Origin of the sequence: Chryseobacterium gambrini, from assembly GCF_027920505.1 — a bacterium.
Lineage (GTDB): Bacteria > Bacteroidota > Bacteroidia > Flavobacteriales > Weeksellaceae > Chryseobacterium > Chryseobacterium gambrini.
Genome location: NZ_CP115857.1, coordinates 2,998,915 through 3,229,600 on the forward strand (window position 1 = coordinate 2,998,915; position 230,686 = coordinate 3,229,600).

Sequence of the window (230,686 nt, forward strand, 5' to 3'; positions counted from 1 at the left end):
AAAACCTCGACGCCTTACAAGGTTGAAGTTTTAAATAAAGATCTTGGAAAACCTTGGGGAATTGTCAATTTACCGGACGGAAGATTTTTAATTACGGACAAAAGAGGATATATGAATGTGGTTTCTGCCGACGGAAAAGAAATTTCAAAAATCGAAGGCTTCCCGAAAGTAGATTCCAAAGGGCAGGGCGGAATGTTAGACGTAGCTTTAGATCCTGATTTTAAAACAAACAATATCATTTATTTCAGTTTTTCAGAACCTTATGAAAATGGAAATCATACTGCGGTTGCAAAAGGAAAACTTTCTCAGGATTTAAAAACGATTTCTGAAATAAAAGTAATTTTCAGAGCAACTCCAACGTACGACGGAGACAAGCATTATGGAAGCCGATTGGCGTTTGATAAAGACGGAAATCTGTTTGTAAGTACAGGAGAAAGATCAGATAAGCAAACCAGAGTTTATGCTCAGAGAACAGATAATTATTTAGGTAAAATCTTAAAAATAACGAAAGAAGGACAGCCGGCTACCGGAAATCCTTTCATGAGAAAAACAGGATTTAAACCTGAAATTTATGCGTACGGAATCAGAAATCCGCAAGGTCTTGCAATCGATCCGAATGGAAATTTGTGGGATGTAGAAATGGGACCGAGAGGCGGAGATGAGATCAATCTAATAAAACCCGGGAAAAATTACGGTTGGGGAGATGTAACCTATGGAATCGAATATTCCGGAGATAAAATCAACAATGGGACAACTCAAAAAGCGGGAACAGAACAGCCTGTTTATTACTGGGATCCTGTGATTTCGCCAAGCGGAGTTACGTTCTATACCGGAAATATCGACGAATGGAAAGGAAATCTGATGATCGGCTGTTTAAGTGGAGAACACATCAACCGAATTGTAATGAAAGATAACAAAGTGGTGGGTGAAGAAAGGCTTCTGGAAGATCAGAACGAAAGATTCCGCGATGTTCTCAATGCAAGCGACGGAAATTTGTACGCTGTTACGGACAGCGGAAAATTGTATAAAATTTCTAAAAAATAAATAGTTTTAACCGAACAAATAAGGACTTCTGAATTTACGGAAGTCCTTATTTATTATTGGTATAAAGATTAAAATTTAAAATTAAATCTTGCAAAAACCTGTCTTCCTGCAAATCCCATCTGTACAGGATCAAAAATACCTCCCGATTCTGTATTTCCGGCTGAAGCCGCCTCTTTTTGCAATGTAGGATATCGGTTGAAGAGATTTTTGCTTCCGATCGTCAGATGAATATTTTTTGAAAATTCGTAGCCGAAAGAAAGATCCGCAGTTACTTTTGGATTGTATATTTGGTAATCATCCGGTCCGTTGTAGCCTACCAGAGTCACTTTATCAAATCTTACCAACTGTAAATTAGCATTGAATTTACTAATCTTATAATTCAGGTTTAAATTGATCTTCGTTTTTGGTGCAGAAGCTAAAATAAAAGCTCTTTCTCTCGGGCTGAGATAAATGTCTTCTTTTCCTTTCAGCCTGTCGGAAGTATTCACTTTTGTGATCTCCATTTCATTGTAATTTCCGGCTAACGTTGCGGTCAGTTTTCCTTTTCCGATATTTTCGTTAAAACTTAAAATAACATCAACTCCTTTAGTTCTCGTGTCTATTGCATTGGTGAAAAACTGCGCCTGATCGATACGGTTTTCAATTAAAATATTTCCAATCGCATCATCATCCTGCGAGAAATTTCCTGTTAAAACAATTCTGTCTTTTACCTTGATGTAGTAGCCGTCAACTGTTGCTGTAAATTTTCCGGTGTTAAAAGTGAATCCTGCACTTCCATTCACAGAAGTCTCCTGTTTAAGCTGCGGAATTCCGACTGCTTTTGCCAGATTACTGTCATTAGATGCCAGTTGAATGGTAACCAGACTTCCTCCCTGAAAATTCGTAAACTGCAGGCTGTAATATTTCTGAGCCAGAGACGGCGCTCTGAAGCCGGTAGAAAAAGATCCTCGGAATGCAAACTGTGGTGTTATTTTGTATCGTGTTGCAAGTTTTCCGTTCAAAGTGCTTCCAAAATCATTATAATTTTCGAATCTTCCGGCAACACTTACCATCCAGTTTTTGGTAATATCGAGTTCAGTATCTACATACGCTGCAAAATTATTTCTGGACTTGTTAATTTCCTGAGAATATCCGGGAAAACCCTGAGAACCACCCGGTCTTACATCTCCGCTTAAAGGATTGATTACCAGTAATGTTGAGGGGGTATTTGCCGTCACGACATTTCCATTCACATCATACATCGCGTAAGAAGCTTCTTCTCCTTTGATGATATTGAATTTTTCATATCTGAATTCTGAACCGAATGCCACATTCAGCCCTTCCAGAACCGAAAACTGTCGGGTTGCATTGAAACCTGTTGTATTCTGCAGCAGAGAATGTCCTCCCGCATCAAAACTCGTAGGTGATCTTACGCCTAATGTCGCATTGATGGTATGATCGATCTGATAGGTAAATCTGTTGCTTCCAAACGCATTATACGCATCCACTTCCCAGTCTGCCACTTTAAATTTTAAGCCATTGTCAAAAGTAAAATCTGAAATGCTTGTATCCTGAACGGGATTAAAACCATTAGGATAAACCTGCGGAATATTTCCGTCTGCATCCGCGCTTCTTGTCCATGCATAAGCGTCTGTATTTCTGTGCGAAAAGCCCTGTCTGGAATAAAATTTTAAATTATCGGATATTGGAATTTCAATATTTCCGAAAAAATAAAAATTCTGTGATTTTGCATCCCCGAATCTTTGTCTCGGAGCATCATATTTTTCAGGATTGGCATTACGGATGGCATATTCTTTATTGACAAATTCTGCCGTAAAATTTCCGAAACCACCTTTAGAACCTATTTTTGTTCCGTAGTTTCCATAAAAATCAAAAGTATTTCCGTCTATTTTTCGGTCAGAAACCACATCTTTATCTCCCGGACTTTTAAAAAGATTCACTCCATAAAAAGCATTGCCTTCAAAACCATGATTACGGTCATTTAAAATAACGTTGATTACTCCTGCAATCGCATCCGAGCCATATTGCGCCGATGCTCCGTCACGAAGAACTTCAATTCTTTTTATCGCACCTACAGGAATCGTATTCATATCCGATCCTGTATTTCCACGGCCTTTTGTACCAAAAAGATTGATTAATGAAGACTGGTGGTATCTTTTTCCGTTGAGCAAAAGCAAAGTCTGATCGGGACCAAGTCCTCTTAATGTTGCAGGATCTACTGCATCCGCTCCGTCTGATCCGGATTGTTTATTGGAATTGAATGAAGGCGCTGAAAACTGTAAAAGCTGGTTGACTTCAATCTGCCCTGTTGACTGGCTTACCTGCTTAATGTCGATGATGTCAATCGGAACCGGAGTGTCTACAACTGTTCTTTTTTTATTCCGGCTTCCCGTAATGGCAACCTCATCAATTTTTCCTTCTTTTGATATGGTGTCATTAATCTGTTGAGAATACAGAACGGAAGAAGCTCCAAGAAAAAAGGCACTTATGTATTTAATTTTCATATTGTATTAGATTTAAATTAGCAATTATATCAAAAATATTAATTTTTGTTTTTAAATCATTAATAAAATATGGTTTTGTTTGATAAATGTATTTAAATTAAATAAAAATTATGATATCATGGAAAAAATGAAGGGTATTTTAAATAAAGAAAAAAAGTTTCCGGGAAAAAGTTTTAGCCTTTTTAATTAAATCGCAAAAGCAGTTAAGTCTGAAATTAGGGTAACACATATTTGAAAAAAAAACGGATTCAAGTTTTATTGAATCCGCTTCTGTATTTTTTAAAAACTATTGATTATTCTGTTCAGTCCTTCGGTGAGGATTTCCTGTGAGGTTGAAAAACAGATTCTTACGTGTCCTTCAGCGCCTTTTCCGAACCATCGTTCCGAGCCGGGAACAATCGCTACTTTTCCTTCTTTTAAAACGTGCTGTGCAAATTCGTCACTCGACATACCGTTGTTGATTTTAGGAAAAATAACAAAAGTGGCTTCGGGAAGATTAGGAATTAGAACGCCCGAATTGCTCAGCATACTGTGGGCTAAATCTCTGTTGTGCTGTAAATGCGTAAGAAAATCATTAAACCACGGTTTTGCTTTATCAATGGCAACGCTTGCTGCAATCTGCGATAATGTAGAAACACCTTCAATGGTAGAATTGAACATGGATTTTTCTGTGAAATCATCCATTAATTCCTGATCATTGCATAAAACGGCACCAATTCTCAATCCTGCAATTCCGAATGATTTTGAAAATCCGAAAACGGTAAAACTTTTCTTTTTAGCATTCTCGGAAACAGAAGAGTAGGTGTTGAATTCTTTTTTATCATACACAATATCGCTCCAGATTTCATCGCTCATCACCCAAAGATCATGAGCTGCCGCAATGTCTGCAATCTTCTGTAAAATTTCTCTGGAATATATTCTTCCGACTGGATTGTGAGGATTACAGATGCTGATGAGTTTTGTTTTCGGAGAAATTAAAGAGACCAACATTTCAAAGTCGATATCTCCGGTTTTAGAATCTACTGCGCACAATTTAATGTTTCCGCCAACCGAATCCACTGTCTTTTTGAAAAGGAAATCTACCGGATCAAAAATGATGGCTTCATCTCCGGGATTCAGTACATATTTGGCAACCATATACATTCCCATCGCGGCACTGTTTACAGCCAGCACATTTTCTGGTGTAAAGCTTCCTTTTTTACCGGTGTTAAAATGCTCTGCAACACTTTTTTTGAACTCAGGAAGTCCAGAGAAAGGACCATAGCTTAAATAGCCGTCCTTAATGTATTCTATGATTCCGTTTTCTATTTCTTTAGACATTCTGAAGTCCGGATCTGCCGCTGTTAAAGGGATAATTCCTTCTTCCAGAGTTGCCCATCTTCCATTGTAGGCCTTTCTTTTTAAAGCTTCAAAATTGATATCGTTGTTTGTAAACATTTTATTTGTATGAAATGGGTAAAGTGTTTTTAGGCTGCTCGTTCAGAGGTAAAAGGAATTGTTCCAGCAGGGCTCTTCCGTTTTTGATGTGGATTTCGATTTCAGATTTCCGGTCTTCTTCGTATTTGCTGAAGGTTTCCTGAAGATCATTTCCTTCGGCTAAAAGTTGGGTTAAAGTGAAAGAGTCTTTCAACGCTGAGGTAACGCCCTGACTTGTAAAAGGAATCAGCGGATGTGCTGCATCGCCGATGAAAACAACATTCTGATGATAAAAAGGATTTAATTTTTCAAGCTCATAAACTCTCCAGATGTGTGCATTTTCATAGCCTGAACCTTCGATGATCGATGAAATCAGAGGATTCCAGTTGCCAAAATTATCCAGCATAAACTGCTTGATGCAATCCGGAGTGTAATCTTCGTTGATGAAATGTTTGGTGATATCAAACTGGCAGTACCAAAGTATTTTTGAGGATGAAAGTTTTAAAACGCCAAAAGTAAGTCCGCCGTTTTCATGATGGAATTTCAGAAAATTGCTTTCGATTTTGCCTGCCAGTTCTTCGTTTTCAATGATGTTTACCACTTCATTTTCCAGAACGGCTTTCATGATTTCATCCTGAAAAATAGTTCTTCTGATGCGGCTTCTTGATCCGTCTGAAGCAACAACCACATCTGCTTCCAGAATAGTATTTTCGTCCAGCGTAATTTCTGCTTTTCCCTCCGAAAATCCATTCAGTGCAACCGTTGAATTGTAAGAAATTTTATCTGAAGGAATTCCTTTGGCAAGAATCTCGATCAGGGCGCTTCTGGAAACTACAAAAACATCATCCAGATCTTTTTCGGAAAGCATTTCTCCGCTTTGGTTATAATGGATGTATTTTTTCAGAAAACTTCCTTTTGCGTAAAGGTCATTAATATCAATAATGGCTGAAAGATGTTCAATTCCTTCTTTGGGAAGGATAAATCCGTGTCCTTTCAGATCATTTGGGGTTCTTCTTTCGTAGAGATGATAGTCGATATTATTTTTTTCCAAATAATTTGCCATACTCAGACCGGATACACCGGCTCCTATGATTGCAACTTTGCCCATCTTTTTATTGTTGTTAGTTTTGTTTTAATTTGTAAAATTTTCATTAAAAATGAATAATCTGCGAAAAAAAATTATTCTAAAATCAGATGTATTCTTTTAATGAAACAGGATAAATGTTTTCTTTAGTGCTGTATTCAGCTAAATAAAGAAAATGATCGCAGAGAAGATCTTCTGCAATAGTATTTAAGTAAAAAAGAAAGACTATTCCGGTGCCTTGAAAATATTATCATCGGAATGGAACCCTGCAACACCGCCGCTTACCGCAAATTTCATTGCCGAAGCCGCTGTCATCCCTACAACGGGTTTAATGTTTTTTTCTTCGGTAACGATTACCCATCCCGAAATAGCATAAGAATGGGGAAGATAGACCGCTACATAATTGTGTTTTTCAACGTCTGCCATTTCTTTTTGTGTTAAAAAACCAATTCTCCATATTTCAGGATTTTCGTTGGTTTTTACCCAGACAGGATCATTGAATTTTTTCTTGTCTCCTACAAATGAGGACATTACATCTTTTGTTGGAGTATAAATATGTTTTACGCCCGGAGTTTTTTCAAGAAGACGGTCCATAGAATCGAAAAAGAACTTTCCGACAACGAATTTGTTTCCTAAAAACCCAAGAAGTGCCGTAATTAAAATGGTTGAAATAAAAACCAGCCCCGGAATTTCCTTGGCAACAGAAGGAATAATATTATCAATAGACGTTACAACATACCAGATAACAAAAATTGTCAGCCCGATCGGACCGATAATCACGAGTCCCTGAAAGAAATTTTTCAGGAAAAAATTGGCAATATTTTCAAACGTCAGTTTTTTCAATGTATCTTTTTTTATCCGTGGATGGTTTCGCCTTTTCCGTAAGACTGAATGACTTTGGCTTCATATTCCAGCCATTCTTCCCAGCGTTTGTTTACTTTTTCTTCGTCTCCGAGCTGTCTTGCAAACCCGATGAAGGTGGTGTAATGGTTGGCTTCCGAAATCATCAGTTCTCTGTAGAAGGTTTTAAGCTCTTCATCTTTAATATTTTCAGTCAGAACTTTAAATCTTTCGCAGCTTCTGGCTTCGATCATGGCTGCAAAAAGCATTTTATCGACAATAAGATCATCTCTGTTACCGCCTTTCTGGATAAAATTCACCAGTTCGTTTACATAATCGTCTTTTCGGGTGCGTCCGAAAGTATAGCCTCTTTTTTTAATAATCTCATGAACCTGACGAAAATGCTCCAGCTCTTCCTGCGCAATCGCAAGAAGTTCCGTTACAATTTCCGGATATTCAGGAAGCATGGTAATTAACCCTATTGCATTGGTAGCGGCTTTTTGCTCGCACCAAGCATGATCCGTTAAAATTTCTTCGATGTTTCCTTCAGCAATATTTGCCCACCTTGGATCGGTAGGAAGTTTCAACTTAAACATGTTTTAAAATTTTCTGTAAAATTAAAATAATTTGCGATACGATTAAAGTTTATTTAAACATTCAGAATGTTTAAAAAATATTTTTCTTAATAATTTAAAAATCTTGGTATTTAATTTGTTTTAACTAAGAAACCAAATTAAAAATATAAACAATGGAAACTATTACCACTTTAAAATCTAAAGCAGGAGCTATACTTTCAGCAATGCTTATTCTATTCATGTCGGCTTTCAGCTTTGCTCAGGAAACAGCAACGGGCGGCGGAACAGTAACCACTGAACAAACAACCACCACGACAACAGAATGGTACACCAATCCAACGTACATCATTATCGGAGCTGTTGTTCTAATCGTTATTGTTGCCCTTATTGCAAGAGGCGGAAGAAGCAGAGATTAATGAGAAGCCGTTTTGCTTCTTAAAAATTCTAATATTTTCCAACCCCATTCATCAACTTTTTCAAGTAGCTGAAATGATGAATGCCAGAATAATATTGATCCCGTAAATTAAAATCATTAAAATCCACCAAGGCATATTTCCCTTCATTGGAACGACTAAAAAGTAAACCAGTGAAGAACTTATTCCTTGTGCAAAATAGAAAAATATCGCGTTTTTACCAATGTAGGTCACCACATTTTCTTTTGTGATCTTTAACCGGTTATAAAAAACAAAAAGCGTTACCAAAGAGAAGAAAGTCCAGATAATGTACGGAATTTGTGGCGGAAATTTATTTTTATTGATTTTGTAAAATATTTCCTGTCCGTAAAAACCGAACAGTCCTGCCAGTGCAACCGCAACCAATCCGTATAATACAGGAATCATCCTGTCCGGAATTTTCTTGCCTTTCATTCTGTTACCAATTAGGAATACAGTCATGTAAAAAGCAACATATCCTACCTGTCCCGAAGGATAAATTTCCGGAAAAATATTAAATAATAAGGTTAATCCGGCACAAAGTCCGATGAACCAGTTAACATGTTTCGGAAAGAATTTTAATATTAAAACTCCGAAAACCGTTAAAATATAATAGACTTTTAAATACCAGAAGCTCCCCATTACCACAGGGAAAGTATCTGCATTGGTGTATTGGTGAAGATACCAGTTGCCCAAATTTTCCCATTGCGGAGCGGTAGAAATACTTGTGGTAGCATACTTTGATCCGAAGGTTGAATAAAAATTCTGCAGCCATTCCAGAGAAAAGAAAGTGAGCCCGAAAACTTTAAAGAAATAATCCAGAAAGAAGAGGAAGGTTACAAAAATCATATACGTGATCTGCAGTTTCAGCAGTCTGTACAATGTTTTTTCGATATTGGAACCGGATGTAATTCCACTCAAGGCATAAAACAGGGCAACATCGAAAACTAAAGAGAAAACCCTTACTTCCGGCTGAATATAAAACTGTCCCGACCAGAAAGCGGTATGGATAAAGATAATGGAAATGGTAGCCAGTCCTTTTGCGAAATCAATATAGAGGTCTCTGTTCATTTGTTACGTATGATGCTTCAAAAGTAAGAAACTTTAAGAATATCCGGATAAAGAAAAGAGACAGGAATAATGTCCTGCCTCCCGAGAAAGATATTTCAAAAATGATGATTTACTTTAAGTTTTTAAATTCTTCAGCAGAAATTTCGCCGGTCTGAATTTGTTTCAGCTCATCAAGATACTGCTTCATGTAAGCATCAAGTTCCGGATACTGGCTGTTTTTTGCCATTTTGTAGGTTCCGTTTAAAACTCCCTGATAATAATAGAAGAAGTTGTAATCGAAATCTGCTGCACTAAGGCTGTACTGTCCTAATAAAAATCCCAGACGAACTGCGGATCTTCTCTGCGGAGGCGTTCCGTGGTGTCCCGGACTTGTGGTCTGATAATCTCCGATGCTCTGTGCAAATTCATAAGCGGCTGCAATCTGTGCAAAACTTGTCTGGTTGTAACCGTTGGGTCTTCTCAGGTAATATCCTGCAAAGCCGTCTGCTTCCAGTTCGTTGGGTCTTGCTGTGGATTCTGTTACCGTAGGAAGTCCGAAAATATACTGTAACTGGTGACCATACTCATGGGCAAGGATCATTGCATTTACAATATCTCCTCCTTTTGCTTTTGCATCATAATAAATGGCATAGCCGTAATAAATTTTTCCTGTAGAATACGAAATGGCATTGTAGGTAGAGTTAAAATTTGAGGGATCATTCACAAACCTTAAGGTTGGATTGCTTCTTCCCCACATACTGGCAATTTTTGTCATTTGGGAATTCATAAAGTTGGTGTCTGCAGAATTCTGTAGTGAAGTAAGCAACACAGATGAAGAACTCCAATACTGATCTACGTAATAACAAACTTTTTCAAGAGCATTCGGCTGTTCCGGTTTCAGGTTTTCTGCCTGTTGTTCTGGCTGTACAGGCGTTTCCATGGTGTCGTCGTTACATGCTGACAAAGAAAGTGCAGCGATGGTTCCCAAAAGAATCGGGAATTGGATTTTTCTTTTCATATATATAAATATTTTGGTGAAAACGAAGATATAAATTTAAACGGAATTTCATATCACTTTATTGTGAAAAATTATTCAAAACATAGTTAAAATTTTATTTTAAAAAAGATTGAATTGAATTTGAACAGATTAGAAAATATTTCTTATATTTGCACCTCGAAATAACTAAAAATCTATAAACAATGTTTGCAATTGTAGAAATAGCAGGGCTTCAATACAAAGTTGAGCAAGACCAGAAGTTGTTTGTAAACCGTTTAAAAGGAGATAAAGGAGGAAAAGTATCTTTTGATAAAGTACTTCTTACTGTAAACGGAGCAATCACGGTAGGCGCCCCAGCTGTAAGCGGAATCACTGTAGAAGCAGAGATCCTGGATCATGTAAAAGCTGATAAAGTAATCGTTTTCAAAAAGAAAAGAAGAAAAGGTTACAAAGTGAAAAATGGTCACAGACAATCTTTAACTCAAATTCAGATTACTGGTATTACAGGATTTGAAGGAGCTAAAAAAGCAGAAAAACCTGCTAAAAAGACAACTAAAAAAGCTGACGCTGAGGCAACTGAAAGCGTAGAATAATTTTTTAAACCAAAAAACCTTAAAATAAAATGGCACACAAGAAAGGAGTTGGTAGTTCCAAAAACGGTAGAGAATCTCACTCTAAAAGATTAGGTGTAAAGATTTTCGGTGGTCAAGATGCTATTGCGGGTAACATCATCGTTAGACAAAGAGGTACTCAACACCACCCAGGTGCAAACGTGGGTATCGGTAAAGATCACACTTTGTTCGCATTAGTTGACGGAAAAGTAGTTTTCAGAAAGAAAGCAAATAACAGATCTTTCGTATCTGTAGAAGCAAACGCATAATTTCAGCGTTTTATAAAATTAAAAGCCTTGGCAATTTTGCTGAGGCTTTTTTTGTGCACTGAAATGAGGAAAAGTTAAAGTTTTTATATTTATTCAATTTAACGGGAAATATTTATATATTTGGTAACTATCAAATAATTAATATATTGCGTAAGCCGAAAAGCAAACAGAGTAGGCGACAAATTAAACCAAACTAATATGAAAAATCTAAAAAAACTAACGAAAAGACAGCTTAAAGCCATTGCTGGAGGAGAAAGATGTCCGATTCCCGCAAATTGGTGTTACGAATGGTGTACGTGGACAGCATGGCAAAAACAACACTGTATTAATTCGGTTATTGATGTAATGCCTTGTGATTGTTAAATCTGAAACTCAAGCCTCATGTCGGGGCTTTTTGTCAACTTTATAAAATCTATTACTATGAAAAATTTAAAAAAAATCAAAAGACAGGATCTTAAAAATGTAATGGGAGGAGCTGCTCCGGATCAGGGATGTTTACCATGCGACGTATATTGCAGCATTCCGGAAGGGCAGAGACCGCCGTGTAAAATTGTTTACATTGTAGCGCATTGCAATAGCTGCAAAGGTTATGGTGAAGAATCTTAAGAAATAAAAAAACTGGTTTAATAGTCAAAAATAGTTGGTAAAATTCTTTGCATTGTCGACTGTTACTGATGATACATAAAGTTTATTGAACTTTGTTTCAATAAACTTTTTTTATGGCTGGAAATTCAAAAAAAATCGTTGTTGGAGTTGCAAAAGTCTGGATGTGATTTCTTGGGGAAAGCAAAACGGAAAGCGTCGTTTTAAATGTAAAAACTGTGGCATTCATTTTACTTCGGAGAATAAATCTGTGGGCCTAAAAAACAAAGAAATTTGGTTCAAAAAATGGATTGTTGGGAAACAGACTTATGAGCAGATTTCAGCAGAATCTGGATATTCGGTAAGTACTCTTCAACGGTATTTTAACGTGATGCTTAGTAAAGCTCCAAAACTCAGTTACAACCAGAACAAGGAGGTTTATTTACTGATTGACGGCACTTATTTCTCCAATGAAATCTGTTTGGTGGTTTACAGAGATAATGTTTTTAAGCAAACCCAGCTTTACAGAATTACTGACGGTGAGCATTATGAAGAACTCAAAGAGGATTTGGAAAACATCTTGAATTTAGGAATAAAAATTGGCGGGATAACCTGTGATGGCGATAAATCTCTACTGAAAGCCATCCGAAAAGTTTGTCCTAAAGTTCCTGTTCAGAGATGTCTGGTTCATATTCAAAGGATGTGCAAAATATGGCTTTCCGCCTATCCGAAATCTGTAGCAGGTTTTGAGTTGCGTGAAATTGTCTGTAAAATTCATTTTATTGACAACGAAGTTAAAAAGCAGTATTGGATCAAAGAGTTTTTGGATTGGTCTGAAAAGCATAAAGAATTTTTGAATGAAAAATCATACAGCCAGGAAACCGGAAGATATTGGTACACGCACAAAATGGTGAGAAGATGTTTTTCGGTTATCAAAAAAGCTTTGCCAAATATGTTTTCGTTCCTGCAGGATCCTAAAATCCCGAAAACAACCAATGGAATAGAATCTTTTTTTTGGTCATTTAAAAGGTCATCTAAATATTCATCGGGGGCTTACAAAAAGTCGGAGGAAAAAGTTTATCCAGTGGTATCTTTTTTATAGAAATCTAAAACCATAAAGGTTTTTTTAGCCATAGAGCTGTTCCAATAATTTACAAAAAAAGGATGGTAAAAACCATCCTCTAAACTATTGTTTACAGCGTTGATTGTATTGCTGGTAAGTTGCTCCTCAGCATTGCTCACTTCCTCTTCCAATCAACCGCAAAATATTACGAATTATTTCTGACAAAAACACCAACTATTTTTGACCACATTACCAAAAAACTCCTTCGCGCTGAAGGAGTTTTGTATTTTAAAAGCCGACCTGAAAACCAGCTTTAATTCCGAAAGTTGAAATATCCGGTCTGTTGAGGTAATTTCCGCGCCAGTTGAAATCCACTCTGAAAATTCTAAGGTTTCCGAAGCCGATATTTTCGATTCCGAAACCGTATTCATAATAAACGTGTTCGCTTGGAGCAGAATATTTGAATCCTTCCACATTAATTGCTTTTGAAGCATCGCTTAATGTTCCGTAAGCTCCTCTGATAAACGCAATTTCTCTTAGTTTTAATTTCTTGATCAAAGGAATATAAGAAAGGATTTTTCCGTTAAAATGATGCTCTAAATGCAGCGTTGTATAAGTGTCTGCAACAAATTCATAATAATTAAGCTGTGCAAACGTATTTTGCGCCAGACTGTACGACTGGTTCCCCGGAATGACGTTCTGCAAAGCCAACGGAACTGTATCGAAGTTCTTTCCGGCTTCAAAGTTAATTAATGTTTTTCCCCAGCTTCCAATTAAGACGGGTTTATAGAACATGAACTGCAGTTTGTTATAATTAAAATCTGACCCGAATAATCCCTCAATTCCTCTTGTGTATTTTAACACAATAGTCGGAGCCAAAGTTCCGTGCTCATAGCGATCGATTCCGGTTTGGGAAAATTTTGCCCCCGGTCTTGCAATTAAACTTAAAGTAAAATGCGAATCGTTGGTTGTTTTTCTCAGATCTCCGTTTTTGTAATACATCAGATTAAATCCGTCTGGATTTGCCGATTTAATGCTTTGCATGGTTCCGTCTAGCCTGATCTGGAAGTTTTTCCATGGTTCAATAGACGTAAACAGGTTGGTTTGATTAACGGAGCTTAAAGAAGCATTTTCTCCCCTTGCGAAAAGTGTTGAAGAAGCAAACGTTCTTGCCATAATTCCGTCGTCATTTGTAAGCTGAACACCCAATTGCAGAATGTCTCTTCTTGTTCCGGCACCTACTGTAAAACGGTTTACTCTGTTAAACATGAATCTTCCTTCAGCACCATATTTTACCTGTTGGTCTTTAAAACCGTAAGCCGTGTAAAACTGAACTCTCCAGGGATCATTTCTTGTGAAATACGTTCTTGCTCCGATTCTTATTCGGTCTCCTTCAACATCATTTTTTCCGTAAACAGAGAAAATCGGACCTAAATCAATTCCTTTTGTAATGTTGTAATAACCTGAACCTAACGTTTCATAAAGCTTTACAATACGGTTGAACTTCGGAGTCTGCTGAAGTTTATCAAGCATATCATAAATTCCCTGTTCGCTTTTTGAGAGAGAATCTGGTCTGGCTTTTACCCAGTAAGCATCATCTTTTTCTACGAATTTATCATCATATTCTTCCTCGTTTCTTTTAAAAATTTTATCCTCAAGAGGTTTGTTGAACTGATATTCCGAATAATCGACGGATCTTTTGGCAATAATGCTCTTTGAGGTTTTCTTCTTGGAAAAAGGAGTCATCTCGATCTCCGTTACAAATTTTCTTGGCAGAAAAGTGTTTTCATCGGGGTTGTCGTATTCCAGTTCTGTAGAAATCCCGTTAATGAAGTTTACATTGATCTTTTGCGTGGATTTTAGGGTTGCTCCCAAAACGGCATAGCTGTCTGTGTCAATATATAAGTATCCCTGAAATGCTAAAACTTCTGTTCTTTTGGGCTGATAACGGATTTTAAAAGCATTTTCTCCCCGCATGGAAATGGTATCTACCAAATTGTAATCATACGTACTGAACCCTGTTTCTCCGACCGGACTTGGAAATCCGATGTCGAAATAATTTAACGTGTTATCGTAAATGTTGATGTCACGATAAAGGTTTTTTGCTGTTAAAGTAATAATCTGGTTATCCTGAAAACCTGATGTCTTTTGAGCAACCAAAAGTCTTTTTGATTTTTTGGAAGGTCTGTTTTCTCCGTAATTTTCATAGATGGCTTCATTCAGGAATACGGGAAGTCCTATTTTTCCGCTTGCGGTAGAATCTTTATAATCGAAAATAAATTCAAGTTTATTAAAGATTTTTCTCTTCATAAATGCACTGTCCAGATTGTTGGCATCAAACTGAATTTTCTCGTATTCTTTATAAGTATAGGTATCGAATTTATCTAAACCGTTGTTTCTTTTTCGTTCCCAGACTTTCTGCATAATGGCATAAGCGGGATTTTCTTTTTTGTTTTTATATTTCGGCTTTTCGTTGTGGATAACGACTTCCTGTATGCTGCTGATTTTTTCCTGAGCCAGTTTTACAAAAATATTGGTGGCATTTTGAGGAGTTACGTCTATACTTTCTAAGGAATAGTTTTTTCTTAAAAACCGAAGTTTATAGATTATGCTGTCCGACTGTACGGAAAAGTTTCCCGAAGTTGTGGTAAGAGCAGCTTTTTCATTTTCATTGATGAAAATATCCACTCCGGAAACTTCTTTATTGGTTTTTGCATCTACAATTCTGCCGTTTGCCGAATTTTGTGAGTATACGAGATCCGCAAAAAATAGAAATAAAAAGAGGGAGTAATATTTGGAATTATTAATTAACATTTGTAGTTTCTTCAAGCTATTTGCATAAACAAAAATTATGCACTTTTATTATAAAAAAATAAATATTATTTAAACTTTTAATGGTTTAAATACAAAACTGCAAATGTAATGAAATAACACCATCGTTTTGATGGTGTTATAGTTATTGTTTTGTTAAAATATGATGATGTTTAAAATAATTACTTTTCAGTTGATTCAACTCATAAAGGATAAATAAAAAAAGACCTACATTTCTGTAAGTCTTTCTGCTCCTCCTGCTGGGCTCGAACCAGCGACCCTCTGATTAACAGTCAGATGCTCTAACCAACTGAGCTAAGGAGGAATTTCCTATTGTTTTAGTGGTGCAAATATAACAGGAATATTAATATCAAACAAATTTTTATTTTAAAAATATCTAAATTTTTCCTTTGATAATGGGTGTTTTGAAGCTATTTGACTATTTATCAGATAATTAAATTTAATGATAATTGCAAAAAAATATTTGATGAGACCACATAAAAAAAGACCTACATTTCTATAAGTCTTTCTGCTCCTCCTGCTGGGCTCGAACCAGCGACCCTCTGATTAACAGTCAGATGCTCTAACCAACTGAGCTAAGGAGGAATGTCCTTTGTTTTAAGTGGTGCAAATATAGGACGAATATTTATACCCTGCAAATATTTTTTTAAAATTTTGTAAAAATATTATAAACTTCCTGAAATCCATTTCACAATGTCGCTTCCGAAGATCAGTAACATCAAGCCTAACAGGAAGATAACACCGATCATCTGTGCGTTTTCCAAAACTTTTTGAGGAACAGGTTTACCCACGATCATCTCATAAAGCGTGAAAAGAACGTGTCCTCCATCCAATCCTGGAATAGGGATCAGGTTTAGAAATGCCAGCCAAACCGAGAACATCGCGGTAAAGCCCCAAAATGCAGCCCAGTTGATCGAAATTTCGCCATTGGCATTTCTGTCTACCGGCATGTTTTTTACAATAGCAATCGGGCCCCCTACATTTTTGTATCCCTGAATCTTAGAATTAAACATAATTTTAAACTGCTTCACCTGCATGGTTAAAGACTCAATGGATCTTTCAAAACCTCTGGGAATAGATTCTCCGAAAGAATATTTTTTATCCGTAATAACGTTCGCTAATGCTTTCTGATCTACACCAACACCTAATTTTCCGTTTTTGTCAACAGATGCAGTAATTGTTTCAGGTTTTCCGTTTCTTACAACTTCTATATTTACTGTTTTTCCTTTATTTTCAGATAAAGAAGAACTTACTTCATCAAAATAAGGCGTCTGTTTTCCATTGATGGCAACAATTTGATCCCCTTTTTTCAGCCCTGAAGCCTGAGAAGCAGGAGTTGCCAGAGAATCGATAATCATTGGAAATCTCGGCGTAATATAAAGTTTGGCTTCTTTTTGTTTTAAAACTTCTGCAACCCCATCCTTATTAACAGGGAAGGTTACTTCTTTCCCGTTTCTAAGTACCGTTACGTTATCTCCCAAAAGAATGTTAATAGAAGCATTTTCTAACCTTTCAGCGGGTTTTCCGTCGATATTAATGATCTTATCACCATTCTGGAATCCCATTTTTTTTCCGGCTTCCGTAACCCCGATTCCATTGTCGAATTTGGTAAGATCTGTGTATGTTTCACCATTAAAAAGCGAAAGGCACGAGTAAATTAACCAGGCTAAGAAAAAGTTAACTGTAACTCCGCCCAACATGATGATCAGTCTTTGCCAAGCCGGTTTTGCTCGGAATTCCCATGGTTGTGCAGGCTGTTTCAACTGTTCGGTATCCATGCTTTCATCCACCATTCCGGCAATTTTTACATATCCTCCGAAAGGAAGCCATCCGATTCCGTATTCCGTTTCGCCAATTTTTTTCTTGGCTAAAGAAAACCACGGATCGAAGAACAAATAGAATTTTTCAACTTTGGTTTTAAAGTATTTGGCGGGTAAGAAATGCCCAAGTTCGTGTAGGATAACCAGGATAGAAATGCTCAATATAAATTGAAACAGTTTGATTGCTATTTCCATTAATGCTTTTTATGTTTAATTTGCAAAGGTAACAATTATCAAAACTATGCCAAATAAAAAAGCTCCCCGAAACGAGAAGCTTTGTCATATAATGTGATGATTTATTATAAATTAATCGAAACTCCGAGACTGCCATTGTTGCCGACTTCTGCAAAAACGCCGATTCTTTCAGTAAAAAAGTACCTCGCTCCGATGTGAGCTCCCAACCCGAAATTGCTGCCTACAACTCCCACATCTGCTCCGGGATAAATATCAAGTTTTTCAGGAAGCTGTAAAGCGTCTTTCAGATGAAAATTGATTCTTCCGAATACAAAAGCACGGTTTTTATCGTCATTGTCTTTGTAATTATCAAAATAAATATTCAATCCGGCTCCTACAGAAATTAATTTATTCAATCCATAATCATAGGTTCCTGTAATTCCTGTTCCGTAACCCCATGAACTGAGTCCGGCATTGATTTTCTGATCTCCTTTTCCTGTCCACGCCTGAGCATTGACAAATGTTCCCGCAAGCATGAGAACAAACATAAAAAACAACTTCTTCATAAATTTTACTTTTTGCTGATTACTAATATGATTTACTTTTTGTTGGTTTATCGCATGAACGTTAAGTTTTGACTATCATGACACTTTAAGACACATGAAAAGCATAGACTATTCAATGATAATTCATTATAAACTTTATCGGCAATAAAATTCTTTGCGATTAACCAAAAAATAAGGCCGATTTCTATTGATTAAATATCCGCAACAAAAATAAAACCGAAATCATTGAAAAATCGTATTTTTAGGGAAGTTTTTTAACAAAGTTTATGAAGATTATAGGACTTAATTTAGATATCATCTGGAAAAACAAAGCAGAAAACTTTAACCTCATTGAAAAGGAATTACAGAATCAGGACGCGGATCTCTTTCTTTTACCTGAAATGTTTTCCACAGGCTTTTGTATGGATGCTTCCGAAGTTTCCGATAGAAATCTGGAATCGCTGGAGTTTTTAAAAAAAATGGCGAAGGAAAAAAATGCAGCGTTTTGCGGAAGTGCTCCGGTTGAAGAAAACGGAAAGTTCTACAACAGAATGTATTTTGTACAGCCCGATTCTCAGATTGAATTTTATGACAAAAGACATCTTTTTTCTTTTTCTGGGGAAGATAAGGTGTATAGTCCCGGAAAAGAAAGGGTGATCGTAAATTATCTGGGATTCAGAATTCTTTTGCAGGTTTGCTATGATCTTCGTTTTCCGGTTTTTGCAAGAAATAATGACGATTATGATGCGGTCTTATATGTGGCAAACTGGCCCGAAAAAAGAGTGGGAGCATGGGAACATCTGTTAAAAGCGAGAGCTATTGAAAATCTGTCCTTCGTTTTTGGATTAAACAGAATCGGGACCGATGGAAATAACCTGTTTTATCAGGAAAGTTCACACTGTTTTTTTGCAGACGGAAAAGAAATTTCACAGAAAAACGGAAATCTTGTAACGGCAGAATTAAATTTAGAAGAACTGACAGATTTCAGAAGCCATTTTCAGTTTTTAAATGACCGCGATTCATTTTCAATTGAATTTTAAAGGAAATATATCAAAATTAAGGCTAAAATTTTCTCAATCTTAGCCTTAATCTTTATTTCTATGAATACTGCTTTAGAAGCTGAGTCAATGTATTTACATCATGCACACCGCTTTCTTTCCACAGCATCTCTCCCTGTTTGAAAATAGCTAATGTCGGAACACCACGAACGCCATACTGATTGGCAAGAGCGGGATACTGATCCACATCTACCTTAATGATTCTTGCCGAAGTTCCTATATTTTCTTTTACGGTATTTAAAACAGACGACTGTACTTTGCACGGTTGACACCAAGTTGCAAAAAAGTCAATGAGAACAGGTCTTTCGGAATCGATAATTTCCTGAAATGCTTGAGACATAGTTGTTGGTTTTATTTTAAAAGAAACACTTTAGTTTAAAGATCCCGAAAAGCTTACCATTTAAAATGACTTAAAAAAACGGGGATTACCGAAAACTTTGTGCTGTTAAATGCTTTTCAGTCAATAAACTAAAGCGCTGTGACATTTATATTTAATGCAAAATTCTAAAAATCTTAATATTACATTGTTTTCGACTGACATACAAAATCCGAAGTCGGGAATTTTTCCGTTTTCTTAATTGCGCCGAAACCTCCTTCTATTTCAGTAAAGTTTCTGATTCCGTTAGAGTTAAGGATGCTTGCCGCAATCATGCTTCTGTAGCCTCCTGCACAATGAAGGAAAAAATGCTCAGAATCATCAATCGTGTGAACCCAGTCACTGATTACATCCAAAGGTTTGTTGTAGGCATTATCGATATGTTCTGCAGAATATTCCGAGATCTTACGGACGTCAATTACTTTTGAATTTTCATTATAAAGTTCTGCAAATTCTGCAGAAGAAATTCTTTTTACCTCATCTGTTTCTTTTCCGCTGCTCTTCCAAGCTTCAAAACCTCCTTTAAGATAGCCAAGAACATTGTCGAATCCAACGCGGCTCAGTCTTGTGATGGCTTCTTCTTCCATGCCTTCATCTACAATAAGTAACAGAGGGTGCTTTACATCCACAATCAGAGTTCCCACCCAAGGTGCAAAATCTCCTTTTAATCCGATATTTACAGAATTCGGAACAAATCCTTTATAAAACTCTCCCGGACTTCTGGTATCTAAAATTAACGCGCCTGTTTCTTCTGCAAATGCTTCAAAGTCTTCAACGGAAACTGCCGTTAAACCTTTATCCATTACCGCATCAAGACTTTCATAACCGCCTTTGTTCATGGCAACATTCATCCCGAAATATTTCGGTGGAGCCGTTAAACCGTCTAAAACTTCACGGATAAAAGATTCTTTATCAGGCTGATTTAAAGCATAATTTGTTCTTTTTTGATTTCCCAGAATATCAACTGTTTCCTTCTGCATATTTTTTCCACACGCAGAACCCGCTCCATGAGCCGGATAAACCGTGATGCTGTCATCCAAAGGCATAATTTTCGTGTGAAGGCTGTCATATAAAATTCCTGCAAGATCTTCCTGAGTAATACTTCCTGCTTTCTGGGCAAGATCCGGTCTTCCCACATCCCCTAAAAATAAAGTATCTCCTGTAAAAATGGCTGTTTCAACTCCTTTTTCGTCGATCAGAAGGTAAGTGGTGCTTTCCATCGTGTGACCGGGAGTGTGAAGAGCTTTTATTTTTACTTTTCCGATTTCAAAAATCTGGCTGTCTTCTGCAATAATGGCTTCAAACTCAGGCTGAGCGGTAGGTCCGTAAACAATAGGCGCTCCTGTTTTTTTGCTTAAATCCAAATGTCCCGAGACAAAGTCTGCATGGAAATGCGTTTCAAAAATATATTTTAAAGTTACACCGTCTTTTTCCAACCGATCCAGATAAGGTTTTACTTCCCTTAGTGGATCGATAATCGCTGCTTCATTCTCAGATACGATGTAGTACGCACCCTGAGCCAGACATCCCGTGTATATTTGTTCGACTTTCATTATGTGATTGTAACCGTTTTAATGTTTTATATTTGAAATACAAAAATCGGATTTATTTTTTTAAATACCACCAAAATAAAAAATGGATACTGATAGAATAAATCTATATAGTCTCCATATTACTGCAATCTGTAAAAAATTTTGTAGAAAATCTCATTGGTATCTTCAGAGATTTTTTTATCAATTTTAAACTGAATATAATCTGCTTTTCTGGCTTCTCCTTCCGGATAATCGATCAAGCCGTGATATTTTTCATAGATATGGTCTTTCAGTCTGCCGTTTTCAGCAATTCTTGTCATTTCTTCAAAATACTTTTTTGTATCCGGATTCATCTTCCAGTCGTTCTCATGAGTTTTGTAAAATTCAAGCATTTTTTCGATAGAATAGATTTCTGAGTCTATTTTCATATCATGAAATCCTGTTAAGATTTCTTTTTTCTCAAGATTTTTAGATAACCATACAATTTTAGCCTGTGCCGCTTCAGTTATTGCTTTCGTCATCATAGAATCTCTTTTTACGGAAGACGATAAGATAATATCGGGAACTTTATGAATGGGAAGAGTTTTTATAGAAGCCAAATCAAGGATTCCGAAATAATTTTCAACTTTGTCTTTAAGGTCTTTCAATTGATCTTTCGTCATATCATCACTGGAAACCCTTGTTTTGAAAGTCCAGCCGCCGCATTCATAAATAGAAAGAAGAGAATTTTTATTAACATATTTTACACCGTTGAAAAAATCCTGTTGTCCCATTGCATTGTTAAATAAAGCATACACAAATCCCACTTTTAAATTTTCATTGGAAAGAGTTCCGAAAAAAGGCTTTATTTCTACATGATCATTGGAGTTCTGGTTTAAGGCATAATCGTAATTGTAAAATTCATCTCTCAGGAGCTGATTGTCAATATACTTTTTGGGATAAATATAAATTGTGAGAACAGTTTTATTTTTTTTTGAAGTTTTCTGAATATAACTCACTCCGACATTAGTTTCGGCTGCATCATAAGAAGTAATACTTTCGCGCTGAAATCCGGACCACAGTTCAGGAAACAGAGTCTGGGTTGCTTCGTGTTTGTAATCTCCTTTTACTTTCAGCTCTAAAGGCTGTTGTCTTTTCTGTGAGAAAACAATTGTGATACTGCACAAGAAAAGTAGTTGTATGTATTTTATCATGGCTTGTTTTTTTAAGAATTAAACACAAACAAAAGTATTTATAAATTATTGATAAAAGATCATGATGATATTATTAGTCATACTGAAGAATATTTTACAAAAAACTTTATATTTATAGGTTAAAAAAGAGCAAATGGCAGACAAAACACAATTCATTGAAGAATTAAATGCGAGATACACTCCCAAAGGAGATCATATTATATTAGGAAAAGGAATGCTGGATGGCGAAGTCGTTCCTGAAGTTAATGTTACCATTCCGTTAAAAACCATCAACCGCCACGGATTAATTGCCGGAGCAACGGGAACCGGAAAAACAAAAACATTACAGGTTTTCGCAGAGCAGCTTTCGCATCAGGGAATTCCGTCTCTGGTTTTGGATATTAAAGGAGATTTTTCGGGGATCGCAGAAGCGGGAACTGAAAATCCTGCCATTCAGGAAAGATATGCCAAAACGAAACTTCCGTACAATCCGCAGGCTTTTCCGGTAGAATTAATGACCATTTCCGGCGAAAGAGGCGTTAAGCTGAGAGCCACTGTTACAGAATTCGGTCCGGTTTTATTGAGTAAAATCTTACAGTTGAATGATACCCAACAAAGCATCATGTCGATTGTATTTAAATATTGTGATGATAAAGGTCTTCCTTTAATTGATCTGAATGACCTCAAAAAAGTGCTTCAGTACGTCACAGAAAATCCACAGGGAAAAGCTGAACTTTCCTCTAATTACGGTTCGATAGCTTCTGCTTCTCTGGGCGCAATTTTAAGATCCATCGTCGCATTGGAACAGCAGGGAGCTTCCGGTTTCTTTGGAGAACTGAGTTTTGACGTTCACGATTTACTGGAAACAAGAGACGGAAAAGGAGTGGTAAATATTCTGAGAGTTGCAGACATTCAAAGCAAGCCGCAGTTGTTTTCAACATTTATGCTTTCCCTCTTTGCAGAAATTTACATGACCTTTCCGGAGGAAGGCGACAGCGGAAAACCGAAGCTGGTTTTGTTTATCGACGAAGCGCATTTAATTTTTGATGAATCTTCAAAAGCTTTGGTCTCACAGATTGAAACCATGGTAAAACTGATCCGTTCAAAAGGAGTCGGAATCTATTTTATCACGCAAATTCCGGGTGATGTTCCCGAATCGGTGCTTTCTCAGCTAGGTTTAAAAATTCAGCACGCATTGCGGGGCTTTACCGCTAAAGATAAAAAGGAAATCTCCAAAGCAGTAGAAAACTATCCGACTACAGAATTTTACGATGCTCCAACGCTGATCCAGAATCTGGGAATCGGGGAAGCTTTTGTTACCGCTCTGGATGAAAAAGGAATTCCGACACCGCTGGTTCATACCTATTTAATTTCACCAGAATCCAGAATGGACGTTCTGAATGACGCTGAAATTTCAGATTTAACAAAAAGATCAGCTCTGGTTGCCAAATATGATAAAGTAGTGGATAACGAATCTGCATATGAAATTTTAGTGGGCAGATTGGAACAGGCTGCACGGGAAGCAACGCAGAGTTCTAACCAGAAAACAAAACCGGTAAAAGAAGAGCCCGGAATTTTTGAACAGGTTTTACAGAGCAGGGCGGGAAGAACCTTCACCAGCACACTGATGCGTGAAGGAGCAAAAGCAATCTTGGGAATGCTTGGTCTGGGAGGAAGACGAAGATAAATATTTTTATTATTTTAGCAGAATTGCCTTATTCCTATTGATGTATTGGCATAAGTTATGTTTCCAGAAGTAAAGGAAATGAATCGTTAATCTAAAAGAAGTTGTAAAAAATTTAAATGTATTCAATAATAGACATAGAAAGTAATGGTGCAGGTTACAGGAAAGAATGCATTATCGATATTGCGGTTTACAGATATGACGGTCAGAAAATTGTGGACCAGTTTATTTCATTGGTAAACCCCGAAAGTGATATTACCCCTTTTGTGCAGAAATTAACCAATATTACCCCGAAAATGGTTAAAACTGCACCGAAATTCCATGAAATAGCCCGAAGAATTGTTGAAATTACGGCAAATACAACTTTAGTAGGTCATAACATAGATTTTGATTACAGAATGCTTCGTCAATCGTTTCAGAGGTTGGGTTATGAGTTTAAAATCAATACTTTAGATACAATTCCTTTAGCTAAAAAACTGATTCCGGATGAGGTAAGTTATTCTCTCGGAAAATTGGTGAAATCTTTAGGAATTCCTCTAACCAATCATCACAGAGCAGAAGGCGATGCAAGAGCAACGCTGGAATTATTCAAACTTCTGATTTCAAAAGACACAGAAAACGAAATCATTCAGAAGCAGCATGATGAAACCAATGCGAAAACCTACATCAACAAAATCAAGGAATTAACGCAGGATTTGCCGAATGAAAAAGGCTTTGTGTATTTTCAGAATGAAGCGGGAAAGATCATTTTTTCCGATCATGTTCAGGATGTTAACAAATTTTCGAAAAAAGTTTTTAATTCCAAATCTAAAAAGTGGGAAACCATTCAGAAAGACGTTGAACAGATCAATTACGAACTTACCGGAACGGATATTATTGCCAAGCTGATTCTGAATTCAAAAGGAATCAAAAAAAGAGAAATCCTTCCTTTCGGTCTGTATTGCAGAAACGGAAAATACGTAGTGGAAAAAAATAAGCTGAATAAACTGGAAAAACCGATTTTGAAATTCAGGTCTTTTACGCAAGGATCGAAAGCAGTACAGTTCATCGCAAAGTTCGAAGAATATAATGATATAGAGGTTTTTAAAAAGAAAATCGAATTCAGAAAACGAAATGAACTTTGGCTAGGACAAGGCAGGAAACTGGGAGAAAAACTGTTTTTGATTGTCGAAAACGGAAAAGTGGTTTCTTACGGTTTTTATGAGCTTTTCACACAGATTCAGACTTTAGGCAAGCTAAATAAATTAAAGATTGATCTTCTTTCACAATCTGCAGATCTTGTAAATGAGCTGCAGTTGGCTTTGCTGAGAGGAGATTTTGAAACCCTGCCTTTGCCGAAATAGAAGAGAAATGAAATTTATCTGATTAATAAGAAACCATTTTAAAATCAGGTTTTTAAAAATAAAAAAGAATTAGTATTTTTGTAAAAAATTAAAAGAAGCAATGCTAAATTTTAAACAACATAAAACCGGTAAAAAGGGAACTGTAAAGTTCTCTAAGGTTTGGAATGTATAAAAGAGTTGTATTGCATAAAAAATAATTATGAATGGCAGACTCTTTTTTCGAAGAATCTGCCTTTTTTATGCTAAAAAGAAATTATGAATTCAAAAGAATTATTAAAGATTGCCAATGAGTTTGGCACCCCGGTGTATGTTTACGATGCCGAATCCATTAAAACACAATACGAGAAACTTACCTCTTCTTTCCTAAAACACACAAAGTTTTTCTACGCAGCAAAAGCGCTTACCAATATCAACATCCTGAAGTATGTGAAAAATCTGGGAGCTTCATTAGATTGTGTATCCATCAATGAAGTAAAGCTAGGATTAAAAGCAGGCTTTACGAAAGAAAAAATACTTTTTACACCCAATTGTGTAGATCTTGCCGAGATCGAAGAAGCGATGACTTTCGGGGTGCACATCAATATCGATAATATTTCTATTTTGGAGCAGTTCGGGAATAAATACGGAAACTCTTACCCGATTTTGGTAAGAATCAACCCGCATATTTTTGCCGGCGGAAACTATAAAATTTCTACAGGACACATCGACAGTAAATTTGGGATTTCCATCCATCAGGTTCGTCATATCGAAAGAGTAATGAAATCTACCAACCTTAATGTGGAAGGTCTTCATATGCATACCGGAAGCGAGATCAAAGATCCGGATGTTTTCCTGCAGGCTTTGGAGATCATGCTAGAATTATCCGAACATTTCCCGAATCTGAAATATCTGGATATGGGAAGCGGATTTAAAATTCCTTATCAGGACACAGAAGAAGAAACCGACGTGAAAACATTAGGGAAAAAAGTGGAAAAAGTAATCTCCGAATTTTCAAAATCAACCGGGAAAAAATTCGAATTATGGTTTGAACCGGGTAAATTCCTTGTGGGAAAAAGCGGATATTTACTGGTGAAAGCCAACGTGATTAAACAAACAACGGCAACTGTTTTTGTCGGGGTGAATTCAGGATTCAATCATCTGATTCGTCCGATGTTCTACGATTCGTATCATGTGATCGAAAACTTATCGAACCCGAAAGGCGCCGAAAGAATTTATACGGTGGTAGGAAACATCTGCGAAACAGATACTTTTGCATGGGACAGAAAGCTTAATGAAGTAAGAGAAGGCGATATTCTGGCGTTCCACAATGCAGGAGCTTACGGTTTTGAGATGAGTTCCAATTTTAATTCAAGATTAAAACCTGCCGAAGTTTTGTTTTTAGACGGAAAAGCACATCTCATCAGAAAAAGAGACGAGTTTGAAGACCTTCTGAAAAATCAGATCGAGGTGTTGTAGATCGGGAAAAAAGCCTTAACTTTATAGAACAAATAGTAATAATTTATGAAAAAAATATTTTCAGTTTTGGCAGTAACGGTTTTTGCCTTTTCATTTTCCCAGACTTATGTAAATGTTTCTTCGGCTAAAAATCAGGTAGAAAATGTTTACAAAGGCGGACAGGAAAAATTTGAATATGATCTCACTAATAATTTGAGATATACAGCAAATGCATTTCAGGCAAACGGTGATTTTACATTGAATTTTAAAGTAAATGAAAACGGAGATATTACCGATGTTAAACTTTTACCTGAGCTTTATGATAAAGGATTTGAAAGAGAAGTGAAGAGAGATTTGGGCAGAATGAAAAAGCATTTTGCAGTAAATCAACCTAAAAATGTTTCCGTAGGATTAAGTTTCGGAAGAGATTTGAAACCTTCAGACGGCAGACTGGCGTTTCAGGGAAGAGATTCTTTTGCGAATCAGAATACAAAATAATCCGGCTCGAAGATATATGGAAGCTCCGCAAAATGCGGAGCTTTTTTTATTGTTTTTTAATATTTATTTTACACTCTTGGCATAATCTTTACATCTCTACATTATCAGTCCATTCCAAAATATTTCTGAAACATCAACACTAAAACATCAAAATATGGCTAAAAATATTGCAGAGCAAATTGTAGAAATGCTCGAAAACGCCAATGTGAAAAGAATTTATGCCGTTACAGGCGACAGTTTAAACCATTTAAATATAGCTGTTAAAAAAAGCAGTATTGAATGGATTCACGTAAGGCACGAAGAAGCCGGAGCTTATGCAGCTGCTGCGGAAGCGGAACTGGATGGTTTTGCGGTTTGCGCCGGAAGCTGCGGACCGGGACACGTTCATTTAATCAATGGGGTTTATGAGGCACACCGTTCTCATGTTCCAATGCTGGTTATTGCTTCCACGATTCCAAGTGAAGAAATGGGGATGGATTATTTTCAGGAAACCAATACCATTAAGTTATTCGACGATTGCAGTCATTACAACCAAATGATTACAAGACCGGAACAGGTTCAGCGAACGGTACAGACGGCAATTCAGCATGCAATTTCCAAAAAAGGCGTTGCCGTAATCGGTCTTCCGGGAGACGTTTCTGAACTGGATGCGGAAGAAGCGGTGACTTCCAATAAAATTTTCAGAACAAATCCTGTTATTTGTCCTTCAGATGAAGAGTTAAAAGAACTCGCAGATTTAATCAACGACAGTAAAAAAGTAACGATCTATTGCGGAATCGGTGCGGAAAATGCTAATCCGGAAGTTGTGGAACTTTCAAAATATTTAAAAGCTCCGGTGGGATATTCTTTCCGCGGAAAAATGTCTATTCAGCCGAATAATCCCAATGAAGTCGGATTAACCGGACTTCTGGGACTTCCTTCTGCTTATCATGCCATGCACGAAGCCGATCTTCTGATTCTTCTGGGGACAGATTTTCCTTACGAGAAATTTATGCCTGTCAAAAACAAAATTGTACAAATTGATGAAGCCCCTGAACGATTGGGAAGAAGAGCAAAACTGGAACTGGGATTAACGGGCGATGTAAAAGAAACCATCAAAGCACTTTTACCATTATTGAAAGAAAAAACAGACAGTAATTTCCTTAAACAGCAGCTTGAGTTTTATGAAAAGGTTATAGAAAATCAGCTAACCTACGTGAAAGATCCGGGAACCGAAAATGCGATTCAGCCGGAGTTTGTTACCCATACTTTGGATAAACTGACAAAAAAAGATGCAATTTTTACCGTAGATACAGGAATGTGTTGTGTTTGGGGCGCAAGATACATCACAGGAACCGGAGAACGGAAAATGTTGGGTTCTTTCAATCACGGTTCGATGGCGAATGCTATGCCGATGGCAATTGGAGCGTCTTTAGCGTATCCTGAAAGACAGGTTATTGCTCTATGCGGCGATGGAGGCTTATCCATGCTTTTGGGAGATATGGCAACGATTTTTCAGTATAAACTGCCGGTGAAAATTATCGTATTCAATAACCGGTCTTTAGGAATGGTAAAACTGGAAATGGAAGTAGGAGGAATGCCGGATAATGAAACGGATATGGTTAATCCTGATTTTGCAATGATTGCTCATGCAATGGGATATCCCGGAAAAAATGTAAACAAACCTGAAGATGTGGAATCTGCCATTAAAGAATGTCTTGATCATAACGGTCCTTATCTTTTAAATATTTTTACCAATCCGAATGCACTGGCTTTACCACCGAAAATTGAAGCCGCTCAGGTTTTAGGAATGACAAAATCCATGGCTCAGCTTATGTTGGGAGGAAAAATGGAAGAAGCGCTCGACACTGTGAAAAGCAATTACAAACACATTAAAGATCTATTGTAATATCCATCATCAGATAATGCTTTTCTCTCATTGGTTTAAGTATTATCTTTGTTTAAGTAAATTTAATTTTAATGAAAAATCCTATGAGAACGATACTAATACTTCTTACGTTTTTTGCATCAAATTTTGCTTTTGCCCAATTTAATGATGTAGAAGAAAGAGACGATAATTTTATAACCGAGAACAATAAAAATATTCTCAAAATAGATATAAAAGAGCCTCTGTTGCAGGTAGCCGTAAAAAACTGTAACGATTTTAAGGCAGCAAGTTTCGAAGGCGGAATTCCCGCTTACAAAGAAATGCTGAGAAAATATATGTACGATTACCTGAATACAGATTTCTATGTTCTGAATGGTGATTTCACATTTACCCTTACCGTAGACCAAAACGGAAAAGTCACCAATATTGAAGGAAGCCCGAAAGTTTCAAACAGTCAGGTGTTTTTTGATGATATGAAGTATGTCGTAAGAAGAATCAAGAAAAACTGGATTCCTGCAAGCTGCAACGGACAGCCTGTAACATCTCAGATCAAAATAAAAATGAATCTGTCTTCCATTGCAACAGATGTATAAGACAACCTTTAATAACCATGAAAAAATATCTTCTAATTTTACCTTTATTGTTTGTTTGCGGTAAAGGCTTTTCTCAGGAAAATACAACTCAGGTTCAGCAGACAGCGGAAAGTTACCAGAAAGCAGAATTTCCGGGAGGCGATCAGGCATTTCAGAAAGAATTCATGAATATGGTTCATGCCTATATTGATATGGCTCTGTATGCCATTCAGGGAAAAGTTACCTTTGTGTTTAATATTGATTCCAGAGGAAAAATCAGCCAGATCGATGTTCTTCCGAAATTCAAAAACAATGAAATGTTTATCGACGATATGAAATATGCGGCGAAAAAAGTAAAAGGAAAATGGACTCCCGCAAAGAAAAACGGCGTTCCGGTCGATTCAAAATTTGTTATGAAGGTGAATTTCAGTACCAATACTTATGACCATGATTAAAAAGTTTTTGAGTTTTTCTGCAATCGTCATCTTTTTTGTATCGAATGCTCAGGTTTTAGATGAATACCCTAAAAATCAGGAATTTTATGAAGGCGGAATGGTGAATTTTTATAAAGAAGCTCATGATTATTTAGCAGTAGCTAACTTTAAAAAATGCAACGATCAGGAAATTTATCAGCCAAGATTTGTGGTAACAAAAGATGCGGCTGTGAAACTGGTGAAAGATAACGACACTGCAAATATTGCAAAAAACAGATGTGCATACGATCTGTCGCTTGAACTTCTGAAAAATCTGAAACACTGGAAACCCGCGGAAGTGAAAGGAGGAAAATTCGGTGCTTTGGCAGAATTCATATTGTATCCGAATGATGTTATGGAAAATTATAAAGAAGGATATAACGCGAATAATTATGTTTTGTCTGCACAGTATCCAAAAGGGTACGAGAGATTTAGAAAGGATTTTCATGATGAGTTTATGAGTTTGTTCACAGACTATCACATTAATGGCAACGTTAATCTGGAGTTTTATATCAATCAAAAAGGAGAAATTACAAATCCCAGAATCTATCCTGAGATTTATGATCCAAAATTTAATATCGATTTTCTGAGAACTTTGTCTCGGCTTAAAAAAGTCTGGAAGCCAGCTTTATATTCCAACATTCCGATAAAAGAGAAAATAGTTTATCCCATAATTTTTTCCACAAATTTCTATGAAAGATAATCCTGACATTCTGTCACAATATTTTGTATCTTTGCAAATTCAATAAGTTCAGAATTTAATGTTTTGAGTTCAAACCTGTATGTGTAGAACCTTAGACGTTAAATTTTAAACCTAAAATTCGATTATCGTGCAGGAAAAATATATAGACGAAACAAAACAGGGAGAAGCTTTTGCTATTGCGGAAAAAGCAGAAAACTCAAAGAAATTATTTTTGGAGAGCTACGGTTGTCAGATGAATTTCTCTGACTCTGAGATTGTTGCATCCATACTTAATGAACAGGGATATAATACCACTTTAAAAGCGGAAGAAGCAGATTTAATTCTTTTAAACACCTGTTCCATCCGTGAAAAAGCAGAACAAACGGTAAGAATGCGTCTTTCTCAGTTCAAAAACCTGAAGAAAGAAAAACCGAACATGACGGTTGGCGTTTTGGGCTGTATGGCAGAAAGACTGAAAACCAAATTCTTAGAAGAAGAACAGTTGGTGGATCTTGTGGTTGGTCCCGATGCGTATAGAGATTTACCCAATCTTTTAAAAGATACAGAAGACGGAAGAGATGCCATCAACGTAATTCTTTCCAAAGAAGAAACATATGCAGATATCAATCCGGTTCGTTTAGGCGGAAATGGGGTTACAGCTTTTGTAACGATTACAAGAGGCTGCGATAATATGTGTACGTTTTGCGTCGTTCCTTTTACGAGAGGGCGAGAAAGAAGCCGTGATCCGCATTCTATTCTGGATGAGTGCAAAAGCCTTTGGGAAAGCGGTTATAAAGAAATTACCTTATTAGGACAAAACGTAGATTCTTACCTTTGGTATGGAGGCGGTCCTAAAAAAGATTTCGCCAAAGCATCTGAAATGCAGAAAGCTACAGCCGTGAATTTTGCACAATTGCTTGATTTGGTTGCGAAAGCCGTTCCTGAAATGAGAATTCGTTTCTCTACTTCCAATCCGCAGGATATGAGTCTGGATGTATTCAGAATGATGGCAAAACACGATAACATCTGTAAATACGTTCACCTTCCGGTTCAGAGCGGAAGCAACAATATGCTGGAAGCCATGAACAGACAGCACACTCGCGAAGAATATTTAGATTTAATTAAAAAGGCAAAAGAAATAGTTCCCGAAGTTGCTTTTTCTCAGGATATGATCGTCGGTTTCTGCAACGAAACAGAAGAAGATCATCAGGATACATTAAGCTTAATGAGAGAAGTGGAATACGACTACGGTTATATGTTCGCTTACTCAGAAAGACCGGGAACTCCCGCTCACAAAAAGATGGAGGACAATATTCCGGCAGACGTTAAACAGAGACGTTTGGCAGAAGTCATTGCTTTACAGGGAGAACTGTCCAGAAAAAGAATGAAATCTTATGTAGGAAGAGTTCACCAGATTTTAATTGAAGGAACTTCAAAAAAGAACGAAAACCAGTGGAAAGGAAGAAACTCCCAGAATGCAGTTTGCGTTTTCGATAAACTGGAAGGTCAGAAAATTGGTGACATTGTGGACGTTTTTGTTTTTGACAATACACAGGGCACACTTTTAGGGGAAACGGTTTCAAAATAAACTATGTCTGACGATTTAACGACAAAGCAACTTTTAAATGATATTTCTGCGTTATTGGAAAATGCCAGAAATAAAGTTGTTGTTGCCGTTAATCAAACCATCGTTCTTACTTATTACGAAATAGGAAGAATGATTGTGGAAGATGAACAGAATGGGGAAGACAGAGCAGAATATGGTAAGGCTGTTCTTAAAGATTTGTCATTACATTTAACAGAAAGATTTGGGCGTGGCTTTTCTGAAGATAATCTTTCTAATATGAGGAAGTTTTATCAGATCTATTCTAATCAAGAAATTTCCGAAACACTGTCTCGGAAATCTCAAAATAATCTAATTTCACAGACACAGTCTGTTAAATTCAACCTTTCATGGTCTCATTATCTGAAATTAATGAGAATTAATGATATAAATGAAAGGAAGTTCTACGAAATTGAAAGTTATAAAAACAACTGGAGCCTAAGAGAATTACAAAGACAGTACGATTCTGCTTTATATGCAAGACTATCTTTAAGCAAAAATAAAGAAGAAATTCTTGAGCTTGCTGAAAAAGGACAGATTATAGAAAAGCCCAAAGACCTCATCAAAGATCCTTATGTTCTGGAGTTTTTAGGTTTATCTGAAAAACCTCATTATTCTGAAAATGAATTAGAGTCCGAATTAATTGATAAACTTGAACATTTTCTTCTGGAATTAGGAACCGGATTTACCTTTGTTGCAAGACAGGACAGAATAACCTTTGATGAAAAGCAATTCCGTATAGATTTGGTGTTTTACAACAGAGTTTTGAGATGTTTTGTCTTAATTGATTTAAAAATCGGCGAACTCAAACATCAGGATATCGGGCAAATGCAGATGTACGTCAACTATTACGATAGAGAAAAACGTCTTGAAGGTGAAAATAAAACCATAGGCATTATTCTTTGTCAGGATAAAAGTGAAGCTTTGGTAAGATATACTTTACCGGAAGATAACGAACAGATTTTTGCAAGTAAATATTTTACCATATTGCCAAGCAAAGAAGATTTTATTAACATTTTAAACTCAGACAATGGAAAAATTTCATAAATATTGCCTAAGTGTATTGTTGGTAATAATCTGCAGCAATATTTCGGCTCAAATTTCCAACGGAACAGCCGAAAGTGAAGACTGTAAACAGCTTTATGAGCTTTATAACCGGATTTTAAATCAGGGTTGTGAAGATTTACAGGAAACCTGTACAAAAGAAAATCCTGTACAGAATATAACGATCAATCAAAAGCATCCTGCAATTGATCTTATCGGTAAAATTTTCTTCCATAAACAAAAGAACAATTTTCATCACCATAAAACAGGAACCGATTTTTCTGAAAAAGAAAAACATGATCAGCTCCTGAAAAATTTTGAAAAGAACAGCAGAGAAACGCTCTTCGCTGAAATTTTATATTTTAAAACCAGAGTTTCAAAAGTCAGAAATAAAGATTATTTGGACGCTGTAAGTTAAATTTAAACTCAATTATTTTTAAACTAAACAGCAGATTTACAATTAATTAATGTAAATCATATTCAAATCAATAATCTAAAAATTTACTTATGAGCAACGAGCTTCAAAATATAAAAAACCGTTTCGGAATCATCGGAAACTTTCCGGCTTTAAACCGTGCTTTGGAAAAAGCCATACAGGTCGCACCAACCGACATTTCAGTCCTTGTTATCGGAGAAAGTGGAGTGGGGAAAGAATTTATTCCGAAAATTATCCATTCAGAATCCAAAAGGAAACATCAGCCTTATATTGTCGTTAACTGTGGAGCAATTCCCGAAGGAACGATTGATTCCGAACTGTTCGGACACGAAAAAGGAGCATTTACAGGAGCTACAGCAACCAGAAAAGGATATTTCGAAGTTGCCGATGGCGGAACGATCTTTTTAGATGAGGTGGGAGAACTTCCTTTACAGACGCAGGTTCGTTTACTTCGTGTTTTGGAAAGCGGCGAATTTATGAAAGTAGGTTCTTCACAGGTTCAGAAAACGAATGTAAGAATTGTCGCTGCAACAAATGTGAACATGATGAAGGCAATTCAGGACGGAAGATTCCGTGAAGATCTTTATTATCGTCTCAATACAGTGCAGATTGATATGCCGCCTTTGCGTGAAAGAAAAGGGGATATTCATTTGCTTTTCAGAAAATTTGCCATCGATTTTGCTGAAAAATACAGAATGCCGGAACTGGAACTTGAGCCAAGCGCAGTACATTACATCGAAAATTATACGTTTCCCGGAAATATCCGTCAGTTAAGAAATTTAGTGGAACAAATGACGGTCGTAGAAAGGAACAGACACGTAGCCGTTGAAAAACTGGCGGAATATATTCCCATGGAATCACATCTTCCGATGGTTGTTAATACACCGAATACACCAAAACAGAACGATTTCGGAAGCGAAAGAGAAATCATGTACAAAATTCTATTTGACATGAGAAACGATATTAATGATTTAAAATCCTTAACTTCGGAATTGATAAAAAATCGCGGAACATCTGATCTGAGCAGTCACGAGAAAAATTTAATCAACAGAATTTATACTCCTGAAACACAGCAGAATGTGGCTCCCGGTTCTTTACTGTATTTTGAAAACAATAATAATCATAATCCGGTAGTTCAGAATCCGACAATTATTTCAGAGCCGGACAACAGTTACGAAGATATTGAAGATATTGAAATTGAAGAAAACAGACCCGAATCTTTATCCCTTCAGAATAACGAAAAAGATTTGATTATCAAAGCATTGGAAAAGCATAAAGGAAGAAGAAACAAAGCGGCAGACGAACTGGGAATTTCCCAAAGAACTTTATACAGAAAAATAAAACAATATAACTTAGAAGAATAATAAACTAAAAATTAAATCATGGTGAAAATTAATGCAAAACCGGTCAATTTCAAATTAGGAGATTACATCAGCGACGGATACGAGTTTTATAAAGCAAATTTTGGAAATTTGTTGGGCGCTTTCTTCCTTGCAATGATCATGTCAATCATTCCTTTATGCGGACTTTTGGCAGTGGGAAATTTTTATAAATATTGCCGTGATTTAAGAGCCGGAAGACAGGTAAGCGCAGGAGATATTTTCAATTTTGATAATTTTACGCCTTATTTGATCTTTCAACTGATTTTTGTCGCTGGATTTTTACTGCTTTATATACCGATGATTATCATAATGCCAATTTTAGCAAATACCGACGGAGATGCTTCTGGAGTGCTTTTTTTCTTTATTCCTTATGTAATTGTTTTATTCATTATTATTTTAATAGTAAGTTTAAAAGCGTTTTATATACCCGCTTTAATATCTTTGGCTAACGTTACAGATATTAAAACGGCCTGGAACATGTCTTCTGCAATGAGCAAAGGAAATCTGGTATCCATATTTTTATACTCTCTGGCTATTGGATTTTTATCTCAGTTGGGAGTTATTGCTTGTTTTATTGGTTTAATTTTTACAGCACCATTTCTGTATGTCTCTCATTATTTCGCTTACGAAGACGCATTAAAACAGGTTACTTATGATGAAATTCAGGAAATTGGAATTAAAAATGAATTTTAAAATTAAAAATATTAAAATAGGACAGCCGAAATTTTGGCTTTTAGTACTGTGCTTATCAGTGCTGAACTCGTGTTACAGTTTTACGGGATCATCTCTTAAAGATGAAAAAACAATTCAGATTAATGAATTTCCCAACAACGCTCCTTTGGTAAACCCTACATTGTCACAGCAGTTTTCTACGGATATCCAGAACAGATTCCTTCAGAGAACCACTTTGAAAGGGACGAAGGAAAATCCGGACATTCTGGTAGAAGGTGAGATTACAGATTATTCCATTACACCCACAACTATTGGTTCCAATACGGTTACCAACCAAAGTACAGGAGGAGTGGTGCAGGAATCCCAGAATAAACTTACCATCACGGTAAAAGTTCATTACGAGAACAAACTTCATCCGGAGTTAAGTTTCGACCGAACATACAGTGATGAAGCAGTGTTCAACAGCAATCTTTCCCAGTCTCAGATCGAATCTTCTCAGGTGAAAATTGCAACGGACAGAATTATAAACAAGATATTTAACGATATTGTAGCGAATTGGTAAGATGAATCATAGAGTTTTAGAATTATTAAAGACCCCGAAAAACATTCAGTCAGAGGATCTCCATCTTCTGAAAGAAGAGATTAATTCTTTTCCCTATATTCAGAATATCAGAGCGTTGTATTTGTATGGGGTGCATCTGTATGATAAAGACAATTATCAGAAAGTACTTTCTACAACAGCCGCTTATACCACAGATAAAAAAATCCTTTATCAGCTGATTAACGGTAAAATTCAGCAGAAACCAAAACCTGAAATAAAACAGGAACAGGTAAAGGAAAAAAATATTCCTTCAGAAAATCCGCTTAAGATTTTGTATCAGGCAAAAGCGGGAGGTTTTCCGCTTAAAAGAGAGGAAAATCCTATCATTGAACCTCAACCGGAAATTGTTGAAGAACCGGTATCGGAAATTGTCAAACCTGAAGAAGCCCGTATTCTTCCGGCTCCGAGAGAAGAAATTAAGCATCTTTACGTAAATGGAGAACGAAACAGAATTCTGTTTGAAGGAGAAGAAAATTTCTTGGAAGATGATACTTTTGAAACAATTGATCTTGAATCTACACTGGAATCCGGTTCTATCGTAACCCAGAAAGCTGAGAAAAAAGAAGAGTCTGCTTCGGAAGAAAAGCCGACTGAAAATATTCCGGCTGTAAAAGAAAATGAGGAATTTATTCCTGAAACTACAGTTGAAGAAGAAAACGTAAATTCTGAAGCTGAACAAGAGGAAACTTCAGATAATTCAGAGTCGGAATCTTTTAAAGAGGAAACTGTATCCGAGATTCAGATTCACGAAGAAGAAAATAAATCAACAGAAGAGCAGTCTGATCAAATTTCAGATGAAGCTGAAAGCGAAGAGCTAAAACCGGAGGAAGAAATTTCAGAATTTACCCCTGAAACCATTGTTGAAGAGGAAAATCTAAATGCTGAAACTGAAAAAGAAGAAGTTGAAGACCTGTCAGAATTAAGCTTCCATGAAACAGAAGCTTTCCTTCCGGAAGTACAGGTCTCTGCAAATGAATCTGTTGAAGAACCAAAAAATGAAAGCAGCGAGTCTGAAAATTCAGAAATAATTTCATCAGAAGAGTCCGCGGAATTTACGCCTGAAACCATTATTGATGAAGATGAAATTTCATCCGAGAAAGAAGAAAAGGTTGTTCAGAATGATGCTGAACTAAGCTTCCACGGAACAGAATCTTTCCTTCCGGAAGTGAAAATTCAGGCAAATACAGAAGAAAAAATTACGGAAGCTCCTCAGCTTAACCTCAATAAACATGAAGACGAAATGCGCCGTCTGATTGAGGAAGTGGAGAAACAGATGAAAGAAAAAGCGTCTGCGGAAGAACATAAAAAAGAAGAAGAGCCTGAAAATATCGGACACGACATCAGTTTTGCCGAAACCCAAAGTTTTGAAGTAAAACCTGTTGAAACGGAAACTCAGGAAGAAATTAGAACGGAAAATCCAGTAGCAGAAAACAGTTCTGAACAGACAGAGGAACCAAAAGCCGAAGTCAGTGAAGAAAAAGAAGAAGTTCCGGCAAAAGAAGAAGAAGCGGAAGTTCAGTCTGCGTGGAAACCAATGTCTTTTGATTCCAATCTTCCGGATTCTCTGATCAGTAAATCTCCCGAAGTTGTTCAGCCTAAAACTGAAGAGCAGAAAGCAGATGAAGCAGCAGAAATTCTTCAATCAGAGATTGCAGAGCAGAAGCAAACAGCAGAAGCCGAAACTGAGTCGGATTCCGACGAAGAAAGCATAGTTTCTGAAATTTCAGAAGAAACAACTGGACAAAATACCGATGAAGATGTTTCTGAGAATTCAGAAGAAAATAAAGAGGAAGTTCCGGTAATGAACGTTTCGTTTTTCGGATCGGGATGGACGATTCCTCAACCAGAAAAAGAAAAAATGACAGAAGAACCCAAACAGGAAAGCAAAGAAGAAAAAACAGTTGAAATTCCTGTGGAAAAACCTGCAAAAACAGCCAAACCGAATGTCTTCGACAGCAATGTTCCGGGATTCATCAATACATGGCAAAGCTGGCTGAAAATCGACAGAACGGAAGAAAAACCTAAAGAGGAGAAACCTGATCTGAAAACAAAAGTGATTGAGACTTTTATCGAAAACAATCCGAGAATCAGTCAGTTAAAAGAAGAAAGTACTTTTGTTGTAAAAGAAAAAGGAGACGATATCTCGCATTTGATGACAGAAACACTGGCAAATCTTTATTTTGAACAGAAATTATACACCAAAGCCATAAAAGCATTTGAAATTCTGATCAAGAAAACCCCTGAAAAGAAAAAATATTACGAAGGTAAAATTCAGGAAATTAAAGATTTCAGAACCAAAGGATAACCTAAAAACGAAACAATGAGCTTATTGTCTGTTAACGCTTTTCATATCCTTTTTGGTGCGGTTGCGGTCATCATCTTATACATTGCGGCAATTGCTGTTCTGTTGAGAACAAAATCTGGAATTCTGTCTTATATGTCGTTAATCCTTTTTCCCGTCATAGGTCCTTTAGGAATTCTTCTTGGAAATTATAACAGGAAAATAAAATAAATAAAAGAGCGGAAAAATTTTCCGCTCTTTATTTTTTATGTCTGTTGAGGAAGTTCTTTATTTTTCCTGAATTTTCGCCATAATCTTCGTCCGAACACGATAACACCTATAACGATTATAATAGCGCAGATTCCTGCAATAATTGGAGCGACCATCGCTAAAAAAGCCATGATTCCCGCTCCGGCTGTTTCTGCGGTTCCGACGACGGAATTTCCCAAACCTCCCGTAGTTGCAGTCGACGCAGCACGAAGCCCCGCAAATCCAGAACTGATGGTGGCTGCTGTTCCGCCTCCCGCAATTAAAGCTAAAGCCCACTGTGGAAAAGTTCCCAGATCTGCAAACTGACTGGCAAACAGAACAGAACCTGCAATCGTTGCCATCGGAACAGAAATTGTGTCCAGCAAATGGTCTATAAAAGGAATGTAATAGGCTAAAATTTCTACAATGGTCGCAATTCCGGTTGTGATTAAAGTGGGAAGTCCGGAAAGCCATTCAAAATTTTCGCTCATGGGAATCCAGTGCATATAAGAAGCAAGACTTACGGCAAACATCGGAAGAAATACCCGGAATCCGCTTGCTGCAGCCAGTCCGATACCAATAAACGCACTCAGAAGATAGGGTAAATAAGGAACGTTGTCTAACATGTTAATTTTCAGATTGATTGTTTTCCCGAAGGTACAAAAAAATAAATTCTGAGAAATTTTCTGATAAAAATACTGTGAATGAAATTCAACTTAAAAAATAAACGGAAAAATAAGCGATAGAAAAGATTAAGACTTCTTCTGAGCCTGACAAAGCTTAATAAACTGTGCCTCTACATCCTGAAATTTTTCGGGCATTTCCGGAGAAGCCCAAAACATCATCGCCATTGTTTTATCGCCGAAAGCTTCTTTAAAAAGATCTTTATTCAGACGGTAACATTCTCTTAAAAGCCTTTTGATACGGTTTCTGTGAACCGCTTTTTTAAAATATTTTTTGGAAACCGAAACCGCAAATTTCGTGCTTTCAACAGGAGTTGCCGGTTTGTTTTTAAGAATAATGATTCTCAGATTCCCATTCGTTCTCCATTTACCTTTTTCGAAAAGTAAAGAGATCTCGGTATTTTTCTTGAGTTTTTCGGCTCTGGGATATCTGAAGTTTGTCATTTACGGACTGTAAAGATAGGATTTGTATGATGTTTTTCCCACAGATTTTAAAAATTCAGGCAAAAATATCCGAAACTTTCGTAAAATCTGCGGGAAAAAATTATTTTTTCTTGGTTAAATAATTGATGACTTCCGCTGCGGCATACAGTCCGAAAATTGCAGGAATAAAGCTGATGGTTCCATAAAAAGACCGTTTATAATTCGTTCCGTCCGTCATTTTTAAACTGTCGTCTTTTTGCAGCTCATCAGAAAAAACACATTTAAATCCTTTGTTTATTTTTTCTTTTCGAAGTCTTTTTCTTACCTGTTTTGCGAGATAGCAGTTCTGGGTTTTGCTGATGTCTTTCACCATCACTTTGCTCGGATCGGTTTTTCCTCCGGCTCCCATGGAACTTACAAGTTTTATTTTTCTCTTTTTTGCTGCTTTTATCAGGCAAAGCTTAGGCGTTACACTGTCGATACAGTCCAGAACATAATCAAACTTTCCGTTGTCAAGAATTTCTTCCATTCTTTCAGGATTCAGGAATTCGTTGATTTTGATGAGGTTAAGTTTCGGATTAATATCCAACAACCTTTCGGCAACTACTTCTACTTTGTGTTTTCCTACTGTAGAATGCAAAGCGGGTAACTGTCTGTTAATGTTTGTAATATCTACCGTGTCACCGTCCACGATCGTCATGTTTCCGACTCCGGCTCTTGCAAGAAATTCTGCAGCAAAAGAACCGACACCACCCAAACCGACAACAAGAACTGTTGCTTTATTCAACTTTTCCAAACCTTCCTCCTTTACGAGAAGCTCCGTTCTTTCCAACCAGTATTTATCCATTTTTTATTGTCTCTAAATTTTCTGCAATCTGTTTGTTTAAATTTTCCAGCGAAATTCCCTTTATTTCAGATACTTTCCCATACAATTCTTCGAGGCTGAAATCGTCGTTGTCGGTTTCAAGAAAGATTTTATCTAAAGGAGTAATTTTCAAAGTATTTTGCAAAGATAAATTATACAAAACCGCTTTTCCAAAACTCAGGTAAAAATTATTTTTCAGAAGATCTTCCGCAATCCTTTCCTTTTTATTAAAACCATGAATAATCATGGGTTGTTCTGCATATTTTTTAAAAGAAATCACTTCATAAAATTTTCTTACACAATGAATGATCATCGGCTTTTTTACTTCATTCGCAAATTGTATCTGTCTTAAAAAAACGTCTTCCTGAATCTTCTGATCAGTCTCCACGAAAGAATCCAGACCGCATTCTCCAATCGCCAAACAGTTTTCAGATACCCTATTTTTCATCCATTCAAACTGCCTGTCAACAGCATTCACATCAATATCTTTCGGATGTATGCCTATTGAGTACGGAACATCCGGCGGAATCTGTTCAATATCCAGATTGTAAATTCCGTTTGGCATATTTTTCTTATGATGATGAAAGTCAAAAAAATCCATTGATCAAAAATACTATTAATTTAGATTTAACGTAAATTTCTTAAACGAACGTTTATAAATCTGTTAAAAATTTCATAACTTTACTCAAAGTGCACTTCATGAAGAAAAAATTTACAGAAAAGCAAATACATATTTTAGATATCGCGGAAGAACTTATTGCAAAAAAAGGATATGAGGGAACCTCCGTCAGAGATATTTGTTCCAAGGCAAATATTAATGTTGCAATGATTTCTTATTATTTTGGCTCGAAAGAAAAGATGATGTCGTATCTTTATCAGTACAGGGTTTTAAAAACAAGAGAGACGTTTTCAGAATTTGCAGATACCATTAAAGACGGGAAACCGGAAATGCAGCTGAAAGAAATTATTAAATATATTGTTTCCCAGTTATTTAAATATAATTATTTTCACGGGTTTGTTACGCAGGAACTTCGCCATACAGAAAATTTAAAAGATGAACTGCTGGATTTTTATCAGCTTTTTGTTAAAAAATTAGACGAAGTCATTAAAAAAGGCGTGGCTTCGGGCGTTTTTACCTTCACTCCCAAACCGGAAGATATTTTAACCACAATTATCGGTTCCACTTTATTTGTGATCCGCAACAGGAATTTTTATGAACTGTATGTTCCTAACAAAAGCGAGGAAACCTATGCTAAAGAAGCCGAGAAAAAAGTGAGAATGAATCTTTTAATGACCGTTTTTGCCATTTTGGGATACGCTGCAGACTAAAATTACGTTAAATAATCATAAAAAAAAATCTATTGGCAAAAAAGTTATATTTTTGCAAATTAGTAAATCGGCTGTGTAATCCGAAAACTGTTGAACTTTTTATATGAAAAAATATATTTTAGGTATTTTTACTGTAGCAGTAGTAGCTTCTTGCGTAAGTAAGCAGGAAAGAGCAATGAAAAGTGCGGATAAAAATCTTATCTTAAAAACTGCCAATGAAAACTTTGCTAAAAAGAAGTGGAAAAACGCTTTGGCACTTTACGACAGGCTTCCGAACCTTGTTGCAGGAACAGATGATGCTCCCAATGTGGTTTTTAATTCTGCGTATGCGAATTATTACGACAAAAACTACAGATTAGCGGGAAATCAGTTTAAAAATTTCGCAATCAGCTTTCCTCAGGATAAAAGAAGAGAAGAAGCGGCATATATGTCTGCTTTGTGTTATTATGAGGGATCAATGGATTACAATCTGGATCAGTCTACAACACAGACGGCAATTAATGAGCTTCAGGACTTCCTGAACAATTATCCGAATTCAGAAAGATCTAAAAACATCAATACCCTTATTGACGAATTGTCTTACAAGCTTGAATTCAAAGCGTACGAAAATGCAAGACAGTACTACAAAATGGCAGAATATAAAGCAGCCAATGTAGCATTTGAAAATGTTCTGGAAGATTTTCCGAGTACCAAACTTCGTCCGCAGATTTACGATTATATTGTAAAATCCCGTTACGAACTGGCAACAAAATCGGTGTATGATCTTAAAGATGAGCGTATAGAAAGCGCATTGTCTTTCACAAGACAGATCGAAAAAGAAATGCCGAACACGGAAGTTTCTAAAACAGCTTTGGAAATCAGAAACAAGCTTGAAAAAGAAAAGAAAGATTTTGTCGTAGTTAAGAAAAATACGGAAGCAAGAATTGCAGCTTTAACGGAGAGACAGAAAAAGCTGGAAGCTCAGAATGCAGAAAAGGCAAAAACAATTCAGCAGGAGAAGGATCAGATCGATGCAGAAAAGAAAGCAATGCAGATCCAGAGGGATAGTGCAGCGATTAGCACACCTCCGCTTACGGCGACTTTCAAAATTAAAAGATAATTCGTAAATTTGCGAACTTAAATAAAATTAATATTCTCAAAATGAGTGTAAAAGATACAAAAGCAGAAGTAAATACCATTACTTACGATAAGGATAAGATTGAAGACAAAGTAGGCTCAATCTACGAAGCGATTGTTATCATGGGAAAAAGAGCAGAGCAGATCAACGCTGAAATTCGCACAGAACTTCACAATAAGCTAGACGAGTTTGCTGTTCATAATTCTACATTGGAAGAAGTTTTCGAAAACAGAGAACAGATCGAGATCTCTAAACATTACGAAAAACTTCCAAAGCCGACTTCTATTGCAATCGAAGAATGGCTGAACGAAGATGTGTACTTCAGAAAAACTGAAGAGAGAAAATAAAAATCAGTGTATTTTTTATATATGAAGGTCATAAGGAAATCTTTTTCTTTATGACCTTTGTTGTTTGGACGGCTTTGTGAGAAAAAATAAGTAATTTAGTATTCTTAAAAAATTAAAATTGAATGAGTCTTTCCGGTAAAAAAATTCTTATCGCGATTTCCGGAGGAATTGCAGCATATAAAATTCATTTTCTGATCAGAGATTTTGTGAAAAAAGGAGCCGAAGTTCAGGTGATTATGACGCCTGATGCAGAACATTTCGTTACCAAACTCAGTATTTCCACTTTATCCAAAAATCCGGTGTACTCAGATTTTTACAGCGATAACGGCACTTGGAACAGTCACGTGGAAATGGCTTTGTGGGCAGATGTAATGATTGTTGCGCCCTGTACCGCAGGGACATTGTCTAAAATGGTTCACGGATTATGCGATAATCTTGTGATTGCAACCTATATGTCTGCAAAATGCCCCGTTTTTATTGCTCCGGCAATGGATCTGGATATGTATGCACATCCTTCCACAACAAAAAATCTGGAATTGGCAGAAAGTTTCGGACACCATATTATTCCGGCGGAAAGCGGCGAACTGGCAAGCGGATTAATCGGGCAGGGAAGAATGGCAGAACCGGAAACGATAGCACAAACAATCGAAGATTTTTTTGACTCCAAAACTGAAAAAACATTAGCAGGGAAAACGGTTTTAATTACAGCCGGCCCTACGTATGAAGCCATTGATCCTGTGAGATTCATCGGAAACCATTCTTCTGGAAAGATGGGGTTTTCTCTGGCGGCAGAAGCGGCAAAAAGAGGTGCAAAAGTAATTTTAATTTCCGGGCCGAGTGCTCAGAAAATCAATAACGAAAATGTTGAACTGCATAAGGTAACCTCAGCAAAAGAAATGTTATCCAAAGTTCTGGAGTATTACGATAGAACAGACATCGGAATTGCAAGTGCAGCCGTTGCAGATTACGCTCCGAAAGAGATCGCCAAAGAAAAAATTAAAAAGAATGACGAAAATTTAACGATTGAACTGGTTAAAAATCCGGACATTCTTAAAACCATGGGTGAGAAGAAAACCCATCAGTTTTTAGTCGGTTTTGCGTTGGAAACTCATAATGAAGAGGAAAATGCCAAAGGAAAGCTGGAAAAGAAAAATCTGGATATGATTGTTCTTAATTCGCTTCGTGATGAAGGTGCCGGTTTTAAAAATGATACCAATAAAATAAAAATATTTACCAAAACGGGAAAAACAGAATTTGATCTGAAATCTAAAGAAGAGGTAGCGAAAGACATTTTGGATTTCGTTGAGGGGCAGGTTTTAAGGCATAATATTGAAAAATAGTTTATGATATTACAGGTGTTCAATTTTGAATCTCACTCGTCATATTCAAAAATTTTTTTGTGATTACCGGTTTTGTCAAAATAGTACCATTCTCCTTTTTTTACCCCATCAACAATTCTTCCGACACAATTTATAATCCAATTTCTGGGATCAAGCCAACATATGGAATTTATGTGTCCGTTAAATGTACTGACTACTTCAAATGGTTTAGGGGAAGTATCAACAAGTCTGAATTCTATTGCATATGTATCCTCAATGCTTTGACTAGAGGTTTCTATCTGATCTACCTTTTCAAATTTAGATAAGCTTACGAAGTCCCAGTCATCTGTATCTATTTTATAGATATTCAAAACCTCCCATTCATAACCGGTGTTGGGAAGTATGTTTTCATTCTGAAGATAGGTGAAAATACAAAAGTCCATTCTGGCAAGATTAAAACTTCCAAATGCTTCTATCATATCACCAATATTTATGTCACTATGATCAATACTCTTGTTTCCTACATAATTATGGTTTCCAAATCTAAACTCATTGTTTAAAACTATTCCAAATCTTATGGTGCTTTCTATGATTAGTAAATATTCATCTTTAAAAATAACTTTGCCTGTAGCTCTATATTTTGTATTTGAAATCGCTTCAATGAAGAATTCATTTGTATCGTCTTTTATATTCAATTTTTCACAATCCAATAATATTTTTGAATTAATTTTATCACCAATATCGTAATAATAATCATCTCCGCTTTCTAATGACCAAGTATTTGTAATTTCTATTATTTTCATAAGTATCCTAATGCAATATAATAAATTCGAACTTTACATTTAACTGGGAAATTAAATAATAACTCTCAATATATAAATTATTGTGAGTTAAATATAATTTCATTTCCTTAAAATAAATAGTTTAAATCTAATATATTATTTATTAAAAATAAAAAGCTAAGAATTAAGAGTATGACTAATTGTTTGTCATTTTAATTTTGGTAAAGTTTATTTAAATTTGAATTCAGATTAATTCAGGATATTTTGTAGTATACTAAGAATAATTTTAATAAATTTCCGTTCTCAATTTTTAGTAGATAATGAAAAAATTTTTAAGCATATTTTTACTTCTGTTTTTATTCAGTCAGAGTTTTTCTCAGGAGTTACTGGCAACGGTACAGGTAAATTCCCAGCAATTGGGAGGAAGTAACCAGTCTGCCTACAAAGCTCTGGAGAAAAGTTTGAGAGATTTCATCAACAATACAAGCTGGACAGGAAAAAGACTTCAGAATTTTGAAAAAATAAAATCCAACTTCGCGATTGTGATCAGCGAAAGAGACGGAAACCGTTTCAGAGGAAGTATTGTGGTACAGGCAGTTCGTCCTGTTTTCAACACAACGTATGAATCTCCTTTGCTTAACCTTCAGGATACAAGATTTTCTTTTGATTATGTGGAAAATGAAAACCTTATCTTCAACGAAAGACAGTTTTCCGGAAAAAATTTAATTGATGTGATCAGTTTTTACGTTTATGTTATTTTGGGAATGGATGCAGACAGTTTTCAGTCGATGGCGGGAACACAATGGTATCAGAAAGCACAGCAGATTGCGCAGAACGGAGAATCTCAGAATACCTATGATGGCTGGAAGCAGATCAATGAGCCGAGAAGCCGTTCTATCCTCATCAAAGAAATCATGAGCCCGAACTGGAGCCAGCTTCGTGCAACCATTTATTCTTATCACAGAGCGGGACTGGATAACCTGTTCAATCAGGACCAGAGTCAGGGGAAAAAAGTAATTTTTGATGCCTTAATGCAGCTGAAACAATACGAAAACTCATTCCAACAGGCATATTTCTTCAATCTTTTTATGGATTCGAAGGCAGATGAGATTTTCAACATCTTCAATTCCGGAAATAACGGAGGAATTGTTCTGGGCGATCTTAAGAATGAAATGATCATCCTTTCGCCAAAAAATACCGAAGCAAGATGGAATAAATGGAAACAGTAATTCTCTTGAATTCTGAAATCTAAAGTTCTATATTTGCAATAGCCAAATAATCGCTATTATCAATGCTTTCGAGAATTTACATTAAAAACTTTGCCCTTATTGATACGCTTGAAGTATCATTACACAACGGTTTACAGGTGATTACCGGAGAAACCGGTGCGGGAAAATCTATCATTTTAGGTGCGCTCCGATTGATTCTGGGTGAAAGAGCAGATGTAAAATCGATCTCAAAAGCAGAAGAAAAAAGCATCGTAGAAACGGAATTTTCCCTGAATAATCAGTTCAAAAAATTCTTTATCGAAAATGATCTGGATTACGAACACCAGACCATTATCCGAAGAGAAATTTTACCTTCCGGAAAATCGAGAGCGTTCATCAATGATGTCCCTGTAACACTGGATATTTTAAAGGAACTGTCTTCTCAGTTGATTGATATTCACTCCCAGTTTGAAACGTCGAATCTTTTTACGGCAGAATATCAGTTTAAAATCATTGACGGACTTTCTGAAAACAAACAGATCATTCATGAGTATCAGAATGAATTTTCAGATTTTCAAAGTCTTAAAACACAACTCAAAAAACTACAGACACAGCTTTCGGATTCCAATAAAGAAAGTGACTATAAAGCGTTTCTTCTGAACGAGCTTGAGGAACTACATCTGGATAATGTGGACTATGAAGAACTTCAGAATCAGCTTTCCATTCAGGAAAATGCGGAAATGATCTCCGATAATCTGGCTCAGGTTTTATCAAGATTTCATCAGGAAGAAGTAGGAATTTTGTCATTTTTTAATGAAGCGAAAAATAAACTTGCCAAAATTGCTGAAGTTTCCCAGAGTTTTGCGGAACTTGATGAAAGGCTTGAAATGTCTTTTGTGGAATTAAAAGACATTATCTCCGAGCTGGAAGATGAAGCGGAAAGCATAGAAGTAAATCCGGAAAATTTAGCGCTACTGGTTGAATTGAACAACAAAATCAATAATCTTTTTGTAAAACATAATGTTTCCGATCTTACGGAACTCAAAGAAATCAGAGATCAGTTAGCCGGAGAACAACAGGGTGCGTCCGAACTGGAGGCTCAGATTGAAGAAGTGGAAGAAAACATTTCCAAAAAAGAAAAAACACTTCAGTCTTTGGCTGAAAAGCTTTCGAAAAACAGAAAAAAGAGCATCCCTGTTTTCATCAAAAAAGCAGAATCTTTGCTCAAAAAATTAGGTCTTGAAAAAGCCAGAGTTGATATTGAACTGCACGATTCTTCGGACTTCAATCCATTCGGAAAAGAAAATATCCAGCTTTTGTTTCAGGCAAACTCAGGATTTCCGTTAAAGCCGATACAGACGGCAATTTCCGGTGGTGAAAGATCAAGGGTAATGTTGGCGGTAAAAAAAATCATTGCAGAAAGCGATGAACTTCCGACCTTAATTTTAGATGAAATCGATACCGGAGTTTCCGGAAAAGTAGCCGAAGAGATCGGAAATCTGATGCGTGAAATGTCTGCGGATATGCAACTAATCGTCATCTCTCACTTAGCACAGGTTGCCGCAAAAGGAAATAACAATTATAAAGTGCTGAAACAGGACATCGCCGGAAAAACACAATCTACCATTGTCCCATTAAGTGACGAAGAAAAACTGAACGAGATTGCACAGTTGCTTTCCGGAAGTAAGATTACCGAAGCGGCTTTGGCGCAAGCGAAAGAGTTGATAGGATAGGTTTTAACGAAATAAATGATATAGGACTTCTGGATTTTCAGAGGTCTTTTTTATATTTGAATTTTATCTATATTCATGAAACAATTATTAATTGTCATATTCTCGCTCTTTTTACATTTAGTGTACAGTCAAAACTGTGGCTGTTCAAAAAAGCCGGAATTAAAAAACTTAATTTCCTGTCAACCGACAGTATTTAAAAATAAAGCAAGAATATATTGGGAATACAACTGCAATGCTTCCTGGATTACGTTTCAAAAAGGGAAAATTCGGCGTAAAATATATTCGCTGGATAAAAAGACAATGGAGTTTACGACCAGATTAGGATACATTCAGTGGACTGAATATAAAAATTCATTTTTAATAGAAAACAGCAGGGCTTCCGGATGTTGTGATCCTCATGAATATATTCTTTACAGCAAAGAAACAGGGAAAAAGATTGCTGAACTGGGAACTGCAATTTTTAGCGATGATTCTTCCAAGAATCCTTATGTATTGACAATGTCGGGAAATGATGAAGTATTATTTACTAATCTCAATACCAATCAATCTTGCAGAATAAAAGTTTCTCAAAAGAAAATTGAAAATATGCTGAAAAACTCGGATTTATTGTATGCAGAAGAATTGTTTGAAAATTTTCAGTTTAAAAAAGGAATATTATCCATACAGCTAAAATATAAAGATTCCGGAAATTTCTGGAAAAAGGAAAAAATCTTTTTAGATACAGCCAAAGATTGTAATTAATTAAGCTCCTGTATATAAATTCTGTAACAATTCTATCTTTATACAAACTAATGTAATAAAAGATGGCTATGTTTTTAAAATTCCTCAGATTAGAAATCAAAAGCTTTTTTCGGGGCAGTTCTTTAGGAATCAATCTGGCAATGAAGATTCTTCGTTTTATCGGGATTCTTTATTTTATGGCTTGTCTTGTAGGAGGAGCTTTCGGCGCATTTTTTTATATACAGGAAGAAATGCATCAGAATCCCTTTAAAGTAGTTTCAAAATTCATGATTGCAGCTTGGGCGGTTGATCTCATTGCCAAATACATATGGCAGGAATTGCCGACACAGAATATCAAGCCGTTTCTTACGCTGAATATTCCCAAAAAGACATTGGTGAATTATATGCTGGGAAAAACATTTCTGTCAGCTTTCAGTTGGTTCAATTCCCTGTTCCTGATTACTTTTTCCATCATTGCATTATTCAACGGATATGATGTTTTAGGCGTTGTTGGATGGCTCATTGGGATTTCGTTGTTATTTTATCTCAATAATTTTATCAATATTCTTTTTAACGATAAAGAAACCATTGCCATTGTTGTCGGATGTGTTTTTGCAGCAGTTGCAGGATTGGCGTATTACAATATTGTTCCGGTTCTGGATTATTCTGAGCAGTTCTTTTATAATTTTTTTGAAAGACCTTATTTTGTAGTGATTTCAATCGGGTTGTTTTTCGGGTTGTGGAGAATCTGCTATAACCATATCCGAAAAATATTTTATCTGGATGAAGGTCTGGAAGCTAAAAAAGAGATCGGAAGAACCGAGAATATTACCTTTCTCAACAAATACGGAGCGATCGGAACGTTCATCAACAATGATATTAAAATGCTGAAACGCAATAAGGTAACGAAAGGGATTTTGTGGGGAAGCATTATGTTTCTTTTCTACGGATTGCTGATGTTTTCGTCACCGATTTACAAAACACCGGCGATGATGATGTTCATGGGATTATTTGTAACCGGAGGATTTCAGTTTATGTTTGGACAGAGGGTTCCCGCTTTCGACAGCTCTTACTATCCTTTGATGATGACGCTGAATGTTCCTTACAAAGAATACCTGAAAGCAAAATGGTGGCTGATGAATATTGTCACCGCTTTTTCCATGATTCTGGCGGTTTGCTATGCCTATTTCGGTTGGGAAATGTATCTTACATTCTTCGCTGCCGGAATTTACAATATCGGAGTAAATTCCCAGTTTACACTTTGGTCGGGAGCTTTTAACAAAACGCAGATGGATCTTAATGCCAAAGAAAAAAGATTCGGACAGAAAAACAGCTTTAACGTGAAAGCGCTCCTGCTTTTAATTCCGAAGATGTTTCTTCCGATGCTTGTTTTCGCATTGATGCAGAAATTTTTCAGTATTACAGCGGGAGTTATCAGTATCGGAGTTTTAGGAGTAATCGGATTTTTTATCAGAGAAAAGATCTTCGATATTATCGTAAAACATTACAAGGTAGAAAAATACAGTACATTAGAAGCATTCAAAAACAAAGATTAATATGATCACCATTAATAATTTAACAAAAACATACGGTAAAGCAACCGTTTTAAATATAGAACATCTGGAAATTCCGAAAGGGGAAACATTCGGTCTTGTAGGAAACAACGGAGCCGGAAAAACCACTCTTTTCAGCTTAATGCTTGATCTTATTCAGGCTTCTACGGGATTTGTAAGCATCGACGGGATAAAAGTAAATGAATCTGAAGCATGGAAAAACAAAGTTTCCGCTTTTGTAGACGATTCTTTCCTCATCGGTTATCTTACACCGGAAGAATATTTCTATTTCATCGGGGAACTGAGAGGGCAGAACAAAGCTTCTGTTGATGCTTTTTTAAAACAGTTTCATGATCTTTTCAGCGGAGAAATTTTAAACTCCGGAAAATACGTCCGCGATCTTTCCAAAGGAAACCAGAAAAAAGTAGGAATTGTGGGCGCCATCATCGGAAATCCCGAAATCATTATTCTGGATGAACCTTTTGCCAATCTGGATCCTTCCACACAGATCAAGCTTAAAAACTTAATTAAAGAACTGTCTAAACATGATGGGGTGACTTTCCTTATTTCCAGCCACGATCTTTCGCATACTACAGAAGTATGCAACAGAATTGTAGTCGTAAACAAAGGGCAATTGGTAAAAGATATTCAGACCAACCCTGAAACGCTGAAAGATCTGGAGCAGTATTTTGCAGATCAGATTTCCAGTCCGATAGAAGAGGATTCTGTATTATAGATAATTCCAATACATCAAATTTGAAAATCGTTGATCTGTAATTGTGGTACATCCGCTAATTTTGTCAGGTTAAAATTTAATCTATGGAATTAATTGAAAAACTGAACTGGAGATATGCTGCCAAAGCAATGAACGGTCAGAAAGTACCACAGGAAAAAGTGGATAGAATAGTAGAAGCGGCAAGACTGGCTCCTACATCAAGCGGTCTACAGCCTTTTGAAATTATAGTGATTACCAATCAGGAAGTTAAAGAACAGATCAAGCCTCATGCATGGAATCAGCCGCAGATTACAGATTGTTCGCATCTGTTGGTTTTTGCAGCGTGGGATACTTACACAGAAGAAAGAATCAATGCAATGTTTGATCTTACCAATGAAGTAAGAGGATTTAAAAATGAAGGTTGGGAAAATTACAGACAAATGTTGTTGAATACCTATCCGCAAAGATCTGCTGAAGAAAACTTCACTCATGCTGCAAAACAGGCTTATATCGGATTTGGAGCTGCGATTATTGCAGCCGCTTTTGAAGAGGTAGATTCTACACCAATGGAAGGATTTATTCCTGAAGAAGTTGATAAGATTTTAAACCTGCAGGAAAAAGGTTTAAAAAGCGTTCTTTTATTACCGATCGGCTACAGAGATGCTTCCAACGACTGGTTGGTAAATCTTACGAAAATAAGAAAACCCAAAGAAGACTTTATTACAGAAATCAAGTAATTATTGATTATTTTACTCATAGAAACACCCTTTCAGCAATTGAAAGGGTGTTTTATTTATTTTTCGCGATCTATCTTTTTAGGATTTTGTCTTGTATCAAAAACATCTGCAATTTTAATCAACTGATTTTCCTCGTCTACAGAGTAAATAATTTTATAGTTAGACTCTACAATGTAGTGATACGGGATGATTCTGTCTTCAAGTAAAAATTCTCTCTGACCCATTTTAGGGTTGTCAATTAATTTATCCGGAGCTGTTAGAACTCTAGTAACAATTTTTAAAGCAACTTTGTAGCTTCCTGATGTTAATTCATAGTAATTAAAAATATCATCAATCTGCTTTTCTGAAAATTCCGACCAAATGATTTTATATTTCACCTTTCGTATTTTGACAGAAGTTCAGAAGTGGTTTTGAATTTTTTATTGTTGAAGTCATCTTCGGATCTTGAAATTCTTTCATTCATTTCTTCTGTGGAGAAAGGCTTAAATTGATTTTCTTCATCCATATTTTTAGCTTTCTTCATGAGTTTTTCAAACTGAACAATCATTTCCTCACTCTGAAGGTTGAGAAAAGCCTGTATAAAAGCTAATTTTCTGCTTTGGATATCCATTTTTAGAAATATTTGATAATCAAATGTATAAAAATTATTTTAAAATTAAAATCTCTTTCAATTGGTTTTTGGAAAGGGATTTTTATTCTATATGTATTTAAATACTAAAACTCAGCATTCGGTTTCCAATCCACCACTGCTCTGATGAACGCTTCTGCATTTTCCACAGGAATATTCGGTAAAATGCCGTGTCCTAAATTAGCAATGTAACGGTCTTTGCCGAAACGGTTGATCATTTCCGTAACCATTTTTTTAATTGTTTCCGGAGTTGAATGCAGTCTTGCAGGATCAAAATTTCCCTGAAGCGTCATTGTATGATTGGTTAAAGTTCTTGCAAACTCAGGCTTAATCGTCCAGTCAACACCCAAAGCAGAAACCGGAGATTGCGCCATATCTTCCAGAGCAAACCAGCATCCTTTTCCGAAAACCACAACGTGCGTTAAAGGGCTTAAAGCTTCAACGATCTGGTTGATGTATTTCCATGAAAATTCCTGATAATCTGCCGGAGAAAGCATTCCGCCCCATGAATCGAAAACCTGAACCGCAGAAACCCCTTTTTCAACCTTTCTTTTCAGATAAGCGATTGTGGTATCGGTAATTTTTTGAAGTAATAAATGCGCCGCTTCCGGTTGTGTAAAGCAGAAAGACTTGGCAATATCAAAAGCCTTGCTTCCTTTTCCTTCCACACAATAGCAAAGTATCGTCCACGGAGAACCTGCAAAACCAATCAACGGAATTTCATTATCTAATTTCTGTAAAGTCAGTTCAATGGCATCAAAAACATAACCTAACGTATCATTCACATCTGGAACCACCACATTCTGCACATCTTCCATCGTTCTGATCGGATTATCCAGCCATGGACCTACAGATTCCTTCATTTTGAAATCAATTCCCATTGCCTGCGGAACAACGAGAATATCAGAGAATAAAATCGCTGCATCCAAAGGAAATCTTCTGATTGGCTGTACGGTAATTTCGGAAGCAAGTTCCGGTGTCTGACATCTTGTGAAGAAGTCGTATTTGTCGCGTAATGCAATAAATTCCGGCAAATATCTTCCAGCCTGTCTCATCATCCAAACCGGCGGTCTTTCTACGGTTTCTCCGCGAAGTGCTTTTAAGTATAGGTCGTTTTTAATCATAATATACTAGACTTTATTGCCAAGAATGACAATTAAAATATCAATTTTTATTTAAAATCTCTTTTCGGATCAGCTTCAGAACAGACAGTAATGTGCTTCCTTCCGAAACCAAAGCAGGCTTTGAAGTATGCTTTCTGAGTTCATTGGCAGTAGTTTCTCCAATGGAAACCAGAATCATATCCCCAAAAGAATTTCGATTTGCAAAACTACGAACTCCGCTCGGACTAAAAAACACTGCGGCATGATATTTTTCATTTATCAACGGATTGATTTCCTCTGTATTGTAGACCGTGATTTTTCTGTAGCTGATGTTTTGAAGAGGAAGATTTTTGTCAAGCACGTCTAATGCGATATTTCCACAGAAATGAAGAAATTTTTCCTGCTGACAGTGCATAATAATAAACCGTGAAAGTTCTTCCGCGTTTTTCAGGACTTTAAACGTTCCGAATCCGTTTTTTCTCAGCTCTTTTTTCGTCTTTTCACCGACGCAATAGATTTTATTGTAGTTTTTTGCCGTAAAATCTTCGTTAGGTTTAAATCCGTTTTTAAAAAATGAACTTACTCCTTTTGCGCTGGTAAAAATTAATGAATAATCTTTAAGATCAAAAGCATCAGTTTTTATAGAACTTGTTTTAATTACCTCAACACAGTCAAACGAAACATCGTCTCCCAATTCTTTGGTTACAATAGCCGGATCTAGGTTTTTGGTAAATAAAATATTCATTACGGTTGGTCTTTTAAATGTAAATCGGCAGTCTGAAGCCTTACTTTGTTCATAAAATCTTTTCCCGGATCTTCTTTTCCTGTGAAATAATTCGGATCAGATTCTTTCCAGAGTTTTGAATTTCTGAAGATTCCGTATTCCGAATGTCCGATGAGGTATTCTATTTTATATTTTTGGGTTAAATACCGTATCAGTTGTGCATTCGCGGAAACCTGTTTGTCCGTAAGCGGTTCTTTTTTACTTCCGATATTTTCAATTCCGATGGCGCAGTAATTCAAGCCAATCGTATGTCTGGCAAACTGATTCGGTTCCATCAACTGGTAAACCGTTCCGTCTCTGTCAATGATGAATTGTGAAGAAACATTCAGCGTACTTTGCTTTTTCAGGGTATTTCTTGCGTTTTCAAGATGCGTTTTGTTGAAATATTTAAAATTGCTTTCCACATTTCCGCCTGCCGTATAATGAAGAACAATCATTTTCGGAACAATCGTCGGTGTTTTCTGAACCAAACCGTGATGCTCTTTCAGATATTCCAAACTTAAACTAACTCTTTCTTCAGAATAATTGATAGGCTTATTGATGATTTTCAGTTCATTTTTTTGAGCTGATGCAAAACCTATCAACATAAACCCCAATAAACAGATTACATTTCTCGTCATTATTTCTGATATTGATAATGTCCTGTAATGGTAAACTTAAACAAACAATCTTCCAAAACCTGTCCGCCTCCGATATTGTGTACTATTAAATACCTTTTTCCGTCCGCCGATTTTCTGTTCACTACAATTCCGATGTGCGTTAAATTTCCCGGAAGATCCCAGGTTACAATATCTCCGGGAACATATAATTCCGGTTTGGTTTCAATAGATTTAGATTTTCCAAATTTGGCAAAGAACACTCTCAGGTTGGGAACTCTGCGATGGTCGATATTCGTGTCGGGCTTTTTCAGTCCCCATTTTTTAGGATATTTAGAAAAATTTTTCGCCATATCTTCATGCACTTCCTTCTGAAGATCAATCCCCAGTTTTCGGTAAGCACGAATCACAACATCGGTACAGACACCTTTGTCTGCGGGAACGTCTCCGTTCGGATACTTGATGTTGAAATAGGCGGGATCATAACTTACACGGTCTTTTGTAAGGCTTAAAGCCGCATTAGAAAGTTTTTGGGCAAACTGATTCTGTGCTTTTCCAAAAAACACGCAAAGAACTACAATAAATATTGAGAAATATTTCTTCATAGAAATCCGGAACCTTAAAAGTTAAAATGTAAAAAGTGAATTTTAGATCTGGCTTTTAATTTCCGCCATCAATTCTTTTCCGCCGTTTTCAAGAACAGTTTTTGCAAATTTTTCCCCGAAATTTTCTTCATTATTATATATGAAGCTTTCATCGGTTGCGATGCTATTCTTACCATCCAGAGAACAAAGCGCTGCCTTGAAACGGATCTGGTCTTCAAAAAGCTCGGCAAATGCTCCGATAGGTGCTGTACAGCCTCCTTCCAGCGTGCTCAGGAAATTTCTTTCCATTTCCACACAGATCTGCGTATTTTTATGATTGGTAAACTGTCTGATGATTTCATTGATTTCAGTTTTGTCTGAATGTCCTGCGACAGCAATCACTCCCTGCGAAGGAGCCGGAATTAAAAACGGAATCATTTCATAATCAATGTCCATTTTCATTCTCTTAATTCCTGCCAGAGACAGAATGGTCGCATCAAAATCTCCTTCTTCCAGCTTCTGAAGCCTTGTCTGAATATTTCCACGAATGTCCGAAAATTCAGCATTGGGGAAGTTTTTCAGCCAGAATGCTCTTCTTCTTAAACTGCTGGTTGCCAGTTTAAGCTCATGAAGTTCTTTGTTTTTTGCAGATTCCTTTCGAACCAAAACATCCTGCGGAAAATCTCTTTCCAGATAAGAAACGATCTCAAGGTTTTCGGGAAGTTTTGTAGGCACATCCTTTAAAGAATGTACGGCAATATCAATTTCGTCGTTTAATAAGGCAACATCAAGATCTCTGGTGAAAACTCCTGTAATTCCTAATGAATACAGGGGTTGTGTAAGGTTTTTATCGCCTGAAGAGACAATAGGAACGATTTCCGTTAAATAATTGTTGTTCTGAAGATGCCTCGCAACTTCTCTAGCCTGCCAAAGTGCCAGTGCAGAATTTCTGGTTCCGATTCTAATGCTTTTCATTGAATTCGTTGTTTGGTTGTTCAACTAATATTTCGTGCATTAATTTACTAATTTCTTCGGCTTTTAAAGGATTATCGATGATATATTTTGCAAAACGGTTGGTAATTTTCTGGATCATTTTATCAGAAAGTTCCATATCCGTGATGTTTATATATTTATTTTTTTTGTAAAAATTATGCATTTCATTGCGTTCCATATTCTTAAGAACCGCTTTGAAATGATGGATATTGGGTGCGAGTTTTCTCTTTTTTTCCCACTCAAGAAAGTCTTTCGTCATTTCCTTGATGATTTTTTCGGCTTTCGGGATCTCTTTTTCTCTCTGCTGAATAGTTTCCTGAATCTGTTTGGAAAGTTCATCCACGTCGATCAGCGTTACATTTTTATTCTCCTTTACATTTTTATCCACGTTATTCGGGATGGATAAATCAATTACCAAAGTTTCTTTTCCGTTCGGAAAATGAGATCTGTTCACGATGGGATGTCTCGCTCCGGTCGCAACTATAAGAATATCTGTATTGCCCAATTCTTTATCAAAATCGGCGTAATCAATATGCGGAATATTGTACTTCTCGGAAATCTTAGCTGCCGTTTCCTGAGTTCTGTTGGCAATTTTTATTTTCGGCTGGTAAACGTGTTTTACCAGATTTTCAACCGTATTCTGCCCGATTTCTCCTACACCAAGCAGAAGAATATTTTTTTCGGTAATTCTTTTCTGGCTGTTTAAAATATAATGAACCGCCGCATAAGAAACAGAAGCCGCTCCGTTGGAAATTCCGGTTTCGTTTTTTATTCTTTTCGAAATCTGAATGGCGGAATTGATGGCTCTTTCCAGATAAGGATTAGAGTTCTGTCTTTCTTTTTTGAAACGGTTGTAGGCTTTTTTAATCTGTCCGATGATTTCAAAATCTCCTATAATCTGGCTTTCAAGTCCGGCTGCGACTCTGAAAAGGTGGATTAAAGCTTCTTCTTTCGTTAAAATATTGGCAAACTGAAGAAAATCCATCAGATTAACCCCGATTGTTTTGCAGTATTCTTCAGCAACAAGAAGATAGTTGGGAGAAGTGGTGTAAATTTCGGTTCTGTTACAAGTCGAAACGACAAATGAATCCCCTAAATCTTCATTATGGATCCGGGTAACGAAATTCTTAATGTTTTCATCAAAAAATGCAAATTTACCTCTTGTTTCTGCGTCAGCTTTTTCGAAACTAACGGAAAGCACAGCAAAATTAGACGTCTGATGTATGTTTGAATATTGTAACATAAGCGTGGCAAATTTACGTTTTTTTTAGCAAACCACTTTCTGAAAATGTATATGATAATTATCGTAAAAAACTATTTCGGAGATGGTAAAATAGGATGCCTTGTTGTTAATAAACGTTAAAATTATTTTTTAAAAAAGATAAATTTTCATCATTTGGATACTCCGTAAAGATATTTCACAAAAAAGAAGAAGTGAAGGACTGCCGTTTTACCTGCATTACGCCTGTGTTTATCTTAAATCCAGCTTAAAATAAATTCTGTAAATGCTTAGAGCAAAAGTTAATAGCCGATTACAAATTTTAATAAAAATTTAACCAAATTATATGCCCGCGGAATTTCTTTGGTAGTCTTAAATTTATATCTTTGTAACTCTTTAAAAAATCAGAAGTAAAAGTATGAGTTTATTCGATATGTTTACGCAAGAAATTGCGATAGACCTTGGTACTGCCAACACCCTTATCATCCATAATAATAAAATTGTTATAGACCAGCCGTCTATTGTCGCGATCGAGCGTTCGACAGGCAGACCGATTGCCGTGGGTGAACAGGCGAAACACATGCAGGGGAAAACTCATGAGGACATCAAAACAATCCGTCCGTTGAAAGACGGGGTAATTGCCGATTTCCACGCTTCTGAACACATGATTAAGGAATTTATCAAAAAAATTCCGGGAATTAAAGGGAAATTTATTCAGCCCGCATTAAGAATCGTAATCTGTATTCCTTCCGGAATTACAGAGGTTGAAAAAAGAGCGGTAAGAGATTCTGCCCAGAAAGTAAACGCTAAAGAAGTTCGTTTGATTTATGAGCCGATGGCTGCAGCAATAGGGGTTGGAATCGACGTACAGAAACCTGAAGGAAACATGATCATCGATATAGGTGGCGGTACTACAGAAATTGCTGTTGTAGCTTTAGGAGGTATCGTTTGCGATAAATCTGTAAAAATTGCGGGAGATGTATTTACGAATGACATCGCGTATTACTTAAGAACGCATCACAACTTATATATCGGAGAAAGAACAGCGGAGAGAATTAAAATCGAAGTTGGTTCTGCCGTTGAAGACCTAGACGTAGATATCGAAGATATTCCGGTACAGGGAAGAGACCTTATTACAGGAAAGCCAAAAGAAATTATGGTGGGTTATAAAGAGATTGCAAGAGCATTGGACAAATCGATCATCAGAATTGAAGATGCGGTAATGGAAACACTTTCTCTTACTCCTCCGGAATTGGCGGCAGATATTTATAAGACAGGAATTTATCTTGCTTATGGCGGTGCATTATTAAGAGGTCTTGCAGACAGATTGCACAAAAAGACAGGTCTTCCTGTATTTGTAGCAGAAGATCCGTTGAGAGCGGTTGTTCGCGGAACAGGTATTGCACTTAAGAATATGGATAAATTCAATTTCTTAATTAAATAATTCTAACTTTTTACGAAACACATCTGAATGGGATTTTTGCTGAGATTATTTTCAAAGAATGCGCTATTTGTTTTCTTTATATTTCTGCAAATCATTGCTCTTGTTCTGATATTCTCTAAAAACGCAATGCAGCAATCATGGATTGCAGGGCAGTCTGCTGCTTTCAATTCTTGGGTTTCGGGATATATCGATGAAGGAGTTTCGTATCTTAAGCTGAAACAAATCAACGAAGATCTTGTGGCACAAAATAAAGCCTTGATGGTGGAACTTTACGGAAAACAAGGAGCGAAAAATCCAATGTTCAGAAAAGTTCATGATACGATCGGAGGCGGACAAATCTATACTTTTGTAGACGGAGAGATTGTTTTCAACAGCATCAACAGAAGAAATAACTATTTTACCATCAACAGAGGTCGCAGAGACGGTGTTTTTCCGCAAATGGGCGTGATGGCTCCAAAAGGGATTGCCGGAATCGTTATTAATTCTACAGACAGCTATGCTTTGGTTCAGTCGGTTTTAAGTGTTAATAAAATCAGAATCAATGCTGCTTTAAAAAACTCAGGATATTTCGGAACTTTAACATGGAACGGAGACAACTCCAGAGTAATGCATTTGGCGGATATTCCAAAATATGTTGCCCTGAAAATTGGCGATACTGTGGTTACCGACGGAAAATCAGCGATTTTCCCTAAAGGCGTACAGATCGGAACCATTGCAGGATATTCTGTGGATAATAAAACCGGATTCTGGGATATTTCTGTGGAACTAAGTGAAAAAATGGGAGCTTTAAGCAAAGTTTATGTGGTGAAAAACCTCAAAAAAGCTGAAGTTCAGAAGATTCAGGATACCATGCAGGCTGTAATAAAAAAGGAAAATGATTAGCAGAACATTATTTACGGATATATTGATTATGATTTTTCTGGTTGCATTACAGGTTTTTGTACTGAACAGGATCACCATTTTCGGAAAGTACACTCCGGTGCTCTATCCGGTATTCGTGATGTTTTATCCTTTTTTCAGAAATAAATTTCAGTTTTTAGCACTAAGTTTTCTTATCGGGCTTTCCGTAGATGCATTTCTCGGAACCTGGGGAATGAATGCCTTTGCAACCACTTTGATTGCTTATTTCAGAACATTGATTTTCAGAACTTCTACGGATACTTCCACAGATTTTTTCTCTTTTCAGTCCCTGCAGTGGGCGCAGTTTTTACTGTTTTTATTTTCAAGTATCTTTTTGCATCAGCTTTTAGTACAGTACATTGAATTCTTCAAGTTGAGCAGATTTTTTGAAATATTGCTTAATGTATTGGTAACTAGTTTAATTTCGTTTATATTTATAGTTATTTACGCATTAATCTTTAAAATCAAACAAAAAGTTTGAACACACGTTATTTAAAAATCTTTTCCGTTCTTATCGTTATCGCTCTGATTTTTGTAGCGAGAATTGCTTATTTACAGTTATTTACGGATCGTTATGCTTTAAATGCAGCCAATACTTCCATTAAAATTGAATACGTTATTCCGCAAAGAGGAGTCATTTTTGACCGCAACGGCAAAATTCTGGTGGGAAACCAGCCTGCCTACGAAATTTCCTTCACTCAGGCTTTAATGCGTCCTGATTTTGATACCGTAGGATTCTGTAACCTGATGAAGATATCGAAAAATGATTTCATCAGAACCATCGAAAATATTAAAAAAGAAAAATATTATTCCAAGCTGACTCCCATGACCTTCATGAAAAATCTAAGCCGTGAAGACATTGCGAGAGTTCAGGAAATCATATTCAAATATCCCGCTTTCAGCATCGTTTCAAGACCTCAGCGACAGTATGAAGTTTCTACGTCTGGAAATCTTTTGGGATATACCAGTGAAGTTAACGAAAGGGAAATTAAAAAGGACTCTGCGTATTACTTACCGGGCGATTTCATCGGAAAAACAGGAGTTGAAAAAGCCTACGAAAAAGACCTTCGCGGAGTGAAGGGAATGAAATACATTCAGAAGGACATCAAACTGAGAAATGTAGGACCTTATAAAAACGGATCTTTAGATAAGGACGTCATCACAGGAAAAGACATCACCCTTACCATAGACTACGATTTGCAGAGAATTGCCGAAGAAATGCTTGTCAATAAGCATGGCGCCATTGTAGCAATTGATCCCAATAACGGAGAAGTTCTGGTGGCTGCAACCGGACCGGATATCGATCCGAATCTTTTTACAGGACCGAATAAATCTAAAAATCTATACGCTTTATCCAAAGATACAATTTACGAAAACAAACCGACTTTCGACCGGTCTTTACAGGCGGCTTATCCTCCCGGTTCCACATTTAAATTGTTAACCGCTTTGTCTGCAATGCAGATGGGCGTAATGGACGAAAATACAGTGTTTCCTTGTGGAGGCGGATTTAATTACAGAGGGTTGAGAATTAAAGGTCACGGTGGCGCAGATCCGCTGATTCCTGCTATTCAGGTTTCGAGTAACTGTTACTTTTCGTACGCTTATTTAGCAATTCTCAATAAATATCCCGGAAATCCTTCGAAGGGAGTTGACGAATGGAAAAAGATCATGAGCAGTTTCGGAGTAGGGGAATTTTTGAACAATGATTTTGCAGTAGGTGCAAAAGGAAGAATTCCAACCGGAGAATTTTATGAGAAAAGAATGGCTTCTATTTATAAAGCAAGTGGTTCTAAAAAAGATCCTAAAAACTGGGATCCTTTGGCAACCGGGGCTGTTTTCAACGGAATGGGACAGGGAGACGTATTGGTAACTCCGCTTCAGCTTGCCAATTATGTGGCTGCAATCGCCAATAAAGGATGGTATTACACTCCGCATATCGTGAAATCGATCGACGGAAAACCCAATCCGGATCCGAGATTCAAAAAGAAGCATCAGACTTTGGTTGATAAAAAACATTTTGAACCTGTGCTGAAAGGAATGGAAGCCGTAGTTTTAAGAGGTACGGCACATGGCTTAAAATCCAACGATTTTACCCAGTTGGCAAAAACGGGAACCGCACAGGTTCCGCAGGGAAAAGATAATTCCATTTTTGTTTTGATTGCTCCGGCTGATAAACCTAAAATTGTGGTTGCGGCGGTAATGGAACACGCCGGATTTGGAGCGACTTGGGCAGGTCCAGCCTCAACGGTAATCGCCGAAAAATTTATTACAGGTGATCTGAAGCGTGAAAATCTCTACAAAAAAATGACTTCCTCAAGCTTTATGCCTGAATATAAAAGACAGTGGATTGCTGATCTGAAGCGTAAAGGTTTATACAAAGAGCCAGTAGATTCTGTTAAGCAAAAAAGGATACAGGACAGCCTGAAATTCGTAAAAGAGCAGAAAGCAAAACTGCAGAAACAGATAGACATCGAAACGAAAAATAATAAAACAAAACCTGCTAAACAATGAAATGGGCAGAAGGAATAGATAAATTAGGTCTTGGCTTATATTTCCTGCTTTGTGCTTTTGCCATCGCAAATATTTATAGTGTAGACCAAAAGTTAGGAGAAAAACAGCTTATTTTCTTCTGCATTTCCCTGTTCGTCGGATTGGTGATTTTCGTGGGACGAAGCAAGTTCTTCGAAAATATGTCAGGAATTATTTACATTGGAGGTGTTTTACTGCTGATCGGGCTTTTTCCTTTTGGAAAAGAAATTCTCGGGCAGAAAAACTGGTATAAATTCGGAAGTTTTACCATGCAGCCTGTTGAGTTTGCAAAAATTGGAACGGCTTTAATGCTCGCAAATTATGTTTCCGGACCGGAATTTAATCTGAAAAACAGGAAGTCATTACTAACCACTTTGGCTATTGTCGGAATTCCGGCTGTTGTGGTTCTCGCCATTCCCGATGTTGGTTCCATGTTGGTTTTTATCGCCTTCTTTATTGCCTTGTATCGTGAAGGATTGAGCGGAGTTCTGTTTGGAGTAGGATTTCTTTTTGCAGGGGTTTTCCTCGTCTCTTTGGCGATAGATCCGATCTGGGTTGCGATTACCATCATCCTGATTATCGGAGGATACATTGCAATGAATTATTACAAAATGTCGTGGAATATTATTTCCATCTCAAGTATTGCGGGTTCGGTGCTGCTTTTATGTGGTCTGGCTTTCGGTGCGCCTTATATTTTAGAAAAACTGCCGAAACACCAGAGAGAAAGAATTGAGGTTCTTTTTAAAGGTGAAAAAGCATTCAGGGATACTTCCGGATATAATTTGTTGTATTCTAAAACCGCTATCGGTTCCGGAGGTCTTTGGGGAAAAGGATACCGTGAAGGTTCCGTTACGCAGGGGAAATTTGTTCCGGAGCAGGAAACCGACTATATTTTCTGTACTGTAGGTGAAGAATGGGGTTTTGTAGGAAGCGCCGTTCTTATTCTCTGTTATATGGTGTACATCGGAAGGATTTATTATCTCGCCGAGCAGCAGAAATCGGGCTTTAACCGCGTTTTCGGATATTGCTTTGCCTCGATTCTTTTAATGCACTTTACCATCAATTTAGGAATGGTAATGGGGCTATTCCCAACCGTTGGTATTCCGTTGCCGTATTTCAGTTATGGAGGAAGTTCTTTACTGGCGTTCTCAATGATGACTTTTATTTTCTTTAAATTAAATTATTCGGATAAGAATAGTCTGGTTTAAAAGCTGGAGGATAGAAGTTGGATGATGGAAGCTTAAAATGGTATGTTTTAATTTTCATAATTGAGATCTGCGTAACCTGCCAAATTCGCGAGATAAAATAACTCTCAACAAAGTTTATGAAAGAATCCTATTTTTCAAATCAGCATTTTGAGAACAAAAATTTAACGCAGCTTTTAGACAAAGGCGAATACGAAAACTGTACTTTCCGAAACTGTAATTTAGAATACGCGAATCTTTCAGGCTATAATTTTAATGACTGCGAATTTATTGGCTGCAACCTCAGCATGATGAATCTGGTTTCAACAGCTTTTCGCGAGGTGGTTTTTAAAGAGTGTAAAATGTTTGGACTGCATTTCAACGACTGCAACGAATTCGGATTATCGTTTACATTTGAAAGCTGTCTTCTCAACAATTCCATATTTTATAAAACATCAATTAAAAAAACACTATTCAGAAGTTCAAAATTAATTGAGGTTGATTTTTCTGAATGCGATTTATCGAACGCAATATTTTCCGGATGCGATCTCTCCGGAGCTGTTTTCGACCATACCAACCTCGAAAAAGCGGATTTCCGTACATCGTTCAGTTATTCCATCAATCCGATTTTAAACAGGCTTAAGAAGGCTAAATTTTCGCTTTCTGAAATTCATGGACTCCTTCATCAGTTCGATATTGAAATTGATAAAAACGGATAGACTACAGTTGATGGTTAATCGTTGATCGTTTGCTGTCTAATACCATTTTATCTTTGGAATTTCGTTACATAAATATTCGGTAATATCTGTGTAGTATAAATGAAGAATGCAGAATCAGAACTCCGCAGTAGTTCAATTTCACAGTAATTTTAATAACAAAATGAGATAAAAATTATCTAAGCTCTTTTATGAGTGAAACGGCTCTGTGAAACTAAAAGCAAATTATTTATCTTCTTAGTATTAGAAAAAAGCAATTCCCCTTCTCTGAAGAGGTGGATTTTGCAAAGCAAAAGACGGGGTAGTCAAAAACGGAACAATAAAAAAACCATCAAAAATTTTGATGGTTTCATTATTTAAATCAATTATTTAAAATTAAAAACTTGCTGCGTTTGCTGCCGGAGTTGTTGTTGCAAGATTATTGTAAGCTTCTCCGTTTTCGTTGATGATTCTCTTTCCGAATCTGTATTTTGGACCCCAATAAGAATCATTTAATGAAGAAATCATGACTCCTTTTGAAGTTGCGGCGTGAATGAACTTCACTTCCCCCTCTTCTGTTACGCTTTCTACGATTCCTACGTGAGAAATTCTTCTTCCGTGAGAAAAGAAAATCAAATCTCCTTTCTGAAGGTTTTCTTTTTCTATTCTTTCACCTTCTTCAGATTGTGAAGCAGCTACTCTTGGTAAGCTAAGACCTGCTGCAGCACCGAAAACTGAAAGTACAAAAGCTGAACAGTCAATCCCATTTCTTGTCATTCCTCCGTAACGGTATGGCGTTCCAAGATAAGTCTGTGCTTCGTTTAAGATGTTATCGATTGTTGCGTTATGTTTGATTGCTTTTGCAATCTCAGAATTTTTGATAGAATTTTTTGCGTTAGCTAAAGTAGCTGCCTTTTCTGCAAGAAATGAGTTGATTAATTTCTGCTTATCCTGCTCCATTTTGTTTGTTTCAAGAGAGGCAAGTTTGGCATCTGTTTTGTATTCTTTAGCGTAAGTTGCTGGTTTTGAAACTACGTAGTTTGTAACACACGATTGTAACGATACAGTAGAGACGAAAGCAACTAGATAAAACAAAACTCTTTTCTTCATATATATTTGATTACCGTGTTAAAAAAGGATAGTATATTTTCAAAAGCAATACAAAAATATAGAATCCAAGTAAAAGAGCCCCGATATGACAATTGTCAGCTTCTTTATTTAACACATTTTAACATAATTTTTACGTATGTTAAAAAAAAATAAACCGCAACCGCCTGTTTTGGGTAGGTGTGCGGTTTTTTTTATTAAGATTCTTTAACAAAATTATTGCGGATTATTGTAAAATAAAGGATAGGCAATCAAATTAATTCAAAATACCCCATTATAAATTTTGTTAATAAATGATTGGTTTTTCGGTTGTTTCAGGTTTTTAACTCTACTTTTTAATGCTTTTATAACGGCTGTTGTTTTCGTTTTAACAAAGCATTCATACCTCATAAAAAAACTCCCCGATCAATCGGAGAGTTTCACTAATATGGAACTTTACAAATGTTACTTTGTAAATAACATTTCTCTGTATTTCGTCATTGGCCAAAGCTCATCGTCTACCATCATTTCAAGATCGTCTGATGCATCTCTGATGGTGTCGAATAAAGGTTTTACCTTATTACAGTATTCTTCAGCCTGTTTTTGGCTCTCGGTAACTGCTTTTGCCGCTTCTCTTGCTTTAATAAGATCTTCAACGCCTACTTTAATTTTAGAAACATTCTCGGAAATGCTTGTAATTAAGCTCATTTGTTCTTTTGCCAAAGACTTGAATTCTTTGTCTCCGAAAATTTCTTTTAACCCTTTTACGTTCTCAATCAGTCTGTTCTGATAATTTAACGCGGAAGGGATAATGTGGTTTCTTGCGATGTCACTTAACACTCTTGCTTCGATATCAATAACCGTAGAATATTTTTCTAATTTAATTTCGTTTCTTGCTTCAACTTCTCTGTGCGTGAAAATTCCCATCTCTTCGTAAAGCGCTAAGAATTTCTCATCCATTTCCTGCTTAAGAGCTTCGGGAGTTGTTTTTAAGTTGTTTAAACCTCTCTTTTCCGCTTCTTTAGCCCAGTCATCAGAATATCCGTCTCCTTCAAACATAATGTTTTTACACTGCTTGATGTACTCTCTCAATACATTGAAGATTGCTTCATCTTTCTTAAGACCAGTTTCAATTAAAGCATCTACTTCTTTCTTGAAGTCGTTTAATTGTTTTGCAGCAATCGTGTTCATTACCGTCATAGATTCTGCACAGTTTGCAGAAGAACCTACCGCTCTGATCTCGAATTTATTTCCTGTAAATGCAAATGGAGAAGTTCTGTTTCTGTCTGTGTTATCCAACAGGATTTCAGGGATTTTTCCAACTACATTTAATTTTAAATCTGTTTTTTCGTCCGGAGAAAGTTTTCCTTCCGTTACTTTTTCAAGCTCTTCCAAAACTCTGAACAACTGACTTCCGATGAATACGGAAATAATTGCCGGCGGAGCTTCGTTTGCACCCAATCTGTGGTCGTTGCTTGCAGAAGCAATACTTGCTCTTAAAAGATCTGCATATTCGTGAACTGCTTTAATTGTGTTGACAAAGAACGTTAAGAACTGTAAGTTTTTCTTAGGATTTTTTCCTGGGCTTAAAAGGTTTTCACCTGTATCGGTTGCTAAAGACCAGTTATTGTGCTTTCCGCTTCCGTTTACGCCAGCGAAAGGCTTTTCGTGGAACAAAATATGGAAATGATGTCTGTGAGCAATTCTTGCCATAACGTCCATCAACAAAGAGTTGTGGTCAACAGCAACGTTTACTTCTTCAAACATTGGAGCCAATTCGAATTGATTCGGAGCTACCTCGTTGTGTCTCGTTGTTACAGGGATTCCTAATTTCATACATTCGATTTCCAACTCTTTCATGAAATTCATGACTCTTGTAGGAATTGAACCGAAATAGTGGTCATCCAACTGCTGCCCTTTTGCAGGAGAATGTCCTAATAAAGTTTTACCTGTTAAAACCAAATCAGGACGAGATTGATATAAAGCAGAATCTACTAAGAAATATTCCTGCTCCCAACCTAAAGTTGGGGTTACTTTCGTTACATTTTTGTCGAAATACTGCATTACATTGGTTGCAGCTTCATCTACCGCGTTCAAAGCTCTTAGAAGAGGAGCCTTATAATCTAAAGTTTCTCCTGTGTAAGAAATGAAGATCGAAGGAATACATAGAGTAGTTCCCATGATGAACGCAGGAGATGTAGGATCCCATGCGGTATAACCTCTTGCTTCAAAAGTGTTTCTGATACCTCCATTCGGGAAAGAAGATGCATCCGGTTCCTGCTGGATCAGTAAATTTCCGCTGAATCTTTCGATCGCTCTTCCACCTTCAATTGGTGTGAAGAATGAATCGTGCTTTTCTGCTGTAGAACCTGTTAAAGGCTGAAACCAGTGTGTGTAGTGCGTTACACCTTTGCTCATTGCCCAGTCTTTCATGGCTACCGCAACCTGATCTGCAATGTGTCTCTGGATTTTGCTTCCTTTTTTTACCGCATCCATAATAGACTGGAATGCTTCTTTCGTTAAATATTCTCTCATCGTTTCTTCTGAGAAAACATTCTGACAGAATAATTCTGATAATTTCACGGGAACTTCTACAGAATTATCTCTTCTGAAGTCCTTGAATGGTAAAGTTTCTAACGCTTTGAATCTTAAAGTTGACATATTAGGTTAATTTTTACGGGGCAAATTTACAAAAAAAATGAATTGAAAAATATTTTACCCTGAAAATTTAAGGGGTGCTTTTGAAATTTAATATAATTTTAAAATATAATGAGTTTTTAAAGGGGCTTGAATTCCCAAATTGAAATTTTTATACCTATTAATATATGAGAAAGTGAATCGAACTTTAAACTGTAACTTTTAATATTAAGAAAATTTATTGCTGATACATTAAAAAAGAACACCTCAAAAATCTTAATTTTAAGACAGAAAAACAATTTTTGTTTGTTACGCCAATTGTGTTAAAATGCTGGTTAGCAAATTAATAGTATCATTTAAAATATTTTTCGTAACTTAGCAGACTTTTTATAAAAATTTTAAATATATGACAAATTCTAGAGCAAGAGAAACCACCGAGGCAATTGAAAGACTATACATATCTATGAGACACCTGTTTTATAGAGGTTTTTTCAAGCCGAGCGGAGTTTCAGGAGAAAGCATTAGAAGTTTGTTGAAGACGATCAATCCGGAAATTTACGGTACCATGAGTATGCCCAGCAAAGTGGAGCTCGATGGTTTGATGTATGTTTTAGACAGACTTCCAGAAGGAATCGAAGAATGCGCCTTCATTCATCTTACATCAGACGAAGGTTTTGATAAAGGAAGTTTCGAACCGATCGTTCCTAAAAAAAGAAGAAGAAACTGTTACAGAATCGATGAACACCAGATGAACATTGAAGTTCTTTTGGGGCGTTCGGAAATTTATGATATTCTTACCCACCTTACCTTTTTATTCATTGAGGCAGATAAAGTTCGCAATCTGGCTTTCATTCAGGATGAAAACTGGAAACCGACAAGAGCCTTCAAAATTATCGAAGAAGTGGTGAAGGGCGAGAAAAAATTCAGCAGAAGAGAAAAAGAAGTTGCCCTTATTCATTTGTCTTCTTTAATAGGAAGAACGTTTGATGAAACTTTAAAGGCTTATAATACTTTCGGGGATGATGAAAATCCTGACCGTTTATTCAAAATTATCTACAACCTTGCGAAAGTAAGTCTGGAAGATGCAAAACAGACCAGAGAAAGAGAAATTCATTTCAGTGCTATCTTAAAGGAAAGAGTAGGACATCACTATTTTGGTGAAAAGTGGGCGAATAAAGTAAAAGAAGTGCTATTTGAAAATAATCTTCACATGAGACCGCTTCACATCATTTCTGCAAATATGCACTCTGTGAAAAATATGCTGTATGCCAACGAAGCATTGAAGAAAAAAGATCACAAAGAAGTAGATTATAAAATGTACGGAGAAATTTCCGACAAGAAAGAACTTCGCGATAAAGTTTCAAAATACGCTTTGGAACAGGGAATGATCTACATTAATGACAAAAGCGGAAGTAATATCGATGTGCAGATCATCGACCTCAGCAAAACAGATCTCAGAAATACACCTTTTCAGGATATTAAATTTGCAGGTGATGATGTTGTAATGGTTTTTGATTATGCATTCGGAGAACAGGCTTACGAAATAATGGACGAATTGCTGAGACCTTACGAACATAAAGGGGAAGTGTATATGATGAAGGTAAAATCTGTTTCCATCATGGGGAAAGCGGGAATTCTTGCCGGAGGAAAAGGAGACATCATGATCCCGACTTCACATATTTTTGAAGGAACAGCAGACAATTATCCGTTTGAAAATGCCCTGAAACTGGACGATTTTAAAGACGATGAATTAAAAGCTTTCGAAGGTCCGATGATTACCGTTTTGGGAACTTCGCTTCAGAACAGGGACATTCTTTCGTATTTTATGAATACTTCATGGAAAGCGATCGGTCTTGAGATGGAAGGAGCACATTATCAGAAAGCAATTCAGGTGGCATCTAAAATCAGACATCACATTACTCCGGATTTATTCGTGATGTATGCTTATTACGCATCCGATAATCCTTTGGAAACCGGAAGTACGCTTTCTTCGGGAGGTTTAGGATTGACAGGGGTAAAACCAACCTATCTTATTACCTTAAGAATCTTAGAAAAGATCTTACAGAGCGGAAAGAAAGAATCTTCAGCGAAAAAATAATTTGATTAATTTCAATTACATATAAACCTCGAATGTTTTCATTTGAGGTTTTTTGTTGAGACATGAATTTCTAAGATGATTATATAAATTTATGTGAATCTATAAACTTACTGTTAAATAATAATATTTTGTAAATTATCCAAATGTCTAATCTTAAAAAATTTTAGCATTCAAAATACATAACGTAAAATAAAAAAGAACATCTTATTTAGGACGCTTTTTTATTTGCTAAGTATGTTATAAGTTGAACAAAAGCAAGAGTTATTAAAAATTCTATTGCTAAAATCCACCAAAAATCAAGTAAGTCTAAAGCGAATACAACTAATCCTGCACAAAGTACAATACATTGAAAGTAAATGATTGATCTTTGAATTTTATTTTTACTATTATTCAGCAAGTCTTTTAAAGCATTGTAAAAAATCATCTCAATCAGAATAGAGAATATAATAAATATAGCTTTTTTCCATATTTGATCGAAGTGATAAATAACATTATCCATCCAAAATAAAATGAATGTTGATGCATACAATAACGCAAAAATTACTTTAAGAAAAATAATTAGCTTCTCTTTGAATGTTTTCTTTACTTTAGGCAAGAAAATATGAGTGAAATTAATATTCATTACACTTTCACAAGCTATATACATTAAGCTTCCTCTTATAGGTCTTTCTCTATCTTGATTTGAATTATTTAAATCATTATAGCTGTATCTGTGTGCCTCTTCTAAAATAACCGATTTTATACTATTATTCTCATCTACTGTATAATCATTCAGATATCCGGAGTACATAGTTTTTTCTGAATTACCATCCTGAGTCAGAACATTTACTTCTGTGTAGAGATATTTTTCCTCTTTTATTCTATTACTGTTCTTGCCTTTTACATGATAATGCCATTTGTCATTAAATTTAAATACATTAAGGTATAAATCTAATTTAAAAGTAGTTACAAGCATATAAGAAAATGCTCCCAGTATTCCTGAAAGAGAAAATAAAAGCATTAATAATATAGTGAAGTCCTTGTAAGTTTTAGTAAATATCTTTGGATCTGGTAATTTATTATCTTGTAAGTCATTCAGTACGTTAAATACCGTAGTGTATGATATTGATGGCAAAAATGGAATATTTAATACATCTCTCAAGAATAAAATTATTCCTCCCGAAGTCATTAATGATATTACACTTAAAAATAATGTAATAATAAATCTTTCAAATAAATTACCATTATTAAACTGCTTAGTGAAAGGTCCTATATAATAAAACTTCCTGAAAAGAACTCCAGGAAATATAAATATTAAAATATAGACAAAGCTACTTAATGCTATGTTGTAATTCATTAACCGATTGAAATTAGAATTTTACGATTGTCTGATAGTTCAACTTCTTTATTCTGTACTTCAGAATGTTTTTTAAGATAATCAACTGCCTCCTCAACACTCTTTCTGTCAATATCGTTATCTAAAATTTCACGTCCTTCATCACTGATTAATCCATTGTCGTTTCGGAAAGTCTTAGCTAGTACATCCCCGACAACACTTACAGTCAGCTCTAAATTGTTAATGTAATTAATTATAAAACGTTTCATTATAGTTATTTTAATTATTCAAATTAATATGATTAGAAATATTATAATATTACAAATATATACAAATAGCATACAAAACAATATGTTTTATTATTATTTATAACTATTTGACATATTTAATTTGTTATATATTTTATTTTCAACAAATCTAATACTATAATGCGCTAAAACTTGACGCATTAAAATTTTTCTTTCATATTTTCAACTTTTATGTAAAATAATTATCTAAATTAATTAAATCTATATTATAAACAAACACAAACTAATCAAAACTTCATATTTGAGGCTTTTATTTTAAATACTTATCTTTAGAAAAAATAAAATTTTAAATGAAAAAATCGGTTGCAATCCTGTTTGCATTTATCATTTCACAGTTTCATGCTCAGCAGGGAGCTTATTATCAGCAGAGTGCGAAATACAAGATGGATATTGATGTGAATGCTGAAAAGTTTACCTACGAAGGAAAACAAACTTTAGATTACAAAAATAACTCTCCGGACGAATTGAATGTTGTCTATTTCCATTTGTACTGGAATGCTTTCAAACCCAATTCGATGATGGATCAGAGAGTTGCAGGACAGGGAAAAAACGGAGATTCCAGACTTCAGAAAGATGGTGTTTCAAGATTGGCTTCGATCCCGAAAGATCAGGAAGGGGCGCAAAATATCCATTGGATCAAACAGAACGGGAAAATACTGAAGTTTGAGATTCAGGAGACGGTAATGAAAGTTTACCTTGCAGAACCGATTAGACCTAATTCGTCCACTACATTTACTTTAGAATGGGATGCGGTAATTCCGCAGCAAATCAGAAGAAGCGGAAGAAATAACAGGGAAGGAGTGGATATGACGATGACGCAATGGTATCCGAAAATCGCAGAATACGATTACGACGGTTGGGCGACATTTGATTATATCGGAAGGGAATTTCACGCGCCGTTCTCGGATTTTGATGTAACCATTAAAATCAATAAAGAGTATGTAATCGGAGCGGGAGGAATTCTGGAAAATCCTTCTGAAGTAAAAGGGTATGATGCTAATGCTAAAATTAAAGCAGATAAAAATAAAGCAACATGGAAATGGAGCGCTAAAAATATCCTCGATTTTGCCTGGGCTGCAGATAAAGACTATATCGTAAAAAGTTTTGACGTTCCGCAAGGTCCGAAAGTTTTTTTAGTATATCAGAATAACGATAAAACAAAAGTCTGGGAAGAAGCACAGCCTTACATCACAAAATATTATCAGTTGATGAATTCCCATTTCGGGAAATATGTGTATCCGACATATTCTTTCATTCAGGGAGGAGATGGAGGTATGGAATACGGAATGTGTACCATGATTTTAGGTGAAGCAAATGATATTGAAGGATTGATGGGATTAATGGCTCATGAAGGAGCGCATTCGTGGTATCAGCAAATTCTTGCGACCAACGAACCGATGCGTCCGTGGATGGACGAAGGATTTACAAGTTATGCGGAAGGATATGTAATGAATCAGTTGTTTCCTCCTGCAAAAGAACTTCCGAATCCTTTTGCCAATTCATTAAATGCTTATAGAAATTTTGTAAAAAAAGGTATCGAAGAACCGGCAATCTGGTTGGGAGATCATCATGATAACGGAACTTCCTATACGTATGCTTCTTATGTAAAAGGAGAATTATATCTGGTTGAGTTGGGTTACATTATGGGGGAACAGAATCTTGCGGAAACATTGAAGCAGTATTACGATCAATGGGCGCTAAAACATCCTTCAGACAGAGACTTTTTACACATTGCCCAGAAAGTATCAGGAATGGATCTGAAATGGTTTCAGAATTATTGGATCAATACCACAAAAACAATTGATTACGGAATCAAAGACGTAAAATACGATGCAAAATCCACTACTATTACTTTGGTGAATAACGGACAGGTTCCGATGCCGATTGATTTCAGTGTGATAACTACGGACAAAAAAATAATCAATTATCAGATTCCTATGAACATGACTCGTACGTGGAAGGAAAAAGATGCTTACGGAGAATTCAAAACAATGCCTTACTGGCCTTGGACGCAGAAAGAATACTCCATCACCATTCCTTATACAAAATCACAGTTATCGGTTTTAGGAATAGATTTTAGTCAAAGACTTGCTGATGTGAATATGGCGGATAATTTCGTTGAAGTGAAATAAAATTAAATTTAAAGAAGCATAAAAAATCCCTGAAGAGTTTTTTTCAGGGATTTTTTTATATGATATTACGTGATAATTGAAAGTGAATTTTTATTGAATTCCAAATTGCTTTACCATCCAGTGGTTAGAATGATTTTTAACCAAATCATTTTTTAGGACTTCATCATTGGTATTGAGATAATGATAAACTTTTAAAGGAACAGAATCGGGATATTCTTTTAAACCCTGCGCAGCAAATGCTTTAGCTTCGTCCTTCTTGTTTGCACTGTCCAAAGATTCATAAGTATAAATATAAATGATGGCAGGAATTTTCCCATATATTTTTTGAAATTCACTATTCAATATCTTCATTGTTTCTACCTGAAACTCAGAATTAGGCTTTTTGCCAACCATTGCTGTCTGGCTTATATGCTGTTGATACATCAAAAACAACATCAGCAGATGAATATTTTTTGTAGAAGGATCGGAAAGCAGACTCTGGATTTTTTCAATGGTTTCCGTGGTCATTTCATCATTTTCAGCCTGTAAGCTCTTGTTGTAGAACTCGTCCAGAATATGGTAAACCGTCTTATCGCTTCCGTCGATCTTTGCTTCTTTTTTTATTTTTTCAAATACTTCTTTTGCGCCGGCGGCAGTCTGTGAGAAAGCGTTAATTCCCGAAAGAAATAAAAATAGCAGAATCAGTTTTTTCATGAAAATTTGAGTTGAAGTGATTTTAGGTTTAAATATAAATAATTGTTTCTTAAATACAAGAAAATCTAAACCGTAGTTTTACTAAAATCAGTAAATTTAATGCCTTAAAATTAATCGGAGATTTCCATCTTTTTGAAAATAAATAAATGAAGTCAATTGTAATAAACATAGGAAACAGCAATATCAGATTCGGACTTTTTAACGAAGACAACTGTGATATTTCCTGGGTAATTAATACAAAACCATACAGAACGGCAGACGAATTATACGTACAAATGCTGATGCTGTATCAGACCTATAAAATTGAGCCTGCAGAAATCAGTAAAGTCATTATCGGATCTGTTGTACCTCAGCTTACAAAAGTGATGAGTGCAGCAATAAAAAAGATCCACAATATTCATCCTGTGATTGTTGACAGAAATACGCCTTCCGAAGTTCAGGCAAAATCTAAACAGATGGGAACTGATATTTATGCAAACCTTGTTGCGGCTCATAATATGTATCCCGACAGAAAAAAAATTGTACTGGATTTCGGAACTGCACTCACGGCAAGCTGTGTTGCAGAAAGCGGAGAAACTTTGGGAGTAATTATCGCTCCGGGAATCGTTACTGCACTTAATTCTCTGATCAGCCAGACTGCTCAGCTTCCGGAAATTGAGCTGGTAAAGCCAAAAACCGTTTTGGGTTTAGATACGGTAACCTGTATGCAAAGCGGAATGGTCTACGGATTTCTGGGAATGGTAGAAGGATTTATAGACAGAATAAACGATGAGGTAAACGATGATTGTTTTGTGGTGGCAATAAGCGGAGTCTCTCATGTCTACAAACCTCTAACGGATAAGATTCACGTGATGGACAGATTGCATACTTTGAAAGGGTTATATTTTCTGGGGAAAAATTTATAGTAAAAGCTTGAGGTTCAGATAAAAAAACGATTGATAAATATTATCCTAAACCTCAACTTTTATATCATCTTTTAGATTTAAAGAATTCTTTCACAATTAAAGAACATTCATTTTCTAAAATCCCGGTAACGATTTCTGTTTTTGGGTGAAGAGAAAGGTTCTTATTGATGAACCCCCGTTGTTCATCTCTTGCCCCGATGACAACTTTTGAAATTTGTGACCACGACAATGCACCGGAGCACATTACACAAGGTTCCATTGTGACATAGAGTGTACAGTCTCTTAAATATTTTCCGCCCAGAAAATTGGCAGCAGAAGTTATTGCCTGCATTTCTGCGTGAGCCGTTACATCGTTTAAGGTTTCAGTAAGATTATGGGCTCTTGCAATCACTCTGTTATTGGAAACTATTACGCATCCGATAGGAACTTCATCTTTTTCTAACGCGGTTTCAGCTTCATGAAGAGCCATTTTCATGAAATATTCGTCGGTAAACATTTATGGTTCAATATTCATGGTTAAAGGAAGCCGGAAACGATATCGTACCGGACCACCATTGATGATAGCCGGAGAAAACTTTTGTGAAACAGAATAAAGAGCAATTTCTGCCTGTCTGTTGAACGTGAAATTATCTCCTTCTGCCTGAACATTGCTGATGCTGCCATCTTTTTCTACAATAAAAGCCACATTAGTTTTTACGGTTTTTACATCAGAATATACACCGCCAAGATAAAACAGATGGGCTACTTCTTTTCGCAGCTCATTAATTCCTCCGGGATAATCTGCCATTTTATCAATAACTACCGAAGGAGCCGCAGGAGCTTCGGGAGACAAAGTTTTCAGTAATTTTAATTTGCTGAGATCTTCAAGGTTTTTGGTTTTTAATAAAGCTCCGGTAAGCGCGACATTTTCTACACTGTCCATTTTCTGCATGAAAAGCATATAATCGAGCTTTATGGATGCCTTATGATAATTATCTGTCTCTGCATCAAATTTTTTCTTAAACTCTTTGCTGAGCATAGAACGATGCTGGTTATAATAGTTTTTAATAAGCTTGAATTCATCGGTCTGTTGCGAAGAACAGAAAGAAAAAACGCAGCAAAAAAGAAAAACAAAAAAAGATTTCACTTTGATATATTTATGTAAATGTAATCAAAAAATCTTGATAAGTTTCAGCTTTCAAGATACCTGTTTAAAGACTCCTGAAGATTTTTGCGGATATCGTCAACTAAAAGTTTAGGTTCAATTACCTGAACTTCTTTTCCAAAGGAAAGAATTTCCTGCATAAAATCGTAAGTAGGATGCAGGAAAAACTCAAAAAATATTTCTTCTGGCGTTTCTTTGGTTTCTTTCTGAGACTGATGAAGCGGAAAACTTCTGATGTATTCTCCCTGATGTCTGCTGCATTTCAGAACAATTTTTTGCGGGTTTTGCTCTGCAAGATTCATCACACCAAAGGCGTTTTTAAAGTGTTCTCTGAAATTGTATTTGTATTTTTCCCTGAAATTATTTTTAGAAACATCCAGATAATTAATTCTGTCTAGTCCGAAAGACTTCAGCATTTTATCTTTGGTATCAATAGCAATAAGGTACCATCTGTCTTTGGATTCTTTCAAAGCCAACGGATGAACTTTTCTGGAAGTCATCAGTTTATTTTTATAGTTGTAGTGCTCAAAGGAAACAATTCTTTTGTTACGGATGGCAAAGAAAAGATCATAAAAATGTTCAACACCTGTCGGCTTTCTGCTTTCGAAAAAGATAAGGTTAGAAAAATCAGGATGAAGATTCAGAGCGTTGCTTACCTGAAAAGACTCCAGTAATTTCTGGTTGTATTCATCCACTTCCATAATCGGGCGGCTCTCAATATAATAACGATTGTCTCCCTTCTTTTTATTATGAATGGAGAGATTGAAAAGATCTGAAATTTCCCTGATATCTCTTTGCAAAGTACGGATAGAGTAGCCTTTAATCCCTGCATCCTGAAATTCAAAGGAGTTAAGCAGATACTCTTCCAGCTGCGAATAGGTAGCCGGAGAACTTTCCAATCTTTTTATAATTAAAGCGTATCTTGTAAGATAAAAATCTTTTTTCATTGCTAAAAGTTTCTACCACAAATATATGCGGTTAATGCGACAAAACTTGTCGTGTTTTATTTTTTATGAGATTAATTTTTAAATATTATTTTTATTTAAGAATTAATCTAACTCCTTTTTGAATGATTGTAGGCTTATTATAGTCAAAAGGATTATGGGTTGATACAACGGTAGCATAAAAATATCCAGAAGTCCAATACGATTCTGTGTGTGTAGATTTTGGTATCGTAATCGTAAAAGGTAAAATCATCTGGGAAACGTTAAAAGTTCCTTCGCCGGTTGTGTAGGAGAAATTACTAAGATACCAATTGTCCCTGTCTGCAGAAGTTCCTGCAATTTCAGTATTATTCACAAATACTTTTAAATATGATCCTATACCCGCATTTCCCCCAACTCCATCTTTCATGCATAAATATGCTGTACCTTTGATATAATAATTTTCGTTATCATGTGTATAGGTTAATTCGCTCATGTAGGAAAGGCTTCTTAAATCATCAGATGTTTTGTTTTCCCATCCAAATGTACCGTCTGGTTTTGCTACGATATTTTTGGAAAACTCGGAACTTCCCTGAGCATTTGGCATGTATTGAGAGGGGATTGTTAAAGGAGCGTTAATAGATAGTCTGTTATTGGGCAGCTCTCCGTATATAATTGCTTCCGATGAATTAATCCTGCGCGATTTATTTGAGCCAATTACCAAAGCATCTACCTGATTAGGTAAATTAATACAGTTACCAATGATGATTGAGTTATTCATTGCAGAGTTTGCCGTCCTCATATAATTTCCTGCACCAATTACAATATTATTAAAATTTCTGTATAACGTATTATTTAAAGTTGACGCTCCGATAATAGTTGACATGGCTGCTCTTACAGGAGTACTTCCGTTACTATTGATAACCCCACCCACATAAGTGTTTAAAGAAGAATTAAATGATGTACCGTTGTATCCCGATAGCGCAACTTGTTCTTTCATATAGGCTGCTGCTGCGGGAGAAATATTTACTAAATCCGATTCTAATATTTCTGATCTTAAATTAAATCCTGTATAATGACCGATAAATACATTTGTAGATGATCTATTTAGCTGATATGCAGTAGCGTATCCAAGGGTTGTGTTATTGCTTCCTTCTGAGACTTCAGAAAGACTATAACAGCCGACAGAGGTATTATAGGATCCTGAGCTTAACTTTTTTAAAGTATTAATCCCGAAACCTAAATTATTACTTCCGGTATGCTCGGGATTCATGTCACCAAAATAATATCCGGAAGTTTTTTCATTAAATCCAAGTGCGGCAGATCTTCCTTTTGCAGAAGCCAAAACGATTTCATTCTTTGTTGTAGAGTTCCCTCTATTGGTTATGTTATCAAATGTATCACTGCTGTCAGCAGATTGTTTTGAAATAATTCCATTATTATCGGTCACAAAACGTTCGTGTGATCCTTCTTTTCTCTGAACCAGATATATTTCAAGGGGCTCAAAAGATTTAATTTCGTCCTGATTATTAGTATAATTGCCTTCTGCAATATTTATACTTTTTACTATAATTTCTCTAAATTTCATAATTGATTATTTTGAATTATCCGGAAAGATCCAGACTCCGCCGTCATCTGCTCCAATTTTTTCGTTCACGTAAGTTAAGGTTGCAAATTCAGAGGTATCAATTATATCTGGCAGAGAATCCAAAGCTATTTTCTCTTCTTTATGCCAATAAGAATCCATCCATTCCCAGAAATGCTCTTGTTTAGGCTGGTCTCCCTTTTCAAAATAAAGTTTTAATTCTTCTTTTGTTGTCATTTTTTAATTTTAAAGTTATTCTGGTAAGTCTCTGTATGTAATTACTGCTGTTGCAGGAATTCCGGCGGTGCTAAGATCTAAACCGGCAGGTGCAGAGACGGTTTGTAATGAAGGAATGAAAAAAGCGTTTTGTCCTACTGATCTTACAGAGTTTGGGATGTATAGGTTTTCGACTTTTGCTTTTGAACCACTAAATGCATATTCCTCAATTGTTATTAATCCTTCATTCAAGATAATTTGCTCTAAGATACCTGATCCCCTTTGATTTCCCTGATTGGAAAAAGCATAAGATCCGATAGATTTAAGAGAGGAAGGAGTTTTAATGATTTGGATATTTTGACCATTAAATGCTTGTTGTCCTATTTCTTCTAGGCCTTCGTTAAAAATGACTTTGGCTATCTGATAATTAAATCCTTCATATAGGTATGCCGCTATTAAAATCTTTTTTGTATTCAGGGGTATTGTTAATTTAATCCCAGATCCGATTAAATTATCCCCATCAAAAAGCGGAATTACTTTTTCAAATGTTTCAACAGCGTCCTGCGGAATTTTCTCTTCTTTATGCCAGTAAGAATCCATCCATTCCCAGAACTGATTTTGTGTGGGTTGATCTCCTTTTTCAAAGTAAAGTTTTAGTTCTTCTTTTGTTATCATAATATATGTAATTTTTATTTGTTGATTTATAGATGTTTTAATGATGATTTTTAAACACAGTTCCGGCTGTTCAACATTTGAAAAATGAAGAATTTAGAAAAACGAAACAAGGATAGTAGTATACCAGACTGCTGAACAGCGGCAGAACTTGATGTGTTTAAAAATTAATTGATATATATTTTCTTAAAGGTCATCATTTTTAAAAATCCGTCGTAAGAGGTTTGGATGTCATTAAGATAATTGTCGTAATCTGTTTCGGCATTTTCAATATCGCTCCATTCTATGGTGTAACGGGTTCTGTCGAAGACAATGTCAGAATGATGATGTTGTGTTTTCATTTTGTTTTTTTATTTGGTGTTAAAAATTGAATATGTATTTATCGTAAATGTTGAATTCAAAATTTATTTTAATTGTTCTTCTGCTCTGTTTTATTTTATATTTCAAATGTAGGAGCAGCAAACGTCAAAACTTGACGTATTATTTATTATTTTCAAAAAAATTAAAATTTTTCTGCAATATATTTTCTGATGAAGATGAAAAATAGAATGGTAGAAACAAAAGCTGCGATTACCGAACACATTACATTTTCAATCGGCATATATGGATGCCCGTCTTCTGTAATCGGAGGATTAAACCAATCGAACAAGAAATAAAAAATGAAGCAGTAAGCAATGAAAGATAGAATGTTGAGTATAATAAATGTAAATATTGTCTTCATGATTGGTAATGATTAGTTGTTATTTAAATATAATTAAAAAAGCTTATATTGATTTATTATAAGTCTTATAGCTTATATTTTGTTTTTAATCAGTTTTTGTACTATCTGGTTTAAAGTTTCTCTGTTTTCGTCGATATAACATAATCCCGCCTGTATAAGATTTTCAATATTCGATCTTTTTACATTATCCATTGCAGGAGAAGCATTTTTTAATGAAGGATTAAGCCGGTAATAATTTTTCTGATTTCTCTGTCCTAAAGTCTGAAACATCTGACCCAACTGATAATCCACTGTTTCCGCATTGGCAGACATCAAAATATCGATTATTGGGTTCACCCAGCCGATTTTTCCGGATTTTTCCAGTTTTTTGAAAGAATAAGATCTTGCCTCGATGCCTGTTCCGATGGAAACGACAATCATATCATTTACGCTCGGATGATTGGCTTTCTGATGATTTTTCAAAACTTCTGCAAAAGGAATTTTTCTTGCTTCTGCGTACGCGCACAAAGCCGGATTATTCGCAAACATTCCGCCGTCAATTAAGCTGAAAATCTGTCCATACATGGATTTTATCTGAACCGGACTAAAATATGTAGGTGCTGCCGAAGTGGCCCTGCACACATCTTTTACATAAAAATTATCTGTACTCAGATTGGCTTTCCAGGAATTGAAAAGCTTTGCTCTTCTGTTTTCTATATCGTAACTGGTTATTAAACAGGGTTTTATTAGTTCTTTTAATTCTAAATTTCCAAAAAAATCATTCAGATTTTTTTCCAGCGCTTCCTGAGAGATTTTTTCGTTCAGAAGTCCAAAAGGATTTACCAAACGTTCCCAAAAAGAAACCTGAAAGATATCGCCACCTTTTTCAGCATACAATTCTAATCCTTTCTGGATAGAATATTTTGCTTTTCGGTGTTCGTCGGGACAAAGAATAATAGAAGCAATCAGTCCGCCGGTGCTGCTTCCCGCAACAAAGTCGAAATAATCACCAAGTCTGGCGCCTGGCCTATCATAAAACTGAAGCTGCTCTTCGATGTAACGCAGAATAATACAGGTGATAATTCCCCTGATTCCGCCCCCGTCCAAAGAAAGAATGGTTGTCTTTTTCATATGATTTTCACTTTTTTAAAAGAAACATCTAACAACTTTAGACAAGTAAAACCAATAGATTTCCGGGAAATGACTATTGGTTTTAGCTTGATATAATAATTGCTTTGATGTTATCTTACTGAAGCAAAGATAGATGGGAACAGCGACAAAACTCGACGTATTAAAAAATAATTTTCAAATAAAAGAGAATTAAAATACAGGATAATTTTCTTTGTCTCTGGGCATTTTATAGAGCGTTCTCCAGCTTGTTTTTACCAATCCTTTTTTTGTTACAATATTTTTCTTTTCAAAATGCGGAAGATCTTTAAAGGTTTTCCAGTTTCCGCCCCAGTCCCAGCCGTATTTTGCGAAAATCTTTACACATTCGTACCAATCGGCAACCTTGTCGTTATCCCAATCTTTTACAGTGTCCCAGCTTGCTGTTTTTCCATCGATCGTTAAACAGATGTCGACAGCCAATCCATAATTATGGATGCTTTGTCCCGCTTTTGCGTTAGTTACTTTTTTCCCTGAAGTAATTCTTCCGATTGCGTAAAGTTTTTCCTGCTCTTCAAAACTTCTTAAGCCTTGTGTAATTCTGATTTTTGCTTTTCCCGTTAATGCTTCGTTGCATTCTTTCACAATCTGTTTCACTTCTTCCCTTACATAGGGATGAAGTTTTTCAATTCTCTGTAAACTTACTTTATCCATTATTTAAAATTTTATGATTTTGAAATACAAATCTATACCTCGGAAACGCCAAAAGGTGACGTATTTTTTATGAATTTTTAAGTTGTTGATAATGATCAATTCAAGTAAGATCATATTCAGTTGCTTTTCAAAATATTAAATCTTTTTGTCTGAAATTTTAGACTTTTAGTTTTCCTGTATTGAAAAAATAATTTTTAATACGTCGAGTTTTGGCGTTTCGCATCTCAATCTTTGCGATTTAAAACAGCTTAGTTATTAAGGATAAATTTAATAGGAAAGAAACTTAAAAACTCTGATTTGTTTCCTTAAAACAACGATAAAATATCAATGAACAAAATCAAAAAATATGGAAAATAGTAACAGCTACGAAAATTCTGCACTTGCTTTAGACAGTATTTACAATGTCTTAAGCTGGTACGACAGGGTATCTCTTCATTCTTATATGCAGGGAGGGAGTTTAGTAACGAAAAAGGCGACACAACTTTTAAAGTTTGTAAAAACATACGAATGGTATCCTCCTAAAATGAGATATACTCAAAATAATGTATTGGAGTATTATGAACCAAAACAGAAAAGCTGGTTAAAAATTGCACAATACATGAAAAATCACCCTAAACTGACGGTTCAGATTCAGGAATATCTTAATTAAAAATAGACACAAAAAACAAATTATTTATTATGAGTACAGACAAAAAAGAATTAAAAAGTTGGTTTTCAGAAGGTTTAAAACCTACTCAGGAGCAGTTTTGGGAATGGATAGACAGCTATTATCACAAAAATGAGTCTTTATCTATACATACTGTTAATGGATTAGAGAATGCTTTATTAATTAAAGCAAATAAAGATGCTTCAGACTTCTCTCCGGAAGATATTGAATCTTGGAAAAGAATTCTTGGAGTAAATGACATTCCTGAAAATATTGCCACTAATGACATTAAATTAGGGAATGGAGAATTAATTTCAGGAACTTCTTACACTAAGGAGCAAAGTGATGTTCAATATTACAAGAAAGTGGATGCAGGATATTATAATTCTAATTACGTACTTCTTGCAGACGGAACACCTAAAGCAGCTGGAGATTTGGGGAAAAATATTGCGAACTCTTCTTTAACTTCCGTAGCCGGAGCCGGTTTAACGTTAGGAGCAGACTGGACAGTAAATACTTCAGGACTAAAATATTCAATCACAGGATTAAATGATGTTACCAATGATGCGACATTCACTACATTTTTATCTCAAAACGCAGCAGGAACAATTGGACGGTCAAATGGAGTAAAACCTTTTCTGAATATTCCGACAATAATGTCTGAAGCTGAGAAAACAGCATGGAAGACATCTATGAATGGAGGATGGACGACTAATGCGATGAATGTGGGGCTGATTTATCCTTCAGTCGTTCCAAAAGCAACTATTTCTAATAATTTGACATTTATTACTTTAATTGGCTCTAATCTTAATTTAAATCCAAGCAATTTCAGTATCAAAATTATCAATTCATCAGGAGCTGTAACAGAAACTATTAATAACTCCAGAGTTACTTTAGTGAATGCAAATATGATCAGTTTTTCATTTAATACCCAGACTTATGAATTAGGAGATTATACTATAAGATTATGGAATGGAGTTGCAGATTATAACACATCTGTAAAATTGACAGTGTTTGATAATAGCTCGGCAAATGAAGTTGATATCAGCCGAAATGTATGGTCCAGAGTTACAATAGGAAATCTTCCGTTTGATAATGAACTGGTAAAAACTCCAAATGAACTGAATATAGGATATGATGCCGATTTATTTAATGCTGCAGGACAAAATGACAATGTTGTTCTCTTAGCGTATTACATGCAGTCTTTTCTTTCTGCAACCGATGATTTTGTAATTGAAGGAGTTATTACAAAAGTAGGAACAAACTACAATCCTTTTGGTGGTGCAATAGGATTCGGAATTACAACATCTCCTAACGACACACTTACATCTGAAAAAAATTCAGGTGCTGTTACTGTAGGTAATAATTCTGCTCATTATGCTTATTTTACAACAGGAGGATATGGCGGAGTAAATGTGGGAATCAATGATAATATGAAGTTTATTATCTCTAAAAAAGGAAATTTTGCAACCACATCTATCTATAAAGACGATGGTAGTTTCAGTGTTGCTACAAATATTATTGATAATAACCAGCCCACACCTGTAAGATTTAAAATTTTTGCCACCTCATTTCAATATACGACAAATGCCACTTTAGGTGTTAAAATATCAAGCATAAGAAAATTATAGAATATTAACTTACGTATTTTTTAAGCCCTGTTATGGGGCTTTATTATTGCCTGACCACTAATCCTAAAATCAAATTATTCAAATTAAATATTGCTTCATTAGAAAACAATTTGCCAATGAGTTTTTTTATGTACTTTATTTAACCGATCTCAATATGGACACTTTTATTTGTGGAAAATAATTGGAATCTATACTGTACAGTTTTGAAAAATATAAATTAGATGGTCAGTTATTTAAATATTTTAATTCATTCTATAAATTATAAAATTTTGTAAATAATATATTTGTTTCTTATTTTTTTTACAACTATTCTTGTATATTTGCTTTTTAATTAGGGAATTACTGATTAAAATACGAAAAAAAAACACTAAATGAAAAAGAATTATTTAATAATCCAGGCATTATTATTGTTATGTACCCATCTGTGCTATTCTCAGGTAGGTATTAACACAACTTCTCCAAAAGCCACTTTAGAAATAGTAGGAAAAAATTTAGGAGGAGCGGTAGATTCTAAAGACGGGATAATAATTCCCAGAGTAAATCAGGTTTCCAATGCATTCGGTACTACACAAAGCCAATTGGTTTATCTTACTGCTAATGATGGCAGTTTGGTTCCTGGATTCATATTCTGGGACGGTACAGTTTGGAAACAGTTAGGAGGTGCTTCCTTGACTTTATCAAATTTTTCAGCAACATCACCGCTGGCTTATAATAATTTAACGGGGGTGTTTTCAATTTCTCAGGCAGGATCTTCTGCTAATGGATATCTGTCATCTGCCGATTGGAATATTTTCAATAATAAGCAGAATGCCTTAACTTTTTCAACAGGACTTACGAATACGGCTAATACGATTACACTAAATCCGGCTACAGCTTCTTCTATCGGAGGCGTAAAAATAGGCAGTGGATTAAATGTAGCGGCGGATGGTACTATCAGTGTTCCTTCAAATGTGAGCAGTTTCAGTGCAGGAACTACGGGATTAACTCCTTCTGTTGCAACCTCAGGAGCTGTTACCTTGGCAGGAACCTTAAAACCATCCAATGGAGGTACCGGAAATACATCAGTACCCGGTGTCGGAACTATTTTGCAGGGAGATGGTGCTGTTTACCAGCCTCTTTTACCCGGAACGGCAGGACAGGTCTTAACATCAAACGGAACAGGAAATCCCTTAAGCTGGTCAACTCCTTTTACTTCAAGTGTCGCAGAGATATATGATGCAGCAGGAACACAGACTTTTGCTACAGCAGCTGGATTTACAACGATGTTAATAACCACAGCCGGAGTTGTAGATAGCGGTTATACTGCGGGTTCAGGAACAATCACTATTACCAATGCAGGAAGGTACAAAGTAACTTATCGTATATCTGCATCTGTAACTACAAATTCTCAGGCTACCGGAGAATATAAACTACAGGTAAACGGAAGTGATGTTGCGGGAACTTCAGGCTTTACATTTCATAGAAATAATGCAGATCCAAGAGGTACCGTAACGGTAACTAAAATACTGAATCTTAATGCTAATGATGTTTTAAGAGTACAGGGGAAAGTATGGAATACTACCAATAGAACTCTTCAACTGGTCGCTAACGGATCATCTTTAATGGTAGAAAAACTGTAATTCTTCAAAAATGAAAATTTTAAATTTAGGGAAAATATTCCTTGTTGTATTGAGTTTAGCAGCTGTTAATTCTTTTGCACAGGAGACTATACCAACGGCAACAGGATTTGCAACAGCAGCTGAAGGAAATTTATACAGAGCAACGGATGATGGGCAAATATATATAGGCTTACGAAATGGAACTTTAAAATTAGTGGGAGGAAATATAGTTGTAGACAATGTAACACTTTCCGGAACGGGTGCTGCAGCAAATCCTATTAAATTAGCACAAAACGGAGCAGCAAACCAGCAGGTTATGACTTGGGATTCTGCCATTAATAATTGGAAGCCTGCAACGCCTGCAGCAGCATCCAACTGGCTGATTACCGGAAATGCAAATACCACAGCAAGTAATTTTCTGGGAACGACTAATGATGTAAAGCTTCAATTAGCATCAAACAATACCCCTATGTTGGAAGTAGGACGTAGACAGACTTTAGGATTGTATGATTCAAGCAGTACGGGGCTTTATCCTTATAACCAACCTGATGCATCAGTGATGTACGTTCGTGGAACAGGAGGCAACTCAGCACTACAGTTTGAAGCAGGAGGCGCAAGTTTTTACAAGCCTGTTTTTTATACAGACAGTAACGGAAACTTCAGGCTAAGAGGTTCTTCTGCAGGAACAGATTTCTTTGAAATGGGAAGCAGCGGAGCATCCAATGCCGGAAGATTCGATTTTATCATCGGGGATGATGGAGATGAACCTTTTGTTTTTAATAAATACAATGGCACTACAGCAACTACTGTTGAGTTAATGCGCTTATCCGGAAATGGGCTTAATACCAATGTAAGGGTGGGAATAAATACCGGTGCTTTAGCCAATTCAACATTACAGAACAACGGATCGCTATCCACTCCAACCATTACAACTACAGCGGCTTTAACACTTACTGAAAGTCACTTTACAATAATCATCGGGGGAAACCACGCCATCACCTTACCGGCTGCAAATACCTGTACAGGAAGGATGTATGTGATTAAAAATCCTACAACCAATACTCCGGCAATTTCTTCCTATAGAAACTTATCAGGAACTGCTGTAACTGCACTTACGGCAAACTCTATTTTATGGCTTCAGAGTGATGGTACTAACTGGCAACGTATAAATTAATGAAAATGAAAGAAATTTATTCTGCTATTTTTATCGTCGCGATAAATATCTTTTCTTTCGGACAGGAAAATATTGCATCTGCTTCTACCGCATCTGCGGCAGCAGAAGGCAATCTATATAGGGCAACTGATGATGGGCAGATCTATATAGGTTTGCGAAACGGTACAGTAAGTGCATTAAGTCCGGTTTTTGCCGCAACCCTATTTTCTGGTAACGGAACACCATCTAGCCCATATTATCTGGGACGGATGGGAGCGACTAATGGTCAGGTTTTAAGCTGGAACAGTACCACAAATACATGGGCGCCTTCTACAGATGCTGCCACCAACAATTGGTTCCTCGCGGGCAATGCAAATGCTGCGGCAAGCAGTTTGTTAGGCACAACAAATGATGTGCGTCTGCAACTGCGTTCCAACAATACCGAAATGCTTGAGTTAGGAACAAGGCAGACTTTAGGTCTTACAGAAAGTTCAAAGCCCAGTCCTTATAATTCCACAACTGCATCTACGATGTATATGAGAGGGACATCAGGAAATTCGGCACTGCAATTTCAGGCAGATAATGCCACGATCTATAAACCAGTTTTCTTTACAGACAGCAATGGTAATTTCAGAATGAGAGGTTCTGCAGCTTCCAGTGATTTTTTTGAACTTGGAAGTAATGGATCATCAGAGAATGGCAGATTTGATTTTCTGGTAGGAGATGACGGCGATGAACCTTACCTTTTTTATAAATACAACTATACCTCTCAGACCTATATCGAAATGCTTCGTCTGCAAGGAACGGGATTGAACAATACAGTCCGGGTGGGAATTAATATGGCTGGAAGTGTTCCTAATTCAACACTGCAGATTTCAGGATCATTTTCTTTACCGATTGTTACTACTACCGCATCCTTAACATTAACCGAATTAAACTTCACAGTCATTTTGGGCGGAAATCATAATATAAGTCTTCCTTCCGCAAGTTTATGTAACGGCAGAATGTATATCATTAAAAATCCGACTACGAATACCCCCTCAATATCAGCTTATAATAATATTTCCGGAGGAAGTACTTCAACTATTGCTGCAAACTCTGTGATTTGGTTACAAAGCATTAATAATCAATGGGAACAGATTAATTAGAAATTTAAAAAATTTGCCGAATAAAGTTTTAATTCTTCAATTTATCATTCACTTCTTTAATATCTCTTCTTAACTCCAGAAACATATCTTTTAAATTATAATTATCAAAATTATCAGGCTCAAAATCTTCCGGAAAAATTCCAGATGCATATTGCCAGATTTCAACAATTTCTCCCAAAGGAATATCATAAGGTTTATAAAATGAATTGTCTGAGGCTACTGTTATTGCTTTTTTCTTTTTGGTTTTAAATCTTTTGTAAGAAATACCGTCATTCAGAGTCACAAAAACATAACTTTTATTCGGTTTTAGATCTTCAATATTTTCAACATATTTTCCGATGATATAAGAACCGTCTTTAAAAGGAGGCATTGAATCTCCTTTTGCGGGAAATGCCCTGTACTTCCCGTTAATTAAGAAAGGTAAGGAAATTCGCTGTAAACTCTCAATATATTCCGGATCACTGTAACCGGATAAATAACCCATTGATGCTTTTTGAGGAACAATTTCAATGCTGTTGTTTCCCGATTGATCCACTACAACCGGAAGAACAATTCTGTTATCCGGAAGTTTTAATACATCTTCTATCGGATATTTGCGGATATCTACCGTAAGAAGCAGATCAATACTTATATTGAAATACTTCGAAATTCTGATGAGCAGTTCATAAGGCGGTTCAGAACGCCCATCCTCGTATTTGGAATACCGGACGCGGCTCATTGATGTTTTGTCCGCAAGTTCCTGCTGCGATAAATTTTTCTGGGTCCTTAAAAACCTGATGTTATCTGAAAAAATTGACATTGATACAAATTGTATCTGTAAATATACTAAAAATGATACAAATAGTATCTAATTTTGTTCTGCAGTATCCACTATTATGTATGCTCTGGTAGATTGTAATAATTTCTTTGTTTCCTGCGAAAGAACGCTTGATTCGAAGCTTGAAAATAAGCCCGTTGTAGTACTTTCCAACAACGATGGCTGTGTAGTGTCCAGAAGTAAGGAAGCTAAAGATCTGGGAATTCCGATGGCGGCTCCGGCTTTTAAGTACAGGGAATTATTTAAAGAACACGATGTACAATGTTTTTCCGCAAAATTCGAATTGTATAATTTTAAAAGTCAGCGTGTTATAGAGATATCCACAGCGTATGTGGATAAGTCTGATTATGAGGTCTATTCGATTGATGAACTTTTTCTGGATCTGAAAAGCTTCAAATATATCGATATTTACGAGTACTGTCTTAAAATCAAAAATGAAATTGATGAGCAGGAAAAGATTCCGGTAAGTATAGGAGTTGCCCCTACCAAAACACTTTGTAAGGTGGCAAACCGCATTGTCAAACAATTTCCCGAAAAGTTTAACGGAATTTATATTTTAGATACCCCTGAAAAAATAGAAAAAGCCTTAAAATGGTTAAAAATTGATGACGTTTGGGGAATCGGAAGACGTCTTGCTGTAAAAATGCATGATAATGGAGTGCATAAAGCATGGGATCTTCTTCAAAAGCCTGAAATGTGGGTTCGGAAGATCATGGGAATTCACGGAGTAAGAATGGTGAACGAACTGAAAGGAATCCGTCAGTTGGAACTGGATGCTCCGTCTCCCAAAAAATCCATTGCCGTCACCAGAAGTTTCATGGAAATGCTTACCAAAAAAGAAGACGTTCGCGAACGTGTGGAAACCTTCGGAATGTACTGTTCCGAACGCCTGAGAAAACAGAATACCTGCTGCAAAATGGTAACGGTTTTTGTACAGACCAACCGATTCAGGAAGGATCTTCCCGAATATCGGAATGCCGCAACCCGAATTCTTCCCAATCCTACCAACTCATCAATTTTAATTGGCAGAGTCGTGAATGAGCTGTTCGAAAATATTTTCAAAGAAGGATTTCATTATAAAAAAGCAGGCGTTATTGTGAACGATTTTGTGCCGGAAGATCAAAGATTGATTAATCTTTTTGAAGAAGATACCCAGAATCTGCATTTGCCGGTGATGAAAGCAATGGATGCCATGAACAGAAAATACGGCAAAGATAAAGTGCGTCTCGGAAGCATGAGCGGCGAAAATACTTTCGGACGAAAACAGATGTCTCCCGAATATGAAGCTTTTTTAAAAAACAATACACTCAAAGAGGCTAATTTCAGATTTCATTAGATATAAAACTACCTTTTTTCATACTTCCAGTTTCTGCCTTTTCCTTCAGAGATCCACTCTAAAGCCTGATCCATTCTTTTGTTTCTGGTTGATTCCGTTTTAGCTTCTGTGATCCAGTTGATATATTCTTTACGGAAAGAGGGCGAAGCTTTTTTAAAAATTTCCAGAGCTTTTTTATTTTCATTCAAAGCATTTTGAAAATAATCAGGAACCTCTGTTTCTGTTTTCGATGGAGCTGCTTTTTTCAAAGTAACGCCCATATCTGTCAGTTCCATCGCTTCAGTAATCATCTTTTTAAGCTGAGGTTTTGAAGGAAGATTTTCTGTTTCTGTAATTTTACCCAAACTGAACATATTCGTTTTTTCGGTATCTGTTTCAAATTCTTTCAGCGATGACATCTCATCATGAAGCCAAAATCCCATGCTGCAATACTGTTTAAAAGCAACCATTGAACAAAGAATCTTCCCTTTATACAGGAATGTGGGAAACTTCCACTTTATCGCTTCTTCTGCATCAGGACAGAATTCGTGGACGGTTTCTCGGATATAATTCAGAATAGGTTTTGCAAAATCCTGAGATTTTTCAATGTATTCATCAACTTTCGGGCTGTATTTTTCCATATTTTTATTGAAATAATTTTACCGTTTCATTCACCAGAAATTTCACCTGATCCGGTCTTCCTCTGTCGTTTTTCGGAAGATTATTATAGCTTCCTGTCCTTACAATCACCATATCATGTTCCGGAATCATAATGATGTATTGTCCCTGAAGTCCCAAAAAATAATAATGCTTTATAGGATTGTCATGGTTGATCCAGAATCCCATTCCGTAAATTTCCTCAGAATTTTTAGTCGGAGTCCGCATTGTATTGATGAAGTCCGGATTTAAAATCTGCTTATCCTCAACTTTTCCATCATTAAGAAATAACTGCCCCAGTTTTGCAAAATCTCTGGAATTGGAATGAATGCAGCAGTATGTTTTTTCCATTCCGCTTTCGTCCGTGCTCCATGTTGCATTTTGCTCCATTCCCATCGGAATCCAGAATTTTTCGGATAAATAACTTGCCAAAGACTGTCCGACAGCTTTTTTAATGGCAAACCCTAAAAGCTGCGTAGAACCGCTCTGATATTCAAATCTTTCTCCCGGATTTTCTTTAAATTTCCTTGAAAAAGTGGCGTTCATTAAATTTTTTCCGTAATAAGCTTTCGCATTGGGAAGGAAAGGATTTTTGTAATTTTCATCCCAGTCCAGTCCCGATTCCATCTGAGCCAGATTTTTTAACGTTAAATTTTTAGCAAAATCTTTATTTTTAAATTCCTCAAAATAATCCGAAAACTTATCATCAAGACTTTTAATTTTTCCCTCTTCCAATGCTTTGCCCAAAAGCATTACCGTAACTGCTTTTGCCATAGAGAAAGAATTGGTTTTCGATAGCTGATTGTAGCCGTTCCAATACTCTTCGTGAAGCAGCTTTCCGTTTTTCACCACAATAAAAGATGCGGTATTGGAATGTGTTAAATCTTCAACGATATTTTTCGGTAATTGTTTTTTGTTGTATTCGGGAGATTCCTCCCAAAGTTCAGGAGATTCTGTAGCGATGAGGTTGCCGGAAAACAATGTTCCGTCATCAATATTGGCGCTGAGTTTTCCCCTTAAATAGGTTTTGGATATTCCGTTGAAAATATAACCATATCCCAAAACATAAAAGAGAAGTACGGCAATGACAATAAATGTCACAAAATAAATAAGAATTGTCATAGCAATTGATCTTAAACAAATTTAAAATAAATTTGAAAACATGAAATGAAATGATTTATTTTTGTGATTATTGATGTAAAAGATGATGAAAAAACTAATTTCCTTATTGCTTATCCATTTCGTTATCACCGCTTTCGGACAGATGTATAAACCTCTCGATACGGCAGATTATGCCCAGAGAAAAGAATTTCTGAGAAATTTCACGGCGAATACAGAAAGTTTAAGCAAAAAAAGCAGATCCGATTATCCCGGAAAGACGGGCAATGAGCTTTCTAAAATTTATAAAGAATTCGACAAAGAATTTGAAAAAAAAGTGAAGGAAAAAGATTTTGCTTTCAATTCTGTGTTTGATGCAAAGGTTAAAAATCTTATCGAACGGTTAAGAAAAAACAATTCCCAGATTCCTCAAAATTTAAAAATCCTTATCGCCAAAGACAACACTCCGAATGCATACTGTTTTGCAGACGGAACTTTTGTCATCAATATGGGGCTTTTCAACTGGCTGAATAATGACGATCAGCTTGCTGCCGTAATTTCCCATGAATTAGGACATAAAATTTCCGAGCATACGCTGAAAACTTTTCTGAGCATGATCGAACAGGATAAAATGGACAGAATGGTGGTTCAGGATATAAAATCGACAAAGGAAAACCGTAATCAGAGGGCTTTTGATGTGATGAAAAACAGAATCTACAGAAAAGGGGCTGAAAACAGAAAGCAGGAAATGCAGGCAGATTCTCTAGGATATGTGGTTTTTAAAAACAGCGATTTTAAGAAAACTGAATACGTTAATGCTCTGAAAAGACTGGAAGATTTTGATACCATTTCGCCAAGAGAGCTGAAAGTGGAAACCTATAAAAAATATTTCAACCTTCCGAAGCAGGAATTTAAAGACAAATGGCTGAAAAAAGAAGATTTTTCTCTGTATAATTACAATCATTTCAAAGAAAAACTGAATAAAGATTCCTTGAAATCGCATCCTGAAATGGTTTTAAGAATCAATAACCTCAAAAAATTGTTTCCTGAACTTAAAAATGATGTTCCGGATGAAAAACCTTCCGATTCTTATTCTACGGTAGAAAAAATCGCAAGAATGGAAACCTTGCCTAATTTTTATCATTCTGAAGATTACGGAGTCGGAATTTATGCAAGTCTTCAGTTTTTGCAGGATAATGAAGAGGAAAAGTATTACAAAAACTGGCTCGGAAAATGTTTCGCCAAGATTTATGAAGCGAGAAAAAACTACAATTTAAATCGATATTTAGATCGGGTAGATCCCAAAAATCAAAGTGAAAGTTATCAGCAGTTCCTGAACTTTATGTGGAACCTGAGTCTCGATGAAATTAAAAATATTGCAGATTATTATCAAACGACAGAATCCTGACCGAAGGTCAGGATTCTTATTGAGTATAAAATTTAAATCAACGCTTAATAATTCAGTCTCTCCAGACGGATTTTATTGAATTTTTCTTTTTCATTGAATTCACGAAGCAGAATGTAGCCTTCTTTCGCTACATACGGCGTTACCACATAATTATCTTTTTCTGAAATAGGAACGACTTCCTGTTTGAATTTCCCGTCAATAATCGTATTGATGAAAAGATTCCACTTCTTTTCTTTGGTTACCTGATCTTTCTGATAATCGCGGAAGAAAAAGACAACGTCTTTACCATCATTCAGATATTGAGAAAAAAGATAATCGCTGTTTACCCACTTCGATTTTTCTTTCTCAAAAACCTGTACATCTTTTACCTTAAAGTCTTTATCGGTGTTAATGTAAACCAGATCAGTTGTTTTCGGAGCATTGTACTGTCCCGCAGGTTTGAATTTCTCCGAAAGAATTCCCACACTGCCGTCGCTCATAAAATACGCGTCCTTCGTCTGAAGATAATAGCCGTTTTCTACGCCTCCGTCTGCGCTCAGTTTTGGAATGTGGTTGGAAAGATCCGGTTTGTAGCTGATGGTTTTCAGATCTACATTATAATTGTTTTTATCAAGGATAAATCTTGCAAAGCCTCTGTTCTCTTTGGAAATATAATTTCTTCCCAGCAAAACTACTTTATCATCAAAAGTTTTATCATTATCAATTCCGCTTAAAGCATCAATATTATAAATGGTTTCCGGAGAAAGTCCCGTTATCGGCTTGTTGGAAAGTTCTTTTCCTGTCTTCATATCAATCACTACAAGAGAGAATGTTTTGTCGTCATCATTTACCTTTCTCAGGATTCCGTAGATGCGGTTTTCGTCCTTTTCCAAAATGGAAAGGTCGGAAAATACTTTTTTATCTCCGTTTGTATTGTAGCTGTATCGCCAGATTTCTTTCTTATTGTCATCAAATTTTATCAGGCTGTTTTTATTGATGTATTTTCCGTAATCGTTGTATTCTAAAGCCAGATAACCGCCTTCTTTAATTTCTCCGACTACGGAAACATAATTGTATCCTTTCTCTTTCTTCTCGGCGCGGTTTTCTTTTCTTTCTTCTTTAAAAGTTTTGGGCTGTGAGATTTCTTTAAACGTTCCGTCTTCCTGATAATCGTAATACACTTTGGGCTTTACTGTATTGGTTTTAGGATCAATAACCATGGAAACAGGAGCCGCTGCATCTTTGGAAAAAGCCTGAAGATAATTGATGTCCGAAGGCTGAAGAATAATCTGCCCTTTAAAATCCACATATCCGAAGTAATTGGAAACCAGAAGTCCCGCTTCAAATTCTTTATTGGCAACCGGATTCAGGTTTTTATCCAAAATAACGTATTCGAATTTCTGTTTTTTATTGTCTGTTTTTCCGTAGGCATAAATAGAAACATAGCCGTAAAGATTGTCTTTGGTATCAAACAGCGCATTCATTCCCACATTTTTTCCCGATGCTAGAGAAGCCAGATCCTGAGTCTGAGAATATGCAATTGTCTGAATAAGACCAAAAACCAAAAGTGTTAATTTTTTCATGGTTAAAATTTGAATTTCAAAAATAGCAAATTCGGGGATATGTTCTAAAAAAAATAAAAGCCCTGATTTCTCAAGGCTTTCGGTCTATATTTTAGAAAGTAAATTTCTGAAACTTGTCTTTTCGTCAATAATTCTTCTCAACTCTGAAACCGGAACTCTTTCCTGCTGCATTGTGTCTCTGTCTCTTATCGTCACCGTGTGATCCGTTAAAGAGTCATGGTCGATCGTAATACAGTAAGGTGTTCCAATTGCATCCTGTCTTCTGTAACGTTTTCCGATTGCATCTTTTTCTTCGTAGAATAAGTTGAAATCATATTTCAGATCGTTGAAAATTTTCTCTGCGTATTCTGCCAAACCATCTCTTTTCATTAACGGAAGAATCGCTGCTTTAATTGGCGCTAAAGCCGGAGGTAAAGATAAAACCGTTCTCTCGGAACCATCTTCCAAAACTTCGTCTCTTAAACAATGAGAGAATAAAGCCAAGAACAATCGGTCTAAACCAACCGAAGTTTCCACCACATACGGAACATAGTTTTCGTTTCTTTCCGGATCGAAGAACTGAAGTTTTCTGCCTGAGAATTCTTCATGCGCTTTTAAATCGAAATCCGTTCTTGAGTGAATACCTTCCAGTTCTTTGAAACCGAAAGGGAAATTAAATTCAATATCCGCGGCAGCATTCGCGTAGTGAGCCAGTTTTTCATGATCATGAAATCTGTAATTTTCGTCACCCAAACCTAAAGCCAAATGCCAGTTCAGACGCTTTTGCTTCCATTGCTCGTAGAATTCAAGTTCTGTTCCCGGAGCTACGAAAAACTGCATTTCCATCTGTTCGAATTCACGCATTCTGAAGATAAACTGTCTTGCAACAATCTCGTTTCTGAACGCTTTTCCGATCTGTGCAATACCGAAAGGCAGTTTATGACGGGATGTTTTCTGTACATTCAGGAAATTAACGAAAATTCCCTGCGCAGTTTCCGGTCTTAAATAAAGATCCATCGCAGAATCTGCAGAAGCACCTAATTTAGTCCCGAACATCAGGTTGAACTGTCTTACCTCCGTCCAGTTTTTAGAACCGGTATCCGGATCAGCAATTTCCAGCTCTTCAATTAACGCTTTTACATCAGCAAGATCCTCATTTTCTAAAGATTTTGCCAGTCTGGAAAGGATTGCTTCCCTTTTGGCTCTGTATTCCAAAACTTTTGGATTCGTTGCCACAAACTGCTCTTTATCAAAAGCCTCACCGAATCTTTTCGCTGCTTTTTCAATCTCCTTGTTCTCCTTATCTTCAATTTTAGCACAGTAATCTTCCACCAAAACGTCTGCTCTGAAACGTTTCTTAGAATCCTTATTATCAATCAATGGATCGTTGAAAGCGTCTACGTGCCCCGAAGCCTTCCATGTAGTCGGGTGCATCAGGATTGCCGAATCAATACCCACAATATTTTCGTTAAGCTGTACCATCGCTTTCCACCAGTATTGCTTGATATTATTTTTTAACTCGGCTCCGTTTTGTCCATAATCATAAACAGCGGATAAACCATCGTAGATCTCACTCGAAGGGAAAATAAAACCATATTCTTTAGCGTGAGAAATCACTTTCTTGAAAACATCTTCTTGCTTTGCCATAATTTTTTAACGTCTGAAAGTGCAAAAATATGAATTTGAATCCCAATTCCATGAAATTCAATAAAAAAAGCCGTCAATAGACAGCAAATATTTACATTTTTAATTTTCAGGAGTCGGGAACCTGCTTTCACTACTCGCTTTTTTCTGTTTTCAGCGCGGCTCCGCCGCCGCGCTGAAAACAGAAAAAGAGCTCAGACATGCCGTTCAATCAGGACTACTAAGAACAGCATAAAAAAAGCAGTCGTAAAAACTGCTCTTGTATATCTTAGAAATTGTAGGATAATCCGATGCTGTTTCCTGTGATGTCTAACCTGTAAGAAGCGGTTTTTGCTTCTCCGCCTTCCGGATTCTGGTTTTGCGTATCAATAGCTTTCTTCAGATTTTTTCCGGAACTGATCGCGAAAGGAATCCCGATTCCCACAAATCCTGCTCCGATTCCTACCAATCCCCAACCGCTTTTATCTTTTACTTCGTAAGCTACGCCATTGTGATAAGCTGTTTTGGTGCGTAATATCTGTTTTGCTAATCCGAAACCGATAAAACCACCGCCAATCGCTCCGAAAATCTGAGAAACCGTACTGTTCGTGTTTGCTTTCTTCATATAGCTCAGCGCTTCAGGATTGGTGAACACTTTTTTATACTCGGAAAATTTAAATTTCTGATCCCCTTTGATGAAAAATTCCCTGTTGGATTTTCCCAACTTCAATGAATCTGAATTCTGGGCAAAAGAAATTAATGGAAAAATACTCAGCAGTAAAGTAAATAATAGCTTTTTCATAGTTAAAAATTTGCGCGAAAATAAAGATTCTCTCTTTTATCAAAAGAATTTAAAATGTTAATTTTTTTCAATATCAGAGGGATGAAATCATTTTAATTATTATTGTCTTAATTTGAGACAATTTATCGTAATTTGCTTTATCAAAATTGAATCATGAAAAAATCAGGATTATTAATTGCCGTTTTTCTTTTGGTAAGTCATTTGTTTTTTGCGCAGAAAATTTCAGAGGGAAAGATCGTTACAACCTATATTACTGCTAAAACATTACAGAATAGCGCCGGAGAAAATCCTAAACGAAGAGTAACCGTTTATCTTCCGCCGGATTATGAAAAATCCTCCAAAAGATATCCCGTTATTTATTTTTTACACGGTTTTTTCTGGAGCGACAGTTTGCTGGTGAGCAACGATAAGATCAATCATATTTTTGATCGGGCGATTTATTCAAAAAAGATAAAACCCGTTATCGTTGTTATGCCCGATGAAAGTACCGTTTTTAAAGGAAGTTTTTACGCCAATTCAAAATCTTCAGGAAACTGGTCAGATTTTACGTCTGTTGAGTTGGTCGGTTTTATTGATAAAAATTACAGAACAATAGCAAATAAAGACAGCCGCGGAATTTCAGGGCATTCCATGGGCGGAAACGGAGCGCTGAGAAATGCCATACTTCATCCCGAAGTTTTTTCTTCTGTGTATGCACTGTCCCCCGGAATTTTAGACGCCCGTTTCTTTGCACTTTCAGAAATGGAACTCTATAAAAATGCTGATCAAATTAAAAACATTCAGGATGTATCCAAACCGGAAAATGCAAGGTTAAATATTGTCTTTGCCATCGCAAGAGCTTACAACGGAAATAAAAATAAAGCTCCCTTTTTTGCAGATCTTCCATTTTCTTTTGAAGGTGAAAAGTTAAGGATTAATTCAGCCATTTTAGACGAAATGAACAGGAATTCCACTTCAGAACTGCCTTTTTCACAATATGAAAATCTGAAAAAATTAAAAGCCATAAAATTTGACTGGGGTAGAAACGACGAGCTGAAACACATTCCGCCAAGCTGCCTGAATTTCAGCAAAACACTGGAAATACTCGGTATAAAACATGAAGCTGAGGAATACATAGGAACGCACGGAAGCGAAGTAAGCAAAGAAAACGGAAGAATTGAAAATCAGATGCTGCCGTTTTTTAATACACATCTTAAGTTTGAAGAATAAGCATAAAACATCTACTTTTGCCGGATGTTAGAAATTCTTTATCACGACGAACATCTTATCGCCATCAACAAACCCAGCGGATTGTTGGTTCATAAATCTTTTTATTCGGGAGAAGCCGATACGTATGCGATTCAGGAACTGAGAAAGCAGATCGGGCAAAAAGTGTATCCTGTCCATCGTTTAGACCGGAAAACTTCGGGTGTTTTGCTGTTCACTTTAGATAAAGAAACGCTGAGAATCATGAGTACTCAGTTTGAGGAAAAAAGGGTTGAAAAAAAATATATTGCTATTCTGCGAGGCTGGACGAAAGAAGAGGAAACAATCGATTACGATCTGGTTAACGAAAACGAAATTACGCAAAATGCAATAACATACTATCGCCGTCTGCAGACTTCAGAGATCGATCTGCCTTTTTTAAAACATCAGACTTCCAGATATTGTCTGGTAGAAGCTATCCCCGAAACGGGACGATTTCATCAGTTGAGAAAGCATTTTAAACATATTTTACACCCGATTTTGGGCTGCCGAAAACATGGCTGCAACAAACAGAATAAATTGTGGCTTCAAACCTTTGATATTAATAAAATGACGCTTCACGCCCATCAGTTAATTTTTAATCATCCTTTTTCCAACGAAAGAATTACGGTAAATGCTACAATAGATGATGATTTCAAAAAAGTAGGGGATATTTTGAAACTGGATTTGAGCGCATATTCTTAATTTCTTAAACTTCCATCAGCATGACAAACTTTGTGAAGACTTCTCACATTTAAATTAATGACCGAGGTTTAGCCCCGATTGTAATGAAAATCCTTTTTTGAAAAAAAAGATTGCAATGGAAAGCGGGAAATAGCTCCTGAAAGCAATTTAACAAACGATCGTAGATTAGCACATTACACAGATCTTATGTTTTATAGATATTGTTTATAATACATTTTCTATAAAATATCATACGTTAACCGGACATTAATTTTAAAATGAGTATTTTTGTAAAACTTTTTTTCAATGTACAAATCGCTCATTCGTCCGATTCTTTTCAAATTCGATCCTGAAGAAGTACACCATTTTACTTTTTCGATGCTTAAAAATTTCGGATTTCTTACCAAATTATTTTTTCCAAAACCTATTGAAGACAAACGTCTGGAAAGAGAAGTTTTTGGCTTGAAATTTAAAAATCCTGTTGGTTTGGCAGCCGGGTTCGATAAAAATGCAGTTTTGTTCAATGAATTGGGAGATCTTGGTTTTGGATTTGTAGAAATTGGAACCGTAACGCCGAAAGCTCAGGCGGGAAATCCTAAGAAAAGACTGTTTCGTTTAATTGAAGATGGCGGAATTATCAACCGGATGGGCTTCAACAACGACGGTCTGGAAGCAGCGATTGAAAAACTGAAAGGCAACAAAGGAAAAATTATCATCGGGGGTAACATCGGAAAAAATACGAATACTTCTCCCGAAAATTACACGCAGGATTATCTGGAATGTTTTGAAGGGCTTCATCCTTACGTAGATTATTTTGTGCTGAATGTAAGCTGTCCGAACGTAGGAAGCCACGCCAAACTGGAAGATGTAGATTACCTTCGTGAACTGATTACGGAAGTGAAAAAAATCAACCAGTCGAAATCTGTACAGAAACCAATTCTGCTGAAAATTGCTCCGGATCTAAATAACAATCAATTAGATGAAATCATTGAACTGATTGCAGAAACAAAGATCGACGGAATTGTAGTTTCCAATACTTCCGTGAACCGGGAAGGTCTGAAAACGTCACCTGAAGTTTTAGCGGAAATCGGAAACGGCGGTCTTAGCGGAAAACCTATTCGTGAAAGAAGTACAAAAATGATCAAATATCTGTCTGATAAAAGCAACAGAGCATTCCCGATCATCGGAGTGGGTGGAATTCATTCTGCAAAAGATGCGCTTGAAAAGCTGGATGCAGGAGCAACGTTGGTTCAGTTGTACACAGGTTTCATCTATGAAGGTCCGGAATTGATTCAAGATATTAATAAGGAAATTTTGACGAGAGCGGGTCGTTTACCAAGATAAGTTGAAACGATAAAAATATAGAAGTATAATAAACTTTTTTACTAAACAGTAATTCAAAAACTACTGTTTAGTAGTTGAAAGTTTTACTTAAGGATTCACAGAACCTGCACAAACACCATTAATGCATGCGCCCGCTAATGTAACTGGTCCTGAATTATTTCCTACAGCACCTGGTCCGAATCTTTGTGGGCAAATACTTTTAGAATTACAAGGACATCCTACAGGAACAATTTCAAGTGCACTTTGACAATAATTGTTGTCAGGATCATATACTACTAAATTTGTTAATCCACCTGTTATTTCTTTTAGAGCTTTTCTTGATAATGGAGTTGCTCCATTTAATAATTTTTTCATATTAATGAGATATTTATCAATCTCGAAAATACTCTTTTCTTTCAATAAGAAAAACAAAAAAAATATAAAATATGTTAATTTTTTATCTTGACTTTGTAATTGAAGCATTTTTCACATCTACAGTCAAATTGTAAAATGAGCCCGATGTTTTTTTAATGTTGAATTTCAAAATTTTTGAATTTTTTATCTTGTTGACTTCCAAAATTATAAAGATGTAAATTAGCCAAATCATAAACTCCCGTTAAGGGAATTTTCTTTTTGTATTTATCATAATAATACCAACCTTTCACAAAATGCTGATACTGATGACAATCGATAATTCCATCATAGCTCAACTGCATTGTGACAGGATTTCCGGCAATCTTTCCTTTGAAAATTTGAGAAGAATCTATTACTTTTTTTAATTCAATTTTCTGGCAAAGTAAAAATGTTAGGCTTAAAGAAAATAACAGTGAGAGTGTTTTTTTCATGGTTTGATTGTAACTTAATTTAAAATGTTCACAAGAAAAAATGCGCAATCGTATAAATAATCAGCCCCACCAAACCACCCACGATCGTTCCGTTCACACGGATGAACTGAAGATCTTTTCCTACTTCCAGCTCCAGCTTTTCGCTTAATTCTTTTCCCTGCCAGTTTCCGACGGTAGAACTGATGAGGTTTCCGAATTGATGGGTATTTTTAAGAATATATTTGTAAGCGGTAACACGAACCCAGTCGTCGATTTTTTTCTGAAAATTTTCGTCATTTTTTAAATTCTGTGAAAATTCATTCAGATTTTTAGATAAATATTTCTTTAATGAAGATTCATCGTCCTGAAGTTCTTTCGTTAACGTATTTTTAATGGAAATCCAGATGTCGTTGGAATATTCATTCAGCTTGTCATTTTTAAGAAGATCATTTTTAATATTTTTAAATTCCTCTTCCCATTTCGGATCTTGTTTGAGTTCATTGGAGAAATCGTAGATTTTCTGGGTGATCAGATTTCGTATTTCGTGGTTCGGATCTTGTTCAATCTCTTTAAAAAAGTCAGAAAGTCCGGAGGTAATTTTATCAGCAATTTTATTATCCACAAAAGCCGGGATAAAAGTATAGCTTCCTTTTTTCACGCGGTCTTTAATCATTTCATCATTTTCAGCGATGTAATTTTTAATCTGAGAAGAAAGATTGGTAATAATCCTCTGATGATCGTTTTTGTCTAAAAGATAGTTGATTCCGCTGCCTAAAATGGCGTTCAGTTTGATGTTATCGGTCATTTCAGACACTTTTTTGCTGATAAAACGGCTTACTTCCGAATCGTCGAGCTTATTTAAAATATCCAGAACAATATCCGAAAGGTTTTTAAGCAAAACATCCTGATTTTTTTCTTTTCCGAGCCATTCTCCCACAAAATTCGAGATTTTTAATTTCTGGATATAAGGTCTGATGTTTTCCGGAGAAAGAAAATTAGTTACGACAAAATTTCCCAGATTGTCTCCCAGTTTCTGTTTGCTGTTTTCAATAAGATTGGTGTGCGGAATCGGTAAACCAAGCGGATGGCGGAAAAGGGCTGTTACGGCAAACCAGTCTGCCAAAGCTCCCACCATTGCCGCCTCGGAAAATGCACGAACGTAACCTATCCAGTGCGAGTCTATGGTTTTTTGCAATAGGGTAGTCCCGATAAACAGAACTGCCATCAACACAAATAATCCTGTGGCAAATGCTTTGTATTTTCTGAGCTGTTTTCTTTTGGCTTCATCATTCATATGCTCAAATTTAGTAAATTTGGTTGTGAAATTTCACCTGTTAATATTGTTGTAAAAATTTTTAATTCGTTATTTTCATTTCTCAAAGGCACCGGTTTTGATGCTTACATTTTGTCTTTGATAAAAAATATTTAAAATTCTATGGAAAACCAAGCAAAAAACAATCCATACTACTCCAGAACAGATACTTCAAAACTCGATATTTCCAATGAAGAATGGAGAAAAATCCTGTCTCCGGATTTATATGCCATTGCCAGAGAAGCCTCAACGGAAAGACCATTCACCGGAAAATACAATGAATTTGATGAATTGGGAGAATATTACTGTGCGGTGTGCGGAAACCATTTATTCCGTTCCACTTCGAAATTTTCTAGCAGTTGCGGCTGGCCAAGTTTTTTTGAAGCAGATAAAGAAGGAGTGTATTACAAAAGAGATACTACCTATGGAATGGAAAGGGTAGAAGTACTCTGTAAAAGATGCGATTCCCACTTAGGACACGTTTTCGATGATGGTCCTCAACCAACAGGATTACGCTACTGTATGAATTCCATAAGTCTGGAATTTGTTGCAGATTCTGAAAAATAATATTATGATGAGCTATGAAAGAAGTTATTAATTTTGATGAACGGAAACCTATTTGGATTGCATTATCTGATCTGTATTTGGATACGGAATTAAAACAGGATTTTCATTTAAAATATATAGCTACCACAATATCCCAAAGCTCGTATACTTTTGATGAGGTGAAAAAAATTAATAAGTATGAAGTTTTTCCTGTACTTTTTTCAAATTTGCTGCTTCCTGCAGGCGAATGGTTTGCGTTTGATGAAAGGATCATTATAAATGGTATTATAGAGTGGATAGAATCAAAAAAACCTTTAGATTTACTGGCTGTTGAATGGGTTTATATGGTATATAAAGACATCAATGAAGAATATTGGGATGAGATTGAATATCTATATAATAAAATAAGAAGTAGCTCATTATCTGGTAGTTAAAATTTCTTAAATTGCGTTAAACTTTGTGGAGTTATTGCGCTTACCCTAATTATGTTTTATACATTTGCTGACTCAATTGGATTTAACATAATAGTGAAATAGTGAATGAAAGCATTGTATAGCTTATTAGGTGCAGCTTACATCGTTACTACTTCATTCTATTTGTCTCCAAAAAAGGCAATCGAAAAGAATGAAATCAGTACAACAAAAATTGTAAGATTAGCCGACACGAAATCTGAGAAATCTGCAGAAAAAGCAGTAAGTTCATCAGAAGAATTATACAGATCTATTGTTTTCGAGCAGGGACACGAACTTAATGAGGAGGTTTTTTTCAAAGCAGTAACAGGTTTTGAAAATATGAAGAAAGCAGGTTTGCTTAACGGGGATTCGCATTTACTTACGGTATGCGATTTTTCTATGTCTTCGAACACAAAAAGACTTTGGGTAATTGACATGAATGAGAAAAAAGTATTGTTTAACTCATTGGTGGCACACGGAAAAAATACAGGCGAAGAATTTGCTACGAATTTTTCTAACACGGAAAGTTCGTTGCAGAGCAGCTTAGGATTTTATATTACCGATGCAACGTATGACGGCGACAACGGCTATTCTCTTAGATTACTTGGAATGGACAAAGGATTTAATGATGCAGCCTACAGAAGAGCTATCGTTATGCACGGTGCAGATTATGTAAGCGAAGAATTTGCCGCAATGCATAAAAGAATCGGCAGAAGTTGGGGTTGTCCAGCCGTTCCGAGAAATTTAACAAAACCGATCATTAATACCATAAAAGGAAGAAATCTTCTTTTTATTTATTATCCGGATGAGAATTACCTTTCCAAATCGGAGTGGTTGAAAGCATAACAGAAAAAGCAGTCGGATTTGACTGCTTTTTTTATTGTATTAAATTTTTCCATTATAGTTGTCATTCTGACGAAGAAAGAATCTACGAAATAGTATTTTCTCTCAGTTAATACAGCCTTTTTATACGCCAATATCAACTCAATCAGTAAGATCTGCTAGAGATTTATTCAAAAAGCTTAAGAAAACTTCTTAAAAATCAACGTGGCATTGTGTCCTCCGAAACCAAAAGCATTACTCAATGCATAATTGATGTTCTTTTCTTTCGCTTCTCCAAAAACAATATTTAAATCTTTAGGAATGTTTTCATCAATATTGTGAAGATTAATCGTCGGCGGAATAATTCCTTTTTCAATCGCTTTGATTGAAAGAATGGCTTCCGCAGCTCCGGCAGCTCCCAGCAAATGTCCCGTCATGGATTTTGTAGCACTGATGTCAAGATTTTTACTTCCTTTAAATAATTTATTGATTCCGTTTAATTCTACCAAATCTCCCATTGGAGTAGAAGTGGCATGAGGATTAACATAATCAATATCTTCGGTGTTGATTCCTGCTTCCTGTAAAGCCAGTTGCATCGCTTTAATGGCTCCGACTCCATCGGGATGAGGTGCCGTCATGTGATACGCATCGGCTGTCATTGCTGCTCCCACCAATTCTGCGTAAATTTTTGCGCCTCTTGCTTTAGCGTGTTCGTATTCCTCAAGAATTAAGGCTCCTGCGCCTTCTCCCATCACAAAGCCATCTCGTTCTGCATCATAAGGGCGGCTTGCGGTGACAAAATCATCATTTCTTGTAGACATGGCTTTCATAATCGAGAAACCTCCAATGGAAGCGGGAGTTATCGCAGCTTCAGAACCGCCGCTCACAATTACTTTGGCTTTTCCTAATCTGATGTAGTTAAAAGCATCCATCAGTGCGGTATTTCCTGTAGCACATGCAGAAATCGTTGTGTAATTGATTCCCTGAAGTCCGAATTTCATTGAAATCATTCCTGAAGCCATGTTGGCAATAAATTTAGGTACGAAGAAAGGATTGAATCTTGGCGTTCCGTCTCCTTTGGTAAATTCCATCACTTCACTCTCGAAAGTCCACATTCCACCCTGTCCGGTTCCCCAGATTACTCCGGTGTCGAAAGGATCCATTTTTTCAAGCTCTAATCCGGAATCTTTTAAAGCTTCCGCTGTGGAATACATCGCGTATTGGGAAAAAAGATCGCTTCTTTTGATTTCGTTATGTGTTAAATGAACTTTTGGATCAAAATTTTTAACCTCACAGGCAAAATGAACTTTAAATTTTTCTGTATCGAAGTGGGTTATTTTGTTGGCTCCGCTAACACCGTTGATGCTGTTGTTCCAGAATTCTTCAACATTATTTCCTAAAGGCGTTACTGCGCCAAGTCCTGTAATGACAACTCTTTTCATTTAATTGCTGATTTTGAATAAATTAGAGGTTCCTCTTGCAATTAAGCGCGTTTTATCTGCATTCCAGATTTCGCACTCTGCGTTTACAAACTGCTTTCCTCTTTTGATGATTTTCGTTTCAGCTACAATATTATCATTTTCTTTTGCTGTTGAAAAATAATCGATGCTGTTATTTATGGTTACGATAAAGTTTTTTTCGTTTAAAGAGAACATGGTGGCTCCGATAACATCATCAAAAATGGCTGCGGTAACTCCGCCGTGAAGATTTCCCATCGGGTTCAGCCATTCCTGCCTTACTTTATATTGGAATTCCAATTTTCCTTCTTCTGCCGAAAGAACAACAGGATTCAGCCATTTCATAAATGGGGAAGGAGATGCTGTAAACTCTTTTCCGATGAATGATTTTATGATTTGTAATTTATCCATATGAATTATGAGATATTTTGTTTAATTTCTTTGTCGATAACCTCTAAAATCCTGTCTAAAGCGATATTGAGATATTTTTCGTCTTCTGTGGTTTTGGATAAAAGAATTCCGCCTTCAATCATCATCACGAATATTGAGGCAAATTCTTCAGCATTAATTTCAGGCTTGAATTCTCCGCTTTTTTGCCCTTCAATGATAATATTTGAGATGGTTTTTATCCAGTCCTCAAAAGAATGCCGTACTTTCTTTCTAAGTTCCGGAAAGGAGTCACTACATTCTGTCGCTGCATTCATTAGCGGACAGCCGCCGTTTTGGAAGACAATTTTCCAGTTTTTTCTGTAAAATGCAATAAAAGCATACAGTTTGGCAAACATCGTAGGATATTCTTCACCAAAAGATCTCTGCATATTTTTCTTCAGCATTCCTGCATTGAACTGATATACTTCAAGAGCCACTTTATCTCTGTTTTCAAAGTTTCCGTAAATGCTTCCTTTGGTTAAACCTGTCACTTTTGTAATGTCTGAAAGGGATGTAGAGGTATACCCTTTGGTATTAAACAAAGAGGCGGTTTTCTCAATGATGAATTGTTTTGTCTTTTCTGCTTTTGACATTTTTCTGCTGAATTCCTGCAAAGATACAAAAATATACCAATCGGTATATTTTATAATAAGATTAAATGTATTCGTTTACATTAAACCACTAAGATTTCTGTTAATAAGTTTAGATTAAATAAGTTGAATATTTTATTTTTAAAATATTGGCTAAAGCCTTATGATTTATTTTTTGAATGAAAAAACGGGCTGAAGCCCGTTCCTATTCATGTTGATATTAAGATTTTAAATAATTTACGTGAAGAGCTTAATTAATCTAAACTTTTTAAATAAAATCTTAATGGTCAAATTCTTAGTTAGCCAAAGTAGCTTCCAAAGTAATTTCGAAATTGAAAGCTGCACTTACAGGACAACCTTCTTCTGCGATTTTTGCATATTTCTGGAATTCTTCTTCTGAAATTCCGGGAACTTTAGCTGTTAACGTTAATTCAGATTTTGTAATTTTTCCTGCGCTCGGATCCAAAGTAATAACAGATTTTGTCGTTAATTCTTCCGGAGTATAGCCTGCCTGAGAAAGTTCTGCACTTAATTTCATGGTGAAACAACCTGCGTGAGCCGCTGCCAGTAATTCTTCAGGATTTGTTCCCACTCCGTCTTCAAATCGGCTGTTAAATGAATACTGAGTCTGGTTTAAAGTGGTGCTTTGTGTCGTAAGATGTCCTTTTCCTTCTTTAATAGTTCCGTTCCAAACGGCTGTTGCGTTACGTCTCATAATGTTTTTGTTTTAATATTGTTATTTTGATGTGACAAAGGTATTGCAGATTTCGTTCCAGATAAATACACAAAAAGAACTAACTATTGTACTTTTTTCCCGAATTGTAATTTTTTTTGAAATTTGCAGGGGTACTTCCGATTTTTTGGGTGAAAAGACGGTTGAAATAAGCCGGATCTTCGTAGCCCAGATCGTAAGCAATTTCTTTCATCGGTTTATCGGTATAAAATAAAAGCCTTTTGGCTTCCAGTAAAATTCTGCCGATGATGAACTGGTTAGGAGATTCCAGATTTAAATTTTTAAATTTATGCGTGAGTGTCTTTGGAGAAATATGAAGCAGTTCTGCATAATCAGCCACATTATGTTTTTCCCGGAAATGAAGTTCAAGCAAACGGCTGAAATCCCGAAAGATATCCAGTTCGTGTGCCGGAATTTTTATTTCATCATTATTGAGATTCTGCTTTTTCCATTTTATGGTGGCGCGGATGATAATTTGTTTAACGTAGGTTCGGATCATTTCTTCTGCGGAAGAATCTTTCCATTCCAGTTCGTTTTTAATGTTTTGAAATAAATGTTGAATTGCAGAATTTTCTTCGACATCGAGCTCAACAAAAGGAATTTCAAACACATTATGAAAAAGCAGTCCGTCGCAGGCGACTTCCTTATCATGAATCTGAATACAGTAAAAATCGCGGTTATAATAGATCATATGCGATTCGTCGCTTCCTTTTTCAATTTGCAGATGCTGATTCGTCAGAAAAAATAAGGCAGGACTTTCTGTTTTATAATTCCTGAAATCTACAGACAGGTCGTATCCTGCAGGAATATAGAAAATTTTAATTTCAGATTTGTACTTGTTGTCTTTAAAATCGTGCAGATTGTTTTCGGAAAAAGTTTCGAATCCCAGTTTCTTGTACTGGTCTTCAAAGATAAGTGTTTGCGACATCCTTTTGCTTTCCTATAAATGTACAAAAAAGCATGATTCCAACACTATTAAATTATTGAAACCATGCTTAATGATATAAACTTGATTGCTGGATTTTCTGAACCATTAAGAGGATTTAAGTGGTTAAGTTTAGTTTAGAAAATCAAATTGATTTTAATAATGATAAAACTAAAAAAGCGAAGCTCATCTTAATATTCTAAACTTCTTAACAGAAATCTTAATGGTTTAAACTAAGTGCAAATAATATTAATTCTGGTTTTTGGCTTACTACTACAACTCACTAACGCTAGAACCCTCAAAATCTCAAACTTAAAAAGTAACATCCAGTCCCACATAAAAATTAGCTTTCATGATCGGAGCATACACCATTCCGCCGTCAAAATAATTTCCGAAAGGATTTTTAACATCAACAATGGCATTTTTCTGATAATAGGAAGTTAAATTCTCTCCTCCAAGATACGCCCTGATTTTCTTATTGAAATTCCTTGAGATCTGTGCATTTAAAACCGCATAGGATTCGGAATAGGAAGGAAGCTGAAATTCCGCAGGATTCAATGAAGTATTGGGAAGTCTCTGTTTTCCGACTGCATTCAGTGTGGTGTCGAAACTCCAGAATCCGCCTTTAGTGTTTTTGTTGGTAGAATAGGCAAAATTCACAAAACCTCTGTGTTTTGCCATGAAAGGAACTTCACGTCTTCCATCCAGATAATCTGCCTGAACATCGTAATATTTGTAAGCCAGTCTCACTTCAAAATTTTTGAAAGGGATAAAATCCCACTGAGTCTGGAAAGAATTGGCAAAAGACTTTCCGTTAAGATTATAGAAAGTTAATTGTTGAGGAGACCGGTCCAGATCCACCATCACCTGATTCTGAAAATCTGTTCTGAAAAAATCGGCTACCACGGTAGATTTTCTTCCGAAAAGTTTGAATTCCTGCTGTAAACTGGCTCCGTAATTCCAAGCAATTTCAGGTCTTAAACCGTAAATATTCCCTCCGTTCTGCAAAATCTGAATCGATCGGTTGGATGCGAAATACTGCTGACTTTCGGCAAAAATATTGGCTGTTCTGAAACCTCTTCCTGCGGAAAGTCTCAAAATCGTCTGCGGGGTAAAATCATATTTAAAATTCAGTCTCGGTGTAAACTGCGTTCCGGCAAGATTATGAAAGTCTACTCTCGCTCCGGCAACTAAAGTGTATTTTAAACCTGTTAAAGTATATTCCGCAAAAGCTCCCGGAACTATCTCGTTTCTTTTGATGGTTGAGCTTAAGTATGTTTCGTCATATCCATCATACATGAAGCTCGCTCCGGCTTTGTATTTATGATTGGTATTTCCCAAAATACTTTCAAAAATTAAATTGGAATAATACGTCTGCTGCTTTCCGGAATAATTTCTCAGTCCGAAAAAGCTGTCCTGCTGATGAAAAGTGTATTGGTTCATCCAGCCCAGGCTCTGGTAGGGTTTTCCTTTAAAAACATAGCCTGTTTTATTCCAGACCTGAAATCTGGAGATGTCAATTCCAACTCCGTACAGCGACTGCTTTTCCTGTGGTATTTTTTTGTCAAACCCGATCTGTCCCGAAGTTCTTTCGTCTTTGATGAAATTAATTCCAAAATGCGAACCCAATCCTGAGTTGTCCAAATCATTGTAATTCAATAAATAAGCTGCGTTTAACTGTGCTCCTTTCGGTCTGTCCAGAAATCCATCATCATTCATATCCGTATCTCCGAAAGTTCCGTTTCCGTGCAGTAAAAATGTCTGCGACCATTTTTTATTGATGGACGAAACACTGGTGATATTGGCTTCCGCTCTTCCGTTAAAATCTGAAAATAAATTCAGTGAAGTCTCCGGCTTTTCGGCATTTTTCAGCAATTCTGTATTTATTTGTCCTGTAATGCTTTCGTAACCGTTCGTCACAGTACTTCCGCCTTTGGTAAGCTGAATGCTTTCAATCCATCGTCCGGGAATGAAATTCAGTCCGTAAGCAGAAGCCAAGCCGCGGATTTCGGGCAGTAGTTCTTTTGTCAGGCTCGTGTATTTCTGATCTAGACCTAACATTTTCAGTTGCTTTGTTCCTGTAACCGCATTGCTGAAAGAAACATCAACCGTTGCGTTAGTTTCAAAACTTTCAGAAAGGTTACAGCAGGCAGCTTTCAGGAGTTCTTTTTTATCAATATTAAAAACCAGTCCTGCTTCTTTTTTGTTTAAAGACGTTGCTGCTTTTGATGCGGTTACCGTAACGCCTTCAATATTTTTTTCATGACTGCTGTGATTTTCACCCGCTTCATGATGATCACTGTGGTCGGTGTGTTCTGAAGAATTGCCTTCTTCCGTATGAACTTTAGGATTCGCTTCTCCGAAAGGAATTTCTCTGTCATACAGACAGCATGAAGGCAGATTTTTATACGTGTTGTCGCTGGATTTATACTTCTCATTATCATGACCAACTTCCGCAATTTTCTTTAAAATTTTGTCTGATGATGTTTTATTCGAATCAAAATTCAGCGTTACAATTTGTCTTTCGGCATCCCATTCTGCGAATTTTGCTCCTGCATCTTTGGCGGCTTTTTCAATTCTTACTTTGCAGGATTCACAATTGCCTTTTACATAAAATTCATTCTCTTTTTTAGCATGATTTTCATGATTATCAATTGTTTGTGGCTGTAAATTTCTGTCGTAATGACAACATCCCGGAAGAGCTTCATACGTTTCAGCAGAGGCTTTGAATTTTTCATTGTCATGACCTGCTTCTGCGATTTTTTTTAAGATTTCTTCAGAAGAAGCATTGTTGTCTGTTTCAATAATTAATGTCTGTGAATCAATTGAATAGGTTGCTGTTTTTGCACCTGCTTTCTTAGCAGTATTTTCGATTCTTTCTTTGCACATCTCACAGTTTCCTTTTACTTTGAACTGATTTTTAGAAAGATTCTGGGCAAAAGTACATTGTACGGATAATAAGAATACACCAAGAATAATCCTGGAAATATATAATTTCATTTTGTTTAAAATTTAGATTAATTAAAGCTTTAATGCTGCAAGGTAAACATCAGGTCGATAACCAGTCATTCTGATGCTGGTAAATCAATGTTTAGTAACATTATTTTTAATTAAGCTATTTTTGGCGGCTGCCAGATTTCTTTTAAACGGCTTGAAAGGTATGGATCAGAATATTCGAACTGTAAATTTTTATTCGATTTGTAATACGAATATTCTAACTGTAAACTCTTGGAAAAAGGAGTTTCTATAAAAGTATAACAGGCTAAACACGTTGAACAGCAATCGTCGTTACAATTTGATTTCTGCTCTTTTTCGTGATGATTGTTTTTGGAATTTTGGGAGTGATCTTTTTTACAGCAGCTCATTTCAGAATCTTTTTTGCAACAGTTTTCCTGCATATTCTGTGCATAGAAACTGTCTTTAGGAACTAAAAAAATTCCCAGACAAAAGATAATGGATAAAAGTTGAATAAATTTCACCATACAAAGGTAGGAAAAATGTTAATGATGATGGTTATTCTCTAAAATTAATTCGGATTTTGGCTAACTTATCTTCAAAATCTTTTTCTTCATATCCTCCAAAATAGCAGGCGAAAAAAGGTTTTCCCAAATGAATTCTTTTAAACTCTTTCTCGTTTTTTTTCCAATCCATATAGTTTTTTAATTCAATAATATCTTCGTTTTCGAGTATTAAAGTTGAATTAAATATTTCTACAATATCTTCCAGATCTCTGTTAGCGGGTACCTCATAGAATCCTGTTTCGGAGCCACGAAAATTTTCAAAACTTCCGTCACCAAATTGAGCAAGAAAGTAATGGGTGGGGTAAAAACTGAATTTTTTCTGAAATTCTTCGGGAAAAGAATATTTACACTTTTCGATCTTCTCAATATCTGACAGAGAAACTGTATTGTCTTGAACTATCAAGCCTTCAATAATCCCTTTTTGAACGTAATCCTGAGGTAATTGGTTTCTGTTGGTTACTCCTGAATAATATGTTTTGTGCAATCTTTCAAACTGTAATTTTATCGCTTTTCCTAGATGTCTTAAAGTCACACAGGGAAGAAACGTCTTGTCTCGCAATGTTACGGAGACATGATATTCAAGACCAAAAAAGTTATGATGATGTGGCTTAACACATCGATCAAGACTATTCATCAGAAAATCTTCATGAATAGTTTCTGTTCCGGTTGGCTTCGTAAATAAGCATAATTCTTACAGGGCTTCTCCAACTTTCTTCGCACAGTCATGCCAAGGCTCTCCATGCGGAGGATTTACCGCCGGCTTCGGACCTGTTGGAGCCGGTGTCGGAGCCGGAGCGGGAGCGTTTTGTGTTATATTTTGCTGTACAGGCTGCTGAACCGGAGTCGGTTTACTGTTCAAAGGTTGTCCTACTGGAATATCGCATCGATGTCCCGGTTCTCCGTGAGGCGGATTCATCCCTTTCGGAGTTTTTACGGTTTTTGCTTTTCCGCTTTGGTCTACGGAAAATTTTCCGGGTTTCAGAGAATTCGGATCAATCTGAATGGTCTGTCCCTGCGGAGCATTTACCGCAACATTCTGAGTTCCCTGTTGAGGTTGTGCAGGAGCCGAATTTAATGGCTGTCCGACCGGGATATCGCATCTGTGGCCGGGTTGACCGTGTGGCGGATTCATTCCGGGAGAAGTAACGGTGGAAGTTCCCGATCCTGTTGTTGTTTTAATTCCCGCCTGATCCAGAATAGAAGCTTTAGGAGTCTGATTAACCGCTACAGGAGCTTGCTGAACTCCGGTTTCTTCTTTAAGATAAGTAGCTCTCTCATCCTTCTTACACGATACAGTAAATATAGAAATGGCAAGTATGCCTAACAATGTATTTTTCATATAAAACAAAATTAGCAAAACATTTTTAAATGCTTTGCCAATTTTATAATAATAGTGATATTTTAGAATTAATTCTTAACCAAAAGTCTGAATCCTTCTCCGTGTACGTTGATGATTTCCAGTCCTTCGTCGTCTTTCAGAAGTTTACGAAGTTTAGCAATATAAACGTCCATACTTCTTGCCGTAAAATAGTTTTCTTTTTTCCAAATCTTTCTCAACGCCAAGTCTCTCGGCATGAAATCGTTTCTGTGGATGCAAAGAAGTTTAAGCAATTCGTTTTCTTTTGGAGAAAGCTTGTATTCGTTATCGCCAACTCTCAGTTGTCTCAGCATAGAATCAAAGAAAATATTGCTGATCTTGAACTGTTCCTGCTCTTCATTTTCCAACGTGGAACTTCTCTGAAGAATTGCTTTAATTTTATATAAAAGAAGCTCTGTATCAAATGGTTTTGTAATGTAATCATCAGCTCCCAACTGATATCCTTTCAATATGTCTTCTCTCATATTTCTTGCAGTTAAGAAAATGATCGGTGTATTTTTATCTATCTTTTTTACGTCTTCTGCTAATGAAAAACCGTCTTTTTTAGGCATCATCACATCGAAAATACAGATATCGAATTCATTTTCCGTAAATTCTTTCAACCCCTGTTCTCCGTCTGTAGCAAGAGTAACTTCGAAGTTATTTATCGTTAAATAATCCTTCAGCACTGCCCCAAAACTCTGATCGTCTTCTACTAATAATATTCTGTTGCTCATAGTTTTAACTATTAATCGTTAATAATTTTGAATGAACAAGTCATTCTCCTCTTTTCTAATATTTGTTTATTGGTTAAATTTTTATCTATGCCATCGGAAGCTTTATTGTAAACGTACTTCCTTTTCCTTTTTGTGAATCTACAATAATCTGTCCTTTATGGAGTTCCACAATCTTTTTAACATAGGAAAGTCCTAAACCCTGTCCTTTCACATTATGAATATTTCCTGTTTCTTCCCTGAAGAATTTTTCGAAAATTTTCGTTTTATTCTGGGTTTCCATTCCCATTCCTTTATCTGAAACTTCAATTACATAAAAATGTCCTTCATTTCTTGTTTTAATAGAGATTTCAGGCGTTTCCGGCGAATATTTATTGGCATTGTCCAAAAGATTTACCAGCATATTCGAGATGTGGAATTCATCAATTTTAAAATTATAATTCGTTGCATTAAATTCTTCTCTCAGTGTACCGTTTCTCTGCTTTACAATAAGGCTGAAAGATTCCGCCGTTCTTCTGATGAGTTCTCTTACATTGGTTTCTTTCAGGAATAATTTCACTTCATTACGTTCAAGTTTAGACATATTCAGAACGTTTTCCACCTGCTTTTTCATCCTCAGATTTTCCTGCTTAATCAGTTCCGAATAGTATTTTACCTTTTCCGGATTGGTTGCAATCTTATCATTCGCCAAAGAATCTGTTGCCACAGAAATTGTTGCCAGAGGAGTTTTAAACTCATGAGACATATTGTTGATAAAATCCGTTTTCACTTCCGCCAGTTTTTTCTGCCTCATCATATAATTAATGGAAATAATATAAATTCCTAAAATGGTAAGAAGCGAAAGAAAAGTTCCCAAAAGCATCGGCCAGTTGTTCATGGCTAAAGAATAATCTTTCTTTGGAAATACCAGAGCGAGACTGTAAAGTGTTCTTTCTTTCTGATCCGTAAAAAGCGGATAACTATACGTATTGTTGTCTTTTTTCTCCTTATAATCTTTATTAAAAACTTTGGTAAGATTATTATTCTTATCAATAATTCCATAGCCGAATTTCGCGCTGATTCCTCTGATTTTTAATTCTTTGGTAATAACAGAATCTAAAATTTTTGCATCAACTCTTTTGCTGATCGGTAAATTATTTCCTATAATCTTCGCATATTCTTTCATCGCGTAATCTCCATTCTCTAAATCCTGATTAATGTCTGCGGTAAGAATTTCACGATTGGTCGTATCTCTTTTTATTTTATACGCAGCTTCGTCAGAATACAATTTTGTAAGCTTGATGGAATCTCCCTGTTTGGAAATCGGAAGCTGACTTTTTTCAATAATATTTTTAGAGTAAATGATCTGTCTCTGCGTTCCGGAATCTTCTACCTGCTGAATCGTCGTTAACGTAGGCTGATCGCTGTTTGCTAAAATATTGTTTCTGAAATCTTTATTGTCAATATTTAAATATTTATCTACTTCAATTTCTTCCATGTTTTTGGAAGTACTTTCCAATGCGGAATACACTTTATTGGAAAACTCCTGTTCCAGTGCACCGTAATAATTTTTCAGCCAATAAAACTGGAGCGTAACAAAGACAATCAGTGAAATTGTCATAAACACCGAAATTATTGGGATGAACTTATTATTCATTTACTTTATTTTAATCGTTTTTGAAATAATGAGTGTTAAAATTAATTATTTTATGACTTGATAAACAAAAAACGCGCCATAAAATTGTGTAATTTTTCTTAAAAAGGTGTTATTTAACATTTTTTTATAAATTTTAACTTAGTTGTACAACAAAAGTCATTGCAAAAAAAATGGAAAGTAAAAATTTACTCTCCATTTTTTTTATTGCTAAAGTATTTCCTCGTCCTGAAAATACTGAATAATTGCTTTCTTCATCAAAAGCTGCTGCTCATTCGGTTTCAGTTCCGGAAGATCTTCCAGCTTATCGAAGTGAGGATATCCATCGTCGTCGTAATGCGAAAATTTATAATATCCGAAAGGCTCCAGTAATCTGCACACTGCAATGTGGATTAAATTCACCTTATCATCTTTTGTATATTTCTGCTGTCCGCTTCCCAGTTCCTGAAGTCCGATCAGGAAAAGGTAGGTTTCTATCGGAGCATTTTTTTCCGTATCGAAATTTTCAATGAAAAATTGCTCTACTTTTTGCCATAGTTCCGCTTCGTTCATCATAATGTATCAATCAATTCTCCGTGTTATTATTTTTGTCCTGCTCTTCAGATGTTGCCGCATCCTGTTTTCTTGCGAGATCCAGAAGCTGTTCGAATTTTTCATTCTTCCTTTCGCGGAGGTATTCCTGTTTTTCAATTCTGTTGATTCTGTTTTTCTGAAAAAGGTAATACACCACTGCAAGACCAAAGAAAATAATCAGGAGTGTCATAAAATCGGTTTAATATTTATTTTCTAATTTCATCAGGAAAGCATATTCCAAAGCATCTTCTTTCAGAGATTCAAATCTTCCGCTCGCTCCGCCGTGTCCTGCGCTCATGTCTGTTTTGAAAATCAGGATATTGTCATCCGTTTTCAGCTCTCTCAGTTTTGCCGTCCATTTTGCAGGCTCCCAATATTGTACCTGCGAATCGTGCAATCCGGTGGTAATCAAAAGATTTGGGTAATCTTTAGCTTCCACATTATCATACGGCGAATATTCTTTCATATAATGATAATATTCTTCGTCATTCGGATTTCCCCATTCGTCGTATTCTCCTGTCGTTAAAGGGATGGTTTCGTCCAGCATGGTCGTTACAACGTCCACAAAAGGAACCTGTGCTACAATTCCGTTAAACAGGGAAGGTTCATAATTCATTACTGCTCCCACCAATAGTCCTCCTGCGCTTCCGCCCATGGCGTACAAGTGCTTTGAAGAAGTATAATTTTCTTTAATTAAAAATTTTCCGGCATCAATAAAATCGAAGAATGTATTTTTCTTGAACAGCATTTTTCCGTCTTCATACCATTCTCTTCCCAGATATTCTCCGCCTCGGATGTGGGCAATTGCATAAATAAAACCTCTGTCTAAAATAGAAAGTCTCACGTTCGAAAAACTCGCATCAACGGTATGTCCGTAACTTCCATAACCATATAAAAGTAAAGGCGTATCCGCAGATTTTGGGGTGTCTTTATGGTAGACCAGAGAAATAGGAACTTTGGCTTCTCCGTCTCTGGAATCTGCCCAGATTCTTTCGGAAATATAATTTTCGGCAAAGAATTTTCCGCCCAAAACTTCCTGTTGTTTCAGAAGCTTTGTGGTTTTTTCCTTCATATTATATTCGTAGGTGGAACTTGGCTGCGTAAGAGAAGTGTAGCCGTAACGTAGAACTTCCGTATCAAATTCCAGATTAACTCCGATGTAAGCGGTATAAGTAGGATCTGAAAAAGGCAGATAATGCGATTCCTGCGTTTTTTCGTCAATAATTTTAATCTGTAACAGACCTTGTTCTCTTTCCTCAAGAACCAGATAGTTTTTAAAGATCTCAAAACCTTCCAGCAGAACTTCCGGACGGTGCGGAATAACATCCACCCAGTTTTCCATTCCGCAGTTATTAATCTTTGTCTTTACAATTTTGAAATTAAAAGCATCGTCTGCGTTGGTAATGATGTAGAATTCATCTTCGTAATGTTCAACCGAATATTCCAGATCATCTATTCTGGCCTGAATAATCGTCCAGTCTGCGAAAACATCATCCGAAGGAATAAATCTGTGCTCATCCGAAATGGTACTCGAACTGGCAATGAAAATATATTCCAGAGATTTGGTTTTGAAAACATTAACGTCGAATGTATCATCTTTTTCGTGGAAAATCAGCACATCATCCGAAGAATCTGTTCCCAATTTATGTCTGTACACCTGAAAAGCTCTTAAGCTTTCATCTTTTCTGATGTAGAAAATATGCTCGTTATCATTTGCCCAGACTGCTTTTCCTGTGGTGTTTTCAATTTCATCAGCAAGAGTTTCTCCTGTCTGTAAATTTTTAAATTTAATGGTGTAGATTCTTCGGCTCACATTATCCGTTGAAAATGAAGCCAATTGATTATCCGGAGAAACAGCAACGCTTCCTACTTCAAAATAATTTTCACCTTCTGCCAAAACATTAACGTCCAGAATAATTTCTTCTTCGTTTTCAAGACTTTGGTATTTTCTGCAGAAAATAGGATATTCTTTTCCCTCTTCATAACGAACGATATACCAGTATTCGTTAAAGAAATAAGGTAAAGATTCATCGTCTTTTTTATAGCGGGCTTTCATTTCCTCAAAAAGTTCCTCCTGAAAAGGTTCTGTATCTTTCATGATGAAATCTGCATACACATTTTCTTCTTCGAGATATTTTATCACTTCCGGATTTTCTCTTTCGTTGAGCCAGAAATAGGGGTCAATCCTTTTATCACCGTGTGTTTCAAGTATTTTTTCTATTTTTTTTGCCTTTGGAGCTTCCATTCAATATTAATTCTTGTTCAAATTTAGTTAAAAAAAAACCATCTTTCCGGTAAGAAAAGACGGTTCCTGTATATTTTTGTATTAAAACTTACTTGTGTAGTGCTTTAATATACTTTTCCAAAGCCATCGTCATGGACGGAGTTTCCTTTGTAGGAGCCATTAAATCTACTTTTAGCCCTGCTTCTTCTGCTGCTGCTGAAGTGGTTGCGCCAAAAACGCCGATTTTTGTTTCTTCCTGTTTGAAATCCGGAAAATTCTGCTGTAAAGACTTTATTCCCTGCGGACTGAAGAAGATCAGCATATCATAATCTTTTACATTAATATCTGTAAGATCGCTGCAAACCGTTCTGTACATGATGGCTCTTTTCCAGTCTACATTAGAAGCTTCCATTGTTTTGGTAATATCCGGGCTTAAAACATCTGATGAGGGCAAAAGATATTTTTCGCTCGGGAATTTTTTAAACAGCGGAAGAAGGTCCGAGAAATTCTTTTCCCCGAAGCTGATCTTTCTTTTTCTGTATACAATATGCTTTTGAAGATAGTTCGCAATGGCTTCCGACTGACAGATGTATCTCATCGTATCAGGAACCGAAAAACGAAGCTCTTCAGCTAATCTGAAGTAATGGTCGATCGCATTTTTACTCGTGAAAATAATTCCGGTATATTGTGTAAGATCGATCTTTTGTGTTCTAAGCTCTTTATTGTCAACTCCTTCGACGTGGATGAAAGGGCGGAAATCAATCTTTATCTTTTCCTTCTTTGCAATTTCCAGGTACGGAGACGACTCACTTGGCGCTGGTTGAGAAACCAATATAGACTTTATTCTCATCATTGACAGTTATTAAAAAAACAATAGTTTCCAAAGCAACAAAACGGGTGCAATTTGGAGCGTGCAAATATACAAAAATTTATAATACCATTTCTCGGGTAAAATGTTGTTCTTATGAAATAAATAGAAAAACACCTTGAAAATGAATACAAAAGAGAAAAAGAAAATGTAATATAAAAACATTTTATTTCTGTCGATCGGGAAATAATAGTGGGTTACACATAAAATTATTAACAAAAAAGACAGGATAAAATAAAATTTTGTAGAGGTAAAATAAAAAACAGTCCATTTTTTTCCGTCACCAATGCTTTGGAAAAATAAAAATCCTAAAGTTGATTTTACTGCATAAAAAAGAATAACCGCAATTAAGCAAAACCCGAATTTATTAAGCTGATATCCCAAAACCTGAAGATCGGCAACATATTTGGGAACAACAGGAATGTACTGCGAGATCAGAACCGAAAGCGTAAGTGTAATAACGCAGGAGGTGATTACCCAGCTCGGAAGGTTGTTACTGGCATCAAAATATTTTTGAAGCAGAAAGTCTTTCAGGTTGGCTTCTCTTTCTACGACGTTCATCATAAAAAGGTATAAAAAGATACAGCCCAGCAATATAAAGATTACCCAATCGTTATTTTCAGGTATTCTTACATGATTTATAAATGTTTGTGATAACGGCAACGGAATTTTTTTGCAAAATTATAGATTATTTTGTATAAAATAAAAAGGTTAAATAAACTATCTTTGCAAACTGAAATGAAAAAACTGGTCATAATTCCGACTTACAACGAAAAGGAAAATATTGAAAATATTATTTCCGCAGTTTTTGCATTGGAAGATGACTTTCATATTTTGGTAGTGGATGATTCGTCTCCTGATGGAACGGCGGATCTGGTGAAGGATTTACAGAAAAAATTCCCGCACTATCTTCATCTTTCGGTACGAAAAGTGAAAGATGGTTTGGGAAAAGCATATATTCATGGTTTTAAATGGGCAATCGAAAACAAGTATGACTATATTTTCGAAATGGATGCCGATTTTTCGCACAACCCGAATGATCTTCCTAAACTGTATGAAGCCTGTTTAAACGCAGATATGGCAATCGGTTCCCGGTATTCCAAAGGAGTAAATGTGGTAAACTGGCCAATGGGACGCGTTTTGCTTTCTTATTTCGCTTCAAAATATGTGCGGTTTGTTTTAGGACTTCCGATTCATGATACCACGGCAGGTTTTGTCTGCTTTTCAAGAAAGGTTCTGGAAGAAATTGGTTTGGATAACGTAAGATTAAAAGGATATGGATTTCAGATCGAAATGAAATTCAGGGCTTTTAAAAAAGGATTTAAAATTGTAGAAGTTCCTATTATTTTTACAAACAGAATTCTCGGAGAAAGCAAAATGAATGGCGGCATCATTCATGAAGCCGTTTTTGGAGTTTTAAATTTAAAATGGAAATCCATCATCAACAGATTATGAAAAAACTGATCTTCATTTTCGTTCTGATGTGTCTGTTTTCATGCGGAGACTACATCGATAAGCCTAAAAATCTGATCCCGAAAGATCAGATGGCAGAAATTATGGCTGATCTTTCCATTAACGATCAGGCGACTTTCATGTATCCCAACACGAATCTGGAGGCAGGAACAAGATATATCCTGAAAACGCACAACGTAAAATCTCAGGATTTTGTGGAAAGCTTCAAATATTATGTAGTAAAGGAGCAGATGAGCGGTATCGCAGATGATGCCCAGAAAATAATATTAGAGAAAGATCCGAAAGCGGATCAGTATGTAAAGGATAAAAAAAATAAAACAGGAAATCTTCAGAATCCTCCTGCTTTATCGAGATAATTTAAGATGCAAAAGTTTTTTAATATAGAAAAAACCTCTGAGGGGAAGGCGAGAGCCGGAGAACTTACCACAGATCACGGGACAATTCAGACGCCTATTTTTATGCCTGTAGGAACCGTTGCAAGTGTAAAAACAGTTCATCAGAGAGAATTAAAAGAAGATATCAAAGCCCAGATTATTCTGGGGAATACCTATCATTTATACCTTCGTCCGGGAATGGAAGTCATGCAGGAAGCAGGAGGTTTGCATAAATTCATGAACTGGGATCTGCCGATTCTTACGGATTCGGGAGGTTTTCAGGTGTTTTCACTGGCAAGCAGCAGGAAAATGTCTGAGGAAGGAGCCCGATTCAAATCTCATATCGACGGAAGTTACCATATGTTCTCTCCGGAAAAATCCATGGAGATCCAGAGACAGATCGGAGCCGATATTTTTATGGCTTTTGATGAATGTGTGGCGTATCCATGCGAATACAATCAGGCAAAAACCTCCATGGAACTTACACACCGTTGGTTAAAAAGATGTATTGAATGGACGGAAAACAATCCTGAGTTGTACGGTCACAAGCAAAGACTTTTCCCCATTGTTCAGGGATCTACTTTTTCAGATTTAAGAAAAATTTCCGCAGAAGTCATTGCGGAAGCGGGTGCTGAAGGAAACGCAATTGGCGGTCTTTCCGTAGGCGAACCTGAAGAGGAAATGTACAGAATTACGGATGAGGTTACCGATATTCTGCCAAAAGAAAAACCGAGATATTTAATGGGAGTGGGAACTCCGTGGAATATCCTGGAATCCATCGGTTTGGGAATCGATATGATGGACTGTGTGATGCCGACAAGAAATGCCAGAAACGCAATGCTTTTCACATGGAAAGGAGTAATGAATATGAAAAACGAAAAGTGGAAGAAAGATTTTTCGCCTCTGGACGAATTTGGAACAAGTTTCGTAGACAGAGAATATTCTAAAGCGTATGTAAGACATTTGTTTGTTTCTAAAGAATATCTGGCAAAACAGATTGCTTCCATTCATAATTTAGCCTTTTATCTGGATCTGGTAAAAGTGGCAAGAGAACATATTATGGCAGGAGATTTCTATCAGTGGAAAAATTCTGTGGTTCCAATTCTTCGTCAGAGATTATAATTAAAAATAAAAACGCAGTAAAATGCTTAAAATAATAGACCGATATATCGTTAGAAAATACCTTGGAACATTCAGTTTCATGCTGATATTGCTGTCTATTGTTGTTTTGGTGATCGATGTTCAGCAGAAAATTCCAAGAATTGAAAATGCAACAGCATTAGACCCAAAACTTAACGTTACCTATTTCCTGATTCACTTTTATCCTTTCTGGATCGTGAATCTGGTGATGACGTTCCTTTCTATTCTCGTCTTTATTTCGGTGATTTATTTCACCTCAAGAATGGCAAACAATACAGAGATTGTTGCCGTCATCAGCAGTGGAGCGAGTTTTCACAGGTTTGCAAGACCTTATTTGCTTACGTCGTTGTTTATTGCTGTTTTGTCATTGGGAATCAATCACTTTCTGCTTCCGTGGGCGAATATTCAGAAAAACCAGCTTGAAGCCTATACCTACAATGCAACCAATAAAGAGAAAGTTTTAGGGACGGCTCCGGTTTCTGCGCAATTAAGCAAAACCGAATATATCTTTATCAATTCCTGGAACAAAAGAGACAAAAGAGGTTCAGGATTCGTCTATCAGAAGTTCGATAAGGACAGAAGAATGACGTACGAGCTAAAGGCTTCCGATGTTTCGTGGGATAAAGACAAGAAAGAATTTGTCCTGAATTCCTACACGGAAAAAACCATCAATAAAGACGATACCGAGAAATTATCCAGCGGTTTCGATCTGAAGAAAAAATACGGTCATGATCCGGAAGAACTTTTCCCGAATGAACTTTTAGGGCAAAATAAAACAACACCGGAACTGATAAAATTCATCAAAAGAGAAACAGAAAAAGGAAACAGCAACTTAAATGCACACTTAAATGAGCTTCATCAGAGAACCTCAATGCCTTTTTCTATTGTTATTCTTACTTTTTTAGCACTGTCGCTTTCTTCGCAGAAAAAACGCGGAGGATTGGGGATTAACTTAGCTTTAGGGATTTCTTTAGCCTTTGTTTTCGTATTTTCCTTTGAAGCTTTAAAAGTGGTTTCGGAAAATAAAAGTATTTCTCCGGCTTTGGCGATGTGGCTTCCCAATATGATCTTTCTACCGCTTGCTGCTTTTCTTTACATTAAAAGAGCCAATCAGTAAAGTAATTTTACCTCTTTGTGATAGAAACGCTGTAGTCCGTCATTTTCAAGATCAATCCAGAGTTCACCTTTTTCGTCAGCCTTTTTGATGATGCCATTTTGGCGTGTTTTTTCAATTTCGAAAACAGATATTTCGTCTTTCCGGAACAGGTTTGCATTGAAAAGCTTGAGGATTTCCTCTTCCGAAGGAATATTTTTCAGTTTTTCGGTTAAAAAATCATGAAGTTCCAATGTAAAATCATTCAGGTTAAAATTTCTTCCGGTCTGCGTTAAAAGCGATCCTGCATTGGAAATTTCAAATTTTTCCTGCAAAATATTGAATCCGGCTCCGATGAGGAAATAATTATTCTGGTTGATTTTTTTCTTTTCAATAAGAATTCCGACGATTTTTTTATTTTTGAGAATCATATCATTCGGCCATTTTATTTTCACGTCACAGTCAGTCAAATTGGCAAGGAAATCCCGTATTGCAATTGCGGTATAATAATTGAACATAAAATCCGAGACTGTAAAGTTTTCAGCCTTTACAGCAAGAGTATACGCCAAATTTTTTTCAGCCGTTGAAGACCATGTATTTCCGTACTGTCCGCGACCTTTCGTCTGATTGAAAGTATGAACTGCAATAAAATCTGAATCTCCGTAAAGTAAAAACTTAGATATTTCGTCATTAGTAGAAGAACATTCTTTCAGATAAAACAGTGCACTCATTTAAGAAAACTTTAAGACTTTAAAAGGCTAAAAATAAGGCTAAAGTAAAAGAAAAACAATAAATTTGCAGATTATAGTATTTTTTAATGAATAAAACAGTAGAAAAACAAGCGCTAATAGATAAAATTGTAGAGGCTATCCAGGATGTAAAAGGTGAAGATATCATGATCTTTGATCTTTCCAATATCGAAAATTCAGTAGCAGAAACGTTCATCATTTGTAGCGGAAACTCAAATACGCAGGTTTCGGCGTTGGCGGGAAGTGTAGAGAAAAAAGTAAGAAACGACCTTAAAGACAGACCTTGGCACGTAGAAGGTACCGAAAACTCCATGTGGGTTTTGGTAGATTACGTTTCCGTGGTAGTCCACATTTTCCAGAAAGAAGTAAGAGAGTATTATGATATTGAAGAACTTTGGGGAGATGCTGTGATTACGAGAATCGAAAATTAATTATAAATTTTAAAAAGTATAAATGAACAATAAAGGATTTAACTGGTTTTTTCCTATCATGATTGTGGCACTTGTGCTGTTCTTTGTTGCCAATTCTATGGGCGACAGCACAGGTAAGACAATTGATGAAGACGGTTTCTTCAGAGAAATGCAGGCAGGAAAAATCCAGAGAGTTTTAATTGACAAACAGGCTCAGAAAGCTGATGTATTTTTAACGCAGGCTGCCAAAACAGCTACCGTAAAAAAAGACGATAAATCTAATCCTTTTTCGGGGCTTATGATGGCTCCAAAGGCAGATTACTCGCTTAAATATGGAGATCTTAGGCTTTTCCTTGAAAAATTTGATGCCATCAGAATGCAAAATCCGGCGATAAAAACGTCTAAAGATTATGCGGAAGGCGAAAGTCCGTTAACGAGCTTTTTAATTCAGGCTTTAATCTGGATTGCGATTTTAGGAGTTTTCTATTTCCTTCTTTTCAGAAAAATGGGAAGCGGAGGCGGACCGGGCGGACAAATTTTCTCCATCGGAAAGTCTAAAGCAAAACTTTTTGACGAAAAAGAAAGAATTCAGGTAACATTTAAAGATGTTGCAGGTCTTGAAGGAGCGAAAGAAGAGGTTCAGGAAGTTGTAGATTTCCTTAAGAACTCAGAAAAATATACCAAACTGGGAGGTAAAATTCCGAAAGGTGTTCTTTTGGTGGGTCCTCCGGGAACCGGTAAAACATTATTGGCAAAAGCAGTAGCCGGAGAGGCAAAAGTTCCTTTCTTCTCGCTTTCAGGTTCAGATTTTGTGGAAATGTTTGTTGGGGTAGGAGCTTCAAGAGTAAGAGACCTTTTTGCTCAGGCTAAAGCAAAATCTCCAGCGATTATCTTTATTGATGAGATCGATGCCATCGGACGTGCAAGAGGAAAAAATAATTTCTCAGGCGGAAACGACGAAAGAGAGAACACGCTGAACCAGCTTTTAACTGAAATGGATGGTTTCGGAACCGATACAAACGTTATTGTAATGGCTGCAACCAACAGAGCGGATATTCTGGATAAAGCTTTAATGAGAGCCGGACGTTTTGACCGTTCCATTTATGTAGACCTTCCGGAATTGCACGAAAGAAGACAGATATTTGATGTTCATTTAAAGAAAATCAAACTTGATGATAATGTAGACAGAGAATTCCTTGCAAAACAAACGCCGGGATTCAGTGGAGCAGATATTGCGAATGTTTGTAATGAAGCAGCATTAATTGCCGCAAGAAATAACCATACTTCGGTAACGAAACAGGATTTCCTTGATGCGGTTGACAGAATTATCGGGGGTCTTGAAAAGAAAAATAAAGCTATTAAACCTTCTGAAAAAAGAAGAGTTGCTTATCACGAAGCGGGACACGCTACGATTTCATGGTTGGTAGAACACGCTTCACCGCTACTGAAAGTAACTATTGTTCCGAGAGGACGTTCTTTGGGGGCAGCTTGGTATCTTCCGGAAGAAAGACAGTTGACGACTACAGAGCAAATGCTGGACGAAATGTGTGCAACATTGGGTGGTAGAGCTGCAGAGCAGGTAATATTCAACAATATTTCTACAGGAGCGCTTTCTGATCTTGAAAGTGTAACCAAAAGAGCTCAGGCAATGGTAACCATCTACGGTTTGAGTCCGAATATCGGGAATATCTCTTACTATGACAGTTCAGGGCAGTCTGAATATTCTTTCGGAAAACCTTATTCTGAAGAAACAGCGAAGAAAATTGATATTGAGATCAAAGGAATTATCGAAAATCAGTATGACAGAGCAGTTCAGATTTTAACTGAGAATAAAGACAAGCTTGATGCTTTGGCAAGTAAGCTGTTAGAAAAAGAAGTAATCTTCCGTGAAGATCTTGAAGAAATTTTCGGAAAAAGAGCATGGGATCCCGAATTAACAGAGAAACCTGTTACCAATACGATTCCGGATGCTAAAGAACCGCAAGAAGAGATTCTAATCAAAGAAAAAGAAGGAGACAGCGAAATTCAGGCTCCTGAAAGCCCTACACAGCTTTAAAATTTCTTAGAATTTAAATAACACAAAACCTGACAGTTCCAAAATTGTCGGGTTTTTTTATATTTCTCGGTATGTTTTTGGATTTCTATATGATTAATTTATATTTTTGTATAAAGTTGACTAAAAATAGATCAAATTGAATTTATTTAAGAAGATTGTAAGCAAACTTACCAACCAGCCTGAGCAGGAAGAAAAGCAGAGTCTGGAAAAGTTAGGAGATTCCCTGAAAAATGCGGATCTCGACTATAAGTTTGCCCAACTGTTTACGCATTCCGGAGGTTTTTTTAACTACTGTGCTGATGAAGCGGAGGCGTTACAGACTTTGAACCAGATTATTAAAATTGAAGGAATTCACAATATATTCTGTTGGGATAAAGACCTTCAGAATTTCCTGAATGTGGTAAAAACACCGTATACCTCTGAACTTCAGAGCAATAATGATGCAAGTTTCATTACCTGCGAATATCTTATTGCGTACGATGGAAGAATTATGCTTTCTCACAATAATATCCTTCATTATCATTCTTCCAGACTGCCGGATAAAATTATCATTATGGCGAATATTTCACAGATTGTGAACAACCTGAATGATGCCATGGGAAAAATCAAGAGAAACGGGAATATTAAAAATCTTACTTCCATCAGCGGTGGACAGTCGAAAATGGATACTTCTTCCCATACCAACACAAAACTGTTTTTATTGTTGCTTGAAGATTAAGCATCAGATTTAAAATTTTAACATCTTGGACAAAAATCTCATTCAAAGAACCTTATCAGGAATTGTTTACGTAGCAGTTATTATTCTTTGTACCACTCCGCTTGGAGCTCATTTAATCAACAGTATTTCGCCGGATCTTGTGAAGCAGCAGTATCTGTATTACGGATTAATCACTCTTTTAATGGGAGTCGGTTCTTGGGAATGTTTTAAAATCATGAAATTCGGGAAAGGCTATGAACGGTTTGTTGTTTTTCCTTTGGTAATTTTTATTTTTTATGTCTTCTCGAAAAGGTATTTCAATTTTGATTTCTTTTTCGCTTTCAGACTGAGTGAAATCCTTGCAATGGTTCTTATTGTAATTGCTGCCGTTACGTTATTTAAATTCCCGAACGAATTATATTTTGACAGCGGAAAGCTTATTTTCACCGTAATTTATGTGGCTCTGCCTTTCAGCTTTGCTTTGGGACTTCCTAAATTTACAAGCTATGACGATAGTTTTTCTTTAGAAGTTCTGTTTCTGTTCATCCTGATCTGGAGCAGTGATACCTTTGCTTATTTAACCGGAAAATTCTTCGGAAAACATAAAATGGCGCCTAAAATTTCTCCTAAAAAAACATGGGAAGGTTATATTGGCGGTGTTGTTCTTACTTTAATCCTGTCTTACTTTGTAGAACATTATCATCCGGATCTTCGCGGAAACTGGATGGTGGTAGGTTTTCTGGTTGCTGCCTTCGCTCCGATCGGGGATTTGGTGGAAAGCCAACTGAAAAGAAATTTCGCCGTGAAAGACAGTGGAAACATCATTCCGGGACATGGAGGCGTATTAGACAGGCTGGATAGTTTCATTATTTGTGTTCCTGTCGTATATTTGTACTTTATTTTAGAAAAATTTATTTAATCTCATGAAATTACACAGAGAATCAAAAGGAACCATTACCGTTGCCACCATTCTGTTCATCATTTTGGGCGCATTGGCGATTTATTTTCTTGAAATGTTGTCGTTGGTGATCATTCTGCCATTACTGGTAATCTACAGTTTAGTATTTTGGTTCTTCAGAGTTCCGAATCGTGAAATTCTCGATCACAAAGAAAATGTGATTGCTCCGGTAGACGGAAAAGTAGTAATGATTAAAGAAGTTGAAGAGGATGAATTTATCAAAGGAAAAGCGATTCAGGTTTCTATCTTTATGTCTCCGCTGAATGTTCATATCTGCCGATATCCGGTTTCAGGAAATGTAATTTATAAGAAATACCATCCGGGAAAATATCTGGTAGCTTGGCACGAAAAGTCTTCCACAGAAAACGAGAGAACAACGGTTGCAGTGGAAAGTTTAACGAATCATAAAGTGGTTTTCAGGCAGATTGCGGGATATGTTGCGAGAAGAATCGTTTTCTACTGTAATGAAGGCGATACTGCAAAAGCGGGACATGAGTTCGGATTTATTAAGTTCGGCTCCAGAATGGACGTTTTTCTACCTTTAGATACAGAAATTGTCTGTAAGATCGGGGACATTACCAAAGGAGGTTTGGATGTTATCGCGAGAATGAAGGAAGAATAAAAATTAATACAAAATTATAAAGATACAGAGAGAGGTTTTTTAGCCTCTCTTTTTCTTTTTCAAATATCAATATCTAAAAGGGTTTCTAAATTTTTTTGAAGTTTAAAATTAAAAAAAGTTTCAATTATTTTAACCTATCAAAAATGATAGGTATTGTTAGAGATTTAAATATGCTATAATTTTGATTCGTAGTAAGAGTAAGACAATCAATGGGATAATGGATTTGGTGTGTTTTGCGTGCCCAGTTTTTAATTCCATCATAAGTTATATTTATACAATCGGCTGTAAATATTTCTGATAATTTAATAACCCTAACTTAAAACACTACGAAATGAGAAATATTTATATTTTTTACCTGATCGGGCTAAGTTGTTCATCTTTTGCCCAGGTTGGAATACATACCTCTTCTCCTCAGGCAAGCCTTGATATTAGAGGAAAGAATGATACAGGGACTTTAGGAGTCGCAGTGCCCGGAGTTGTAGATGCTGCAGACGGGATTCTTGTTCCAAGAGTTACAGCGCTCAATGTAAACGGAACTGTGAATGGACAGTTAGTATATTTAATAGCCAATTCCGGCTCTTTTAATAAAGGATTTTACTATTGGGATGGAGTGGCTTCGTGGGTAGGTTTGGGTGGAAGCGGGACTGCAGGAGATTTAACAAACGATGCTTTCATCAACGACAATACCAACCAGATGGTGAAACTTGGAACCCAATCTGATGGATCTACTGCAAGACCTGCCAATAAAGCATTTGTTATAAAAGATAACGGAAATCTGGGGATTGGAACTGAGACTCCGAATACATCAGCATTATTAGATTTAACAGCGGCAGATAAAGGTATTTTAATTCCCAGAGTTGCCCTTACAAGTACTACAGATATTGTTACCATCCCTAATCCATTAACCAGTATGTTAGTCTATAATAACGGATCAGCAGGTTTAGTATATAAAGGATTCGTTTTTTGGAATGGAACAGAATGGAGAACAATTAATAATCAATCTACAAAAGCACCCACTGTTACTTCTTTGACCTGTAATGCTGCGACTTTATCTCCTGCAACCTATACCAGCGGGGTAGCTTACAATGGGATTTTAAAAATCCCGTATACAGGAGGGAACGGCGGTCTTTATCAGGAGGGAACTACAGTTACCGTAAATGGATTGAATATAAAACTTCTTCCGGGAGAGCTTGTATCAGGCAGTGGTCAGCTTTCTTTCTCAGTCTGGGGAACACCTTCTGTTTCTTCCCCTACAGCAATTACTTTTCCTATACAGGGGAGTTCCGGTAATGGTTTAGTGCCATTTATTACCAGTGGTCAGAATTGTAGTGCTACAGTTGGTGATCAGGTTGCAGCTGAATATACCCAATCGATTACTTTGGGACATTTGATTTCAACAAACGATCCTGCTCCCGGATATCACAAATATGTTACGTCTCCCGATGGAAAATTTTCTGTCAGAATATTCATACAAGATGGTATTAGTAATCTATCTTCAGGTGTTAACTTACAAATAAGAAGCAACTCAGGTACGCCAAGTATTTTCTGGAATGGCTCAACCCAACGTACTTCAGCGGGTTCCTCAGAAACTGTATCTGCTTATAACGATAATCCTTTTCCTCAGGCAGGAAAATGGTATGGAGGGGATGGGACTGCTTTTGGAGGTCCTTTTCAGGAAGGTGTTACAGCCGCTTGGGGAATTGCGAATCTTTATAATGGAAATAAGCCTGAATTAAGAACCTACACATGGACCACAAATGATAACGCTCAGGTTGCCTATGTATTAACGTGTATGTTTTCAAACAATGATGCTGTTGCGATTGGTTTAGATGCCTCTACATGCCCAAATGGCACTTGTCCAACGACAAAGGTATATCTTAGAATAGAACAGTTCAGGGTTCCTTAAAGATAAAATAAAAACATAAATTTTGAAAAAAAATGAGCTCTTAAAGATTTTTTTAAGGGCTTTTTTATTTTTATGCTTAAGAAAATGTAAAAGTTTATCTGCTATTTTCGTTTTGTTGCTCTAATATAAAACTTCCCCAATGATCCACAGCTTCTAATACCGGAATAATGGTTTTACCCAGATCCGTTAAACTGTAAATAACTTTTAACGGAGGTTTTCGTCCGTAGGATTTTCTGGAAATAAGATTATCGTCTCGTAACTGTTTTAAATATAAGCTTAATGACATATCGGTAATAAAAGACATCTCATTTTTTAGTTCAGTATAGCGTTTTTCACCATCTTTTAAATGGTATAAAATCACAGCCTTCCATTTACCTCCCACCAGATCCATTGCTAGACTTATCGTGGAAGGATAGACTTTACCATTTATTTCAATGCTTTTGCTCATTATTCGCGTTCAGTATAAAGTCAGGTAAATGCTTCAAACGTATTCCGAAGAAAAAATTATGAAGAATACTGACAAATTAATCTAAAATCCTGTTTGTATTCTGTTCCGTAAAATTGATATTCTTATATTAAAGACTCAATGAGTATGTTAAAATACGATTGTAGTTTTAACAATATATGGATGTAAGTTGTGATGATTATTCAATGGTAACATTTTACATTAACATTATAAATATATCAGCGTTAATCTTGTTTTCTAAATATTTTTGTAAAAGTAAATACAAATAGAAACTAAAAAGTAAAAATAAATATCGTATTGATATATAAGTTTATTTTATTATTTAATGTGTTGATTAGTAGTGTTTTTTAAGTATCTGCTTTTTGTTATAACAGCATTTTAATTCTGCATTTTTTACTAATTAGCTTATTTTATCCGGCTGAAAAAAGTTCAATTTTTTGAGATAATCTTAAAACTGTTATTTTTGCTTTAATTATTTTTTAGATATAATTTTTTAAAGCTTATTGAAACTTTACTCCAAAATCTGTAATGAAAAGAAAGGTGATTCTCCTTATTGTTATATCATTAATATATATTGCCGCCCAAGTAAGTATTAATACTTTTAATTCGAAAAACAAAAACGATGTCAGTTTTAAAAAGGATTCTGATCGAAATATCACAGACAACAGCAGTTGGTAGATGGGCTAAACTTGCATCGGAAGCCGATAAATTTACTCGTAATGATCTGTAGAAAATCATTTGTAAACCAAAGATGATTGCAGATAAGTTATTGATTCAAAACAGCAGAATAAATACTTTCATCAGTCATACTGATAGATATTTTTAAGAACTCCATTTCACGATATTTATGATTAAGTTTTCTGTTTATTTAATAAGGTATAGAGACACTTATAATTATGAATTATAATAATGAAATGCTGCATAAAAAACGTAAGGTATTCATCAGACAGTATTTGTGGATTAAATTGTTCCTGGATTTAGTAATTATAATGATAAAAATATTAGATTATTATTTCTACGGCATTATTACCAGATACAATACGATACTTGCCGTGGTAAGTTTTTTATCATCTTTAATTTTATTGTGGAAAATAGATTTTTTAGATAATTTTAAATTTAAGCATCTCGTAAATTTTAATAATTGTGTTCAGTTATTATTAATTGTGTACAATTCGGTATCTAAATTTCCGGATTTCCCGATTACTCTAATTTATTTAATATTATTCCCCATATCTTTTTCTTATGTAAATAATTTTAAACAAACTTTCCTTTATTCTGCATTTTTTTTCATTATATTTTTATTCGTTTACAGCGGTTTCGAGTGGAACAGTTTTCCCAGCTGGAAAAGTAAAGATGTTAATACCGTCTTTTTCCTGTGGATCTACAATTTATTTTCCTTATACTTTCACTTCTTCTTTTTCCTTTTTTTGTTAACGTTTCATATATATTATGCCATAGAATTTAAAAGCGTAAGAATACAGAACAACTTTGAACAGAAAAATGAAACCGTAGAGCCAGAACCCTCATTGTTATCCGACACCGAAATAAAAGAAGATAAATTGATGATTTTATACAGACGAATCATCGAGTATACCGAAAAGAATAAATTTTATCTGAATTCTAATGCCAGTATTTATGATTTAACACAATCTTTAAATACAAACAGAACCTATATTTCAGCAGCTTTAAACCAAAAAGGGAAAACCAATTTTAATGATTTTATAAATTCCTACAGAATAAATTTTGTAATACAGGAATTTCAAAAGGACATTCATAAAAAGTATACCTTAAAGGTCATCTACACAAGTGCGGGTTTCGTACATCAATCCCAGTTCAACAGAGCTTTCAAAAAAATTATGGGCAAATCTCCCAGAGAATATCTGAAAGATATAAACAGTTGAAATATCAGTAACATAAATTTTAGCCCTCAAAACCCTCAGAAAAGTTCCAAAATAGTGCGTTTTACTACTCATGCGTATAATTAAGGGGATGAGTATGTGTGAGAAGAATCCTCATTTGCTAATTTTACCTGAAATTTGTACCGTATAGTTTTAGCTAAATTTGGTTAAATACTATTTTTCCCGATGATGATACATTATGCATAACAGCATTTGAAATCATCTTCATCTTATTTGCCTTAAAATTTATTCTTAAAATTGAAATTCAGAGGGTTTAAGATCTATAAGTTAAGATAAAAATAGATTAATCAGGTTTTAAGTATATTTGCAATGTCGAATTTAAAGGGATTACTCAGTTAAATTCGATTCTAAAAAAACACACACGCAATGATTTACAAACTTTTCTTCGATAAAAAGGAAAGAGGTAATAATAATTTTGAAAATGATTACAATCATTTACTTAATCGTTATTTGCTTTTTCTCTTTTTTATATTCTTATTCTATTCCATATTTATTATTACTTTTTACAGAGATATTATTGCTTCTGTTTTTCTTACACTAATTGCCTTATTCTGGATATTGATGATTTCAATAGAAGATAAGGTGAAAAAGTTTCATAAAAATCTCAAAATAAGCGTCGTAAGTATTCTTGTGATGCTTACTCTCATCGTAAGTTTTTTTAATATCTACACTTCAAAAATGGTGGGGATGGAGTATTTTTATTTCAGTATTCTTTTCGCAATTCCTTTTTTCTTCAATTATCGCAAAGACAAAACTGAAATCTATTTTTTGGCTTTTTTCATCAGCTTTAATTTTATAGCCTGTCTCTACTATGATTTTAACTTTTTACCGAGAAGTAAATTTTTAGAAACAAAGGATTATATTACGATAAAGCTGTTCAATATTATATTTTCCATTGTTTCTTTCTTAATTGATATGGTATTCATAAGCAAGAAAGATGAACTGATAAACGGATTAATAAAAAACACAAAAATTAAAGACTCAACTATTGAAGATCTTATGAAAACCAACACTCAGCTCATGAAAAACCAGATGTTGGTAAATCATCTTACGGATGAAAACATTGAGGAAATCTTCAGATTGGCAGAGAAAAATTCATCTTTGTTTTTTGAGAAATTTCAAATCTTCTTTCCGGGTTTCATTCCCGCTATTTTGAAGATTAATCCAAATCTGATTCATTCTGAACTCTATTTTTGTGCATTAATGAAGCTGGATTTCGATACGAAAAAAATTGCACAGTGTACCAATAACAGCATAAGAGCTGTAGAGAGTAAAAAATACAGAATACGGAAAAAACTGAATATTCCTTCTGATACTAACATCAACAGCTTTCTTCTAAGGATATAGAGCCACAATGTAATTTCAGATTTTTATCAGCCTGTGCAGTGAATTTCTGTTAAAGCATTAACAGCCTGTGAGTTTTACTACGCGTGAGTAGTATTGCGTATTAAAATTTTGTAATATCATTTTTACAGAGGCTAATTTTGCAGAGATTATAATCTTTTACTTAAAATTTTAATCCAAAAAAAATAGAAAATGATGAATACAAAATCGACCAAATGTATAGCAAGATTATTATTGATTGCTCTCTTCTTTGCTTTTGAAAATTTTTTTTCGCAATACAATGGGGCAGTAGGGATTAATACTTCTTCGCCCAATTCCAATGCTGTTCTGGATATTGTTTCAGGAAATAAAAATAAAGGAATCCTTATTCCGCGCCTTACGGAAAACCAGAGAAATGCCATAGTCATAAACTCGGCAACCGATGATGGTCTTACGGTTTACAATACCACGGAAGACTGCCTGAACTACTGGAGCCTTGCAGACAATGAATGGAAAAGCGTCTGCGGACAGATAGGGAAATCTGTATTTACAATAGACTGTGCCAATACAAAAGCGAACGGGACTTATGTTGAGGGGAAGACTTTAAACACTTCGCATTATCTTACCGTTACCGTAAATGTGACCAAAAAGGGAAATTATACCATTACAGGGACAACTTCTAACGGATATAATTTCTACGGGACAGGCGTATTTTTAAGTACAGGGGTACAAACCGTACAGGTTCAGGGACAGGGAACACCCTCTGTGGTTCAGTCTGATACCGTACAGTTGTTTGCTAATGGAGTAAGTGTATCTTGTACTCCTGCTGTAACCGTTAATGTACTGAGCGCTGCGGGAACCTACTCAATTTCTTGTGGAAGCGCAACTGTGAATGGCGTTTATACAAAAGGCGTTGCTCTTGGAGCAGGTAATACAATAACATTGCCTGTTACAGTAACTGCTTTGGGAAGTTATTCCATAACAACAAATACTGTAGACGGAATCTCTTTCAGCGGTTCAGGAACCTTCACTTCTACAGGAAATCAGAACGTAACCCTATCCGGAACAGGAACACCAACTTCAACGGCAGATAAAGTAATGACAATTACTTCCAACAGTGCAGACGGAGCTTCTACCTGCAACGTTACCGTTGTAATGACAATACCTGTAAAAAAAGTTTTACATATAGGGAATGAAACGGTATATGGATACAGCGCTTTTACAGGACCATCCAGAAGTTTAATGGATTCGCAGACAAACTTTGGGACTACTGCTTCAAGTGTAGTAAAGTCAGGAGGATATACACACACTTCTTTGGGGGCGTCTCCTACAAGTGCAGCGCTATTAGCCGCTTTGAATAATAAGCCCGATCTGGTAATCATAGGATACAGCTATACACCCACTGCTTTAGAGGCATCTTACATTGCAAATTATTTAAACAAAAAAGGAGTGGTAATTGCTTTTCAGGACGAGGCATCATCTTCGCAGAATATGATGAGAGCAATTTTCTCGGATCCTACGATTTCTGCAAACGCCGGAGCCGGAGCCGGTTCTGTATATGCCCTTACCAATACAAATGATCCAATTCTTAACGGACCATTTGGAGATGTAAGAGGAAAGAATTGGGGAGAAGATGCATCAGGAACTATTAATGTAACGGGACTTACCAGCGGCTTTATTCCGTTCAGTTATGCACAGCCTATTAACAGCACCACTTCCAGAACCGGAATTACAGGTTTAAGACACAGCTCGCTGAACTTTATCTGGTTTGGAGACGGAGGATTTTTAAGCAATGAAAATGCCAACGGAAATCAATATACAAGTAATACAATAGAGCCTTTTGTGGCGCCAAGTTCAGGAGGATATTTTCCGGTAGAAAAATCAACATACGGATATGCAGGAAATGGATATGCGGCTGGAAGTATGCAGGTTCAGAATTCTATCATCTTTGCCAATGCTTTAGCTTGGGCTATAAAACAGGCAGAAACCAATGGTATTAATACACCGTAACAAATAAAATAATCACAATTACATAGTTTTTAAAGATAGCTTCTGCAGCATTCGTGTTGCGGGAGCTTTTGTTATGTAGCAGTAACAATAATAAATGCAGCCATAAATCAAAGTTTAAAAATTTGATTCAGAAAAATACTGATTAAAAAGCCCTTTTGAATTTTAAAAGTTAACATTAAACTAGTTTAAACTAATCTTAGAATTAACCACAAAAGGCAAAAAAGATAATGATAAAGCGAATTTTCAGAATAATCAAAGTAGCCAAAAGAATAAAAATCAGAGATTTTTAAGACTATTGTGATCTTTTTCATTGATAATCACCAAATTTAAATAAAAGTTTAGTTGATCTTTGTGACTTTTGTGGTTAAGTAAAGTTTAAACAGACTTATTTAAAAGTTTTTAAATCTTGCATTGAAATTGAATCCGTTTAACAAAAAAAGAGTATTCCTAAGGTTTTAAACTCCTTTCGAAATACTCTTTCTTAATTTTATTGTAAACAGAACTAATCGAAATTCTGCAATTCTACAAGTTTGTGGTAAACTCCTTTTTTCGCAATAAGATCATGATGGGTTCCCTGTTCCACGATATCTCCTTTTTCCATCACTACAATCCAATCTGCTTTCTGAATGGTGGAAAGTCTGTGGGCAATAACCAAAGACGTTCTGTTTTCCATCATTTTTTCCAGTGCATCCTGAACAAATCTTTCCGATTCGGTGTCCAAAGCAGAAGTTGCTTCATCCAGAATCATAATCGGTGGATTTTTCAGTACGGCTCTCGCAATGGAAACCCTTTGTTTCTGACCCCCTGAAAGCTTTCCTCCGTCATCTCCGATGTTAGAATCATATCCATCCGGAAGATTTGTGATAAAGTTATCTGCATTGGCAATTTTGGCTGCTGCAATTACCTCTTCTCTTGTGGCTTCAGGTTTCCCCATGAGAATATTATTGTACACCGTATCATTAAATAATACAGATTCCTGGGTAACCATCCCGAGAAGTTTACGGTACTCTTTTAACCTTAAATTTTTAATATTTACGCCATCAATCAGAATTTCACCTTCGGAAACATCGTAAAACCTTGCCAAAAGATTCGCGATCGTTGTTTTTCCGCTTCCGCTTTGTCCGACAAGAGCTACCGTTTTTCCTTTTGGAATGCTTAAAGAGAAATTTTTAAGAATGGCATGTTCTTTATCATAATAAAAACCGATATTTTTAAATTCAATGGCTTTATTAAGCGTTGAAATACTTACCGGATCGGCAACTTCCTCAATTTTCACATCAGCTTCAAGGATTTCCAAAACCCTGTGCAAAGAAGCTTCTCCTTTCTGTACGTTAGAAATCGACTGCGATAAACTTTTTACCGGAGGTAAAATCTGGAAGAACATTCCTAAAAAAACTAAAAAATCCTGTGGCGCAATGCTGTGTTCCACAACAATCTGCTTTCCGCCATACCATGCAATAATTAAGAACGTAACAGAACCAAGGAATTCACTGATCGGCGATGCCAGTTCTTTTTTTCTTCCCAATCGTATTGAGCTGTTGATCCACCTTTGCATAGAGCCCATAAAACGGCTGTCCATGATCTTTTCTGCACTGAAAATCTTAATTACTTTTGACGATTTTAAGGTTTCATCCACAATAGAGAAAATGGTTCCCATTTCATTCTGGGCTTCGTGAGAATCTTTTTTAAGACTTTTTCCGATTAAGGCGATTAAAGTTCCCATCACCGGTAAAACCAGAAGAGAAAAAAGCGTTAATTCAGAACTTAGCAGGAACAGACTTATTAAGGTACTCACAAGCATAAACGGAGCGTTAATCAGCTCCACTAAACTTCCTAAAATACTGCCTTCCACTTCGCCTACGTCATTAGACATACGCGACATCATATCTCCTTTTCTGCTCTCTGTAAAAAATGAAACTGGCAAAGCTAAAACCTTACGGTACATTTCTCCGCGCAGATCTTTCGTAACGCCTACACGATAATTAATCAACAGGAAAGATCCTAAATATCTGAAAAGGTTCCTCAGCAAAAACATAAATGCCGTGATGACGCAGAGCCATGCTAAAACATTCAGCGTACCATAATCATCCACCAAAGTCTGGATATAGTAATTGGAATAGTTTTTCAGATACGGAAATAAATCTGTAAGATTTCCGGAATATACAGGCGGAGATTCAAAATCTTCCCTTTTAATAGTTCCGAAAAGCATTCCCAAAACAGGAAGAATCGTTCCTAAAGAAGCAATCTGAAATACAGAATATAATAAGTTGAAAAATAAACTTCCGAAAATATATTTCTGGTGTGGTTTGGCGAATTTTAATATTTTTTTATATTCGTTCATTCAATGAAAAAATTGGATAGCAAAATTACGTAATTAAAATGATAAGACGTTTTTAATCGACTTTTACTTTATAATAAGTTGATGCACCACGTATTTTGTTACAGATTTTCGGGCAGATATTTCTCAGAAAAAACAAAGCCACCTGAAGAAAGGTAGCTTTAGATATCGAATTTTAAAATTTCACTTTATCGTTATACTTCGGTTCAAAATTCTTTGGTGAAAGTTTGTCTAAAGTTTTTCCGAAATTATTGATGATGGTGGTTAAATTCTCGAAATCCACAACATTTACATCATCGTTTTCATGATGATAATGCGTCGCTTTCGTCATGTCTACCGTGGAAAAAGAATGGGCAATAATTTTCTTTTTTACAAAGCTTACGTTGTCTGATCGGTAGAAAAGCTGTTCCGAAGCATAAGGATCGGGATTTATTTTTAAGCCGTTTGCCGCATTTTTATTAAACAATTCATCAAGATCCGAAAATTCATCACCCGTCATAAACAAAGCATTCTTTCCGAAAGCAGATTCTGTAGCCACCATTTCAAAATTGAAAAGAGCAGCCATATGATCATAAATTTGATTTAAATTTTCGTCTTTTGAAATAGCTCTGGAACCGAGCATTCCTTTTTCTTCTCCGTTAAATGCCATGAAAACCAAAGAAAACTCAGGTTTTTTATTTTTGAAATAATCTGCAATTCCTACCAGAGTGGTAATTCCGCTTGCATCATCATCGGCTCCGTTGTAAATATTGTCTTTGGGGTTATTGCTGGTTCCGATATGATCAAAATGTCCGGAAAAGCCTAAGAATTTATCCGTTTTTCCCTTTTTTACTCCGCAAACATTATAAACGGTTTTTTCTTTGTATATAAAAGGAACCAGATAAGAATTTCCGGTGCAGAAATCTAAATTGTTTTCTTTAAAAAGCTTTGCAATATAATTGGCGGCATTATCATTTTCCACAGTTCCGATTTCTCTGCCTTTCATTTCATCTGAAGCCAGTGTTGAAAGTATATTCCGTACTCTTTCTGAAGAGACTTCCTGCGCAAAAGAAAATATTGAAAACAGCGTAAAGGTAAGATAGGTGAGTTTTTTCATTTTTAATAATTTATAAACAATCTGTCGCAGTATAAACGGAAATGTTGCATACAAATATATTTAATTGAAAAATAATAGGAAAAACATCTCTTAAAGACGAATAATTCTGAAAATATACAAAATAAAAAACAGCTCCTGAAAGAAGCTGTTCTCACTCAAAAAATCGTTGTAAGGTTATCGAAGTCTGTCCACAGATTTTACGAGCCTCTCATCTTTTTTGATGTAAATGTTTGCAATAAGCAGACAGATCACCGCAATTAATGAGAAAACCGGCTCAATACCCTTCTCAGGAAAATCTATTCCTCCGGATAATTTTAGTAACCAGTACATCAATACACCAATCAACAAAGCGTTTATAATAATGCTGATGTTGTTCAGCAATATTTGTCTTTTTCTGTTTTTAAAGCTGAAAATACTGAGTACTCCCACCAAAACAAGGACGATACATCCGATATTGATCACAGGAAAGCTGTCTGAAATTACAACATCTTCTCCTGTAATGAACAGAAATACAGCAGCTAACACTGCTAAAAAAGTCCATATAGTCTGTATTCTTTGTAGCATTGAATATTAAATTCTACGCAAAAGTAATATAAATTTTGCACAATTCAAAAATAAGTGTAGATTTGCATTATACGAATGTACTTGAAAACAACAGTCACCTGACTTACTTTTCTTATTCACAATTAATTACATTTTTTACACTAAATATGTTTAACATTGAAACGTTAAGGTCAAAATCCGTAACGGAACTGACTAAAATCTTAAAGGATTTAGGCGTTAAAGTTGCAAGAAACAGCACTGAAAATGACAAAATCTTTGCAATTCTTGACTTTCAGGCTTCCAATCCAAAAGTAGCAAAAGAATATTTCAACGCTACTGAAACCAGTATGAATACTGAGGAAAAACCGGCAGAAAAACCTGCGAAGGCTACTGCCAGAAAAGCTGCTCCGAAAAAAACGACAGCTAAAACAAAAGCTGAAGCAAAACCTGCTGAAGAAACAAATCCTAAAGCAGAGGAAAAAGCTGAAGCAGAAGTAAAAGAAACCGTTTCTGAAGAACCTAAACCCGAAGAAACCAAAGCAGAACCTGCAGCAGCAACGGAAGAACAGACGGCAACAGGACAGGCTAAGAAAAAGAGGAAAAGAGTTTCTCCTGCCAATACAACCAACGCAGAAGCGCCTCAGGAAAAAATAGAAGCTCCCAAAAACACAGAATCCCAAGAATCTGCTCCAGCAGAAGAAAAGCCGAATAATACCCCTCAACATCAGGCTAGATCCCAAAAAGGACAAAACAACAATCCGAACAACAACGGAAACCAGCATAGAAATCAAAACCATAACCAAAATCCGAATCAAAACCAAAATCAGCATCAGAATAAGCAGCAACAGCAGCATTCTGAGAAAACGGAGGAACAGTACGAACAGCCTAAAAAGGAGTTCAGTTTCGACGGAATGGTAAGCATTGAAGGGGTTTTGGAAATTTTACCGGACAATTACGGATTTTTACGTTCTTCAGACTTCAGCTATATCTCTTCACCGGATGACGTATACGTTTCTACGGCACAGATCAGAAATTACAGCCTGAAAACAGGAGATACCGTAAAAGGGATTGTAAGATTACCGAAAGAAGGAGAAAAGTATTTTTCCTTATTAAGACCCACAGAAGTTAACGGACGTGATCTTGCTTTCATTAAAGACCGTGTGGCTTTTGAATATTTAACCCCGCTTTTCCCACAGGAAAAATTCAATCTTGCCGGAAAAGGCTCTACTATTTCTACCAGAGTAGTGGATCTTTTCGCACCCATCGGGAAAGGACAGAGAGCAATGATCGTTGCACAGCCGAAAACCGGTAAAACCATGTTGCTGAAAGATATTGCCAATTCTATCGCAGCCAATCATCCTGAAGTTTATATGATGGTTCTTCTGATCGACGAACGTCCGGAAGAGGTTACCGATATGGAAAGAAGCGTAAATGCAGAAGTTATTGCATCTACTTTTGATGAAGCGGCAGAAAAGCACGTAAAAGTGGCTAACCTTGTTCTGGCGAAAGCGCAGAGAATGGTAGAATGTGGACACGATGTGGTGATTTTATTAGACTCCATCACAAGATTGGCAAGAGCTTACAATACCGTAACTCCCGCATCGGGAAAAGTTTTATCGGGAGGTGTTGATGCGAATGCGCTTCACAAACCGAAAAGATTCTTCGGAGCTGCAAGAAAGATTGAAGGAGGAGGGTCTTTAACAATTATCGCAACGGCTCTTATTGACACTGGTTCTAAAATGGATGAGGTGATCTTTGAAGAATTTAAAGGAACAGGAAACATGGAACTTCAACTGGACAGAAAAATTGCCAACAGAAGAATTTATCCTGCTATCGATCTCGTTTCTTCAAGTACCCGTAGAGACGACCTGCTTCTGGATGAGGTAACTTCCCAGAGAATGTGGATCTTAAGAAAATATCTTTCTGAAATGAATCCAATCGAAGCAATGGAATTTGTAGACAAAAACATCAAAGGAACGTTGAATAACGAAGAATTCCTGATGTCGATGAATAAATAAATTGAATTTAATTTGTTAAAAGAAAGCACGGACGTTTAATGTTCGTGCTTTTTCGTTTTTAGTTTGAAATTAAATTATTCTTTTGGAGCTTTATCTCGCTTTCCGCACTCGCTATTTAATGATTTCGGCGGCGGCGAAGCCGCCGCCGAAATCATTAAATGAGCTCAGACAATTGCTGCAATCGAGGCTAGGGTTTTTGTCTGATATTTCAGTACATCATTGGATCCACAAAATTTGTGATCCTGAAAGAGTTCAATATAGCATTAAAATAAAGTCTGAAAAAATTCTTGTTTGAACCCTTTGATTTGTTATCAGCTTTAATTCAAAAATAAATTTTTCAAAATTGATAAGCTTCCGTCATTAGACTTTCTTACCATGAAAATTTAATTCATTCTAAATCAATATATCAATGTTAAAGATTTATTAAAGTAATCCCCATTTTTTGAATATAGATTAAATAATGGCTAAATTTGGGTAATAACATTAAAAATAAAATTATGTCATTTGAATTACCAAAACTAGGATATGCTTACGACGCATTAGAGCCGACAATAGATGCAAAAACAATGGAAATCCACCATACAAAACATCATCAAGCATATGTAGACAATTTAAATAATGCGATTAAAGGAACTGATCTTGAAGGAAAATCTATTGAAGAAATCTGCCAGACAGGAACTGATAAACCAGCAGTAAGAAACAATGGAGGAGGACACTTTAACCATACTTTATTCTGGGAAATTTTAACTCCGGGCGGAAGCAAAGAGCCTGTAGGAAATGTAAAAGCTGCTATCGAAGCTTACGGAGGTTTTGAAAAATTCAAGACAGATTTTTCTGATGCTGCTAAAACAAGATTCGGTTCAGGATGGGCTTGGTTGGTAAAAAATGCTGACGGTTCTGTTACCGTTTCTTCAACTCCAAACCAGGATAACCCGCTAATGCTTATTGCAGACGTAAAAGGAACTCCCGTTTTAGGACTTGACGTTTGGGAGCACGCTTATTATTTAAATTACCAAAACAGAAGACCTGATTATGTATCAGCATTCTTCGAAGTAGTAAACTGGGATAAAGTAGAAGAATTATTCAACAAATAATTATTCAACTATTTCATAAAAAAAGGTTCAGAATTGCTCTGAACCTTTTTTAGTATCTTGTGGTATCACTTCCCGAAAGTCCGTTCATTTTTAAACCATATTTCCAGTTTACATACGCAAAAACCTGATACAATTTGTATTCGAATTTAATACCGTATTTTTCTTTCGGATCATAGTCAATGGATGATTCTATCACATTTCTGTATCTTCCGGAACTATAGTAGGAATTCCATTCTGTGACCAGAAAAGTATTTCTGTTTTTCAGATAAGATTCAGAATATTGGCTGATTGGCTTGGCAATGGCATTCAGAAAATAATCAAACTGAGTATCGATTACCGTAAGATCCCATTCTCCATCATTATTCTTTGATGGTTTCATTTCCGACTTTTCTTTTTCATTTTTAGGATTGCTCTGCGCAGAGCAATAGACTGAAAATAAAGAAAGTATTAATAGTAAAACTAAATTTTTCATCTTATAAAGTTACAAAAAAAAAGACACTCAATCTGAGTGCCTTGTATTTTTATGGTTCTTTCTGGAGAACTACAAATGCCGGGAAGTGGTCGCTGTAACCGCCGGTAAACTGGTCGCCGTTCCATGATCGGAAAGGATATCCTTTGTAATTCCCTTCTTTATTCACTAAGTAAGCCGGAGCAAAAATTTCAGCCTTATAAACCGAATAATCTTTTGTTACCTGATCTGAAACTAAATTTTTAGAAACAATAATCTGGTCAAACAAATTCGGTGCATCCTGATACGCTAATGAAGCAACTCCTTTTTTATACAAAGGGTACATTAAGTTAAGATAAGGATTGGCATCACTTAAATCTTTCGGGCTTGGCTGTGCTTTCAGGTGATTTTTTAAACTTGCACTTACAGGATCATCATTAAAATCTCCCATTGCAAATAATTTTGTTGAAGGATCTGCTGCTCTTACACTGTCCATCTGTTGTTTCAGTAAAGCTGCTGCTGCATTTCTCTTAGGAAGAGAAACGGCTTCACCCCCTCTTCTTGAAGGCCAGTGATTCATAAAGAATGCTACCTTTTCATTATCAAGGAAACCTGTAACCACCAAGATATCTCTGGTATATTCTCTTTTTCCTTCGTCACCGAAAACTTTCAGTTCTTTTTTCAGAGAATTGGTAGGGGTAAATCTTCTTTTCTGATAAATCAAAGCCACATCAATTCCTCTGTAATCATAAGAATTGTAATGGATAATTCCGTAATCATATTTTTTCAGTGCCGGTTCATTAATAAGATCCTGAATAACCTGCCTGTTTTCCACCTCAATTAAACCTACGACTGCAGGAGCCGTTTTAGTGTATTGCGCTCCCATTTCAGAAATTACTTTGGCTTCGTTGGCAAGTTTCGCCTTATACACTTTCGTATTGTAGTTTTTAGCACTTTTTGGAGTGAATTCTTCCGAGCCGCCTTGGTATCTTACTACTTTTTTACCGATTAAAGCGCCATCGCTCCATGGTCCGTCGTATTTTTCAGCTTCTAAAAACTTAACGGAATCCAAAGGGATACTTCTGTGGAAAGCCGGATTTTTAATATCTTTAGTCCCGTCGATATAATCTGCTGACTGAATGGTGTCCCAAAGGTTTTCCACATTCAAAAAACCTACAGTAGCCACCTTTCTCAGTTTTCCCTGCTGTTGTGAAAATGCCATTATCGAAAAAATGATGGCAAAAAAACTCAAAAATTTCTTCATTCTCTTAGAGTTATTATTAATATTATTTAATCTGCAAATTTACTTTTTTTTAACTTCCCGCTATTTTAAATATTTGTAAATTTAAAATGTGGTATTTACGTTTTTATTTATAATGATTCTTAAAAGCTTGCAATGTTAAGAAAAAATAACGTAAAAAAAGTTGTAAATTCTAAATTTTGACTAAATTTGCGTCCCCAACTTTTAAACTGTTGAGAATTAACAAGAAAAGTATTTAAAAAAATAAATATACTCATGATTAAAAAACTATCATTAGTCTCTTTATTTACTTTACTTCCAGCATCATACTATTTTGCACAGACTACGGTTTCTGCCTATTTAAAAGATGCTGAAGGAAAGCCCGTTGAAAGGGCAGAAGTAGATCTTAAAGGGAATGACAATGATGTAACGGCTGACAAAATCGGATACTTCCAGTTTGTAGACCTGAAGCCGGGGCATTACCAAATTGTGATTACAAAACCGAATTACGAAACCAAAGTAATGGAGTTTGATGTAATGGACAGTGAGAAGAAAAAGGATTTAGGGACAATCACCCTATATTCTGCACTTACAAGCGCGGACCAAGGTTTAGCAATCATTGACAGTGATGGAGACGATGAGGACAGCAACAGCGGACAGGCTTCTACAGTAGGCTTACTGCAGTCATCTCAGGATATTTTCAGCAGAATCGCAGCGTTTGATTTAGGATTTTATTGGTTCCGTCCAAGAGGAATCGATGGAAGATTTGGAGAAACCATGTTAAATGGTGTTTCCATGATCAAGTCTGATAATGGTAATGTAGATTTTGGAAACTGGGGAGGACTTAACGAAATTACAAGATACCCTGAAATTTCAGCAAACCATTCACCTTCGGAATATGCTTTTGGTGGAAACAGCTCGGTAGTTTATAAAAATACTAAAGCGAGTGAATACAGAAAAGGATTTCAGTTTACTCAGTCTTTAACCAACAGAAATTACAGAAACAGAACATCTCTACGTTACAGCTCAGGAATGAGCAAAAGCGGATGGGCGTTTACTGCAATGGGAGCAAGAAGATGGGCGGAAGAAGGTATTCAGGAAGGAACCTTCTATGATGCTTACGGAGCTTATTTGGGAATTGAAAAGAAATTTAACGATAAGCACACGATGACTTTCAACTTTATCGGTGCGCCTTACAGAAGATCTACCGCGAGTCCGAGTACTCAGGAAGTGTACAACTACAGAGGAGTTCATTACAATTCTTATTGGGGATATCAGGACGGAGAGCAGAGAAGTGAAAGAGTAAGAAAAGGTTTCCAGCCGATCTTCCAGATTCAGGATTTCTGGAAAATTAATAAGAATAATACTCTTTGGACATCTGTATCTTACCAGTTCGGAAAAGATAAAGGATCCCGTTTAGACTGGCAGAATGTACAGAACCCTTCTCCTACATACTACAGAAATTTACCAAGTTATTACGATTCATTAGATCCTAATGCATCTGTAACGCTTCCAACGGGAGTAACGGGAACAACAGCTCAACAGGCTTTTCAGGCAGCTATGAACGGATGGACTTCAAACGATCCGAACTTTACACAGCTTAACTGGGACAGATTGTACCAGAGAAATATGCAGCAGCCTGCAGGAACTTACTATGGACAGACCGGAAAAAGAGCATTATATTATTTAGTAAATGATGTAAGCGACGATAAAATCTGGAATGCATCTACTCACTTTGTTCACAACTTCAACGATAATACAAAATTCTTATTAAACGTATCTTATCAGAATTACCGTTCTGAGCAGTACAGAGAAGTAAACGATCTTTTAGGTGCTGATTTTGTACTGAACAGAGACCCGTTTGCAGCAACAAACCAGCCCGGAAAATCAGGATTATACAATCAGGGTGAAGAAAATGTAACGAAGAAAGTAGGTGATAAAATGACTTACGACTACATTTTCAGAAGACAGGAAGTAAAAGTAAATCCGGGGGTAAGATTTACAGCAGGAGCTTTTGATGTATTTGTATCTGCATTGGCGGGATATTCTTCTTCCAACAGAGAAGGTCTTTTCAATCACTATTTATATAAAGATTCCTACGGAAAAGGAATGGATTATAACTACTGGAACTATGGTCTGAAAGGGCAAGTCGTTTACAGGCTGAACGGTAGAAACTTCTTTGTGTACAACGGAGCATATTATAATCAGGCACCTTATTTAGAAGATTTATTCGTGAATCCTAGAGTAAACGGATCTGTAGCACCCAACGTGAAGAGCATGACGGTAAATGCTAATGATCTTAGCTATGTTATTTCTTCTCCTTTCTTAAAATTAAGATTAACAGGTTATTTAGTTGATACAGACAACGAAACTACGGTTCAGAGATTCTTTGCAGACGGTATTCCATTAAACAGTGTGGATGCAGACGGTAACCAGACCAATGTTCAGAGTGCTTTCGTATCTCAGGTAATGACGGATGTTAAGAAAAGAAATATGGGAGTTGAACTTGGAGTTGATGTTAAGGTTTTACCTACATTATCATTGCAAGGTTTAGCGAGCATTGGCCAGTATACTTATAAGAATGATCCGAGAACTTATTTTGCATCAGATGCAGTAGGCGTTTTTGCAAACGGTCTTCCGTATGTAGATCTTGGAAAATCATACATTAATAATTATCGTCAGGGAGGAACTCCTCAACAGGCTTACTCAGTAGGTTTCCGTTACAACAATCCTAAATATTGGTGGGTAGGTGCCAACTGGAATTATTTTGATGAAAATTATCTGGATCCTGCTGCGTTGGTAAGAACAGAATCTTTCGTTCAGAATAATGTTTCCGGAACACCATACTACGGACTTACAGAAAGTGATCTTAGAAAAGTGCTGGAACCAAACAAACTGCCTTCATCATTCTTCCTGAATGCGAATGCAGGAAAATCTTGGGTAATCGGTAAATATTATGTTTTAATTTCTGCTACGGTAAACAATATTTTAAATAACAGAAAATATATTACAGGAGGATTTGAACAGACTAGAAATGCGGTTTATCCAAGCTTTTCTGAAGATTTAAGCAGAGAATATACTTTGTTTGCACCAAAATACTGGTACACTCAGGGAAGATCATATTTTGTAAATTTACAGTTTAGATTCTAATAATCAATTCACTAATTATTCTAAAAAATTAATAAAATGACAATAAAGAAATACTTAAGTTTAGTAGCAGGAGTTGCATTCGCAGCAATTTCTATTACATCTTGTGTTCAGAAAGACGAGTGGGATACTCCGCCAATTAAGTGCGAGAACAGATTCCCTGCTCCTACCATGACTTTGGCAGCATTCAAAGCTCAGGCTCCTTCTACAGGATACGTTTTAATTTCAAACGACCAGATTTTTGACGGTTATGTAGTTTCTTCAGACGAAAACGGAAACTTCTATAAAACAATTTCTTTCCAGGATAAGCCGGAAAACCCGACTGCAGGTTTGCAGATTGAGGTAGACAGATCTAGCAACTATGCAGATTTCCCGGTAGGTGCACACATCAGAATTAACGCGAAAGGTCTTAGATTAGGTTTAGACAGAGGTACGGTGAAAATCGGTTCTGTAGATCCTACTTACGCAATCGGAAGAGTGCCTGCTTCTTTGTTAAGCAGATATGTTTCAGGAGTTTGTAACGGAAACGGTCTTGAAGTAGTTACCATCAAGCCTTTGGAATTACCAAATCTTGCTGCTGCAAAGAGTGATCAGTACATCAATACTTTGGTAAAAGTTCCTAACACACAGTTTACCATTGCAGATATTTATCCTACAGCAAAAACATTTATCGATTATGTTGCAGGTGCAGGAGTAGATACAGACAGAACTTTGGAAGATGCATCTGGAAACAGTGCAGCTTTAAGAAACTCAGGTTTCTTCTCCGAAGGATCTAAAACATTGCCTACAGGAAACGGAGATGTTACTTTCGTAGTAAGCCGTTATAATTCAACTTGGCAGATGCTGATCAGAAATACCAATGATATTAACTTCAAAGGAACAAGAGTAGATGCAACTCCGCCAAAAGGAGGAACTGCAATTACGTATTCAGGATCTTTCCTTGAAAACTTTGAAAGTTATGCTACCACTCCGGCTAACCTTGAAGTATATCCTAAATATGTAAACGATCCACTTTTAGGAAACAGATACTGGCAGTTAAAGACTTTCAGCGGAAACAAATACATCCAATTGGGAGCGAATTCAGGAACAGGACCTTATGTAACGTATTTCGCAGTACCTGTTGATTTTACAGCAGCAAATACACTGAAATTTGACGTAAACGTAGGATTTTTTAACGGTAATGCTTTAAAAGTATACTATACTACCAACTATACTCCGCTTGGAGATATTACTCAGGCTACAAAGACAGATATTACTTCTGCGTTTACAATTCCGGTAACACCTACAAGTGGATACGGAACAATTGTACCTGCAGGAAGTTATAGTTTCCCTGCTTCTTTAACGGGTAACGGATTTGTATTATTCGAATACACCGGAAACGGAAGTGGTGTTACTACAACAATCCAGTTGGATAACATTCAGGTTCAGTAAGAATTTTGAAAATTTAAATAATAAAGGCTGTCTTTTTAGACAGTCTTTTTATTTTTGCCCAAACCCATAAATCATGCAGTACTTCGTTTACATTTTAGACCACACCTATACAGATGAAACCCACACAGATTCTAAAAGATTAGGATATTTTAGCGACTTAAAAGAACTTGAAGAAGTAAAAACCAAGGCTATCCGATTATCAGGTTTTAAAATGTTTCCGGAAAGTTTTGTAATTCGGAAATATATTTTAGATAAAGTTAACTGGAATGATGGATTTACCGAAGCTATAGGAGAGATCGGGCGAGATTATCAGGAATCTGGAGATGAGGTTGATGCAACTATAATATCAATAAAAAAGCTGGGATTAGAATCGGTTTTTTGTCTGAGTCATATTTATACAATTCATACTTATCTGGATGATGAAAGATATATCGGCATATTTTCAAGCTATGAAAATGCTCATAATGTGATGAATGAATTAAAGGATAAATCGGGTTTTAAAGATTTTCCAGATAATTTTATTCTGGAAGAGGTAGTATTAAATGCAATGCATTGGACAACCGGATTTTATTGGGAAGATTAAAATCAGATGCAGCTCCAACAAAAAACCACCGCAAAAGCAGTGGTTTCATTATTAATTGTATTGTCTTTAAAAAGATACTTCGTTTACCTCTTTTCCGCGCTGGAAATTCATTGTTTTCTGGCTTCCTTTATAAGCAATATTCACAAGGTTGATCTGCTTAGGAAAGGCGCTTAAAAGGATCGTATTTTTTATTCTTAAGGTACTGATGTCGGAAACGCCTCCCGTCTCAAAATATACCCATACAGTTTCTCCGCTGACCTGACTTCCCGTAAATGTTATTGTTTTCGGTGAGCCATTGACGTACACATCAAAATTATTGTTTACATACTTTTTAACCTCTGCTTCAAATCCTGCCGTATTCGGGTTGATCTTTATCGCATCAGAAATATGATTTGTATTCATTTTTGTGGTGAACTTCAATGTTTTGCTTCCATCAATATAATCCACTTTAGTCATTGAAGAGAAAAAGTCTACATACGTGAAACTCATTAACACAAAAAATGTTAAAATTCCTGATATATATAAAATTTTTTTCATCTTAGATAATAGATTTACAATCATGATTGTTAGTTTTAAGTCACAAATAATGTGCCAATTAAAAGTTCACGTTTACGGAATATTTATCATAAAAAGCTTTGATGTGCGCTACCGCTTCATCAGCACTGTCTACCACACGATAAAGCTCAAGATCTTCTTCGTGGATCATCTTTTCTTTCAGCAAAGTGGTTTTAAACCAATCCAGTAATCCACTCCAGAATTCCGAACCGACCAGAACAATAGGGAATCTTCCTATTTTATTGGTTTGAATCAGCGTTAAAGCCTCCGTAAGCTCATCCAGTGTTCCAAATCCTCCCGGCATTACAATAAACCCCTGAGAATATTTCACAAACATTACTTTTCTTACAAAAAAGTAATCGAAATTCATCGAATATGATTTATTGATGTAAGGATTAAAATGCTGTTCAAAGGGCAGATCGATATTCAGACCAATTGATTTCCCCTGAGTGTTGAAAGCACCTTTATTTCCGGCTTCCATAATTCCGGGACCACCTCCGGTAATGATTCCGAAGCCTAATTTTGTAATTTTCTCAGCAATTTCCACCGCCATTTTGTAGTATTTGCTTTGTGGCTTCAGTCTTGCAGATCCGAAAATAGAAACACACGGACCAATTTTAGCCAGCTTTTCATAGCCATCCACAAATTCCGCCATTACTTTAAAAACCATCCAACTGTCTTTCGTAATGGTTTCGTCCCAGGTTTTTTGTCTGAGGCTGTTTTGTAATTTCGTTTCGTTACTGTCAAATTCAGGATTTACCAGACTTTCATCCCTCGTTCCTTCAATTCCCATTGTACAATTATTTAAAATATTTTTCGGCTTCCGTTACAGATTCCGGTCTTCCGACATCGATCAGAATACTGTCGTGAAGGAACCCATGGATATGCTCGGTCTGCATAAGATCCAGATATTCTTCCATAACAGAAAATTTGCCTGTTCTTTTTATTTTTTCAAAGATAAGCGGATTGATGCAATGTACTCCACTGAAAGCCAAAGCTTTGAATCCTTTGTTGAATTCTGCCAGTCTCTGCTCTCCGGACTGTACATTCAGCCATCCTCTTAATACCATATCGTCGTTAAAAAGCAGTTTTCTTGAGCTTTCTCTGTCCGATACAGCTAAAGTAGCAAAATCTTTTATCTTTTTATGATATTCTACAAATTCTGTAATATTAATGTTGGTAAGAATATCGGCATTCATGATCAGGAAATCTTCTCCATGATCGAGAAATTTTCTAGCAAAAACTAAGCCGCCTCCGGTTTCCAGAAGCTCTTCGCTTTCGTCGGAGATTTCTATTTTACATCCGAAATTATCGTTCTGCTTTAAAAAATCAACTATTTGATTTCCAAAATGATGAATGTTTATGACAAAATCGTTTATTCCGAAATTTTTTAAATATTTAATATTTCTTTCCAGAAGCGGAACTTCATTCACCTTTGCCAAAGCTTTCGGATGATGGTCGGTGAATGGTTTCAGTCGGGTTCCTTTTCCGGCTGCGAAAATAAGTGCCTTCATTTTTTATGGGTAATGAGTAATTGGTAATGAGTAATAAAATGATCGTGTAAAAATTAAAAACAATAAGTAGTAAAATATCAACGAATTTAAAAATATTACTTATTGCACATTACTCATTACTTATGATTAAGTTGATGCTGTTCGTCATGATGAAGGCTGATTTCAACTTTTTCACCATATTTTTCTTCAATAAAATGAGCGATTTTTATCGCAGAATAAACCGATCTGTGCTGTCCTCCTGTACAGCCGAAGTTGATCTGGAGATTTTCAAATCCCCTTTCCAGATAATTGTCTATATTAATGGAAACAAGATTCTTGATTAATTCCAAAAATTTAGGCATTTCGGTTTGAGTTTCAAGATATTCCTGAACACCGATGTCGTTTCCGGTCTGGGTTTTATATTCTTCCACTCTTCCCGGATTTAAAATTCCGCGGCAGTCAAACGTAAAACCTCCTCCGTTTCCTGTTTCATCTTTCGGAATTCCTCCTTTTTTGTACGAAAAACTGTGTATGTCGATGTGTAGCATTTTTTTAATTTTATAATTATTTATTTATTTATTTATTTATTTATTTATTCTTAAACCGTTAAGATTTATATTTAAGAAGTTAAGTTTATTTAAGATTTTTGATAAATCAAAATTTAGTTTGGAAGCTCTTTAAAATACTCATTAATAAAAGGTTTTAAAGATTTGGTTATGTTATCGGTGAAGAAATTGATTAACAGACCTTGAGGCTTTTTCAAAACTTTCATGTAAGTTAATAATTGAGCTTCATGAATAGGCAAAATTTCTTCGATTGCTTTTAATTCTACTATAACAGCATCATTTACAAGCAAATCAACAACCAGTTTCGTTTTGATATCAACTCCTTCATAATTAATGGTTGTAAAAAGTTGTTGTTTTACATCATATCCATTGTTAATGAGTTCAATTTTTAAACATTCTTCATAAATACTTTCAAGCAAACCGGGTCCAAGTGTTTTGTGAACTTTTATTGCAAAACCGGTAATTTCATAAGATAATTGTGTAATTTCTTTTTTCGTCATAACACTTAACTATGCTTAACTTCTTAAATATAAATCTTAATGGTTTAATATTTCTTCAATTTTCAATTTTATTTTATCTGAACTCAATTGTTTAATCACTTTTACCAGTTCGGGATAATCGTTCATATTTTCCCAGTTTTGCGCAAATGCAGTAATGTTTTCGATTCCTTTTTCTATGCTTGAAATAAAATGCGGTTTTCTCTGAATTAATCCCCGGAAACCGTAAGCTCCCAAAACCTGAAGAAACCTCATCAGTTGAATTGGTTTTACCGAAAAATTTAGTTTGTATTTAATTTCCTGACTTTCAAACTGATTTATATACAAATTCAGCATCTCATTTTTGAAATCTTCCGGAAAGTTTGCTTTTGCCTGAAACAGAAAAGAAATGACATCATACATCAACGGACCTTTCATTGCCGATTGATAGTCGATAAACGAGACTTCTTTCTGATCATTCACCATGATGTTTCTTGCCTGAAAATCGCGGATCATCAATCCTTTGGGTTCCAGACTTTCGATCAGGGCAACAATTTTTTTAAATTCTTTCAGAAGGGTAGATTTGTGATATTCCAGCTCCAAAACATCCGCCACGAAATTTTTAAAATAATACAGATCGTGCATTACCGGAAGTTCATCATAGCTCTCATATTCGAAAGTTTTGGTGAAATCTATTTTATTCTGTGTTGAAATCTGTAACTGATACAGTTTTTGGAGGGTTTGCTTTACCAAAAATTTTACATGTTCAGATAAACCTTCCTTTGAGATAATTTCAGAAAGGGTATTGTCTCCTAAAAACTCCTGAATATACATTTTACGGTCATCCGAAACGGCAAAAATTTTAGGAGTATTAAGCTTTAAATCTGAAAATATTTTCGAATAATGCAAAAAACTTTCATTTTCCGCTATATTTTCGTTGTAGGTAATGATAAACTTTTTATCAGTTTTCGCAATAAAATTTACTCTCGCGGAACCACTTTGAGCTAAATTGATCAACTCAGAAGGTTGTTTTCCAGTATAATTTTCAAAAAAATTTTGGGCGTATTCGGAAATCATAGATGTCACAAATATAATAATTTACAGGCTAATTTCTATATTTGCATTATGCTAAAGGATTTTAAACCTGTTTTGGGCATTCTGCTGCGCTTCATCATCATTTATCTGGTGCTGCTTTTTGCGTATCAGTTTTTTCTGAACAGTTTTCAGAAAGAAGGTCTTGATCCCTTTTCGAGAATGATTGCAGAGCAGGTGAGGGATATCCAGAACTTTATGGGTTTTTCAACACAACTGTATGATGATGTTAAAGGCGAACAGGTGTATTTTTATGTCCGGAACGAATATCCTACGAGAATGGTGGAAGGCTGCAATGCCGTTTCTGTGATGATTCTTTTTGTGGCATTTGTTTTTGCCTTTTACAAAGGAAAAAAGACCTTTGTTTTTGTAATTCTAGGACTGGTTTTGCTTTATATCATTAATGTTTTAAGAATTGCAGGGTTGAATATTGTGATTCTGAATCACAAAGAATATGGCAAAATAGCACATGATTATATTTTTCCGGCGGTTATTTACGGAACGGTAGTGTTACTATGGCTGGTCTGGATAAAATTTTTTGCATTAAAACATGAAAAATCTTAACTGGGTTTTAGTCATATTGGGAGTTTTAGGTCTTGTAAGTGTAAGAATACTTGAAGACAGGATTTTCTATGATCCATTTCTCAATTACTTCCATGAAGCCAATAAAAATATTCCTTTTCCCTCTTTTGAATGGGGAAAATTAATTTCCGGATATCTTTTCCGGTTTATTCTGAATCTGTTATTTTCATGCGTTGTTATTCACTTTTGGTTTAAAAACAGGCAATGGACAATTCAGGGTGCTATTTTAATTACGATTATTTTTGCGATCACTTTTCCGATTTATTTATACTGTATTTATGACAGATTTGAAATCGGGTATCTTTTTTCTTTTTATATGAGAAGGTTTGTCATTCAGCCTTTGATTTTACTTCTTATTATTCCCATGTTTTATTACAGAAAACAAATCAGTCAATAAAATTTTTAGAAGTTATATTTTAATTGTCTTCAATGGAATGCTTATCCACAGAAGTCACATTTTCCGGAGTCCAAACCACCCTTTTTACAAAATCTTTTTCGCGGACAGGGCAATTTGATATTTGACAAACGGAACATGAAATTGGTTTACAATCATCCATATGAAAATTAAATTCCACTGTTCTTTTTGTATTTTTTGCCAAAAGGATGATCATTTTTTCCATTTCATTGTGTGCATCACGAAGGCTGTAATACCAAGGCAAAGTAATATGTGCATCAATATGAAGATGCGCTCCGAATTGCTGGATTTTCATGTTGTGAACATCAATCCATTCCGTTTTTCGGTTTTCTTCTAAAACCTGTATGATTTGTTCCAGAAGATCGGGATCCTGCTCGTCCATAATTCCACTTAAGGATTTGCGGACTATTTTGTATCCCACTACGATAATATATATACCGAAACCTAAGGCAACAACGGAATCCAGCCAATAAATTCTGGTAAAGTATACTACAATTAAACTCACGACAACGCCAAGTGTTGTTAAGGTGTCGGATTGCAGGTGTTTTCCGGATGAAATAAGAACGATAGAATTTTCGGCTTTCCCTTTTTGAATGGAAATATAGCCTAATAAATAGTTGATAGCGGCAGTAGCGGCAATGATCCAGATTCCGAGATCTATTTTGCTTAAAACTTTTCCGACAATTAAGCTGTTAATGCCTTCGTAGATAATCATAACTCCTGCAATGGCAATTAAGGCTCCTTCGATTCCTGAAGTTACGAATTCTACTTTTCCGTGTCCGTATGGATGATCGTCGTCTCTTGGTTTTGCCGCGAGATACAGTGAATAAAGCCCCATAAAGGCACTGATGACATTTACAATACTTTCCATGGCATCAGAAAAAACAGCGTCGGAATTCGTCAGTTTCCAGGCGATAATTTTTCCGATAAAGAGAATAACTCCGAAAGCGGCTATAAGTTTCTGAAAGGCTAATTTATCTTTACTTTTATTCTTCTGAACGTTCATAGGTTTGATAAAAAAAAGAATCTCAATTCTGAGACTCTTTTTATGTTTGTTAGTTTATACTAAGTTATTTTCTACAAGGTATTCTGCAATCTGTACCGCGTTCGTTGCGGCTCCTTTTCGCAGATTGTCTGCCACGATCCAGAGATTCAGAGTTTTGGGCTGCGAAAGGTCTCTTCTTATCCTTCCTACGAAGACTTCGTCTTTTCCTTCCGAGTACAGCGGCATCGGATATTCGTTGTTTTTCACGTTATCTACCACTACAACTCCGGGAGTTTCAGATAAGATTTTTCTTACCTCGTCAAGATCAAATTCGTTTTCAAATTCAATATTTACACTTTCAGAATGTCCTCCCTGAACTGGAACTCTTACTGCGGTTGCGGTTAAATTAAAAGTATCGTCCCCTAAGATTTTCTTAGGCTCTTTCATTAATTTAATCTCTTCTTTCGTGTAATCGTCGTCTGCAAAAACATCACAGTGCGGCAATGCATTTTTGAAGATCTGATAAGGATATACTTTTGCAATAGAATCGTCTCCGCTGATTTCTCCGTTTAACTGATCTACAGCAGCTTTACCGGTTCCTGTTACGGATTGGTAGGTGGAAATAATGACTCTTTTTAAATCGTATTTTTTGTTCAGAGGTCCTAAAACCATTACTAACTGAATAGTGGAACAGTTCGGATTTGCAATAATTTTGTCTTCTTTCGTCAGTACATCTGCATTGATTTCCGGAACCACCAGTTTTTTATCAGGATCCATTCTCCATGCTGAAGAATTGTCGATTACTGTTGTTCCTGCTTCTGCAAAAAGAGGAGCGAATTCAAGAGACGTTCCGCCACCGGCAGAAAAAATAGCAATATCCGGTTTGGCAGCTATAGCGTCTTTCATGCTTACAATCGTAAATTCTTCCTGTTTATACTTCACCTTATTACCTACAGATTTTTCGGATGCTACCGGAATTAGTTCGGTGATAGGGAAGTTTCTCTCTTCGAGAACTTTAAGCATAACTTGTCCAACCATTCCTGTTGAACCTACTACAGCTACTTTCATTGATTTAATTAAAAATTATTTTGTTAATATATTTATGCCCCGAAGACTCTCGCCCATGGGAACGCGAATGCAAATAAACCTACAGCAATTAATCCCATAATTACGACTCCTAAAGAAATCGTAGGGTTTGTTTTTACTTTTTTGTTAACGATCGTCATTAAAACAGCGGCGATCAGCATAGAAAACGGATGTTCTACGTATTGAAATCTTAATGCTGAGTTTTTCATCACTTCACCCATATTTAAACCATTAGAGAAATTGATAATCAGCATTACCAATCCCAATAAGAATTGAACATGGAAAAAGATCATCGTAAAAAGAGTGGTCTTCTTAAGGAAGTTATTTACTTTTCCACTGAATCCGAACATGGTTGCTAAAAGTGCAATAACAAACAGCGTCACTAAAAGAATTTCCAGATATCCGAATCCTTTGTGAGCATTAAGTAAAATGTTGTAAAAGTCCATATTTATTTTTTTCTGTTTTTCAGACACAAATATAGCAAAAATCCCGGCGAAAAGCCGGGATTGATATTTATAAAATCTAATTTATGTATTTATTAGAAGTTGAAAGACAGGGTTGCAGACCATGTTCTTCCGTATCCGAAATAAACCTGGTTTTGTTGGCTTACTCCATTCCATGTTCCTGCCGCCTGGTACGCCTGATAGTTAGACGTTAATGTTGCAATCTGAGCAGTGGTTAATGGTGTTGATTGAAGAGGTTTATTTACTGCAATATACTGATCTAGAGTTAATCCAGTTTTGATGTTTGTATTAGATTCTGCAATGTAAGTCTTATCCAGCAAGTTATAAACATTACCTCTAATCGTAAAGAATTGTTTAGGATTGTTTAATTTAATTTTAAAAGATATTCCTAGATCAACTAAACCATAAGAAGGTAATTCTAAAGCACCTTGGTTTCCTGCATCCGGATTGGAGAAGTTAAGAAGGTTTAAGTTAGCATATAAATTTTTAATTCCTCTATAGGTTCCGTCGAATGAGAACCAGTCTGTTGGCTTGAATGTAAATCCAACTGCTGCTGAAGTTTGTGCTGCTCCACCAACTTTAACTTTATCTATATAAAGTGTCTGAGTATCTGCACTGATTAGTTCATTTGTTTCACTAAATACATTTCCTTGTGCATTACCTTTATAATACCAGTCACCTACAGAAAGCATACCGAACAGGCTTAACATTTTGTGAACGTTAGCATTTGCTTCAATTTCAAATCCTTGGTGGATTTCTGTGATTCCCTGAAGGTTTGAATAAGCAGTCGTTGTTGAAATTGTTGAACTTGGATTAGCCGGATCAGGATAAGTATAAGATAGATTACCTCTTCTTAAGAATCTGTCTCTCCACTCAGTTCTGTAAAGGTTCAAATTAGCTGTGAAGATACCAGAACGGAATCCATATCCTGCCTCAACACCGAAGATTTTTTCATTCGTTAAGTTCGGATTTAAGTAGTTTTTGTTATTTGGGTAAACAGCATTAAGGAAAGGCTGCTTAGAATAATATCCGATATTTACAAAAACGTTGTGCTGATCATTAATGTTATAATTAGCACCTGCCTTTACATTATATCCTACAATATCTTTAAAGCCTGTTTTTTCATACAATAATGGATTTGTAGCGGTTGGCTGAGCAATAGCGGTAGATGTTGCTGAGTTTCTGAAACCTGCTTGCTGACCATTTAAAAGGGTAACTCCATCGATGATAAAGTGATCGATTCTCTGGAATGACTGGTTAGACAATGCCCCTGAAACAAATGCAGATAATTTATCGTTAGAGTACTCTAATTGACCAAATCCTCCATACCATAGAACTTCACCATCATTGTTATATCCTACCATATCATCCATGCTGTTTCTTTTTCCTCCGAACGGATTGAAAGTAGGTTCAGCTTTAAATGTATTGGAAACTACTCTTGGAGTTACAGTATATAGATTTCCTGGAGCAGTGTAAAAGTTTTTATTCGTATTATCTTTGTATCCTGCTGCCCCATAAAGATCAGAAAGTACCTGATAATGATATCCGTAATAATATCTGTCGTCTGTACCAATTGTGAAGTTTAAGTTATCATTAATTTTATGATTAAAACTAATAATTGCTCCAAACCAGTTATGAGAGTTGATAGATGATCTTCTTACTAAAGTGCTACCTGCTGCAGCAGTGTTTAGATTAACATTTGCGTTTGTAGCAAAAATTCTGTCATACGCAATTTGTCCGTTTGCATCAACGAAAGAGTTTACCCCTCCTGTTGCAGTACCTACACCTGTTGGAATTCTACCTAAATCTCCAGTTCCTCCACCTCTACCGAAAGAAGCATAGAATACTGAATTTAATTTAGATTTTGAACTGATATTCCAATCCCAGTTTAATGACATTACTGGTTTGTGATAGTAGTTTACTCTGTTTGATAAAACTTCACCGTTTCTCCATCCCCAGTCTGCGTTGTATCTTCTGTTAGGAGTTCCGTCATTATCAGAATTATATTTAATGTAATTTTGAATAGTAGAATAGGTTGTTCTCTGATTGTGCCATTGAGGAGCTCCCGTAATGGTAAACTGGAAATCATGTTTTTTATTTGGCTGATATCCTAAGGCAAAATAATAGTTGTATCCTTCAAATTCTGTTCCGTCTGCATACATCGATCCTGCAGTTCTGCTCATTAAGAAAGAAGAAGACCATCCTTTCGCAGATTTACCTGTATTATATGCAAATAAAGTTTTTAAATAATCATTATTACCAAGACCCAAAGAAACAGTTCCTCCCTGCTTTTTATCAGCAGCTCTTGTTAATACGTTAATTGTACCTCCAACAGAAGCAATGGCTAATTTTGAAGATCCAAGACCTCTTTGTACCTGCATTGCAGAAGTTACATCAGAAAGTCCAGACCAGTTAGACCAATAAACAGCTCCGTTTTCCATATCATTCACGGGAACACCATTTACCATTACAGCAATGTTTTCCTGTGCGAATCCTCTAATGTTAATTTTAGAGTCTCCAAAACCACCACCCGCTTTTGTAGCATATACAGATGGGGTTGTATTTAAGATTTCAGGGAATTCCTGATTTCCTAATCTTTCAACGATTTGCGCTTCTTTGATTGTTGAAACTGCTACAGGAGTTTTTCTATCTTTTGCGATATCAGCAACTCCAATTAACACTACCTCGTCAATGTCTTTAGACCTTGTATCTTTTACAGTGTCCTTAACCTGTTGAGCATAATAAACGCTAGCTGTGGATAATGTAATTATCGCAGTTAGCATTGATTTGTTGATTAATTTCATAATCGTTAGTAATAGTTAGATTTAATTTTCTGCAAAATTGAGGAAATTTATTTTAACTAATATTAACTGTATGTTAATTTTTAAAGGTTCTTGATAAGGTTTAAAATATTGATTTACAATGTATTGAATAATAATTGAGATTTCGCATGAAAAAAATCACATTATTGAATTTTTAACAAATCGGCATCATTTTTAATAAAAATTCAATGCTATTTCACGGCTTTGAGGCTTAAATCCATATTTTCTGCTGAGTGGGTAAGTGCCCCTGCAGAGATGTAGGTAACGCCTGTAGAAGCGATTTCTTTAAGCTGGTCACGGGTAATTCCGCCTGAAGCTTCGCTTTCACAGGAACCGTTAATAAGCTTTACTGCTTTCTTCATAGTTTTTACATCCATGTTGTCGAGCATGATTCTGTCTACCTTTGCATCAATAGCTTCCTGAACTTCTTCCAGATTTCTGGTTTCAACTTCTATTTTAAGTTTTTTCTTGTTCTTTTTGATATAATCTTTTGCCATTTTTACGGCATTCGTAATGCTTCCGTTATAATCAATATGATTGTCTTTCAGCATAATCATGTCATAAAGACCGTATCGGTGATTGGTTCCGCCGCCAATGGCAACAGCCCATTTTTCGCATACCCTGAAGTTTGGGGTTGTTTTTCTGGTATCCAGAAGTTTTGTTTTTGTGCCGATAAGTCTGGAATCCCAGTCATGTGTTAACGTTGCAATTCCGCTCATTCTCTGCATACAGTTTAAAACCAGTCTTTCCGTTGAAAGGATTGATCTTGCGCTTCCGGTTACGATAAAAGCAATATCCCCAAATTTTACTGCATCTCCATCCTTTACAAAAGTTTCAACTTTTAAGTTTTTATCAAAAGTTTTGAAAATAATTTCAGCGAGTTCTACTCCTGCAAGAATGCAATCCTGTTTTACCAGTAGTTTTGCACTTTGCTCCAGATCTTTCGGAATCGTGGAAAGCGTAGAATGATCGCCATCCTGAATGTCTTCTTCAAGCGCGTTTTTAATAAACTGTTTTAAAACTTTATCGGTTACGTATGCCGGTCTTTTCATATTTTTTTAAGTTTAATAATATATGGATGAGAATTTCCCAAATAACAAATCATGAACTATAAATAATAGCAGAACTTCATTTTCTTCAGCATCTATTTTTTCGAAATCAATAAAATCTTTTATTTTCTCATTATTTTGATTAATTCCTTCATATTCTAATATTTGAATACTATTTCTTCCTTGAGATTTAATTTTATATCTCCATCTAAAGTTTTCCCAATCATATTCTTGTGTAAAATAACGAATTTTATTTTTATGAAAATCTAAAATGGGATATTGAGGATTATTAATGTAATACAGTATTAATGAAAGATTGTTGTCTTTAATAAAATCATCAAGATTAATATTGATATTTTCTTTTTGGAGCCGCTTTCTTCCAAAACCTAACATATTACAAATGATATTTAATATATAAGGATATTTTGATTTAGAGGTAAAATATATTCTTAGTAAAACACAACCTATTTGTCCTAACAATAAACAGAAAAGTAATAATCCAAAAACCAAAACTGCGTTGAGTGTTTGATTTTCAACCATTTTTCCATTATTTGTTATAAATAAAATAAGACCACCAAAAATTAATGAAATAACTATCCTTGAGTAAAATAAAATGTTCGTTACCGTAAGAATATTTAAATTGGAAATCCTCATTAAATTGGAAGAATTTTTAAACCAGATCTTTATTATAAAACGCACCCTTATTTTCCGTCATTTCCATAGACTGCGTAATGATGAGGTGGGCAACGGTTGTTAAGTTTCTAAGCTCCGATAACTGTGGCGAAAGGATAGAGTAGTGGTAAATTTCGTTCACTGCGGCAGCGATTTCCTGATGTTTTTGCAAAGCCATATTCAGACGGCGGTTGCTTCGTACAATTCCTACAAGATCGCTCATCATTTCCTGAAGTTGCTTTCTAAGATAGGAAACGATCACCATTTCGTCCATGATTTTCATTCCTTCTTCATCCCATTCCGGAACGGCTTTAAGATCATCGAAGTTGAAATTATTTTCATTTAAAAGCTCAACGGTTTTCATTGCAGCATTGTGCCCGAAAACCAGTCCTTCCAATAATGAGTTGGAAGCCAGTCTGTTAGCTCCGTGAAGTCCGGAATTGGTACATTCTCCTACCGCAAAAAGATTTCGGATAGAGGACTGTCCGTCACGGTCAACTTCAATTCCGCCCATCAGATAATGACAAGCCGGAACTACAGGAATGAGTTGGCTGAAAGGATCAATTCCTTCGTCTTTGCATTTTTTATAAATATTCGGGAAATGTTCAAGAAATTTTTCATGATCCATTTCACGGCAATCCAGACCTACAAATTCGTCTCCCGTGATTTTCATTTCCTCATCGATGGCTCTTGCAACGATATCCCGGGAAGCGAGTTCTTCACGCTCATCATATTTATGCATGAATTTTTCGCCTCTTTTGGTTCGTAATTTGGCTCCGTCACCACGAACGGCTTCCGAAATTAAAAACAGCATTCCGTCGAGCTTGCTGTACAGAGCAGTCGGATGAAACTGATAATACTGCATATTGGAAACCTTTCCTTTTGCTCTTGCTACGAAAGCAATTCCGTCTCCGGTTGCGATCGTCGGATTAGTAGTGTTTTTGTAAACGTGTCCCGCTCCTCCGGTTGCAACAAGGGTTATTTTTGAGGTAATTTTTTTAATGGTTTTGGATTTTTCATCCAGAATATAGGCTCCGTAGCAGTGGATGTCGCCTTCATTCAGTTCTTTTCCCGGAACGTGGTGCTGTGTAATAATATCAATTACGTAGTGATGATCGAGAATCTCAATATTCGGGCTGCTTTTTGCGGTCTGTAAAAGGGCTCTTTCGATTTCAAAACCGGTAATATCTTTGTGGTGTACAATTCTGTTTTCGGTATGTCCTCCCTCTCTTCCTAAAGCAAATTCTCCGTTTTTTTTGTCAAAATTTGCCCCCCATTCTACAATTTCGTTGAATCTTGCAGGCGCTTCCGTAACCACCATTTCTACGACATCGCGTTTGTTTTCGCCGTCTCCGGCACGCATCGTATCAGCAATATGTTTTTCGAAGTTATCATTTTTAGAATCTGTAACCACCGCAAGACCGCCTTGTGCATATTTGGTATTGCTTTCATCTTCGTCCGATTTTGTTACGATGATTATTTTGGCATCAGGAAGCTGCTCAGAAATTTTTATGGCATAGGAAAGTCCCGAAATTCCGGAACCGATTACTAGTACATCCGCTTTTATCATATCCTTGGTTTAAGACAATTGTCTAAATAGTTAAATAAATTTAAACAATTTTTCGTTTGGTTTTCTTACTTTTTTCATGTGCTGAAAATGATCTTCCTCCGAACGGTATCCCAAAGCGAGGGTTACAGTTACTTTTTCGGTCTCAGGATTTATCTCCAGAATTTCTTCGATAATTTCCTGGCGGAAGCCTTCCATCGGGCACGTGTCTATGTTTTCTATCGCTGCTGCGTACATAAGATTCGCTAAAACAATGTAAGACTGTTTTTCTGCCCAGTTGAAAATTTCATCCTGTGTTTTTTGATTAATATGCTGATTGATGCTGTTTTTAAAAAGATCCAGCTTTTCCAGCGGTGTCTCCCGCACTTTTGAAATGTGCCGGAAATATCCGTTGATGTAATTGTCGTCTACTATTTTTTTGGAAACAATAACAATTAAGTGAGAGCAGGTGGAAATCTGTGACGGGTTGTAGAACGCGGGAATTAATTTCTGCTTCATTTCCTCACTTTCCACGATAAGAATTTCGTAAGGCTGAAGACCAAGAGAGCTTGCCGATAATTTTCCGGATTCAAGAATATTATGCAATGTTTCCTGAGGAATAATTTCGTGATTAAATTTTTTTACAGAGTATCTTCTGCTTAAAGCCTCTAAATAATTCATAGTTCAAATTTAAGAATTGAATGCGAATTAAGTATGCTTAAAACAAAATATTTCGTTCTAAATATGGCATAAAAAAAGATCACCCCAAAAACTAATTGAAGTGATCTTTTTCACAGTATCTTTTATCTTTTATGGACAGCTTATGGATGCCGAAGAAAAGCTTCCTGAATTATCTACGGTTACTCTCCAGCAATTTCCGTCGGGAGATTTCATAATAACGCCATTTCCTATGGTTTCTAAATAGACATCTCCTGAAGTAATGTGCAGTTTCGTTTTTGGCGCCGTGGTTCCAATGCCTACATTTACCCCAAAAGCGCCGGTACTTCCTAAAATCAGACTATTGCTTTGGGTTGCAGATGCATTATATCCTATAGCCGTTGCGTTGGTTAAATCATCAGATATCTGAGTTGAGGCTCCAATGGCGGTATTTCCTGTTCCGGACTTCATTCCGGCCAGAGAAGATTGCCCTAAAGCGGTATTGTATGTTGCGGAGGTTGTACTGTTTAAACTATTTAATGAAGTATCGCCAATGGCAATGTTGTTACTGCTTATTGTATTGCTAAATAAAGCATTAGAGCCAAATGCCATATTTCTTGTTCCGGAGGTATTCAGTGCTAAAGTATAAGCACCTACAGCGGTGTTGTCGTTTCCGGTGGTTGTACTCGATAGTGATCGGGAACCGATGGCGGTATTTCTTGCTCCTGCTGTTAATGCGGCTCCGGAGCGGGCTCCGAATAATGAATTGTCATCTCCCGTTGTAATGGCTGCTCCTGCATTGTAACCATAGCTTGTTTTATAATCAAAACCGGCGGTTGAAGTTGTAGATCTTTGAATATATCCCGATTCTACATTATTTACTTTAAACATTAGGTTTTGTGCATCGGTTGTCCCCAAAAAGTTGGTTCCTGTTGTGGTTCCTGCGTTCCCTGAAAGGCGCCAGAAATTTCCATTTGTCCATTTTGCACCATCGAAATAATAGTATCCTGCTTCAGTAACATTGGCTGTTTTTGTAGTTCTGGGGCTTGCTGCGGCTGTTACATATAGCAGGGTAGCCGTCTGATTAGCGCCATACAGCGGGTCTTTTAGTTTTAATTCGTTGCCGGTAATTCTGGGAGCGATCATCCCATCAGTAGCATTAAGATTGTTGGGTGTTCCCGTAACATCGAGCGTGGCGTTGGGTGATGGTGTATTAATTCCTACTTGGGAAAAAACGGACGAAGAAATCGTAAGGATTCCCAGAAATATAAATTTTTTCATTTTTGAAGTGTTTAAAATAATATAAAAATTGATGCTTCAAAGGTATAAGCAGGATCAATACTGTCATCACACTAAAACGGGTTGTTTTTTCCTCCCACAAAAAGGGGGATTCATGAAGGATTGGCGAAAGGGAAATTTCCTGAGATTAATGTTCCGCAGGAGTTTTCAAAAGTTATATTTCCGTTTAATTTTTTTATTCTTTGCATAATATTAGAAAGACCATGACCTGAATCTGCATTTAATTTCTCTGCATAATCGAACCCTTTTCCGTTATCTTTTATTTTAAAACAGCAAATAGAATTTTCAAAGCAGATGGAAACTTTTATGGTATTGCACTGAGAGTGTTTTATGGAATTCCCAATACATTCATTCAGAATAAAATAAAGCTCATTTTGTTGATCGATATTCAGATTTCTGGTTACTGCCAATTCATCAATATCGGTAATGAGATTCAAATTAGAGTTGTGATATTGTTTTTGCAAACAGGACAGGAAGAATAAAATATCGTACTTTTCTTCATCCTGTCCACCGTATAATTTTTGAATGTAGTCTCTTACCTGCATATAAATACTGTTAAGTTCCTGCTCAATATCCTGAAGCAGAATTTTCTCAGAATTTTCTTTAGCCTGAAGTCTTTTATCGCTGATGTAAAACTTCAGTCCGGTAATGGCATTGCTGATTCCATCATGGATGTCAATTGAAATGCGTAACCTTTCAGATTGTCGGCTTTGGTAAACCAGTTTTTGGTTGTCGATTTCCTGAAGCAGTATTTTCTTTTCATGCTCAAGATTCTGCTGCATGATCCGGAGTTTTTCTTCCCATTCATTTTTCACTTTGATTCCCAATGCCAGTAAGAACATGATTAATTCTGAAAACCAGCCCATCGATATGATGGAAAGATTGGTAAATCCGAAAAAATTTTTAGAAGGATCATCAAAAAACGAAGCAATAATATTAAAAAGAAGTAAAAATATACTTCCGAGATATAAGTACTTGTAATACAGGAAAGATCTGCTTTTGTATAAAAAAAGGATAAAAATAACGGAAACACCCAGCATATACAGCGAGATGAAAATGTAAATAATGCTGAACAAATCTTTATATTCTTTAAAGAAAACGTGTGTTATAACGTACATTACGAAACCCAGCATCAAAATAATCTGAGAAATTTTTACAAGGTGTTCAAAAAAAGATTTTTTGTCTTTAAAATCTACCGTGCTGTAAATAAACCTTACATAATACACAAAGCTTCCCCAAATAAAACATTCGCTTAATAAATAAAGAGGCAAAGGTGTTTGTGTATATTTAGGAACGAGGATCATTTCCTTCATCACAAGATACAGGAAACAGAAGCAAAGATAATTACGGTATTTCCTGAATACAGGCTCTTCTACATAATGAAGATAGAACGAGAAAAATAAGATGACGATTACAATAGCTCCCATTGTAATATAAGGAAAGACGCTGTCCAACAGAATATCATTCATCACTTGTTTTTTATGCAAATTACTACTTAATTGACTATTTTATTTCCCTCAATCGTAATAAAATACACTCCCTCCAATAGGGGGGTATTAAATTCTGATATTTTTATGATAGTTTTGTAACATATATACACAAAGATGGTTACCGCAATAATAGACGATCATAAAATGATTGCAGAGGCAATAAAGAGCTGTCTGCTCTCTCAGAACGTTGCTTCCGAAATCTTTACGTTCAACAGCGCTCAGCTTTTTTTTGACGGAATTGATTCCGGAAACCTGCCCGGAATTATCATCACAGATTTATTAATGCCCGGAACAAATGGTGTCGAGCTATTCAAAGCTTACCAGGAATTTTTTAAAAGTAAAAATAAGAAAGAGTATAAACTTATTGTTTTATCCACCATTTCAGATCCTCAAACCGTTAAAATGGCAATGCGTTATGGCGCAGATGCGTATCTCTCAAAAGAGTCTACCATAGAAGAGCTTATAGAAGCTATTCATGAATGTATGAGAGGAAATAAATACATCGGAACAAAACTGCGGACAAACATCATCAATAATTTTATTTCTGATGAGCAAATTGTCTATCATCTGTCTCCCAGAGAAAAAGATGTTTTACAGCTTATCTGTTCAGGAAATACAATTAAGGAAGCTGCTTATAAAATGAATCTGAGCGTGCATACCGTTAAAAGCTATTATAAAAACATTATGAAGAAATTTAATGTTAACAGAACCAGTGATCTGATTATTTTTGCCGTGAAAAATGGTTTTTATCAAATAAATTCATAAAACTTTTTTAAATAAATTTCAGAATTCACCGCAAAAGTGGTAAAAAACCATCATGCCGCAGTAATTAGAATTTTAAAAGTTCCAAAGAAAAAAGATCATCCGAAAACGGATGATCTTTAAGAGAAGTGTTATTCTATATTTTTTACGAGTACCCATCCATTGTAAGAGGTCTGAGTATTGTTTTTGTCATTTTCATTCCAGGTGATGGTATACCAATAAGTTCCTGTCATTACTTTTTTACCGCTTATTGTTCCGTCCCATTTATAGTTTCGGATTTTGTCCGCTTCGTACATTTTATTTCCGTATCTGTCATACACCGTGAACACTAAATTCTTTTTATACGCCAGTGCGGAATAATCAATATAATCGTTTTTGTTGTCTCCATTCGGGGTAATAGCATTCAGCAGATTCGGCACAGTAATCTGAACATGGATAGGCGTACAGTTGTAGGCATCTTTCACATACACGACCACTTCACCTCTTGCAAGACCTGTGAAGACATTAGAATCCTGCCAGTTTATCCCGTCTAAAGAGTATTGATACGGTGTTTTTCCACCTTTCACATTCACGGTAATCGTGTTGTTCTTAATATCAATCGTTGCAATTACGGGTTGTTGCGAAGGATTTACCCTTACAGTCTGCTGTGTTGTACATCTTCCTGATTTAAGCTGTACCCAGTAGATTCCCGGCGTTACATTCGCAATAGACTGAGTGGTTGCTCCTGTGCTCCATAAGTAACTGTCAAAGCCCGAACCGGCATCCAAAGTGGTTTTCGCATCGATACAGATGATTTTATCTTTTAATACGGAAGAATAAATTGGCGCTAAAACTTTTAATGTAATTTTTGCAAGTGTCCAGCAATTGGTCACATTCGTAATTCTTACATACACTACGGATGATGTGCTTACGTAAGCTGCGGGATTCAGGATCTCATTTGTTCCGGCTAATGCATCTGCCTGTGTCTTAAAATATCTTTTGGTAATGCCTGTTGCAGAAGTTACGTTTGCCTGTGTAAGGTTAAATAAACCTGTAGTCGGTGCATTATCAATAAAGCACGACTCTAAAGTAGCATCAGTAGTGGCAATCTGAGGATAAAATGCTAAAGTAATTGCAGCAGAACCCTGACAGCCAAGTGGAGTAGTTACTTTTACATATACGGTTCCTGCAGCAGAAGTATAAGCGGTAGGATTCGTAATTTCATTCGTTCCTGCGTTCAGATCTGCCATGTTTTTGTAATACTTCTTTGTAGAACCTGTCGGTTCATTTACATTGGCAAGCGTAAGATTGTAGGTTGCCGTTCCTGTATTGTTGTTATTACATTCCGTAAGCGTTGCTTATGTTGCCGTGAACGGAGAAAGATTTAACTGAATTTTCCCGTCCGGATTATCACAAAGCAATCCGGAATTGTCTTTAATTAAAACAGAAACCGAAGTATTCGCGCTGAACTGATAGTTGGTTGGATTCGTAATCGGAGTTCCGCCCACACTGTACGAGAACGTATAATTGGCAGGATTGGTTACAAATTGTCCCTGATAAGATGTTAAATTCACGGTTCCTTGTCCTGTTGTAGGATTCGGGCAGAAAGTATCAGTTACCAAGGTCTGGGTCAGTGCTACTTTATCAATATAAACTTTTACATTTTTAATAGAATGTCTTGCGCTTGCGCCACCTGTAGAAGCGGAAAATCCGAAATAACCGGTTGTCATGGTCGCCGCAGCACCGGAAGGAGCAAATGACTGACTCACAATCGTATTGCCGTCAATTTTAAGCGTGATGATCCAGCTTGCAGGAGCTGCAGGATTTACCTGTCCGTTTACTTCAACGTGTTTGAAAGTTGCTCCTACAAAAGGTTGTGTAGGGTTAAGATCCGGAGAGTGAAATGTACTTCCGGGAGTGTTGTTGTATTCGATATTTGATCCCGCCGTATTATTGGTTCCATATAAAATATGAACCTTGCTCATCTGTCCTTCTGTTGTATTGTTAAAAATGTCAAATCCAACCATCAGACCGGTAGAGTTGGCCGGAATTCCTAATCCTCCACCTGCAGTGTAAGAAGCCGGCGGATTCGCCAGATACCAGAAAGCAAGACCGTCTCCGCGGCCATACGTCGTTGTTCCGTTTCCGTCGATTCTGAAATCAAATTCCACTCTCCATTTATCGCAGTACTTAAGATTGATGGGAGAGTCTAATTTTATACCACCTACCTGACTGATCTGATCTGCGGTGAGCTGTATAAAATCTGTATTTACAGTAGCAGACGGAACAATATTCCAACCTGTAGTATTAACGGGATTTCCGATAAGCTGATAGGTTTGGGAGGAAATTTTTCCGAAACAGCAAACTAAGAAAAGGGATAAATAAAGGAGTAGTTTTTTATTCATTTATTAACATACTTAAAATTAGACGTGTAAATATATTAAATCCTAATTAAATAATATGTATTTAATATTAAATTTACCTTATTTAGTGTTTATTTTGTAATAAATGATAAGAAAAAGAAAGAAATGCTGAAAAATTTTCTCAGCAATCTTATAATTGCTGTTTAAAATAATGTATTGTTTTCGAGATTTTCGAAGTAAGAATCAACTTCTAAATTTGCAGATGCAGCAGCGGTTACGGCAAGTTTGTCGCACAATTCGTTTTCAAAGTGTCCTGCATGACCTTTAATCCAGTGCATTTTGGGCTTATGCACATTATAAAGTACCGAAAATTTCTGCCATAGATCAGGATTTTTTACATTTTTCCACCCTCTTTTGATCCATCCGGCTAACCAGTTTTGGTTAATGGCATCCGCAACATATTTACTGTCTGTGTAAATATGAATTTCATTATCGGGAGATTTGAGTTTTTCCAAAGCCGTAACCACGGCAAGAAGTTCCATTCTGTTGTTGGTGGTTTTCCGGAAGCCTTTTGAAAATGTTTTCTGATAATTTTTTTCAGGAACGCGCATGAGAATTCCATATCCGCCTTTTCCGGGATTTCCGCTGCACGCTCCATCGGTGTATATTTCAATTTTCATTTTTAAATCTTACCCTGAATTTAAAAAGGAAAATCGTCATCATCATCAAAATCATTCATTGAAGATCCTGAAAGTTTTGAACTGTCGGGAAGATCAAAAGCTGCGCCCGGCTGAATGGTTGTTTTAATTTTATCAAAACCGCTCGGTTCCTGTTTTCCAAAGTTTGAAGGATATCCTCCTCCGCTCATTCCTCCGTCAAAAGCAGCCTCAATATCGCCGAATTTCGCAAAATGTTTTAAGAAAGATAAACGCACATCGGCAGTTGCACCATTTCTGTGCTTTGCAATAATCAATTCCGCCTGATTTTCTGTTGAGGTTTCCTGTCCTTCTTCATCGTTGTCCCAAACCGTAATTTTATAATATTCCGGTCGGAAAATGAACGATACAATATCCGCATCCTGTTCAATTGCTCCGGATTCCCTTAGATCGGAAAGCTGAGGTCTTTTTCCCGGACGGGTTTCTACACTACGAGAAAGCTGCGAAAGTGCAATTACCGGAACATTCAGTTCTTTGGCAATGGCTTTTAAAGATCGTGAAATCATGGAAATTTCCTGTTCACGGTTTCCGCCTCCTTTTCCTCCGCTTCCGGCAGTCATCAACTGAAGATAATCGACCATGATGAGCCTTACGCCATGCTGCATGACAAGTCTTCGGCATTTTGCACGGAAATCGAAAATGGAAAGTGATGGTGTTTCGTCAATATATAGTGGTGCGTTTTCCAGTTCAGAAACATTAGAGAACAGTCTTTCCCACTCTTCATCATCCAGTGTTCCTTTTCGGAGTTTTTCTGATGAAATTCTTGTTTCGGAAGCAATCATCCTTGTGATAAGCTGTACCGATGCCATCTCAAGCGAGAACAGAGCCATAGGAATTTTGTGTCCCACTGCAATATTTCTTGCCATCGACAGAAGGAATGCTGTTTTCCCCATCGCAGGACGTGCTGCAATAATAATAAGGTCGGAGTTTTGCCATCCTCCGGTTTCTTTATCTACATCGCGGAAACCGGAAGGAACTCCGGAAAGTCCTTCTTTGTCTTTTAGAGATTTAATGGTATCAATTGCCTGTTTTACCAATGAATTGGCGGTATCGAATCCTTTTTTAATGGTTCCGTTTGTGATCTCGAAAAAAGACTGTTCAGCTTTATCTAGAAGTTCAAAAACGTCTGTAGATTCTTTATAGGAAGCATCAATTACGTTTGCCGAAACATTAATTAAGCTTCGAAGAATATATTTTTCAAGAATAACGCGGACGTGGTATTCAATATGGGCAGAAGAGCTTACTCCCATCGTAAGATCGATGATGTAGCTGTCTCCGCCGGCAGAGCTTAATTTTCCTTCTTTTTTAAGCTCCTGAATAATCGTCATTAAATCGACAGGCTGGTTGCCTTCGTATAATTTTAAAATGGTAGAAAATATGACCTGATGTCTCGGATCGTAGAAAACTTCAGGGGTAAGCAAATCGATGGAATGATCGAGCCCTTTTTTATCAATTAAAAAAGTACCAATCACCAATCGTTCAAAATCCAATGCATTGGGAGGCATTTTCCCGTCTGCAATGGAGAGTTCTTTTGCAAAATTTCCGTTCGTCAAAGAAGATAATGTTTCTTTCTGCGCCATAATAGTGCAAAGATAGTTTTTTTGAAAAGCAAATGAAACGGAGTAACTAACAAAAAATTGTGGATAACTTTTGAAACCGTTATTCAGAAAGGCTTTGCAAAGAGAATAAAAAAATCACCCCAAAAATGAGGTGATTTAATGTTTTGAAAATCAGATTAAATGATTACTGGATGTTTTTTACCAATACCCAACCGCTGTATTTCGTTTGTGTATTATCCTTATCATTTTCTGTCCACGTTATCGTGTACCAATAAGTTCCTGTAACGATTTTCTTACCACCGGAAGTTCCGTCCCATGTGTAATTTCTGATCTTGTCTGCTTTGTAAATCATGTTTCCGTATCGGTCGAAAACCGTGAAAACCAAATCTTTTTTATATGCTAAAGCAGAATAATCGATGTAATCGTTTTTGTTATCTCCGTTTGGCGTAATGGCATTCAGAAGATTCGGAACGGTTACCTGAACACTGATCGGGCTACAGTTATAGGCATCTTTTACGTACGCTTTATTTTCACCTCTCGGAAGACCTGTGAAAACATTGGAATCCTGCCAGTTTACTCCGTCGATAGAATATTTATAAGGCGCTTTTCCTCCTGTTGCATTAATTGTAAATGAATCATTGTTGATGTCTATACTTGTAATTACAGGCTGTACTGAAGCGGTAACCTTCACCTGCTGTAATGTCCAGCATTTTCCTGTTTTCAGTTTTACCGTGTAGATTCCTGCAGACACATTTGTGATAGACTGAGTCGTTGCTCCCGTGCTCCATTCATAAGCATCAAAACCAGGTCCTGCGTCCAACGTTGTTTTATCTTCAATACAGATGATCTTATCTTTAAGAACGGATGATTGTACCGGAGGTAAAACCTTCAGGTTGATTTTTGCAATGGCATAACAGTTTTCTATGCTGATTACTTTTACATAAACCACGGCTGTTGTTGAAATATATGTTGTAGGATTTAAAATTTCATTAATTCCTGCAATAGCATCTGCCTGAGTTTTGTAATATCTCTTGGTGTGTCCTGTCTGTGTTGTTACACTTGGTACAGTTAAATTAAATGAAGCAGTCGTTACATTAGATTCAATGTAGCATTCTTCAATGGAAGCATCATTTACCGTTACTACCGGATTAAACTGTAAACTAATCTGGTTGTAACCTGTACATCCCTGAGGATTTCTTACTCTTACATACACTGTTTTCGGTGCTGCAGAAGTATAAGCCGCAGGATTGGTAATTTCGTTGGTTCCTGCATTAAGGTCTGCCAATGTAGGATAATATTTTTTAGTAACGTTTGTAGATGTAGGGTAAACATCAGGAGTTGTTAAATCAAAGACCCCTGTTCCTGCATTGTTGTTGTTACAAGCTTTTACAGTAGCCGGAACTACAGCAAGTGCTGGTAAGAACTGTAAAGTTATTTCTGCATTTGCAGTACATCCTTCATTGGTGGTAATCTTTACAAAAACTGTTTTTGGAGCCTGAGACGCATAAGCAGACGGTGTTGTAATTTCGTTGGTTCCTGCCGTAAGATCTGCCATTGTAGGATAGTATTTTTTCACAACATTGGTCGGTCCGTATACGTTTGCGGAATTTAAATCGAAATAACCGATTCCTGTATTGTCATAATTACAAGAAGTAATCGTCGCATTATTTACAACAATATTACCTGATCTGAATTTGAATTTTCCAACCTGAAAACATCCGTTTATCGGGTTGGTCGGGTTATTCGGATCTACATATTTAAGTCTGTAATAATAGATTGTGGTAGCATTTACCATGATCGGCGTTGTAATAGGTGCCGTTCCTGTAATCGCATCATTACTTGTTAAATGATAAGTTACCGTGAAGTTTGGATTACCATTGATAATTCCTGTAGACAATGTGCTGAAATCAAACATGGTTGGTAAAGCACATTTTAAAATTTCGTTCGGATCTGCCGGGTTTGCAGCAGGTGTTCCCGGCGTAATGAATGGATTTGGCGTTAAAGCAGGATTGTTGAATGCAGAAGTTAAAGATGCAGTTCCTCCCCACGTTAAAGAAAATCCATACGGATTACTCGGAATATAATTATCAATAAGAAGATAATAAGTTTCTCCCGCAATTACGTTCAGCGGAGTTTCCCACTGGCTTCCCGTGATTGTTGAGCTTAATCCTGTAGGACCGCTGGTTCCGGAAAAGTTACATTTAATCGCGTTTCCAAAATCCCAAGTCGCGCAATTGATGTTGGGTCCGTAAACCGCAAAATCATAATCATAATGCGTTACACCCGGAACGGTATTTGGGGTGATGGTGAATTCTATAGTACCTGTTGTGGCAGCGGTAAAAACATACCATACAGAATAATGCTCATCGGCAAGACAGCTTCCTGAAGTGGCTTCCTGAACGGTTCCTGAACTGCTCGGATTATAAGAAATGTCTGAATTTCCACAAACCGGAATTGCCGAAATACAATCTGATTGCGAGAAAACCATTTGCGACAGGAATAAAATAGTCAGCAGTAATAATTTCTTCATTAGAAAGATTTTAAAAATATATTAGACTTTATGATGTGAAAAAAACCGCTTTTCCCAAGCGGTTTTTTTATTTAATTTCTGGTGTTTATTCTCTGTTTTTAACCATTACCCATCCTGAGAACTTGAATGGTGTGTTTTTCTTGTCATTCTCTTTCCATTCTACGGTATACCAGTAGGTTCCGGTAGGTACTTTTTTACCATTGGTAGTTCCGTCCCATTTGTATCCGTTGAATTTATCAGCCTGACCAACTTTTACTCCGTATCTGTCGAAAATGCTTAGAACAAGACCTTGTTTTCCTGCTAAAGCAGAGTAGTCGATCACATCATTTACACCGTCTCCGTTTGGAGTAATCACGTTGATTAGGTTTGGAACAACTACAGTTACCGTAAGAGGATCACAGTCGTAACCATCTTTTACATAAACGGTATTGTCTCCTCTGGCAACATTTTCGAAAACGTTTGAATCCTGCCATTTGATTCCGTCTAAAGAGTATTTGTAAGGAGCAGTTCCTCCGATTACGTTTACAGTTATTGTATTGTTTGTGATATCGATGCTGGAAATTACCGGCTGTTCGGAAGGATAAACTTTTACAGTCTGTTTTGTAACGCAGTTTCCTGTTTTAAGCTCAACCCAGTAAGTTCCTACGGTTACATTGTTGATTGCCTGTGTGGTAGCTCCTGTGCTCCATTTGTACGCTGTAAATCCAGGTCCTGCATCTAAAGTTGTCTTATCTTCCATACAGATAATCTTATCTTCAAGTACGCTTGAATAAACTGGCGGAAGAACAATTAAAGTTACTTTTGCTACTGCATAACATCCGTTTCCGTTGGTTACTTTAATGTATGCAACACCGTTCGGAGCAGTATAAGTACTAGGATTTGGAATAGCATTCGTTCCGTTGATAGCATCCGTAAGAGACGGATAATATGTTTTTGTTCCTGCCTGAGTAGTTACAGGAGCCAAAGTAAGATCAAAAGAAGCTAAAGCCGGATTGGTATCGAGATAACAAGATCTTAACGTTGCATCTGTTACCACAACAACAGGGAAGAAGTTTAATGTAATTTTTGCAATATCAGAACAGCCTAAATTGGTTGTAATTTTTGCATATACATCTCCTGTAGACGATGTGTAAGCTGCAGGATTCAAAATCTCATTGGTTCCGTTATTGGCATCTGCAAGCGTTGGATAATACTTTATAACGTAAGTATAATTCGGGTTAGGAGTGTATAAGGTTGTTGAGGTCAGGTTATACACGGCAACCCCGTTATTATTGTTGTTACACGCCGTTAAACTGGCATTTGTTGCTTTAAAGGTAACATCTTTAAACTTGAATGCATTAACGTTGAAACATTTATTCGTCGGGTTATTAGGATTCGTTGGATCCTGATAACGAATTGTATAATAATAGGTACTGGTTGTATTTACAACAATTGGAGAAGTAATCGCATTGGTATCCGCTAAAGCATCATTAGATGTTCTGTAATATTTTACATAGAAGTTAGGGTTACCGTTAACAATATTGGCACTGTTAGTCTGGAAATTGTAAGGTGCTGTAATATCACATACTTCGATGATTCTAGGATCTGAAGCGGTAGCTCCCGGAATTCCGATAGGATTGAATGGGTTAGGCTGGATCGCAGGATCGTTGAACGGAGAAGTTAATGTGGCCGTTCCTCCCCAGGTTAATGAAAAAGCCATCGCAGCATTTGCTCCGGACCAGTTATCAACAATAAGATAATAGGTTTCTCCCGGAAGAACATTCAGTGCAGGGCTCCATGCTCCAGAGTTTCCTGTAAGACCTGTCTGTAATCCTGTCTGGTTTGGAAAAGCTTGTGCACCTGCGTAGTTACAACGAATCGGAGCACCTTTTGTACCACAGGTTTTATTAGGTCCGTATACGGCAAAATCATAATCTGCGGTATAAGGAGCCTGAGGAGAAATCGTAAAAGTTAAAGTTCCGGCTGTTGCCACCGTAAACTCGTACCAAACTGAGTAATGTTCGTTTGCACTCAGACAGCTTCCGTTGGCATTTACCTGATCGTCCACGATTCCCGGGCCCGTGGGAAAATAAGAAATATCTGAGTTTCCACATACTCGTATTGCAGAGGCGCAATCGGACTGTGCAAAAAAGAATTGTGAAAAAATTAATAGTAATATAAGGTAGATTTTTTTCATAATAGTAGAATTTTATCTTGATTATGATTATTTAAGAATAGAAAGATAGTAGTTAATATCTTCTTTCCCCCAATTTGGGTCAAGATTGGATTTTTTACTATACGTTTTAAATTTATTTAAAGCAGAATTGAAATAGGTTTTTGCCAGTTCTTTATTAGAATTAAATGCAATTTCGCCTTTTATCACATCAATTCTCGGATTGTTTTTGTCTTCAGATTCTGCTTTAGCAAGATATTCGTTTGCTTTAGCCAAATGAGCAGCACTTTCCGCTGAATTATTTGATGCTTTTAATACATAAATTTGAGACAAAAGAATATTGGCTTCCGCATTATTTGGATTTTTCACAAATACCCCTGAAAGATATTTTTCTGCTAACCCGGAAGTTTCATCAATATTTTGCGTATTTCCTTGTCGCTGAGCGCTGATTTCACTTCTTACCAATGATAAAGCAGTGTAATAATATGCTCTCCAGTCTTCTTTTTTTGTTTCAGTACCTCTGGAAAGGGTATTTACATATTTCATGAAATAATCCTTAGACTGCTGAAAGTCTTCAGATTTTTTAGCAGACTCTAATTTTGTAATCTGAGTCTCCAGTCCTTTCTCAGCGGAGGTTTGTGCAAAGCCATAGGCAGCCACCACTAAAGAAAAGATAATAGATAGTTTTTTTACCATAATAGAAAATATTTTATAGACAAATATAAAAAATTATTAACTTTAATTTGAAGTTTTTAAGATTTATTTAATAAAAACGTGTATATTGCTCTAATATTGCATTTTTCTCAATTTTGGATTGGTCGCCCCTACAATCAGTGCTATCAGCACCGTCATGGTTCCTCCGAAAACTACTGAACGGACAACTCCCAGTAATTTTGCAGATAATCCGCTTTCAAACTGTCCCATTTCATTGCTCGACATAATGAAGATTGAGTTTACGCTCAATACCCTCCCTCTGATGTTGTCCGGCGTTTTCAGCTGAACAATCGTTCCTCTGATTACAACGGAAATTCCATCCAGCATTCCGCTCATCACAAGGAAAAAGAATGAAAGCCAATACAGATTCGAAAGCCCGAAACCGATAATACAAAGCCCGAAACCTGTAACCACGCCAAGTAAAATCTTACCCTGATTTTTTCTTAACGGAATCACCGATAAAATGCTGATAATGCACATCGACCCGATATCAGATGCGGCATTCAGTAACCCGAATCCTTCCGCTCCTACCTTCAGAATATCCGTTGCATACACCGGAATCATCGCTACAGCACCTCCGAAAAGAACGGCAAACATATCCAGACACAGCGCTCCGAGAATTTCTTTCGTCTTAAAAATATACGAAATTCCTTCCCGCATACTATCCATAACGTTAATATTCTCTTTTTTGTATTCGGAATGTTGTTTTTTTAACTGAAAAAAGAATAAAGAAGCCAGAAAGATTAATGAAATGATGACAACCAGCGTCCATTTTACGCCAAAATAGCCGATCAGAAAACCGCCGACCGCGTGTCCGCAAACGGAAGAGATGAGAAATGTTGCCTGATTTAAGGTAACGGCATTCGGAAGATTTTCTTTTTTTACAATTTTGGGAATCATCACCGGAATAATAGGTCCGATGAAGGCTCTCGCAATACCGGTAAAAAAAATAACTCCGTAAATAAAGTAAGTGATCTCATGTCCCGAAAAATGCATTTTAACATTAAAGAAAGCAGGAATCAGCAAAAGGCTGATTAAAAAAATGTAGACGTAATTACAGATCAGTAGCAACCGTTTTTTTTCATTCATATCGATAACATGACCGGCGTACAAAGCGCAGCTTACCGCGGGAATTACTTCGGAAAGTCCGATTAAACCGATTGAAAAAGGATCTTTTGTTAATTGATACACCCACCATCCGAGTAAAGTAGCGAGCATTCTGAAAGCTAAAACGATAAAAAATCTTCCGGTAAGAAGGTTTCTGAATTCGACATTTTTCAATGTCTGTAGCGGGGTAAATGAAATCATCCGACAAAAATAGCCTCAAATATTAACTTGAGGCTATTGTTATCGTCATTTTTTAAATGAAAAATTAAATGAGACTTAAAAGATAAAATCTATTTTAGTCTGCTCTTGAAGCACTGAATACCAAAGCGGCAACTCCTGCTGCTCCGATAATGGTGGCTCCGGTTGCAATTCCTGCCTTTCTGCTGTCTCTTACGGCAGCAACATTGGCTTTAGGAATGGTTACTACTGTACTGTCTTTCTTTCCTTTCGTTCCGATAAGATTATCTCCTTCCACATTACGGAATAACATTTTTTGATTTTTGGAACCATCTCTCATCATTACAGTATACACTTTTCCTGCCTCCAGATTAGAATAATCATTTTTAGCAGTATCCATACTATATTTTGTGGTTGCACAAGATGAAATTACAAATAACGACGTCAATAAAGATGATTTTAAAAGTACAGATGCTTTCATTATTATTTTTTAGTTTTCCAAATTTATAATTTTTTTCGAATATACGTTTCCGGAATCAAAAAAATGTGCTTAAAGTTTATAAATTTCTAATAAATCGGCGATTTTTCTGTCATTCGCAAGTCTCGGTGTTTTGTTTTGTCCGCCCAGTTTTCCCTGAGACTTTGCATATTCGTGGAAAGCATTTTTCTTCAGAGCTGTGAGGTGAAGTTTTTGCAGAATATTTCCCGAAATTAAATCATCATAATAGGTATTGCGCTTTCTGAGCTGATCATCAAGTTCGTTCTTGAACAAATTTAAATTCTCCGGTTCTTTTTCAAATTCAATAAACCACTCATGATAGGGAAGTCCTTCATCGGGATTTACCTGTGGTGCAAGATGAAACTCTGTAATCTGTGCAGGATGTTTTTCCAGCGTCGCTTTCATGGCTTCCTCCACTTCAAAAGCAATCACGTGTTCTCCAAAAGCTGAGGTAAAATGTTTCGTTCTTCCGCTCACAAGAATTCTGTGCGGATTCTTATCGATAAATCTCACGACATCTCCAATGGAATACGCCCAAAGTCCTGAATTTGTTGTTAAAATTAAAGCATAATCTTTATTCAGTTCAACATCCTTTAAGGTCAGTCTTTTTGTGCTATGCTGATCAGAGTCGACGCGCCCGTATTCTTCCAGAGGAATAAATTCATAGAAAATTCCATGATTGGTTAAAAGCAATAAGCCTTCTTTCGTATAGTCATCCTGAAACGCAAAAAAACCTTCCGAAGCCGGAAATGTCTGTACAATATCCACTTTTCCTCCTAAAAGTTCTTCCATTTTGTCGCGGTAGGGTTCGTAATTAACGCCACCTGTAACAATCAGCTGAAGATTAGGGAAAATCTGTTTTATTTTTTTGCCGTGTTTTTCAATCATCTTTTCAAAATACATAATCAGCCAGGGCGGAATTCCGGAGATCAGCGTCATATTTTCCTTTTCGGTTTCCTCTACGATTTTATCCACTTTCGTTTCCCAGTCTTCGATGATGTTGGTTTCCCAGCTCGGAAGTCTGTTTTTCTGCAAATAATCAGGAATATGATGGGCTACAATTCCGGATAGTCTTCCGGTTTTTATTCCGTACACTTCTTCCAGTTCAGGACTTCCCTGTAAAAAGATCATTTTTCCCTGTACAAAATCGGCATTGTTTTTTTTAGCAATATAATGAAACAATGCACTTTGCGCTCCTTTTACCTGAAAAGGCATCCCTTCTTTTGAAATCGGGATGTATTTTGATCCTGAAGTGGTTCCTGAAGTTTTGGCAAAATATTCGGGAGTATCGGTCCAGAGAATATTTGCCTGTCCTTTTTTTACCCTTTCGATGTAAGGTTTAAGATCCTCATAATCCGAAACTTTTACACGTTCCTGAAAATCCTTTACCGTTTTGATGTTTTCAAAATCGTGCTCTCTTCCGAAAAGCGTTTTTTTCGCAGTTTCCGTTAAGGATAAAAGAAGCTTTTCCTGATCGCTTTCCGCATTTTTTTTGAACTCTTCTGCTTTCCGGACGTGGTTTTTCGCCCAGATCAAAGCTGCATATTTCTTTAGGAAGTTTACCATGGTTCAAATTTATAAATAACTGAACAACTGGCGATCATTTTCAGAAAATAAGACACAAAAAAACCGATGAATGAGTGTGCATCGGTTCTTCGAAATTTGATTATGAAAATAACAACTAATAATGTTGAGTTTACTTGTTTTCTTTGTACCTTTTATCAGGAGTACCGTCCTTTTTCAGTTTTTTGTTTTCCTTATATCTTTTGTCCGGAGTTCCGTCTTTTTTCATTTTTGCTGCGGTTGGTGCTGTTGCAGGTTTTACAGTAGCAGCCGGAGCGGGTTTAGCAGGCTTTACTGTTTTTACCGTCTGAGTTTTTGTGGCAGCAGCCGGAGCCGTCTGTTGAGCGGAAGCAAGTCCAAGTCCTAAAACAATAGACATTGCGGTTAAAAATTTTTTCATAGAGAATTTGTTTGTTTTGTTGAATCAAAGGTAGAGAAAAATCTAACTGAAAAATCTATTTTTTTAAACTTAACTAAAGTTTATTACAGCTTAAAAAAAGATTAAATGGTACATTTGATAAGATGAACAGGAACACGCAAAATACTCTGATCGTGATTATCATTATCGGACTAATGATCTTTTATAAACTTCTGTATAAAGATGAAACCTATGAAGAAAAAATTGAAAGAACAGGGATAAAATCTGTTGTTTTAAGGAAGTCTGTTAATTACAGTAATCACGGAATTCATTCCATTGTTTATGAAAAAGACAGTATTATGATTTCTGACAGTTGGGATCACTATATAAGCATCGGAGATTCAATCATCAAACCTGAAGGTTCTGCAAAAATGATCATCAAAAATACAGATAAATATGTTGAGTTTGATTTCAATAATCCGGGTTTACTTCCGCTACCATAAAAAACCTGCTTTCTCCGAAGAAAAAGCAGGTTCTAACATATGTATGAAAAGTTGGCTTATCTTGTACAGTTGGCTGTCCAGGTTTTTCCATCTTTTATGTATAAGATTTTCAGATCGTTATTATCAATTCTGATGTACGATGTTGCGGTAGATCCTACCATAACCAGAGTGTTGTCCCCCTGTTTGTTAAATTCTACTCCGTTAAGATCCGGAATTCCGTTTGAGAAGGCAAAGTTGTACTTTGTACCGCTTGCAATTTTTGTTACAAATACACTTCCGTCATTGGAGCTGATGTTGTTGTCGCTGTCGTTGTAACCGACGCTGCCTTTGTAGGTTCCTGCGAAGAAGTCGTTGTTTGCCGGATCATCATCATCGCTGCATGATACTGCCGTGACTACAAAGAATAGTAATAGGAATGCTCCTAAAATTCTGATTGCTTTTTTCATAATAATATTTCTTTAGTGGTTGTAGAAGGACACATTCAAACGCAGTGCCATGTGGTAGGTATAAAAATTTTTTAACTTTATATTTGAAAAATTAGCAAAAAATTAAGAGTTATAGCGATTTTAAGGAAAATGTGTGCCTGTAAAACTTTATTCAGCATCTTAAAAGAAAAATATTTATCCTTATCTTTGTAAGGCTTAAACGGTTTCGGAAAACTCCCGAAATCGCTTTTGTCGTTTAGACCAAATTATCTATGCAATTAAAAACCATCAACGAAAAATTTCTTCCCGAGCTGCTTCTTAAAGAATTCGGAAAAGAGATTTTCTTTCAACTGGAAAATAATCAACATATTTCTGTAAAAGGAAACGCAGGATCTTCGGTTTCTATTTTTGTTGCCGAGCTGTTTCTTACGCAGAAGAAAACCATTCTTTATATTCTTGATGATAAGGAAGATGCATTGTATGCCAATACGGAAATGGAAGATCTGCTGGGAAAAGAAAAAGTGCTTTATTTTCCCGCGACTCATCTGGAGCCGTATCAGGTTGAAAAAACGCAGAATGCCAATCTTGTCCTGAGAACCGAAGTTATTAATAAAGTTACATCCGGAAAATCTCCTCGCGTTATCGTTGCGTATGCAGGAGCGCTGTCTGAAAAGGTTTTAAAAAAGGAAGATTTTAAGGCGATTTCGCATCATATAAAAGTAGGCGATCAGCTGGATTTTGATTTTGTGGATGAGCTGCTCAATCATTACCATTTCCAACAGGCGGATTTTGTTTCAGAGCCGGGAGAATTTTCTGTAAGAGGGGGAATTGTGGATGTTTTCTCGTTTTCCAATGAAAAGCCATACAGGATCACATTTTTCGGTAACGAAGTGGAAAGTATTAAAACCTTTGATATCGAAACCCAGCTTTCGATTGATAAGGTAAACGAATTTCAGTTGGTTTCCAATATGAATTTTACGGTGACGGGAAGTAGGGTTTCTTTGTTGCAACTGTTGCCGAAAGAAAGTTTTGTAATTTCCAAGAACGGAATTGTGGGAATGCAAAGGCTGAAAGCTTTCTACGAAAAATCATTAGAAAAATATGAAACATTAAGCAAAGATATTGCGCACAGATCTCCGCAGGAGCTGTTTATTTCAGATCAGGAATTTCTTTTTGATTATAAAAAATTCAAAACCGTAGATTTTGGAAGCGTTCCTATTGAAGGACTGATTGAATTATCCGAAATAAAAATTGATCAGACTTCGCAGCCATCTTTTCATAAAAATTTTGAATTACTGATTGAAGATATCGAGGAGAAGCAGAATGCAGGTTTTGAAACATGGATCTCATTCTCTACCGAAAAACAGAAAGAAAGGCTGGAATCTATTTTTGAAGAGCTTGAACACCAGCTTCCGTTCAAAAGTTTTAAATCTGAACTTCATGAAGGTTTTGTGGATAACGATCATAAAATTCTGGTCTACACCGATCACCAGATTTTCGACCGTTACCAGAGATACAAGGCTAAAAATACATTTGCCAAATCGGAGCAGCTTACCCTGAAAGATTTAATGTCTTTGAAAATTGGCGATTATATCGCTCACATCGACCACGGAATCGGAAAATTCATGGGACTGGTAAAGGTGAATAACGACGGAAAAATTCAGGAATGTTTTAAACTGACGTATAAAAACGGAGACTTATTATATGTAAGCATTCATTCTCTTCATAAAATTTCGAAATACAACGGTCCGGAAGGAAGAGAAATTGTGCTGAGCAAACTTGGATCGCCAACCTGGAAATCTTTAAAGCAGAAAACAAAAGCAAGGGTAAAACAATTGGCTTTTGATTTAATAAAATTATACGCTCAACGAAAATCGGCAAAAGGTTTTGCGTACACTCCCGATTCTTATCTGCAGAATGAGCTTGAAGCAAGTTTCCTTTACGAAGATACTCCGGATCAGGAAAAGGCAACCATCGACGTTAAAAAGGACATGGAAGCAGATACGGTGATGGATCGTCTCGTTTGTGGAGATGTCGGTTTTGGTAAAACGGAAGTTGCGATTCGTGCCGCGTTCAAAGCGGCGACAGATGGAAAGCAGGTTGCTGTTTTGGTTCCCACCACGATTCTGGCGTTTCAGCATTACAGAAGTTTTAAAGAAAGGCTGAAAGATTTTCCGGTGAATGTAGCGTATGTAAACCGTTTCAGAACAGCCAAGCAGAAATCTGAAACGCTTGCGGCTTTAAAAGATGGGAAAGTAGACATTATTATAGGAACACATCAGTTGGCAAGCAGCTCTGTAAAGTTTAAAGATTTGGGATTGCTGATTATTGATGAAGAACATAAGTTCGGAGTTTCCGTAAAAGATAAGCTGAAAACTTTAAAAGCTGATGTTGATACTTTAACATTAACGGCAACGCCAATTCCAAGAACCCTTCAGTTTTCTTTGATGGCGGCAAGAGATTTATCCGTTATTAAAACTCCTCCGCCAAACAGACAGCCTGTTGAAACACATTTGATTGGCTTTAGTGAAGAGATTCTTCGTGATGCCGTTTCTTATGAACTTCAGCGTGACGGGCAGGTTTATTTCATCAACAACAGGATTGAAAACCTGAAAGATATTGCAGGACTGATTCAAAGACTGGTTCCTGATGCGAGAGTGATTACAGGGCACGGACAGATGGAAGGAAAACAACTGGAGAAGAACGTTCTGGATTTTATGGAAGGAAAATATGATGTTCTGGTTTCTACAACCATTGTGGAAAGTGGAGTAGACGTTCCGAATGCGAACACCATATTTATTAATGATGCACAGCGTTTCGGGATGGCGGATCTTCACCAGATGAGAGGCCGTGTCGGGCGAAGCAACAGAAAAGCATTCTGTTATCTTATTACGCCGCCTTATGATATGATGACTTCCGATGCCAGAAAACGTCTGGAAGCCATTGAACAGTTTTCGGATCTGGGAAGCGGTTTCCAAATTGCCATGAAAGATCTTGAAATCCGTGGAGCCGGAGATTTACTGGGAGCGGAACAGAGCGGGTTTATTAATGAAATGGGGTTTGAAACTTACCAAAAACTGATGCAGGAAGCTTTGGAAGAGCTGAAAGACGATGAGGAATTTGAAAATCTTTTCGAAAATGAAGAAGAAAGGAACAAATTGTTTAAAACGACAAAAGACGTTAATATTGATACCGATCTGGAGCTGATGTTGCCGGACTGGTACATTTCAAATACTGAAGAAAGATTACTGCTTTACCAGAAACTTGCGGAAATTGATAGCGAAGAAAGTCTGACGAAGTTTGAATCTGAACTGATCGACCGCTTTGGGGAACTGCCGAAAGAAGCTGTAAATCTATTAAAAAGTGTAAGCTTAAAATGGCTTGCTGCAGATATAGGTTTTGAAAAGATTGTCATGAAAAACGGTGTGTTTCTGGGATATTTTCCGGGAAATCCTCAGGATAAGTTTTATCAGACCAATAAATTTAGAACCATCATTAATTATTTAACGAAAAATCCTAAGGAAGCACAGCTTAAGGAAAAGACCGGAAAGGAAGGCAATCAGCTGATGATGAGAAAGGATAAAGTAGGGAATGTGGATGAGGTAAATGATCTTCTGAAAATAATTCTGAAGAGCGAAGTGTAATTGATTGCATTGCCTGATATATTTTGCCGTGTTGTTGTACAATGCGGCATTTTTTATCCGGTATTCTGAAAGATAACTGACGGACAGTGCTTTACAATGGTAATGTTAAGAAAACTTAACATTAAAAAAAGATTAAAAAATATACCGGATGACATGATTTTTGTCGTGTTTTTGTTTTTATTCCTGATCGAAAAAATTGGAGTAAAAAAGGGATTTATTTTAGTCTTAAAAATTTATAAACCCTTCTATTTATCACTGTTTGTGGATAAATTGTTTAATTGGTAATTGTTTTTCCGGTTTATGTAACTGTTTTTATATTAATGAGATATATTTTTTTTGGAATACTAAGATTTTATAAAAATCAGCCTGTCTAATTACTCAATTAGAGACATTAATATAATATTTTATTCAAAATAATGGTAATCCTAACAGTTGTTAGTAGTAATAATTCTACTTTTTATTGAATGCTCACTATGTCGTAATTAGTTAATTTCTATCGGCTTACATTTTTCAACTCTACTTTCTGTGTTGTTTTTTATTTATCTTTGCAGTCCCTTATTATGAAAAAAACTATATATAGCTGTGTAGCCGGATTGTTGTTTTCTGTTACGGCTTACGCTCAGGTGGGAATTGGTACAAGTACCCCCAATGCTGTTCTCGATGTAAACGGGAAAACCACCTTAAGAAAAGAATTAAGAGTAGGAGGTACTTCTACTACGCTGGGTAATCCCGGTTTGAACGGACAGGTCCTGGTTTCTCAGGGTGAAGGTCTTGCACCAAACTGGAGATCGATCAATGTTACCTTTATGGAAGAAGGTCAGTATAAACTCATTAACTCGTATTTATCTTCCGATCAGGTGGGAATCAGTACGCTTTCTAACGGTGTTGCTGCAGACGGAATTTATAAAAATTCTGTCGGAAACGACATTACAGATGTTGCGAACGGGAAATGGGTAAAAATTGCCGGTCTTGAGAATAACTTCATCATTAAAAACGGAAGAAACAGGCTCACGTATCAGTTCCAGACAGGAATTGAAATGAAGGCTCCGGCTGCTACGACTTCTCAGAGTGTTACTTTTGCCTGCGGTATATTCCGAAACAATAAGCTGGTTGCGGTACGTCCGGATAAAATTACTTCTAACAACAATACCGAGAAAGGAGGTTTTCAGGATTATATCTTCACGCTGAACTATACTGAGCAGAATGTTCCTGTAGGTACACAGAAAATTGAGGTTGCCTGCAGAAAAATTGAATCTTCAGATGTCAATACTCAGTTTACCATCGGAAAAAATATCTCGAATTCAAACTCAATTTCCAACGCATTCAATCTTGAATCCGATTTTAAAGTGGATATTATTGAATATGTAACGTATAAAAGTAACTAATCTCACCAATGAAAAAAATATTTTTAATTTTCTGTATTTCTGCAGGAATTCTATCTTCTGCGCAAATTGGTATCAAAACTCCGACTCCAAAATCTACACTTGATGTAAATGGTGATGTTAATCTCAGAGATAAATTGTCTGTTTTCAATCCTACAGATAACAGTATTTCTCAGGGAAATAACGATCAGATATTGGTTTCTCAGGGAGCAGGAAATCCTCCAATATGGAAATCACTCCGTATTCCGGAATATGAACCGAATAAATTTTATTTAATTTTTAATAATTCCTTTTCAGATAAGACGGGGGTTACATTTTCCAGTACAGAAGAATCTAGCAACGGAGCAAGCAGATCTACGACTCTTGTAAAAGATACAAATTACAGCAGTCTTAATCAGTTTAAAAAAATAGCTTCTTTATCACAGCCATTCTTTGTATACAGTACAGAGAGTAAAACGTATTTCCAGTTTGAAACGGTGGTTCAGGCAGATTTTTCCGCAAATACTTCTCCGGATATTTCCATAGATTATGCGTGCGGAATTTTTGTAGACGACAAACTGGTTAATCTCAGACAGAGAAATCTGAAGGCAAGTAGCGCATCCAGCACATTTATCACCCATAACCAGATCGGGATGGTACAGAATCTTTCAAAAGGACAGCATACGGTAAGTGTGGCGTGTTCCAGATTAAAATCGTATAACACTTCGGCAAATTTAGGTATTGGAATTAACGTAGCCAGCAATATTGACAGCTTTATTACCCAGTCTTCGCTTAAGGTAGATGTTTATGAAATACCACAAGTATTTAATTCAATTTTAAACTAAATCATGAAAAAAATAGCTTTAGTAATATTTTCTGCGTTCTCAATAGGATATTATGCCCAAGTCGGTATAAAGACCACAACTCCAGTAGGTTTGCTTGATATCAACGGGGATCTGAACGTCAACAGAGAGATGAGAATGGGCGGAACAAACACTGTAAAAGGTTCTGCCGGAGTAGCCGGAACAATGTTTCATAATAATTCTGAACTTGGGGTAAATGACTGGAAGAGCATAAAAATTGCAGACGGACAAGGGAGTATGGCTTTATTTTCCATGAATACCGTTTCGGATCAGACAGGAGCTACTTTTAGCGGTGCTAATGGTTCTACTTCTCCTTATGCGGAAAATTCAGCAATTAATTCTAACTGGGTGGTACTTACGGGGACTCAGGATACGTATTCGGTAACCAATACAACCAATAAAGTAGTTTTCACATTTCAGACTACAGCACAGAAGACCAATAATTCGAATTCTTCTTCAGGATTTGCCTGCGGAATTTTTGTAGATGATGTTTTAAAAGCTGTGAGAACCGATGTTTTGATCGGGACAGACGGTTCTTATAAAATCTATAACATGAACGCAACGCTTACGAATGTAACTCCGAAAAATAATTATAAAGTGAAGGTTGCCTGTACAAAAAGGAATCTGAACAGCGGAACTCTGGGAATAGGAACAGCAGTGAATACCAACTTTCTGAATTCCGATATGTCTCAGTCTGTTTTAACAACGTCTGTTTTGCAGCCTTATTAAAAACAGATTATTTTTCATAAATTAGAATCTAAAAGCGAAAGTTTTTAGATTTTTTTATTTTAAAGTGATATTTATTTAATGATTTTAAGGCTCTGATAGGAGAAAATAAATTATATTTGACGGCATTAAAAATTAATAATATGACCAAAAATTACATCCTGTCCACTTTTGCTGCAATTGCCCTTGGTTTTGTGGTTTCTTGTGACAATACAACGGAAGATCCGCCGAATCAGAACAAGAATACAACATCCGGTACTACGATTACAGGACCCAGAATTTTATCTAAAGTAAACAATGGGACAAAAGATCTGGAGGAATATGTAACTACAGGAGGCGCGATTTCTCAGGTTTTTATCAGGGATGCCGGATCCAGCAATACGCTTACTTCTACCGTAACCTATTCAGGAACCACTATTTCTCAGATAAAAATTCAGGATAATGTAACTCCGCACGTTACGGATAATACTTACGCACTTACGTATACAAGCGGAAAATTATCTGCATTTACAATGGATCAGACCGTTATGGGGATGGCCAATCACAGTGATTTTACAGTATATTATGATGCGAACGGAGTATTGTACAGGATTGTTGAGAAGAAAAAAATGGCAGGAAGTACTTCCTATACTCATTATACGGAACTTAAATTTACCTTTTCGGCAAATAATATCGTAAAAGCAGATTACACCACGATGTTGATGAGCGGAGGAACTCCTACAGCTTCCACAGCATCTACCACTTCTTATCTGTATGAAAATTACGATACTAAAGTGAACCCTTACACTACGCTTCCGAAGGAATATTTTATGGTATCTTCCACTATGACGCAACTTAACGCTTACATGCTGTCTTCCAACAATGTAGGGAAAGTTACAATACAAAATCCTGCAGGAGCTGCCATTTCTTATCCTAAAGGGTATCTGTATGATTCACAGAATTATCCGGTTTCAGATCAGAGTCAGATAATTAAATACATCTATAAACCGTTATAAGAAGAATTATCTTTTAATAGTTTTATGATAATATGAATAAAAACGTGATTTTTATTCAAAAAAAAAATTATATTTGTGAAAAAATAAATAATCCCCTATTGGAATGAAACGACTTTTTTATTTTGTTTTACTATTGGTAGGTATTTCTACAATTCATTCTTGTAAAGATTTATTGGATGAAGACGGAAATCCTCTGGTGGATATTAATGACAATACAGGACTGAATGGTCCGAGAGCTTTATACAGAGAGATCACAGACTCAGATACTTTAGCAACCTACTATTACAATGGTCTGCAGTTATCGAAAGTAGTAACAGACAGTATGAACTCTACTACAGATTTAGCATGGAGCGGAGACAAAGTAAGCAGAATAGATTTCAAAGGATTTTTGGATCTTAACGGAAACGGAAAATTAGATAAAGACAGTGTTATCTTTACACAGCAGTTTACTTATGGAAGTACAGGAAGAATAGAAACCATTTCAGAAAACAGATCTTTCTTCAAGAGAAGTACTACAGCTCCATATACTCCTTTAGTACCGGGACCACAGACGCTTTACAAAAAGACAAAGACACTTTATACCTTAAAGTATGCTGCGGCAACGGCTAAACTGGATTCAATTATCATGAGAAACGGACCTGAAGCTTCAGGAACTCCATTTGTATATACCTCTTATTCAAAAACAAAATATGAATATGCAGGAGATAATGTTTCTAAAGTAACAAGAAATTACGGACCAATGGGTTCAACTGGTTCGTTTGGTTCTCCGACAACTAAGCTAGGATATGAGTTTACAAACTATGATACGAAAATCAATCCGTTTACTTTAATTCCGAATGCGTACAAAATTTCAAGACTGTTATCCACGGAAGCGAATGATGTAAAAAGCTGGATTTTGTCACCAAACAGCCCTCAGAGATATTCCGTTACGGATTTAGCAACACCAATTCCTACACCGGTTGTATTCTCCACGAATTACAACTACGATGCACAGACTTATATGCAGAAAGGATATGGTGTAAATTACATCTACAAACCATTGTAAAAATTTACAATTAAAATAATAAAAAACTCAATCTTCATGAAGGTTGGGTTTTTTTATTTGAAATCCTTTAATTTTGCAAAAAATTTCTCAATGAAATATTTAATAGTCGGTCTTGGAAATAAAGGCGCAGAATACGAAAATACACGTCACAATATAGGTTTTAAAGTTGCAGACAAATTAGCAGAAACCATGGAAGTTTCTTTCAATACTACCAATTTCGGCTGGATGGCAGATGGAAAATACAAGGGAAGAAGAGTCTTGGTCCTAAAACCGGATACTTACATGAATCTTTCCGGAAACGCAGTTCGTTACTGGATGCAGAAAGAAAACATTCCTCTGGAAAATGTTCTTATCGTAACAGACGATCTGGCTTTGCCTTTCGGAACCTTAAGACTGAAGGGTAAAGGCTCGGATGCAGGACACAACGGCTTGAAAAACATCAACGAAGTATTGCAGACACAGAATTATGCCCGTCTGCGTTTTGGAATTTCTGCCGATTTCTCGGAAGGAAGACAGGTAGATTATGTTTTGGGAACCTGGAATGAAGAAGAAAATGAAAAACTTCCGGAAAGAATTGAAAAATTCTCCAAAGCGTGTCTGTCATTTGTATTCGCAGGAATCAACAATACGATGTCTGCATTCAACGGAAAATAATTCTCCTAAAATAATATGTCAAAAACCTCTGGAAATGGAGGTTTTTTGTTACTTGTACACCACAATATCTTTTATGATTTTCTTTTCGAAGAAGTTTCTTTCATTAAGCGTAAAACGATAATTATGTTCCTGCTCAAAAAATTCTATCGGAGTTACAGGAGCCGTGTCAGCTTTCCATTTAATCACAAAACTTACTTCATTAGGAGAATTTACCTCTTTATCTGAAAACCTGAAAATTGTACTCGGAAGAGCATTTTCCTGATCTTCTTTAATGTCGGATTTTGCTTTCTTAAACTGAAGCTGCGTCATGTCTTTCAGCAATAAAGAAAAAGGTTTTCCAATGTATTTTTGCTTATTGGTTTCAAATTTTTTGGCATATGCTAAAGTATCCGAAACTGGTTTTTGAGCATGCAGATCTGTAATAAAAAACAAAATACAGGTTCCCCAGAATATTTTCATCAGTATTTTCATGAAAAGAATAAAATTTAATAATCAAAAGTAAGATTTTATATACTTTGGTAATCATTTTCTTTGAATTTTTTCTAAAACTGTTTAAATAAAACAAAAGACCACCGAAATCCGATGGTCTTTGCGATTGTACTCTTAAAGCTAATTTCCAATCAATTTATCTAAACTATAACATTTCTTATGCTAACCAGGTTACAACGCCTGTTTCTACATCATAATTGGCTCCCACGATCTTAATTTTTCCTTCTTCTTCAAGTTTTCTAAGAGTAGAACTTTGCTTACGGATATCATCAATCGCATTAATTACGTTATGCTGATTCAGTCTTTCCAAAAGATCTGCATTGGCAGAAGAACGCTCTTCTCCTTCTTCGATAATATCGTTGATGATCGGGTTGAAATGATTGATCAGGTGGTTAAGGTTATCCATTCCCAAACCTTCGATTTTTGCTGCATCAAGACCGCCTTTTAAAGCGCCGCATTTTGTGTGTCCTAATACCACGACAAGCTTAGAACCGGCAACATTACAACCGAATTCCATAGATCCTAAAATATCCTGATTAACGAAATTTCCCGCAATTCTGATGCTGAAAATATCTCCCAATCCCTGATCGAAGATAAGTTCTGCAGAAGTACGGCTGTCGATACAGCTTAATACTACCGCAAAAGGCCATTGTCCTTCACGGGTTGCGTTTACCTGCTCCAAAAGATCTCTGTTAGCCTTTAAGTTATTTACAAATCTCTGGTTTCCTTCCTTTAAAAAGTTTAATGCTTTTTCAGGAGTAATCGTCGATTGCGTTTCGGATGTATGTGCTTTCATATAATTTTTATTAAATTGAATTTTTTAAAGGTATAAAATTTATTGTTTTGAGCTTACATTGCTCTTTTATGCGTAACTAAAATGTGAGATTCTTCGTCTCTTTCATAATCTCTGTAAGACGTTTTAAATCCTAATAATTCAACCGTAATGTCTTCTTCTTTTGCACGGATATTGGCAAAATCCTGAATCATTTCCAGAACATCGGTTGCTATATAAGATGTTTCTCTTGCATCAATAATTACTTTAGAATTCGGTTGAATGTTTTTCAATGTTTTTTTGATAGCCGCTTTATTCAGGAAGGAAACTTCTTCCGCCAGTTTCATTTTTATTTCATCTGCATCATCCAGCTTCTCACGGCTTAAATAATAAGCTCTCTTCATATTTCCCTGAAGAATATAGAATACTGAAATTGCAAGACCTATTCCAACGCCTTTTAATAAATCGGTTGCCACAACAGCCACCACCGTTGCAATGAAAGGAATGAACTGAAACTTTCCTAAATGCCAGAAATGTTTAAACGTAGCAGGTTTTGCCAGTTTATAACCTACCATAATTAAAACTGCTGCCAAAGTCGCCAGTGGAATTAAATTTAAAACCACAGGAATAGACAGAACGCAGATCAGCAATAAAATTCCATGAATAATGGTTGATAATTTTGAAGTCGCTCCCGAATTGGCATTTGCCGAACTTCTTACCACCACAGAAGTCATCGGAAGTCCTCCGATGAATGAACTGATTAAATTTCCGATTCCCTGAGCTTTTAGTTCCAGATTGGTATCGGTAATTCTTCTCTGTACATCCAGTCTGTCGGAAGCTTCAATACAAAGCAGGGTTTCAATAGAAGCGACAATAGCGATTGTTGCTCCTGCAATCCACACTTTCGGATTGGTGAATCCGTTAAAATCCGGCATCGTCACAAGATTTTTAAAATCATCAAAAGACTGGGGAACCGGTAAGGAAACCAAATGCTGGGTCTGGATTTCCAATGAACTTCCTGTCATTTTAAAGATCTGGTTCAGGATAATTCCTGTTACAACGGCAACCAAAGCTCCGGGAAGCATTTTAATTCTTTTAAGAGCCGGAACTCTGTCCCAGGTAATCAGAATCGCTACCGAAATTAAAGTGATGATAATAGCACCCGGCTGAATCGCTCCGAATAATTCTGTAAAATATCCGAAATTAAGACCATTGTCGAATATAGATTCATGTCCTTCATAATCCTTATCAAATCCCAAAGCGTGGGGAATCTGTTTCAGGATAATGATAATTCCGATTGCGGCAAGCATTCCTTCGATAACGTTATTAGGAAAATAATTGGAAATACTTCCCGCTCTTATAAATCCTAAAATCAATTGAAGCAATCCTGCAATGATTCCGGCACAAAGAAAAAGTTCGAATGCGCCAAGATCTGTAATGGCAGTTAAAACAATTGCCGTTAATCCCGCTGCAGGACCTGAGACGGAAATATTCGAATTACTGATGGATCCTACAACAAGACCTCCTACGATTCCGGCGATGATTCCGGACAAAGGCGGGGCTCCAGAAGCCAATGCGATCCCTAAACATAAAGGAAGCGCTACTAAAAATACCACGAGTCCTGAAGGGAAATTCTCCTTAATTCCTCCGATTAATGATGTTTTTTTCATGATGAAAATGCTGTGAATAGTGATCTGTTTTTATGAACAGACCGTTGTAAAGTTTGGAAAATGTAATTTTTAAAGCACGTGTTTATTCAATATCAATGGTATGACAAAGAATAGCTATCAAAAAAATCTAACGGTAAAAATTACGCTTCCGGAGGCGGAGAAAATATGGTAAGCAATGGAGACAGATGAAAAGAATCGTCTATCAGTACAAACGATCTGTCTTCCAGTGAGGGGTCATAAAACTTCAGATAATCGAAAACATCCAGAGTTTTAGGAAGTGTTTTTTCGTAAACTATAAAAGTTGAGGGGTGGGAATGTGGCTCTTCTTCATTAATTACTACATTGGTTCTTGTAAGATCCCAACCGAAAACTGCGGCAATACTCGGTAAAGCCGTAAAGTTGAGAAAAAACAGTAATGTAATAATACTCCAGAGTTTCATTTTACATTCTTTATATAAAAATTATTTGGTCTTTCTGCTCATTACCCAGTCTGAGCTGGTAAGGTTATAAATTTTCTGGATATCTTTTAATATTTTCTCAAAATCGATCTCCAGATCGATGATTTTTCCGGTTCTCAGATCGAAAACCCAACCGTGAACTACGGGATATTCCTCTAAAATATATCTTTCCTGTACACACGCCATTTTGATAACGTTAATGCACTGTTCCTGTACGTTAAGTTCTACCAGTCTATCGTAGCGTTTGTCTTCGTCTGTAATAGAATCCAGTTCAGCCTGATGCAATCTGTATACATCGCGGATGGTTCTTAACCACGGATTCAGCAATCCTAAATCCTGAGAAGTCATCGCTGCTTTTACGCCTCCGCAGTTGTAATGTCCGCAAACAATGATGTCTTTTACTTTAAGGTGTTCCACGGCATACTGAATAACGGCTGTAGAACTCATATCCAGAGTATTCACCACATTGGCAATATTTCTGTGGACAAAAACTTCTCCCGGTTTGGCTCCCATAAGTTCTTCTGCAGTCGCGCGGCTGTCTGAACATCCGATGTAAAGATAATCCGGATGCTGGGTTTTGGCAAGATCATGAAAAAACTCCGGGTTTTCCGCGATTTTAGACTCTACCCATTTTCTGTTGTTTTCAAAAATAGCTTTGTACGACTGTGACATAAGAGCTTTTTAAAGGATTAATTATTTATTTGGTTTAAATTATTTTCAAAATCAATAGACCAAATCGATAATGATACAAAAATATAATTTTTGATGAGATTCTAAATACTTTTAACAAAGTTTAATATTAAAATATGCTTAAAATCATAAAAGAGATCATTAAATTATGTTTTTTATATGGTTTGATGATTCTATGATAAAATTACAAACAATTTGATGACGATAGCTAAAATATTTTTATTTATCAGATCTTATTATTAATATACTCTTCAGTTGCGTTTTCGGATTCATAAATTTTTGCTGGATTGCCCATCACGACAGAATTTTCAGGGACATCAAAATTTACGTAGGCATTTGGCGCGATAAGAACATTGTTTCCGATGGTAATTCCTCCCACGATAACGGCATTGGTTCCAATCCATACTTCATCTCCAATGGCTGGAAATCCCTGATTTTTCCCACGATTCTGCTGTCCGATGGTTACGCCTTGTGCAATATTACAGTTTTTTCCGATTTTAGCATTGGGATTAATCACAAGACTTCCCCAATGTCCCAGATAAAAACCTTCCCCGATTTCTGTTTCGGGATAGATCTGGAAGCCGTACTTAATCTGATAATGTCTTAAAACCAGTTTCCAGAAAATATTCAGCAACGGCGTTTTTAGATATTGCTGGCTCTTTCTTAAAACATAAATAAAATGAAGATTCGGATTGATGCATTTTGCCCAGATCTGAAATGGAGAAAGCCATTTTCCGCTTTCCCGGTAAAAATCTTTCTGAAGAATGGAATAGTTTTCTGCCATACCACAAATGTAATAATTCTACAGGTTTAAATTTTTAATCAGTTACAATTCATCCACAATAGAAACAATTTTGCTTACGGAATTTTTCAGATTAAAAGGCATTTCATAATTCATAAGTCTTTCCGAATATTTGTTGAAAAACTCAGGTTCAGATAATGCTTTCTTCATTCCGTTATAAATTCCTTCTTCAGAATTTTCCACAATGAGACCCAATTCACCATCGTTTAACATTTCATTGGCTCCGGAAACGTCAGTAGAAATAATTTTCTTTTTCAGGGTAATGGCTTCAAAAAGAACTGTCGGAAAGCCTTCGTATCTTGAGCTTAAAATATAAAAATCAGCATTTTTAAAATAAGGATAAGGATTGTCTGTAAATCCTAACATGGTTGCTGTTTGATCGACACCAAGCTCAGATTTTAATTTTTTAATGTTTTCAAAATCATATCCGTCGCCGACGATTAAAACTTTGTGCTGAAAACCTTCATTCAAAAGTTTTTTATGAACTTTCAATAACCTGTCAAAACCTTTTTGTGGAAAAACAGTTCCTACTGAAATAAAGGTAGGAACATCCTGATCAAACTGATAGTTTACAACTGGAAGGTCTGCTTTGGCAAGAAACTCTTCGGTGTCTAAAGGATTGTAGATCTTTACAATTTTTTGTTTTTCAGTTTCATTTTTTGCCAGACTTTGGAAAAGCTGCTCTATCTTTTCAGAAATCACCATAATTTTGTCAAACCCAAAAAACTTACGGATCTCATCGTTGGTATAGCCTTTCACCTGTGAAAGATCATTGTGAATCCAGACAATTTTTTTTGAACTTTTTAAAGGAGATCCTAAAATTTCATCCCGCATCCCATGAATGGCAGCAAACTCTATGTCGTACTGCTTATTCTTTAATTTACCCTTATAAAGAAGATTCGGGAATTTTTTAAGGATCTTTTCATGGATTACACGCGCTGCTTTTCTGGGGATTTCATGAGGACGGTTGGTCGTAATCATTTCGCCTTGATGAAGATGCAGAATATTGATCCAGCCGGGAACTTCAGGCAGATATTTTCCTGAATTCAGATTCAGCAGCAAATCAATCTCATACTTATCGGAAGGCAGATTTTTCAAAAAAGTCACCAAAACTTTTTCTGCTCCGCCATGACGCAGAGAGCCTATACGGATGAGAATTTTCTTTTTTTCAGCCATTTATTTCTTTACGGGTTTGTAAACATGAGGAATGTTTTCTTTAATGTAAGCTTCAAGTTTTGCTCTTTCAGGCTCCAGTTCTCTCGGGTACATTACATTGTTTTCCAGTGCTTTATCTCCATATTGTTCCACCGTGCAAATAAATTTTGCCGGAGTTCCGGCATAAACAGAATTGTCGGGCATACTTGAATTGAGTACAGAACCGGCTCCCAAAATACAATTGTCTCCCATCTGTGATCCGGGAAGAAAAATACAGTTGTTTCCTACAAAACAGTTTTTCCCCAGCTTTATCCTTCCAAAATTTCTTGCATCCTGATATTTTTCCATACTTCGGATGACATACATTGCGCCGTCATGATTAATAAATTTGCAGCCCGCCGTAATTTTTGTTCTGTCGCCGATTTCAATTAAAAAAGGTTCTGAACCAAAATCCGGAGCTTCAACAAAAATTACATCTTTCCCCACCTTCAGTCCTCTCGCAACAGAAATTTTAATATAAATCTTCTGAATGATCTTTTGATAGGTGGTATGAATTTTCAGAATAAGACGGTAAAGGAAAATCATTGTTCTTTTTTTGCTAAATTAATAATGATATTTTCTACAGCATTAAAAATCTTCTGATTATCAAACTGTTCTTCAATATTGATGAGATTTTTCTTGATTTCGGCAATTAATTCGGGTTCTGTAAGAAATTTTTTCATGGATTCATACATCTCTTCCGTTTCATAATTGATGAGGTAGCCTGTCTTTCCGTGTTCTATCATTTCAGGAATTCCTCCTACGTTGGTTGAAATAATTGGTTTTTGAAGGATCAGACTGTCGGCAATAATCAGAGGCCAGCTTTCAGATTCCGAAGGAAGAATGAAAAAATCTGCATTTTTTACATATGGATAAGGATTCAAAGAAGATCCTAATAATTTAAAACTGTCCGTTACTCCCAATTCTTCCGATTGTTTTTTCAGGTTATTCATTTCCTCGCCGTCGCCGATTATGATGATATGATGATCGAAACCATCCTTCAGTAATCTTGCGTGCGCTTCCATGAGTTTATGAAAACCTTTTCGGCTGTGAAGTCTCGCAACAGAAACGAAAACAGGTTTGTTTGGTAAGTCAGGTTTAAAAGCTAAAGCTTTCTGTTTTAATTCATCAATAGGAATCGCATTTAAGATAACCTGATTTTCGGGAATTTTAAGATCAGGATACGTTTCTATTAAAATATCTTTCGTTTGCTGAGATCCAAAAATAAAATAGTCAAATTGAGGAATCTGCTTTAAAATTTCAGGAACCAAAGGCTGAAGTTTCGGCAGAGTAATATCGGAGTGAAACCAGCCTATTTTTTTTGATTTTTTATTAACAGAATGGAGAACCGCAGAAAAAGCAGCGTAAGTAGGAGCTATTTCTACATCATATTCATCATTAAGAATTTTCTGAGCGATGGAAGGATTTCTCAAAGCATTCTGAAGTCTTAATTTTCTTTTTGCTAACTGTAGTTTTTGGATAAGCGGATTTTTTGAAAGATCTTCTCTGCCTTCTGTAAGATAAAATTTTCTTACATGAGTGGGAATTTCATTTCTCAGCTCTCCCTGATTCATATTTAAACAGATCGTCATGTTGAATGTATCTTTGTTAAGATGATTCAACATACTTAAAACTACTTTTTCCACACCGCCCATTTCCATAGAACGATGCCTGAAAAGCACTTTTATTTTATTATTTTTCGTCATTAACTAAAGATTTGTTGGGCAAATATGATCAGTTTCTTTTTAATTTTAAATGAAAGTGAATTCTGATATTCCAAAAGAGTGTAAATTTCCTGAGAACTGTTGTATTCTTTCGGGATTGTCTTTCCGTTTATGGAAGATAACTTTCTGCGTTTCATGGTATTGAAAATGACTTTGGCAAAATATTCCCTTGATTTGGGGCGGTTGTCATTTTGAGAAATACCTCCGGAATGAAGCCTGTAAAGATAATTTACCTCGTTAATAAATTTTACCTTACCTTTTTCATACATTTTTAAATATAAATCCTGATCTTCAGCAATCTTCATTTCCGTGTTCATTTTTTCCGTCTGATTATAAATGCCCTTTCTGAAACACACGAAATGCACAATATTTACAGGGCAGTTGAAAAAAAACGGACTGTTATTAATAACCTGCTGAGCGATTTTAGGAACCTCCAGAATTTTCAGATTTTCATCACATTTTGCAAATTTGCTGTAAGTAAGAACAACATTTTGTTGCTTTTGAAAAATTTTTATGCTTGAAGAAAGCGCATTCGGTGTAATAGCGTCATCAGGATCTACAAAGCCGCAAATATCACCTTCCGCCAGTTCAATCAGTTTGCTTTTTGTGATTCCTACACCGCTGTTTTCTTCATTTCTGTAAATTTTAAAACGTTCATCACTGCTTATTAATTTTTTAATTACCTCCACGGAATCGTCTGTAGAAGCATCATCCAGAATAATCACTTCCCAGTTTTTATAATCTTGTGCTATAATAGAATCATAGCATTCTTTAAAGAATTTTCCATTGTTGTAATTGGCAATCAGAACAGAAAACTTCATCTTATTGTGTTAATAAATTTTTACAAAGATAATTATATCCTAAAGATAACAGAAAAATCTTTATTTTTGTGGCTTAAATTTAACACAGTGAGCGAAATATCCAGAGTTCTCAAAACGTTTATAGCCTATCTTAAAAGACCGGATCTTTACCCTGAATTAGGGCGTAAAATTGTAAAAAATACCGTAAACCGGGGAAATGCCTTTAAAGGCAAAGAAAAAACAAATTCCTGGGCTGCCTCCAGAGCGGTTTCTCAAAAGCAGGCGGTTTCTCAGCTTTTCGGGATCGAAATTGATCCTTTTCAGAAAGATTTCGCTGAAATTTTAAAAGATTCTGAAAGAAGACAGAATGAATGCCCGATTAAAATGGGAGGAGCGGGAGCTTTAGAACTGATTTATTATTCCTGCGAGTTTACCCATGCTAAAAATGCAGTGGAAACCGGCGTTGCATATGGATGGTCTTCTTTGGCAGCATTACTTTCCTTAACTAAGAGAAACGGAACATTATACAGTTCGGATATGCCTTATCTGGCGCAGGATGGCGATCAGTATGTAGGATGTATTGTACCTGAAAGTCTTACCTCCAACTGGAAATTATACCGTTTTGCGGATAGAGAATCTCTTCCTAAAATTTTTGCCGATAACGCATCTTTTGATGTAGTGCATTATGATTCTGATAAGAGTTATAATGGCAGATTCTGGGCTTACAACGAGCTTTACCTGCATTTGAGAAAAGGTGGAGTTTTCATTAGTGATGATATCGGAGACAATTCTGCCTATCAGGATTTCTGCGAAAAAAATAATATCGAAACTACAGTAGTAGAGTACGAAGGAAAATACATTGGTGTTTTTGTTAAATAAAAACTTTTAAGTGTATTTTTGATTCGTGAAAATTAGTCAGATTACATTTACAAGATTTCTTGCTGCCCTAGCAATTGTGATTTTCCATTATGGTGAAGGTGCTCTTGTTTATAAAATAAAATATATTTCGGAGATTTTTGCTAAGGCGAATATTGGAGTAAGTTATTTTTTTATTCTTTCGGGATTTATAATGATTGTTGCGTATCATTCCAAAGAAAAAATAAATTACATTGATTTTTACCGCAACAGGGTCGCAAGAATTTATCCACTGTATGTAATCGGACTGATTTTGTATTTATTTACACGATCTCAGGAAACTGCTTTTTTCTCGATTATTGCATATTTGTCTGGTGTTCAGAGCTGGCTTCCCGGCAAAGCTTTAATTTTGAATTTTCCGGGATGGTCGATTTCTGTAGAATTTTTCTTTTACCTGATTTTTCCTTTTTTGTATAATTATATTTACTCAAAAAATTATAAATTCATCTGGATTACTGGTGTTCTCATCTGGATTGCCACTCAGGTTTTTTGCAACTACTTTATGTTTTCCGGATTGTATGAAGGAAGATTTTCCAAAAGTCACGATTTTATTTCTTATTTTCCGTTATTGCATATTAATGAATTTTTAATCGGAAATCTCGCAGGAATATTTTTTGTTAAAAATTTTAAACAGAAAAACTATGACTGGGCGATATTTCTGGTTTTCAGTTTAATATTATTTTCCCTGCTGTTTGTACCTCTATATTATCATGATGGATTAATGGCTGTGTTTTTTGTTCCGCTGATTGTTTTAATCTCTCTGAACAATGGTTTTTTAACCAGAATAATGTCTATAAAGCCTTTGGAATATATGGGAGAAATCAGCTATGCCATCTACATTGTTCACATTCCTGTTCTGTTTATTTTAAGGTCGTTTTTGTGGGATTATTTCAGAATCTATGATAGAAGTATCATCTTTTGGATCTATATTCCTGTTTTAATAATTATTTCAGGCATTTTTTATCAATTGATAGAAAAACCCTGCAGAGATTATTTAAAGAAGATAAAATTCGGATAAAAATATTTACTTTTGTTAAACATAAATGAATAAATTATGACAGAAATGCTGTTCCCTTTTCCTATTTTCGTTCCTGATAATAGCTGTTTATCAATATATTCTGCATAAGTTTTTCTTAAAATCTTCAATTTAAAAGAATACTATGCTATTTAATTCTATTGGTTTTCTAATTTTTCTGCCAATCGTTTTTATACTTTATTGGTTTGTTTTTAATAAAAAGTACCAACATCAGAATGTACTTGTTCTGGTAGCAAGCTTCTATTTCTATGCCTGTTGGGACTGGAGATTTCTTTTTCTGCTGATGTTTTCTATCGGGCTGGATTTTGTTTCCGGTATTATGATCGAAAAAAGCAAAAGCAAAAAAGAATCCACATTTTGGTTAGCACTCAGTATTATTATAAATCTGGGCTTTTTAGGTTTTTTCAAATATTATAATTTTTTTATAGAAAGTTTTTCAGAACTTTTAGGAAGTTTTGGTTTCCACATCAATATCTGGCTGTTAAAAATAGTCCTCCCTGTTGGAATTTCTTTTTATACGTTTCATGGTCTTTCTTATGTGATTGATATTTATAAAAAGAGAATTTCTGCGGAGCGGAATTTTATAGATTATGCTGTTTTTGTAAGTTATTTCCCTTTATTGGTAGCGGGACCTATTGAAAGAGCAACCCACCTTTTGCCACAGATTCAGAGAAAAAGGACATTTAATTATGAACAGGCTGCAGACGGAATGCGGCAAATTCTCTGGGGCTTTTTTAAGAAAATGGTTATTGCAGACAATTGTGCGCCTCTGGTAAATGAAATTTTCGCACATTATCACACCGAAAGTGCCAGTAATCTGGTTTTGGGAGCCATACTTTTTGCTTTTCAGATTTATGGTGATTTTTCGGGGTATTCTGATATTGCTCTTGGAGTTTCCAGACTTTTTGGAATAGAGCTTCTGAAGAATTTTGCTTTCCCTTACTTTTCAAGAGATATTGCAGAATTCTGGAGAAGGTGGCATATTTCGCTTTCTTCATGGTTCAGAGATTATCTTTATATTCCTTTAGGAGGGAGCAAGGGCGGACTGATAATGAAGATCCGCAATACTTTCATCATTTTTTTAGTCTCGGGTTTCTGGCATGGAGCCAACTGGACATTTATTATCTGGGGCGGATTGAATGCTTTGTATTTTATGCCTCTTTTACTGATGGAGAAAAACCGGCAAAATCTTGAAGTTGTTGCCATGGATAAATTTTTACCTTCTTTCAGGGAGATTTTTCAGATTTTAATTACCTTTTCTCTTACCTGTTTTGCATGGATTTTTTTCCGCGCGGCATCTGTTTCTGAGGCTGTTTCTTATATTGGAAAAATTTTTAATAAGACGATTCTTTCAGTTCCTCCTCATTTTCCATATAAAGTAATGGCTCTTATTGGAATAATGCTTATTGTTGAATGGCTCAACAGAAGCCGCTTTCACGGTTTGGAAATTGAAAGATTTCATCCGTGGCTGAGAAGAGCTATGTACGCAGTGATTATTTTTATCATTTTCCGTTATGCTAATTTCGGGAATAATGAATTTATTTATTTTCAGTTTTAGTATGAAAAAATTTTTATTCAAATTATCATTTTATCTGGTAGGCTGTGCTGTCGTCTTGGCTGTTCTCGGCTCTTTCGCAGATGGAAATACAGACGATAATTATATGCATTTCGCAGTAGAAAAGCCTGAAAATATTATTTTGGGAGATTCCAGAGGTTCTCAGGCTGTTCAGCCGGATATTTTAGAAGGTAAGCTTCATAAAAAGTTTGATAATTTCGCCATCAATGTCGTTCAGTCACCTTACGGAAAAGTTTATCTGGAAGCTCTAAAAAGAAAAATTAAACCGAATACAAAAAATGGCGTTTTTATACTGACTGTTGATCCCTGGAATTTATCTGTCAATAAATCATTTGATGAGTCTAAAGATTTTCCGGAAAAAGAAAATTCTCCATTAGGAAATATGTACAGCTATGATATGTCGCCTAATTACGAATATCTTTTAAAGAATTATCCAAGAAGCTGGTTTAAAATTTTTAGCGAAAGAGAAGAATCGGGAAGATCCAATACTTTTTTACATAAAAATGGATGGCTTGAAGTAAATGTAAGCATGGAAAAAGATTCTGTACAAAAAAGAGCAGAAGCCAAGCTGAAATTTTACAAAGAAGATCTTGCTAAAACACAGAAAATATCTGCAAAAAGAATTCAGGCACTGGAAGATATGATTACATTTCTAAAAGATAAAGGAAGTGTATATCTTGTAAGAATCCCTGCTTTGGGTGAAATTATGAATGTTGAAAACAGATATAGTCCTGATTTCAGTCAACGTATAGAAAATATTTCAAAAAGATATCATGTAGTGTACTTTGATTTTTCTTCAAAAGCTGAAGATTATATTTATACAGATGCAAACCATATGTACAAAGAATCCGGAAAAGTTTTTACCTCACAGATCGCGGATTCTATACTTATAAATTCGAAACATTTAAAATAAATATTCTCTGAAATTGATATTGTAAAGTCCGGAGCGAATGCTTCTGTAGTCTGTAAAAAGATACTTGGTAATCATTCCCCATTTTTTAAGCGTTGGAGCAAGAGCTATTTCGTAGCTTCTGTGCATTCTTTTGATGTGTAATTTTATATCTTCCGGAATGGTGTTTTCCTTCTGTGCCCATTCGTTTACTTCTTTCCACAGCAGAACCCGGGTTATGGCAGGATTTACTTTTTTAGAATCTACTGCTGTAATTCTGTTACTCTCGTGAACGCCTCTCATGGCAACCGCTTTATCCAGAATTCCCGGATAAAGATCAAGATAATAAGATAATCTGAACAAGAATTCTGTATCCTGATGAAGCCTTAAATGCGTTTTGAAAAAAGGATTGAGCTTTCTGACCATAGATTCTCTCCTGATCGTTAAACAATCGATACTGAAAAGCCCAAAGCTTCCTCTCATATTGAGCTGACCCGGAAAAACGTCTTTGGGATCGTGCTTCTTATAAACGGTAGTTAAATTATCCTTAAAAAGGCTGTAATACTGTTCTTTTGCTTTTTCAGAATAGTAATGAACTCCTAAAGCACCATAAACACCTTCTACTTTTGGATCTTTAAATAGTTCTTTTTCGGCATCAAAACGGTTGGGCAGATAATAATCATCTGCATCCAAAAAAGCAATAAAGTCTCCGGTAGCTTTTTCCAGTCCTAAATTTCTTGTTTTTCCCGCTCCGTGATTTCCTTTGTCGGGATGCTGAAAAAGCTTTACCCGATCATATTTTTCTGCTAATTTTTCACATACTTCTAAAGCATTATCCGGAGATTGGTCTTCAATTAAAATAACCTCATATACTTCCTCAAACTGAAGAGCGGATTCCACAGCCTGAGTTATATATTTTTCGGCATTGTAAACGGGAGTTATGACGGAGATTTTCAATTTAGCTCTATGTTAATTGGTTTTATAATCCAGTTGTCCTGGAATACATTTGCAAAATCACTTTTCTGAATAATTTTATTATGTACTCTGCTGTATATTTCAAATTTATTATCATTGAAAAAATTGTACAGATCTTCAGGAGTATAGGAGCCTTCCTCAGAAATCCACTGTCTGTCGTATTCCAGAAAAATTACAGGTCTGTTTTTCAGGATAATTTCCTTATTTCCCAGAATTACTACTGCTTCATATCCTTCAACGTCAATTTTCATGAGATCAAAACGAGTTTCCCCAATAATATTTTCCAGTGTATCTGTTTTTACGATGATTTTATTGGTATGCTCATTGGCTCTGTCTATAAAAGAACTTGCTCCCGCATGATCCTCAATAAAATTGAATTCCTTAGTTTCTTTTTTATTGCTGATTCCGAGATTAAAAGTTTTTATATTCTGAATATTATTTTTAGCAATGCTTTTATTAAATTGTTCATATACTTTGGGGATAGGTTCAAAAGCATATATTTCCTTACAATATGAACTTAATATCAAACTGTGCTGACCGATGTTTGAACCAATATCCAACATTGTTTTGCCTTTATTCAGCTCGTTATACATATCATCGATAATGTCTTTTTCGTAAATACCATTCTTAAAGATCATCATATCGACATACCCGAATTTTCTGTTCAGAATAATCTTGGTTTCTTTTTCTCTGTATTTTATGGTATACGTGGTAACGCTGTCGAGGTAAGAGATATTGAGTTTTCTTTTAACAAAATTGAAAATTCCTTCTCTAAATAGAACATTACTAAATTTTTTTACTGTATTCATGTTTATAATTTTATGCTTCTGTGTTCCGCCTGTAAATATATAAGTTTTTTCTTTTCAATGCTTTTATTAAGGCGTTTTACCAGAGCTTGCGGAGTGAGATAGTCGCTATAATAATCTAAAACATTTTTTCTCATTGCAGCAATTTCGTGTTCCTGTAAAGTGAAAATTTCCTGCTCAAGAATTTGTTCTAAATGATTAAGGTTTTCGAATATAATGGCATTCATTTTATGCTGAAGATTAGGATACATTACCTCAGCATATTCTTTTTGTATAAGAGGAATGGTGCCAACTGACATTGCTTCAATCACGTTATGACAAAGCGGCATTACGACTCCGGGACAACATAAATAAAAGTTGAAATAGGAGAGTAGTTCCCGGATATCCTCCATTTTTATAGGATAATTTTCCTTGATCGCGAAAACATATTTTTCATCTAAATTCTCATTTGAAGAGACGATATCATTTTTACCATAAATAGAGACAAAGTTCTCTTTTTTCTGAAAAAAATCTAAAAGTGTAACTCGTGTTTCCACTGTAAAAGCAGTTCTTTTGATATCTAAATAAGCTTTAGCATCAAAATTTCCATAACAGAAAATAGAATTGAACCTTTTTCTGTCAGTATCCACTTTATGGTTCCATATTTCTTTATTATACATGAACGGATGAAAACTCATAGGAACATGAAAAGCATGTTCATCAATATTCTTATGCTCGAAATAAGTGGAAAAGTAATCAGGACTAAACATTTCATCGTTTATTTCGATAAAATTTTCAGGAAGATTTTTTTTGTGAATGCTTAAAAAGTTTTTTTCCCGGACAATAAGTCCTAAATAGCGGTCTTTATTTCTTAAATTTCTGAATCTTGCAAAATTCATAGGATAAATAATGTTGTATCCTGAAAGCTGATAGAATTTAACCAGCAAATAAAAAAAACGATGGTATAGATTTGGGTTTTTAAAATTGATCAATAAAGTTTTGTCCTTCTTCGGCGGACTGTAAAACTTTAATTTCACATAAGCCAAAGAATCGCTCACAAGCCTTTTGATCTGGTTAATTTTTGTATTAATCATGAGGATTGTTTAAAGCATGAAACCGATATCTTGTTTTCAGAAATTCCGGATTTTGCAGTGCTGTAGCTAAAAATGAAAGCCATTTTTTTAATCCCTTCTGATTCGCTATTTTGAAACTGAAATAATCGAGTGCTATTTTTTTTGCGTATTCTTTTTCTAAAGAATTGGCTTTGCTCCACAAATAAACTGATTCACTGTATAGCAAGCTGTTTTTATAAAATTTTGAAGAATAAGGTTTTATCTTGGTAATTCTGTTGTCATCATGAATTCCTCTCATGGCAATCGCCTGATCGATAATTCCGGACTTTAGATGACAGAGGTATGCCAGTTTAAGATTGAAATCGGAATCCTGATGTACGCGGAGATTTACATTAAAACGAAGATGAACTTTGTCTAAAGCAGATTTTCTCACCGTTAACGTATTCAAATGAAAAAAAGAACCGAATGTCTTTGAAGTTAAACCGAGCAGACCTCTGAAAACCTCTTTTCCTTCCGCAGGATAATTAACAGTAGTAAGAGATGATTCCTTAAATTTTTGCTGAAATTCCTGTTTGCCTTTTTCCGTTAAATATTCCACGCCAATTGCACCAAAAACACCATCGATTTTTGGATCTTTGAAAAGTTCTTTTTCCGCATCAAAGCGATTGGGAAGATAATAATCATCCGCATCCAGAAATGCTGTGAAATCGCCGGTTGATTTTTCAATTCCTAAATTTCTTGTCGCTCCTGCGCCATGATTTCCTTTGTCAGGGTGTTGAAATAATTTAATTCTGGAATTTTCTGAAGCAAGTTCTTTGCAGATTTCCAGAGAATTGTCTGTAGAACAATCTTCTGCCAAAATAATTTCTATTACTTCTTCAAATTGCAGAGCAGATTCCACCGATTTTCTTAAAAATCCGGAAGCGTTATAAACGGGGATGACCACAGAAATATTCAGGTTCATTCTTTTATTTCTAAAATGATACTTTCTTGATAAGGTCGAGCAAATTCCTCCGGAATATCGAAGGATTCCTGGCTTTCCGCTTCATTAACATGACGTCCTTCGATCGCAATTTTTTCCGTAGCTTTTCTCAAAAACCAGATGTATTCAATATCAATATGTCCGATATCGATTGCCCAATAATTGTCTTTAGCCAGATCGTAAGCCAAAATCGTTGCGGAGGGACCTAAAGCCGCCAAAATAAGTCTGTCTTTTCCAAATTCCGCTGCTGCTTCAAAAATTTTATCATAACATCTGAATGCATTCTTTTCGGGACAGATAATCCTTTTAAGAGAAGCTGCATTTTCAAACAGATCATTTCCTACACCCAGTCTGGAATATCTTCCCTCAATTATCAGGATATCTTTTTTATCCCATATCTTTTTGAGAGATTTAATGATGTCTAAATTCCTTTTTTCAGATTTATCTTTATAACCGAGATAAAATCTTGTAATGAATGAATTTCCGTAGGTTTTGTTTTTATCTAAAAAAGGAGAAACTCTGGAACCGTAATTGTTAATGAATTTTTTCCACCAATATTTTGTAATAATATCAAAAGAATGTACTGACGCAAGCGGTTCAGGAAGACATACCAAGTGATTTTTGAGATCTGAAGCAATCACTTCGCACATTTTTTTCCGGATTCTTTCGCTGTTTTCCTGAAATTCCAGTTCGTACTGCGGAAGCATCAATCTGAATTCTCCATCTCCAAACCTGCTTACGGAAAGTTTGTTTTTAATAATATCATCAATAGTATCTTTTATATTCAGAATACGGAAAGACGGAAAGTCAGCACGAAGTTTCCGGGTATTGAAAAGCCACTGATAATAATAGAAACGGGACGTAATTCTTTTTTTCAGACTCATGATTACAGATATTTTTCGTTGTTATGAGCCCAAAGAGCCAGTTGCAGAAGACACCAGTGTTTATAATCTTTGGTCAGTAGATTCTGAGTCGCCTTGAAATCGATGTAATTAAAAATTTTCTGATTGGGATTTTTTAACAGTTCATCGGAAAAGCGGAGAAGGCTGTCTTCTGTAAACCAGTTTTTAACATTCATTCCGAATCCCTGTTTATGTCGTTTTCTAATGGTTTCCGTCCAGTAAGAGCCCATCGATTCGCGAAGGATAATTTTATCGTTATCGTTACTAAGTTTAAGATTTTCCGGAAGCTGAATGCAGAATTCTGCGAAATCCAGATCAAGAAACGGCGTTCTTACTTCTAAAGAGTTTGCCATTGCCATTCTGTCGGATTTTACCATCATATTGGACGGTACAAAGTCTTCAATATCCAGTCGCATGATATCATTTAATGAATCCAGATCTGGGATAAAGCTGTAAGGCTGATCATAATCCGAATGCAATCCTAAAGCCTGTCTTTCTTGCTTTGAGAAAGCTCTTCTTACATAGTTTTGGTGAAAATCGAGAATGTTTTTGTTTTCAATATTCTGTTGACTGATAAAAGAGATAGGTTTTATTTTCTGATACAGTTTTAATCCAAACTGGGCAATAATATTTTTGTAACTGAAATGATTTCTCAGTTTATTTTCAATGGTGTAGAAGTTGTAGCCGCCGAATAATTCATCTCCTACATCTCCCGAAAGGACAACGGTAAGATTTTTCCGTGCATTTCTGCAGATTTCAAAATGCGGAATTGAAGAATAATCTGCAAAAGGTTCATCAAAAAAAGGAGAAGTTTTTAAAAGAGCTGTTACCAGATCTTCTTTTTTTTCGTGAACTTCAATGTGGTTGGTATGGTATTTATCGGCTATTTCTTTGGCATATTTCAGTTCGCTGTCTTCATGATCGTAGCCAAAACTTATGGTTGTCTGTTTGGGTAAAAATTCGGCAACAAGTCCTACAATGGAAGAAGAATCTAAGCCCCCACTCAGAAAACTTCCTACTTCAACATCGGCTACCAACTGTTTTTTCACAGCATTCTTTAACAGATAAGTAAATTCTTCTTTAGCATCCGATAAACTGATGGTACTGTCTTTTTTGGGAAGACTGTAATATCTTGAAACGGAGATATTGCCATCTTTCAAGATCAGCTGATGAGCAGGAGGGAGGGCATGAATATTTTCGTAAATACTCTGATATGTACTTACATAACCATGCTGAAGGTAATGAGAAAGCGCGAGATTGCTTACTTTTGGACGGATAAGCCCTGAAGCGAGGATTGCTTTGACTTCTGAGGCAAAAATAAATTCATTATTGCTTCCAATTGCATAATAAAAAGGTTTTTCTCCAAAACGGTCTCTTGCACAGAACAGTTCCTGTTTTTCGTTATCCCAGATGGCAAAAGCAAACATTCCCGGAAGATCATGGATGAGGTTTTCTTTTTTCCTCTGATACATGGCAAGAATTACCTCCGTATCTGAACTTCCTCGATAAGGATATTCTGGATAATGTGCCTTAATATCCTGATAACCGTAGATTTCTCCGTTCAGTACGATGCATTCGTTTTTTGTAGAGGAAAACATGGGTTGTTTTCCGTTTTCAGAAAGATCAATAATAGAAAGTCTGCGATGTCCTAAAGCTGCATTTTCGTAAAATTCAAAATGAGAAGAATCCGGACCGCGATGGGCGATAGCATCGGTCATTTTTTTCAGTTCTTCCTGATAATTTCTTGCGTTGGTGGTGATGATTCCCGCTATTCCGCACATACCTTTTAATTTTAGTTGATCTTACTTATTTTTCGCAATAGAAAATATCTTCATCAGGATTAAGACCAAATTTCTTATATTTTTCCGAAATATTTATTCTTTTTACTTTAAAACCAACACTTTCCAGCCTTGATACATAATCCTGTCCGTAAATTCTCACATGATCGAACTGCCCGAATAATTCTTCTCTTTTATTTCGATCGGTGATGGTGAAATCTTCATGAGTCTGTTGGCTGTTTTTTGAAATAGGAACCTGCAAAACAGCATGACCTCCCGGTTTTAAGACTCTGTGAAGTTCCTTCATTGCTTTCGTATCTTCAGGAATATGTTCTAAAACATGATTGCAGATGGCAAGATCAAAATGATCATCTTCATAAGGAATATCCATTACATTCATATTTTTTACATGACTTGGATAATCATATCCCTTTGTAAATAAATCTCCGCAGATGTATTCTTTTACATTTGATTTTAAAAATATATTTGAAAGCTTCGGTTCCGGAGCAATGTGAAGGATGCTGAAATTTTTGTTGTCTGTAACTTTCAGTTCTTCAATTAAAAATGCATATAAAAGTCTCTCTCTGTCTCTTGAATGGCATTTGTAGCATCCTGCAGCGCGTCTTCCGCCGCCAATTACCTGTTTGTCTCTTAGTACTTTAAGATCATGTCCTACCACTTCCAGATCTTTAGAATCGTAACCGCAATAGGGACAGTGATAGGTGGAACCTGAATGGGAAAGTAGTTTTATTTTGTTTGCAATTTTATTTATCATTTTAAGTATTTTTAAATATTGAATATGGATTTAAACGTTCAGAAATGAGGGCGATTTCTTTTCCACGATATTTCTGAGTTCAGTTAATTTTTTTTCCTCGGAAACGATTTTCTTATATTTTGATGCTAACTTCTGATAGTTATTTTTCTTTCCGGTAAACATATTTTTTAGCATACTTTGTTTGAGTGCTTTTTTCTCTGCCTTAAGAGAATCCGGAATAGAGGGATTCATGATGTTGGTTTCTATTCTGAGGTCTTCGTATTTTGTATAATCGACCTTAGACAGAGACTGTTTTCCGTCATGTACCACTTTGCTCTCCGGAACAAGTAACGTTTTCTTCTTGTGGAATAAAATGCGGTTTACATATTCTAGATCTTCGCCGTAATGAAAAAAATAAGGGTTGAATCCTCCTACCACGTCAATGGTTTCTTTGGGTAAAAACCAATGAGCAGCATTGATGAAGCTTATTTCGTAAAAGGGCTGTAAAGTCTGGAAATAGAGATCAGAGATCAGTCTTGTTTCAAAATTATGGGCAATGTATTTATCAAGAAAAATATCCAGTTTCTTTCCGGTTCCGTCGATATGCATTGGGCTCAGTATGCCTATTTCTTTTTTGTCAGGATGAAGATTGTAAACATGAAGGAGCTTTTCCAGGCTGTCATTAAAAATCCATGCATCCTGATTCATCAGATAAAAAAAATCGGCTCCTTTTTGATAGGCTTTTTCGATCCCGATATTATTGGCTTTTCCGAATCCCAGATTCTTTTCAGACTGAATTAATTCAACTTCGGGAAAATTTGCCGTAATGTATTTTTGTGTGCCGTCTGTGGAACCATTGTCTACCACAATACAGTGAACAGGAACAGAAGACTGCCTTAAACTTTTAAAGCATTTTTCTGCCCATTTCATGGCATTGTAGGTAACAATAATAAAATAAATTTTAGGCATTTGTGTTCTGTTCTAAATATATTTTTCGGCTAAATTTTTTAAATAATTTTCAGCATCTATTCCGCTAAAGAAATCGTTGACCGATTCATCAAAATCAACTTTATAAAAGTCTCCTTCATCCGATTCCTGATAATTCGCTTCTTTTTGAAGCTTATTCCGTATGGCTTCTACAATTTCCTTTAAATCATAATAATACGGATAGGCAAAGTTAATGGTTTGGTTATTAACATTTGCACAGTTTGATTCTAAAAATTCCGTAATATCATCAATATCTAGCAATAATCTTCTGGCTTTCTGATGCAGCATAAAATTACTGCCCTGTATAATCTGTGTTTTAAGGAAATTAAACAGGGTATTCGGGTTTCCGCCTTTGCCTACAATATTACCGACCCTTAGAATGATATAGTTTTTGCAGTTTTCTTTTATGAAATTTTCAATTTCCAGTTTGTGCAGAACATATGGGCTTTGCTGTTTTGAAAGATCATTCACACTTAAAGTAGAAAAATAAAAAAGCTTTTTTTCCTCATGTGGTATTATGCTGTTTTTTAGAAGAGAAAATTCTCTTTCAAATTCCGAGCTTCTTGTTTCGAGGGAGTTTGAAACTCCGGAAGCAAAGTAAAGATGGTCTTTGGAATCGATATTTTTTAGTGAGTTGGCAATGAGTCCGTTTCCTATAATCATTATGCTTTTATTTGTTACCCTCTGAAAATTTTATTAAACACCCTTTTTGCTAAAGACGTTTTTGGGGAAAGATGCTGTTTTTTTCTCTGCTCATTCTCATTCCATGCATTTGTGTCTTTGTCGGAGTCTTTTCTCTGTACAAAAAGAGTATTGTGATTTTCTTTGAAAGCAATTGCTTCAGATTCAGGTCTGCCGTTGGAATAATAATATAATGCCAATGATTTACGGCTTCTTTCTTCAGGACAGTTTAGAGGATCTGGGTGACCATGATAAGAATTTGATGTTGTTGAGAACATTGCTAATGTATTGAATTTAGGAGCAATTTTTGTTTCACATTTTGTCATATCTTGATTCCATAATTCAAAATGACCTCCGTATTCATCCTTCCATTCTTTATTAAGATATACTAAAACATTAACTCTTCTGTCCAAACCATTGGTTGGGTTTTTATTAAAATCTGCATGAACTTTTAGAAGTCCTCCTTTTTTTATTTCATGAAGTCCTCCTCCTGAAAAATAAGGATCTCCATATAGTGGCTCTTCAATACCGGTAAGTTTATTTACAAAATTTAAAAAAGGTTCCGAATTTAGAAAATACATTAATTCTCTTGTTTTTGGGCCAAAAGATTTTTCACCTTTACCTGCAAATTTTTTCTGTAAAGGATCATTAAAGCTAATTGCATCTTGTTTGGAAAGATCAGGAAATTCTTTCAATACTTCTTCTAAAAATTCAGGATTAAAAAAATCATCAAAAGAAATGCTCGGGAATGGATTTGCATTTTTATATTTTAAAGAATTTTCTTCTGCAAATTTTAATAGGTCTTGGTTTTGGGAATTCAAAAAATTATTCATAGTGTTATATGTGTTTATGTTACGATTGTTTTTGGAGTGAAGTTACTTCTCTTTTATAAACATTTCTAATGGTATGTAAGCTCCATTTAAATATTAAGTATACTTTTTGGGGGTTTAATGTAAATTTAGATAAAAAGTTATAAACAAAATAAGCAAAAGCAGCTTTAAAAAAACGCAATTTCGATATCCCTCTGGAATAAGACATCAATGTGTAATAGAAATAAGCTTTTAATTTCAGGATATCATAATTGGGATTATATTTTTTGATAAATGGTATAATGACAAAATCTTTTGACATAGACTCATAAGTTGTCTTTTTTGAGATACTGTCTTTAAACTGTCTATATGAGCTTAATTGGGCTTCAAAAACTTTCATTTTTCCATAGCATCCAGCCAATAAGTATAGACATCTATCGGCTGAAATTATTTCAGTTGGAAAATCTTCTTTTAAGATATCCTTTCTGAAAAAAAGAGTAGATGTCTGAGCTATCTTTAGGTCAGTCATGTTTTCTTTTGTTAATTCTCTTCCTTTATGTTGCGAAAAAGAATGACTGGGAATGTCTAGGTCTTCATAAATAACTAAAGAATCTCCGGCTGCTGCGGAAAAATCAGAATTATTTTCTAAAAAATCAAATTGCTTCTGGAGTTTTTGTTGATCAATAAAATAATCATCACCATCTAAGACAGAAATGTATTTTCCTAACGCTTTAGAAAAAGAAAATAATGTGTTTTTTACATATCCTAAATTTGGAACATTTTTAAAGTATTTTATCTTACTTCCTTTTGGATGTGATGCAATAATTTCATTAATGATAACTTCAGTGTTATCAGGAGAATTATCATTACATACAATAATTTCATAGGTGCCACTAAACTCCTGAGCGAAAATGCTCTCAAGACATTCTTTAATATATTTTTCGTGTTTATAAGTGGTGATACAAACGCTTACATCCATATTATTATTTTAAATTCTAAATAGATCGGCTATTTCAAGATACAAGTAATTATGACGAATACATCTTAAAACGTATATTTTCTTTTTTAAAAATCCTAGTGATTTTAGATAATTGTCTCTATTTTTAATAAAAACAGAATAAGTTTCTGTTTCTTTTTCATCTTCCTTGGGATTTATTTCCTTGTGTCTTTTCAGAATCTCCAGATATATCCACACATATTCTTTAAAATACTTTTGAGATCCTGTACTGTTTTCTTCTTTTTTATCAGATTTATATCTTAGACCATAGACTTGATTAGGGTGTAATCTGTAGGCAGATAAAGATTTAGGTATGAAACCTAATTTATTTTTTGAGCTTAACTTTTGTACAATGTAATAATCATGGGCTATAGGAAAATTCTCCATTTCGTATTTTCTAAGAGCTTCTTTCTTTATAGATAAGGCACACCCTAAAATAAAACTCCCTTTTTTTACTAATGCCGCAAAAAGCTCATTGTTTTTTATTTCCTGAAAAATATTTTCATGACTTATATTCTTCCAATTTAAATACGATGGAAATGTTTTATTATCATCAATTAATTTTAAATCATGAAAGACTCCATCAAATTGTGGATTTTTCTCAAAAAAATAAATAGTTTGCTCCACTTTATCTTTTTCCCAGATATCGTCCTGATCACTAATTACAATGATTTCATTTGTGCAGAGTTTGATGGCTTTTTCAAAATTTTTAATAAATCCTAAATTAGTTTCATTTTTAAAAACTTTAAAAATTTCAGGATTGTTGTTCTGATATTCGGAAAGTATTTCTAACGTCTTATCGGTAGAACCATCATCACAGATTACAATTTCGTTCACCGAAACAGTTTGAGCCAGAATGGAATCCAACTGTTCAGTCAAATACTCTTCGCCGTTGTATGTACATAAAGCTACTGAAACCTTCATAATTTGAAAAAATTAAAGAATTTATTTATAAGAACGTATCTTTTACTTGCTAATATTTTTTTCAGGTTATTATTTTCTGCGATTATTTTTTGATTATTTCTATAAAGGGTCTGAAAACTTCCAAGCTCTTTTGTGAAAAACTCAATATGCTTTTTATAAATAAGATTTTTAGAAGACATTACTTTAAAAGTACTGTCTGTAGATTTCATTTCTTGAATCATGGATACTTCCTTAATTCTGTAATAAAAACAAATTTCAGGGATTTTATAAACCTGTCCGCCATTTTTCAGAATCGAAATCCAAAATTCCCAGTCTTCCCAGCCATAGATAAGATTAGTATCATAACCATTGACTTTTACCCAGTCTTCTTTTTTGAAAAAAGCGGAGCAGAATATTACGTTTTCTACAGCAAGTGCTTTTGTGCTGAAATTTTCTAATATCCATTTCCCGGTTTCCGTTCCAAATTTTTCAGCTTCACAATAAATAATTTTATAAGTACTATCGAATTGCTTTTCGGCTAATTCTAAATATCTGTTGCTAATTTTGTCATCCGCATCCAAAGGTAAGATCCATTTTCCTTTTGCGACTTCAACTCCTGCATTTCTTGCAGAAGACAATCCTCCGTTTTTTTTATAAATATATTGAAAACGAGCATCTTTTTCTATCCATTTTCTGGCTGCTTCTTCTGTACTATCAGGCGAACCGTCGTTTACAATAATACATTCCCAATCCGGATAAGTTTGATCAAAAACAGATTGCAAACATTCATCAAGATATTGAGCCTGATTGTAGCAAGGAACGATTATGGATATTTTTGGACTCATCTTTTTAAATGAATTTATTTAAAAACAAATAGATTGAAGAAGGGACTTTATATTGTAAAGCCAGATTAAGCCTTTTAATATTAAAAATATAATTATTGTAGGCTTCCAGATATTCTGAAGGAAGTTTTTTTCCGCTAATGTAATATTTTTGGGTAAGACTGTTAATTTTTGACCTTATTTCTCCATCTTTATCAAACATCATCTGAAGAATAAGACCTTCCATATCAATTCTTTCTTTCTTTGAGGATGAAAGATTGGTCGTATGCATTCTGTAATAAGCTAATTTTTTTGGAATGTATGCAATGTAATATAAATCGTTGATTTTTAGCCATCTGTAATAATCTTCAACAAGGAAATCAGACTTGTATTCTCCTGTTTTTATCACGGCTTCTGTACGCATTAAAACCGTTAATGCTGCAATTCTGTTACTTTTTATTAATTCTTTTCTAAAAAGATCCTTATCAATATTTCCTAATGCATTATAATCTGCAATATCCTTAGTAATATCTGAATTATCATTAACAGCATAAGTGTCTGTATAAACCATTCCGTAACTATCACCTAATCTATTTAATTCATTGACACACAGTTGGATTGATTCAGGATGCAGAAAATCATCTGCGGCGATAACTTTTACAAATTCACCTTCAACGAATTGAAGACACTCATTAAGTGTAGTTGCTAAACCTGTATTTGTGTGGTGAAAATTACTTTTAGCAGGATAATTATTTTCACTAAGCCAGTTCTCAAAAACTTTTACAGAATTGTCTTTTGAAGCGTCATCAGCTACAATTAATTGTATGTTCGTATAAGTCTGGGATTTAATACTGTCCAGACATTCTTTAATATAAACCTCATGATTGTAACTACAAACTATTATACTGACTAAGCCTTTTTTTTCCAAATCAAATGTTGTTTTATTAATGCTTTTTATTTTACTTTTTTGCCTAATTTTAAAAGAAGATGATATGATAATCGAGGGATATTATTCTTTAAAGCAAATGATAATCTTTTTATTCTAAAAGGATATTTTAAATATTCATCCTTTAATAATGTTGATATTTTTTCATTTTTACGATATTTAGGAGATATAAAATCAAATATGATTTTTCTGTTGATTCCTGTTTTATCGTATTTCATTCTAAGGTAGATGTCTTCTTCTGCCATTCTCTCATTTCGTGTACTTGTGACACCGCTTGGTAAAACCCTGTAATAGGTCAGCTTTTTATTAATGAAGAGTATTTTATTGATCGCATTGATTTTAAGCCAACGATCATGATCTTCAAGAAGGATCGATGGATCATATTTCCCTGTCACTAAAAGAGTTTTCTTTTTCATAAGAACAGTAGGAGCAATAATACAATTGTATTTTACAAGCTGATCGTCTTTTAGCGAATTATCAGGATTAAAGAAGTCCTTATTTTCATAATTCAGAAAGAAATCTACGGGTTTATTATCGTCATCAACAGTCCAGAAATCCGTAAATACCATTCCAAAATCTTCGTCAGAATTTTCTAAAGCATTTACGCACAATTCGATGGATTCCGGATGAAGATAATCGTCTGCTGCAATTATTTTTATGTATTTTCCTTCTGCAAATTCAATACATTCGTTTAAAATTGTTGCTAAACCAGTATTTTTTGTATGAAAATTAGTAACAGCAGTATAAATATTATCTTTCAGCCAATTGCTAAAAACTTCTACAGAATTATCTGAGGAAGAGTCGTCTCCCACAATAAGCTGTATATTTTTATACGTTTGGTTTTTTATACTGTCAAGATTTTCCTGAATGTACTTTGAATGATTATAGGAAACTACAATGACTGTTACTAAAGGATTTTCCATTGCTTTATTTAAATTCTTTTACTCTAATTGCTCTTTCGCTCCTTCAATACCTAATAAACTCTGTACTTTTTTTCCTTGATCGTCCAATGAATAGATCAATTCTTTTAAATCGCCTTTAATAAGATATATTTCGGATGGAACAATGTTAGCATTATCAATGTTTTCAGGAATAACTAATTTCAAAGTGTAACCATCCAAAAACTTTTCATTAAGAAATTCAGGTTTAATATGTATTGTCGGGTTTAATGTATCTACAGAAACCCTGTTCAATTTTGTAGCAACAAGCTGAGAATGTATCGGACTTAATCCGATACGGAAAAGTTTATGTTGTCTAATGTATTGAAAACCATTTTCTTCTAATGTAACAGGATTATGGAAAACTATCTTTCTCAGATGCTTTAAAAGGCCTTTAGAGTGATAGATTGTACCGTCAACAGAAAAAGGATAAGACCAGTGATGAATGTTAGTGTCAGCATAATAATCCCATTCATAATAACCGTCTCTTTTTTCAAGAAAATCAGGTTGGCCTTCCAGATTTTCTCCTACATATAATCTGTAAGAGGAATTTTCGGGATTATTTCTGATAATATTGAAAACTTCTTCAGGAATATTTACATCTTCATAAAATACTCCATCATCGGTATTGAACATTACAAATTCGCAACCACTTTCACGAATTATTTTTTGAAGTAATCCTTTAAAATTATCTCCGTTTTTATTGAATAAATTCCTCTCCTTAAAAAATTTCCAGTCTTTTTTTGAGTTGAGAGCCTTGATATAAGAGAAGTCAAAAAGTACATTCTTTCTTTCAACAAAAAAAATGCCTTTATTCTCATACTTTCTTTTTAATAAATCGTATCCATCTTTATGCGCTCCTGTTGTATGATAAAGAATCACAACTTTAGAATCAGCCTTAAAGTGTTCCAATACAGACTGAATAAGATAATCCAGCTGCACTGCACGATTATAGGAAAAAATTACATTAAGTATCATGGGTTAAAAGAATTTAAGGTTGTAATAACTTTTGAGACTTCATTATCTGTCATTACGGGAGAAATCGGTAAACTTAATACTTCACGATGAATTTTCTCTGTAATCGGTAACTCCAGTGCTTTAAGATGAGAATAAGCTTCCTGATGATGAGGTGGGATTGGATAATGAATTAAAGTCTGTATTCCGTTTTCCTCAAGATAGTTCTGAAGTTGATCTCTTTTTTCTGTTCTGATCACAAAAAGATGATAGACATGGCTGTTCTCTTCGGTTTTATGATTTGGAAGTATAATTGAAGGATTGACTATTTCAGCAAGATAACGATTGGCAATCTCTTTTCTTCTGTTGTTTTCCTCATCCAGATATTTAAGTTTTACAGAAAGCACAGCCGCCTGAATTTCGTCTAATCTTGAATTATAGCCTTGATACTGATTAACATATTTTTTCTGAGAACCATAGTTGGCTAAAGTTCTGATGCATTTTGCAAGGGTTTCATCCTGACAAGAAACTGCACCTCCATCACCTAAAGCACCTAAATTTTTTCCGGGATAAAAGCTGAATCCTGCTGCATCACCCAAACTTCCGGATTTTTTACCTTTCCAGACAGCTCCGATAGCCTGTGCATTATCTTCTACAATTTTCAGGCTGTATTTTTCGGCAAGGGCTTTAATTTCTTCCGAGAAAACGATACTTCCATATAAATGAACCAAAAGAATAGCTTTGGTTTTGGAAGATATTTTTTCTTCTATTTTATTAATATCAATATTATACGTTTCAATATCCGGTTCTACCAAAACCGGAACCAGTTTATTATCTGTGATCGCAAGAAGTGATGCAATGTATGTATTCGCTGGAACCAAAACTTCATCTCCTTCCTTCATTACTCCCAATTCTATATATGCACGGAAAATCAGCCTTAAAGCGTCCAGACCATTGGCAACTCCTATTGCATGAGGAACATTGCAATAGGCTGAAAGTTGTTCTTCAAAGGTTTTTACTTTCTCTCCCAGCAAATACCATCCGGAACGGAAAGTTTCTAATAAAGCTTCCTCAATTTCCTGTTGATGAGAAAGATTTATTTTTTGTAAGTCCAGAAATTTAATCATTGTTATTTTTCTTTAAAAATTTTGCGGGATTTCCCACCCATATTTCATTATCGGGAATATTTTTTGTTACTACACTTCCGGCTCCTACAAGTGCATTTTCCCCGATTGTTACTCCTGCTAATATTGTTGCGTTTGCACCAATGGAAGCGCCTTTTTTCACCAGAGTTTTTATAAGTTTAAATTCTTTATTTTTTGATTTCGGAAATAAATCGTTTGTAAAGGTTGCGTTCGGACCAATGAATACATTATCTTCAAGAGTAATTCCGTCCCATATTTGTACTCCTGGCTTTATGGTAACGTGATCACCAATTATGGCATCGTTTTCTATTAGTACCTGACAGTTTATATTACAGTTTTTACCAATAGTTGCATTTTTCAAAACCACACAAAACTGCCAGATCATGGTACCTTCACCTATGTTTTTAGATTGAACGTCGGCTAATGGATGTATCATGTTTTATAATTTTTAAACTCATCAAAATCTCTGAAATAATCTTTCTCGTCATATAATTCTGAAGCCAAGCACAATAAAACTGCACTATGGCTGAATTTTATATCTCTCCAAATTAGTTTTGGAATATAAAGTCCTTTGGATGGAGTATCCAGAATAAACGTTTCATTATTCCCTTCCATATCTAATGTATTAAACTCTATAGTCCCGGAAACTGCAAAAATGATCTGCTCAAGCTCTTTGTGTGCATGACCACCACGAATAACGTCCTGCGGCGTGTAATACGTCCAGTAAACTCTCTTTATTTCAAAAGGAACGTTTTTTTGTTCTTCAGCTACAGTAATATAACCCAGATCCTGAGAACCTATTTTAGAAAAATGTATAATATGAGGACTATCCATTAATGATGAATATTGTTTAATGATTCTTGTAAATGTATAAAATTATTAGCAATGATTATTTTTTTTGATCTTTTTAGATTTTTTCAACTTTATGGGTAATTCGCGGAAATAAAATACCAGGCGATTTGATAATTTCTCCAAACTGATTCTGCATTCCATTAACTTCAAAGCCGAATAACTGAGTTCTAAAAGCAATATCTTCTCTGTTAACACCCCAAAAGAAATCGAAATAATAAGAATCTTCGTTTATGGTGTAGGGAGGAATCTCAAAACTAATGGTATAATCTCCTTTTTCTGAGTTTTTATTATTGCTGATCATCAAGCCTGTACTCATCACGGTAATATCATGACTGTTTTTCAGAAAAAATGAAAGATCAATATCTACATTTTCAAGTTTAGACATAAAAGTAACCGTAATTTTAATTCCTGATTTAATATTAATAATGTCTCCGTTAATAGGTTTTGCTTCGTAAGATTTCACCAAAATCTTATCATTTTCAAGTCTTGTGTTATCTTCAGAAAAATTGTAAAAAGATCTGATATCACTATTCTTCTGATATTCAATAATACATCGGTTAATATCATCCCGTGCGATCATGCTTCCTTTCTCAAGTAAAATACCCGTATTGCATAGTTCTTTTATGGCTGTAATATTATGGCTTACAAAAAGAATTGTTCTTCCTTCTCCTTTTGTAACATCCCCCATTTTGCCCAGACATTTTTTTTGAAATTCTGCGTCACCGACAGCCAAAACTTCATCTACAATTAAAATTTCCGATTCGAGATGTGCAGCTACTGCGAAAGCCAAACGCACATACATCCCTGAAGAATATCTTTTGACAGGAGTATCTATATATCTTTCAACTCCTGAAAAATCAACTATCTCATCAAACTTTCTTGTAATTTCTTTTCTTGTCATCCCAAGAATCGCTCCGTTGAGATAGACGTTTTCGCGGCCTGTCATTTCGGGATGAAAACCGGTTCCTACTTCTAGAAGAGAGGCAATTCTGCCATTGGTGTAAATTTTTCCGGTTGTTGGCTTTGTTACTTTACTCAATAATTTCAGCAGTGTAGATTTTCCTGCACCATTTCTTCCGATAATTCCTACGGCATCACCCTGTTCAATTTCAAAATTGATATCTCGGAGAGACCATACATATTCTGAAATTCCTTTTTGAGTTCTGTCGTTGGCTTCACCAATCTTAAGATACGGGTCTTCTTTTCCTCTTACCTTGTACCAAAATCTATTAAGGTCATGAGATAAAGTTCCTGTTCCGACTTGACCAAGGCGATATTGCTTTGATATATTTTCTGCTTTTAAAGCCAGCATATTTTGTGTTTTTAATATTATACGGTATCCATAAATGTTTTTTCCACCTTATTAAAAGTAACCAGCCCGATTGTAAATAGTATAAAAATAATAATCGTGCTGACTCCAAGCATTAAAGGAGAAAAGTCGCCTACACCAAGCCAGCCATATTTGAAACATTCAAAAATACCTGTAAGCGGATTGTAGTAGGAAATTTTTTTGAAAGGTCCGAATAATGCTGATGCCGGATAGATCACGGGTGTAGCGTACATAAATAAACTCACCCCGAACCCCAAAAGCATTCCGAGATCTTTATATTTAGTAGTAAGTGAAGAAAACAGCATTCCGGCTCCCAATGCAAAAATAGCCATTAAGGCGATCAGAAAAGGCGTTGCCAACATCCATAGGTTAGGATGAATTTCATCTTTAGATAAATAATATCCCCAAATAATAACAAATAAAAGAAACTGAACTGCCAATCTCATAAGATTTGAGATAACAATTGAAATTGGCGTCACAAGTCTTGGAAAATATACTTTTCCAAAAATTGAAGCATTTCCTGTAAAAGTATAAGAAGTAAGTGATCCTGCAAAATAGTTCCAAAGCGTTACTCCTGCCAGATAAAATAATAGTGGAGGTGCTCCATCAGTCGGGAGGTTGGCAATCTTTCCAAAAACCACCAGATAAACAATTGTTGTTAAAATTGGATTTATGAAAAACCAGATTGGTCCTAAAATGGTTTGCTTGAAACTGGAAACAAAGTCTCTTTTTACAAACATATAGACAAGATCTTTGTAGCGCCATACTTCTTTAAGCTTCAGATCAAACAAAGAATGTTGGGTTTCAATTGTTTCTGTCCACTTTTGTTGTGGGTCATTCATCTGTGTAAAATTTTAATGCAAATTTAGATTATTTAATTTATTTATCGTTTTCTTTATTGTGAATAATTATTCATTTAAAGTAAGAAAATATCAACTAATATATTAATATTTACTGTTATGAACAAAAAACTATCAGCCGTAAAGCCAATAGTTTTAAAATATATTAATTTAGCCGGTTATTTATTAACTAATTTTTTTAGGTATTCCCCATAACCGCTTTTTCCATATTTGGTTGCCGTTTCCAGTAATTTTTCTTCGTTGATGAATTTATTTCTGAAAGCAATTTCTTCAATACAGCCGATTTTGAAGCCCTGTCTCTTTTCGATTACTCTTACAAATTCAGAAGCATCGTTTAAAGAATCAAAAGTTCCCGTATCCAGCCATGCTGTACCTCTGTCGAGAACGCCAACTTCAAGTTTTCCTTTTTGAAGGTATACGTTATTTACATCAGTGATTTCCAGTTCTCCTCTCGCGGAAGGCTGAATGTTTTTAGCAATTTCAACCACTTCGTTATCGTAAAAGTATAATCCGGGAACGGCATAATTTGATTTCGGCAGTAAAGGTTTTTCTTCGATAGAAACAGCTTTAAGATCATCATCAAATTCTACAACGCCATATCTTTCAGGATCTGAAACGTGGTAGGCAAAAACAACACCTCCATCAGGATTAGTCTTGTTTTTAAGTAAAGTTCCCATTTCTGAGCCGTAAAAAATATTATCGCCTAAAACCAATGCTGCAGCATCATTTCCAATAAACTGATCTCCTAAAATAAAAGCCTGTGCAAGACCATCCGGACTTGGCTGAACGACATATTCTATATTACAGCCAATCTGTGATCCGTCTCCTAATAATTTTACAAATCCTTCCTGATCGTGGGGTGTTGTAATAATTAAGATATCTTTAATTCCTGCTAATAACAATGTTGAAAGCGGATAATAAATCATCGGTTTATCATAAACAGGCATTAACTGCTTGCTTACCGCGATGGTAAGAGGGTAAAGTCTGGTTCCGGAACCTCCGGCTAAAATGATACCTTTCATCGGTTAATCTGTGTTTAATTTTTAATGATACTGTTTTTCGTAGTATTTCTGATAATCTCCGCTTGTTACATTTTCAAGCCATTCTTTATTCTCAAGATACCAGTCGATGGTTTTCGCCAAACCTTCTTCGAAAGTTACAGACGGTTTCCATCCAAGATCAGAATTAAGTTTTGTAGCGTCAATAGCATATCTTTTATCATGTCCCGGTCTGTCTTTTACAAAAGTGATTAATTTTTCAGAGTAGCCTTCTTCTCTGCCTAATTTAGCATCCATTTGCTTGATTAATTCTTTTACCAAGTCGATATTCTGCCATTCGTTGAAACCTCCGATATTATACGTTTCTCCGGTTTTGGCTTCGTTGAAGATCTGATGAATTCCTTTAGCATGATCGATGACGAATAGCCAGTCTCTTGTGTATTTCCCGTCACCGTAGATAGGTAAAGGTCTTTCGTTGATAATATTCGAAATACAAAGGGGAATCAGCTTTTCCGGAAAATGATTCGGACCGTAATTATTTGAGCAGTTTGAAATGATAAACGGCATTCCGTACGTATTTCCGTAAGCTCTTACCAAATGATCTGAAGCCGCTTTTGAAGCCGAATACGGAGATTGCGGATCATAAGCTGTGGTTTCTAAGAAAAATCCTGTTTCTCCTAAACTTCCATATACTTCGTCTGTAGAAACATGGTAGAAAAGATTTGTTCTCTTCTCATCAGGGAATCTTCCGTGGGTGTGATCCGGATTTAACGTCCAGAATTCCTTGCAAAGATTCAGGAGATTGGCGGTTCCGTTCACATTGGTATTAATAAATGCCATAGGATCTGTAATGCTTCGGTCTACATGACTTTCAGCCGCTAAATGCACAACAGCATCTGGATTGTACTTTTCAAAGACTTTTCTAAGTTCTTCAGGTTTTGTAATGTCGGCTTTTTCGAAAACGTAATTAGGTTTGTTTTCGATATCCTTAAGATTTTCCAGATTTCCTGCATATGTAAGTGCATCAAGGTTGATGATCTTTGTTTCAGGATTATTTTTTACAAATTCTCTTACCACGTGCGAACCGATAAAGCCGGCTCCGCCTGTGATGATTATATTTTTCATCTGATTAATTTAAAACTGTTTTACGTCCTATACTTTTATAATAAAAACCATTCTGCTCAGGAATTTCCAGCGGATACATATTTCGTCCATCGAAAATTACCCTATTGTTCATTCTTTTTGCCATCATTTCGAAATTCGGATTTTTGAATTCCGGCCATTCTGTGGCGATAAACAAAGCATCTGCATTGTCCAGAGCTTCGTACATATTTTTTGCGTACTGAATTTTGTCGCCTAATATTTTTTTTACGTTGTTTTCTGCAACCGAATCATAAGCAACAATCTTTGCTCCTTTTTCCAGAAGTAACGCAATGTTGTCTAAAGAAGAAGCCTCACGAATATCGTCGGTATTCGCTTTGAAGGCTAATCCCCACATTGCGACCGTTTTTCCTTCGATATTTCCTCCGAAATACTTTTCAATCTCCGAAACAAGGATTACTTTTTGGGCAATATTTACATTTTCTGTCGCTTCTAAAATCTGAAAATTAAAATCTTCCTGCTTTCCGGATTTTATCAATGCTTTCACGTCCTTCGGAAAACAGCTTCCTCCATATCCGATGCCCGGGAATAAAAACCGATGCCCGATTCTGTCGTCACTTCCCATTCCAAGCCTTACTTTGTCTACATCAGCGCCTACTTTTTCACAGTAATTGGCAATTTCATTCATGAAAGTAATTTTTACTGCCAAGAATGAATTGGCTGCGTATTTTGTAAGTTCAGAAGATTTTTCGTCCATAAAAATAATAGGAACTCCGGTGTTGGTGAATGGCTGATAAATTTTAGCCATAATTTCCTGTGCTTTTTCGGAGCTTGCTCCTACAACAACCCTTGCCGGGTTCATAGAATCCTCTACGGCAAACCCTTCCCTTAAAAATTCAGGATTCGAAACCACGTCAAAAGGAATTTTCGTTTTTGAAGCGATAACTTCACGTACTTTATCGGCTGTTCCTACGGGAACGGTGCTTTTATTGACAACAACTTTGTATTCCGTCATCATTTCGCCAATATCGTTCGCCACTTTCAGTACATAGGAAAGATCGGCGGAACCGTCTTCTCCGGGAGGAGTCGGTAAGGCTAAATAAATAACTTCACTCTTATCCAGAGCTTCTTTTAAATTGGTTGTGAAAAATAATCTTTCAGCCTGTATATTTCTCAGGAACATTTCTTCAAGATTCGGCTCATAGATGGGAACTACGCCGTTTTTCATGCCTTCTACTTTTTTTTCATCAATATCTACACAGTATACTGAATTGCCAAGCTCTGCCAGAGTGGTTCCTGTAACCAGTCCTACATAACCTGTTCCTACAATAGTAATATTCAAAATGTATGTTTTTAAAAAATTCAACCACAAAAATACTAAAAATACCATCACGCCCGTCTTTAATTTCCGGTAAATGAACAATACATATCCTGTTGATAATAAGATGTTTTGCTTTTTTAATAAAAATTCGTATATTTGCAGTGGATTTACGGAAAAAATGGGAAGGCCTTCGCAAGAAAGCCTTTTTTCGTACCGTACATCAGGATTTTATATATTTTATGGAGTTTAGAAAAAGAATTGAAGAATTATTACATGAATTCCTCGAGACCAGAAAAGATTTATTCCTAATCGATTTAAAGATTTCTGCGGGGGATGACATCACCGTGATTTTGGATGGTGACAACGGTGTTTCTTTACAGGACTGCCTTGATGCAAGCCGCGCGATTGAATTTAATATGGATCGGGAAGAGCATGATTTCAGCCTACAGGTAATGTCTGCGGGATTAAGCGAGCCTTTGGCAACTCCGAGACAGTTTGCAAAAAATATCGGAAGAGAAATTGAGATTTTACTGAATGACTCTACCAAAACGGAAGGCGAACTGGCAAAAGTAGATGAAGAAAAGATCACACTCATCCTGCGTTACCGTAAGCCGAAAGACATCGGTAAAGGAAAAGTGGATGTGGAGGAGGAAAAAGAAATTCCGTACTCTGAGATTAAGAAAGCATTAGTAACAATTAAATTTTAAAAGAAAAAAGAATAAATGGACAATATAGCGTTGATTGAATCCTTCGGTGATTTTAAAGACGAAAAAGGGATCAGTAAGATTGATCTTATGGCAATTATTGAAGAT

Annotated in this window: 225 protein-coding genes, 2 tRNA genes and 1 pseudogene (2 of these 228 running past the window's edge); 91 read left to right on the top strand and 137 right to left on the bottom strand. The window is 35.9% G+C overall.

All coding sequences use genetic code 11. The annotated features are described in order from the left end of the window. Positions 1-1,044, top strand: the 3' portion of a protein-coding gene (locus tag PFY09_RS13635) for a PQQ-dependent sugar dehydrogenase (protein WP_271160065.1). Its footprint begins 177 nt before the window's first position; the window shows 1,044 of its 1,221 coding nt (coding positions 178-1,221); its start codon lies off the left edge, out of view; the stop codon is at positions 1,042-1,044. A 68-nt stretch (positions 1,045-1,112) separates the two neighbouring features. Here PFY09_RS13635 and PFY09_RS13640 read toward each other — a convergent pair whose 3' ends face one another. From PFY09_RS13640 to miaE, 5 genes are all read right to left on the bottom strand, one after another. Continuing rightward, entirely contained in the window at positions 1,113-3,548 is a 2,436-nt protein-coding gene (locus PFY09_RS13640; protein WP_271160066.1) for a TonB-dependent receptor plug domain-containing protein, read from the bottom strand. A 279-nt stretch (positions 3,549-3,827) separates the two neighbouring features. Then, positions 3,828-4,985, bottom strand: a complete 1,158-nt coding sequence (locus PFY09_RS13645; RefSeq protein ID WP_271160067.1) for a pyridoxal phosphate-dependent aminotransferase — start codon at positions 4,983-4,985, stop codon at positions 3,828-3,830. 1 nt (position 4,986) lies between these two features. Next, positions 4,987-6,072, bottom strand: coding sequence for an FAD-dependent oxidoreductase (locus tag PFY09_RS13650; protein WP_271160068.1), 1,086 nt, complete (start codon positions 6,070-6,072; stop codon positions 4,987-4,989). A 201-nt stretch (positions 6,073-6,273) separates the two neighbouring features. After that, positions 6,274-6,891: a DUF502 domain-containing protein gene (locus tag PFY09_RS13655; RefSeq protein ID WP_076391288.1), complete on the bottom strand. Its 618-nt coding sequence runs from the start codon at positions 6,889-6,891 to the stop codon at positions 6,274-6,276. An 11-nt stretch (positions 6,892-6,902) separates the two neighbouring features. Next, complete coding sequence (gene miaE, locus PFY09_RS13660; RefSeq protein ID WP_076391290.1) at positions 6,903-7,484, bottom strand: tRNA-(ms[2]io[6]A)-hydroxylase; 582 nt, start codon at positions 7,482-7,484, stop codon at positions 6,903-6,905. A 152-nt stretch (positions 7,485-7,636) separates the two neighbouring features. Here miaE and PFY09_RS13665 point away from each other — a divergent pair, with 152 nt between their 5' ends. Further along, positions 7,637-7,879 (top strand): hypothetical protein, encoded by a 243-nt coding sequence (locus tag PFY09_RS13665; RefSeq protein ID WP_076391292.1) that lies wholly within the window; start codon positions 7,637-7,639, stop codon positions 7,877-7,879. On the opposite strand, the pseudogene PFY09_RS13670 reads toward PFY09_RS13665, so the two are convergent. Both PFY09_RS13670 and PFY09_RS13675 read right to left on the bottom strand, forming a co-directional pair. Beyond that, a pseudogene (locus tag PFY09_RS13670) lies at positions 7,876-8,965 on the bottom strand (acyltransferase family protein). The gene PFY09_RS13665 and the pseudogene PFY09_RS13670 overlap by 4 nt on opposite strands. 109 nt (positions 8,966-9,074) lie before the next feature. Next, positions 9,075-9,962 (bottom strand): neutral zinc metallopeptidase, encoded by an 888-nt coding sequence (locus tag PFY09_RS13675; protein WP_271160069.1) that lies wholly within the window; start codon positions 9,960-9,962, stop codon positions 9,075-9,077. A 182-nt stretch (positions 9,963-10,144) separates the two neighbouring features. Between PFY09_RS13675 and rplU the strand changes: the two genes are divergently transcribed. The 5 genes from rplU to PFY09_RS13700 all read left to right on the top strand — a co-directional run bounded on the left by rplU (position 10,145) and on the right by PFY09_RS13700 (position 12,505). Next, positions 10,145-10,534: a 50S ribosomal protein L21 gene (gene rplU / locus PFY09_RS13680; RefSeq protein WP_271160070.1), complete on the top strand. Its 390-nt coding sequence runs from the start codon at positions 10,145-10,147 to the stop codon at positions 10,532-10,534. Between the two features lie 29 nt (positions 10,535-10,563). After that, complete coding sequence (gene rpmA / locus PFY09_RS13685; protein WP_047399085.1) at positions 10,564-10,821, top strand: 50S ribosomal protein L27; 258 nt, start codon at positions 10,564-10,566, stop codon at positions 10,819-10,821. A gap of 198 nt (positions 10,822-11,019) precedes the next feature. Next, a complete protein-coding gene (locus PFY09_RS13690; protein WP_165796691.1) occupies positions 11,020-11,184 on the top strand; it encodes a bacteriocin-like protein in 165 nt (54 codons plus the stop codon). A gap of 57 nt (positions 11,185-11,241) precedes the next feature. Beyond that, positions 11,242-11,427, top strand: a complete 186-nt coding sequence (locus PFY09_RS13695) for a bacteriocin-like protein (protein ID WP_076391300.1) — start codon at positions 11,242-11,244, stop codon at positions 11,425-11,427. 163 nt (positions 11,428-11,590) lie between these two features. Continuing rightward, positions 11,591-12,505 carry an IS256 family transposase, variant Zn-binding type gene (locus tag PFY09_RS13700; RefSeq protein ID WP_271160071.1) on the top strand — a complete coding sequence of 305 codons (915 nt, stop codon included), beginning with the start codon at positions 11,591-11,593 and terminating at the stop codon, positions 12,503-12,505. Between the two features lie 249 nt (positions 12,506-12,754). On the opposite strand, the gene PFY09_RS13705 is transcribed toward PFY09_RS13700, so the two are convergent. From PFY09_RS13705 to PFY09_RS13725, 5 genes are all read right to left on the bottom strand, one after another. Further along, complete coding sequence (locus PFY09_RS13705; protein ID WP_271160072.1) at positions 12,755-15,280, bottom strand: DUF5686 family protein; 2,526 nt, start codon at positions 15,278-15,280, stop codon at positions 12,755-12,757. A gap of 248 nt (positions 15,281-15,528) precedes the next feature. After that, positions 15,529-15,602: transfer RNA gene (locus tag PFY09_RS13710), tRNA-Asn, on the bottom strand. Positions 15,603-15,809: 207 nt separating this feature from the next. After that, a tRNA-Asn gene (locus PFY09_RS13715) sits at positions 15,810-15,883 on the bottom strand. A gap of 80 nt (positions 15,884-15,963) precedes the next feature. Next, positions 15,964-17,313 (bottom strand): RIP metalloprotease RseP, encoded by a 1,350-nt coding sequence (rseP, locus tag PFY09_RS13720; protein WP_271160073.1) that lies wholly within the window; start codon positions 17,311-17,313, stop codon positions 15,964-15,966. A 104-nt stretch (positions 17,314-17,417) separates the two neighbouring features. Next, a complete protein-coding gene (locus tag PFY09_RS13725) occupies positions 17,418-17,858 on the bottom strand; it encodes a DUF6646 family protein (RefSeq protein ID WP_271160074.1) in 441 nt (146 codons plus the stop codon). Positions 17,859-18,124: 266 nt separating this feature from the next. On the opposite strand from PFY09_RS13725, the gene PFY09_RS13730 reads away from it, so the two are divergent. Next, the gene (locus PFY09_RS13730) at positions 18,125-18,877 is read left to right on the top strand and encodes a nitrilase-related carbon-nitrogen hydrolase (RefSeq protein ID WP_271160075.1); all 753 of its coding nucleotides are present in this window, start codon (positions 18,125-18,127) and stop codon (positions 18,875-18,877) included. A gap of 58 nt (positions 18,878-18,935) precedes the next feature. Here the strand turns inward: PFY09_RS13730 and PFY09_RS13735 are convergent, their stop codons facing one another. From PFY09_RS13735 to PFY09_RS13745, 3 genes are all read right to left on the bottom strand, one after another. Next, entirely contained in the window at positions 18,936-19,235 is a 300-nt protein-coding gene (locus tag PFY09_RS13735; RefSeq protein ID WP_271160076.1) for a thioredoxin family protein, read from the bottom strand. A gap of 179 nt (positions 19,236-19,414) precedes the next feature. Continuing rightward, entirely contained in the window at positions 19,415-20,824 is a 1,410-nt protein-coding gene (locus tag PFY09_RS13740) for an MBL fold metallo-hydrolase (RefSeq protein WP_271160077.1), read from the bottom strand. A gap of 119 nt (positions 20,825-20,943) precedes the next feature. Next, the gene (locus PFY09_RS13745) at positions 20,944-21,996 is read right to left on the bottom strand and encodes a hypothetical protein (RefSeq protein ID WP_271160078.1); all 1,053 of its coding nucleotides are present in this window, start codon (positions 21,994-21,996) and stop codon (positions 20,944-20,946) included. A gap of 133 nt (positions 21,997-22,129) precedes the next feature. Here PFY09_RS13745 and PFY09_RS13750 point away from each other — a divergent pair, with 133 nt between their 5' ends. The 16 genes from PFY09_RS13750 (at position 22,130) to PFY09_RS13825 (ending at position 38,778) form a co-directional block, all read left to right on the top strand. Continuing rightward, complete coding sequence (locus PFY09_RS13750; protein ID WP_271160079.1) at positions 22,130-23,662, top strand: helicase HerA-like domain-containing protein; 1,533 nt, start codon at positions 22,130-22,132, stop codon at positions 23,660-23,662. 116 nt (positions 23,663-23,778) lie between these two features. Beyond that, complete coding sequence (locus PFY09_RS13755; RefSeq protein WP_076391325.1) at positions 23,779-25,002, top strand: 3'-5' exonuclease; 1,224 nt, start codon at positions 23,779-23,781, stop codon at positions 25,000-25,002. 255 nt (positions 25,003-25,257) lie between these two features. Beyond that, positions 25,258-26,457, top strand: a complete 1,200-nt coding sequence (gene lysA / locus PFY09_RS13760) for a diaminopimelate decarboxylase (RefSeq protein ID WP_175608795.1) — start codon at positions 25,258-25,260, stop codon at positions 26,455-26,457. 45 nt (positions 26,458-26,502) lie between these two features. Then, complete coding sequence (locus tag PFY09_RS13765) at positions 26,503-26,934, top strand: hypothetical protein (RefSeq protein WP_268052391.1); 432 nt, start codon at positions 26,503-26,505, stop codon at positions 26,932-26,934. A 154-nt stretch (positions 26,935-27,088) separates the two neighbouring features. Continuing rightward, positions 27,089-28,822, top strand: a complete 1,734-nt coding sequence (locus tag PFY09_RS13770) for a thiamine pyrophosphate-dependent enzyme (protein ID WP_271160080.1) — start codon at positions 27,089-27,091, stop codon at positions 28,820-28,822. Positions 28,823-28,905: 83 nt separating this feature from the next. Then, positions 28,906-29,394: a hypothetical protein gene (locus PFY09_RS13775; protein WP_271160081.1), complete on the top strand. Its 489-nt coding sequence runs from the start codon at positions 28,906-28,908 to the stop codon at positions 29,392-29,394. Between the two features lie 17 nt (positions 29,395-29,411). Then, complete coding sequence (locus PFY09_RS13780; protein ID WP_271160082.1) at positions 29,412-29,828, top strand: energy transducer TonB; 417 nt, start codon at positions 29,412-29,414, stop codon at positions 29,826-29,828. Then, positions 29,821-30,549 carry an energy transducer TonB gene (locus tag PFY09_RS13785; protein WP_271160083.1) on the top strand — a complete coding sequence of 243 codons (729 nt, stop codon included), beginning with the start codon at positions 29,821-29,823 and terminating at the stop codon, positions 30,547-30,549. The genes PFY09_RS13780 and PFY09_RS13785 overlap by 8 nt, the downstream gene beginning before the upstream one ends. Positions 30,550-30,676: 127 nt before the next feature. Then, on the top strand, positions 30,677-32,116 hold the full coding sequence (gene miaB / locus PFY09_RS13790; RefSeq protein WP_271160084.1) for a tRNA (N6-isopentenyl adenosine(37)-C2)-methylthiotransferase MiaB: 1,440 nt from the start codon (positions 30,677-30,679) through the stop codon (positions 32,114-32,116). A gap of 3 nt (positions 32,117-32,119) precedes the next feature. Beyond that, positions 32,120-33,178 (top strand): PDDEXK nuclease domain-containing protein, encoded by a 1,059-nt coding sequence (locus PFY09_RS13795; protein WP_271160085.1) that lies wholly within the window; start codon positions 32,120-32,122, stop codon positions 33,176-33,178. Beyond that, positions 33,162-33,593, top strand: coding sequence for a hypothetical protein (locus PFY09_RS13800; RefSeq protein WP_271160086.1), 432 nt, complete (start codon positions 33,162-33,164; stop codon positions 33,591-33,593). The genes PFY09_RS13795 and PFY09_RS13800 overlap by 17 nt, the downstream gene beginning before the upstream one ends. 89 nt (positions 33,594-33,682) lie before the next feature. Continuing rightward, on the top strand, positions 33,683-34,975 hold the full coding sequence (locus PFY09_RS13805) for a sigma-54 interaction domain-containing protein (RefSeq protein ID WP_076391343.1): 1,293 nt from the start codon (positions 33,683-33,685) through the stop codon (positions 34,973-34,975). Positions 34,976-34,993: 18 nt separating this feature from the next. After that, complete coding sequence (locus PFY09_RS13810; protein WP_108409753.1) at positions 34,994-35,686, top strand: hypothetical protein; 693 nt, start codon at positions 34,994-34,996, stop codon at positions 35,684-35,686. Next, entirely contained in the window at positions 35,676-36,227 is a 552-nt protein-coding gene (locus tag PFY09_RS13815) for an LptE family protein (protein ID WP_076391959.1), read from the top strand. The genes PFY09_RS13810 and PFY09_RS13815 overlap by 11 nt, the downstream gene beginning before the upstream one ends. Position 36,228: 1 nt before the next feature. Continuing rightward, a complete protein-coding gene (locus PFY09_RS13820; RefSeq protein WP_271160087.1) occupies positions 36,229-38,571 on the top strand; it encodes a hypothetical protein in 2,343 nt (780 codons plus the stop codon). Positions 38,572-38,586: 15 nt separating this feature from the next. Further along, a complete protein-coding gene (locus PFY09_RS13825) occupies positions 38,587-38,778 on the top strand; it encodes a hypothetical protein (RefSeq protein ID WP_271160088.1) in 192 nt (63 codons plus the stop codon). A 35-nt stretch (positions 38,779-38,813) separates the two neighbouring features. Here PFY09_RS13825 and PFY09_RS13830 read toward each other — a convergent pair whose 3' ends face one another. The 4 genes from PFY09_RS13830 to PFY09_RS13845 all read right to left on the bottom strand — a co-directional run bounded on the left by PFY09_RS13830 (position 38,814) and on the right by PFY09_RS13845 (position 41,368). Further along, positions 38,814-39,422: a DUF4126 domain-containing protein gene (locus PFY09_RS13830; protein WP_116547681.1), complete on the bottom strand. Its 609-nt coding sequence runs from the start codon at positions 39,420-39,422 to the stop codon at positions 38,814-38,816. Positions 39,423-39,548: 126 nt separating this feature from the next. Beyond that, positions 39,549-39,923, bottom strand: coding sequence for a ribonuclease P protein component (gene rnpA, locus PFY09_RS13835; protein ID WP_271160089.1), 375 nt, complete (start codon positions 39,921-39,923; stop codon positions 39,549-39,551). Positions 39,924-40,023: 100 nt separating this feature from the next. Continuing rightward, positions 40,024-40,749 carry a tRNA threonylcarbamoyladenosine dehydratase gene (locus tag PFY09_RS13840; RefSeq protein WP_271160090.1) on the bottom strand — a complete coding sequence of 242 codons (726 nt, stop codon included), beginning with the start codon at positions 40,747-40,749 and terminating at the stop codon, positions 40,024-40,026. After that, a complete protein-coding gene (locus tag PFY09_RS13845) occupies positions 40,742-41,368 on the bottom strand; it encodes a TatD family hydrolase (RefSeq protein ID WP_271160091.1) in 627 nt (208 codons plus the stop codon). The genes PFY09_RS13840 and PFY09_RS13845 overlap by 8 nt, the downstream gene beginning before the upstream one ends. A 98-nt stretch (positions 41,369-41,466) precedes the next feature. On the opposite strand from PFY09_RS13845, the gene PFY09_RS13850 reads away from it, so the two are divergent. From PFY09_RS13850 to coaBC, 4 genes are all read left to right on the top strand, one after another. Next, positions 41,467-42,096 (top strand): TetR/AcrR family transcriptional regulator, encoded by a 630-nt coding sequence (locus PFY09_RS13850; RefSeq protein ID WP_076391359.1) that lies wholly within the window; start codon positions 41,467-41,469, stop codon positions 42,094-42,096. 103 nt (positions 42,097-42,199) lie between these two features. Then, entirely contained in the window at positions 42,200-43,195 is a 996-nt protein-coding gene (locus PFY09_RS13855) for an outer membrane protein assembly factor BamD (RefSeq protein ID WP_271160092.1), read from the top strand. 41 nt (positions 43,196-43,236) lie between these two features. Continuing rightward, positions 43,237-43,560 carry a DNA-directed RNA polymerase subunit omega gene (locus tag PFY09_RS13860; protein ID WP_034681463.1) on the top strand — a complete coding sequence of 108 codons (324 nt, stop codon included), beginning with the start codon at positions 43,237-43,239 and terminating at the stop codon, positions 43,558-43,560. A 122-nt stretch (positions 43,561-43,682) separates the two neighbouring features. Then, positions 43,683-44,900 (top strand): bifunctional phosphopantothenoylcysteine decarboxylase/phosphopantothenate--cysteine ligase CoaBC, encoded by a 1,218-nt coding sequence (gene coaBC / locus PFY09_RS13865; protein WP_271160093.1) that lies wholly within the window; start codon positions 43,683-43,685, stop codon positions 44,898-44,900. 32 nt (positions 44,901-44,932) lie between these two features. On the opposite strand, the gene PFY09_RS13870 is transcribed toward coaBC, so the two are convergent. Next, positions 44,933-45,682 carry a hypothetical protein gene (locus PFY09_RS13870; RefSeq protein ID WP_271160094.1) on the bottom strand — a complete coding sequence of 250 codons (750 nt, stop codon included), beginning with the start codon at positions 45,680-45,682 and terminating at the stop codon, positions 44,933-44,935. A gap of 299 nt (positions 45,683-45,981) precedes the next feature. On the opposite strand from PFY09_RS13870, the gene porD reads away from it, so the two are divergent. From porD to PFY09_RS13900, 6 genes are all read left to right on the top strand, one after another. Continuing rightward, positions 45,982-46,890 carry a type IX secretion system protein PorD gene (porD, locus tag PFY09_RS13875; protein ID WP_108409108.1) on the top strand — a complete coding sequence of 303 codons (909 nt, stop codon included), beginning with the start codon at positions 45,982-45,984 and terminating at the stop codon, positions 46,888-46,890. A gap of 62 nt (positions 46,891-46,952) precedes the next feature. After that, positions 46,953-48,602, top strand: coding sequence for a DNA repair protein RecN (locus PFY09_RS13880; protein WP_256040007.1), 1,650 nt, complete (start codon positions 46,953-46,955; stop codon positions 48,600-48,602). Between the two features lie 75 nt (positions 48,603-48,677). Beyond that, the gene (locus PFY09_RS13885; RefSeq protein ID WP_271160095.1) at positions 48,678-49,343 is read left to right on the top strand and encodes a hypothetical protein; all 666 of its coding nucleotides are present in this window, start codon (positions 48,678-48,680) and stop codon (positions 49,341-49,343) included. Between the two features lie 68 nt (positions 49,344-49,411). Further along, complete coding sequence (locus PFY09_RS13890) at positions 49,412-50,878, top strand: DUF5687 family protein (protein WP_271160096.1); 1,467 nt, start codon at positions 49,412-49,414, stop codon at positions 50,876-50,878. Position 50,879: 1 nt separating this feature from the next. Continuing rightward, positions 50,880-51,611: an ABC transporter ATP-binding protein gene (locus PFY09_RS13895; protein ID WP_271160097.1), complete on the top strand. Its 732-nt coding sequence runs from the start codon at positions 50,880-50,882 to the stop codon at positions 51,609-51,611. An 83-nt stretch (positions 51,612-51,694) separates the two neighbouring features. Next, entirely contained in the window at positions 51,695-52,327 is a 633-nt protein-coding gene (locus PFY09_RS13900) for a nitroreductase family protein (protein ID WP_271160098.1), read from the top strand. A gap of 56 nt (positions 52,328-52,383) precedes the next feature. On the opposite strand, the gene PFY09_RS13905 is transcribed toward PFY09_RS13900, so the two are convergent. The 8 genes from PFY09_RS13905 to hemA form a co-directional block, all read right to left on the bottom strand. Beyond that, the gene (locus tag PFY09_RS13905) at positions 52,384-52,704 is read right to left on the bottom strand and encodes a type II toxin-antitoxin system RelE/ParE family toxin (RefSeq protein ID WP_271160099.1); all 321 of its coding nucleotides are present in this window, start codon (positions 52,702-52,704) and stop codon (positions 52,384-52,386) included. Beyond that, positions 52,701-52,937: a hypothetical protein gene (locus PFY09_RS13910; RefSeq protein ID WP_087708537.1), complete on the bottom strand. Its 237-nt coding sequence runs from the start codon at positions 52,935-52,937 to the stop codon at positions 52,701-52,703. The genes PFY09_RS13905 and PFY09_RS13910 overlap by 4 nt, the downstream gene beginning before the upstream one ends. Positions 52,938-53,041: 104 nt before the next feature. After that, positions 53,042-54,079, bottom strand: coding sequence for a uroporphyrinogen decarboxylase (gene hemE, locus PFY09_RS13915; protein WP_108408911.1), 1,038 nt, complete (start codon positions 54,077-54,079; stop codon positions 53,042-53,044). A gap of 40 nt (positions 54,080-54,119) precedes the next feature. Then, a complete protein-coding gene (locus PFY09_RS13920) occupies positions 54,120-54,803 on the bottom strand; it encodes a uroporphyrinogen-III synthase (RefSeq protein ID WP_271160100.1) in 684 nt (227 codons plus the stop codon). After that, complete coding sequence (locus tag PFY09_RS13925; RefSeq protein ID WP_271160101.1) at positions 54,803-55,462, bottom strand: peptidoglycan recognition protein family protein; 660 nt, start codon at positions 55,460-55,462, stop codon at positions 54,803-54,805. Before PFY09_RS13925 ends, PFY09_RS13920 begins: the two co-directional genes overlap by 1 nt. Further along, a complete protein-coding gene (locus tag PFY09_RS13930) occupies positions 55,462-56,043 on the bottom strand; it encodes a DUF1287 domain-containing protein (RefSeq protein ID WP_256040001.1) in 582 nt (193 codons plus the stop codon). The genes PFY09_RS13925 and PFY09_RS13930 overlap by 1 nt, the downstream gene beginning before the upstream one ends. A gap of 42 nt (positions 56,044-56,085) precedes the next feature. Beyond that, positions 56,086-56,997 (bottom strand): hydroxymethylbilane synthase, encoded by a 912-nt coding sequence (gene hemC, locus PFY09_RS13935; protein ID WP_271160102.1) that lies wholly within the window; start codon positions 56,995-56,997, stop codon positions 56,086-56,088. Continuing rightward, a complete protein-coding gene (gene hemA, locus PFY09_RS13940) occupies positions 56,984-58,258 on the bottom strand; it encodes a glutamyl-tRNA reductase (RefSeq protein ID WP_271160103.1) in 1,275 nt (424 codons plus the stop codon). The genes hemC and hemA overlap by 14 nt, the downstream gene beginning before the upstream one ends. A gap of 394 nt (positions 58,259-58,652) precedes the next feature. Between hemA and PFY09_RS13945 the strand changes: the two genes are divergently transcribed. The 6 genes from PFY09_RS13945 to PFY09_RS13970 all read left to right on the top strand — a co-directional run bounded on the left by PFY09_RS13945 (position 58,653) and on the right by PFY09_RS13970 (position 65,010). Next, positions 58,653-59,678, top strand: a complete 1,026-nt coding sequence (locus PFY09_RS13945) for a rod shape-determining protein (RefSeq protein ID WP_271160104.1) — start codon at positions 58,653-58,655, stop codon at positions 59,676-59,678. A gap of 27 nt (positions 59,679-59,705) precedes the next feature. Beyond that, entirely contained in the window at positions 59,706-60,560 is an 855-nt protein-coding gene (gene mreC, locus PFY09_RS13950) for a rod shape-determining protein MreC (protein ID WP_076391391.1), read from the top strand. Beyond that, positions 60,553-61,059, top strand: coding sequence for a rod shape-determining protein MreD (locus PFY09_RS13955; protein WP_076391393.1), 507 nt, complete (start codon positions 60,553-60,555; stop codon positions 61,057-61,059). The genes mreC and PFY09_RS13955 overlap by 8 nt, the downstream gene beginning before the upstream one ends. Next, a complete protein-coding gene (locus PFY09_RS13960; protein WP_271160105.1) occupies positions 61,056-63,089 on the top strand; it encodes a peptidoglycan D,D-transpeptidase FtsI family protein in 2,034 nt (677 codons plus the stop codon). Before PFY09_RS13955 ends, PFY09_RS13960 begins: the two co-directional genes overlap by 4 nt. After that, on the top strand, positions 63,086-64,315 hold the full coding sequence (gene rodA / locus PFY09_RS13965) for a rod shape-determining protein RodA (RefSeq protein WP_076391397.1): 1,230 nt from the start codon (positions 63,086-63,088) through the stop codon (positions 64,313-64,315). Before PFY09_RS13960 ends, rodA begins: the two co-directional genes overlap by 4 nt. A gap of 116 nt (positions 64,316-64,431) precedes the next feature. Beyond that, positions 64,432-65,010, top strand: a complete 579-nt coding sequence (locus PFY09_RS13970) for a pentapeptide repeat-containing protein (RefSeq protein ID WP_271160106.1) — start codon at positions 64,432-64,434, stop codon at positions 65,008-65,010. Positions 65,011-65,382: 372 nt separating this feature from the next. On the opposite strand, the gene PFY09_RS13975 is transcribed toward PFY09_RS13970, so the two are convergent. After that, on the bottom strand, positions 65,383-66,096 hold the full coding sequence (locus PFY09_RS13975) for a C40 family peptidase (protein ID WP_116098260.1): 714 nt from the start codon (positions 66,094-66,096) through the stop codon (positions 65,383-65,385). A 441-nt stretch (positions 66,097-66,537) separates the two neighbouring features. After that, on the bottom strand, positions 66,538-68,733 hold the full coding sequence (locus PFY09_RS13980) for a glutamine synthetase III family protein (protein WP_076391403.1): 2,196 nt from the start codon (positions 68,731-68,733) through the stop codon (positions 66,538-66,540). Positions 68,734-69,115: 382 nt separating this feature from the next. Here PFY09_RS13980 and PFY09_RS13985 point away from each other — a divergent pair, with 382 nt between their 5' ends. After that, positions 69,116-70,807: a DUF6909 family protein gene (locus tag PFY09_RS13985; protein WP_271160107.1), complete on the top strand. Its 1,692-nt coding sequence runs from the start codon at positions 69,116-69,118 to the stop codon at positions 70,805-70,807. 208 nt (positions 70,808-71,015) lie between these two features. Here the strand turns inward: PFY09_RS13985 and PFY09_RS13990 are convergent, their stop codons facing one another. Continuing rightward, entirely contained in the window at positions 71,016-72,143 is a 1,128-nt protein-coding gene (locus PFY09_RS13990) for a hypothetical protein (RefSeq protein WP_271160108.1), read from the bottom strand. Then, positions 72,143-72,391 carry a hypothetical protein gene (locus PFY09_RS13995; RefSeq protein ID WP_271160109.1) on the bottom strand — a complete coding sequence of 83 codons (249 nt, stop codon included), beginning with the start codon at positions 72,389-72,391 and terminating at the stop codon, positions 72,143-72,145. The genes PFY09_RS13990 and PFY09_RS13995 overlap by 1 nt, the downstream gene beginning before the upstream one ends. Positions 72,392-72,720: 329 nt before the next feature. On the opposite strand from PFY09_RS13995, the gene PFY09_RS14000 reads away from it, so the two are divergent. Next, on the top strand, positions 72,721-74,562 hold the full coding sequence (locus tag PFY09_RS14000; protein WP_271160110.1) for a M1 family metallopeptidase: 1,842 nt from the start codon (positions 72,721-72,723) through the stop codon (positions 74,560-74,562). Between the two features lie 90 nt (positions 74,563-74,652). Here PFY09_RS14000 and PFY09_RS14005 read toward each other — a convergent pair whose 3' ends face one another. After that, positions 74,653-75,255 carry a hypothetical protein gene (locus PFY09_RS14005; RefSeq protein WP_271160111.1) on the bottom strand — a complete coding sequence of 201 codons (603 nt, stop codon included), beginning with the start codon at positions 75,253-75,255 and terminating at the stop codon, positions 74,653-74,655. Positions 75,256-75,401: 146 nt separating this feature from the next. On the opposite strand from PFY09_RS14005, the gene PFY09_RS14010 reads away from it, so the two are divergent. Then, entirely contained in the window at positions 75,402-76,160 is a 759-nt protein-coding gene (locus tag PFY09_RS14010; protein WP_271160112.1) for a type III pantothenate kinase, read from the top strand. Positions 76,161-76,224: 64 nt separating this feature from the next. On the opposite strand, the gene PFY09_RS14015 is transcribed toward PFY09_RS14010, so the two are convergent. The 10 genes from PFY09_RS14015 to PFY09_RS14060 all read right to left on the bottom strand — a co-directional run bounded on the left by PFY09_RS14015 (position 76,225) and on the right by PFY09_RS14060 (position 83,221). Further along, complete coding sequence (locus PFY09_RS14015; protein WP_076391415.1) at positions 76,225-76,656, bottom strand: nucleoside deaminase; 432 nt, start codon at positions 76,654-76,656, stop codon at positions 76,225-76,227. Next, positions 76,657-77,286, bottom strand: coding sequence for an energy transducer TonB (locus PFY09_RS14020; protein ID WP_271160113.1), 630 nt, complete (start codon positions 77,284-77,286; stop codon positions 76,657-76,659). A 44-nt stretch (positions 77,287-77,330) separates the two neighbouring features. Beyond that, positions 77,331-78,251 (bottom strand): helix-turn-helix transcriptional regulator, encoded by a 921-nt coding sequence (locus PFY09_RS14025; protein WP_271160114.1) that lies wholly within the window; start codon positions 78,249-78,251, stop codon positions 77,331-77,333. A 91-nt stretch (positions 78,252-78,342) separates the two neighbouring features. Beyond that, complete coding sequence (locus PFY09_RS14030) at positions 78,343-79,815, bottom strand: hypothetical protein (RefSeq protein WP_271160115.1); 1,473 nt, start codon at positions 79,813-79,815, stop codon at positions 78,343-78,345. 6 nt (positions 79,816-79,821) lie between these two features. Continuing rightward, entirely contained in the window at positions 79,822-80,049 is a 228-nt protein-coding gene (locus PFY09_RS14035; protein WP_116098240.1) for a hypothetical protein, read from the bottom strand. 15 nt (positions 80,050-80,064) lie between these two features. Continuing rightward, a complete protein-coding gene (locus tag PFY09_RS14040; RefSeq protein ID WP_271160116.1) occupies positions 80,065-80,703 on the bottom strand; it encodes a leucine-rich repeat domain-containing protein in 639 nt (212 codons plus the stop codon). Between the two features lie 164 nt (positions 80,704-80,867). Then, a complete protein-coding gene (locus PFY09_RS14045; protein ID WP_271160117.1) occupies positions 80,868-81,041 on the bottom strand; it encodes a hypothetical protein in 174 nt (57 codons plus the stop codon). A gap of 161 nt (positions 81,042-81,202) precedes the next feature. Then, positions 81,203-81,421 carry a hypothetical protein gene (locus PFY09_RS14050; RefSeq protein ID WP_271160118.1) on the bottom strand — a complete coding sequence of 73 codons (219 nt, stop codon included), beginning with the start codon at positions 81,419-81,421 and terminating at the stop codon, positions 81,203-81,205. A 72-nt stretch (positions 81,422-81,493) separates the two neighbouring features. Then, positions 81,494-82,531, bottom strand: coding sequence for a patatin-like phospholipase family protein (locus tag PFY09_RS14055; protein ID WP_271160119.1), 1,038 nt, complete (start codon positions 82,529-82,531; stop codon positions 81,494-81,496). Between the two features lie 189 nt (positions 82,532-82,720). After that, the gene (locus PFY09_RS14060; protein ID WP_271160120.1) at positions 82,721-83,221 is read right to left on the bottom strand and encodes a M15 family metallopeptidase; all 501 of its coding nucleotides are present in this window, start codon (positions 83,219-83,221) and stop codon (positions 82,721-82,723) included. Between the two features lie 346 nt (positions 83,222-83,567). On the opposite strand from PFY09_RS14060, the gene PFY09_RS14065 reads away from it, so the two are divergent. The 5 genes from PFY09_RS14065 (at position 83,568) to PFY09_RS14085 (ending at position 89,397) form a co-directional block, all read left to right on the top strand. Next, positions 83,568-83,870, top strand: a complete 303-nt coding sequence (locus tag PFY09_RS14065) for a hypothetical protein (RefSeq protein ID WP_271160121.1) — start codon at positions 83,568-83,570, stop codon at positions 83,868-83,870. A gap of 29 nt (positions 83,871-83,899) precedes the next feature. After that, positions 83,900-85,498 (top strand): hypothetical protein, encoded by a 1,599-nt coding sequence (locus tag PFY09_RS14070; RefSeq protein WP_271160122.1) that lies wholly within the window; start codon positions 83,900-83,902, stop codon positions 85,496-85,498. 371 nt (positions 85,499-85,869) lie between these two features. Next, a complete protein-coding gene (locus PFY09_RS14075) occupies positions 85,870-87,117 on the top strand; it encodes a hypothetical protein (protein WP_271160123.1) in 1,248 nt (415 codons plus the stop codon). Positions 87,118-87,127: 10 nt separating this feature from the next. After that, on the top strand, positions 87,128-88,270 hold the full coding sequence (locus PFY09_RS14080) for a hypothetical protein (protein ID WP_271160124.1): 1,143 nt from the start codon (positions 87,128-87,130) through the stop codon (positions 88,268-88,270). Between the two features lie 5 nt (positions 88,271-88,275). Next, positions 88,276-89,397, top strand: a complete 1,122-nt coding sequence (locus PFY09_RS14085) for a hypothetical protein (RefSeq protein WP_271160125.1) — start codon at positions 88,276-88,278, stop codon at positions 89,395-89,397. Between the two features lie 28 nt (positions 89,398-89,425). Here the strand turns inward: PFY09_RS14085 and PFY09_RS14090 are convergent, their stop codons facing one another. Beyond that, positions 89,426-90,196, bottom strand: a complete 771-nt coding sequence (locus PFY09_RS14090) for an XRE family transcriptional regulator (RefSeq protein ID WP_076391440.1) — start codon at positions 90,194-90,196, stop codon at positions 89,426-89,428. A 76-nt stretch (positions 90,197-90,272) separates the two neighbouring features. On the opposite strand from PFY09_RS14090, the gene PFY09_RS14095 reads away from it, so the two are divergent. After that, positions 90,273-91,550, top strand: coding sequence for a Y-family DNA polymerase (locus tag PFY09_RS14095; protein ID WP_271160126.1), 1,278 nt, complete (start codon positions 90,273-90,275; stop codon positions 91,548-91,550). 8 nt (positions 91,551-91,558) lie between these two features. Here the strand turns inward: PFY09_RS14095 and PFY09_RS14100 are convergent, their stop codons facing one another. Both PFY09_RS14100 and PFY09_RS14105 read right to left on the bottom strand, forming a co-directional pair. Beyond that, a complete protein-coding gene (locus PFY09_RS14100) occupies positions 91,559-92,170 on the bottom strand; it encodes a YdeI/OmpD-associated family protein (protein WP_271160127.1) in 612 nt (203 codons plus the stop codon). 4 nt (positions 92,171-92,174) lie between these two features. Then, positions 92,175-93,308, bottom strand: a complete 1,134-nt coding sequence (locus PFY09_RS14105) for a serine hydrolase domain-containing protein (RefSeq protein WP_271160128.1) — start codon at positions 93,306-93,308, stop codon at positions 92,175-92,177. An 82-nt stretch (positions 93,309-93,390) separates the two neighbouring features. On the opposite strand from PFY09_RS14105, the gene PFY09_RS14110 reads away from it, so the two are divergent. Then, the gene (locus PFY09_RS14110; protein ID WP_271160129.1) at positions 93,391-94,692 is read left to right on the top strand and encodes a M48 family metalloprotease; all 1,302 of its coding nucleotides are present in this window, start codon (positions 93,391-93,393) and stop codon (positions 94,690-94,692) included. 44 nt (positions 94,693-94,736) lie between these two features. On the opposite strand, the gene PFY09_RS14115 is transcribed toward PFY09_RS14110, so the two are convergent. The 3 genes from PFY09_RS14115 to PFY09_RS14125 all read right to left on the bottom strand — a co-directional run bounded on the left by PFY09_RS14115 (position 94,737) and on the right by PFY09_RS14125 (position 98,658). Further along, positions 94,737-96,254, bottom strand: coding sequence for a hypothetical protein (locus PFY09_RS14115; protein ID WP_271160130.1), 1,518 nt, complete (start codon positions 96,252-96,254; stop codon positions 94,737-94,739). Positions 96,255-96,338: 84 nt separating this feature from the next. Next, on the bottom strand, positions 96,339-97,880 hold the full coding sequence (locus tag PFY09_RS14120; RefSeq protein ID WP_271160131.1) for a glycine--tRNA ligase: 1,542 nt from the start codon (positions 97,878-97,880) through the stop codon (positions 96,339-96,341). Between the two features lie 265 nt (positions 97,881-98,145). Further along, positions 98,146-98,658 (bottom strand): hypothetical protein, encoded by a 513-nt coding sequence (locus tag PFY09_RS14125; RefSeq protein WP_271160132.1) that lies wholly within the window; start codon positions 98,656-98,658, stop codon positions 98,146-98,148. A 153-nt stretch (positions 98,659-98,811) separates the two neighbouring features. On the opposite strand from PFY09_RS14125, the gene PFY09_RS14130 reads away from it, so the two are divergent. The 3 genes from PFY09_RS14130 to PFY09_RS14140 all read left to right on the top strand — a co-directional run bounded on the left by PFY09_RS14130 (position 98,812) and on the right by PFY09_RS14140 (position 101,910). Then, positions 98,812-99,867, top strand: coding sequence for an alpha/beta hydrolase (locus tag PFY09_RS14130; RefSeq protein WP_271160133.1), 1,056 nt, complete (start codon positions 98,812-98,814; stop codon positions 99,865-99,867). Between the two features lie 24 nt (positions 99,868-99,891). Then, positions 99,892-100,587 carry a pseudouridine synthase gene (locus tag PFY09_RS14135; protein WP_271160134.1) on the top strand — a complete coding sequence of 232 codons (696 nt, stop codon included), beginning with the start codon at positions 99,892-99,894 and terminating at the stop codon, positions 100,585-100,587. A 285-nt stretch (positions 100,588-100,872) separates the two neighbouring features. Further along, positions 100,873-101,910: a quinone-dependent dihydroorotate dehydrogenase gene (locus PFY09_RS14140; protein ID WP_271160135.1), complete on the top strand. Its 1,038-nt coding sequence runs from the start codon at positions 100,873-100,875 to the stop codon at positions 101,908-101,910. 87 nt (positions 101,911-101,997) lie between these two features. Here PFY09_RS14140 and PFY09_RS14145 read toward each other — a convergent pair whose 3' ends face one another. Genes PFY09_RS14145 through PFY09_RS14155 form a run of 3 tightly spaced genes read right to left on the bottom strand, consistent with a single transcriptional unit; the run spans position 101,998 to position 104,007 of the window. Continuing rightward, on the bottom strand, positions 101,998-102,372 hold the full coding sequence (locus tag PFY09_RS14145; protein ID WP_116547688.1) for a hypothetical protein: 375 nt from the start codon (positions 102,370-102,372) through the stop codon (positions 101,998-102,000). A gap of 44 nt (positions 102,373-102,416) precedes the next feature. Beyond that, entirely contained in the window at positions 102,417-102,734 is a 318-nt protein-coding gene (locus PFY09_RS14150) for a hypothetical protein (RefSeq protein ID WP_256039785.1), read from the bottom strand. A gap of 28 nt (positions 102,735-102,762) precedes the next feature. After that, positions 102,763-104,007, bottom strand: a complete 1,245-nt coding sequence (locus PFY09_RS14155; protein ID WP_271160136.1) for a DUF445 domain-containing protein — start codon at positions 104,005-104,007, stop codon at positions 102,763-102,765. Positions 104,008-104,148: 141 nt separating this feature from the next. On the opposite strand from PFY09_RS14155, the gene msrB reads away from it, so the two are divergent. From msrB to PFY09_RS14170, 3 genes are all read left to right on the top strand, one after another. Further along, entirely contained in the window at positions 104,149-104,592 is a 444-nt protein-coding gene (gene msrB, locus PFY09_RS14160; protein ID WP_108409118.1) for a peptide-methionine (R)-S-oxide reductase MsrB, read from the top strand. 14 nt (positions 104,593-104,606) lie between these two features. After that, complete coding sequence (locus PFY09_RS14165) at positions 104,607-105,005, top strand: DUF7079 family protein (protein ID WP_256039783.1); 399 nt, start codon at positions 104,607-104,609, stop codon at positions 105,003-105,005. Between the two features lie 105 nt (positions 105,006-105,110). After that, positions 105,111-105,869: a murein L,D-transpeptidase catalytic domain family protein gene (locus tag PFY09_RS14170; RefSeq protein ID WP_271160137.1), complete on the top strand. Its 759-nt coding sequence runs from the start codon at positions 105,111-105,113 to the stop codon at positions 105,867-105,869. A gap of 176 nt (positions 105,870-106,045) precedes the next feature. On the opposite strand, the gene fabF is transcribed toward PFY09_RS14170, so the two are convergent. The 16 genes from fabF to PFY09_RS14250 form a co-directional block, all read right to left on the bottom strand. After that, complete coding sequence (gene fabF, locus PFY09_RS14175) at positions 106,046-107,287, bottom strand: beta-ketoacyl-ACP synthase II (RefSeq protein ID WP_271160138.1); 1,242 nt, start codon at positions 107,285-107,287, stop codon at positions 106,046-106,048. After that, positions 107,288-107,713 carry a PaaI family thioesterase gene (locus PFY09_RS14180; RefSeq protein WP_271160139.1) on the bottom strand — a complete coding sequence of 142 codons (426 nt, stop codon included), beginning with the start codon at positions 107,711-107,713 and terminating at the stop codon, positions 107,288-107,290. 5 nt (positions 107,714-107,718) lie between these two features. Next, positions 107,719-108,324 carry a TetR/AcrR family transcriptional regulator gene (locus PFY09_RS14185; protein ID WP_271160140.1) on the bottom strand — a complete coding sequence of 202 codons (606 nt, stop codon included), beginning with the start codon at positions 108,322-108,324 and terminating at the stop codon, positions 107,719-107,721. A 292-nt stretch (positions 108,325-108,616) separates the two neighbouring features. Next, on the bottom strand, positions 108,617-109,036 hold the full coding sequence (locus PFY09_RS14190; protein ID WP_076391534.1) for an OsmC family protein: 420 nt from the start codon (positions 109,034-109,036) through the stop codon (positions 108,617-108,619). A gap of 79 nt (positions 109,037-109,115) precedes the next feature. Continuing rightward, complete coding sequence (locus tag PFY09_RS14195) at positions 109,116-109,982, bottom strand: helix-turn-helix domain-containing protein (protein ID WP_271160141.1); 867 nt, start codon at positions 109,980-109,982, stop codon at positions 109,116-109,118. Between the two features lie 309 nt (positions 109,983-110,291). Further along, positions 110,292-112,979, bottom strand: coding sequence for a TonB-dependent receptor domain-containing protein (locus PFY09_RS14200; protein ID WP_271160142.1), 2,688 nt, complete (start codon positions 112,977-112,979; stop codon positions 110,292-110,294). Positions 112,980-113,089: 110 nt separating this feature from the next. Next, complete coding sequence (locus PFY09_RS14205) at positions 113,090-113,461, bottom strand: hypothetical protein (RefSeq protein ID WP_268052454.1); 372 nt, start codon at positions 113,459-113,461, stop codon at positions 113,090-113,092. 31 nt (positions 113,462-113,492) lie between these two features. Continuing rightward, a complete protein-coding gene (locus PFY09_RS14210; protein WP_271160143.1) occupies positions 113,493-114,134 on the bottom strand; it encodes a hypothetical protein in 642 nt (213 codons plus the stop codon). 57 nt (positions 114,135-114,191) lie between these two features. Beyond that, positions 114,192-114,839, bottom strand: a complete 648-nt coding sequence (locus PFY09_RS14215) for a hypothetical protein (RefSeq protein WP_271160144.1) — start codon at positions 114,837-114,839, stop codon at positions 114,192-114,194. Positions 114,840-114,907: 68 nt separating this feature from the next. Then, complete coding sequence (locus PFY09_RS14220) at positions 114,908-115,594, bottom strand: response regulator transcription factor (protein ID WP_027380477.1); 687 nt, start codon at positions 115,592-115,594, stop codon at positions 114,908-114,910. Between the two features lie 85 nt (positions 115,595-115,679). Beyond that, complete coding sequence (locus PFY09_RS14225) at positions 115,680-117,227, bottom strand: sensor histidine kinase (RefSeq protein WP_116099430.1); 1,548 nt, start codon at positions 117,225-117,227, stop codon at positions 115,680-115,682. A 207-nt stretch (positions 117,228-117,434) separates the two neighbouring features. Next, positions 117,435-117,779, bottom strand: coding sequence for a hypothetical protein (locus PFY09_RS14230; RefSeq protein ID WP_076391546.1), 345 nt, complete (start codon positions 117,777-117,779; stop codon positions 117,435-117,437). A gap of 10 nt (positions 117,780-117,789) precedes the next feature. Next, on the bottom strand, positions 117,790-117,987 hold the full coding sequence (locus PFY09_RS14235) for a hypothetical protein (RefSeq protein ID WP_271160145.1): 198 nt from the start codon (positions 117,985-117,987) through the stop codon (positions 117,790-117,792). Between the two features lie 9 nt (positions 117,988-117,996). Continuing rightward, positions 117,997-120,042 carry a S9 family peptidase gene (locus PFY09_RS14240; protein ID WP_271160146.1) on the bottom strand — a complete coding sequence of 682 codons (2,046 nt, stop codon included), beginning with the start codon at positions 120,040-120,042 and terminating at the stop codon, positions 117,997-117,999. 88 nt (positions 120,043-120,130) lie between these two features. Then, positions 120,131-120,871 (bottom strand): uroporphyrinogen-III synthase, encoded by a 741-nt coding sequence (locus tag PFY09_RS14245; protein ID WP_076391975.1) that lies wholly within the window; start codon positions 120,869-120,871, stop codon positions 120,131-120,133. A 12-nt stretch (positions 120,872-120,883) separates the two neighbouring features. Beyond that, a complete protein-coding gene (locus PFY09_RS14250) occupies positions 120,884-121,453 on the bottom strand; it encodes a DUF4271 domain-containing protein (protein WP_108411598.1) in 570 nt (189 codons plus the stop codon). A gap of 174 nt (positions 121,454-121,627) precedes the next feature. Between PFY09_RS14250 and PFY09_RS14255 the strand changes: the two genes are divergently transcribed. From PFY09_RS14255 to PFY09_RS14270, 4 genes are read left to right on the top strand one after another with little or no spacing between them, the layout of a single operon-like run. Further along, the gene (locus PFY09_RS14255) at positions 121,628-122,344 is read left to right on the top strand and encodes a polyprenol monophosphomannose synthase (RefSeq protein WP_271160147.1); all 717 of its coding nucleotides are present in this window, start codon (positions 121,628-121,630) and stop codon (positions 122,342-122,344) included. After that, positions 122,341-122,718 (top strand): DUF4296 domain-containing protein, encoded by a 378-nt coding sequence (locus tag PFY09_RS14260; RefSeq protein ID WP_087708625.1) that lies wholly within the window; start codon positions 122,341-122,343, stop codon positions 122,716-122,718. The genes PFY09_RS14255 and PFY09_RS14260 overlap by 4 nt, the downstream gene beginning before the upstream one ends. A gap of 6 nt (positions 122,719-122,724) precedes the next feature. After that, positions 122,725-123,858: a tRNA guanosine(34) transglycosylase Tgt gene (gene tgt / locus PFY09_RS14265; protein ID WP_076391557.1), complete on the top strand. Its 1,134-nt coding sequence runs from the start codon at positions 122,725-122,727 to the stop codon at positions 123,856-123,858. Positions 123,859-123,880: 22 nt separating this feature from the next. Then, positions 123,881-124,993, top strand: coding sequence for an LptF/LptG family permease (locus PFY09_RS14270; protein WP_256039771.1), 1,113 nt, complete (start codon positions 123,881-123,883; stop codon positions 124,991-124,993). Here PFY09_RS14270 and PFY09_RS14275 read toward each other — a convergent pair. Then, positions 124,987-125,700 carry a biotin--[acetyl-CoA-carboxylase] ligase gene (locus PFY09_RS14275; RefSeq protein WP_271160148.1) on the bottom strand — a complete coding sequence of 238 codons (714 nt, stop codon included), beginning with the start codon at positions 125,698-125,700 and terminating at the stop codon, positions 124,987-124,989. The two genes, PFY09_RS14270 and PFY09_RS14275, sit on opposite strands and share 7 nt — an antisense overlap. A gap of 86 nt (positions 125,701-125,786) precedes the next feature. On the opposite strand from PFY09_RS14275, the gene rsfS reads away from it, so the two are divergent. The 6 genes from rsfS (at position 125,787) to PFY09_RS14305 (ending at position 132,367) form a co-directional block, all read left to right on the top strand. Further along, positions 125,787-126,149, top strand: coding sequence for a ribosome silencing factor (gene rsfS, locus PFY09_RS14280; protein WP_087708630.1), 363 nt, complete (start codon positions 125,787-125,789; stop codon positions 126,147-126,149). Positions 126,150-126,171: 22 nt separating this feature from the next. After that, on the top strand, positions 126,172-128,184 hold the full coding sequence (ftsH, locus tag PFY09_RS14285; RefSeq protein WP_076391565.1) for an ATP-dependent zinc metalloprotease FtsH: 2,013 nt from the start codon (positions 126,172-126,174) through the stop codon (positions 128,182-128,184). Between the two features lie 136 nt (positions 128,185-128,320). Continuing rightward, positions 128,321-128,902: an LUD domain-containing protein gene (locus PFY09_RS14290; RefSeq protein WP_076391567.1), complete on the top strand. Its 582-nt coding sequence runs from the start codon at positions 128,321-128,323 to the stop codon at positions 128,900-128,902. A gap of 25 nt (positions 128,903-128,927) precedes the next feature. Continuing rightward, the gene (locus PFY09_RS14295; RefSeq protein ID WP_271160149.1) at positions 128,928-129,800 is read left to right on the top strand and encodes a phosphatidate cytidylyltransferase; all 873 of its coding nucleotides are present in this window, start codon (positions 128,928-128,930) and stop codon (positions 129,798-129,800) included. A gap of 4 nt (positions 129,801-129,804) precedes the next feature. After that, positions 129,805-130,461, top strand: coding sequence for a phosphatidylserine decarboxylase family protein (locus PFY09_RS14300; RefSeq protein WP_271160150.1), 657 nt, complete (start codon positions 129,805-129,807; stop codon positions 130,459-130,461). A 331-nt stretch (positions 130,462-130,792) separates the two neighbouring features. After that, a complete protein-coding gene (locus PFY09_RS14305) occupies positions 130,793-132,367 on the top strand; it encodes a hypothetical protein (RefSeq protein ID WP_271160151.1) in 1,575 nt (524 codons plus the stop codon). Between the two features lie 94 nt (positions 132,368-132,461). Here PFY09_RS14305 and PFY09_RS14310 read toward each other — a convergent pair whose 3' ends face one another. Continuing rightward, positions 132,462-132,815, bottom strand: a complete 354-nt coding sequence (locus PFY09_RS14310; RefSeq protein ID WP_271160152.1) for a winged helix-turn-helix transcriptional regulator — start codon at positions 132,813-132,815, stop codon at positions 132,462-132,464. A 1,580-nt stretch (positions 132,816-134,395) separates the two neighbouring features. On the opposite strand from PFY09_RS14310, the gene PFY09_RS14315 reads away from it, so the two are divergent. The 3 genes from PFY09_RS14315 (at position 134,396) to PFY09_RS14325 (ending at position 138,085) form a co-directional block, all read left to right on the top strand. Further along, on the top strand, positions 134,396-134,734 hold the full coding sequence (locus tag PFY09_RS14315; protein WP_123912231.1) for a helix-turn-helix domain-containing protein: 339 nt from the start codon (positions 134,396-134,398) through the stop codon (positions 134,732-134,734). A 384-nt stretch (positions 134,735-135,118) separates the two neighbouring features. Next, positions 135,119-136,099 (top strand): helix-turn-helix transcriptional regulator, encoded by a 981-nt coding sequence (locus PFY09_RS14320; protein WP_268052470.1) that lies wholly within the window; start codon positions 135,119-135,121, stop codon positions 136,097-136,099. Positions 136,100-136,288: 189 nt separating this feature from the next. Then, positions 136,289-138,085, top strand: coding sequence for an immunoglobulin domain-containing family protein (locus tag PFY09_RS14325; protein ID WP_271160153.1), 1,797 nt, complete (start codon positions 136,289-136,291; stop codon positions 138,083-138,085). A 502-nt stretch (positions 138,086-138,587) separates the two neighbouring features. Here the strand turns inward: PFY09_RS14325 and PFY09_RS14330 are convergent. From PFY09_RS14330 to PFY09_RS14340, 3 genes are all read right to left on the bottom strand, one after another. Next, entirely contained in the window at positions 138,588-140,426 is a 1,839-nt protein-coding gene (locus PFY09_RS14330) for an ABC transporter ATP-binding protein (RefSeq protein WP_271160154.1), read from the bottom strand. 172 nt (positions 140,427-140,598) lie between these two features. Beyond that, positions 140,599-141,519, bottom strand: a complete 921-nt coding sequence (locus PFY09_RS14335; protein WP_271160155.1) for a M28 family peptidase — start codon at positions 141,517-141,519, stop codon at positions 140,599-140,601. Positions 141,520-141,693: 174 nt separating this feature from the next. After that, on the bottom strand, positions 141,694-142,083 hold the full coding sequence (locus tag PFY09_RS14340; protein ID WP_076391587.1) for a DUF4293 family protein: 390 nt from the start codon (positions 142,081-142,083) through the stop codon (positions 141,694-141,696). Between the two features lie 146 nt (positions 142,084-142,229). Here PFY09_RS14340 and rho point away from each other — a divergent pair, with 146 nt between their 5' ends. Together rho and PFY09_RS14350 are read left to right on the top strand one after the other, a co-directional pair. Further along, positions 142,230-144,080, top strand: coding sequence for a transcription termination factor Rho (gene rho, locus PFY09_RS14345; protein ID WP_271160156.1), 1,851 nt, complete (start codon positions 142,230-142,232; stop codon positions 144,078-144,080). Between the two features lie 497 nt (positions 144,081-144,577). Then, positions 144,578-145,174 (top strand): superoxide dismutase, encoded by a 597-nt coding sequence (locus PFY09_RS14350; RefSeq protein WP_271160157.1) that lies wholly within the window; start codon positions 144,578-144,580, stop codon positions 145,172-145,174. 49 nt (positions 145,175-145,223) lie between these two features. Here the strand turns inward: PFY09_RS14350 and PFY09_RS14355 are convergent, their stop codons facing one another. Both PFY09_RS14355 and PFY09_RS14360 read right to left on the bottom strand, forming a co-directional pair. Next, positions 145,224-145,646 carry a DUF6146 family protein gene (locus PFY09_RS14355; protein WP_271160158.1) on the bottom strand — a complete coding sequence of 141 codons (423 nt, stop codon included), beginning with the start codon at positions 145,644-145,646 and terminating at the stop codon, positions 145,224-145,226. Between the two features lie 49 nt (positions 145,647-145,695). After that, a complete protein-coding gene (locus tag PFY09_RS14360; protein WP_116097241.1) occupies positions 145,696-146,886 on the bottom strand; it encodes an endonuclease/exonuclease/phosphatase family protein in 1,191 nt (396 codons plus the stop codon). Between the two features lie 252 nt (positions 146,887-147,138). On the opposite strand from PFY09_RS14360, the gene PFY09_RS14365 reads away from it, so the two are divergent. The 3 genes from PFY09_RS14365 to PFY09_RS14375 all read left to right on the top strand — a co-directional run bounded on the left by PFY09_RS14365 (position 147,139) and on the right by PFY09_RS14375 (position 152,023). Next, on the top strand, positions 147,139-150,012 hold the full coding sequence (locus PFY09_RS14365; protein ID WP_076391597.1) for a carboxypeptidase regulatory-like domain-containing protein: 2,874 nt from the start codon (positions 147,139-147,141) through the stop codon (positions 150,010-150,012). A gap of 36 nt (positions 150,013-150,048) precedes the next feature. Next, on the top strand, positions 150,049-151,440 hold the full coding sequence (locus tag PFY09_RS14370; RefSeq protein WP_076391599.1) for a DUF5689 domain-containing protein: 1,392 nt from the start codon (positions 150,049-150,051) through the stop codon (positions 151,438-151,440). Positions 151,441-151,513: 73 nt separating this feature from the next. Next, positions 151,514-152,023, top strand: a complete 510-nt coding sequence (locus PFY09_RS14375) for a hypothetical protein (protein WP_271160159.1) — start codon at positions 151,514-151,516, stop codon at positions 152,021-152,023. A 66-nt stretch (positions 152,024-152,089) separates the two neighbouring features. Here PFY09_RS14375 and PFY09_RS14380 read toward each other — a convergent pair whose 3' ends face one another. From PFY09_RS14380 to PFY09_RS14405, 6 genes are all read right to left on the bottom strand, one after another. Next, the gene (locus PFY09_RS14380) at positions 152,090-152,560 is read right to left on the bottom strand and encodes a DUF6702 family protein (RefSeq protein WP_228427521.1); all 471 of its coding nucleotides are present in this window, start codon (positions 152,558-152,560) and stop codon (positions 152,090-152,092) included. 58 nt (positions 152,561-152,618) lie between these two features. Next, the gene (locus tag PFY09_RS14385) at positions 152,619-153,371 is read right to left on the bottom strand and encodes an LOG family protein (protein ID WP_108409019.1); all 753 of its coding nucleotides are present in this window, start codon (positions 153,369-153,371) and stop codon (positions 152,619-152,621) included. A gap of 7 nt (positions 153,372-153,378) precedes the next feature. Continuing rightward, positions 153,379-154,092 (bottom strand): nucleotidyltransferase family protein, encoded by a 714-nt coding sequence (locus tag PFY09_RS14390; protein ID WP_076391607.1) that lies wholly within the window; start codon positions 154,090-154,092, stop codon positions 153,379-153,381. A gap of 116 nt (positions 154,093-154,208) precedes the next feature. Continuing rightward, a complete protein-coding gene (locus PFY09_RS14395; RefSeq protein ID WP_271160160.1) occupies positions 154,209-154,619 on the bottom strand; it encodes a RapZ C-terminal domain-containing protein in 411 nt (136 codons plus the stop codon). 113 nt (positions 154,620-154,732) lie between these two features. Next, on the bottom strand, positions 154,733-155,137 hold the full coding sequence (locus tag PFY09_RS14400; protein WP_108409021.1) for a GxxExxY protein: 405 nt from the start codon (positions 155,135-155,137) through the stop codon (positions 154,733-154,735). Positions 155,138-155,173: 36 nt separating this feature from the next. Further along, positions 155,174-156,190 (bottom strand): aminoglycoside phosphotransferase family protein, encoded by a 1,017-nt coding sequence (locus PFY09_RS14405; RefSeq protein WP_271160161.1) that lies wholly within the window; start codon positions 156,188-156,190, stop codon positions 155,174-155,176. Positions 156,191-156,238: 48 nt separating this feature from the next. Between PFY09_RS14405 and xrtF the strand changes: the two genes are divergently transcribed. Both xrtF and PFY09_RS14415 read left to right on the top strand, forming a co-directional pair. Next, the gene (gene xrtF, locus PFY09_RS14410) at positions 156,239-156,769 is read left to right on the top strand and encodes an exosortase family protein XrtF (RefSeq protein WP_076391615.1); all 531 of its coding nucleotides are present in this window, start codon (positions 156,239-156,241) and stop codon (positions 156,767-156,769) included. After that, entirely contained in the window at positions 156,756-157,184 is a 429-nt protein-coding gene (locus PFY09_RS14415; RefSeq protein WP_271160162.1) for an exosortase F system-associated membrane protein, read from the top strand. The genes xrtF and PFY09_RS14415 overlap by 14 nt, the downstream gene beginning before the upstream one ends. Positions 157,185-157,203: 19 nt before the next feature. Here the strand turns inward: PFY09_RS14415 and PFY09_RS14420 are convergent, their stop codons facing one another. The 10 genes from PFY09_RS14420 to PFY09_RS14465 form a co-directional block, all read right to left on the bottom strand. After that, positions 157,204-158,208, bottom strand: coding sequence for a cation diffusion facilitator family transporter (locus PFY09_RS14420; protein WP_268052481.1), 1,005 nt, complete (start codon positions 158,206-158,208; stop codon positions 157,204-157,206). Between the two features lie 54 nt (positions 158,209-158,262). Then, complete coding sequence (locus PFY09_RS14425) at positions 158,263-159,255, bottom strand: aspartate-semialdehyde dehydrogenase (protein ID WP_271160163.1); 993 nt, start codon at positions 159,253-159,255, stop codon at positions 158,263-158,265. A 32-nt stretch (positions 159,256-159,287) separates the two neighbouring features. Further along, positions 159,288-159,719, bottom strand: coding sequence for a hypothetical protein (locus PFY09_RS14430; protein WP_087708792.1), 432 nt, complete (start codon positions 159,717-159,719; stop codon positions 159,288-159,290). A 92-nt stretch (positions 159,720-159,811) separates the two neighbouring features. Beyond that, positions 159,812-162,541, bottom strand: coding sequence for a TonB-dependent receptor (locus PFY09_RS14435; RefSeq protein ID WP_271160164.1), 2,730 nt, complete (start codon positions 162,539-162,541; stop codon positions 159,812-159,814). 209 nt (positions 162,542-162,750) lie between these two features. Then, positions 162,751-163,611, bottom strand: a complete 861-nt coding sequence (gene nadC / locus PFY09_RS14440; protein WP_076391631.1) for a carboxylating nicotinate-nucleotide diphosphorylase — start codon at positions 163,609-163,611, stop codon at positions 162,751-162,753. A 12-nt stretch (positions 163,612-163,623) separates the two neighbouring features. Then, on the bottom strand, positions 163,624-164,148 hold the full coding sequence (locus PFY09_RS14445) for a hypothetical protein (protein WP_271160165.1): 525 nt from the start codon (positions 164,146-164,148) through the stop codon (positions 163,624-163,626). 130 nt (positions 164,149-164,278) lie between these two features. Continuing rightward, positions 164,279-165,850, bottom strand: a complete 1,572-nt coding sequence (nadB, locus tag PFY09_RS14450) for an L-aspartate oxidase (protein WP_271160166.1) — start codon at positions 165,848-165,850, stop codon at positions 164,279-164,281. A gap of 30 nt (positions 165,851-165,880) precedes the next feature. Beyond that, the gene (locus tag PFY09_RS14455; RefSeq protein ID WP_256041111.1) at positions 165,881-166,507 is read right to left on the bottom strand and encodes an NAD(P)H-dependent oxidoreductase; all 627 of its coding nucleotides are present in this window, start codon (positions 166,505-166,507) and stop codon (positions 165,881-165,883) included. A 129-nt stretch (positions 166,508-166,636) separates the two neighbouring features. Next, positions 166,637-167,764, bottom strand: a complete 1,128-nt coding sequence (locus PFY09_RS14460) for a hypothetical protein (RefSeq protein WP_271160167.1) — start codon at positions 167,762-167,764, stop codon at positions 166,637-166,639. A 110-nt stretch (positions 167,765-167,874) separates the two neighbouring features. Beyond that, a complete protein-coding gene (locus PFY09_RS14465) occupies positions 167,875-169,251 on the bottom strand; it encodes a sensor histidine kinase (protein WP_271160168.1) in 1,377 nt (458 codons plus the stop codon). 135 nt (positions 169,252-169,386) lie between these two features. Here PFY09_RS14465 and PFY09_RS14470 point away from each other — a divergent pair, with 135 nt between their 5' ends. Then, positions 169,387-170,037 (top strand): response regulator transcription factor, encoded by a 651-nt coding sequence (locus PFY09_RS14470; protein WP_271160169.1) that lies wholly within the window; start codon positions 169,387-169,389, stop codon positions 170,035-170,037. Positions 170,038-170,165: 128 nt separating this feature from the next. On the opposite strand, the gene PFY09_RS14475 is transcribed toward PFY09_RS14470, so the two are convergent. The 11 genes from PFY09_RS14475 to PFY09_RS14525 all read right to left on the bottom strand — a co-directional run bounded on the left by PFY09_RS14475 (position 170,166) and on the right by PFY09_RS14525 (position 183,793). Beyond that, positions 170,166-171,263 carry a T9SS type B sorting domain-containing protein gene (locus PFY09_RS14475; RefSeq protein WP_271160170.1) on the bottom strand — a complete coding sequence of 366 codons (1,098 nt, stop codon included), beginning with the start codon at positions 171,261-171,263 and terminating at the stop codon, positions 170,166-170,168. Positions 171,264-171,371: 108 nt separating this feature from the next. Next, a complete protein-coding gene (locus PFY09_RS14480; protein ID WP_271160171.1) occupies positions 171,372-172,418 on the bottom strand; it encodes an L-type lectin family protein in 1,047 nt (348 codons plus the stop codon). 161 nt (positions 172,419-172,579) lie between these two features. Beyond that, entirely contained in the window at positions 172,580-173,056 is a 477-nt protein-coding gene (rnhA, locus tag PFY09_RS14485; protein WP_271160172.1) for a ribonuclease HI, read from the bottom strand. A 20-nt stretch (positions 173,057-173,076) separates the two neighbouring features. Beyond that, the gene (dnaB, locus tag PFY09_RS14490) at positions 173,077-174,672 is read right to left on the bottom strand and encodes a replicative DNA helicase (protein ID WP_076391649.1); all 1,596 of its coding nucleotides are present in this window, start codon (positions 174,670-174,672) and stop codon (positions 173,077-173,079) included. A 163-nt stretch (positions 174,673-174,835) separates the two neighbouring features. Then, positions 174,836-177,181: a T9SS type B sorting domain-containing protein gene (locus tag PFY09_RS14495; RefSeq protein WP_271160173.1), complete on the bottom strand. Its 2,346-nt coding sequence runs from the start codon at positions 177,179-177,181 to the stop codon at positions 174,836-174,838. An 85-nt stretch (positions 177,182-177,266) separates the two neighbouring features. Continuing rightward, positions 177,267-179,357 carry a T9SS type B sorting domain-containing protein gene (locus PFY09_RS14500; protein WP_076391653.1) on the bottom strand — a complete coding sequence of 697 codons (2,091 nt, stop codon included), beginning with the start codon at positions 179,355-179,357 and terminating at the stop codon, positions 177,267-177,269. Positions 179,358-179,384: 27 nt separating this feature from the next. Beyond that, positions 179,385-180,029, bottom strand: a complete 645-nt coding sequence (locus tag PFY09_RS14505; protein WP_271160174.1) for a hypothetical protein — start codon at positions 180,027-180,029, stop codon at positions 179,385-179,387. Positions 180,030-180,119: 90 nt separating this feature from the next. Further along, positions 180,120-181,355: an MFS transporter gene (locus PFY09_RS14510; protein ID WP_271160175.1), complete on the bottom strand. Its 1,236-nt coding sequence runs from the start codon at positions 181,353-181,355 to the stop codon at positions 180,120-180,122. A 94-nt stretch (positions 181,356-181,449) separates the two neighbouring features. After that, positions 181,450-181,812: a hypothetical protein gene (locus PFY09_RS14515; protein ID WP_076391659.1), complete on the bottom strand. Its 363-nt coding sequence runs from the start codon at positions 181,810-181,812 to the stop codon at positions 181,450-181,452. Positions 181,813-181,881: 69 nt separating this feature from the next. Then, on the bottom strand, positions 181,882-183,396 hold the full coding sequence (locus PFY09_RS14520; RefSeq protein WP_271160176.1) for a GH3 auxin-responsive promoter family protein: 1,515 nt from the start codon (positions 183,394-183,396) through the stop codon (positions 181,882-181,884). A 130-nt stretch (positions 183,397-183,526) separates the two neighbouring features. Further along, on the bottom strand, positions 183,527-183,793 hold the full coding sequence (locus tag PFY09_RS14525; RefSeq protein ID WP_271160177.1) for a hypothetical protein: 267 nt from the start codon (positions 183,791-183,793) through the stop codon (positions 183,527-183,529). 122 nt (positions 183,794-183,915) lie between these two features. On the opposite strand from PFY09_RS14525, the gene PFY09_RS14530 reads away from it, so the two are divergent. After that, positions 183,916-184,254 carry a hypothetical protein gene (locus PFY09_RS14530; RefSeq protein WP_271160178.1) on the top strand — a complete coding sequence of 113 codons (339 nt, stop codon included), beginning with the start codon at positions 183,916-183,918 and terminating at the stop codon, positions 184,252-184,254. Positions 184,255-184,310: 56 nt separating this feature from the next. Here the strand turns inward: PFY09_RS14530 and PFY09_RS14535 are convergent, their stop codons facing one another. Further along, complete coding sequence (locus tag PFY09_RS14535; RefSeq protein ID WP_076391667.1) at positions 184,311-184,700, bottom strand: hypothetical protein; 390 nt, start codon at positions 184,698-184,700, stop codon at positions 184,311-184,313. Positions 184,701-184,951: 251 nt separating this feature from the next. Between PFY09_RS14535 and mfd the strand changes: the two genes are divergently transcribed. The 7 genes from mfd (at position 184,952) to pth (ending at position 193,967) form a co-directional block, all read left to right on the top strand. Further along, on the top strand, positions 184,952-188,323 hold the full coding sequence (mfd, locus tag PFY09_RS14540) for a transcription-repair coupling factor (protein WP_271160179.1): 3,372 nt from the start codon (positions 184,952-184,954) through the stop codon (positions 188,321-188,323). Between the two features lie 560 nt (positions 188,324-188,883). Beyond that, positions 188,884-189,708, top strand: a complete 825-nt coding sequence (locus PFY09_RS14545) for a hypothetical protein (RefSeq protein ID WP_271160180.1) — start codon at positions 188,884-188,886, stop codon at positions 189,706-189,708. 8 nt (positions 189,709-189,716) lie between these two features. After that, positions 189,717-190,529 carry a hypothetical protein gene (locus PFY09_RS14550; protein WP_271160181.1) on the top strand — a complete coding sequence of 271 codons (813 nt, stop codon included), beginning with the start codon at positions 189,717-189,719 and terminating at the stop codon, positions 190,527-190,529. Between the two features lie 3 nt (positions 190,530-190,532). Continuing rightward, entirely contained in the window at positions 190,533-191,276 is a 744-nt protein-coding gene (locus tag PFY09_RS14555; protein ID WP_076391677.1) for a hypothetical protein, read from the top strand. Positions 191,277-191,416: 140 nt separating this feature from the next. After that, positions 191,417-192,268, top strand: a complete 852-nt coding sequence (locus PFY09_RS14560; RefSeq protein WP_271160182.1) for a hypothetical protein — start codon at positions 191,417-191,419, stop codon at positions 192,266-192,268. Between the two features lie 103 nt (positions 192,269-192,371). Next, positions 192,372-193,313, top strand: a complete 942-nt coding sequence (locus tag PFY09_RS14565; RefSeq protein WP_271160183.1) for a hypothetical protein — start codon at positions 192,372-192,374, stop codon at positions 193,311-193,313. A gap of 90 nt (positions 193,314-193,403) precedes the next feature. Then, complete coding sequence (gene pth / locus PFY09_RS14570; RefSeq protein ID WP_076391683.1) at positions 193,404-193,967, top strand: aminoacyl-tRNA hydrolase; 564 nt, start codon at positions 193,404-193,406, stop codon at positions 193,965-193,967. A 48-nt stretch (positions 193,968-194,015) separates the two neighbouring features. On the opposite strand, the gene PFY09_RS14575 is transcribed toward pth, so the two are convergent. The 10 genes from PFY09_RS14575 to PFY09_RS14620 form a co-directional block, all read right to left on the bottom strand. Next, a complete protein-coding gene (locus PFY09_RS14575) occupies positions 194,016-194,438 on the bottom strand; it encodes a hypothetical protein (protein WP_271160184.1) in 423 nt (140 codons plus the stop codon). Positions 194,439-194,613: 175 nt separating this feature from the next. After that, positions 194,614-195,252: a carbonic anhydrase family protein gene (locus tag PFY09_RS14580; protein ID WP_076391687.1), complete on the bottom strand. Its 639-nt coding sequence runs from the start codon at positions 195,250-195,252 to the stop codon at positions 194,614-194,616. Between the two features lie 53 nt (positions 195,253-195,305). Next, positions 195,306-196,898, bottom strand: a complete 1,593-nt coding sequence (locus PFY09_RS14585; RefSeq protein WP_271160185.1) for a SulP family inorganic anion transporter — start codon at positions 196,896-196,898, stop codon at positions 195,306-195,308. Positions 196,899-197,038: 140 nt separating this feature from the next. Beyond that, complete coding sequence (locus PFY09_RS14590) at positions 197,039-197,338, bottom strand: hypothetical protein (RefSeq protein ID WP_271160186.1); 300 nt, start codon at positions 197,336-197,338, stop codon at positions 197,039-197,041. A 21-nt stretch (positions 197,339-197,359) separates the two neighbouring features. Next, positions 197,360-198,028 carry a carbonic anhydrase gene (locus tag PFY09_RS14595; protein WP_076391693.1) on the bottom strand — a complete coding sequence of 223 codons (669 nt, stop codon included), beginning with the start codon at positions 198,026-198,028 and terminating at the stop codon, positions 197,360-197,362. 244 nt (positions 198,029-198,272) lie between these two features. After that, positions 198,273-198,830: a serine acetyltransferase gene (locus PFY09_RS14600; protein WP_271160187.1), complete on the bottom strand. Its 558-nt coding sequence runs from the start codon at positions 198,828-198,830 to the stop codon at positions 198,273-198,275. A gap of 42 nt (positions 198,831-198,872) precedes the next feature. Continuing rightward, positions 198,873-200,024 (bottom strand): glycosyltransferase, encoded by a 1,152-nt coding sequence (locus tag PFY09_RS14605; RefSeq protein ID WP_271160188.1) that lies wholly within the window; start codon positions 200,022-200,024, stop codon positions 198,873-198,875. Then, a complete protein-coding gene (locus PFY09_RS14610; RefSeq protein WP_087708728.1) occupies positions 200,025-200,588 on the bottom strand; it encodes an acyltransferase in 564 nt (187 codons plus the stop codon). It abuts the gene before it with no gap. Next, positions 200,585-201,748 carry a glycosyltransferase gene (locus PFY09_RS14615; RefSeq protein WP_271160189.1) on the bottom strand — a complete coding sequence of 388 codons (1,164 nt, stop codon included), beginning with the start codon at positions 201,746-201,748 and terminating at the stop codon, positions 200,585-200,587. Before PFY09_RS14615 ends, PFY09_RS14610 begins: the two co-directional genes overlap by 4 nt. Next, positions 201,748-202,587, bottom strand: coding sequence for a glycosyltransferase family 2 protein (locus PFY09_RS14620; RefSeq protein WP_271160190.1), 840 nt, complete (start codon positions 202,585-202,587; stop codon positions 201,748-201,750). The genes PFY09_RS14615 and PFY09_RS14620 overlap by 1 nt, the downstream gene beginning before the upstream one ends. An 87-nt stretch (positions 202,588-202,674) precedes the next feature. On the opposite strand from PFY09_RS14620, the gene PFY09_RS14625 reads away from it, so the two are divergent. The 4 genes from PFY09_RS14625 (at position 202,675) to PFY09_RS14640 (ending at position 207,006) form a co-directional block, all read left to right on the top strand. Next, a complete protein-coding gene (locus PFY09_RS14625; protein ID WP_271160191.1) occupies positions 202,675-203,445 on the top strand; it encodes a class I SAM-dependent methyltransferase in 771 nt (256 codons plus the stop codon). 25 nt (positions 203,446-203,470) lie between these two features. After that, positions 203,471-204,499, top strand: coding sequence for an acyltransferase family protein (locus tag PFY09_RS14630; protein ID WP_271160192.1), 1,029 nt, complete (start codon positions 203,471-203,473; stop codon positions 204,497-204,499). Between the two features lie 142 nt (positions 204,500-204,641). Continuing rightward, the gene (locus PFY09_RS14635) at positions 204,642-206,075 is read left to right on the top strand and encodes an MBOAT family O-acyltransferase (protein ID WP_271160193.1); all 1,434 of its coding nucleotides are present in this window, start codon (positions 204,642-204,644) and stop codon (positions 206,073-206,075) included. A gap of 1 nt (position 206,076) precedes the next feature. Then, positions 206,077-207,006, top strand: coding sequence for a hypothetical protein (locus PFY09_RS14640; protein WP_271160194.1), 930 nt, complete (start codon positions 206,077-206,079; stop codon positions 207,004-207,006). On the opposite strand, the gene PFY09_RS14645 is transcribed toward PFY09_RS14640, so the two are convergent. The 24 genes from PFY09_RS14645 to PFY09_RS14760 all read right to left on the bottom strand — a co-directional run bounded on the left by PFY09_RS14645 (position 206,998) and on the right by PFY09_RS14760 (position 229,895). Continuing rightward, positions 206,998-207,939: a glycosyltransferase gene (locus PFY09_RS14645; RefSeq protein ID WP_271160195.1), complete on the bottom strand. Its 942-nt coding sequence runs from the start codon at positions 207,937-207,939 to the stop codon at positions 206,998-207,000. The two genes, PFY09_RS14640 and PFY09_RS14645, sit on opposite strands and share 9 nt — an antisense overlap. Continuing rightward, positions 207,936-208,766, bottom strand: a complete 831-nt coding sequence (locus PFY09_RS14650; RefSeq protein ID WP_076391713.1) for an FkbM family methyltransferase — start codon at positions 208,764-208,766, stop codon at positions 207,936-207,938. Before PFY09_RS14650 ends, PFY09_RS14645 begins: the two co-directional genes overlap by 4 nt. A gap of 2 nt (positions 208,767-208,768) precedes the next feature. Continuing rightward, the gene (locus PFY09_RS14655) at positions 208,769-209,836 is read right to left on the bottom strand and encodes a hypothetical protein (protein ID WP_271160196.1); all 1,068 of its coding nucleotides are present in this window, start codon (positions 209,834-209,836) and stop codon (positions 208,769-208,771) included. Then, positions 209,829-210,779, bottom strand: coding sequence for a glycosyltransferase family 2 protein (locus tag PFY09_RS14660; protein WP_271160197.1), 951 nt, complete (start codon positions 210,777-210,779; stop codon positions 209,829-209,831). Before PFY09_RS14660 ends, PFY09_RS14655 begins: the two co-directional genes overlap by 8 nt. Further along, a complete protein-coding gene (locus tag PFY09_RS14665) occupies positions 210,776-211,681 on the bottom strand; it encodes a GT-D fold domain-containing glycosyltransferase (RefSeq protein WP_271160198.1) in 906 nt (301 codons plus the stop codon). Before PFY09_RS14665 ends, PFY09_RS14660 begins: the two co-directional genes overlap by 4 nt. A 2-nt stretch (positions 211,682-211,683) precedes the next feature. Continuing rightward, the gene (asnB, locus tag PFY09_RS14670; protein WP_271160199.1) at positions 211,684-213,480 is read right to left on the bottom strand and encodes an asparagine synthase (glutamine-hydrolyzing); all 1,797 of its coding nucleotides are present in this window, start codon (positions 213,478-213,480) and stop codon (positions 211,684-211,686) included. 25 nt (positions 213,481-213,505) lie between these two features. Further along, positions 213,506-214,252, bottom strand: a complete 747-nt coding sequence (locus PFY09_RS14675) for a class I SAM-dependent methyltransferase (RefSeq protein ID WP_256039528.1) — start codon at positions 214,250-214,252, stop codon at positions 213,506-213,508. Between the two features lie 30 nt (positions 214,253-214,282). Continuing rightward, positions 214,283-215,200: a glycosyltransferase family 2 protein gene (locus PFY09_RS14680; RefSeq protein WP_271160200.1), complete on the bottom strand. Its 918-nt coding sequence runs from the start codon at positions 215,198-215,200 to the stop codon at positions 214,283-214,285. Between the two features lie 12 nt (positions 215,201-215,212). Continuing rightward, complete coding sequence (locus PFY09_RS14685) at positions 215,213-215,881, bottom strand: NAD-dependent epimerase/dehydratase family protein (protein WP_271160201.1); 669 nt, start codon at positions 215,879-215,881, stop codon at positions 215,213-215,215. Positions 215,882-215,895: 14 nt separating this feature from the next. After that, complete coding sequence (locus tag PFY09_RS14690; RefSeq protein ID WP_185207150.1) at positions 215,896-216,732, bottom strand: 2OG-Fe(II) oxygenase; 837 nt, start codon at positions 216,730-216,732, stop codon at positions 215,896-215,898. A 19-nt stretch (positions 216,733-216,751) separates the two neighbouring features. Next, complete coding sequence (locus PFY09_RS14695) at positions 216,752-217,687, bottom strand: glycosyltransferase family 2 protein (protein ID WP_271160202.1); 936 nt, start codon at positions 217,685-217,687, stop codon at positions 216,752-216,754. 9 nt (positions 217,688-217,696) lie between these two features. Next, positions 217,697-218,629 (bottom strand): glycosyltransferase, encoded by a 933-nt coding sequence (locus PFY09_RS14700; RefSeq protein WP_271160203.1) that lies wholly within the window; start codon positions 218,627-218,629, stop codon positions 217,697-217,699. Continuing rightward, on the bottom strand, positions 218,626-219,453 hold the full coding sequence (locus tag PFY09_RS14705; RefSeq protein ID WP_271160204.1) for a glycosyltransferase family 2 protein: 828 nt from the start codon (positions 219,451-219,453) through the stop codon (positions 218,626-218,628). The genes PFY09_RS14700 and PFY09_RS14705 overlap by 4 nt, the downstream gene beginning before the upstream one ends. Positions 219,454-219,457: 4 nt before the next feature. Continuing rightward, on the bottom strand, positions 219,458-220,357 hold the full coding sequence (locus PFY09_RS14710; RefSeq protein WP_185207142.1) for a glycosyltransferase family 2 protein: 900 nt from the start codon (positions 220,355-220,357) through the stop codon (positions 219,458-219,460). A gap of 26 nt (positions 220,358-220,383) precedes the next feature. Further along, positions 220,384-221,298: a glycosyltransferase family 2 protein gene (locus tag PFY09_RS14715; RefSeq protein WP_271160205.1), complete on the bottom strand. Its 915-nt coding sequence runs from the start codon at positions 221,296-221,298 to the stop codon at positions 220,384-220,386. Between the two features lie 18 nt (positions 221,299-221,316). Continuing rightward, a complete protein-coding gene (locus PFY09_RS14720) occupies positions 221,317-222,291 on the bottom strand; it encodes a hypothetical protein (protein WP_185207137.1) in 975 nt (324 codons plus the stop codon). Next, positions 222,288-223,394, bottom strand: coding sequence for a DegT/DnrJ/EryC1/StrS family aminotransferase (locus PFY09_RS14725; RefSeq protein ID WP_271160206.1), 1,107 nt, complete (start codon positions 223,392-223,394; stop codon positions 222,288-222,290). The genes PFY09_RS14720 and PFY09_RS14725 overlap by 4 nt, the downstream gene beginning before the upstream one ends. Further along, positions 223,387-223,848, bottom strand: a complete 462-nt coding sequence (locus PFY09_RS14730) for an acyltransferase (RefSeq protein WP_185207133.1) — start codon at positions 223,846-223,848, stop codon at positions 223,387-223,389. Before PFY09_RS14730 ends, PFY09_RS14725 begins: the two co-directional genes overlap by 8 nt. Further along, positions 223,845-224,246: a sugar 3,4-ketoisomerase gene (locus PFY09_RS14735; RefSeq protein WP_185207131.1), complete on the bottom strand. Its 402-nt coding sequence runs from the start codon at positions 224,244-224,246 to the stop codon at positions 223,845-223,847. The genes PFY09_RS14730 and PFY09_RS14735 overlap by 4 nt, the downstream gene beginning before the upstream one ends. A 73-nt stretch (positions 224,247-224,319) precedes the next feature. After that, complete coding sequence (locus tag PFY09_RS14740; RefSeq protein WP_271160207.1) at positions 224,320-225,576, bottom strand: ABC transporter ATP-binding protein; 1,257 nt, start codon at positions 225,574-225,576, stop codon at positions 224,320-224,322. Between the two features lie 17 nt (positions 225,577-225,593). After that, on the bottom strand, positions 225,594-226,436 hold the full coding sequence (locus PFY09_RS14745; protein ID WP_271160208.1) for an ABC transporter permease: 843 nt from the start codon (positions 226,434-226,436) through the stop codon (positions 225,594-225,596). A gap of 176 nt (positions 226,437-226,612) precedes the next feature. Continuing rightward, positions 226,613-227,476, bottom strand: a complete 864-nt coding sequence (gene rfbA, locus PFY09_RS14750) for a glucose-1-phosphate thymidylyltransferase RfbA (RefSeq protein WP_076391752.1) — start codon at positions 227,474-227,476, stop codon at positions 226,613-226,615. Between the two features lie 21 nt (positions 227,477-227,497). Next, positions 227,498-228,577 (bottom strand): dTDP-glucose 4,6-dehydratase, encoded by a 1,080-nt coding sequence (gene rfbB, locus PFY09_RS14755; protein ID WP_271160209.1) that lies wholly within the window; start codon positions 228,575-228,577, stop codon positions 227,498-227,500. Between the two features lie 4 nt (positions 228,578-228,581). Then, entirely contained in the window at positions 228,582-229,895 is a 1,314-nt protein-coding gene (locus PFY09_RS14760; RefSeq protein ID WP_108409626.1) for a UDP-glucose dehydrogenase family protein, read from the bottom strand. Between the two features lie 218 nt (positions 229,896-230,113). On the opposite strand from PFY09_RS14760, the gene rimP reads away from it, so the two are divergent. Beyond that, positions 230,114-230,581 carry a ribosome assembly cofactor RimP gene (gene rimP / locus PFY09_RS14765; RefSeq protein WP_185207120.1) on the top strand — a complete coding sequence of 156 codons (468 nt, stop codon included), beginning with the start codon at positions 230,114-230,116 and terminating at the stop codon, positions 230,579-230,581. Positions 230,582-230,596: 15 nt separating this feature from the next. Next, positions 230,597-230,686 carry the beginning of a transcription termination factor NusA gene (nusA, locus tag PFY09_RS14770; protein WP_076391760.1) on the top strand. Its footprint extends 1,146 nt past the window's final position, so the window shows 90 of its 1,236 coding nt (coding positions 1-90); it begins with the start codon at positions 230,597-230,599; its stop codon lies off the right edge, out of view.

Bases quoted from the DNA above. Each gene is read 5' to 3' on its own strand.
- PFY09_RS13640 (WP_271160066.1), bottom strand. From the start codon at position 3,548: ATGAAAATTAAATACATAAGTGCCTTTTTTCTTGGAGCTTCTTCCGTT.
- PFY09_RS13645 (WP_271160067.1), bottom strand. From the start codon at position 4,985: ATGTTTACAAACAACGATATCAATTTTGAAGCTTTAAAAAGAAAGGCC.
- PFY09_RS13650 (WP_271160068.1), bottom strand. From the start codon at position 6,072: ATGGGCAAAGTTGCAATCATAGGAGCCGGTGTATCCGGTCTGAGTATG.
- miaE (WP_076391290.1), bottom strand. From the start codon at position 7,484: ATGTTTAAGTTGAAACTTCCTACCGATCCAAGGTGGGCAAATATTGCT.
- PFY09_RS13665 (WP_076391292.1), top strand. From the start codon at position 7,637: ATGGAAACTATTACCACTTTAAAATCTAAAGCAGGAGCTATACTTTCA.
- PFY09_RS13675 (WP_271160069.1), bottom strand. From the start codon at position 9,962: ATGAAAAGAAAAATCCAATTCCCGATTCTTTTGGGAACCATCGCTGCA.
- rplU (WP_271160070.1), top strand. From the start codon at position 10,145: ATGTTTGCAATTGTAGAAATAGCAGGGCTTCAATACAAAGTTGAGCAA.
- rpmA (WP_047399085.1), top strand. From the start codon at position 10,564: ATGGCACACAAGAAAGGAGTTGGTAGTTCCAAAAACGGTAGAGAATCT.
- PFY09_RS13690 (WP_165796691.1), top strand. From the start codon at position 11,020: ATGAAAAATCTAAAAAAACTAACGAAAAGACAGCTTAAAGCCATTGCT.
- PFY09_RS13695 (WP_076391300.1), top strand. From the start codon at position 11,242: ATGAAAAATTTAAAAAAAATCAAAAGACAGGATCTTAAAAATGTAATG.
- PFY09_RS13705 (WP_271160072.1), bottom strand. From the start codon at position 15,280: ATGTTAATTAATAATTCCAAATATTACTCCCTCTTTTTATTTCTATTT.
- rseP (WP_271160073.1), bottom strand. From the start codon at position 17,313: ATGGAAATAGCAATCAAACTGTTTCAATTTATATTGAGCATTTCTATC.
- PFY09_RS13725 (WP_271160074.1), bottom strand. From the start codon at position 17,858: ATGAAGAAGTTGTTTTTTATGTTTGTTCTCATGCTTGCGGGAACATTT.
- PFY09_RS13730 (WP_271160075.1), top strand. From the start codon at position 18,125: ATGAAGATTATAGGACTTAATTTAGATATCATCTGGAAAAACAAAGCA.
- PFY09_RS13735 (WP_271160076.1), bottom strand. From the start codon at position 19,235: ATGTCTCAAGCATTTCAGGAAATTATCGATTCCGAAAGACCTGTTCTC.
- PFY09_RS13740 (WP_271160077.1), bottom strand. From the start codon at position 20,824: ATGAAAGTCGAACAAATATACACGGGATGTCTGGCTCAGGGTGCGTAC.
- PFY09_RS13745 (WP_271160078.1), bottom strand. From the start codon at position 21,996: ATGATAAAATACATACAACTACTTTTCTTGTGCAGTATCACAATTGTT.
- PFY09_RS13750 (WP_271160079.1), top strand. From the start codon at position 22,130: ATGGCAGACAAAACACAATTCATTGAAGAATTAAATGCGAGATACACT.
- PFY09_RS13755 (WP_076391325.1), top strand. From the start codon at position 23,779: ATGTATTCAATAATAGACATAGAAAGTAATGGTGCAGGTTACAGGAAA.
- lysA (WP_175608795.1), top strand. From the start codon at position 25,258: ATGAATTCAAAAGAATTATTAAAGATTGCCAATGAGTTTGGCACCCCG.
- PFY09_RS13765 (WP_268052391.1), top strand. From the start codon at position 26,503: ATGAAAAAAATATTTTCAGTTTTGGCAGTAACGGTTTTTGCCTTTTCA.
- PFY09_RS13770 (WP_271160080.1), top strand. From the start codon at position 27,089: ATGGCTAAAAATATTGCAGAGCAAATTGTAGAAATGCTCGAAAACGCC.
- PFY09_RS13775 (WP_271160081.1), top strand. From the start codon at position 28,906: ATGAGAACGATACTAATACTTCTTACGTTTTTTGCATCAAATTTTGCT.
- PFY09_RS13780 (WP_271160082.1), top strand. From the start codon at position 29,412: ATGAAAAAATATCTTCTAATTTTACCTTTATTGTTTGTTTGCGGTAAA.
- PFY09_RS13785 (WP_271160083.1), top strand. From the start codon at position 29,821: ATGATTAAAAAGTTTTTGAGTTTTTCTGCAATCGTCATCTTTTTTGTA.
- PFY09_RS13795 (WP_271160085.1), top strand. From the start codon at position 32,120: ATGTCTGACGATTTAACGACAAAGCAACTTTTAAATGATATTTCTGCG.
- PFY09_RS13800 (WP_271160086.1), top strand. From the start codon at position 33,162: ATGGAAAAATTTCATAAATATTGCCTAAGTGTATTGTTGGTAATAATC.
- PFY09_RS13805 (WP_076391343.1), top strand. From the start codon at position 33,683: ATGAGCAACGAGCTTCAAAATATAAAAAACCGTTTCGGAATCATCGGA.
- PFY09_RS13810 (WP_108409753.1), top strand. From the start codon at position 34,994: ATGGTGAAAATTAATGCAAAACCGGTCAATTTCAAATTAGGAGATTAC.
- PFY09_RS13815 (WP_076391959.1), top strand. From the start codon at position 35,676: ATGAATTTTAAAATTAAAAATATTAAAATAGGACAGCCGAAATTTTGG.
- PFY09_RS13820 (WP_271160087.1), top strand. From the start codon at position 36,229: ATGAATCATAGAGTTTTAGAATTATTAAAGACCCCGAAAAACATTCAG.
- PFY09_RS13825 (WP_271160088.1), top strand. From the start codon at position 38,587: ATGAGCTTATTGTCTGTTAACGCTTTTCATATCCTTTTTGGTGCGGTT.
- PFY09_RS13830 (WP_116547681.1), bottom strand. From the start codon at position 39,422: ATGTTAGACAACGTTCCTTATTTACCCTATCTTCTGAGTGCGTTTATT.
- rnpA (WP_271160089.1), bottom strand. From the start codon at position 39,923: ATGACAAACTTCAGATATCCCAGAGCCGAAAAACTCAAGAAAAATACC.
- PFY09_RS13840 (WP_271160090.1), bottom strand. From the start codon at position 40,749: ATGGATAAATACTGGTTGGAAAGAACGGAGCTTCTCGTAAAGGAGGAA.
- PFY09_RS13845 (WP_271160091.1), bottom strand. From the start codon at position 41,368: ATGGATTTTTTTGACTTTCATCATCATAAGAAAAATATGCCAAACGGA.
- PFY09_RS13850 (WP_076391359.1), top strand. From the start codon at position 41,467: ATGAAGAAAAAATTTACAGAAAAGCAAATACATATTTTAGATATCGCG.
- PFY09_RS13855 (WP_271160092.1), top strand. From the start codon at position 42,200: ATGAAAAAATATATTTTAGGTATTTTTACTGTAGCAGTAGTAGCTTCT.
- PFY09_RS13860 (WP_034681463.1), top strand. From the start codon at position 43,237: ATGAGTGTAAAAGATACAAAAGCAGAAGTAAATACCATTACTTACGAT.
- coaBC (WP_271160093.1), top strand. From the start codon at position 43,683: ATGAGTCTTTCCGGTAAAAAAATTCTTATCGCGATTTCCGGAGGAATT.
- PFY09_RS13870 (WP_271160094.1), bottom strand. From the start codon at position 45,682: ATGAAAATAATAGAAATTACAAATACTTGGTCATTAGAAAGCGGAGAT.
- porD (WP_108409108.1), top strand. From the start codon at position 45,982: ATGAAAAAATTTTTAAGCATATTTTTACTTCTGTTTTTATTCAGTCAG.
- PFY09_RS13880 (WP_256040007.1), top strand. From the start codon at position 46,953: ATGCTTTCGAGAATTTACATTAAAAACTTTGCCCTTATTGATACGCTT.
- PFY09_RS13885 (WP_271160095.1), top strand. From the start codon at position 48,678: ATGAAACAATTATTAATTGTCATATTCTCGCTCTTTTTACATTTAGTG.
- PFY09_RS13890 (WP_271160096.1), top strand. From the start codon at position 49,412: ATGTTTTTAAAATTCCTCAGATTAGAAATCAAAAGCTTTTTTCGGGGC.
- PFY09_RS13895 (WP_271160097.1), top strand. From the start codon at position 50,880: ATGATCACCATTAATAATTTAACAAAAACATACGGTAAAGCAACCGTT.
- PFY09_RS13900 (WP_271160098.1), top strand. From the start codon at position 51,695: ATGGAATTAATTGAAAAACTGAACTGGAGATATGCTGCCAAAGCAATG.
- PFY09_RS13910 (WP_087708537.1), bottom strand. From the start codon at position 52,937: ATGGATATCCAAAGCAGAAAATTAGCTTTTATACAGGCTTTTCTCAAC.
- hemE (WP_108408911.1), bottom strand. From the start codon at position 54,079: ATGATTAAAAACGACCTATACTTAAAAGCACTTCGCGGAGAAACCGTA.
- PFY09_RS13920 (WP_271160100.1), bottom strand. From the start codon at position 54,803: ATGAATATTTTATTTACCAAAAACCTAGATCCGGCTATTGTAACCAAA.
- PFY09_RS13925 (WP_271160101.1), bottom strand. From the start codon at position 55,462: ATGACGAGAAATGTAATCTGTTTATTGGGGTTTATGTTGATAGGTTTT.
- PFY09_RS13930 (WP_256040001.1), bottom strand. From the start codon at position 56,043: ATGAAGAAATATTTCTCAATATTTATTGTAGTTCTTTGCGTGTTTTTT.
- hemC (WP_271160102.1), bottom strand. From the start codon at position 56,997: ATGAAAAGCATTAGAATCGGAACCAGAAATTCTGCACTGGCACTTTGG.
- hemA (WP_271160103.1), bottom strand. From the start codon at position 58,258: ATGTTACAATATTCAAACATACATCAGACGTCTAATTTTGCTGTGCTT.
- PFY09_RS13945 (WP_271160104.1), top strand. From the start codon at position 58,653: ATGAGTTTATTCGATATGTTTACGCAAGAAATTGCGATAGACCTTGGT.
- mreC (WP_076391391.1), top strand. From the start codon at position 59,706: ATGGGATTTTTGCTGAGATTATTTTCAAAGAATGCGCTATTTGTTTTC.
- PFY09_RS13955 (WP_076391393.1), top strand. From the start codon at position 60,553: ATGATTAGCAGAACATTATTTACGGATATATTGATTATGATTTTTCTG.
- rodA (WP_076391397.1), top strand. From the start codon at position 63,086: ATGAAATGGGCAGAAGGAATAGATAAATTAGGTCTTGGCTTATATTTC.
- PFY09_RS13970 (WP_271160106.1), top strand. From the start codon at position 64,432: ATGAAAGAATCCTATTTTTCAAATCAGCATTTTGAGAACAAAAATTTA.
- PFY09_RS13975 (WP_116098260.1), bottom strand. From the start codon at position 66,096: ATGAAGAAAAGAGTTTTGTTTTATCTAGTTGCTTTCGTCTCTACTGTA.
- PFY09_RS13980 (WP_076391403.1), bottom strand. From the start codon at position 68,733: ATGTCAACTTTAAGATTCAAAGCGTTAGAAACTTTACCATTCAAGGAC.
- PFY09_RS13985 (WP_271160107.1), top strand. From the start codon at position 69,116: ATGACAAATTCTAGAGCAAGAGAAACCACCGAGGCAATTGAAAGACTA.
- PFY09_RS13990 (WP_271160108.1), bottom strand. From the start codon at position 72,143: ATGAATTACAACATAGCATTAAGTAGCTTTGTCTATATTTTAATATTT.
- PFY09_RS13995 (WP_271160109.1), bottom strand. From the start codon at position 72,391: ATGAAACGTTTTATAATTAATTACATTAACAATTTAGAGCTGACTGTA.
- PFY09_RS14000 (WP_271160110.1), top strand. From the start codon at position 72,721: ATGAAAAAATCGGTTGCAATCCTGTTTGCATTTATCATTTCACAGTTT.
- PFY09_RS14005 (WP_271160111.1), bottom strand. From the start codon at position 75,255: ATGAAAAAACTGATTCTGCTATTTTTATTTCTTTCGGGAATTAACGCT.
- PFY09_RS14010 (WP_271160112.1), top strand. From the start codon at position 75,402: ATGAAGTCAATTGTAATAAACATAGGAAACAGCAATATCAGATTCGGA.
- PFY09_RS14015 (WP_076391415.1), bottom strand. From the start codon at position 76,656: ATGTTTACCGACGAATATTTCATGAAAATGGCTCTTCATGAAGCTGAA.
- PFY09_RS14025 (WP_271160114.1), bottom strand. From the start codon at position 78,251: ATGAAAAAAGATTTTTATCTTACAAGATACGCTTTAATTATAAAAAGA.
- PFY09_RS14030 (WP_271160115.1), bottom strand. From the start codon at position 79,815: ATGAAATTTAGAGAAATTATAGTAAAAAGTATAAATATTGCAGAAGGC.
- PFY09_RS14035 (WP_116098240.1), bottom strand. From the start codon at position 80,049: ATGACAACAAAAGAAGAATTAAAACTTTATTTTGAAAAGGGAGACCAG.
- PFY09_RS14040 (WP_271160116.1), bottom strand. From the start codon at position 80,703: ATGATAACAAAAGAAGAACTAAAACTTTACTTTGAAAAAGGAGATCAA.
- PFY09_RS14045 (WP_271160117.1), bottom strand. From the start codon at position 81,041: ATGAAAACACAACATCATCATTCTGACATTGTCTTCGACAGAACCCGT.
- PFY09_RS14050 (WP_271160118.1), bottom strand. From the start codon at position 81,421: ATGAAGACAATATTTACATTTATTATACTCAACATTCTATCTTTCATT.
- PFY09_RS14055 (WP_271160119.1), bottom strand. From the start codon at position 82,531: ATGAAAAAGACAACCATTCTTTCTTTGGACGGGGGCGGAATCAGGGGA.
- PFY09_RS14060 (WP_271160120.1), bottom strand. From the start codon at position 83,221: ATGGATAAAGTAAGTTTACAGAGAATTGAAAAACTTCATCCCTATGTA.
- PFY09_RS14065 (WP_271160121.1), top strand. From the start codon at position 83,568: ATGGAAAATAGTAACAGCTACGAAAATTCTGCACTTGCTTTAGACAGT.
- PFY09_RS14070 (WP_271160122.1), top strand. From the start codon at position 83,900: ATGAGTACAGACAAAAAAGAATTAAAAAGTTGGTTTTCAGAAGGTTTA.
- PFY09_RS14075 (WP_271160123.1), top strand. From the start codon at position 85,870: ATGAAAAAGAATTATTTAATAATCCAGGCATTATTATTGTTATGTACC.
- PFY09_RS14080 (WP_271160124.1), top strand. From the start codon at position 87,128: ATGAAAATTTTAAATTTAGGGAAAATATTCCTTGTTGTATTGAGTTTA.
- PFY09_RS14085 (WP_271160125.1), top strand. From the start codon at position 88,276: ATGAAAGAAATTTATTCTGCTATTTTTATCGTCGCGATAAATATCTTT.
- PFY09_RS14090 (WP_076391440.1), bottom strand. From the start codon at position 90,196: ATGTCAATTTTTTCAGATAACATCAGGTTTTTAAGGACCCAGAAAAAT.
- PFY09_RS14095 (WP_271160126.1), top strand. From the start codon at position 90,273: ATGTATGCTCTGGTAGATTGTAATAATTTCTTTGTTTCCTGCGAAAGA.
- PFY09_RS14100 (WP_271160127.1), bottom strand. From the start codon at position 92,170: ATGGAAAAATACAGCCCGAAAGTTGATGAATACATTGAAAAATCTCAG.
- PFY09_RS14105 (WP_271160128.1), bottom strand. From the start codon at position 93,308: ATGACAATTCTTATTTATTTTGTGACATTTATTGTCATTGCCGTACTT.
- PFY09_RS14110 (WP_271160129.1), top strand. From the start codon at position 93,391: ATGATGAAAAAACTAATTTCCTTATTGCTTATCCATTTCGTTATCACC.
- PFY09_RS14115 (WP_271160130.1), bottom strand. From the start codon at position 96,254: ATGAAAAAATTAACACTTTTGGTTTTTGGTCTTATTCAGACAATTGCA.
- PFY09_RS14120 (WP_271160131.1), bottom strand. From the start codon at position 97,880: ATGGCAAAGCAAGAAGATGTTTTCAAGAAAGTGATTTCTCACGCTAAA.
- PFY09_RS14125 (WP_271160132.1), bottom strand. From the start codon at position 98,658: ATGAAAAAGCTATTATTTACTTTACTGCTGAGTATTTTTCCATTAATT.
- PFY09_RS14130 (WP_271160133.1), top strand. From the start codon at position 98,812: ATGAAAAAATCAGGATTATTAATTGCCGTTTTTCTTTTGGTAAGTCAT.
- PFY09_RS14135 (WP_271160134.1), top strand. From the start codon at position 99,892: ATGTTAGAAATTCTTTATCACGACGAACATCTTATCGCCATCAACAAA.
- PFY09_RS14140 (WP_271160135.1), top strand. From the start codon at position 100,873: ATGTACAAATCGCTCATTCGTCCGATTCTTTTCAAATTCGATCCTGAA.
- PFY09_RS14145 (WP_116547688.1), bottom strand. From the start codon at position 102,372: ATGCTTCAATTACAAAGTCAAGATAAAAAATTAACATATTTTATATTT.
- PFY09_RS14150 (WP_256039785.1), bottom strand. From the start codon at position 102,734: ATGAAAAAAACACTCTCACTGTTATTTTCTTTAAGCCTAACATTTTTA.
- PFY09_RS14155 (WP_271160136.1), bottom strand. From the start codon at position 104,007: ATGAATGATGAAGCCAAAAGAAAACAGCTCAGAAAATACAAAGCATTT.
- msrB (WP_108409118.1), top strand. From the start codon at position 104,149: ATGGAAAACCAAGCAAAAAACAATCCATACTACTCCAGAACAGATACT.
- PFY09_RS14165 (WP_256039783.1), top strand. From the start codon at position 104,607: ATGAAAGAAGTTATTAATTTTGATGAACGGAAACCTATTTGGATTGCA.
- PFY09_RS14170 (WP_271160137.1), top strand. From the start codon at position 105,111: ATGAAAGCATTGTATAGCTTATTAGGTGCAGCTTACATCGTTACTACT.
- fabF (WP_271160138.1), bottom strand. From the start codon at position 107,287: ATGAAAAGAGTTGTCATTACAGGACTTGGCGCAGTAACGCCTTTAGGA.
- PFY09_RS14180 (WP_271160139.1), bottom strand. From the start codon at position 107,713: ATGGATAAATTACAAATCATAAAATCATTCATCGGAAAAGAGTTTACA.
- PFY09_RS14185 (WP_271160140.1), bottom strand. From the start codon at position 108,324: ATGTCAAAAGCAGAAAAGACAAAACAATTCATCATTGAGAAAACCGCC.
- PFY09_RS14190 (WP_076391534.1), bottom strand. From the start codon at position 109,036: ATGAGACGTAACGCAACAGCCGTTTGGAACGGAACTATTAAAGAAGGA.
- PFY09_RS14195 (WP_271160141.1), bottom strand. From the start codon at position 109,982: ATGTCGCAAACACTTATCTTTGAAGACCAGTACAAGAAACTGGGATTC.
- PFY09_RS14200 (WP_271160142.1), bottom strand. From the start codon at position 112,979: ATGAAATTATATATTTCCAGGATTATTCTTGGTGTATTCTTATTATCC.
- PFY09_RS14205 (WP_268052454.1), bottom strand. From the start codon at position 113,461: ATGGTGAAATTTATTCAACTTTTATCCATTATCTTTTGTCTGGGAATT.
- PFY09_RS14210 (WP_271160143.1), bottom strand. From the start codon at position 114,134: ATGAATAGTCTTGATCGATGTGTTAAGCCACATCATCATAACTTTTTT.
- PFY09_RS14215 (WP_271160144.1), bottom strand. From the start codon at position 114,839: ATGAAAAATACATTGTTAGGCATACTTGCCATTTCTATATTTACTGTA.
- PFY09_RS14220 (WP_027380477.1), bottom strand. From the start codon at position 115,594: ATGAGCAACAGAATATTATTAGTAGAAGACGATCAGAGTTTTGGGGCA.
- PFY09_RS14225 (WP_116099430.1), bottom strand. From the start codon at position 117,227: ATGAATAATAAGTTCATCCCAATAATTTCGGTGTTTATGACAATTTCA.
- PFY09_RS14230 (WP_076391546.1), bottom strand. From the start codon at position 117,779: ATGATGAACGAAGCGGAACTATGGCAAAAAGTAGAGCAATTTTTCATT.
- PFY09_RS14235 (WP_271160145.1), bottom strand. From the start codon at position 117,987: ATGACACTCCTGATTATTTTCTTTGGTCTTGCAGTGGTGTATTACCTT.
- PFY09_RS14240 (WP_271160146.1), bottom strand. From the start codon at position 120,042: ATGGAAGCTCCAAAGGCAAAAAAAATAGAAAAAATACTTGAAACACAC.
- PFY09_RS14245 (WP_076391975.1), bottom strand. From the start codon at position 120,871: ATGAGAATAAAGTCTATATTGGTTTCTCAACCAGCGCCAAGTGAGTCG.
- PFY09_RS14250 (WP_108411598.1), bottom strand. From the start codon at position 121,453: ATGATGAACGTCGTAGAAAGAGAAGCCAACCTGAAAGACTTTCTGCTT.
- PFY09_RS14255 (WP_271160147.1), top strand. From the start codon at position 121,628: ATGAAAAAACTGGTCATAATTCCGACTTACAACGAAAAGGAAAATATT.
- PFY09_RS14260 (WP_087708625.1), top strand. From the start codon at position 122,341: ATGAAAAAACTGATCTTCATTTTCGTTCTGATGTGTCTGTTTTCATGC.
- tgt (WP_076391557.1), top strand. From the start codon at position 122,725: ATGCAAAAGTTTTTTAATATAGAAAAAACCTCTGAGGGGAAGGCGAGA.
- PFY09_RS14270 (WP_256039771.1), top strand. From the start codon at position 123,881: ATGCTTAAAATAATAGACCGATATATCGTTAGAAAATACCTTGGAACA.
- PFY09_RS14275 (WP_271160148.1), bottom strand. From the start codon at position 125,700: ATGAGTGCACTGTTTTATCTGAAAGAATGTTCTTCTACTAATGACGAA.
- rsfS (WP_087708630.1), top strand. From the start codon at position 125,787: ATGAATAAAACAGTAGAAAAACAAGCGCTAATAGATAAAATTGTAGAG.
- ftsH (WP_076391565.1), top strand. From the start codon at position 126,172: ATGAACAATAAAGGATTTAACTGGTTTTTTCCTATCATGATTGTGGCA.
- PFY09_RS14300 (WP_271160150.1), top strand. From the start codon at position 129,805: ATGAAATTACACAGAGAATCAAAAGGAACCATTACCGTTGCCACCATT.
- PFY09_RS14305 (WP_271160151.1), top strand. From the start codon at position 130,793: ATGAGAAATATTTATATTTTTTACCTGATCGGGCTAAGTTGTTCATCT.
- PFY09_RS14310 (WP_271160152.1), bottom strand. From the start codon at position 132,815: ATGAGCAAAAGCATTGAAATAAATGGTAAAGTCTATCCTTCCACGATA.
- PFY09_RS14315 (WP_123912231.1), top strand. From the start codon at position 134,396: ATGATTTTATACAGACGAATCATCGAGTATACCGAAAAGAATAAATTT.
- PFY09_RS14320 (WP_268052470.1), top strand. From the start codon at position 135,119: ATGATTTACAAACTTTTCTTCGATAAAAAGGAAAGAGGTAATAATAAT.
- PFY09_RS14325 (WP_271160153.1), top strand. From the start codon at position 136,289: ATGATGAATACAAAATCGACCAAATGTATAGCAAGATTATTATTGATT.
- PFY09_RS14330 (WP_271160154.1), bottom strand. From the start codon at position 140,426: ATGAACGAATATAAAAAAATATTAAAATTCGCCAAACCACACCAGAAA.
- PFY09_RS14335 (WP_271160155.1), bottom strand. From the start codon at position 141,519: ATGAAAAAACTCACCTATCTTACCTTTACGCTGTTTTCAATATTTTCT.
- PFY09_RS14340 (WP_076391587.1), bottom strand. From the start codon at position 142,083: ATGCTACAAAGAATACAGACTATATGGACTTTTTTAGCAGTGTTAGCT.
- rho (WP_271160156.1), top strand. From the start codon at position 142,230: ATGTTTAACATTGAAACGTTAAGGTCAAAATCCGTAACGGAACTGACT.
- PFY09_RS14350 (WP_271160157.1), top strand. From the start codon at position 144,578: ATGTCATTTGAATTACCAAAACTAGGATATGCTTACGACGCATTAGAG.
- PFY09_RS14355 (WP_271160158.1), bottom strand. From the start codon at position 145,646: ATGAAAAATTTAGTTTTACTATTAATACTTTCTTTATTTTCAGTCTAT.
- PFY09_RS14360 (WP_116097241.1), bottom strand. From the start codon at position 146,886: ATGAAGAAATTTTTGAGTTTTTTTGCCATCATTTTTTCGATAATGGCA.
- PFY09_RS14365 (WP_076391597.1), top strand. From the start codon at position 147,139: ATGATTAAAAAACTATCATTAGTCTCTTTATTTACTTTACTTCCAGCA.
- PFY09_RS14370 (WP_076391599.1), top strand. From the start codon at position 150,049: ATGACAATAAAGAAATACTTAAGTTTAGTAGCAGGAGTTGCATTCGCA.
- PFY09_RS14375 (WP_271160159.1), top strand. From the start codon at position 151,514: ATGCAGTACTTCGTTTACATTTTAGACCACACCTATACAGATGAAACC.
- PFY09_RS14380 (WP_228427521.1), bottom strand. From the start codon at position 152,560: ATGAAAAAAATTTTATATATATCAGGAATTTTAACATTTTTTGTGTTA.
- PFY09_RS14385 (WP_108409019.1), bottom strand. From the start codon at position 153,371: ATGGGAATTGAAGGAACGAGGGATGAAAGTCTGGTAAATCCTGAATTT.
- PFY09_RS14390 (WP_076391607.1), bottom strand. From the start codon at position 154,092: ATGAAGGCACTTATTTTCGCAGCCGGAAAAGGAACCCGACTGAAACCA.
- PFY09_RS14395 (WP_271160160.1), bottom strand. From the start codon at position 154,619: ATGCTACACATCGACATACACAGTTTTTCGTACAAAAAAGGAGGAATT.
- PFY09_RS14400 (WP_108409021.1), bottom strand. From the start codon at position 155,137: ATGACGAAAAAAGAAATTACACAATTATCTTATGAAATTACCGGTTTT.
- PFY09_RS14405 (WP_271160161.1), bottom strand. From the start codon at position 156,190: ATGATTTCCGAATACGCCCAAAATTTTTTTGAAAATTATACTGGAAAA.
- xrtF (WP_076391615.1), top strand. From the start codon at position 156,239: ATGCTAAAGGATTTTAAACCTGTTTTGGGCATTCTGCTGCGCTTCATC.
- PFY09_RS14415 (WP_271160162.1), top strand. From the start codon at position 156,756: ATGAAAAATCTTAACTGGGTTTTAGTCATATTGGGAGTTTTAGGTCTT.
- PFY09_RS14420 (WP_268052481.1), bottom strand. From the start codon at position 158,208: ATGAACGTTCAGAAGAATAAAAGTAAAGATAAATTAGCCTTTCAGAAA.
- PFY09_RS14425 (WP_271160163.1), bottom strand. From the start codon at position 159,255: ATGAAAGTAGCTGTAGTAGGTTCAACAGGAATGGTTGGACAAGTTATG.
- PFY09_RS14430 (WP_087708792.1), bottom strand. From the start codon at position 159,719: ATGGACTTTTACAACATTTTACTTAATGCTCACAAAGGATTCGGATAT.
- PFY09_RS14435 (WP_271160164.1), bottom strand. From the start codon at position 162,541: ATGAAATTAATCAACAAATCAATGCTAACTGCGATAATTACATTATCC.
- nadC (WP_076391631.1), bottom strand. From the start codon at position 163,611: ATGAAAAGACCGGCATACGTAACCGATAAAGTTTTAAAACAGTTTATT.
- PFY09_RS14445 (WP_271160165.1), bottom strand. From the start codon at position 164,148: ATGGTTGAAAATCAAACACTCAACGCAGTTTTGGTTTTTGGATTATTA.
- nadB (WP_271160166.1), bottom strand. From the start codon at position 165,850: ATGATAAAAGCGGATGTACTAGTAATCGGTTCCGGAATTTCGGGACTT.
- PFY09_RS14455 (WP_256041111.1), bottom strand. From the start codon at position 166,507: ATGAATTATTTAGAGGCTTTAAGCAGAAGATACTCTGTAAAAAAATTT.
- PFY09_RS14460 (WP_271160167.1), bottom strand. From the start codon at position 167,764: ATGAAAAAATTTATATTTCTGGGAATCCTTACGATTTCTTCGTCCGTT.
- PFY09_RS14465 (WP_271160168.1), bottom strand. From the start codon at position 169,251: ATGAATGATATTCTGTTGGACAGCGTCTTTCCTTATATTACAATGGGA.
- PFY09_RS14470 (WP_271160169.1), top strand. From the start codon at position 169,387: ATGGTTACCGCAATAATAGACGATCATAAAATGATTGCAGAGGCAATA.
- PFY09_RS14475 (WP_271160170.1), bottom strand. From the start codon at position 171,263: ATGGCAGATCTGAACGCAGGAACGAATGAAATTACGAATCCTACCGCT.
- PFY09_RS14480 (WP_271160171.1), bottom strand. From the start codon at position 172,418: ATGAATAAAAAACTACTCCTTTATTTATCCCTTTTCTTAGTTTGCTGT.
- rnhA (WP_271160172.1), bottom strand. From the start codon at position 173,056: ATGAAAATTGAAATATACACCGATGGAGCGTGCAGCGGAAATCCCGGA.
- dnaB (WP_076391649.1), bottom strand. From the start codon at position 174,672: ATGGCGCAGAAAGAAACATTATCTTCTTTGACGAACGGAAATTTTGCA.
- PFY09_RS14495 (WP_271160173.1), bottom strand. From the start codon at position 177,181: ATGAAGAAATTATTACTGCTGACTATTTTATTCCTGTCGCAAATGGTT.
- PFY09_RS14500 (WP_076391653.1), bottom strand. From the start codon at position 179,357: ATGAAAAAAATCTACCTTATATTACTATTAATTTTTTCACAATTCTTT.
- PFY09_RS14505 (WP_271160174.1), bottom strand. From the start codon at position 180,029: ATGGTAAAAAAACTATCTATTATCTTTTCTTTAGTGGTGGCTGCCTAT.
- PFY09_RS14510 (WP_271160175.1), bottom strand. From the start codon at position 181,355: ATGATTTCATTTACCCCGCTACAGACATTGAAAAATGTCGAATTCAGA.
- PFY09_RS14515 (WP_076391659.1), bottom strand. From the start codon at position 181,812: ATGAAAGCATCTGTACTTTTAAAATCATCTTTATTGACGTCGTTATTT.
- PFY09_RS14520 (WP_271160176.1), bottom strand. From the start codon at position 183,396: ATGGTAAACTTCCTAAAGAAATATGCAGCTTTGATCTGGGCGAAAAAC.
- PFY09_RS14525 (WP_271160177.1), bottom strand. From the start codon at position 183,793: ATGAAAAAATTTTTAACCGCAATGTCTATTGTTTTAGGACTTGGACTT.
- PFY09_RS14530 (WP_271160178.1), top strand. From the start codon at position 183,916: ATGAACAGGAACACGCAAAATACTCTGATCGTGATTATCATTATCGGA.
- PFY09_RS14535 (WP_076391667.1), bottom strand. From the start codon at position 184,700: ATGAAAAAAGCAATCAGAATTTTAGGAGCATTCCTATTACTATTCTTT.
- mfd (WP_271160179.1), top strand. From the start codon at position 184,952: ATGCAATTAAAAACCATCAACGAAAAATTTCTTCCCGAGCTGCTTCTT.
- PFY09_RS14545 (WP_271160180.1), top strand. From the start codon at position 188,884: ATGAAAAAAACTATATATAGCTGTGTAGCCGGATTGTTGTTTTCTGTT.
- PFY09_RS14550 (WP_271160181.1), top strand. From the start codon at position 189,717: ATGAAAAAAATATTTTTAATTTTCTGTATTTCTGCAGGAATTCTATCT.
- PFY09_RS14555 (WP_076391677.1), top strand. From the start codon at position 190,533: ATGAAAAAAATAGCTTTAGTAATATTTTCTGCGTTCTCAATAGGATAT.
- PFY09_RS14560 (WP_271160182.1), top strand. From the start codon at position 191,417: ATGACCAAAAATTACATCCTGTCCACTTTTGCTGCAATTGCCCTTGGT.
- PFY09_RS14565 (WP_271160183.1), top strand. From the start codon at position 192,372: ATGAAACGACTTTTTTATTTTGTTTTACTATTGGTAGGTATTTCTACA.
- pth (WP_076391683.1), top strand. From the start codon at position 193,404: ATGAAATATTTAATAGTCGGTCTTGGAAATAAAGGCGCAGAATACGAA.
- PFY09_RS14575 (WP_271160184.1), bottom strand. From the start codon at position 194,438: ATGAAAATACTGATGAAAATATTCTGGGGAACCTGTATTTTGTTTTTT.
- PFY09_RS14580 (WP_076391687.1), bottom strand. From the start codon at position 195,252: ATGAAAGCACATACATCCGAAACGCAATCGACGATTACTCCTGAAAAA.
- PFY09_RS14585 (WP_271160185.1), bottom strand. From the start codon at position 196,898: ATGAAAAAAACATCATTAATCGGAGGAATTAAGGAGAATTTCCCTTCA.
- PFY09_RS14590 (WP_271160186.1), bottom strand. From the start codon at position 197,338: ATGAAACTCTGGAGTATTATTACATTACTGTTTTTTCTCAACTTTACG.
- PFY09_RS14595 (WP_076391693.1), bottom strand. From the start codon at position 198,028: ATGTCACAGTCGTACAAAGCTATTTTTGAAAACAACAGAAAATGGGTA.
- PFY09_RS14600 (WP_271160187.1), bottom strand. From the start codon at position 198,830: ATGGCAGAAAACTATTCCATTCTTCAGAAAGATTTTTACCGGGAAAGC.
- PFY09_RS14605 (WP_271160188.1), bottom strand. From the start codon at position 200,024: ATGGCTGAAAAAAAGAAAATTCTCATCCGTATAGGCTCTCTGCGTCAT.
- PFY09_RS14610 (WP_087708728.1), bottom strand. From the start codon at position 200,588: ATGATTTTCCTTTACCGTCTTATTCTGAAAATTCATACCACCTATCAA.
- PFY09_RS14615 (WP_271160189.1), bottom strand. From the start codon at position 201,748: ATGACGAAAAATAATAAAATAAAAGTGCTTTTCAGGCATCGTTCTATG.
- PFY09_RS14620 (WP_271160190.1), bottom strand. From the start codon at position 202,587: ATGAAGTTTTCTGTTCTGATTGCCAATTACAACAATGGAAAATTCTTT.
- PFY09_RS14635 (WP_271160193.1), top strand. From the start codon at position 204,642: ATGCTATTTAATTCTATTGGTTTTCTAATTTTTCTGCCAATCGTTTTT.
- PFY09_RS14640 (WP_271160194.1), top strand. From the start codon at position 206,077: ATGAAAAAATTTTTATTCAAATTATCATTTTATCTGGTAGGCTGTGCT.
- PFY09_RS14650 (WP_076391713.1), bottom strand. From the start codon at position 208,766: ATGAATACAGTAAAAAAATTTAGTAATGTTCTATTTAGAGAAGGAATT.
- PFY09_RS14655 (WP_271160196.1), bottom strand. From the start codon at position 209,836: ATGATTAATACAAAAATTAACCAGATCAAAAGGCTTGTGAGCGATTCT.
- PFY09_RS14660 (WP_271160197.1), bottom strand. From the start codon at position 210,779: ATGAACCTGAATATTTCTGTGGTCATCCCCGTTTATAACGCTTCCGGA.
- PFY09_RS14665 (WP_271160198.1), bottom strand. From the start codon at position 211,681: ATGAGTCTGAAAAAAAGAATTACGTCCCGTTTCTATTATTATCAGTGG.
- asnB (WP_271160199.1), bottom strand. From the start codon at position 213,480: ATGTGCGGAATAGCGGGAATCATCACCACCAACGCAAGAAATTATCAG.
- PFY09_RS14675 (WP_256039528.1), bottom strand. From the start codon at position 214,252: ATGATAAATAAAATTGCAAACAAAATAAAACTACTTTCCCATTCAGGT.
- PFY09_RS14680 (WP_271160200.1), bottom strand. From the start codon at position 215,200: ATGCCTAAAATTTATTTTATTATTGTTACCTACAATGCCATGAAATGG.
- PFY09_RS14685 (WP_271160201.1), bottom strand. From the start codon at position 215,881: ATGATTATAGGAAACGGACTCATTGCCAACTCACTAAAAAATATCGAT.
- PFY09_RS14690 (WP_185207150.1), bottom strand. From the start codon at position 216,732: ATGAATAATTTTTTGAATTCCCAAAACCAAGACCTATTAAAATTTGCA.
- PFY09_RS14695 (WP_271160202.1), bottom strand. From the start codon at position 217,687: ATGGATGTAAGCGTTTGTATCACCACTTATAAACACGAAAAATATATT.
- PFY09_RS14700 (WP_271160203.1), bottom strand. From the start codon at position 218,629: ATGAAGGTTTCAGTAGCTTTATGTACATACAACGGCGAAGAGTATTTG.
- PFY09_RS14705 (WP_271160204.1), bottom strand. From the start codon at position 219,453: ATGAGTCCAAAAATATCCATAATCGTTCCTTGCTACAATCAGGCTCAA.
- PFY09_RS14715 (WP_271160205.1), bottom strand. From the start codon at position 221,298: ATGGAAAATCCTTTAGTAACAGTCATTGTAGTTTCCTATAATCATTCA.
- PFY09_RS14720 (WP_185207137.1), bottom strand. From the start codon at position 222,291: ATGATACTTAATGTAATTTTTTCCTATAATCGTGCAGTGCAGCTGGAT.
- PFY09_RS14725 (WP_271160206.1), bottom strand. From the start codon at position 223,394: ATGATTAAATTTCTGGACTTACAAAAAATAAATCTTTCTCATCAACAG.
- PFY09_RS14730 (WP_185207133.1), bottom strand. From the start codon at position 223,848: ATGATACATCCATTAGCCGACGTTCAATCTAAAAACATAGGTGAAGGT.
- PFY09_RS14735 (WP_185207131.1), bottom strand. From the start codon at position 224,246: ATGGATAGTCCTCATATTATACATTTTTCTAAAATAGGTTCTCAGGAT.
- PFY09_RS14740 (WP_271160207.1), bottom strand. From the start codon at position 225,576: ATGCTGGCTTTAAAAGCAGAAAATATATCAAAGCAATATCGCCTTGGT.
- PFY09_RS14745 (WP_271160208.1), bottom strand. From the start codon at position 226,436: ATGAATGACCCACAACAAAAGTGGACAGAAACAATTGAAACCCAACAT.
- rfbA (WP_076391752.1), bottom strand. From the start codon at position 227,476: ATGAAAGGTATCATTTTAGCCGGAGGTTCCGGAACCAGACTTTACCCT.
- rfbB (WP_271160209.1), bottom strand. From the start codon at position 228,577: ATGAAAAATATAATCATCACAGGCGGAGCCGGCTTTATCGGTTCGCAC.
- rimP (WP_185207120.1), top strand. From the start codon at position 230,114: ATGGAGTTTAGAAAAAGAATTGAAGAATTATTACATGAATTCCTCGAG.